This window comes from Alteraurantiacibacter aquimixticola, from assembly GCF_004965515.1.
In the GTDB taxonomy this organism is placed as follows: domain Bacteria; phylum Pseudomonadota; class Alphaproteobacteria; order Sphingomonadales; family Sphingomonadaceae; genus Alteraurantiacibacter; species Alteraurantiacibacter aquimixticola.
Genome location: NZ_SSHH01000004.1, coordinates 334,770 through 535,547, shown reverse-complemented (window position 1 = coordinate 535,547; position 200,778 = coordinate 334,770). Strand labels below are relative to the sequence as shown.

The 200,778-nt window shown below is 64.5% G+C and carries 214 protein-coding genes and 2 tRNA genes (1 of these 216 cut by a window edge); 88 read left to right on the top strand and 128 right to left on the bottom strand.

From position 1 onward, the window contains the following. The 11 genes from E5222_RS16330 to E5222_RS16280 all read right to left on the bottom strand — a co-directional run. A partial coding sequence (locus E5222_RS16330) for an OmpA family protein (RefSeq protein ID WP_136694845.1) occupies positions 1–977 on the bottom strand: 977 nt, incomplete at its 3' end. Between the two features lie 313 nt (positions 978–1,290). After that, positions 1,291–1,629, bottom strand: coding sequence for a P-II family nitrogen regulator (locus E5222_RS16325; RefSeq protein ID WP_136694844.1), 339 nt, complete (start codon positions 1,627–1,629; stop codon positions 1,291–1,293). A 207-nt stretch (positions 1,630–1,836) separates the two neighbouring features. Further along, entirely contained in the window at positions 1,837–3,162 is a 1,326-nt protein-coding gene (locus tag E5222_RS16320) for an ammonium transporter family protein (RefSeq protein ID WP_211196179.1), read from the bottom strand. Positions 3,163–3,180: 18 nt separating this feature from the next. Then, a complete protein-coding gene (locus tag E5222_RS16315) occupies positions 3,181–3,519 on the bottom strand; it encodes a P-II family nitrogen regulator (RefSeq protein WP_136694843.1) in 339 nt (112 codons plus the stop codon). 321 nt (positions 3,520–3,840) lie between these two features. Then, positions 3,841–5,178 (bottom strand): ammonium transporter, encoded by a 1,338-nt coding sequence (locus E5222_RS16310; protein ID WP_136694842.1) that lies wholly within the window; start codon positions 5,176–5,178, stop codon positions 3,841–3,843. A 29-nt stretch (positions 5,179–5,207) separates the two neighbouring features. Then, positions 5,208–5,546: a P-II family nitrogen regulator gene (locus E5222_RS16305; RefSeq protein ID WP_136694841.1), complete on the bottom strand. Its 339-nt coding sequence runs from the start codon at positions 5,544–5,546 to the stop codon at positions 5,208–5,210. A 190-nt stretch (positions 5,547–5,736) separates the two neighbouring features. Next, positions 5,737–6,429: an endonuclease/exonuclease/phosphatase family protein gene (locus E5222_RS16300; RefSeq protein WP_136694840.1), complete on the bottom strand. Its 693-nt coding sequence runs from the start codon at positions 6,427–6,429 to the stop codon at positions 5,737–5,739. Positions 6,430–6,442: 13 nt separating this feature from the next. Then, entirely contained in the window at positions 6,443–7,018 is a 576-nt protein-coding gene (locus E5222_RS16295; protein WP_136694839.1) for a pyridoxamine 5'-phosphate oxidase family protein, read from the bottom strand. A 47-nt stretch (positions 7,019–7,065) separates the two neighbouring features. Continuing rightward, positions 7,066–7,413, bottom strand: coding sequence for a GFA family protein (locus E5222_RS16290; protein WP_136694838.1), 348 nt, complete (start codon positions 7,411–7,413; stop codon positions 7,066–7,068). 22 nt (positions 7,414–7,435) lie between these two features. Then, positions 7,436–8,995: a peptide chain release factor 3 gene (locus E5222_RS16285; RefSeq protein ID WP_136694837.1), complete on the bottom strand. Its 1,560-nt coding sequence runs from the start codon at positions 8,993–8,995 to the stop codon at positions 7,436–7,438. Between the two features lie 52 nt (positions 8,996–9,047). Then, a complete protein-coding gene (locus tag E5222_RS16280; protein WP_136694836.1) occupies positions 9,048–9,905 on the bottom strand; it encodes a LysR family transcriptional regulator in 858 nt (285 codons plus the stop codon). A gap of 99 nt (positions 9,906–10,004) precedes the next feature. On the opposite strand from E5222_RS16280, the gene E5222_RS16275 reads away from it, so the two are divergent. Next, on the top strand, positions 10,005–10,394 hold the full coding sequence (locus tag E5222_RS16275; protein ID WP_136694835.1) for a hypothetical protein: 390 nt from the start codon (positions 10,005–10,007) through the stop codon (positions 10,392–10,394). A 57-nt stretch (positions 10,395–10,451) separates the two neighbouring features. Here the strand turns inward: E5222_RS16275 and pheT are convergent, their stop codons facing one another. The 7 genes from pheT to E5222_RS16240 all read right to left on the bottom strand — a co-directional run bounded on the left by pheT (position 10,452) and on the right by E5222_RS16240 (position 17,932). After that, on the bottom strand, positions 10,452–12,863 hold the full coding sequence (pheT, locus tag E5222_RS16270) for a phenylalanine--tRNA ligase subunit beta (RefSeq protein ID WP_136694834.1): 2,412 nt from the start codon (positions 12,861–12,863) through the stop codon (positions 10,452–10,454). After that, positions 12,860–13,963: a phenylalanine--tRNA ligase subunit alpha gene (gene pheS, locus E5222_RS16265; protein WP_136694833.1), complete on the bottom strand. Its 1,104-nt coding sequence runs from the start codon at positions 13,961–13,963 to the stop codon at positions 12,860–12,862. The genes pheT and pheS overlap by 4 nt, the downstream gene beginning before the upstream one ends. A 98-nt stretch (positions 13,964–14,061) precedes the next feature. Next, positions 14,062–14,985, bottom strand: a complete 924-nt coding sequence (locus tag E5222_RS16260) for an AraC family transcriptional regulator (RefSeq protein WP_136694832.1) — start codon at positions 14,983–14,985, stop codon at positions 14,062–14,064. A gap of 404 nt (positions 14,986–15,389) precedes the next feature. Then, the gene (gene rplT, locus E5222_RS16255) at positions 15,390–15,749 is read right to left on the bottom strand and encodes a 50S ribosomal protein L20 (protein WP_136694831.1); all 360 of its coding nucleotides are present in this window, start codon (positions 15,747–15,749) and stop codon (positions 15,390–15,392) included. 38 nt (positions 15,750–15,787) lie between these two features. Further along, positions 15,788–15,991, bottom strand: a complete 204-nt coding sequence (rpmI, locus tag E5222_RS16250) for a 50S ribosomal protein L35 (RefSeq protein ID WP_136694830.1) — start codon at positions 15,989–15,991, stop codon at positions 15,788–15,790. Between the two features lie 359 nt (positions 15,992–16,350). After that, the gene (locus E5222_RS16245; RefSeq protein WP_136694829.1) at positions 16,351–16,935 is read right to left on the bottom strand and encodes an outer membrane beta-barrel protein; all 585 of its coding nucleotides are present in this window, start codon (positions 16,933–16,935) and stop codon (positions 16,351–16,353) included. A 202-nt stretch (positions 16,936–17,137) separates the two neighbouring features. Beyond that, on the bottom strand, positions 17,138–17,932 hold the full coding sequence (locus tag E5222_RS16240) for an inositol monophosphatase family protein (RefSeq protein ID WP_136694828.1): 795 nt from the start codon (positions 17,930–17,932) through the stop codon (positions 17,138–17,140). A 168-nt stretch (positions 17,933–18,100) separates the two neighbouring features. On the opposite strand from E5222_RS16240, the gene E5222_RS16235 reads away from it, so the two are divergent. Further along, positions 18,101–19,018 (top strand): helix-turn-helix transcriptional regulator, encoded by a 918-nt coding sequence (locus E5222_RS16235; protein ID WP_246021837.1) that lies wholly within the window; start codon positions 18,101–18,103, stop codon positions 19,016–19,018. Positions 19,019–19,021: 3 nt separating this feature from the next. Here E5222_RS16235 and E5222_RS16230 read toward each other — a convergent pair whose 3' ends face one another. After that, positions 19,022–19,957 carry a ribose-phosphate pyrophosphokinase gene (locus tag E5222_RS16230; protein WP_136694826.1) on the bottom strand — a complete coding sequence of 312 codons (936 nt, stop codon included), beginning with the start codon at positions 19,955–19,957 and terminating at the stop codon, positions 19,022–19,024. Between the two features lie 127 nt (positions 19,958–20,084). After that, positions 20,085–21,116, bottom strand: a complete 1,032-nt coding sequence (glpX, locus tag E5222_RS16225) for a class II fructose-bisphosphatase (protein WP_136694825.1) — start codon at positions 21,114–21,116, stop codon at positions 20,085–20,087. 85 nt (positions 21,117–21,201) lie between these two features. On the opposite strand from glpX, the gene E5222_RS16220 reads away from it, so the two are divergent. Beyond that, positions 21,202–21,759 (top strand): hypothetical protein, encoded by a 558-nt coding sequence (locus E5222_RS16220; protein WP_136694824.1) that lies wholly within the window; start codon positions 21,202–21,204, stop codon positions 21,757–21,759. A gap of 9 nt (positions 21,760–21,768) precedes the next feature. On the opposite strand, the gene E5222_RS16215 is transcribed toward E5222_RS16220, so the two are convergent. Beyond that, positions 21,769–23,073 (bottom strand): homoserine dehydrogenase, encoded by a 1,305-nt coding sequence (locus E5222_RS16215; protein ID WP_136694823.1) that lies wholly within the window; start codon positions 23,071–23,073, stop codon positions 21,769–21,771. A gap of 91 nt (positions 23,074–23,164) precedes the next feature. After that, a complete protein-coding gene (locus tag E5222_RS16210) occupies positions 23,165–23,956 on the bottom strand; it encodes a hypothetical protein (protein ID WP_136694892.1) in 792 nt (263 codons plus the stop codon). A 396-nt stretch (positions 23,957–24,352) separates the two neighbouring features. Between E5222_RS16210 and E5222_RS16205 the strand changes: the two genes are divergently transcribed. The 5 genes from E5222_RS16205 (at position 24,353) to E5222_RS16185 (ending at position 27,596) form a co-directional block, all read left to right on the top strand. Beyond that, on the top strand, positions 24,353–25,015 hold the full coding sequence (locus tag E5222_RS16205) for an energy transducer TonB (protein WP_136694822.1): 663 nt from the start codon (positions 24,353–24,355) through the stop codon (positions 25,013–25,015). Between the two features lie 39 nt (positions 25,016–25,054). After that, positions 25,055–25,822 (top strand): MotA/TolQ/ExbB proton channel family protein, encoded by a 768-nt coding sequence (locus E5222_RS16200; protein ID WP_136694821.1) that lies wholly within the window; start codon positions 25,055–25,057, stop codon positions 25,820–25,822. A 77-nt stretch (positions 25,823–25,899) separates the two neighbouring features. After that, a complete protein-coding gene (locus tag E5222_RS16195; RefSeq protein WP_136694820.1) occupies positions 25,900–26,439 on the top strand; it encodes an ExbD/TolR family protein in 540 nt (179 codons plus the stop codon). A 43-nt stretch (positions 26,440–26,482) separates the two neighbouring features. Further along, positions 26,483–26,920 carry an ExbD/TolR family protein gene (locus tag E5222_RS16190; protein ID WP_136694819.1) on the top strand — a complete coding sequence of 146 codons (438 nt, stop codon included), beginning with the start codon at positions 26,483–26,485 and terminating at the stop codon, positions 26,918–26,920. A gap of 214 nt (positions 26,921–27,134) precedes the next feature. Beyond that, positions 27,135–27,596 carry an ExbD/TolR family protein gene (locus tag E5222_RS16185; RefSeq protein ID WP_169053637.1) on the top strand — a complete coding sequence of 154 codons (462 nt, stop codon included), beginning with the start codon at positions 27,135–27,137 and terminating at the stop codon, positions 27,594–27,596. A 559-nt stretch (positions 27,597–28,155) separates the two neighbouring features. On the opposite strand, the gene E5222_RS16180 is transcribed toward E5222_RS16185, so the two are convergent. The 6 genes from E5222_RS16180 to E5222_RS16155 form a co-directional block, all read right to left on the bottom strand. Further along, positions 28,156–30,618 (bottom strand): ligase-associated DNA damage response DEXH box helicase, encoded by a 2,463-nt coding sequence (locus tag E5222_RS16180; protein ID WP_136694817.1) that lies wholly within the window; start codon positions 30,616–30,618, stop codon positions 28,156–28,158. Between the two features lie 70 nt (positions 30,619–30,688). After that, positions 30,689–31,522 (bottom strand): arylamine N-acetyltransferase family protein, encoded by an 834-nt coding sequence (locus tag E5222_RS16175; protein WP_136694816.1) that lies wholly within the window; start codon positions 31,520–31,522, stop codon positions 30,689–30,691. 28 nt (positions 31,523–31,550) lie between these two features. Then, positions 31,551–32,357 carry a DUF2059 domain-containing protein gene (locus E5222_RS16170; protein ID WP_136694815.1) on the bottom strand — a complete coding sequence of 269 codons (807 nt, stop codon included), beginning with the start codon at positions 32,355–32,357 and terminating at the stop codon, positions 31,551–31,553. Positions 32,358–32,378: 21 nt separating this feature from the next. After that, on the bottom strand, positions 32,379–33,782 hold the full coding sequence (pgmG, locus tag E5222_RS16165) for a phosphoglucomutase/phosphomannomutase PgmG (protein WP_136694814.1): 1,404 nt from the start codon (positions 33,780–33,782) through the stop codon (positions 32,379–32,381). Between the two features lie 12 nt (positions 33,783–33,794). Then, positions 33,795–34,085: a J domain-containing protein gene (locus E5222_RS16160; RefSeq protein WP_342773191.1), complete on the bottom strand. Its 291-nt coding sequence runs from the start codon at positions 34,083–34,085 to the stop codon at positions 33,795–33,797. Position 34,086: 1 nt separating this feature from the next. Then, the gene (locus tag E5222_RS16155; protein WP_136694813.1) at positions 34,087–34,893 is read right to left on the bottom strand and encodes a division plane positioning ATPase MipZ; all 807 of its coding nucleotides are present in this window, start codon (positions 34,891–34,893) and stop codon (positions 34,087–34,089) included. A 75-nt stretch (positions 34,894–34,968) separates the two neighbouring features. On the opposite strand from E5222_RS16155, the gene panC reads away from it, so the two are divergent. After that, positions 34,969–35,832 carry a pantoate--beta-alanine ligase gene (gene panC, locus E5222_RS16150; RefSeq protein ID WP_136694812.1) on the top strand — a complete coding sequence of 288 codons (864 nt, stop codon included), beginning with the start codon at positions 34,969–34,971 and terminating at the stop codon, positions 35,830–35,832. Beyond that, the gene (locus E5222_RS16145) at positions 35,829–36,212 is read left to right on the top strand and encodes a nuclear transport factor 2 family protein (RefSeq protein WP_136694811.1); all 384 of its coding nucleotides are present in this window, start codon (positions 35,829–35,831) and stop codon (positions 36,210–36,212) included. The genes panC and E5222_RS16145 overlap by 4 nt, the downstream gene beginning before the upstream one ends. An 8-nt stretch (positions 36,213–36,220) precedes the next feature. Here E5222_RS16145 and E5222_RS16140 read toward each other — a convergent pair whose 3' ends face one another. From E5222_RS16140 to E5222_RS16130, 3 genes are read right to left on the bottom strand one after another with little or no spacing between them, the layout of a single operon-like run. Next, complete coding sequence (locus E5222_RS16140; RefSeq protein ID WP_136694810.1) at positions 36,221–37,444, bottom strand: TolC family protein; 1,224 nt, start codon at positions 37,442–37,444, stop codon at positions 36,221–36,223. After that, complete coding sequence (locus E5222_RS16135; RefSeq protein WP_136694809.1) at positions 37,441–40,545, bottom strand: efflux RND transporter permease subunit; 3,105 nt, start codon at positions 40,543–40,545, stop codon at positions 37,441–37,443. Before E5222_RS16135 ends, E5222_RS16140 begins: the two co-directional genes overlap by 4 nt. 6 nt (positions 40,546–40,551) lie before the next feature. Further along, positions 40,552–41,640: an efflux RND transporter periplasmic adaptor subunit gene (locus E5222_RS16130; protein ID WP_136694808.1), complete on the bottom strand. Its 1,089-nt coding sequence runs from the start codon at positions 41,638–41,640 to the stop codon at positions 40,552–40,554. Between the two features lie 111 nt (positions 41,641–41,751). Here E5222_RS16130 and E5222_RS16125 point away from each other — a divergent pair, with 111 nt between their 5' ends. Then, a complete protein-coding gene (locus tag E5222_RS16125; protein WP_136694807.1) occupies positions 41,752–42,408 on the top strand; it encodes a response regulator in 657 nt (218 codons plus the stop codon). Then, positions 42,405–43,766, top strand: coding sequence for a sensor histidine kinase (locus tag E5222_RS16120; RefSeq protein ID WP_136694806.1), 1,362 nt, complete (start codon positions 42,405–42,407; stop codon positions 43,764–43,766). The genes E5222_RS16125 and E5222_RS16120 overlap by 4 nt, the downstream gene beginning before the upstream one ends. A 5-nt stretch (positions 43,767–43,771) precedes the next feature. Here the strand turns inward: E5222_RS16120 and E5222_RS16115 are convergent. The 9 genes from E5222_RS16115 to pepN form a co-directional block, all read right to left on the bottom strand. Further along, a tRNA-Gly gene (locus E5222_RS16115) sits at positions 43,772–43,845 on the bottom strand. Between the two features lie 40 nt (positions 43,846–43,885). Next, positions 43,886–44,506, bottom strand: a complete 621-nt coding sequence (locus tag E5222_RS16110) for an OmpA family protein (RefSeq protein ID WP_169053636.1) — start codon at positions 44,504–44,506, stop codon at positions 43,886–43,888. A gap of 41 nt (positions 44,507–44,547) precedes the next feature. Next, a complete protein-coding gene (locus E5222_RS16105) occupies positions 44,548–46,416 on the bottom strand; it encodes a cation:proton antiporter (RefSeq protein WP_136694804.1) in 1,869 nt (622 codons plus the stop codon). 104 nt (positions 46,417–46,520) lie between these two features. Then, positions 46,521–47,054, bottom strand: a complete 534-nt coding sequence (locus E5222_RS16100) for an adenine phosphoribosyltransferase (RefSeq protein WP_136694803.1) — start codon at positions 47,052–47,054, stop codon at positions 46,521–46,523. A gap of 20 nt (positions 47,055–47,074) precedes the next feature. After that, entirely contained in the window at positions 47,075–47,923 is an 849-nt protein-coding gene (locus E5222_RS16095; protein WP_136694802.1) for a cytochrome c1, read from the bottom strand. 26 nt (positions 47,924–47,949) lie between these two features. Beyond that, positions 47,950–49,242, bottom strand: coding sequence for a cytochrome b (locus E5222_RS16090; protein ID WP_136694801.1), 1,293 nt, complete (start codon positions 49,240–49,242; stop codon positions 47,950–47,952). 17 nt (positions 49,243–49,259) lie between these two features. Beyond that, the gene (gene petA, locus E5222_RS16085) at positions 49,260–49,823 is read right to left on the bottom strand and encodes a ubiquinol-cytochrome c reductase iron-sulfur subunit (protein WP_211196178.1); all 564 of its coding nucleotides are present in this window, start codon (positions 49,821–49,823) and stop codon (positions 49,260–49,262) included. A 196-nt stretch (positions 49,824–50,019) separates the two neighbouring features. Continuing rightward, complete coding sequence (pgeF, locus tag E5222_RS16080) at positions 50,020–50,787, bottom strand: peptidoglycan editing factor PgeF (RefSeq protein ID WP_136694800.1); 768 nt, start codon at positions 50,785–50,787, stop codon at positions 50,020–50,022. Then, entirely contained in the window at positions 50,780–53,434 is a 2,655-nt protein-coding gene (pepN, locus tag E5222_RS16075) for an aminopeptidase N (protein WP_136694799.1), read from the bottom strand. The genes pgeF and pepN overlap by 8 nt, the downstream gene beginning before the upstream one ends. Positions 53,435–53,487: 53 nt before the next feature. Between pepN and E5222_RS16070 the strand changes: the two genes are divergently transcribed. Next, on the top strand, positions 53,488–54,267 hold the full coding sequence (locus E5222_RS16070; RefSeq protein WP_136694798.1) for a Rossmann-fold NAD(P)-binding domain-containing protein: 780 nt from the start codon (positions 53,488–53,490) through the stop codon (positions 54,265–54,267). Here the strand turns inward: E5222_RS16070 and E5222_RS16065 are convergent. From E5222_RS16065 to E5222_RS16055, 3 genes are all read right to left on the bottom strand, one after another. Further along, positions 54,264–55,424, bottom strand: coding sequence for an energy transducer TonB (locus tag E5222_RS16065; RefSeq protein WP_136694797.1), 1,161 nt, complete (start codon positions 55,422–55,424; stop codon positions 54,264–54,266). The genes E5222_RS16070 and E5222_RS16065 overlap by 4 nt on opposite strands. A 91-nt stretch (positions 55,425–55,515) precedes the next feature. Continuing rightward, positions 55,516–56,472, bottom strand: coding sequence for a DMT family transporter (locus tag E5222_RS16060; RefSeq protein ID WP_136694796.1), 957 nt, complete (start codon positions 56,470–56,472; stop codon positions 55,516–55,518). Beyond that, positions 56,469–57,464, bottom strand: a complete 996-nt coding sequence (locus tag E5222_RS16055; RefSeq protein ID WP_136694795.1) for a threonine aldolase family protein — start codon at positions 57,462–57,464, stop codon at positions 56,469–56,471. Before E5222_RS16055 ends, E5222_RS16060 begins: the two co-directional genes overlap by 4 nt. Positions 57,465–57,516: 52 nt before the next feature. Between E5222_RS16055 and E5222_RS16050 the strand changes: the two genes are divergently transcribed. After that, positions 57,517–57,831: a GNAT family N-acetyltransferase gene (locus E5222_RS16050; RefSeq protein ID WP_211196177.1), complete on the top strand. Its 315-nt coding sequence runs from the start codon at positions 57,517–57,519 to the stop codon at positions 57,829–57,831. Position 57,832: 1 nt separating this feature from the next. On the opposite strand, the gene E5222_RS16045 is transcribed toward E5222_RS16050, so the two are convergent. The 3 genes from E5222_RS16045 to E5222_RS16035 form a co-directional block, all read right to left on the bottom strand. Next, a complete protein-coding gene (locus E5222_RS16045; protein ID WP_246021835.1) occupies positions 57,833–59,356 on the bottom strand; it encodes a PH domain-containing protein in 1,524 nt (507 codons plus the stop codon). Then, positions 59,353–59,814: a PH domain-containing protein gene (locus tag E5222_RS16040; protein ID WP_136694794.1), complete on the bottom strand. Its 462-nt coding sequence runs from the start codon at positions 59,812–59,814 to the stop codon at positions 59,353–59,355. Before E5222_RS16040 ends, E5222_RS16045 begins: the two co-directional genes overlap by 4 nt. Before the next feature lie 182 nt (positions 59,815–59,996). Beyond that, positions 59,997–60,071, bottom strand: a tRNA-Thr gene (locus tag E5222_RS16035). A gap of 112 nt (positions 60,072–60,183) precedes the next feature. Between E5222_RS16035 and E5222_RS16650 the strand changes: the two genes are divergently transcribed. The 10 genes from E5222_RS16650 to E5222_RS15990 all read left to right on the top strand — a co-directional run bounded on the left by E5222_RS16650 (position 60,184) and on the right by E5222_RS15990 (position 69,146). Continuing rightward, positions 60,184–60,330 carry a hypothetical protein gene (locus tag E5222_RS16650; RefSeq protein ID WP_169053635.1) on the top strand — a complete coding sequence of 49 codons (147 nt, stop codon included), beginning with the start codon at positions 60,184–60,186 and terminating at the stop codon, positions 60,328–60,330. Between the two features lie 47 nt (positions 60,331–60,377). Continuing rightward, positions 60,378–61,064, top strand: coding sequence for a 2,3-diphosphoglycerate-dependent phosphoglycerate mutase (gene gpmA / locus E5222_RS16030; RefSeq protein ID WP_136694793.1), 687 nt, complete (start codon positions 60,378–60,380; stop codon positions 61,062–61,064). Between the two features lie 5 nt (positions 61,065–61,069). After that, the gene (gene purE, locus E5222_RS16025; RefSeq protein ID WP_136694792.1) at positions 61,070–61,570 is read left to right on the top strand and encodes a 5-(carboxyamino)imidazole ribonucleotide mutase; all 501 of its coding nucleotides are present in this window, start codon (positions 61,070–61,072) and stop codon (positions 61,568–61,570) included. A gap of 71 nt (positions 61,571–61,641) precedes the next feature. After that, on the top strand, positions 61,642–62,694 hold the full coding sequence (locus E5222_RS16020) for a 5-(carboxyamino)imidazole ribonucleotide synthase (RefSeq protein WP_136694791.1): 1,053 nt from the start codon (positions 61,642–61,644) through the stop codon (positions 62,692–62,694). Beyond that, on the top strand, positions 62,694–63,194 hold the full coding sequence (locus E5222_RS16015) for a dihydrofolate reductase (protein ID WP_136694887.1): 501 nt from the start codon (positions 62,694–62,696) through the stop codon (positions 63,192–63,194). Before E5222_RS16020 ends, E5222_RS16015 begins: the two co-directional genes overlap by 1 nt. Then, positions 63,191–64,372 (top strand): dipeptidase, encoded by a 1,182-nt coding sequence (locus E5222_RS16010; protein ID WP_425456274.1) that lies wholly within the window; start codon positions 63,191–63,193, stop codon positions 64,370–64,372. The genes E5222_RS16015 and E5222_RS16010 overlap by 4 nt, the downstream gene beginning before the upstream one ends. 1 nt (position 64,373) lies before the next feature. Further along, positions 64,374–65,306, top strand: a complete 933-nt coding sequence (locus tag E5222_RS16005) for a bifunctional riboflavin kinase/FAD synthetase (RefSeq protein WP_136694790.1) — start codon at positions 64,374–64,376, stop codon at positions 65,304–65,306. After that, positions 65,306–68,197, top strand: coding sequence for an isoleucine--tRNA ligase (ileS, locus tag E5222_RS16000; protein ID WP_136694789.1), 2,892 nt, complete (start codon positions 65,306–65,308; stop codon positions 68,195–68,197). Before E5222_RS16005 ends, ileS begins: the two co-directional genes overlap by 1 nt. After that, positions 68,194–68,739 (top strand): signal peptidase II, encoded by a 546-nt coding sequence (gene lspA / locus E5222_RS15995; RefSeq protein ID WP_136694788.1) that lies wholly within the window; start codon positions 68,194–68,196, stop codon positions 68,737–68,739. Before ileS ends, lspA begins: the two co-directional genes overlap by 4 nt. Beyond that, positions 68,739–69,146: a DUF3035 domain-containing protein gene (locus E5222_RS15990; RefSeq protein ID WP_136694787.1), complete on the top strand. Its 408-nt coding sequence runs from the start codon at positions 68,739–68,741 to the stop codon at positions 69,144–69,146. Before lspA ends, E5222_RS15990 begins: the two co-directional genes overlap by 1 nt. Here E5222_RS15990 and E5222_RS15985 read toward each other — a convergent pair. Both E5222_RS15985 and E5222_RS15980 read right to left on the bottom strand, forming a co-directional pair. Continuing rightward, positions 69,133–69,570, bottom strand: a complete 438-nt coding sequence (locus E5222_RS15985; RefSeq protein ID WP_136694786.1) for an SET domain-containing protein — start codon at positions 69,568–69,570, stop codon at positions 69,133–69,135. The genes E5222_RS15990 and E5222_RS15985 overlap by 14 nt on opposite strands. 104 nt (positions 69,571–69,674) lie before the next feature. Continuing rightward, on the bottom strand, positions 69,675–70,979 hold the full coding sequence (locus E5222_RS15980) for a hemolysin family protein (RefSeq protein WP_136694785.1): 1,305 nt from the start codon (positions 70,977–70,979) through the stop codon (positions 69,675–69,677). A 151-nt stretch (positions 70,980–71,130) separates the two neighbouring features. Here E5222_RS15980 and E5222_RS15975 point away from each other — a divergent pair, with 151 nt between their 5' ends. Further along, complete coding sequence (locus tag E5222_RS15975; protein ID WP_136694784.1) at positions 71,131–71,811, top strand: YiaD family glycine zipper/OmpA-like lipoprotein; 681 nt, start codon at positions 71,131–71,133, stop codon at positions 71,809–71,811. Between the two features lie 232 nt (positions 71,812–72,043). On the opposite strand, the gene E5222_RS15970 is transcribed toward E5222_RS15975, so the two are convergent. Continuing rightward, positions 72,044–72,820, bottom strand: a complete 777-nt coding sequence (locus E5222_RS15970) for a 3'(2'),5'-bisphosphate nucleotidase CysQ (protein WP_136694783.1) — start codon at positions 72,818–72,820, stop codon at positions 72,044–72,046. Between the two features lie 102 nt (positions 72,821–72,922). Here E5222_RS15970 and sucC point away from each other — a divergent pair, with 102 nt between their 5' ends. Beyond that, a complete protein-coding gene (gene sucC, locus E5222_RS15965) occupies positions 72,923–74,122 on the top strand; it encodes an ADP-forming succinate--CoA ligase subunit beta (protein ID WP_136694782.1) in 1,200 nt (399 codons plus the stop codon). A 120-nt stretch (positions 74,123–74,242) separates the two neighbouring features. Next, a complete protein-coding gene (locus tag E5222_RS15960; protein ID WP_136694781.1) occupies positions 74,243–75,181 on the top strand; it encodes a hypothetical protein in 939 nt (312 codons plus the stop codon). On the opposite strand, the gene E5222_RS15955 is transcribed toward E5222_RS15960, so the two are convergent. The 6 genes from E5222_RS15955 to E5222_RS15930 form a co-directional block, all read right to left on the bottom strand. Next, complete coding sequence (locus E5222_RS15955; protein ID WP_136694885.1) at positions 75,178–76,386, bottom strand: DUF445 domain-containing protein; 1,209 nt, start codon at positions 76,384–76,386, stop codon at positions 75,178–75,180. The two genes, E5222_RS15960 and E5222_RS15955, sit on opposite strands and share 4 nt — an antisense overlap. Before the next feature lie 82 nt (positions 76,387–76,468). Then, the gene (locus tag E5222_RS15950) at positions 76,469–79,969 is read right to left on the bottom strand and encodes an efflux RND transporter permease subunit (RefSeq protein ID WP_136694780.1); all 3,501 of its coding nucleotides are present in this window, start codon (positions 79,967–79,969) and stop codon (positions 76,469–76,471) included. Positions 79,970–79,980: 11 nt separating this feature from the next. Next, positions 79,981–81,174, bottom strand: coding sequence for an efflux RND transporter periplasmic adaptor subunit (locus tag E5222_RS15945; RefSeq protein ID WP_136694779.1), 1,194 nt, complete (start codon positions 81,172–81,174; stop codon positions 79,981–79,983). 265 nt (positions 81,175–81,439) lie between these two features. Then, positions 81,440–81,706, bottom strand: a complete 267-nt coding sequence (locus tag E5222_RS15940; RefSeq protein ID WP_136694778.1) for a GlsB/YeaQ/YmgE family stress response membrane protein — start codon at positions 81,704–81,706, stop codon at positions 81,440–81,442. A gap of 169 nt (positions 81,707–81,875) precedes the next feature. Next, positions 81,876–82,175, bottom strand: coding sequence for a CtrA inhibitor SciP (gene sciP / locus E5222_RS15935; RefSeq protein ID WP_136694777.1), 300 nt, complete (start codon positions 82,173–82,175; stop codon positions 81,876–81,878). Then, a complete protein-coding gene (locus E5222_RS15930) occupies positions 82,176–82,421 on the bottom strand; it encodes a hypothetical protein (protein ID WP_136694776.1) in 246 nt (81 codons plus the stop codon). Positions 82,422–82,620: 199 nt separating this feature from the next. Here E5222_RS15930 and mnmA point away from each other — a divergent pair, with 199 nt between their 5' ends. Beyond that, entirely contained in the window at positions 82,621–83,775 is a 1,155-nt protein-coding gene (gene mnmA / locus E5222_RS15925) for a tRNA 2-thiouridine(34) synthase MnmA (protein WP_136694775.1), read from the top strand. Positions 83,776–83,778: 3 nt separating this feature from the next. Here the strand turns inward: mnmA and E5222_RS15920 are convergent, their stop codons facing one another. Then, positions 83,779–84,120 (bottom strand): hypothetical protein, encoded by a 342-nt coding sequence (locus E5222_RS15920; protein ID WP_246021834.1) that lies wholly within the window; start codon positions 84,118–84,120, stop codon positions 83,779–83,781. Between the two features lie 88 nt (positions 84,121–84,208). On the opposite strand from E5222_RS15920, the gene E5222_RS15915 reads away from it, so the two are divergent. Continuing rightward, the gene (locus E5222_RS15915) at positions 84,209–85,300 is read left to right on the top strand and encodes a serine hydrolase domain-containing protein (RefSeq protein WP_246021833.1); all 1,092 of its coding nucleotides are present in this window, start codon (positions 84,209–84,211) and stop codon (positions 85,298–85,300) included. Here E5222_RS15915 and E5222_RS15910 read toward each other — a convergent pair. Genes E5222_RS15910 through pdxH form a run of 3 tightly spaced genes read right to left on the bottom strand, consistent with a single transcriptional unit; the run spans position 85,285 to position 87,673 of the window. Beyond that, on the bottom strand, positions 85,285–86,085 hold the full coding sequence (locus E5222_RS15910; RefSeq protein WP_169053639.1) for a PhzF family phenazine biosynthesis protein: 801 nt from the start codon (positions 86,083–86,085) through the stop codon (positions 85,285–85,287). The genes E5222_RS15915 and E5222_RS15910 overlap by 16 nt on opposite strands. Before the next feature lie 2 nt (positions 86,086–86,087). Then, complete coding sequence (locus E5222_RS15905; RefSeq protein WP_136694772.1) at positions 86,088–87,032, bottom strand: cation diffusion facilitator family transporter; 945 nt, start codon at positions 87,030–87,032, stop codon at positions 86,088–86,090. After that, a complete protein-coding gene (gene pdxH / locus E5222_RS15900) occupies positions 87,029–87,673 on the bottom strand; it encodes a pyridoxamine 5'-phosphate oxidase (RefSeq protein ID WP_136694771.1) in 645 nt (214 codons plus the stop codon). Before pdxH ends, E5222_RS15905 begins: the two co-directional genes overlap by 4 nt. Before the next feature lie 188 nt (positions 87,674–87,861). Between pdxH and E5222_RS15895 the strand changes: the two genes are divergently transcribed. The 4 genes from E5222_RS15895 (at position 87,862) to E5222_RS15880 (ending at position 91,109) form a co-directional block, all read left to right on the top strand. Then, a complete protein-coding gene (locus E5222_RS15895) occupies positions 87,862–88,800 on the top strand; it encodes a DnaJ C-terminal domain-containing protein (protein WP_136694770.1) in 939 nt (312 codons plus the stop codon). Positions 88,801–88,852: 52 nt separating this feature from the next. After that, complete coding sequence (locus E5222_RS15890) at positions 88,853–89,845, top strand: YihY/virulence factor BrkB family protein (RefSeq protein ID WP_136694769.1); 993 nt, start codon at positions 88,853–88,855, stop codon at positions 89,843–89,845. After that, positions 89,842–90,645, top strand: coding sequence for an enoyl-ACP reductase FabI (gene fabI / locus E5222_RS15885; protein WP_136694768.1), 804 nt, complete (start codon positions 89,842–89,844; stop codon positions 90,643–90,645). The genes E5222_RS15890 and fabI overlap by 4 nt, the downstream gene beginning before the upstream one ends. A 65-nt stretch (positions 90,646–90,710) precedes the next feature. Then, positions 90,711–91,109 (top strand): GFA family protein, encoded by a 399-nt coding sequence (locus tag E5222_RS15880; RefSeq protein WP_136694767.1) that lies wholly within the window; start codon positions 90,711–90,713, stop codon positions 91,107–91,109. A 3-nt stretch (positions 91,110–91,112) separates the two neighbouring features. Here the strand turns inward: E5222_RS15880 and E5222_RS15875 are convergent, their stop codons facing one another. From E5222_RS15875 to E5222_RS15810, 14 genes are all read right to left on the bottom strand, one after another. Then, complete coding sequence (locus tag E5222_RS15875) at positions 91,113–91,484, bottom strand: hypothetical protein (protein WP_136694766.1); 372 nt, start codon at positions 91,482–91,484, stop codon at positions 91,113–91,115. 11 nt (positions 91,485–91,495) lie between these two features. Next, positions 91,496–92,806, bottom strand: a complete 1,311-nt coding sequence (gene wecC, locus E5222_RS15870; RefSeq protein ID WP_136694765.1) for a UDP-N-acetyl-D-mannosamine dehydrogenase — start codon at positions 92,804–92,806, stop codon at positions 91,496–91,498. A 147-nt stretch (positions 92,807–92,953) separates the two neighbouring features. After that, a complete protein-coding gene (locus E5222_RS15865) occupies positions 92,954–93,835 on the bottom strand; it encodes an alpha/beta hydrolase (protein ID WP_136694764.1) in 882 nt (293 codons plus the stop codon). A gap of 127 nt (positions 93,836–93,962) precedes the next feature. Continuing rightward, positions 93,963–95,090 carry a non-hydrolyzing UDP-N-acetylglucosamine 2-epimerase gene (wecB, locus tag E5222_RS15860; protein WP_136694763.1) on the bottom strand — a complete coding sequence of 376 codons (1,128 nt, stop codon included), beginning with the start codon at positions 95,088–95,090 and terminating at the stop codon, positions 93,963–93,965. A 55-nt stretch (positions 95,091–95,145) separates the two neighbouring features. Continuing rightward, complete coding sequence (locus tag E5222_RS15855; protein ID WP_136694762.1) at positions 95,146–95,742, bottom strand: hypothetical protein; 597 nt, start codon at positions 95,740–95,742, stop codon at positions 95,146–95,148. A gap of 89 nt (positions 95,743–95,831) precedes the next feature. After that, a complete protein-coding gene (locus tag E5222_RS15850; RefSeq protein WP_136694761.1) occupies positions 95,832–96,365 on the bottom strand; it encodes a demethoxyubiquinone hydroxylase family protein in 534 nt (177 codons plus the stop codon). Next, entirely contained in the window at positions 96,362–96,829 is a 468-nt protein-coding gene (locus tag E5222_RS15845) for a disulfide bond formation protein B (RefSeq protein ID WP_136694760.1), read from the bottom strand. Before E5222_RS15845 ends, E5222_RS15850 begins: the two co-directional genes overlap by 4 nt. 16 nt (positions 96,830–96,845) lie before the next feature. Further along, complete coding sequence (locus tag E5222_RS15840) at positions 96,846–98,201, bottom strand: S41 family peptidase (RefSeq protein ID WP_136694759.1); 1,356 nt, start codon at positions 98,199–98,201, stop codon at positions 96,846–96,848. Between the two features lie 113 nt (positions 98,202–98,314). Further along, entirely contained in the window at positions 98,315–99,523 is a 1,209-nt protein-coding gene (locus E5222_RS15835) for a murein hydrolase activator EnvC family protein (protein WP_136694758.1), read from the bottom strand. 5 nt (positions 99,524–99,528) lie between these two features. Further along, the gene (locus tag E5222_RS15830; protein WP_136694757.1) at positions 99,529–99,951 is read right to left on the bottom strand and encodes a 23S rRNA (pseudouridine(1915)-N(3))-methyltransferase RlmH; all 423 of its coding nucleotides are present in this window, start codon (positions 99,949–99,951) and stop codon (positions 99,529–99,531) included. A gap of 250 nt (positions 99,952–100,201) precedes the next feature. Beyond that, positions 100,202–100,639: a ribosome silencing factor gene (gene rsfS / locus E5222_RS15825; protein ID WP_211196176.1), complete on the bottom strand. Its 438-nt coding sequence runs from the start codon at positions 100,637–100,639 to the stop codon at positions 100,202–100,204. 62 nt (positions 100,640–100,701) lie between these two features. After that, on the bottom strand, positions 100,702–101,361 hold the full coding sequence (locus tag E5222_RS15820; RefSeq protein WP_136694755.1) for a nicotinate-nucleotide adenylyltransferase: 660 nt from the start codon (positions 101,359–101,361) through the stop codon (positions 100,702–100,704). Continuing rightward, complete coding sequence (locus E5222_RS15815; RefSeq protein WP_136694754.1) at positions 101,358–102,410, bottom strand: aldo/keto reductase; 1,053 nt, start codon at positions 102,408–102,410, stop codon at positions 101,358–101,360. The genes E5222_RS15820 and E5222_RS15815 overlap by 4 nt, the downstream gene beginning before the upstream one ends. Positions 102,411–102,434: 24 nt before the next feature. Then, positions 102,435–103,709, bottom strand: a complete 1,275-nt coding sequence (locus tag E5222_RS15810; RefSeq protein WP_136694753.1) for a glutamate-5-semialdehyde dehydrogenase — start codon at positions 103,707–103,709, stop codon at positions 102,435–102,437. A gap of 312 nt (positions 103,710–104,021) precedes the next feature. Between E5222_RS15810 and E5222_RS15805 the strand changes: the two genes are divergently transcribed. Then, on the top strand, positions 104,022–105,131 hold the full coding sequence (locus E5222_RS15805; protein WP_136694752.1) for a M23 family metallopeptidase: 1,110 nt from the start codon (positions 104,022–104,024) through the stop codon (positions 105,129–105,131). Beyond that, positions 105,121–105,549 (top strand): bactofilin family protein, encoded by a 429-nt coding sequence (locus E5222_RS15800; protein WP_136694751.1) that lies wholly within the window; start codon positions 105,121–105,123, stop codon positions 105,547–105,549. Before E5222_RS15805 ends, E5222_RS15800 begins: the two co-directional genes overlap by 11 nt. An 87-nt stretch (positions 105,550–105,636) precedes the next feature. Here E5222_RS15800 and E5222_RS15795 read toward each other — a convergent pair whose 3' ends face one another. From E5222_RS15795 to E5222_RS15780, 4 genes are all read right to left on the bottom strand, one after another. After that, positions 105,637–106,368 carry a DUF1013 domain-containing protein gene (locus E5222_RS15795; protein ID WP_211196175.1) on the bottom strand — a complete coding sequence of 244 codons (732 nt, stop codon included), beginning with the start codon at positions 106,366–106,368 and terminating at the stop codon, positions 105,637–105,639. 124 nt (positions 106,369–106,492) lie between these two features. Then, positions 106,493–107,536, bottom strand: a complete 1,044-nt coding sequence (locus E5222_RS15790; protein ID WP_136694750.1) for a glycosyltransferase family 4 protein — start codon at positions 107,534–107,536, stop codon at positions 106,493–106,495. Positions 107,537–107,549: 13 nt separating this feature from the next. Next, positions 107,550–108,476, bottom strand: a complete 927-nt coding sequence (locus E5222_RS15785; protein ID WP_136694749.1) for a UDP-2,3-diacylglucosamine diphosphatase — start codon at positions 108,474–108,476, stop codon at positions 107,550–107,552. Positions 108,477–108,601: 125 nt separating this feature from the next. Next, positions 108,602–109,405, bottom strand: coding sequence for a DUF8021 domain-containing protein (locus tag E5222_RS15780; RefSeq protein ID WP_136694748.1), 804 nt, complete (start codon positions 109,403–109,405; stop codon positions 108,602–108,604). 299 nt (positions 109,406–109,704) lie between these two features. On the opposite strand from E5222_RS15780, the gene E5222_RS16785 reads away from it, so the two are divergent. Beyond that, positions 109,705–110,682, top strand: a complete 978-nt coding sequence (locus E5222_RS16785) for a roadblock/LC7 domain-containing protein (RefSeq protein ID WP_246021832.1) — start codon at positions 109,705–109,707, stop codon at positions 110,680–110,682. Positions 110,683–110,765: 83 nt separating this feature from the next. Here E5222_RS16785 and E5222_RS15770 read toward each other — a convergent pair whose 3' ends face one another. Continuing rightward, positions 110,766–111,749 carry an NAD(P)H-quinone oxidoreductase gene (locus E5222_RS15770; RefSeq protein WP_246021831.1) on the bottom strand — a complete coding sequence of 328 codons (984 nt, stop codon included), beginning with the start codon at positions 111,747–111,749 and terminating at the stop codon, positions 110,766–110,768. A 112-nt stretch (positions 111,750–111,861) separates the two neighbouring features. Here E5222_RS15770 and E5222_RS15765 point away from each other — a divergent pair, with 112 nt between their 5' ends. The 5 genes from E5222_RS15765 to E5222_RS15745 all read left to right on the top strand — a co-directional run bounded on the left by E5222_RS15765 (position 111,862) and on the right by E5222_RS15745 (position 118,008). Continuing rightward, positions 111,862–112,065: a DUF1192 domain-containing protein gene (locus tag E5222_RS15765; RefSeq protein ID WP_136694746.1), complete on the top strand. Its 204-nt coding sequence runs from the start codon at positions 111,862–111,864 to the stop codon at positions 112,063–112,065. A gap of 188 nt (positions 112,066–112,253) precedes the next feature. Further along, positions 112,254–114,629, top strand: coding sequence for an ATP-dependent Clp protease ATP-binding subunit ClpA (gene clpA, locus E5222_RS15760; protein WP_136694745.1), 2,376 nt, complete (start codon positions 112,254–112,256; stop codon positions 114,627–114,629). A gap of 74 nt (positions 114,630–114,703) precedes the next feature. Then, complete coding sequence (locus tag E5222_RS15755; protein WP_136694744.1) at positions 114,704–115,708, top strand: ligase-associated DNA damage response exonuclease; 1,005 nt, start codon at positions 114,704–114,706, stop codon at positions 115,706–115,708. Beyond that, entirely contained in the window at positions 115,708–117,306 is a 1,599-nt protein-coding gene (locus E5222_RS15750; protein ID WP_136694743.1) for a cisplatin damage response ATP-dependent DNA ligase, read from the top strand. Before E5222_RS15755 ends, E5222_RS15750 begins: the two co-directional genes overlap by 1 nt. A 45-nt stretch (positions 117,307–117,351) precedes the next feature. After that, a complete protein-coding gene (locus E5222_RS15745; RefSeq protein ID WP_136694742.1) occupies positions 117,352–118,008 on the top strand; it encodes a YoaK family protein in 657 nt (218 codons plus the stop codon). On the opposite strand, the gene E5222_RS15740 is transcribed toward E5222_RS15745, so the two are convergent. Genes E5222_RS15740 through E5222_RS15715 form a run of 6 tightly spaced genes read right to left on the bottom strand, consistent with a single transcriptional unit; the run spans position 117,996 to position 124,277 of the window. Then, entirely contained in the window at positions 117,996–118,274 is a 279-nt protein-coding gene (locus E5222_RS15740) for a DUF167 domain-containing protein (protein WP_136694741.1), read from the bottom strand. The genes E5222_RS15745 and E5222_RS15740 overlap by 13 nt on opposite strands. Next, the gene (locus E5222_RS15735; protein WP_246021830.1) at positions 118,255–118,827 is read right to left on the bottom strand and encodes a gamma carbonic anhydrase family protein; all 573 of its coding nucleotides are present in this window, start codon (positions 118,825–118,827) and stop codon (positions 118,255–118,257) included. Before E5222_RS15735 ends, E5222_RS15740 begins: the two co-directional genes overlap by 20 nt. Next, entirely contained in the window at positions 118,824–121,055 is a 2,232-nt protein-coding gene (locus tag E5222_RS15730) for a fused MFS/spermidine synthase (protein WP_246021829.1), read from the bottom strand. Before E5222_RS15730 ends, E5222_RS15735 begins: the two co-directional genes overlap by 4 nt. Next, positions 121,048–121,620, bottom strand: coding sequence for a GNAT family N-acetyltransferase (locus tag E5222_RS15725; RefSeq protein ID WP_136694739.1), 573 nt, complete (start codon positions 121,618–121,620; stop codon positions 121,048–121,050). The genes E5222_RS15730 and E5222_RS15725 overlap by 8 nt, the downstream gene beginning before the upstream one ends. After that, entirely contained in the window at positions 121,613–122,608 is a 996-nt protein-coding gene (gene hemB / locus E5222_RS15720; RefSeq protein ID WP_136694738.1) for a porphobilinogen synthase, read from the bottom strand. The genes E5222_RS15725 and hemB overlap by 8 nt, the downstream gene beginning before the upstream one ends. 49 nt (positions 122,609–122,657) lie before the next feature. Continuing rightward, positions 122,658–124,277, bottom strand: coding sequence for a M23 family metallopeptidase (locus E5222_RS15715; protein ID WP_246021828.1), 1,620 nt, complete (start codon positions 124,275–124,277; stop codon positions 122,658–122,660). Between the two features lie 229 nt (positions 124,278–124,506). Here E5222_RS15715 and E5222_RS15710 point away from each other — a divergent pair, with 229 nt between their 5' ends. The 7 genes from E5222_RS15710 to E5222_RS15680 all read left to right on the top strand — a co-directional run bounded on the left by E5222_RS15710 (position 124,507) and on the right by E5222_RS15680 (position 130,953). Then, complete coding sequence (locus E5222_RS15710; protein ID WP_136694737.1) at positions 124,507–127,092, top strand: helicase-related protein; 2,586 nt, start codon at positions 124,507–124,509, stop codon at positions 127,090–127,092. Positions 127,093–127,108: 16 nt separating this feature from the next. Continuing rightward, a complete protein-coding gene (locus E5222_RS15705) occupies positions 127,109–127,432 on the top strand; it encodes a S4 domain-containing protein (RefSeq protein WP_136694736.1) in 324 nt (107 codons plus the stop codon). Next, entirely contained in the window at positions 127,429–127,767 is a 339-nt protein-coding gene (gene fdxA / locus E5222_RS15700) for a ferredoxin FdxA (protein ID WP_136694735.1), read from the top strand. Before E5222_RS15705 ends, fdxA begins: the two co-directional genes overlap by 4 nt. A gap of 290 nt (positions 127,768–128,057) precedes the next feature. Next, positions 128,058–128,591: a CarD family transcriptional regulator gene (locus E5222_RS15695; RefSeq protein ID WP_136694734.1), complete on the top strand. Its 534-nt coding sequence runs from the start codon at positions 128,058–128,060 to the stop codon at positions 128,589–128,591. A 218-nt stretch (positions 128,592–128,809) separates the two neighbouring features. Beyond that, positions 128,810–129,661, top strand: coding sequence for a head GIN domain-containing protein (locus tag E5222_RS15690; protein ID WP_136694733.1), 852 nt, complete (start codon positions 128,810–128,812; stop codon positions 129,659–129,661). A gap of 96 nt (positions 129,662–129,757) precedes the next feature. Next, entirely contained in the window at positions 129,758–130,081 is a 324-nt protein-coding gene (locus E5222_RS15685; RefSeq protein ID WP_136694732.1) for a hypothetical protein, read from the top strand. Between the two features lie 11 nt (positions 130,082–130,092). Continuing rightward, positions 130,093–130,953, top strand: a complete 861-nt coding sequence (locus E5222_RS15680; protein ID WP_136694731.1) for a head GIN domain-containing protein — start codon at positions 130,093–130,095, stop codon at positions 130,951–130,953. Between the two features lie 2 nt (positions 130,954–130,955). On the opposite strand, the gene E5222_RS15675 is transcribed toward E5222_RS15680, so the two are convergent. Both E5222_RS15675 and E5222_RS15670 read right to left on the bottom strand, forming a co-directional pair. Next, positions 130,956–131,885: an L-threonylcarbamoyladenylate synthase gene (locus tag E5222_RS15675; protein ID WP_136694730.1), complete on the bottom strand. Its 930-nt coding sequence runs from the start codon at positions 131,883–131,885 to the stop codon at positions 130,956–130,958. Positions 131,886–131,922: 37 nt separating this feature from the next. Further along, positions 131,923–133,296 (bottom strand): aryl-sulfate sulfotransferase, encoded by a 1,374-nt coding sequence (locus E5222_RS15670; protein WP_169053634.1) that lies wholly within the window; start codon positions 133,294–133,296, stop codon positions 131,923–131,925. A gap of 136 nt (positions 133,297–133,432) precedes the next feature. Between E5222_RS15670 and E5222_RS15665 the strand changes: the two genes are divergently transcribed. Then, positions 133,433–134,257: an ATP-binding protein gene (locus E5222_RS15665; protein ID WP_136694728.1), complete on the top strand. Its 825-nt coding sequence runs from the start codon at positions 133,433–133,435 to the stop codon at positions 134,255–134,257. A gap of 6 nt (positions 134,258–134,263) precedes the next feature. On the opposite strand, the gene E5222_RS15660 is transcribed toward E5222_RS15665, so the two are convergent. Continuing rightward, entirely contained in the window at positions 134,264–135,730 is a 1,467-nt protein-coding gene (locus E5222_RS15660; RefSeq protein WP_136694727.1) for a PQQ-dependent sugar dehydrogenase, read from the bottom strand. A 61-nt stretch (positions 135,731–135,791) separates the two neighbouring features. Here E5222_RS15660 and E5222_RS15655 point away from each other — a divergent pair, with 61 nt between their 5' ends. Continuing rightward, entirely contained in the window at positions 135,792–136,286 is a 495-nt protein-coding gene (locus E5222_RS15655) for a GAF domain-containing protein (RefSeq protein WP_136694726.1), read from the top strand. A 138-nt stretch (positions 136,287–136,424) separates the two neighbouring features. After that, positions 136,425–136,949, top strand: coding sequence for a hypothetical protein (locus E5222_RS15650; protein ID WP_136694725.1), 525 nt, complete (start codon positions 136,425–136,427; stop codon positions 136,947–136,949). Between the two features lie 68 nt (positions 136,950–137,017). On the opposite strand, the gene E5222_RS15645 is transcribed toward E5222_RS15650, so the two are convergent. From E5222_RS15645 to hemE, 9 genes are all read right to left on the bottom strand, one after another. Beyond that, positions 137,018–137,995 (bottom strand): ParB/RepB/Spo0J family partition protein, encoded by a 978-nt coding sequence (locus E5222_RS15645; protein ID WP_136694724.1) that lies wholly within the window; start codon positions 137,993–137,995, stop codon positions 137,018–137,020. Further along, entirely contained in the window at positions 137,992–138,768 is a 777-nt protein-coding gene (locus E5222_RS15640) for a ParA family protein (protein WP_136694723.1), read from the bottom strand. The genes E5222_RS15645 and E5222_RS15640 overlap by 4 nt, the downstream gene beginning before the upstream one ends. Next, positions 138,765–139,391, bottom strand: a complete 627-nt coding sequence (rsmG, locus tag E5222_RS15635; protein ID WP_136694722.1) for a 16S rRNA (guanine(527)-N(7))-methyltransferase RsmG — start codon at positions 139,389–139,391, stop codon at positions 138,765–138,767. Before rsmG ends, E5222_RS15640 begins: the two co-directional genes overlap by 4 nt. After that, positions 139,388–141,250, bottom strand: a complete 1,863-nt coding sequence (gene mnmG / locus E5222_RS15630) for a tRNA uridine-5-carboxymethylaminomethyl(34) synthesis enzyme MnmG (protein ID WP_136694879.1) — start codon at positions 141,248–141,250, stop codon at positions 139,388–139,390. Before mnmG ends, rsmG begins: the two co-directional genes overlap by 4 nt. Positions 141,251–141,327: 77 nt before the next feature. Next, positions 141,328–142,602, bottom strand: coding sequence for a tRNA uridine-5-carboxymethylaminomethyl(34) synthesis GTPase MnmE (mnmE, locus tag E5222_RS15625; RefSeq protein WP_136694721.1), 1,275 nt, complete (start codon positions 142,600–142,602; stop codon positions 141,328–141,330). A 9-nt stretch (positions 142,603–142,611) separates the two neighbouring features. After that, the gene (locus tag E5222_RS15620) at positions 142,612–142,884 is read right to left on the bottom strand and encodes a DUF6489 family protein (protein ID WP_136694720.1); all 273 of its coding nucleotides are present in this window, start codon (positions 142,882–142,884) and stop codon (positions 142,612–142,614) included. 145 nt (positions 142,885–143,029) lie between these two features. Then, positions 143,030–144,286, bottom strand: coding sequence for a transcription termination factor Rho (gene rho, locus E5222_RS15615; RefSeq protein WP_136694719.1), 1,257 nt, complete (start codon positions 144,284–144,286; stop codon positions 143,030–143,032). A 174-nt stretch (positions 144,287–144,460) separates the two neighbouring features. Beyond that, on the bottom strand, positions 144,461–144,904 hold the full coding sequence (gene hemJ, locus E5222_RS15610; RefSeq protein WP_136694718.1) for a protoporphyrinogen oxidase HemJ: 444 nt from the start codon (positions 144,902–144,904) through the stop codon (positions 144,461–144,463). Positions 144,905–144,935: 31 nt separating this feature from the next. Next, positions 144,936–145,970 (bottom strand): uroporphyrinogen decarboxylase, encoded by a 1,035-nt coding sequence (gene hemE / locus E5222_RS15605; RefSeq protein WP_136694717.1) that lies wholly within the window; start codon positions 145,968–145,970, stop codon positions 144,936–144,938. 301 nt (positions 145,971–146,271) lie between these two features. Here hemE and E5222_RS15600 point away from each other — a divergent pair, with 301 nt between their 5' ends. From E5222_RS15600 to E5222_RS15555, 10 genes are all read left to right on the top strand, one after another. Next, entirely contained in the window at positions 146,272–147,117 is an 846-nt protein-coding gene (locus E5222_RS15600; protein WP_136694716.1) for a pyruvate, water dikinase regulatory protein, read from the top strand. Then, a complete protein-coding gene (locus E5222_RS15595; RefSeq protein ID WP_136694715.1) occupies positions 147,114–147,695 on the top strand; it encodes a Maf family protein in 582 nt (193 codons plus the stop codon). The genes E5222_RS15600 and E5222_RS15595 overlap by 4 nt, the downstream gene beginning before the upstream one ends. Next, a complete protein-coding gene (gene aroE / locus E5222_RS15590) occupies positions 147,692–148,549 on the top strand; it encodes a shikimate dehydrogenase (protein ID WP_136694714.1) in 858 nt (285 codons plus the stop codon). Before E5222_RS15595 ends, aroE begins: the two co-directional genes overlap by 4 nt. Continuing rightward, positions 148,546–149,145, top strand: coding sequence for a dephospho-CoA kinase (gene coaE / locus E5222_RS15585; RefSeq protein ID WP_136694713.1), 600 nt, complete (start codon positions 148,546–148,548; stop codon positions 149,143–149,145). Before aroE ends, coaE begins: the two co-directional genes overlap by 4 nt. Positions 149,146–149,171: 26 nt before the next feature. Next, entirely contained in the window at positions 149,172–149,855 is a 684-nt protein-coding gene (gene dnaQ, locus E5222_RS15580; RefSeq protein WP_136694712.1) for a DNA polymerase III subunit epsilon, read from the top strand. A 55-nt stretch (positions 149,856–149,910) separates the two neighbouring features. Continuing rightward, the gene (gene hpf, locus E5222_RS15575) at positions 149,911–150,477 is read left to right on the top strand and encodes a ribosome hibernation-promoting factor, HPF/YfiA family (RefSeq protein WP_136694711.1); all 567 of its coding nucleotides are present in this window, start codon (positions 149,911–149,913) and stop codon (positions 150,475–150,477) included. A gap of 125 nt (positions 150,478–150,602) precedes the next feature. Then, positions 150,603–151,064 carry a PTS sugar transporter subunit IIA gene (locus tag E5222_RS15570; protein WP_136694710.1) on the top strand — a complete coding sequence of 154 codons (462 nt, stop codon included), beginning with the start codon at positions 150,603–150,605 and terminating at the stop codon, positions 151,062–151,064. Then, positions 151,039–151,521, top strand: a complete 483-nt coding sequence (locus E5222_RS15565) for a PaaI family thioesterase (RefSeq protein WP_136694709.1) — start codon at positions 151,039–151,041, stop codon at positions 151,519–151,521. The genes E5222_RS15570 and E5222_RS15565 overlap by 26 nt, the downstream gene beginning before the upstream one ends. A gap of 2 nt (positions 151,522–151,523) precedes the next feature. Continuing rightward, the gene (locus tag E5222_RS15560; RefSeq protein ID WP_136694708.1) at positions 151,524–151,868 is read left to right on the top strand and encodes a DUF1491 family protein; all 345 of its coding nucleotides are present in this window, start codon (positions 151,524–151,526) and stop codon (positions 151,866–151,868) included. 203 nt (positions 151,869–152,071) lie between these two features. Further along, positions 152,072–152,755, top strand: coding sequence for a cell wall hydrolase (locus E5222_RS15555; protein ID WP_246021826.1), 684 nt, complete (start codon positions 152,072–152,074; stop codon positions 152,753–152,755). A 152-nt stretch (positions 152,756–152,907) separates the two neighbouring features. Here the strand turns inward: E5222_RS15555 and xth are convergent, their stop codons facing one another. From xth to E5222_RS15540, 3 genes are read right to left on the bottom strand one after another with little or no spacing between them, the layout of a single operon-like run. Next, a complete protein-coding gene (xth, locus tag E5222_RS15550; protein WP_136694707.1) occupies positions 152,908–153,681 on the bottom strand; it encodes an exodeoxyribonuclease III in 774 nt (257 codons plus the stop codon). A 24-nt stretch (positions 153,682–153,705) separates the two neighbouring features. After that, positions 153,706–154,035 carry an iron-sulfur cluster insertion protein ErpA gene (gene erpA / locus E5222_RS15545; protein ID WP_136694706.1) on the bottom strand — a complete coding sequence of 110 codons (330 nt, stop codon included), beginning with the start codon at positions 154,033–154,035 and terminating at the stop codon, positions 153,706–153,708. Between the two features lie 44 nt (positions 154,036–154,079). Beyond that, the gene (locus E5222_RS15540; RefSeq protein WP_136694705.1) at positions 154,080–154,508 is read right to left on the bottom strand and encodes a CBS domain-containing protein; all 429 of its coding nucleotides are present in this window, start codon (positions 154,506–154,508) and stop codon (positions 154,080–154,082) included. A gap of 114 nt (positions 154,509–154,622) precedes the next feature. Here E5222_RS15540 and E5222_RS15535 point away from each other — a divergent pair, with 114 nt between their 5' ends. Continuing rightward, positions 154,623–154,913 carry a hypothetical protein gene (locus E5222_RS15535; RefSeq protein ID WP_136694704.1) on the top strand — a complete coding sequence of 97 codons (291 nt, stop codon included), beginning with the start codon at positions 154,623–154,625 and terminating at the stop codon, positions 154,911–154,913. Positions 154,914–155,098: 185 nt separating this feature from the next. Here the strand turns inward: E5222_RS15535 and E5222_RS15530 are convergent, their stop codons facing one another. Genes E5222_RS15530 through E5222_RS15515 form a run of 4 tightly spaced genes read right to left on the bottom strand, consistent with a single transcriptional unit; the run spans position 155,099 to position 158,098 of the window. Continuing rightward, positions 155,099–155,479: a (2Fe-2S) ferredoxin domain-containing protein gene (locus tag E5222_RS15530; RefSeq protein ID WP_136694703.1), complete on the bottom strand. Its 381-nt coding sequence runs from the start codon at positions 155,477–155,479 to the stop codon at positions 155,099–155,101. Between the two features lie 40 nt (positions 155,480–155,519). Continuing rightward, complete coding sequence (locus E5222_RS15525; RefSeq protein ID WP_136694877.1) at positions 155,520–155,996, bottom strand: DUF2497 domain-containing protein; 477 nt, start codon at positions 155,994–155,996, stop codon at positions 155,520–155,522. Positions 155,997–156,026: 30 nt separating this feature from the next. Continuing rightward, the gene (locus E5222_RS15520; protein ID WP_136694702.1) at positions 156,027–157,475 is read right to left on the bottom strand and encodes a TolC family outer membrane protein; all 1,449 of its coding nucleotides are present in this window, start codon (positions 157,473–157,475) and stop codon (positions 156,027–156,029) included. Between the two features lie 14 nt (positions 157,476–157,489). Next, on the bottom strand, positions 157,490–158,098 hold the full coding sequence (locus tag E5222_RS15515; protein WP_246021823.1) for a protein-L-isoaspartate O-methyltransferase family protein: 609 nt from the start codon (positions 158,096–158,098) through the stop codon (positions 157,490–157,492). Between the two features lie 145 nt (positions 158,099–158,243). Here E5222_RS15515 and E5222_RS15510 point away from each other — a divergent pair, with 145 nt between their 5' ends. The 3 genes from E5222_RS15510 to E5222_RS15500 all read left to right on the top strand — a co-directional run bounded on the left by E5222_RS15510 (position 158,244) and on the right by E5222_RS15500 (position 161,781). Continuing rightward, the gene (locus tag E5222_RS15510; protein ID WP_136694701.1) at positions 158,244–159,761 is read left to right on the top strand and encodes a fumarate hydratase; all 1,518 of its coding nucleotides are present in this window, start codon (positions 158,244–158,246) and stop codon (positions 159,759–159,761) included. A gap of 92 nt (positions 159,762–159,853) precedes the next feature. Beyond that, positions 159,854–161,044 carry a sensor histidine kinase gene (locus E5222_RS15505; RefSeq protein ID WP_246021821.1) on the top strand — a complete coding sequence of 397 codons (1,191 nt, stop codon included), beginning with the start codon at positions 159,854–159,856 and terminating at the stop codon, positions 161,042–161,044. After that, entirely contained in the window at positions 161,041–161,781 is a 741-nt protein-coding gene (locus tag E5222_RS15500; RefSeq protein ID WP_136694699.1) for a LytR/AlgR family response regulator transcription factor, read from the top strand. The genes E5222_RS15505 and E5222_RS15500 overlap by 4 nt, the downstream gene beginning before the upstream one ends. 95 nt (positions 161,782–161,876) lie before the next feature. On the opposite strand, the gene E5222_RS15495 is transcribed toward E5222_RS15500, so the two are convergent. Next, positions 161,877–162,185: a UrcA family protein gene (locus E5222_RS15495; protein WP_246021819.1), complete on the bottom strand. Its 309-nt coding sequence runs from the start codon at positions 162,183–162,185 to the stop codon at positions 161,877–161,879. Positions 162,186–162,425: 240 nt separating this feature from the next. On the opposite strand from E5222_RS15495, the gene E5222_RS15490 reads away from it, so the two are divergent. The 3 genes from E5222_RS15490 to E5222_RS15480 all read left to right on the top strand — a co-directional run bounded on the left by E5222_RS15490 (position 162,426) and on the right by E5222_RS15480 (position 164,041). Then, positions 162,426–162,692, top strand: a complete 267-nt coding sequence (locus E5222_RS15490; protein WP_136694698.1) for a hypothetical protein — start codon at positions 162,426–162,428, stop codon at positions 162,690–162,692. Positions 162,693–162,740: 48 nt separating this feature from the next. Beyond that, entirely contained in the window at positions 162,741–163,598 is an 858-nt protein-coding gene (locus E5222_RS15485; protein ID WP_136694697.1) for a metallophosphoesterase family protein, read from the top strand. A gap of 68 nt (positions 163,599–163,666) precedes the next feature. Beyond that, positions 163,667–164,041, top strand: coding sequence for a response regulator (locus E5222_RS15480; protein WP_136694696.1), 375 nt, complete (start codon positions 163,667–163,669; stop codon positions 164,039–164,041). A gap of 79 nt (positions 164,042–164,120) precedes the next feature. Here E5222_RS15480 and rpsI read toward each other — a convergent pair whose 3' ends face one another. The 5 genes from rpsI to E5222_RS15455 all read right to left on the bottom strand — a co-directional run bounded on the left by rpsI (position 164,121) and on the right by E5222_RS15455 (position 167,380). Continuing rightward, entirely contained in the window at positions 164,121–164,630 is a 510-nt protein-coding gene (rpsI, locus tag E5222_RS15475) for a 30S ribosomal protein S9 (protein ID WP_136694695.1), read from the bottom strand. After that, positions 164,630–165,109, bottom strand: a complete 480-nt coding sequence (gene rplM / locus E5222_RS15470) for a 50S ribosomal protein L13 (protein ID WP_136694694.1) — start codon at positions 165,107–165,109, stop codon at positions 164,630–164,632. The genes rpsI and rplM overlap by 1 nt, the downstream gene beginning before the upstream one ends. A 150-nt stretch (positions 165,110–165,259) precedes the next feature. Continuing rightward, positions 165,260–165,859 (bottom strand): hypothetical protein, encoded by a 600-nt coding sequence (locus tag E5222_RS15465; protein WP_136694693.1) that lies wholly within the window; start codon positions 165,857–165,859, stop codon positions 165,260–165,262. 148 nt (positions 165,860–166,007) lie between these two features. Beyond that, the gene (gene cutA / locus E5222_RS15460; RefSeq protein WP_136694692.1) at positions 166,008–166,319 is read right to left on the bottom strand and encodes a divalent-cation tolerance protein CutA; all 312 of its coding nucleotides are present in this window, start codon (positions 166,317–166,319) and stop codon (positions 166,008–166,010) included. Next, a complete protein-coding gene (locus E5222_RS15455; protein WP_136694691.1) occupies positions 166,316–167,380 on the bottom strand; it encodes a COX15/CtaA family protein in 1,065 nt (354 codons plus the stop codon). Before E5222_RS15455 ends, cutA begins: the two co-directional genes overlap by 4 nt. Before the next feature lie 106 nt (positions 167,381–167,486). Between E5222_RS15455 and E5222_RS15450 the strand changes: the two genes are divergently transcribed. The 4 genes from E5222_RS15450 to E5222_RS15440 all read left to right on the top strand — a co-directional run bounded on the left by E5222_RS15450 (position 167,487) and on the right by E5222_RS15440 (position 169,692). Then, positions 167,487–167,858 (top strand): MerC domain-containing protein, encoded by a 372-nt coding sequence (locus tag E5222_RS15450; RefSeq protein ID WP_136694690.1) that lies wholly within the window; start codon positions 167,487–167,489, stop codon positions 167,856–167,858. 19 nt (positions 167,859–167,877) lie between these two features. Further along, the gene (gene thiS / locus E5222_RS16930; RefSeq protein WP_246021817.1) at positions 167,878–168,087 is read left to right on the top strand and encodes a sulfur carrier protein ThiS; all 210 of its coding nucleotides are present in this window, start codon (positions 167,878–167,880) and stop codon (positions 168,085–168,087) included. 57 nt (positions 168,088–168,144) lie between these two features. After that, positions 168,145–168,951, top strand: coding sequence for a bifunctional sulfur carrier protein/thiazole synthase protein (locus E5222_RS15445; RefSeq protein ID WP_425456271.1), 807 nt, complete (start codon positions 168,145–168,147; stop codon positions 168,949–168,951). A gap of 198 nt (positions 168,952–169,149) precedes the next feature. Beyond that, on the top strand, positions 169,150–169,692 hold the full coding sequence (locus E5222_RS15440; RefSeq protein WP_136694689.1) for a hypothetical protein: 543 nt from the start codon (positions 169,150–169,152) through the stop codon (positions 169,690–169,692). A gap of 7 nt (positions 169,693–169,699) precedes the next feature. Here E5222_RS15440 and E5222_RS15435 read toward each other — a convergent pair whose 3' ends face one another. The 3 genes from E5222_RS15435 to E5222_RS15425 form a co-directional block, all read right to left on the bottom strand. Next, positions 169,700–171,499, bottom strand: coding sequence for an AMP-dependent synthetase/ligase (locus E5222_RS15435; protein WP_136694688.1), 1,800 nt, complete (start codon positions 171,497–171,499; stop codon positions 169,700–169,702). 94 nt (positions 171,500–171,593) lie between these two features. Beyond that, positions 171,594–173,297 carry a gamma-glutamyltransferase gene (ggt, locus tag E5222_RS15430; RefSeq protein ID WP_136694687.1) on the bottom strand — a complete coding sequence of 568 codons (1,704 nt, stop codon included), beginning with the start codon at positions 173,295–173,297 and terminating at the stop codon, positions 171,594–171,596. Between the two features lie 10 nt (positions 173,298–173,307). Next, on the bottom strand, positions 173,308–174,360 hold the full coding sequence (locus E5222_RS15425) for a quinone-dependent dihydroorotate dehydrogenase (protein ID WP_136694686.1): 1,053 nt from the start codon (positions 174,358–174,360) through the stop codon (positions 173,308–173,310). Between the two features lie 376 nt (positions 174,361–174,736). On the opposite strand from E5222_RS15425, the gene E5222_RS15420 reads away from it, so the two are divergent. From E5222_RS15420 to E5222_RS15375, 10 genes are all read left to right on the top strand, one after another. Continuing rightward, complete coding sequence (locus tag E5222_RS15420; RefSeq protein ID WP_136694685.1) at positions 174,737–175,171, top strand: SUF system Fe-S cluster assembly regulator; 435 nt, start codon at positions 174,737–174,739, stop codon at positions 175,169–175,171. Beyond that, positions 175,168–176,658 carry a Fe-S cluster assembly protein SufB gene (gene sufB / locus E5222_RS15415; protein WP_136694684.1) on the top strand — a complete coding sequence of 497 codons (1,491 nt, stop codon included), beginning with the start codon at positions 175,168–175,170 and terminating at the stop codon, positions 176,656–176,658. The genes E5222_RS15420 and sufB overlap by 4 nt, the downstream gene beginning before the upstream one ends. A 379-nt stretch (positions 176,659–177,037) precedes the next feature. Then, on the top strand, positions 177,038–177,547 hold the full coding sequence (locus E5222_RS15410; RefSeq protein WP_136694683.1) for an endonuclease domain-containing protein: 510 nt from the start codon (positions 177,038–177,040) through the stop codon (positions 177,545–177,547). Positions 177,548–177,550: 3 nt separating this feature from the next. Beyond that, complete coding sequence (sufC, locus tag E5222_RS15405) at positions 177,551–178,306, top strand: Fe-S cluster assembly ATPase SufC (RefSeq protein ID WP_136694682.1); 756 nt, start codon at positions 177,551–177,553, stop codon at positions 178,304–178,306. Continuing rightward, positions 178,303–179,055, top strand: coding sequence for a SufD family Fe-S cluster assembly protein (locus E5222_RS15400; RefSeq protein WP_136694681.1), 753 nt, complete (start codon positions 178,303–178,305; stop codon positions 179,053–179,055). The genes sufC and E5222_RS15400 overlap by 4 nt, the downstream gene beginning before the upstream one ends. Continuing rightward, a complete protein-coding gene (locus tag E5222_RS15395) occupies positions 179,052–179,450 on the top strand; it encodes a hypothetical protein (RefSeq protein ID WP_136694680.1) in 399 nt (132 codons plus the stop codon). The genes E5222_RS15400 and E5222_RS15395 overlap by 4 nt, the downstream gene beginning before the upstream one ends. Beyond that, entirely contained in the window at positions 179,441–180,655 is a 1,215-nt protein-coding gene (locus tag E5222_RS15390; RefSeq protein WP_136694679.1) for a cysteine desulfurase, read from the top strand. The genes E5222_RS15395 and E5222_RS15390 overlap by 10 nt, the downstream gene beginning before the upstream one ends. Further along, a complete protein-coding gene (locus E5222_RS15385; protein ID WP_136694678.1) occupies positions 180,655–181,158 on the top strand; it encodes an SUF system Fe-S cluster assembly protein in 504 nt (167 codons plus the stop codon). The genes E5222_RS15390 and E5222_RS15385 overlap by 1 nt, the downstream gene beginning before the upstream one ends. Before the next feature lie 2 nt (positions 181,159–181,160). After that, entirely contained in the window at positions 181,161–181,523 is a 363-nt protein-coding gene (locus E5222_RS15380; protein ID WP_136694677.1) for a HesB/IscA family protein, read from the top strand. A gap of 5 nt (positions 181,524–181,528) precedes the next feature. After that, on the top strand, positions 181,529–181,990 hold the full coding sequence (locus E5222_RS15375) for an SRPBCC family protein (protein WP_136694676.1): 462 nt from the start codon (positions 181,529–181,531) through the stop codon (positions 181,988–181,990). Positions 181,991–182,003: 13 nt separating this feature from the next. Here the strand turns inward: E5222_RS15375 and E5222_RS15370 are convergent, their stop codons facing one another. The 3 genes from E5222_RS15370 to E5222_RS15360 all read right to left on the bottom strand — a co-directional run bounded on the left by E5222_RS15370 (position 182,004) and on the right by E5222_RS15360 (position 184,153). After that, entirely contained in the window at positions 182,004–182,945 is a 942-nt protein-coding gene (locus E5222_RS15370) for a hypothetical protein (RefSeq protein ID WP_136694675.1), read from the bottom strand. A 76-nt stretch (positions 182,946–183,021) separates the two neighbouring features. Further along, positions 183,022–183,453: a hypothetical protein gene (locus E5222_RS15365; RefSeq protein ID WP_136694674.1), complete on the bottom strand. Its 432-nt coding sequence runs from the start codon at positions 183,451–183,453 to the stop codon at positions 183,022–183,024. Position 183,454: 1 nt separating this feature from the next. Continuing rightward, entirely contained in the window at positions 183,455–184,153 is a 699-nt protein-coding gene (locus E5222_RS15360; protein WP_136694673.1) for an EI24 domain-containing protein, read from the bottom strand. A 73-nt stretch (positions 184,154–184,226) separates the two neighbouring features. On the opposite strand from E5222_RS15360, the gene E5222_RS15355 reads away from it, so the two are divergent. After that, a complete protein-coding gene (locus E5222_RS15355) occupies positions 184,227–185,222 on the top strand; it encodes an adenosine kinase (protein WP_136694672.1) in 996 nt (331 codons plus the stop codon). Positions 185,223–185,423: 201 nt separating this feature from the next. Here E5222_RS15355 and E5222_RS15350 read toward each other — a convergent pair whose 3' ends face one another. After that, entirely contained in the window at positions 185,424–185,735 is a 312-nt protein-coding gene (locus E5222_RS15350; protein WP_136694671.1) for a GIY-YIG nuclease family protein, read from the bottom strand. A 54-nt stretch (positions 185,736–185,789) separates the two neighbouring features. Continuing rightward, positions 185,790–187,073: a phosphoribosylamine--glycine ligase gene (gene purD / locus E5222_RS15345; RefSeq protein ID WP_136694670.1), complete on the bottom strand. Its 1,284-nt coding sequence runs from the start codon at positions 187,071–187,073 to the stop codon at positions 185,790–185,792. On the opposite strand from purD, the gene xseA reads away from it, so the two are divergent. Genes xseA through E5222_RS15325 form a run of 4 tightly spaced genes read left to right on the top strand, consistent with a single transcriptional unit; the run spans position 187,072 to position 190,694 of the window. Continuing rightward, complete coding sequence (gene xseA, locus E5222_RS15340; protein WP_136694669.1) at positions 187,072–188,511, top strand: exodeoxyribonuclease VII large subunit; 1,440 nt, start codon at positions 187,072–187,074, stop codon at positions 188,509–188,511. The genes purD and xseA overlap by 2 nt on opposite strands. A 27-nt stretch (positions 188,512–188,538) precedes the next feature. Further along, positions 188,539–188,742, top strand: a complete 204-nt coding sequence (locus tag E5222_RS15335) for a DUF2093 domain-containing protein (protein WP_136694668.1) — start codon at positions 188,539–188,541, stop codon at positions 188,740–188,742. Further along, positions 188,739–189,680: a M23 family metallopeptidase gene (locus tag E5222_RS15330; RefSeq protein WP_246021816.1), complete on the top strand. Its 942-nt coding sequence runs from the start codon at positions 188,739–188,741 to the stop codon at positions 189,678–189,680. Before E5222_RS15335 ends, E5222_RS15330 begins: the two co-directional genes overlap by 4 nt. Before the next feature lie 12 nt (positions 189,681–189,692). After that, positions 189,693–190,694, top strand: a complete 1,002-nt coding sequence (locus E5222_RS15325) for an esterase-like activity of phytase family protein (RefSeq protein ID WP_136694667.1) — start codon at positions 189,693–189,695, stop codon at positions 190,692–190,694. 56 nt (positions 190,695–190,750) lie between these two features. Here E5222_RS15325 and rpmB read toward each other — a convergent pair whose 3' ends face one another. After that, a complete protein-coding gene (gene rpmB, locus E5222_RS15320) occupies positions 190,751–191,038 on the bottom strand; it encodes a 50S ribosomal protein L28 (protein WP_136694666.1) in 288 nt (95 codons plus the stop codon). Between the two features lie 161 nt (positions 191,039–191,199). Here rpmB and E5222_RS15315 point away from each other — a divergent pair, with 161 nt between their 5' ends. After that, positions 191,200–191,655, top strand: coding sequence for a nucleoside deaminase (locus tag E5222_RS15315; RefSeq protein WP_136694665.1), 456 nt, complete (start codon positions 191,200–191,202; stop codon positions 191,653–191,655). A 21-nt stretch (positions 191,656–191,676) separates the two neighbouring features. Here E5222_RS15315 and E5222_RS15310 read toward each other — a convergent pair whose 3' ends face one another. The 10 genes from E5222_RS15310 to E5222_RS15265 form a co-directional block, all read right to left on the bottom strand. After that, the gene (locus E5222_RS15310) at positions 191,677–192,705 is read right to left on the bottom strand and encodes a PilZ domain-containing protein (RefSeq protein WP_136694664.1); all 1,029 of its coding nucleotides are present in this window, start codon (positions 192,703–192,705) and stop codon (positions 191,677–191,679) included. Positions 192,706–192,851: 146 nt separating this feature from the next. Next, positions 192,852–193,580: a ribonuclease T2 family protein gene (locus E5222_RS15305; RefSeq protein ID WP_136694663.1), complete on the bottom strand. Its 729-nt coding sequence runs from the start codon at positions 193,578–193,580 to the stop codon at positions 192,852–192,854. Continuing rightward, positions 193,556–193,966, bottom strand: coding sequence for a hypothetical protein (locus tag E5222_RS15300; RefSeq protein WP_136694662.1), 411 nt, complete (start codon positions 193,964–193,966; stop codon positions 193,556–193,558). Before E5222_RS15300 ends, E5222_RS15305 begins: the two co-directional genes overlap by 25 nt. Positions 193,967–194,009: 43 nt before the next feature. Continuing rightward, complete coding sequence (nadC, locus tag E5222_RS15295; protein WP_136694873.1) at positions 194,010–194,873, bottom strand: carboxylating nicotinate-nucleotide diphosphorylase; 864 nt, start codon at positions 194,871–194,873, stop codon at positions 194,010–194,012. 112 nt (positions 194,874–194,985) lie between these two features. Next, positions 194,986–195,783, bottom strand: coding sequence for a LytR/AlgR family response regulator transcription factor (locus tag E5222_RS15290; protein WP_136694661.1), 798 nt, complete (start codon positions 195,781–195,783; stop codon positions 194,986–194,988). Then, the gene (locus E5222_RS15285; protein WP_136694872.1) at positions 195,780–196,973 is read right to left on the bottom strand and encodes a sensor histidine kinase; all 1,194 of its coding nucleotides are present in this window, start codon (positions 196,971–196,973) and stop codon (positions 195,780–195,782) included. The genes E5222_RS15290 and E5222_RS15285 overlap by 4 nt, the downstream gene beginning before the upstream one ends. Before the next feature lie 78 nt (positions 196,974–197,051). Next, complete coding sequence (locus E5222_RS15280) at positions 197,052–197,744, bottom strand: DsbA family protein (protein ID WP_136694660.1); 693 nt, start codon at positions 197,742–197,744, stop codon at positions 197,052–197,054. Between the two features lie 11 nt (positions 197,745–197,755). After that, entirely contained in the window at positions 197,756–199,111 is a 1,356-nt protein-coding gene (locus E5222_RS15275) for a M48 family metalloprotease (RefSeq protein ID WP_136694659.1), read from the bottom strand. A gap of 53 nt (positions 199,112–199,164) precedes the next feature. Next, on the bottom strand, positions 199,165–200,283 hold the full coding sequence (locus tag E5222_RS15270; RefSeq protein WP_136694658.1) for a phosphatase domain-containing protein: 1,119 nt from the start codon (positions 200,281–200,283) through the stop codon (positions 199,165–199,167). Between the two features lie 69 nt (positions 200,284–200,352). Next, positions 200,353–200,778, bottom strand: the end of a protein-coding gene (locus tag E5222_RS15265; RefSeq protein ID WP_136694657.1) for a PAS domain-containing protein. It continues 1,107 nt past the right edge of the window; the window shows 426 of its 1,533 coding nt (coding positions 1,108–1,533); its start codon lies beyond the right edge, outside the window; it ends in the stop codon at positions 200,353–200,355.

Genomic DNA, 200,778 nt, shown 5'->3' with positions numbered 1-200,778 from the left:
TTACGCCGTTCGGACAGGCCGACATTGTAGGTCGTCGAACCCGAGCGGTCGGCGTGGCCTGCCAGCATGATAGCTGCCGTACCGCAATCGCCATAGGCGGTGATCGCCGAGTCCAGCACCGTGGCCGCTTCCGGCGTGATCGCCGACTGATCCCAGTCGAAGAACACGATGTAGGGCCCCTGGTTGCACACTGCCTGCGGAGGCGGCGGCGGAGGGGGCGGAGGCGGCGGGGGAGGCGGCGGCGGGGGAGGCGGGGGCGGAGGCGGCGGCGGGGCCACCGGCTCGGAACCGCCGAAATTATACAGCAGGCTCACCAGCGCCGAATGCGTGGTCAGGTCGAATTCGTTGGTGCGGCCAAGCGTGTCAGTCACTTCCAGATCGCTCGTCTGGAAGTACTTGTACTTGATGCCGATATCGAAATTCTCACTCGCCGGGATACGCAGAGCGGCAATGCCCTGCCAAGCCCAGTTATGGTCATTGCTGTCGATATAGCCGGGTCCGCTGGACGAAACCGTGGTTTCGCCGCTCCACCAGGCATGGCCCGCGCCGGCACCGATCGAGAAGCCGATGCCGTCATCGCCGCCGAAATCGAGCAGCGCATTGGCCATCACCGACACGATGCGGTTTTCGCCGGTGGCGTCGAGAACGCCGGTCGTCAGAGCCCCCGCGCCAGTGTCGGTTCGCTGACCGGGAACACCCGTGACGAGAGTCGTCACCGTCTCGGGGTCGAAATCCTTGTAGGCGCCCTCCAGCTCCGTGCGGATGAAGCCGAAGTCGTAGCCGAGCACGGCGCCGAGCTCGAAGCCGGTTTCGCTCTCGACCTCGATGGGCTCCTGACTTCCGGCAATGTCGATATCGTAAGTTTGGGGAAACACCACGCCAGCATCGGCACCGATATAAACTTCCCCATCCCGTGCCATCGCAGGGACCGCGAGAGCGGTGGCTGCGACGCCGAGGCTGAGCGCTAATTTACGCATTTTCAAAACCCTCCTGGACCTGCGCCGGACGGGACCCGCATCCGCCCCTCGTTAGGCAGAAGCAAGCGCCGCGCCTGGCGCATGGATTGTAAGACACCGGACATCGGTGTCACCTGTGACGCAAAGCCCTCACGCGACCAAGCGTTCCCGCCTTAACCCGAAATTATGCAAATTCGATTGATATTTTCACAGGATATCAAAATGCTGTTGCCGATTGGCTACAGGTACGAGGATTGCGGCAAGCTATTGCAAATGCGGCAAATCGTGCTGCAGCCGCGCCGGAAGCACGCGCTCCGGCCCCGGAAGACCCCCTTCAGAGCGCCAATTCGCCGGTTTCTCCCGTGCGAATCCGCACCGCTTCGGGCAGGTCGAGCACGAAGATCTTGCCGTCGCCGATCGTGTCGGTGCCGGCAGCGGCACGAATGGTTTCGACGATGCGCGGGGCCATTTCATCGCTGGTGGCGACTTCGAGCCGCACCTTGGGCAACATGTTCACCGCATATTCGGCGCCGCGATAGATCTCCGTCTGGCCCTTCTGGCGGCCAAACCCCTTGGCCTCCGTCGCGGTCATTCCAGCCACCCCGATCCCGGACAGTGCTTCGCGCACCTCTTCCAGCTTGAACGGTTTGATCACCGCAATCACCAGCTTCATCGCTTGTCCCCTTCAAACGTCCAGGCGGGCTACCCATGCCCGCCGTTAATACGCCCTTATAATGGCTGCATGTGCGTGGCTGGCAACAAAAAAGGGCCGGAGCGGTTAGCTCCGGCCCATAGTTTGTACGTTCGCAGGAGGAACGAGTTGAGGCGGGGGTGGGGGGAGAAGGAGGAGAAGGCCCACCCCCGCCAAACTTGGTAGGGCTCAGTTCTGGTTGGCGAGCCCCGGATAGGCTTCGACACCGATTTCGTGGATGTCGAGGCCGGCGGTCTCCACCTCGGCAGACGGGCGCAGGCCGATCGTCGCCTTGAGGATGAACCACACGATGCCCGATGCAACGCTCACCCAGACCATGGTCAGCAGGACGCCGACGAGCTGGCCCATGAAGGTCGCATCACCGGTCCACGGCACGATCAGCGTGCCCCAGATACCGGCCACCAGGTGAACCGGGATGGCGCCGACCACGTCGTCGATCTTCAGCTTGTCGAGAAGCGGGACGAAGATGACCGGCAGGATGCCGCCAATGCCGCCGATGATGATCGCGTGACCCACCGTCGGAGCCAGCGGCTCTGCGGTGATGGCGACCAGGCCGGCCAGCGCGCCGTTCAGCGCCATGGTGACGTCCGCCTTGCCGTAGCGCAGCTGGGTGGCGATGATCGCGACAACCACGCCAGCGCATGCCGCCATGTTGGTGTTGACGAAGATCTTCGACACGTCCGACACGTCGCCCACGGTGCCCATCGCCAGCTGCGATGCGCCGTTGAAGCCGAACCAGCCGAGCCACAGGATGAAGGTACCCAGCGTGGCGAGCGGGATGTTCGTGCCCGGGAAGACGTTGACCGAACCGTCAGCGCCATAGCGGCCGAGGCGCGGGCCAAGGATCAGGGCGCCGATCAGCGCAGCCCAGCCGCCCGTCGAGTGGACGAGGGTGGAACCGGCGAAGTCGGAGAAGCCCCATGCAGCGTCAAGATAGCCGCCGCCCCATTCCCAGCTCACCACGACCGGATAGATGATGCCGGTCAGCACGGTGACGAAAATGAAGAAGGGAACGATCTTGATACGCTCTGCCAGCGTGCCCGAAACGATCGAGGCGGTGGTGGCGCAGAAGACCATCTGGAAGAACCAGTCGGAAGCCACCGAATAGCCGGTTTCTACGTCAGCTTCGCCAACGCCCTGCATCCAGTAGATCGGACCACCGTCAGCCATGCCAATGAGGCCCGGGCCTTCGAAGCCGGGATAGGCGATGTTGTAGCCGATCACCCAGAACATCAGGCCGGCAATCGAATAGAGGCCGATATTCTTGAGACACTGGGTCGAGGTGTTCTTGGCGCGGACAAGACCAGCTTCGAGCATGGCGAAGCCGGCGGCCATCCACATGACCAGGAAGCCGCCGATCAGGAACAGCAGCGTGTTGAGGATATAGGCCGTACCGCCGCCGACCGCGTCAGGCGCGGCCTCCTGGGCGAAGGCCGGCTCGGCCACGGCGAGGGCCGCAAGGGCGGGCGCCGCATATTTCAGAATGTTCTTCATCTCAGTCATGTCCCCTGCTTACAGCGCGGTTTCGTCGGTCTCGCCGGTGCGGATCCGCGTGGTCGACATCAGGTCGAGAACGAAGATCTTGCCGTCGCCGATGCTCTCGGTGCTGGCGGTTTGCTGGATGGATTCGACGACCTTGGGCATGAGCTCGTCGCTGACGGCGATTTCGAGCTTCACCTTCGGGAGCATGTTCACCGAGTATTCGGCACCGCGATAAATCTCGGTCTGTCCCTTCTGGCGGCCGAAGCCCTTGACTTCGGACACTGTCATGCCCGCCACGCCAAGCGCGCCGAGTGCTTCGCGCACCTCGTCGAGCTTGAACGGTTTGATAATGGCGATGATGAATTTCATCACTGACCCCTATTGCTTACCGGAGACGATCCCGGCCACGGGTCACAAATGCAAAGGCTGTGCCAGTTCGCCAAAAGCTAGGCGTTTACTTAAAGTTAGGTATTTCCGCGCTGTCGCAGCGCACCATTCACCGCTCGAATCTTGGGCAGCTGCCTAAATTTTGGGCACGCACTTAAGACCTTCGCGCTGCCGGAAAAGCAAAGAAAATGGGCCGGAGCGGTTGGCTCCGGCCCAGAGTTTGTGCGTTCGCAGGAGGAACGTAGTGAGGCGGGGGTGGGAGGGAGAGGAGAGGAGTTCCCACCCCCGCCAAACAGATATCGGTCAGTTGTAGGCGCGTTCTCCATGTTCGGAGATATCGAGGCCGCTGACCTCGGTCTCGTCGGAGACCCTGAGGCCGGTAACCGCCTTGACGATGAGGCCGACGATCAGCGTACCGATGGCGGCCCAGAGAATGGCGATGACCACCGCGAAGACCTGGATGCCGACCTGCGCCATCATGCTCTCCGCGTCGCCATTGCCGGGACCGTTGAACATCGTGTTGACGAAGCCGGTACCGATCGCGCCGACGATGCCGCCAATGCCGTGAATGCCGAAAGCGTCCAGCGAGTCATCGTAGCCGAGGGCCGGCTTGAGCTTGGCGACGGCGAAGTAGCAGACCGTCGAAGCGACGATGCCCAGCACCACCGCACCGAACGGGCCGGAATTGCCGGCCGCCGGAGTGACGGCGACGAGACCGGCAATGATGCCCGAGCAGAAGCCCAGCGCCGAACCCTTGTGGCCGGCAAGCTTCTCGATCACCATCCACGCCAGGCCGCCGGCAGCGGTGGCCACGAAAGTGTTGATCATCGCGAGGCCGGCAAAGCCGTCCGCCTCCAGTTCGGAACCGGCGTTGAAGCCGAACCAGCCCACCCACAGCAGGCCGGTGCCGACCATGGTCAGCGTCAGCGAGTGCGGCGGCATCGGCTCGGTCGGGTAGCCCTTGCGCTTGCCCAGCAGGTAGGCGAGCACCAGGCCCGAGACGCCGGCATTGATGTGCACGACGGTACCACCGGCAAAATCCAGAGCGCCCATCTCGAACAGCAGGCCGCCGCCCGCCCAGACCATGTGTGCGATCGGGAAATAAACGACCGTCAGCCACAGGATGGTGAAGAGCATCGTTGCAGAGAACTTCATGCGCTCCGCCGTGGCGCCCAGAACCAGCGCGGCGGTAATCGCGGCGAAGGTCATCTGGAAGCTGACGAAGACATATTCGGAGATGACCTCGTCCGAGAAGGTCGCGGCGGTGGTGTCCGGCGTGACCGAGGAGAGGAAATAGGAGCCGGTGCTGAAGAACTGGCCCAGGAAGCCTTCGATGGGCGTCGGCCCGAAGGCGAGCGAATAGCCCCACATGATCCACACCAGCATGGCCAGCGCCGCGGTGGCGCCGATCTGGGTCATGGTGGACAGCATGTTCTTGGAGCGGGTCAGGCCACCATAGAACAGCGCCAGTCCCGGCAGGATCATCATCATAACCAGCACGGTGGCGGTCATCATCCAGGCATTATTGCCCGGATTGGCAACGGCAGGCGCGGCCTCGGCGGCCTCCTGCGCGAGAACCGCTGTTGCGGTCAGCATGGTGGCGCCAATCGAAGCAGCGCCATAAGCGAGTTTGCGGATCATTCTTCTACCCCTCATTCCCTCACCGCCGCTCAAAGCGCGGTCTCGTTGGTTTCACCGGTGCGGATCCGCGTCGTCGACAGCAGGTCGAGCACGAAGATCTTGCCGTCGCCGATGCTTTCGGTGCTGGCGGTTTGCTGGATGGTTTCGACGACCTTCGGCATCAGCTCGTCGCTGACGGCAATCTCGATCTTCACCTTGGGCAGCATGTTCACCGAATATTCGGCACCGCGATAGATTTCGGTCTGGCCCTTCTGGCGGCCGAAACCCTTCACCTCGGACACGGTCATGCCCGCGACGCCAATCGCGCCGAGCGCTTCTCGCACCTCGTCGAGCTTGAACGGTTTGATAACGGCAATGACGAATTTCATCTTGCACCTCTCCTTTTTCAGGGGCCCGTGGCGGACGCCCCAAATGCAGGAAGAGAGATGCAACTAGCGTGCCAGAATTCGGTGATGGCCGTTTACGGATTAGGCCCCGGAAAGTGGCACCTCCGCAGGCCTTCAGGACGCCTGAAAAATGGGCAGGACCAGCATCTGGGCGCCGCCAAGCGCCTAAAAATCAGGCATTGAGCTCCAGCTCCGCGCGCACGGGCAGATGGTCCGATGCACTCACCGCCAGCGCGCTGTGGTGGACCTCGCAATTGGCGCAGTCCCAATGCGGCGAATGGACGATGCGGTCGAGCGGGGCAAGCGGGCGGCTGCCGGGGAAGGAGCGGCCGGGGGCGAGCACCTTCCAGTCCTTGCCGAAAGAGCGCAGCGCCCCTCCGCGCGGGGACCATTCGTTGAGGTCGCCCATGATGACGGTGGGCTTGTTCCCATGGCGCATCACGCCGCACACCGTCTCTATCTGCTTGCGCCTGAGCAGGCCCGACAGGTCGAGATGCATGCCCACCACGTCGAATTCCCGGCCTTCCTTGCTGAAGCGCGCATGGATCGCACCGCGCGGTTCCAGCGAGGGCAAGTGGATCGGGGCGGCATCGACGATCTCGATATGCTTGCGCACCAGGATGGAATTGCCGTGCCAGCCCATCGATCGCGGGCGCATCTTCAGCGGGACGATCACCCATTGCGCCTCGTCCAGCAGGTAGCGCGGCAGCACGGCGGCGCGCTGGCCGAAGCGCAGATCGGCTTCCTGCAGGGCGATCACATCGGCATCGACTTCGGTCAGCACGCGGATGATGCGGTCTGCATCGCGCTTGCCATCCAGCCCCACGGCCTTGTGGATGTTGTAGCTGGCAAAGGTCAGCTGCATGGCGGGCCCGCGATCAGGAGGAGGCGTCCGGCGTCTCGCCGGCGATATAGCGATCGGTCGTGCGCGCGGGCAGCCCATCGATGCTTTCCCGGCGGCGCTTGTACTTGCCCGCCCATTCCTGCGGATCGGACTGCGTGTGATGCTTGATCAGCGTCTGCCGCTCCTTCTCCAGCGACATCAGCGGCACGCCATAGCCGCAGGAGGTCTGCACGCTCTCCACCGCGATATCGAAGATCTGCCGCGTGCCGGGCAGCAGGGTGAAATGCTGCGCCAGCTCGTCCCAGCCGCTTTCCCACGGCAGCACCGGCTCTCCCTTGCCATAGATGCGCAATATCTGCGCCGGCTGCTGGAAGTTGCAGAACATGATGGTGATGCGCCCATCCGCCAGCAGATGGGCATTGGTCTCATTCCCCGAACCGCCGAGGTCGAGCCAGGCGACGCGGCTGGGCGAAAGGACGCGGAAGGCGTCATAGCCCTTGGGGCTGAGATTGATGCGCGATCCTTCGGCAGCTGTGGCAACGAAGAACACCGGCTGCGCGGCAATCATCGCCACGTGCTTTTCCGATAGCGCGTCGAAGAATTCGGCCATGGGTCGAGAACTTAGCGTGCTGTTGCGCCCGCACAAGCGCCAGCGCGCTATTCCATGTCCTTGCCAATGGTGGCGCGGATCGGAATCCCGGCAGGATCGAAATCGTCGAGGCAAAAGACGTTCACGCCGAAGAAGTCGGGCGTCACGCGCTTGCGGTGGAAGGGATAGATCCCGCAGACCCTGCAGAAGAAGTGCCGCGCCGTATGCGTATGGAACTGGTATTCGGTCAGCGCCTCGTCACCATCGAGCAGCTCGAACCGGTCTTCAGGGACCTTCACCATGAGGGCATTCTTGCGGCGACAGATCGAACAGTCGCAGGTGGTCAGCTCCGGGAAGTCGGTCGTGATCGCAAAGCGGATCGCGCCGCAGTGGCAGCTTCCCGTATGACGCTCCATCGCTCGTGCGCCCATTGCAGTCCTAGCGCTCTTTCGTGGCGGAGAAGGTGAGGTCGGGGTTCTTTTCGGCCTGGTAGTTCACATCCCACGGGCTCTTGGCCATGAAGACGAGGTCGCCGTCGCGATCCTTGGCGAGGTTGGCGCGGTTGAAATCCTCGAACTCGCGCACCGCCTTGTCCCCGCCCTTGACCCAGCGGGCAGTGGCGAAAGGCGAGGCTTCGAGCCCGGCTTCCACCTTGTACTCCGCCTCCAGCCGCGAGATCAGCACTTCCAGCTGCAGCTGGCCGACCACGCCGATGATCCACTGCGCGCCGATCTCCGGGTAGAAGACCTGGATCACACCCTCTTCGGAAAGATCGTCCAGCGCCTTCCTCAGCTGCTTGGTCTTGGTCGGGTCCTTCAGCTGGATGCGGCGGAGGATTTCCGGAGCGAAGTTCGGCAGGCCAGTAAAGCGCACATCGTTCTTTTCCGACAGCGTATCGCCCACGCGCAGCGTGCCGTGGTTGGGAATGCCGATAATGTCGCCCGCCTCCGCCGTATCGGCGATCTCGCGATCCTGCGCGAAGAAGAGGATCGGCGAGTGGATGGCGATCGGCTTGCCGAGGCCCGAGGGCGTCAGCTTCATGCCGCGTTTGAACGTCCCCGAAACCTGCCGCATGAAGGCGATGCGGTCGCGGTGGTTCGGGTCCATATTGGCCTGCACCTTGAAGATGAAGCCGGTCACCTCGTCCCGGTCGGGGCTGATCTCGCCCTGCTCGCTCGGCTGCGGACGTGGGGTCGGCGCATATTTGGCGATGGCGTCGACGATTTCCTCGACCCCGAAATTTTTCAGCGCCGACCCGAAATAGACGGGCGTCAGGTCACCATTGCGATAGGCTTCGAGATCGAAGGGCGCATAGCCCTCCCGGCCCAGCTGCCCCTCTTCCGCCACGCGCGCGACGCCGTCGGCGGAAAGGTGCTCCGCCAGCACCGGATCTTCCGGGCCGGTGGTCTGCACCGTCTTGCCGAGGAATTCCTTGGCATCGCCTTGGGGCAGGTGCAGCGCGCCGGTCTCGAAATCATAGACGCCTTCGAACAGCCCGCCCATGCCGACCGGCCAGCTCATCGGTGAAACGTCCAGCGCCAGCTTGTCGGCAATCTCGTCCAGCAGTTCGAACGGATCGCGGCCCTCGCGGTCGATCTTGTTGATCAGCGTGATGATCGGGACCGAGCGCAGGCGGCAGACTTCGAACAGCTTCAGCGTCTGCGGCTCGATACCGGAGGCGGCATCGAGCACCATGATCGCGGAGTCCACCGCGGTCAGCGTGCGATAGGTGTCTTCGGAGAAGTCCTCGTGCCCCGGCGTGTCGAGCAGGTTGAAGGTGATCCCGTCCTTCTCGAACGTCATCACCGAGCTGGTGACCGAGATACCGCGCTGCTGCTCGATCTTCATCCAGTCCGAACGGGCGCGGCGAGCCTGTCCACGCGCCTTCACCTCGCCGGCAAGGTGGATCGCGCCGCCCTGCAGCAGCAGCTTTTCGGTCAGCGTGGTCTTACCGGCGTCGGGGTGCGAGATGATCGCGAAGGTGCGGCGATTGGACATGGCGGGCCAAGTAGGGACGAAATGCCCCCGCGTCCATGGGCAAGCAGACGGATCAAGCCGGTGCGAGCAGCGCCCCGGTCGCCGCCACGAAATCGACCAGCGACTGGACCACCGGCTCCGCATCGAAATCCGACCGGCTGCGCCATAGAGCATGCGCCGGATAGTCGAAGCTCGGCTTGCCCGGAACGGGAAGGATGCTGCCGGAAGCAAGCGCCGGCCGGGCGAGGCGTTCCGGCAGGTAGCCCGCGCCGTTCCGCTCGACCAGCCAGCGCAGGGATATGCTGCCAAGGTCGAGCCTCACGCCGCTCTGCTCCATGTCGCCCACGGCTTCGGCAATGGGCGCGCGCATCTGCTCGCCCCAATCGATATCGACCCAGCCTTCGCACCAGTCCGCGCATGTCGCGGCGCGCACCAGCACCAGGCGGTCATTGAGCACCGGCCGCGACATGATGCCGGGGCCGATCGTGGGGCTGTAGACGATGGCGAGGTCGAGCACTTCACCGGCGAGGTCTCGGTTGAGCCGCGCCGATGCCCCGGCGGTGAGCGAAAGGGCAAGCTGCGGCTGCTGCTCCTGCAGCGCGGCGATCCACGGCAGGAGGAAGTCCGGCCACAGCGCATATTGCCCACCGATCCGCGCCTGCGCAGTAAAGCGGGCCGGCACGCGGGCTTCGGCCTTGCTCATGTCCCAGATGGAGGCGATTGATCGCGCCCTCGGCAGGAAGCGCTTCCCAGCATCGGTCAGCTCGCAACCCTTGCGCGAACGCTCGAACAGGCGCGCGCCGATCCGGTGTTCGAGCGCGGCGATGCGCTCCGTCACCGACGAGGCGCTGGCATGCACCATTTCACCCGCTGCGGCAAAGCTCCCGCTCTCGGCGGCGGCGAGAAATGTGCGCAGTTGGGCAATGTCCATATGTCCGGATATTCCGGATTAACTGTTCTGACAATCCCGCTTCTCCGTCTTTGTCCAGCGGTCTATCTGAGGACGCGAATGAAAAGGAAGACAGAAGAAATGCTGAAGTTGATTGCCGCTCCCGCGCTTGTGCTTGCCACCTTGGCCTCTCCGGCCATGGCGCAGAGCCAGGAGTTCACGACCATTATCGCCGCTCCCGCAAACATGGATGAGGACCAGCTGCGCCAGTGGGACCGGCTGGACCGCCAGTCGCGCCGCCTGACGGAGCGTGTTGCCAATGGCGAAGTCAAGGTGATGGACGAGCAGAGCGACGTGGCCCGTGCGCAGGCCCGCATTGCCGAGGCGCAGGCGAAACTTCGCGAAGAGCAGCGCGAGCTTGAGCGCGCCGTGAGCCGCCTTGCCGAACACCGCGAGGAACTCGCCGCGACGCAGGGCCGCATGCTGGATATGGGCGGTTCGCGCAGCACCGTCGCGCTGAACGGCCAATAAGCCCCCCGCAGGGCGGCCGCCCCCCAAAACACGGCCGCCCTGCAACCCTGGGTCAGCTTACCCGCGCAGTTCCCCGCCCAGCTTGGCGGCGGCTGCGACCACCTTGTCGGAGATCGCCTTGATCTCCTCATCCTTGTAGCTCTTCTCTCCCGGCTGCAGCGTCACCTCGATCGCGAGCGACTTCTTGCCTTCGGGTACGCCCTGCCCTTCGAACAGGTCGAAGATGCGGGCATCGACGATATTCGCCTTGTCCGCCCCCTTCACCGCGCGCAGCAGGTCGCCCGCGGGCAGGTCCGTGGGCACGAGGAAAGCGAAGTCGCGCATCACCGATTGCAGCGCGGGCGGCGCGTAATGCGGGCGGGCGAAGCCGGCCTTGCCCTTCTTGCCCGGAATGGCGTCGAGGAAAATCTCCACCGCGACCACCGGCCCATCGACATCGAAGGCATCGAGCGTCGCCGGGTGCAGCGCGCCGAAACGGGCGAGCACATTCTTGGGGCCGAGCCGCAAGGTGGCGGACTGGCCGGGATGGAACTGCGATCCCGCCTCTCCCATCACCATCAAATTATCGACCGGCGCACCCGCTTCGGCGAGCAGCGCCATGGCTTCGGCCTTCGCATCGAAAGCGTCGAAAGGCACGGCCTTGCCAGAGGCCCAGCCGCGCTGGATCTTCTCGCCCGCCAGCACCACGCCAAGCGTCGGATGCTCATCGCTCCCGCCATCCTTGGCGCGCAAATAACGGCGGCCGATCTCGAACAGGCGCAGGCTGGAAGCCCCGCGATCGAGATTACGCTTGGCGGCCGACAACAGGCCGGGAATGAGCGAGGGGCGCATGGCCTTCATGTCCTCGCTGATCGGGTTGTCGAGCACCCAGAGCGCCTCCCGCTCGTCCTGAGCCTGTCGAAGGGCGGCGAAATGCTCGGCTTCGGGCAAGGGGAGGAAGGACCAGGTCACCGCCTCGTTCAGCCCGCGACCGGCGGCGGCGCGGCGAACTTTCCGCTCCAGCGCCTGCTGCGGCGTGGCGGTAGGAGCAGCAACGCCGAGATTGCCTTCCAGCGCCACGCTCTGGACATGGTCGAGGCCGTGGATGCGGACCACTTCCTCCACGATATCGGCCGGGCCTTCCACGTCATGGCGGCGCAGCGGCACGGTGACTTTCCAGTCATCGGACACGGCGAAATCGAGCGCGGCGAGGATGCGGCGCTGTTCGGCCTCATCCACTGAGACGCCGCCCAGCTTCGTGGTCAGCGCGGGATCGTATTGCACGACCTTGGGCTCGCTCGGCGGCGAACCGGCGCGGACCATTGCACTCGCCTCACCGCCGCAAATGCGCTGGATCAGGCTGGTCAGCCCATCGAGGCCTTCCTCCAGCCATGCCGGATCGACACCGCGTTCGAAACGCGTGCGCGCATCGCTGGCAAGGCCAAGCTTGCGGCCGGTCACGCCGATGCTGTCGGGATTGAAATAGGCGATCTCGAGCAGGACATCGGTAGTGTCGTCCTGCACGCTGGAATGCTCGCCGCCCATGATGCCGGCAATGTCATGCACGCCTGCATCGTCGGCGATCACCGTCATGCTGGCATCGAGTTTGTAGGTCTTCTCGTTCAGCGCCAGCACTTCCTCGCCATCCTTCGCGCGGCGGGCGATGACCGGGCCGGAAAGCTTGGCGAGGTCATAGGCGTGTGCCGGGCGGCCAAAGGCGAGCATCATGTAATTGGTGATGTCGACGAGCGCGCTGATCGGGCGCTGGCCAGCCGCGGTCAGCCGCTTCTGCATCCATTCGGGCGAGGGGCCGTTCTTCACCCCGCGAATGACGCGGCCATAGAAGGCCGGGCAGCCTTCCGGGTCATCGGTGCGGATTTCAACCGGGCAGGGAAATACCTCTTCGATGTCATGCTCGCGCAGCGGCTTGAGCGTGCCCATGCCGGCAGCGGCCAGGTCGCGCGCAATGCCATAGACGCCCATACAATCGGGACGGTTGGGGGTGATCGCCACGTCGAAGACGGGTGAGGCGCCGTGATATTCGGCAAAGGTGGTGCCGACGGGCGCATCTGCGGGCAGTTCGATAATGCCCTCGTGATCCTCGCCCAGCTCCAGCTCGCGCACGGAGCACATCATGCCATTGCTCTCGACGCCGCGGATTTCCGACTTGCGCAGCTTCATGCCGTTGGCGGGCACGATGGCGCCGGCAACGCCAAGCACGCCTTTCATCCCCGCATGCGCATTGGGCGCACCGCAGACGACCTGCAGCGGAGCGCCCTCACCCGTATTGACGGTGAGGACCTGCAGCTTGTCGGCATCGGGATGCGGCTTTGCGGTCAGCACTTCGGCGACGCGGAAGCCTTCCAGCTTTTCGGCCGGATCCTCGATATCTTCCACTTCGATGCCGATGGCATTCAGCTTGGCGGAGATTTCCTCGACCGTCGCACCGGTTTCGAGGAAGTACTGGAGCCATTCGAGAGAGAACTTCATGCGCCCGCTCCCACGCCTGCGGAAAGCGTCGGCTGGTCATAGGCCGAGAATCCGTAATGCTGCAGCCAGCGCACGTCGCCGTCGAAAAAGGCGCGCAGATCGTCCATCCCGTATTTGAGCATGGCGAGGCGATCGACGCCGACGCCGAAGGCAAAGCCCTGATACTGGTCGGGATCGAGGCCCGACATCTCGATCACGCGGCGGTTGACCATGCCGCTACCCAGAAGCTCCATCCAGCCATGACCGGGCTCGTCACCGCTGCCGCCGAGCACGCGCTTGCCCTTGTCGTCGATCGCAAAGCCGACATCGACCTCTACCGAAGGTTCGGTAAAGGGGAAGTAGGACGGGCGCAGGCGCAGCACGATATCGTCGGTCTGGAAAAAGGCCTTGAGGAAGGTCTCCAGCGTCCACTTCAGGTGGCCGAGATGGATGTCCTTGTCGATCACGAGACCTTCCACCTGGTGGAACATCGGCGTGTGCGTCGCGTCGCTATCGCTGCGATAGACGCGGCCGGGTGCGATGATGCGGACAGGGGCGCCATCGGTCATCATGGTGCGAACCTGGACCGGGCTTGTGTGCGTCCTCAACAGCATTCGACCCCCCTTAGGGGCCGTGTCGGGGAAGTAGAACGTGTCGTGCATCGCGCGCGCCGGATGGCTTTCGGGCATGTTGAGCGCGGTGAAATTGTACCAGTCGTCCTCGACCTCCGGCCCGGTGGCGACGGCGAAACCGAGATCGGCGAAGATCTCCGCCAGCTCGTCCATTACCTGGCTCACCGGATGCACCGTGCCGCGCGGCGTTTCCGGCGCAGGCAGCGTGAGGTCGAGCGTTTCGGTGGCGAGGCGCGCCTCAAGCTCGGCCGCATCGAGCGCCGCCTTCTTCGCAGCGAGCGCATCGGCCACACCCTGGCGCAGCGCCTGGATCGCCGGAGCCTTCTCCTGCCGTTCCTCCGGACTCATCTTGCCCAGTGTCTTCAGCAGGGCGGAAATGCTGCCTTGCTTGCCGAGGAATTCGACACGCAGCGCTTCGAGGGCGTTCGGGTCTGCGGCGGCCGCGATACGCGCCAGCGCATCGCTCTTCATGGTTTCGGGATTGGACATAGCGTTTCGAGTGGGCTTTTCGGTGACTGAGCTATCGGCAAGTGGTCGGAATTTGGCTTGGCGGGCCTGTTAGCCGCCATGGCGCGCCTACCCAAGCCCTAATCGCGCCCCTGATCGCGTGACGACCCTCTTCCGCGATAACGCAGGACGGTCGGCAAGTCGGTCGGCGGAGCCGCCCCCTGGTCCGCCATGCGCTGCGCCATGATGCGTTCGAGCACGGGATGCGGCGCCTCGGCATATTCGGTCGGCGTTATGCCCATGAAGGAACGGAAATCGCGCACGAAATGGGCGTGGTCGAAATATTGCTCGTCCAATGCGCGCGACCAGTTCTGCATCGGCTCCAGCATGAAGCGCGCCAGGCTGCGCAGGAAGCGCGCCCGGCGGATCAGCATTTTGGGCGGGAAACCGAAATAGCGCGAGCAAAGGCGTTCCAGCGTGCGACGCTCCATCCCCATCCGTTCGGCAAGGATCGCGACATCGGCCACCTCCGCATCGCGCAGCGCTTCCTGGCAGGCGAGAATCTTCGCTTCACCCGGAACGGGCCGATGGTCCTGTTCCATCAGGTAACCGTTGATCTGGCGCGCGGTCTCGTCCGTATCGTCCGATCCGTTGCGGGCGATGTCGAGGATAGGCCAGAAGACCGAGAAGCAGTCCATCTCGCCCGCATTCACGATGCGGTCGGCGACCTGGCTGGCCGGCGCCGTGACATATTTCGCCCAGCCGGCCGGCTGTAGGCCCAGGCCCCACACGCGCGAGTGCTTGAGCCCGAACTTGATCGCCCGGCTGGTCGGCCCGCTGGCGACGAATGGCCATGTCACGGCTATGTCGTCCGGCGCGATGGCGGCAATCGGATAAGAGCCGCTTTCAGTGAAGCGCATGGCCGCCCATTCGGGATGAAGCCTGTCTTCCACCATGACGTCATCGTCACAAATGATGGTGAAGGAATAGAGCGCAGTGAAATAGGGCTGGAGCTCTACCGACAAGCGATAGAAGCGCACATCAATGGCGAATTCTTCCGACATGTCGCGACCCGGCCCCCAAACCGAACTCACCGCGATGAGACTCAACGCGATGTAATTATGGGACCCTTTTACGAGACATTAGCGATTTTTAAAGTGTGAAAAGGTCCATTTTAGAATGACAAGGGTGACGGATGAATGACGCGCGCCGTCGGATTCGGCGTATCGTCTTGTTATCCAGCCGTGCTGCTTTGCTCACTTCCCTGGCAACGCTTATCGAACTGCGGAGCAAATGGAGTATTGGCGCGCAAGTATTTGCAGCGCTTACAGAAAATTCCCGCCATCCCGCCCTATGCCCTGTGCGATCCTTGGACAAATGGCGAGCGGACAAGCAAAGGGCGCGGACGGCAATGCCGTCCGCGCCCTTTTCATGCCGTCACCGGCAATGGCCGAAGCCGCTTTTCCGCTTATGCGGGCAGCGCGTCCTTGGCCTGCTTGATGATCAGCGCGAAGCTTTCCGCTTCGTTCATCGCCAGGTCGGCCATCACCTTGCGGTCCAGCTCGATACCGGCGAGCTTGGCGCCGTGCATGAACTGCGAATAGGTGATGCCTTCGGCGCGAACCGCGGCGTTGATGCGCTGGATCCACAGGGCGCGGAAGTTGCGCTTCTTAACCTTGCGGTCGCGATAGGCGTACTGGCCGGCCTTTTCGACAGCCTGGCGAGCAACGCGAATGGTGTTCTTGCGGCGACCGCGATAGCCCTTGGCCTGGTCGAGTAACCGCTTGTGCTTCTGGCGCGTGGTAACGCCGCGCTTGATACGGGGCATGGTGTAAGCTCCTTAAATCCGAATGAGGTTCCGACGGCTCAACCGAGGCCGTAGGGAGCCCACTTCTTCACGGCCTTCACGTCTGCGTCTGCAAGAACGGAGGTGCCGCGGTTCTGGCGGATATACTTGGCGTTGTGGCTAATCAGCCGGTGGCGCTTGCCGGCAACGCCGTGCTTTACCTTGCCCGTAGCGGTGATCTTGAAGCGCTTCTTCACACCGCTCTTGGTCTTCAGCTTGGGCATTTTCGTCTCCTTTAGTCAGAAACACGTCCAACCAGCCCTGGCAGCCCTTTCAGCCAGACCGGAAGATGAATCACGTGTCAGTGAAGGGCGCGCATTTAGCGGGGGCAGGGAAAAATGCAAGCCTTTCGCGCCCGTCGCCTTCACACCGACGTTACACACCTTGCACCGTTCAGGAGAACAAGCGCCTCCGGTTTGCGAAAACGGCGCGCAGAGGATGACAAAGCGCTGGCCGGCGACTTAGCACAGGGGCCGACTGTGAGAACGCCTGGCTTGAACACTAGCGGGGCGGCGAAGCCCGAAAGCCACGCCGCCCCTGCATTTCATTCAATTATTTCATTCAATCGAACCGCGAACGCGGATCAGAAGCGTGCGCCAACCGCAACGCCAAAATGGCGGCGCTGGAAGTTGATGCCGTAAACTTCGCCTACATCGGCATAGCCGCCTTCGATGCGGCCATAGATGTTTTCGCCGAAGCCATGCTCGTAACCCAGCGCGAAAGCTACGCCCGAGCCATTTTCGGTAGTGTCGAGACCCAGACCTTCGGTCTCGAAGCCGAGGCGGCCATAACCGAGCTTGCCGTAAACCTGGCCCGCATCGCTAGTGGCATAGCCAATGTGCAGGCCGGCTTCGAAATAGCCCGTAGTGCTGACGCAAAAGCCGCCGTCGCAGCTTTCGACAGTGGAGACTTCATACTGGCCATAGGGTCCCATCACGACCGAATCGCCCAGCGCGAGATCAAAGCCCAGCTCACCGCCAAAGGCGAAGGAGCTGCCCAGCTTGTAGACATCGTCATCCTCGACCAGGCTGCTAACCGTCGGCGTCTCATAGGTAGCACGCAACTCGATACGCACGCCGTCGCGCGCGTTGGAAGTATCGGCCTCCTGCGCCAAGGCAGGAGTAGAAACGGCCATGCACAGCATGGTCGCCGCAACAGTCTTCTTCATTAAGTTTCCCCCAAATGTATCGCTAGATCAGCGACCGCGCCTTAGTGAACCGGCGGAGTAAAGAAAAGCCGAACAAATACCTAGAAAACGCAGCGGAATTCGCGCGCGAGGCAATAGAATGTTCAATCAGGATGCTGTGGCTGCAATCGAAGAGACCGCGACCCAGCCAATTGGCCCGGCGGTCCACAGGACAGCGTTCGCATCAATGGTCGTGAGAATGAACGGCCGCCATCGCTTCCAGCACGTCCTCCAGCCGCGCCGGGTCGCCCAGCGCCAGCACGCGCCCGTCGGAGCCGGCATGCAGCGGTTCGCCGTTCCAGTCGCTCATCGTACCGCCCGCGCCTTCCACGACGGGGACTAGCGCGGCGAAATCGTGCAGTTTGAGGCCCGCCTCGCACACGATATCGATATGACCCGAAGCAAGGCAGCCGTAATTGTAGCAATCGCCGCCCATCACCATGCGCTTGTGATCGGTCTGGCTGGCGAGCGCCATGAAGATGTCGCCTTCCTGCTGGCTGAAATATTGCGGGCCGGTGGTGGCGATGGTGGCTTGCGCGAGCTCGCGGCAGCGGCGGGTGGTCACGGGCTGGCCGTTGAAAGTGGTGCCCTGCCCCATCACGCCCAGCCAGCGCTCACCGGTCACCGGCTGGTCGATCATGCCGAGCACCGGGAAGCCATCGACCACCAGCGCGATCAGCGTGGCGAAGATCGGGCGGCCGGCGAGGAAGGCGGTGGTGCCGTCGATCGGATCGAGCACCCAGAGGCGCGAATTGCGGCCCTGCTCCAGCCCCATCTCCTCCCCATGCACGCCATCGGCGGAGACTTCGGCCTTGAGGATGCGGCGCATCGCCTCTTCCGCCGCGCGGTCGGCCACGCTGACGGGGGTCGCATCCTCCTTGGCTTCCGTTTCGGGCTGCTGGCGGAAATGCGGCAGGATTTCCGCCCGCGCGGCATCGGCGAGGCGGTGGGCAAGGGCGATATCGGCATCGAGATTCATGGCTTTGCGCATCAACGACAGCGCGCCCGAGGTCAACCATGAAGCGCGTGGCAGTTTTGCGCGCGGGCAGAAAGCAGGCTATCGAGCCCGCGGGCGGCGTTTGGGGGCCGCTGTTATTGGAATTCACGTGGTATGGCGCGACGCCGCAAACCTGCAATAGATCCGGCGTTGGCGCCGCGCCTGGGCGTATCGCGAGACGGGCAGCCCCTGTCGCTCAATCGCCTGCCAGCGCCCGACCTCGCACCCTGGATCGGCTGGCTCTATGCGACCTCGGTCGAAGCGCCACCCGATTACGAGCTCAATTGCAGCCTCCTCAGCGACACGGCGATGATCCGCATCCAGCTGGAAGGCAACTGGTCGGCGCAGACGCGCGACGGGCATATCTCGGGCACCACCGGCGCGCTCTATTTCGGACCGCAGAGCAAGGCCATGCCGATCACCGTGCGCGGCAGCTTCACCAGTGTGGGAATAGCGCTGAAGCCCGGCACAGGCCATTCGGTTACCGGATTGCCTGCGGCGGACTTCGTCGACCGGATCGTGCCGTGCGAAGAAGTCGGCCTGCCGGTGGGGGCAGCGCTGGGCGCACTCGATCCGACGGGCGCTCCCGAAGACTGGCTGAAGGCGCTGGAGACGATCGCCCGCGCTTTCCTGTGCGGGGCGAAGGCGAAGGAGCCGAACGCCATTTCCGCCAGGCTGGAATGGCTCGCGCTGACCGATCCCTCCGCCAGCGTGGCCGACTTTGCAGAGGAAAACGGCATCAGCCTGCGCCAGCTGGAGCGCAATTGCCGGCGCGATTTCGGCGTCACGCCCAAGCAGGTGCTGCGCCGCGCCCGCGCGCTCGATATGGCGAGCTCCTTGCGCGGTGTTTCCGACATGGCGGAAGAGGACGAGATGATCCTGCGCTATTATGACCAGAGCCATATGACGCATGAGTTCTCCAGGCTTTTCGGCATGACCCCGCGGCAATTCGTGGAAACGCCGCAGCCGCTTATGACGCTGGCGCTGGAGAGCCGGCAATCGCGCCGCCTGGCGCTGCTGGAAAGGCTCACCCCGGGCAAGCCCCGTCCCTGGCAGAAGGCAGATTAGCGCCTAGTCGAACAGGCTCGAAACCGAGCTTTCATCGGCAATGCGGCGCACGGCCTCGCCTACCAGCGGGGCGATGGTCAGGACGCGGATCTTGCCCGATTCCTTGGCCGCATCGGTGGGCAGGATGGTGTCGGTGATCACCAGCTCGGTCATGCAGCTCTTGTCGATCCGCGCCACCGCGCCGCCCGACAGCACGCCATGGGTGATGTAGGCGGCGACGCTCTTCGCGCCCTGCGCCAGCAGTGCTTCGGCGGCGTTGCACAGTGTCCCACCCGAATCGATGATATCGTCGATCAGGATGCAGTTGCGGCCCTTCACGTCACCGATGATGTTCATCACCTCGCTCTCGCCCGGACGCTCGCGGCGCTTGTCGACGATGGCCAGCGGGGCGTTGTCGAGGCGCTTGGCAAGAGCGCGGGCGCGGACCACGCCGCCCACGTCGGGAGAAACGACCATCAGGTCGTCATCGCCATAGCGCGCCTGGATGTCGGCAGCCATCACGGGCGCGGCATAAAGGTTGTCGGTCGGGATATCGAAGAAGCCCTGGATCTGCCCTGCGTGCAAATCCACCGCCAGCACGCGGTCGGCACCCGCTTCGGTGATGAGATTGGCGACCAGCTTGGCGGAAATCGGCGTGCGCGGCCCTGGCTTACGGTCCTGCCGGCCATAGCCGAAATAGGGAACCACGGCGGTAATGCGGTTGGCGGATGCACGCTTCAGCGCATCGATGCAGATCAGCAGCTCCATGAGATTGTCATTCGCCGGGAAGCTGGTGGACTGCACCAGGAACACGTCCTCGCCGCGCACATTCTCGTGGATCTCGACGAAGATCTCCTCATCGGCGAAGCGGCGGACGCTCGCATCGGTGAGGGGGACTTCGAGATAGGCGGCAATGGCCCGGGCAAGCGGCAGGTTGGCATTGCCGGACATGATCTTCATGGCGTTGGCCCCTATGTGGCGCGACTGGAGGGATTCGTTGCCTTGAGCGTCTAGCCCAGCGTCATCTGATTGCAACCTGCGGCTTGGGGCGCCTTGTTGAAAGCCCGCCCTTCGCCGCACCCTTCGATCAATCGACCCGATGCTCGCCGCTGATCCAGCGCACCGTGCCGGTCGCCGCACGCATCACCACGCTGTCGGTCGTCACCACCGGGCCCATGCCGGGGCGGCGCAACCGCTTGACGCCATGGAGCAGCGGGCCATCGGTCACACCGGTGGCGGCGAAGATGCAGTCCCCTCCGGCAAGGTCTTCCAGCCCATAGATACGGTCGAAATCGCTGATGCCGCATTCATGCGCGCGGCGCCGCTCATCCTCGTTACGGAAGATCAGCCGGCCTTCGAACTGCCCGCCGACGCAGCGCAGCGCCGCCGCCGCCAGCACGCCTTCAGGCGCACCGCCGGAGCCCATATAGAGGTCGATGGAGGTGTCGGGGTCGGTCGTGGCAATCACCCCGGCGATATCGCCGTCGGGGATGAGCTGGATGCCGCAGCCGATCCGGCGCAGCTTGCCGATCAGCTCTGCATGGCGCGGGCGGTCGAGCACGCAGACCATGAGCTCATACGGCTCCACCCCCTTGGCCTCCGCCACGGCGGCGATGTTTTCTTCTTCCGTGCGATCGAGGCTGACGACGCCATCCGGATAACCCGGCCCGACAGCGATCTTCTCCATATAGATATCGGGCGCGTTGAGCAGCTGCCCCTGCGGCGCGACCGCCAGCACCGCCAGTGCGCCGCTGGCCGCCTTGGCGGTGATGGTGGTGCCTTCCAGCGGGTCGACCGCGATATCGATGGCGGGCCCGCCATCCTGCGCCGCACCCAGCTTCTCGCCGATATAAAGCATCGGTGCATGGTCACGCTCGCCCTCGCCGATCACGACGGTGCCGTCGATCGGCAGCTGGTCGAAGGCTTCGCGCATGTCCTTGACCGCCGCCTCGTCCGCTGCGGTCTCGTCCCCGCGACCGATCAGCGCGGCGGCGGCGACAGCACCCGCCTCTGTCACACGCACCAGCTCCATCACCAGCGCGCGGTCGAGCACTTCGGTGTTCGCCGAGGGCGCAGCTGTGGATTGTTTGGCACGGGACTGGCTGGCACTGCTATTCATGGGCAATTCACTCACGCGACAGAAAGTGGCTAGCGCTTAGGGCGGGGGTATTGCGATGTCGAGACAGTTGGCGGTGGTCGGAGGCATGCTTGCCATCGCCGCCACGCCCGCCATGGCCCAACAGGCAGGCGCACAGGGCGAGCGTCCGCTGACCGCCGAAGAAGCACTCAGCAATGCGCAGGACGTCTGGATCACCAATGCCAAGGACGAACCCGATCCTTGCGCGGTGGAGAACCCCGATCCGGACGTGATCGTGGTGTGCCGCGAGTCCGAGGATCCGGAGCGCTACATGTTCGAGCGCCAGACGCGCGCGGACAGCGAAGTGACGGGCAGCGGCGCTCCGCGTGCACAGGATCCGGGTGGCCTGCTTCAGCCATGCGAAGCTTATACCTTCTGCTCAGGCGGCATTGGCAGCGTGCCAGACCCGGCGATCATGGTCGATTTCGAACTCTTCCCCGAAACACCCGAGGGATCGGAAGCCGCGCGGCTCTATGGCGGACCGACCGATGCGGAGGCCGCGGCAGCGCGCGAAAACCGCGTCGGTGTAGAGACCCAGCCCGAAGCACCGCCTCCGCCGCCCGATCGCAGCGATCTCGGCCTCGAAACCCAGCGCGGGATCGATGACGATGTTTACGGGCCCTGATCGGGCGATCTAGCCGATGACGCGCATCACCAGCGGCGGTTCGGACAGGCTGTCCGAACCTTCCAGCGTGGCAAGCGCGGCTGTGACCGCGCTCTCCGGCCCGCGATGGCTCACAATCGCGACCAGCACATCGCCATCCTCTTCCGGATGGCCGTGCTGGATCATGCTTTCGATGGAGACGCCCGCATCGCGCATGGCGGCGGTAATCTCCGCCAGCACGCCGGGGCGGTCGGCAACGGTGAAGCGCATATAGGCGCGGCTGATTCGGCTGCCCGGATCGGCTGGCGCCACCTTCTGCAGCGCGGAGACCGGCAGCGAGAAGGGCGCCGAGACGGTGCCGCGCGCAATATCGATCAGGTCGGCGACCACCGCACTGGCAGTCGGCCCGTCGCCTGCGCCCGCGCCCTGGAACAGCAGGCGGCCAACGAAATTGCCTTCGGCCACCACGGCATTGGTCGGACCGTCCACTGCTGCGAGCGGATGGTCCTTGGCCACCAGCACCGGCGCGACGCGCTGGAACAGGCGGCGCTCGCCTTCCTGCTCCTGCGGTTCGGCAATGCCGACCAGGCGGATGACATGACCCAGCGCATCGGCCTGCGCGATGTCGGCGGCGCGGATCATGGTGATGCCCGAAATATCAACCGCGCCGAAATCGACCGCCGTGCCGAAGGACAGGGCGGCCAGGATCGCCAGCTTGTGCGCCGCGTCGACGCCCTCGACATCGAAAGTCGGGTCGGCCTCGGCATAGCCCAGCTCCTGCGCGTCCTTCAGCACATCGGCGAAGTCGGCGCCGGAACCTTCCATTTCGCTGAGGATATAGTTGCAGGTGCCGTTGAGGATGCCGAAGATCCGCTCGATCCGGTTGGCCGCCGCGCCTTCACCGATGCCCTTGATCACCGGGATGCCGCCGGCGACCGCGGCTTCATATTTCAGCGCCACGCCTTTCGCTTCGGCGATCCCGGCCAGCTCCATGCCGTGATGCGCGATCATCGCCTTGTTGGCGGTGACCAGTTGCTTGCCGCCATTCAGTGCATTGCGGGCGAGCGCGAGGGCCGGTCCGTCCGATCCGCCGACCAGCTCCACCACCGCATCGACATCGTCCCGCGCGGCGAGCGCGGTCATGTCGTCTTCCCAGGCATAGGGGGACAGGTCGATGCCGCGATCCTTGCTGCGGTCACGCGCGCAGACGGCCACCACCTGCAGCGGCCGCCCGGCGCGCGCGGCAATCAGCTCGCCATTGGCTTCCAGCAGGCGGATAACCCCGGCGCCAACAGTGCCAAGGCCAGCCAGTGCGATGCGAAGCGGTGCGGTCATTCAATCCCCCGGGAACGTGTGGAAGCCATCAGGCGCGCGGCGTTAATCGCCCCGCGCCCGCTTGGCTAGAGCCTTCGCTCGCGAAAGGGGGTCACATGCTGCGCGCGCAGGGCCCGATCTCTGCCAGGACGATCGAATAGTCGTCACGCGCGCGGGCGCGCGATGCCGGATCGTTCTGGAGGAAAGACTCTTCGGGCAGTTCCTGCGGCAAGTGACAGGCCAATGCATACCATTGCGGCGTCTGCGGCTGGGGCGGACGCGCCGACTGGTCGACGATATCGCTCCACGACACGCCCCATTGCGGCGCCATGCCCGGTCGCCTGAGCACGGTGAGCGAGACCGGCGCGCCATCGCGCGTATCGAGGAAGATCTGCGTTTCCGATTCGCCCACGAGGTTGCCGGGGACCGACATTACCTCTCGCACGCCGGTGATAATCGGCGGCGGCGGGGCTTCGACCAGCTGGCGGAGGACCGCGCGTGCGCGCTGCTCCAGCTCCGGGCTGTAGGGCTGCATCGCATTGGGTGCGATCAGCTGGATTTCTCCGGGCCGACCTTCGACCCGCCGGCCGTAGAGAAGATAGACCCGCTTCTTCAGCTTCGGCACGTCGCCATCGGCCTCGCGCGGCTGGTCGCTCAGGAAAGCAAGCGATTCGCCGATCGGGCCAGATCCCGCCAGCAGCGCCTGCGTCTCCGCCTCGAGGTAGAGGCGCACATGGCCCGGCCGGACACCGGGTGCACGCTCGGGCGGGACGGTGATCTGATCATCGATCTCGGCGCGCAGCACCACGCCTGACGACAGGCTGAGTTCCACCAGGTCGACATAGGTCGGAGCGGCGGGCACCACGGCGGCCTGCTGCGCCGCAACGGGTACCGCGAGGGCCATCGCCAACGCCGCCGGGATAAGGCTGGCGAGATTCGCGCAAGGCGGGATTCGGCTGTATATTCTCATCACGCGTTCCTGTCTTTGAGCCGTGAAACTGTCATAAAACGGATCTCTTCACGAGCTTTAACGTTGGTTTGACAGGTGAATCACGGCTGAACCGAGAAAGCGGATTGCCCATGCCGTTAGGTGTCGTTAAGACCCGCCGAGAACGGACCGATGGACGAGAATATAAACAGTCGGTCTGACAACTGGGGTTACGTTTGCAGGAAACAACCCTTTCCATCTGCATTTCGCAGATGGGCAAATCTTCGCTGTAGCACGCAGGTCACCTTGGCTTGCATCATGCTGCGATGGCCGGACCTGGTCCGGTGAATGGAAATGGAGTGATGGGACTGGATGGCTTACGCTGACCAACAAATGAGCGGTAGTCGACTGGCGTCGATTATCATCGTTGCCCTCATCCACGTTGCGATCGGTTATGCACTGATCAGCGGACTCGCCATCTCGGCGGTGAAGCAGGTCGTGCAGCGTGTGACCACCGTGGATATCGAGGAGCCGGAACCCGAACCGACGGAAGAACCGCCGCCGCCGCCGGAACAGGATGTGGCCCCGCCGCCTCCCGTTGCGCCGCCGCCGCCGATCAGCATTGCACCGGCGCCGCCGCAGATCCGCGTTACGCCGCAGATCACGCCGCAGCGAGAAGTTCCGCTCGTTGTACCTCGGGCAACACCAACACCGACACCGACACAGACGCCTTCCCAGGCCCGCGGTGCGCAACGCGATAACTACAATCGCTGGGCAGCCCGCATCGTGAACGAAGGCTATCCCCAGCGTGCGATTCGTCGTGGCACAGAAGGCACGGTGGGCGTCTCGGTCGTCGTTGATACTGACGGTAGGGTGCAGTCCTGCACGGTGACATCATCGAGCGGCGAGTCCGTTCTCGACGAGGGCGCATGTTCGGCCATGGAGCGTTACGCACGGTATGAGCCCGCGCTCGATGCCGCCGGCAACCCGACCACTGGCCGGGACTCGCTGTCCATCGTTTACCGCCTCAACTAGTTTCAGCCTTTTCAAGATCTCTTAGAGAGGATTTTCCGCATGCTTATTGATATTCTGGCCGCAGCCGGCACCGAAGCTCCCCAGAGTCAGTTCGGTTTCATGGAAGCCATGGAACAGGGCGGCCCTGTCGCCTGGTCGATCCTGGCCGTTCTCGTGATCCAGTCCGTAGGTTCCTTCTACATCCTGTTCACCAAGTTCTTCGAGCAGAGCAAGGTGATCAAGCAGCTGCAGAACAACCGTGCCGCCTTCTGGCGTTCGAGCTCGCTGGCCGAAGGCGCCACCAAGTTCGACAAGAACAGCGCATGGCGTCAGCTGGTGGACGATGCCCTGTCCGCCGATGCCGAGCACAAGAACATGTCCGATAGCCTGGAAGCCCATGACTGGCTGCACGGTTCGCTGGCGCGTTCGGAAGCTGCGATCAACTCCAAGCTGGCAAGCGGCCTGCCCTTCCTGGCAACGACCGGTGCAACCGCTCCGTTCGTCGGCCTGCTGGGTACGGTTATCGGTATCTACCGCGCGCTGATCAACATCGGCATCGCCGGTTCGGCATCGATCGACAAGGTCGCCGGCCCCGTGGGTGAGGCGCTGATCATGACCGCCATCGGCCTGCTGGTCGCCGTGCCGGCCGTGTTCGCCTACAACTACCTGCAGAGCCGCAACAAGAAGATTGCCGCGATGCTCTCGGGCTTCTCGACCGAACTGCTGGCCAACATCGCTTCCAACGGCGCTGTGAAGCCGACGATCCAGGCTGCCCGCACTCCGGCCAAGGCTCCGGCTGCGGCCAAGCCCGCTCCGAAGAAGGCCTGAGGACGACTGCAATAACCCGGCGGGCGCCAACCGGCGCCCGCCACGATTGCAGATCAATTTGAGATAGGACGAGAACTATGGCCATAGCGACTGGTGGAGACGGCGGCGAAACGCCGATGTCCGAGATCAACACCACTCCGCTGGTGGACGTGATGCTGGTGCTGCTGATCATCTTCCTGATCGCGGTTCCGGTTGCCATCCAGACCGTTGAGGAGCTGCAAGTCCCGATCCTCGTTTCGCGCGAATCGGATGACAAGGTCGAAAACCTGCTGATCACGGTCACCACGACCGACGCGGCAGGCCGCACGCCCAGCACGATCAACACCGCCTATGAAGGCGCGACCCGCAACGGCGAATGCCGCGTGTTCATCAACAACACCACGCTGGTGGATTCAAGCGAGCTGTACGACCAGGCGTTCGAGCGCCTCGACAACATCGTACAGCGCGCCGGCGGTCCGGACGCCATCATGGCGCAACCCGAGCTGATCCCGCAGGTGCACATCCGTGCTGACGTGGAAACTCCGTGGCGCTGCGTTGCTGGCACGATCTTTGTCGTCCAGCAGGCTGCTTATCCCACGGTCGGCTTCATTTCGAACCCGGTGGACCCGAACGGCTGATCGCCGTTCCCATCAGGCTAGAGAGACTTAGGAGTATTAACCCATGGCAATGTCAGGCGGCAAAGACGATGGCGAGCCGATGATGGAAATGAACACGACGCCGTTGATCGACGTCATGCTCGTGCTCCTCATCATGTTCATCATCACCATCCCCGTTGCGACCCATGCGATCAACATCGACCTTCCGCAGCCGAGCAATGAACCGCCGCCGCCGGACATGATCGATCCGATCGTCAACAAGATCGTGCTTACGCCGGGCGGCCAGATCCTCTGGAACGCCACGCCGATCAACCAAGGCGAGTTGACGCGCAACCTGCAGGAAACGCTGGCTTTCGAAATCGAGCCCGAACTGCAGTTCGAACCCGAAGCGCAGGCCAGCTACGAGCTGTCCGCACGCGTGCTGAATATCATCAAGAATTCGGGCGTGACCAAGTTCGGCTTCGTCGGCAACGAGAAGTATCGCAGCTTCGGCAAGGAATAAGCCGCAGCACAACGCGAGCAAGCGTTGGCAAAAGGATCAAGGGGCGGGCTTTCCCGCCCCTTTTTCTTTGCCCGCGATCGGGAACCCCTCCGCCACATCCCTGCCTGCTGCCATGCAGAACTTGACCTCGCGCCTTCTATGTGATGTTATGCTGTTACATCTTGATACAGGCCCGGAGTTGAGAACACACGTCGCACCGCAAGGAGAGGTTTCCATGACCAGAGCATTCCGTCGCCCCTACCCGGCCTATCGCGTGAACGCCTACCAGGCCTCTGCCGACAAGCCGATGAGCGAGATGAACACCACCCCTCTGATCGACGTGCTGCTGGTCCTCCTGATCATGATCATCATGACCATCCCCATCGCCGCCCATAACCTCGAAGTCGACCTGCCCGGCCCCGGCTCCAAAGGCGGCGCTGATTCCCCGCAAATCGCGCTAACCATGAATGCGAGCGGACAAGCCTTCTGGAATGGCGAAGCCGTCACGCGCGAGGAACTGGGCGCAAAGCTGAGCGCGGCTGCGAAACAGGAAAATGAACCGGTCATCCGTTTCCAGCCCCACGCGCTGACAAGCTACAATGACGCAGTCCAGGTCATCAACCTCGCCGACGATGCCGGGACGGGCAAATTCGCCTTCGTCGGCAATGAGCAATACCGCCACTTCAGCCGCGACTGACGGCCAAGCCCACCGCCCGTGCCTTTCCCCAGACGCCGCCACCGAGCCGAACCCCCTGACAACGGCGACCTTATCCATTGTGCCCATTTCGGCTTCGTGGCGGCGGCTATTGCGGTGATATTGGCAAGCATGGCGCTCAGTTTCTCTCGCGCGCCCACGCATGCGCTGCTGGTGGACCTGTCCCCATTCGACGGAATGGATGAAGGCAGTGCCGACCGCCCCTCTCACGTGCTCAGAGTCACGCCCGAAGGTGCGATCGAGCAGACCAAGGCGGAGCCGGTCCAGCCAACCCTTGTCTTTGAGTCAGACGCCAATGCCGGCTACGAGCTCTCCCTGCGGGTGCTCAATATCGTGGTCCAGATGGGACTGGCTGACCACCGCTTCTGCCTTGCGAGCCTGTCCCGACATCGCGAATTCGACAAGCATCCGAGGCCCTTGCGATTGACGAGGATCCCATCTGCGTCGCTCCCCAAAGGCGCCAGCCCACTGACCGGCCTGCCAATCGACCCGGAAGCGGAGTGTGACCCGCGCCTGACCCCTGATCTATCGGCCTTGGATGCTAGTCCTCCACCACACCCGGCAAGTCCACCTCCATCGCCGCACCCGCCAGGCTCTCCGCCTCTAGCAGCAGTTCCTCATCCGCCGCGCCCTGCGGCACCGCCTCCCGACCGATCATAACCATCACCGGAACGGCAAGCGGGCTGACCCGCTCCAACTGCACATGTTCGATCCGCTCCGCCGCCGTGTCGAGCAAGTCGGCGAGGCGCGCGATATCGGTCAGCTTCGCGCGCGCATCGGCCCAGGCCGCTTCCATCAGCACGTGGTCGGGCTCGTATTTCTTCAGCACGTCATAGATAAGGTCGGTCGAGAAGGTGACCTGCTTGCCGCTCTTCCGCTTGCCGGGATGCTGCCGTTCGACGAGCCCGCCGATCACCGCCACTTCGCGAAAGGCACGGCGCAGGAGGTAGCTGTCCTGCACCCAGTCGATAAATTCATCCTGCAGGATGGTGGGCGAGAGCAGCGCCGCCGGGTCCTCCACCGGCTTCAGCCCCCAGACCGCGAGCGAATAGTCGTTGGCGACAAAGCCGCCGGGCATGAGGCCCAGATCCTCCATCCGCTTGGTGATCAGCATGCCCAGCGACTGGTTCGCGTTCCACCCGGTGAAGGTGTAATAGACCGTGTATTCGCGCGCCCCATGCGGGAAGCTTTCGACCAGCAAATTGTCCGGCCCCGGCAGCTGGCTGCGCCAGTCCTGCACCTCCAGCCACTCGCGCACATCGTCAGGAAAGCTTGCCCAGCCCGGCCGATCGACCAGCAACGCGCGCACACGATCGGCCAGGTGCGTGGTCAGCGGCAGGCGCAACCCGCCATAGGAGGGGATCATCGCCGCCTTGGTGCTGGCGCGCACCACCAGCTCCATGTCCTTCAGCTGTTCGACCTCGAGATTGAGGCCTGAGAACTGGAAAGTGTCGCCGGGCGAGAGCGAGGCGGCGAAACGCTCCTCCACCTTGCCCAGCGATCTTCCGTTGCGGAAGCGGACATTGAGCATCTCGCTATCGACGATGATCCCCGCATTCATCCGGTGGCGTTGCGCCTGTTCGGGATGCGTCAGCCGCCACACGCCTTCCCTGTCGCGCGTGATCCGCTTGAACTTGTCATAGGCCTTGAGCGCATAGCCGCCAGTGGCGACGAAATTGAGCACGCGCTCCCACACCGCCTCGTCCACCCAGCTATAGGCGAGGCTTGAGCGCACTTCGGCCAGCAGCGCCTTCTCCTCGAACGGCGCGGCACAGGCGCAAGCCATCACATGCTGGGCCAGCACGTCGAGCGTGCCGGGGCGGAAATCCTCGCCATCGCGCTTGCCCTCATCCACCGCCTGCTTCGCTGCCATGGCTTCGAGGAATTCGAAACGGTTGCCGGGCACGAGCAGCGCGCGGCTGGGCTGGTCGAGACGGTGATTGGCGCGCCCGATGCGCTGCAACAGGCGGCTGGAACCCTTGGGCGCGCCCATCTGCACCACAAGGTCGATATCGCCCCAGTCCACGCCGAGATCGAGGCTGGCGGTACAAACCAGCGCCCGCAATTCGCCGCGCGCCATCGCGCCTTCCACCTTGCGCCGCCCCTCCTTGGACAGCGAGCCATGGTGGATGCCGATCGGCAAATTGTCCTCATTCGCATCCCATAGCTGCTGGAAGATATATTCGGCCAGGAAGCGCGTATTGGTGAAGACCAGCGTGGTGCGGTTCTCGCGGATACGCTCATAGAGCTGCGGGATCGCCCAGGTCGCCGCATGGCCGCCCCAGGGCACGCGCTCTTCTTCCGGCAGCAGGATCTCGACTTCGGGCTCCGCACCCTTCTCGCCCTCGACCAGCGCCACGCTGTCGATGTCGCCCCATGGCGCGAGCCACTCGCGGAAGGCCTCCGGGGAGGCGACAGTGGCGGAAAGGCCAACGCGCTGGAGTTCGGGCGCAATGGCCTGCAGCCGCGAAAGGGCAAGCGCGAGGATATCGCCGCGCTTCTGCGTCGCGAAGGCATGGATCTCGTCCACCACCACGCGTTTCAGCCCCTTGAACAGCTCGAAACTGTCGGGGAAGCTGAGCAGCAGCGAGAGGCTTTCGGGCGTGGTCAGCAGCACATGCGGCGGGCGGCTGCGCTGGCGCTTCTTGCGGTCGGACGGCGTATCGCCGCTGCGCGTTTCGATGCGGAGGTCGAGGCCCATCTCCTCCACCGGCGTGAGGAGGTTGCGCTGCACGTCATGCGCCAGCGCCTTCAGGGGCGAGACGTAGAGCGTGTGCAGGCCCTCTGGCGGCGCGTCACCTGCAAGCGTGGACGGGCAGAAGGCCGCCAATGTGGGCAGGAAGCCCGCCAGCGTTTTGCCTGCACCCGTATCGGCCACCAGCATCGCGTGCTGGCCGGCCTGCGAAGCGGCAAGCATTTCGGACTGATGGCGGCGGATGCGCCAGTCACGCGCGGCGAACCATGCGCTGATTTCGGGCGGGATCGAGGGTTTGGGCAGCTCCATGGGCTCCAGTCGATTACCAGACCCCCGCCCCGCTCACCAACGCCGGAATGCGCGCGCGTATCCCCAAACGCTACGGCGCGATGCGCGCGACGTCGTCCTCCGTGAGCGCGATGCCGAAATGCGACTGCATCACTTCGCGCCACTCGGCATCCGAGGCGATCTCCCGCTTCTCCGCCTCGCCACCGCGGGCGATGGAGAGCGACCGGCCGGAGAGCGCCATGAAGCCATCGGGCAGGACCAGGCTGACGATGGGTTGCAGGCGGAAGCGCGATTGCGGCCAGTTTGCGGTCCAGTGATTGGCTTGTTCGAGGTCGGCTGCCTCCACATGCGCCAGGTCGAATGTGTATTGCGCCTGCCAATCGGCATGGTCGAGAGCGCGTCCATCTGTGCTCGCCCGCGATCCGGCACGCTCCAGCACCCATTCGCCATCGGGCCGGAAAATCCGCCGCAGTCGATGGCGCGCACCGTCTCCGGTGGTGGTCACCGCTCCATCCTGCAACGGCAGGGGCGGGACATAGGAGCCGCCGAAACCGGCATCGGCGATCCACGGCTCACCGGAGAACTCCGCCAATAGCAGCACATGGGTGCGCGGCGGGATCATGCCTTCGGGAATGGCAAGGCGCGGTCGGGCGAGCAGCGGGCGCGTGGCGATGCCGATCGCCGCCAGCATGTCCGCATAGAGGCGGTTCTGTTCGAAGCAGTATCCGCCGCGCCCACGCTCCACCAGCTTGGCGAAGGCCGCGTCGCCATCGATCGCGATGGGCTTGCCGAGCAGCACGTCGATATTCTCGAAGGTGATCGCCTGCCTGTGCGCTGCCTGCACCTTGTCCAAGCCCTCGGGCGTCGGCGGGGGCGGGGCGTCGAGCCCGATACGCTGGCAATAGGAGTGAAGGCGCGCGTTCATCGCCTGTCGCGTCGCAGTGCCGGAACGCTCACTTCGCCGAAGCCTGCTCCATGCCCTTGCGAAGCTCGGCAACGCTGATGCTCAGTGCGTTGGCGATCCGCTCCCGCTCCTGCTGGGACAGATCGCCAAATCCGCGCGCCTGCCCTGCGGCAGACATCATCTGCTCCATTTCGCCCATGATGCGCGGCATGTCTTCCAGCATCATCGGCATGGCCTGCATGGAAGCCGACATGACTTGTGGATCGGTGAAGACCATCATGCTTTCGGTGGCATAGAGCGAGCCGGTTTCGGTGGCGAAGAAGGCGGCGATATCCTCCAGCTGCGGCTGGGTGAAACGCGCGGCATAGGCGCGCGAAAGTCCGTCGCGCATATAGGGCTCGAACGCCACGAGCTGCTTCACCAGTTCGCCCATCATGTAATCCATGCCCGCATCGAGCCGCGCGCCATATTGCGGATCGATCATGGCGGCGATGGCCTGCCGCTCGCCTTCATCCATCGCCTCGACCACGTCGACAGGCTGGCCGAGATACGCCGCGATCTCGCCCGCAGGCATGGTTTCTGGCATCATCGACATGAGCGGATCGAGAATGCCGCCCAGCATGTCTTCCATCATGCGGCCATAGAAGCCTTCCGGCATGACTTGCACAACCAGCTCGGTCGCAAGCGGCAGGCGAGCCTCCTGCTCAGCCGTCAGCGGTTCCGCAGTGAACATTTGCGAGAACATGGCGGACAATTGCTGCATCTCGGCATCGCCGGCACTGTCCTGCGCCAAGGCGGGTGCCGGCGCGGTGGCCAGCGCGACAGGCGCAGCGATTGCAAAAAGGATGCGCTTCATTTCCCTGTTCCTCTCAACCGCTCAATGCCCAGCCTGCGGGCCACGCTCCAGCCCCGAAAGACCGAGCTGCTCGTCGATCTGCGCCAGCAGGCGGTCGAGCCCTTCCTGGCTGTCGCTTTCAGCGCGGGCAACCAGCACGTCCTGCGTGTTGGAAGCGCGCAGCAGCCACCAGCCATCGTCATTGGTGACGCGCACGCCATCGGTGGAATTCACCTCGTCCGTGCTGTTCGCCAGCCGCTTCTTCACCTCGTCGATCGCGGCGAACTTGCGGCTCTCATCCACCTGGAAGCGCATCTCGGGCGTGTTGAGCATGGCGGGCATCGCACCGCGCAGCTCGGTCACCGATTTGCCCAGCCGCGCGGCGGCAGCGATCAGGCGAATCCCGGCATAGAGCGCATCGTCGAAACCGTAATAGGTGTCGGCAAAAAACACGTGTCCGCTCATTTCCCCGGCCAAAGGCGAGGAAACTTCCTTCATTTTGGATTTAATCAGCGAGTGCCCCGTCTTCCACATCAGCGGGGTGCCGCCACAGACCGATACATGGTCGAACAGCGCGCGGCTGGCCTTCACATCGGCGATGATCGTCACCCCCGGGGAAACCCGTAAGAGGTCTTCCGCATAGATCATCAGCAGCTGGTCGCCCCATATGACCCTGCCCTCCCCGTCGATCGCGCCGATCCGGTCGCCGTCACCATCGAAAGCCACTCCAAAATCGAGGGATTTTACGGAGACAAGCTTTCGCAAGTCCGCAAGGTTTTCCTCGACAGTAGGATCAGGATGATGATTGGGAAATTCGCCATCGACTTCGGTAAACAGCAGGTGATGCTCGCCGGGCAGGCGCGCAGCCAGCTTTTCCAGCGCGGGACCGGCAGCACCATTGCCTGCATCCCACCCCACCTTCAGACCGGACAGGACCTGGGGATCGATACCGTCGAGCCCCTCGAGCAGGCGGTCGATATAAGCATCGAGGATGTCTACGTCCTCGACCCCGCCGACCCCGTCATCCCAGTCGCCCGCCGCCGCCATCTCGCCCAGCTTGAGGATGTCGGCGCCGAAGAAGGGACGCCCGCGAAATACCATCTTGAAGCCATTATAGTTGGCGGGATTGTGGCTGCCGGTTATCTGAATGCCGCCGTCCACCTCTTCGGCTGAAGCCTCGGCATAATAGAGCATGGGCGTGGGCCCCATGCCGACCCGGCGCACATCGACGCCGCTGGCATTCAGCCCTTCGACCAATGCGTGCTCCAGCATCGGCGAACTGACGCGCCCGTCATAACCGACCGCCACCTTCTTGCCCCCGGCCCGCGCGATCAGCGTGCCGAAACCGCGGCCGATGGCGCGCGCATCCTCCGCGCCCAGCGTTTCGCCGATGATCCCGCGAATATCGTATTCTCGCAATACGGTAGGGTGGAACTGGTGGGTCATGCAAACTCCTGCCTAATCTGGTCGCCCGTCGGGCAATTCGTCGAACAACAGGTCACGCGCGGCATTCGCCTCGTGCACCTGCTCATTGGTCCCGCCCTTGTCGGGATGGACCATCGCGACCAGCCGCTTATGCGCGGCTATGATGTCAGTTCTGTTGGCGCGCGCTTCCACACCCAGCAATCGGCGCGCGCGGAAGATCGCCTGCTGCCGCGTCGATACCGCCTTTTCCCACGGCCATCGCCCGCGGATCATCTTGTAGAAGAAGCACACGATGCCGGCGAGGATCAGGAGGCGGATCAGCATGTCAGGCGGCTTTATCGGCCTTTCGTCCCGCCATGGGCAGGTTGAGATGGGCGACAAGGCTGCGCAATTCCTGCCGCGCGACGAGGTGGCTGGTGCCGAGTTCGCCCAGGTGCCCCTTGTCGAGCAGGGTGAGGCCGGAAGGGAACAGCTCGCGATAGATCACGCGTTCGGACAGGCCATGCGAGACGCGGAAGCCCACGCGCTTCGATAGCTCGGTCAGCGCCTGGTCGATGCGGCGCTGGTTGCGCGCATCGGTATGGCCGGTGCGGTTCCTGACCACCACCCAGTCCATCTCGCGCCGGTGCTGCTCGATCGTCGCGCGGCTGCGCTTCAGCCGTGCTTCCCAGATCAGCTCGGCATAGAAGGACAGGCGGCGCACCTTGAAGGTTTCGGCTTCGACCTGTCCGATCAGGTCGAAATCGACGAAGCTGTCATTCATCGGCGTCACCAGCGTATCCGCCTCGGTCGCCACATGGCGCGCAAAGGGATCGTCGCGCCCGGGCGTATCAAAGATGATGAAATCGGCATCTTCGGAAAGACGCGCGGCCTGCGCTTCCAGTTCCTCAACGGTCTCGCCGCGAAAGATCTCGCATTCCGGGCCGGGCAGGTCGATTGCGCGCCGCGCGCGCGTTTCCTCCCGGTTCTCGATATAGCGGCTCATCGTCGCCTGCCGCGTATCGAGATCGATCGCCGCCACTTTCGCGCCCTGATAGGTGAGCGCCACCGCGACATGCACGGCGGTGGTGGATTTGCCCGTCCCGCCCTTTTCATTGGCGAAGACGATGCGGTGGGCGGCGGATGCGGTCACGTGCGTGGAGGCTTTCTCTGGCTAATGGACGCGGCTAGGCTGCTGTCTTGCGGATAGTATCGGAGGGGAAGCCGCGTGGAAACCGTTAGCGACCTGCAAACCTTGCGGGAAACTGTGGATGAGCTGCGCCAAAGCGGCACGATTGCCATGGTTCCGACCATGGGCGCGCTGCACGAAGGGCATTTGACGCTGGTGCGCGAGGCGAAACGGCATGCCGACCATGTCGTTGCCTCGATCTTCGTAAATCCCACGCAATTCGGCCCGAACGAGGATCTGGACGCCTATCCGCGCCAGCTGGCGGAGGACCAGGCGAAGCTTGAAAGCGAAGGCACCGCGCTGCTGTGGGCGCCCGATGTGGCGGCTATGTATCCCGCAGGCTTCGCCACCAGTATCTCCGTCTCCGGCGTCAGCGAAGGCCTGTGCGGTGCTTCGCGCCCCGGCCATTTCGACGGAGTGGCGACGGTGGTGTGCAAGCTGTTCAACCAGGTGCGCCCCGATGTCGCGCTGTTCGGGGAGAAGGACTGGCAGCAACTGGCGGTGATCCGCCGCATGGCGCGCGACCTCGACCTCGCCTTCCCGCTTGCCGGCAATATCATCGGCGTGCCCACCGTGCGCGAGGCGGACGGCCTCGCGATGAGCAGCCGCAACGCCTATCTCTCGCCCGAGGAGCGCGCCTCCGCTGCACGGCTCAGCCAGACCATGCGCGAGGCGATCGAACGGATCGAGGCAGGCAAGGACGTGCCCGCCACGCTCGGCTGGCTGCAATCTGAATTGGTGAGTGCAGGCTTTGCCTCCATCGATTATGCAACGCTGGCCGATGCCGACAGCCTCACACCTCTGTTGAGTGCACCGACTGCTCCGGCGCGCCTGCTGGTGGCCGCGCGTATCGGCACGACGCGACTGATCGATAATATGCATGTGGAAGGGGAAGCTGCATGACCGAGGAAAATTTCCACGCTTATATCGCTGCATTCAACGGCAATGATTTCGAGGGATTTACCCGCTTCTACGCCGATGACGTGGTGTTCGAACTGGGATCGGCGAAGCGGATCGAGGGGCGCGAAAGCATCTTCGCTTTCTATCGCGAGGTGAAGGCGCATATCACCGAGGTGGTCGAGCCGCTGGACGTGATCGTCACCCCCACGCGCATCGCCATGCATTGCCGGACCACTTTCGAGACATTCAAGGACTGGCTCGACTTCGAAATCTGGCCGACGAAAGCAGGCGACAAGCGGGTGGTCGAGACCATCGCCATGTATGAGGTCGATCCTGTGCACGACCGCTTCACCCATATTCGCGGGGCGCGGTTCAAGCCCTGAGGCGAGCGCTAGTCGGCCAGCCAGAGTTCGTGGCTGTCGATACGCAGTTGCGTGACCGCGCGCTGGGCCGCCGCGCGGGCAACGGCTTCGGTGCGGAAGGACTCATGCGTCATCCGTTCCGCCAGAAGCAGGTCGGCGAGGTCGATCTCGCCGAGTTCGTGACCGCGCCGTTGCCGCAGCAGGGCAGACATTTGCGCATCCAGCGCCTCGCGCGCGCGCTGCCAGGATGACAGGCGCAGGCGCGCTTCGGCGAGGTCGGTTTCGGCGGTTTCGAGGACGGTGAAGCGGGCCAGGGCGGCATCGGCCGAAGCCGCGCCAGCCTCCGCCGCAGCCTGGTCCGCCAGCGCGCCGCGATGCCTGCCGCCGAGCGGGATGGAGAAGACGAGACCCGCGCCGCGCTCAGCCCCGCTGCGTTCGGAGAACAGCCGCACTCCGAAGGAGGGGTCGGCAATGCGATCCATCCGCGTGCGCTCGGCATAGGAACCCATGGCGCGCGCCTGTGCTTCGGCAGCGGCAATCTCGTGGCTATTGGCGATCACGAGGTCACGATAGCGGTCGAGCGAATCCGGTTCGGCATCGGGCGCAGGGACTTCGGGCGCTTCCACCGGAATGGCGAGCGAGGGGAAATGCGTCTGCAGCCTTGAGCGGGCGACCTGCGCCTCGCCTGCCGATTGCTCGGCCAGCACGCGCGCGGAACCCAGCGCCGCTTCCGCCTGGTCGACTTCCAGCAGCGAGGCATCGCCCAGCTCCTCCCGCCGGCGAACGGCATTGAGTGCCGACCGGTAATTGGCGACCGCACGCTCATCCACCCGCGCGGCGGCGGAAGCCTCCAGCCAGTCCCACCAATGCCGGGCGAGGATCAGGGCAGCCTGGTGCCGCGCATCCTCGGCCATGTTCTCCGCCGCATCGACCTGGTGCGTACCGATCGCGCGATCGAGCCGTGCCTTGCCGGGAAGGCGGAAAGCACGGGTCAGCTGCGCGTCGAATTCGTCGAAATCGCCCTCGAGGTCGATATTGCGGCGCGTGTAGCTGCCGGTGAAGGTCAGCTCATGCGGCCCCACAGCGCGCGCATCGGCCCCGGCCCGCGCAGCACCGACCCGCTCGCGCGCCGCCAAGACGGAAGGGTGTGCATCCAGCGCGCCGGCCACCGATGCTTCGTCCGGCAGGCCGGGTTCGGCGGCCACGGGTGCGGCAAGGGCAAGCAGGAGGGGCGAGAGGGCGAGCTTCCTCATACGAAGCCCTCCCCTTCCACGCGGTGCTTCTCGCGATCCGCCTTCCCCTCGCCGAAACGTTCGTAGAGGATGGGCAGCAGGATGAGCGTGAGAAGCGTCGCCGAAACCAGCCCGCCGACAACCACGATGGCGAGCGGCTTCTGGATCTCCGACCCAGGCCCGGTTGCGAAGAGCAGCGGGACAAGGCCGAAGGCGGCAATGCTGGCGGTCATCAGCACCGGCCTCAGTCGACGCTCTGCCCCCTGTCGAACCGCTTCGGCCAGCGTTAGGCCCTTCTCGCGCAGCTGGCGGATATAGGTCACCATCACCAGCCCGTTGAGCACCGCAATGCCGAACAGGGCGATGAAGCCGACCGAGGCGGGAACCGAAAGATACTCCCCCGACAATGCCAGCGCGATCATCCCGCCGACCATGGCGAAGGGGATGTTGAGCAGGATCAGCACCGAGGCGCGCAGGCTCTGCAGGGTGAAATAGAGGATGGCGAAGATCAGCAGCACGCTGACCGGCAGGACGATCCCCAGCCTCGCACTGGCGCGTTGCTGATTCTCGAACTGACCGCCCCATTCGAGGCGATAGCCCGCCGGAAGCGGAACGTTTTCGGCAATATCGGCGCGCGCTTCCTCGACATAGCCGACAAGGTCGCGGCCCGTCACGAAGGCCTGCACGAGGGCGAAGCGCGAGCCGTTTTCGTGCTCCAGCTTCACCGGCCCCGCGGTCAGAGACACGCCGGCGACATCGCTGGCGCGCACCAGTTGGCCCGACGGCGATTGGTAGAGCTGGTCGGCAAAGGCTTGCGGCGTATCGGCCATGCGCCCCTCGCCTCTCACCACGATGGGAATGCGGCGATTGCCCTCGGCAACCACGCCCGCGCGCATGCCTTCGACCTGCGCACGCATCATGTCCTGCAATTCGGTCACCGGCATGCCGAGCCGGCCCGCCGCCACCCGGTCGATATCGAGCTGCATGTAATCGACCGTGTCATTGGCGACGGTCATCGCCTCGCTCGTACCCTCGATCGTCTCCAGCCGCGCCTGAATCTCGCCCGCCAACCGCGAGAGTTCGTCGAGATCGCTGCCGAAGAGCTTGAGCGCGAGGTCTCCGCGCGCGCCAGTGAGCATTTCGGACGTGCGCATGTCGATCGGCTGGGTGAAGCTCGGCTCGATACCGGGGAAGCGCTCGAGAACGCCGCGCAACTGGTCGACCAGCCATTCCTTGTCCGCCACGCGCCATTCGTCGCGCGGTTTCAATTGCAGGAAGGCATCGCTTTCATTGAGGCCCATCGGATCGAGGCCGATCTCGTCCGAACCGACGCGGGCGATGATCGCCTCAACTTCCGGCACGTCCTCCATGATCGCGCGCTCGATGGCGAGGTCGCCTTCGACCGAGTGCTCCAGCGAGACCGAGGGCAGCTTGGCGAGCTGCATCACCACCGAGCCTTCATCCATCACCGGCAGGAAAGTCTTGCCCGTCATCGTATAGGCGAACCCCGTCGCCACCAGCGAGACGGCGGCAATGGCAAAGACCAGCCTCTTCCTCGCAAAAGCGCCCGCCAGCAGCCGCGAATAGCGCGGGGAAAGCTGGCGCATCAGCCATGGCTCGTGCTCGCCCTCCTTCACCTTGAGCAGATAGAGCGCGACCACCGGGATCAGCGTCAGCGAGAGCAGCAGGGCGGAAAGCAGCGACAGCACGATGGTCAGCGCGACGGGGGAGAAAAGCTTGCCTTCCAGCCCCTCCAGCGTGAGCAGCGGCAGGAAGACGATGGCGATGATGGCAAGACCCGACGCCACCGGCTTCGCCACTTCGATCGTGGCGGCGGCGACATTGCGCAACTTGCTGCCCGCCTTGTGCGCCGGGTCGGACAGGCGCTCGACTACATTCTCGACCACCACCACCGCACCATCGACCAGCATGCCGACGGCAATGGCGAGGCCGCCGAGGCTCATCAGGTTCGCGGTAAGACCGATCGCGCGCATGAAAATGAAGGTCAGCAGCGCCGCCATGGGCAGCGCCAGCGCGACGATCACCGAGGCGCGGAAGTCGCCGAGGAAGAGCAGCAGCAGGATGACGACGAGCACGGTCGCCTCCAGCAGCGCCCTTTCCACCGTTCCCACGGCGCGGGAAATCAGGTCGGACCGGTCATAGAAGACCTCGACTTCCATACCTTCGGGCAAGCTCGGCGCGATCTCGTCCAGCCGTTCAACCACACCGGCGACGACTTGCGAGGCATCCGCGCCGCGCAATCCTATGACGAGACCTTCCACCGCCTCGCCCGTGCCGTTGCGCGTCACCGCGCCATAGCGGGTGAGGCTGCCGCTGCGCACATCGGCCACGTCGCCCAGCCGGATCACTGCGCCGCCATCGGTGCGCACCACGGTGTTGGAGAGGTCATCCAGCGTGGCAATCGCTCCGGTCGAACGGACGATCAGCGCTTCCTCGCCCGTGGTCAGGCGGCCCGCACCGTCATTGCGGTTGTCCGCCTCTATCGCTGCGGCGAGATCCGCGGTCGAGAGGCCGGCCGCCGCCAGCGCGCCATTATCGGGCGCGACCTCGAAGGTTTCGACGAAACCGCCCAGCGCGTTGACGTCCGCAACACCCGGAACAGTGCGCAATGCAGGCCGGATGATCCAGTCGAGCACGCGACGCTTTTCGGCAAGGTCCTGCGGCCCTTCGAGCGTGAACATGTACATGTCGGATAGCGGGGTGGAGATCGGCGCCATGCCGCCTTCCACCGTTTCGGGCAGGTCGCCCATCACCGAATTCAGCCGCTCCGCCACCTGGGTGCGCGCCCAGTAGATGTCGGTCCCGTCGGCGAAGTCGATGGTGACATCGGCAATCGCGTATTTGGCGACCGAGCGCAGCACCGTCTGGTCGGGAATGCCGAGCATTTCCATCTCGATCGGCGTGATGACGCGGCTTTCCACTTCCTCGGGCGTCATGCCCGGCGCGCGCAGGATGATCTTTACCTGGGTCGAGCTGATGTCCGGAAAGGCATCAATGGGCAGCCGCGCGAAGGACCATGCGCCAAGGCCTGCGAGGAGCACCGCCAGGGCGATGACGCCAAGGCGCAGCGACAGCGCCTTTTCGATAAGGATGCGCAGCATGCCGCCCTACTCCGCCGAAGCGGCCTTGAGCTCGGTGATGGCGCTGGTGGCAACCACCTCGCCCGCGACAAGCCCTTCGGCGATCACCGCCTCGCCGCCCGCATTGGCTACGACCTGCACGGCGCGGGGCATGAAGCTCTCGCCATGGCGGACGAAGACATGATCCTCCCCGCCAATGCGCGTCACAGCCGTGGAGGGAACTGAAACGCCGGTACCGTCACCGCTGCCGCTGATCGTGACCATCACGTTCTGGCCCGAGACGAGCCCCGGTGCCGCGCCAATACTGGCCTTGGCCATGACTGAGCGGGTCTGCGGGTCGATGGAGGGAGCGACCGAGAGGATTTGCCCGCCCACCGGCATGGTCTGCCCGTCGACGCCAGTCGGCAGCTGCACTTCCACTGCCATGCCGGGGCGGACCTGCCGCGCCAGCCTCTCGGGCAATTGCAGGTCGATCCGGAAGGGGCCGCCCGCTTCGATCACGAAGGGTGCCTCCATGCCATCGACCGGACCGCCGGTCTCGACGCCGACATGGGCCACTCGGCCTGAAATGGGGGAGCGCAAGGTCATCGAGCCATCGGGACCGGTGCCGGAGATGGCGGCCATGCGCTGCGCCTCAGCCAGAGTGGCGCGGGCCTGCTGCAACTCGGCGGCGGCCTCGTCCGCGCGGGCCTGCGCGATAATTCCTTCGCTGGCGAGCTGTTCCATCCGGGTGGAGCGCGCCTCTGCCAGCCCCACTTGCGAGCGGGCACGGGCGAGGTCGGCGGAGATGCTGACCGGCTCAGCCGCGCGAACCAGCGCCAGCGGAGCGCCGCGGGACACGGCCTGCCCCTCGATCACATAGACGCGGATCGCCGCGCCGGGGAAAGGCGGGGTCACCGCCACGCGCGCTTCGGGGGGAAGCGAGACTTGCCCGGGCACCGTTCCGAGCGGCACGCCCTGAGTCGCCCGCGCTTCGGCAGTCTCGATGGCAAGGCCCGACAAGTCCGGTCCAGCCTCTTCACCGGCGGGAACGGTCGTTTCCTCGCCACCCGAACAGGCGGCAAGGCCGAGCAGCAGGAGGCCGGGGGCCAGCAAGGCATGGGGTCGCATCGTCATGGGCTGGAAAGATGCGCCCTCAAGCTGACAACAACTTGTCAGTTTGCCAGCTTCTTGTCAGTTTCACCCTGCATCAGGACGCTCCTGACCCTCCATTTGCTAAGGCGAACCATGCGCTTGCTGCTGGTAGAAGACGATCCCGAACTCGGCCGCCGGCTGAGCGATCGCCTGCGCAGCGCCGATTACGCCGTCGATCTTGCCACCACGCGCGAGGAGGCGGAGGACTGGCCCGATCTGGACAAGATGGCCGCCGTGGTGCTCGATCTCGGCCTGCCCGATGGGAACGGCATCGACCTGCTACGGCAGTGGCGCGCCAAAGGAGTCGATTGCCCGATCCTAATCCTGACAGCACGCGGGAGCTGGCAGGACAAGGTGGAGGGCCTCAATGCCGGCGCCGACGACTTCGTGGTCAAACCCGTGCGGTTCGAGGAATTGCAGGCCCGCCTCAACGCCCAGTTCCGCCGCCATATGGGCAAGCGCGAAAGCGTGCTGCGCGTCGGCTCGCTCTCGCTCGATCCCGTTACCCATATCGCCGAAGACGATGGCGAGCCGCTGGCACTCAGCCGCAAGGAATTCGCCCTGCTGCACCTCTTCATGCGCCGCGCGGGGCAGGTGCTGTCGCAAGCGGATATCCTTGAAGACCTCTACGACCTCGAGGCGGAGCGCGAACTCAACACGGTCGAGGTGCTGGTCGGCCGGTTGCGCCGCAAGATCGGGCGCGAGCGTATCACCACGCAGCGCGGCCTCGGTTACAGGCTGGAGCCATGAGCCGCCCGCTCCCCCCGTTCGGCAGCTTGCGGCTGCGCTTCATGCTGGCGATCGGCCTGTGGGTGAGCCTGGGCATCCTCGGCATCTGGTTCACCGCCACGCAGGTCTTCTCCCGCCACATCGAGGAGAGCTATCATGAGGAGCTGGAAGTTCATGTGCGCGAGCTGGCGCGGCTGACCGAAATCGGTCCCGACGGCGTTCCGATGCTCAGCCGCCCACTGTCCGACCCGCGCTATGAAGTGCCGCTGTCGGGCTTTTACTGGCAGGTCAGCATTCCCGATCGCACAACGCTCAAGTCGGAAAGCATGACCCGCGGCGAGCTGGACCAGCGCGTCGCCCATTCGCCCGATATCGCCCATGTAGTCGAGGATGGTCCGACGGGCCCCGCCATCACCTATGGCATGATCGAGGAAGGGCCGGCGGGCGAGGAGGTCCACATCGTCATCGCCACCGATCAGAGCGAGCTCGACAACGCGATCGCCTCCTTCACGCGTGAGCTGACGGTGTGGTTGGTCGCACTGGCGGGGCTGTTGCTGGCAACGGGCCTTGCGATCATCTCCTTCGGCCTGCGTCCGCTCAACCGGCTGGGCATTGCGATCAACCGGCTGCGCGGTGGTTCGGCAAGCCGGCTGGAGGGCAGCTATCCGGCGGAGATCACGCCGCTGGTAAGCGACCTCAACGCCTATATCGCGCAGACGAGCGCGCTGGTGGAGCGCGGCAAGGTGCAGGCGGGCAACCTCGCCCATTCACTGCGCACCCCGCTCGCCGTGGTCACCGACGAGGCGGAGCGTCTTTCAGAGAATTCCCAATGCGCCGATTCCGCGCGCGTCCTGCTGGAACAGTCGGAACGGATGCAGCAGCAGATCGACTACCAACTGGCCCGCGCCCGCTCAGCCGCAATGGCGAAATTGCCGGGCAGCATGTCCGTCCTTCCGACCCTCGCGCGGCCGATCCTGCAAGCGATGACACGCCTGCATCCCGACATCCGCTTCACCGCGCCGACGAATGCAGGGGAGATATCCCTGCCTGTCGATCCGGTCGTCCTGTCCGAGCTCCTGTCCATCCTGCTCGACAATGCGGGCAAATGGGCGAGGGAAGAGGTGCAGCTGTCCTACACGCGCGACCCGGCTGGAGCGGTGACGATCACCATTGCCGATGACGGGCCCGGCATGACCGAAGAACAGATCGCGCGCGCCTGCGACATCGGCACCCGCTTCGATCCCGCGACCCCCGGCTCTGGCCTGGGTCTCGCCATCGCGCGCGAAATCTGCGCCGACCTCGGCTGCGAGTTCGAGCTAACGTCGAAAGAGGGCGGCCTCGTCGCACGCCTGACTTTCGCGAATAATGGGGGCAAGTGAGCGGCTGGAGCGGGTAGCGGGAATCGAACCCGCATAACTAGCTTGGAAGGCTAGGGCTTTACCACTAAGCTATACCCGCCCGCTCCGGATGGCCGCTTGCCACCGAGCGGGGGCCTTCGTCAAGCGTCGTCGTTCGATCCGCTCGCGGCACCAGCGGGCGGCAAGGTGACCGGTGCGATCTCTATATCCACGCGGCGATTGCGCGCACGACCTGCTTCATTGGGTGACCCGTCGGGCCTTGCATTGGGCGCGATCGGGTTCTGCTCGCCGAATGCGATCACGGTGATGCGGTCGTCATCCACGCCGCGTTCCACCAGCCATGCCGCGACGGCCTCGGCCCGTGAGCGCGAGGCGCGCAGGTTCGCGCTGTCATTGCCCGAGCTGTCGGTATGGCCGCGCAGAATGACCGGCCAGCCTTCGCGCAGCGCATCGCTCTCCAGAACTTCGCGTAGGGCGGCCAGCGCCGCCGCATCCATGTCATTGCCGCCATCGGCAAAGGGTACGGTCACCGTCAGTGGCTCGACCGGCTCCGGCTCATCGGCGGGCGGCGCTTCATCGCGAATGATCGAAACGGCGGGCGTTTCTTCCGGTTCGGGTTCGGCAGTGGGCGTCACCGCCGGATCGCCAGGTGCCTCGTTCGCCTCCGGATCGACCGGCGCATCGCCATCACGGCGCAGTTCGCAGGCGGAGAGCGCCAGGAAAGAGGTGGCGCTGAGGATGATGGCTGGAATTCTGGTCATCGCGTCTCTCCAGGGCAATTGGCTCGGCCCTTTTGTCCTTCTCATGTCGGTTGTGGAACGGGGGCGCCCTTGCCCGGCTTGCGCGTTTCGCCCGCGTCCTCCGCCTGTTTCTTGCCCGGCGGGGAGAAGCTCACCACCGTATCGCCAGCTTGCGGTTCGGGCGTGGCGGCATGGGTAAAGAAGCGCATCTGACCGTTGGGACGCAGCAGCAGGAGCATGTTCGCCGCTTCGGGCAGGACTTCCCTCGCATCCTCGATATCGAACTGGTCTGACAGCTTGGTGCGGCGGAACACCCAGCCGTCCATCTGCCGCTGGTGGACGTCGGCCACGCCGAAGCCCGATGCGAACAGCGCGCGGCCGCGCAGCGATGCGGGGATCTTGCGATGATCCTCCTCCTCGCCGCCACCGCCACCGGCGCCTTCGCCCAGCTGGTAGACCGAATCGGTGCCGATCTCGGGTGCGAATTCGGAGCAGACGAGCGTGTTGTAGGCCTCGTTATCGGTCGCCGCGATCAGCACCTGGAAGGGCGCCAGGTCGAGATGATGCTCGGTCGCCTCATTGAGGATCTCGCCGTGATAGGTGGGAATGCCCGCCGCGCGGGCGGGCTTCAGCCGGGCCCAGTTGGCGTCGACGACCATGATGGGCGTCTTCAGCGATTGCATCAGCTTCGCCAACGCAATGGTCCATGGCGTGGCGCCCACGATCAGCAGGCCGGGACGGCTCTCCCCCTTCACCTTCAGCCAGCGCGCGACGAGGTTCACGGTGAAGCCATGCGCGACGATGGTTGCCACCACCACGGCAAAACTGAGGCCGATCAGGATCGACCCGTCGCCATAGCCAAGGTCCGACAGGCGCAGCGCGAACAGGCCGCTGATGGCGACGAGCACGATACCGCGCGGTGCGATCCAGGCGAGGAACAGCCGCTCATTCCACGGCACCTCGCTGAAAAGGAGGCTGAGCAGGACCGTGGCCGGACGCACCACGAAGAGCAGCGCGAGCAGGAAGGCACCGAACTGCCACTCGAACTGGCGCAATTGATCGAAGTCCAGGCTGGCGGACAGCAGGATGAAAATGCCCGAGACAAGCAGCACGGCGATGTTCTGCTTGAAGGGATGGATCGAGCGCAGGCTGGCGACATGCATATTCGCAAGGGCAATGCCCATCACTGTGACGGCGACGAGGCCGGCCTCATGCTCGATCAGATTGCACAGCACGAAGGTGCCGATCACCACGACCAGCAGCACGGGCACTTTCAGGAATTCGGGCACAAAGCCGCGCGGGAAGGCCCAAGCGACCATCGCGGCGGCGGCATAGCCGATCAGGCCCGAAACGCCCGCCGCGATGAGCAGCGGCGGCACAATTTCGAACATGGTCGCGCCTTCACCGACATAGCGAAAATATTCATAGGCGATCACCGCGCACAGTGCGCCGAAGGGATCGTTGACGATCGACTCCCACTTCAGCAGCGCGGCAGGGCGCTGTTGCACGTTGGACTGGCGCAGCAGGGGGATGACGACGGTCGGGCCGGTCACCACCAGGATACCGGCGAAGAGGATCGCCACCGGCCAGACGAGGCCGGCAACGTAATATCCGGCCAGCGACCCGAACAGCCAGCCCAGCGGCACGCCGAACACGACCAGCCGCCACACGCCGCCGCCGAACTTGCGCAATTCGCGGAAATCAAGGCTGAGGCCACCTTCGAAGAGGATCAGCGCAACGCCGATGGAGATCATCGGCTCCAGCATATCCCCGAAGGCTTCATGCGGATCGATGATGCCGAGGAAGGGGCCTGCAGTGAAACCGGCCGCCAGCATCAGCACGATGGCAGGCCAGCCGGTGCGCCAGGCCACCCATTGCGCACCAATGCCCAGAATGCCCACCAGGGCGATGACAATGGCCTGTTGTTCCATGAAGCTCCCGATCCAATACGCCACGCGGGAACAATCACCCCGCTTGGCGCAGCACCCGATACGGCATCAACGCGTAAGTGCGCGTTTCTTTCCTACCGCCGCGATCAGTGTCCGGCAAATTCGATCAGGGAATGGCTTTCAACACCCTCTGCCCGCAGACGGTCGGCCCCGCCCAGTTCGGGCAGGTCGATCACGAAGAGGGCGGTATCGCAGTGGGCGCCGGCCTGGCGCAGCAATTGCGCAGCGGCGGTTGCTGTGCCGCCCGTGGCGATGAGGTCGTCGACCAGCACGATACGCTCGCCTTCGCTCACCAGCGACGGGTCGATCTCGATCCGCGCATCGGCATATTCGAGCGTGTAATCCAAGCCGATGGTCTCGACGGGCAGCTTGCCTGCCTTGCGCACGGGCACGAAGCCGAGGCCGAGCTTGGTTGCGAGGGCCGTGCCGAAAATGAAGCCGCGCGCCTCGATCCCGGCGATGGCTGACGTGCCTTGCGGGACGCGTTCCGCCAGATGGTCGATGGCAGAGGCGAGACCGCGTCCATCGGCGATGAGCGTGGTGATATCGCGAAACTGGATACCCGGAGCCGGGAAATCCGGAACGGTGCGGATCAGCGCCTTGATCTGGTCAAGCGTCAATCCGCTGCTCCCGCTTCCCGTCAATCCTTGCGCTTGGGCTTCATGTCCGCCCAGACCTGCTTCTTGGCCAGCCATGCAAGGATGGTCGCGAAGAGCAGGAAGCCCATCACCATCCAGCCCAGCTTGATACGGTCGATCAGTGCAGGCTCGGCCGTCCACGTCAGGAACGCCGCTACGTCCTTCGCCATCTGGTCGATGGTGGCATCAGTGCCATCGGCATAGGTCACCTGCCCATCGGCCGTCAGCGGCGGAGCCATCGCCAGGTTGAGATTGGCGAAATACGGGTTGTGATGCAGGCCGGTGCCCGGCAGCGAATCGGGGAAGCGCTCGGCCAGCTCGGCCGAAGGTTCCTGGTACCCGGTCAGCAGCGAATAGACATAGGCGGGGCCGTGATGGCGGGCCTTGGTCAGCAGCGAGAGATCCGGCGGAATCGCATTGTTGTTCGCCGCCGCAGCCGCCACGTTATTGGCATAGGGCGACGGGAAGTCGTCGGTCGGCAGGCCGGGGCGCGAGGAAGCCTCGCCCGTGTCGGGGTTGATGCCCGGAACCGTCCAGCTGGCGGCTTCGGCCTTCACCTGCTCTTCGGAATAGCCCAGCTCTTCGAGGTTGCGGAAAGCGACCTGGTTCAGCGAGTGGCAGGCGCTGCACACTTCCTTGTAGACCTGGTAGCCGCGCTGCAGCTGAGCCACGTCCCAGGCCGGGAACAGGCCGTCATGTTCGAACTCGACATGCTTGGGGTCGAGGTGGAAGGCATGCTCGGCAGTCTCTTCGGCAGGCTCGGTCGCTGCATTATATGCGCCCATGACGAAGGATAGCAGCACCACGAAGGTGAAGCCCAGGCCAACCAGAATTCCAACAAGGCGGATCATCGTATCTTTCCCCTAAACCCGCGCGCTCAGGCTGCCGGCTCGGCTTTGTTGTTCAGCACTGCCTTATCGTCCGAACCCAGGACCTCTTCCGTAATCGAGAACGGCAGCGGCTCGGGCTTCTCGATCGAAGAGACGATCGGAAGGATCACGAGGAAGTGCAGGAAGTAATAAGCGGTGAAGATCTGGCTGAACATCACATAGGGTTCTTCAGCCGGCGCGCCGCCGAGATAGAACAGCGCGGCCATCGTCGGGATCAGGCCGAACCAGAAGAACTTGCGGAACATCGGGCGGTAATTGCCCGAACGCACCGGCGACTTGTCCAGCCAGGGCAGGAAGAACCACACCAGGATGGCGGCGAACATCGCCAGCACGCCCCACAGCTTGGCCGGCAGGATGAAGTCGAAGGTGAAGGCGCGCAGGATCGCGTAGAACGGGTAGAAATACCATTCGGGCACGATATGCGCCGGCGTCGAAAGCGGGTTGGCCGGGATGTAGTTGTCCGGGTGGCCCAGCGCGTTCGGCATGAAGAAGACGAAGGCGCAGTAAACCAGCAGCGCCACGCCAAGGCCGAAGCCGTCCTTTGCCGTGTAATACGGGTGGAAGGGCACGGTGTCGCTTTCGCTCTTCACTTCCACGCCGGTCGGGTTGCTCGAACCCGGAATGTGCAGCGCCCAGATATGCAGGATCACGACGCCCGCGATCACGAAGGGCAGCAGGAAGTGCAGGGAGAAGAAGCGGTTCAGCGCGGCATTGTCGGGCGCATAGCCGCCCAGCAGCCACACCTGCAGCGGCTCACCCACGAAGGGAATCGCGCCGAACAGGCCGGTGATCACCTTGGCACCCCAGAAGCTCATCTGGCCCCAGGGAAGGACGTAGCCCATGAAGGCGGTCGCCATGGTCAAAAGGAAGATGACCACGCCGATCAGCCACACCATTTCGCGCGGCGCCTTGTACGAGCTGTAATAGAAGCCGCGGAAGATATGCAGGTAGAGCACGACGAAGAAGAAGCTGGCGCCGTTGGCGTGCGCATAACGCATCAGCCAGCCCCAGTTCACGTCGCGCATGATGTGTTCGACCGAGTTGAAGGCCACCGCGTCATTGGCGGCATAATGCATCGCCAAAACCACGCCGGTAACGATCTGCAACACCAGGCAGAAGCCGGCGAGAACGCCGAAATTCCACATGTAGTTCAGGTTGCGCGGCACCGGATAGCCCGCACCCACGGCATTATAGACGAGGCGCGGCAGAGGAAGCTTCTCATCGAGATACTTCATCAGCGGATTGGTGGGTTCGTATTGCTTGGCCCAGGGAAAACTCATCGTCTCTGTCTCTCGCCTCAGCCGATAACCAGCGTGGAATCGGAGATGGTGTAAGCCGGCACTTCGAGGTTGGTCGGAGCCGGACCCTTACGGATGCGCGCAGCGGTATCGTAGTGCGAGCCGTGGCAGGGGCAGAAATAGCCGCCATACTCACCCTTCACCTCGCCTTCGGCAGCGCCCAGCGGCACACAGCCGAGGTGGGTGCAGACGCCCATCACCACGAGGATGTTCTCGCTGCCTGCCAGCGTACGCTCTGCCAGCGTCTGCGGATCGCGCAGATCACCGACATCGACGGCATTGGCATCGTCCATTTCGGCCTGGGTCAGGTTGCGCACGAAGACCGGCTGCTTGCGGAACACCGCCTTGATCGACTGGCCCGGCTCGAGCGCGGAAATATCCAGCTCGGTGGTGCTTTCGGCCAGCACGTCCTTGGACGGCGCCATCTGGCTGACCAGCGGCAGGATGGTGAAGAGACCACCCACGCCAGCGGTTGCCACTGCAGCAATTTCGATGAAGTCACGACGGCGGACGCCGTCTTCGGCCACTACTTGTGTGTTGGCGGTATCGGTGGTGGTTGCCATTACCTTGCCTTGCCTGCCGGATATATTGCGGGGCAACCCCGCCTTCATCCGATAAAATCACGAGCTGCCGCACGCCGAAACGATGCCCCGGGACGGCGGCTTGGCGGGGCTGATAGACGAGCAAATCGCCCATGCCAACCCGCCTTTTGGCCCAGAGGCGAAGGCTCGTCTTTTCAGAAGGCTTATCGCGAACGATTCACAATGCGATCAGCGAGAACTCACGGCCATATGTCGGCTCCCCGCGATGGACCGACCGCCGGTGCGAATAGAAGCGCGAGGGATCCGCATAGGTATCGAGGCCGAGCGGCTCGACCGCGGCCAGCCCCAGCGCCTTGAGGCGCGAGGCGACATAGGCTTCGAGGTCGAATTGCCACTTGCCCGGCGCGCCATCGGCAAAGAATCGCGCATCGGCTTCGGTGAACTGCGCGCGCAGATCCTCGCCCACTTCGTAGCTATCCTGCGCGATGCATGGGCCGATCGCGGCGACGATATGCGTGGGATCTGCCCCCAGCTCCACCATCCGCGCGACCGTCTGTTCAAGCACGCCGCCATGCGCGCCGCGCCAGCCGGCATGCGCCGCGCCGACAACACCTGCCTCGCGATCCGCGAACAGCACCGGCGCGCAATCGGCCGTCACGATGGCGAGCGCGAGGCCCGGCGTGGCGGTAACGATCGCATCCGCCTCGGGCCGCGCATCCTCCGGCCATGGCGCGTCGGCGATGATCGCGACCGGCGAATGGACCTGCTTCACCGTGACGAGCTGCGCACCCGGCACAACGGCAGCGAGTGCACGGCGGCGATTCTCCGCCACCGCATCGTCATCATCCCCCGCATTGAGGCCGACCTGCAGGCCCGCCGCAAAGCCCGTGCTGACCCCGCCGCGACAACCGAGAAAGCCATGCGGCACGAAATCGAGCGCGCTCGCGCGAATCACCTCGACCGGATTGGCAACGAGGTCAGCCAAGGCTGCGGATCACTTGTTCATGCGTATCGCGCGACAGGTTCCCCGCCGCCGCGATCCGCTCCAGCTGCTCGCGCATCAGGGCCGAGCGGCCGGACTCGATTCGCCGCCAGCGTCCGAACGGCGAGACGAAGCGCGCCGCGGTCTGCGGATTGATCGGGTCGAGTTCGAGGATGAGGTCCGCGATCATGCGATAGCCCTCGCCATCCGCCGCATGGAAAGCATGCGGATTGGCGGCAAAGGCCATGTAGAGCGAACGCACGCGGTTGGGATTCTTCAGCGTGAATTGCGGATGGTCGGCCAGCGCCTTCACATGCTCGATCGCATGCGGATGCAGCGATTGCGCCTGGATGGCGAACCACTTGTCCACCACCAGCGCATTGTCCTTGTAGCGGTTATAGTAGTCGAGCAACTTGTGCGTTCGCTCGGGCGTCTGCAGCCCTGCCAGCACCATCAGCGCGCCCTGCCGGTCGGTCATGTTGTCGGCGGCATCATATTGGCCCGCACCCATCTTGCTGGCGAGCGCGGGATTGGCCTCGGCAAGATAGATCAGCGCCTGCGTCTTCACCTTGCGCGCACCGCGAGCCTCTGCATCAAGACTGTAAGGCATGTCGCTGGCGCGGCCGTGCAGCGCGATGAAATCGGCCTCCAGCTGCTTGCCCAGCCAGCCGCGCAGGCCCTGCCGCTCGGCATGGATCACGCCGGGGTCGGCGGCCTCCATCTGCTCCATCAGGTAGGTCTGCGTCGGCAGGATCAGCAGCTCGCCGCGCATCAGATCGTCGAGTGTGTCGTCCGCCAGCACGGCGGCAAGCGCATCGCCGATGGCCTTACGCCCGGCATCGCGGGCATCGTCGTCGAGTTCGCCCGCGCAGGCCTGCTTGAGGTGGGTGACGACCAGCTCCTGCATTGCCTCATAGCGGGCGAAGGGATCGTCATCATGCGCGGCAAGGAAGACAAGGTCCTCGCCCGAAACCTCCTGCCGGATCGAGACGGGCGCGGTGAAGCCGCGATTGAGCGAGAGAACGGGCTTGTCGGCAAAGTCGGTGAAGGTGACGCTAGCCTCCTCCTTGTCGAGCACGACCAGTTCCTCGCCCCTGTGGCTGCCATTGGCCTTGTCGAACAGCGCCAGCTTGAGCGGGATCGGCATGGGCTGCTTGTCGGGCTGGCCGGGCGTGGACGGCACCTCCTGCTTGAGGTGCAGCGTCACCGCATCGCCATCATGCTCCATCCGCACGGAGACCTGCGGTGTGCCGGCCTGCGAGTACCAGCGGCGGAACTGCGTGAGGTCGAGCCCTGCGCCATCCTCGATCGCCTTGACGAAATCCTCGCAGGTCGCCGCCTCGCCATCGTGGCGTTCGAAATAGAGGTCGCAGCCTTTGCGGAAGGCCTCTTCGCCCGCCATGGTCCGCATCATGCGGATGACTTCGGCGCCCTTGTTGTAGACGGTGGCGGTGTAGAAGTTGGAGATCTCGCGATAGCTGTCCGGGCGGATCGGATGGGCGAGCGGACCCGAATCTTCGGGGAACTGTATCCCGCGCAGTACGCGCACATCCTCGATCCGCTTGACCGGTTCGCTGCCCATGTCCTGGCTGAACAGCTGGTCGCGCAGGACGGTGAAGCCTTCCTTCAGGCTGAGCTGGAACCAGTCGCGGCAGGTGACGCGATTGCCCGACCAGTTGTGGAAGTATTCATGCGCAATCACGCCTTCCACGCCGTCGAAATCGCCATCGGTGGCGGTATCGGGGTCGGCGAGCACATATTTGGTGTTGAAGACGTTGAGGCCCTTATTCTCCATCGCCCCCATGTTGAAGTCGCTGACGGCGACGATGTTGAAGATGTCGAGGTCGTATTCGCGGCCGAACACCTCCTCGTCCCATTGCATCGACTTCTTGAGCGATTCCATCGCATGGCCGGTGCGCTCGAGATCGCCCTCGCGGACATAGATGTTGAGCGTGACCTCGCGCCCGCTCATCGTCGTGAAGGTATCGGTATTGGCAACAAGGTCCCCCGCCACCAGCGCGAAGAGATAGGAGGGCTTGGGCCAGGGATCGTGCCATTCGGCCCAATGCGTGCCGTCATCGTTCTCGCCGCTCGCGCCGGGATTGCCGTTGGAGAGGAGGACGGGGAACTGGTCCTTCGGGCCGGTCATGCGCACGCGATAGGTGGAGAGCACGTCGGGCCGGTCGGGGAAGAAGGTGATGCGGCGGAATCCCTCCGCCTCGCATTGCGTGCACAGCATGCCGTTAGAGGCATAAAGGCCCATCAGCTGCGTGTTGGAGGAGGGATCGATCTCCGTCACGATCTCGACCAGATGGCTGTCGCTTACCAGCGGAACCATGAGGTCCTCGCCATCCATCGACCAGCTGTTCACCACCTCGCCATCGACCACGACTTCGAGCGGGGTCAGCCCATCGCCATTGAGGCGGAGCATGTCGGTGCGGTCCGCCTTGGCATTGCGCTGCACGGTCAGCTTCGCGGAAACACGCGTCTTTTCCAGCCCCAGCTGGAAGTCGAGCGCGATCTCGGGGATCAGCCAGCCGAAGGGGCGGTAATCCTCGCGCTTGATGACGGTAGGTTCGGCGGGGGTCCGGGCGGCATCGGCCATTTCGGGGGTGCCGTCCGGGTTCGAGACTGTGCGGGCAATATCCATGGCTGCTGATTTAGGTCCTTTCGCTGCCCCGTCCAATGGGTAGAACGCATGACATGGCGCATCTGTTCATTTTCGGCCTCGGATATTCGGCAAAACGCATCGCCGCGCGGATAGAAGCGGCCGGGTGGAGCGTGGAGGCGACGGGGAGCGAGGGTAGCGTCGATTTCACCGATCGGGCCGCTGTGGAAGCTGCGCTCTGCAGGGCGAGTCACGTGCTTTCCTCGGTCCCGCCGGCCAAGGATGGCGGCGAGCCGGTGCTCGATAACTATGGCGAGCTGCTCGAAGGGCGATGGCTGGCCTATCTCTCTTCAACCGGGGTCTATGGCGACACAAAGGGGGCCTGGGTCGACGAAAGCGCCCCCACGGGCACCGGACGCCGCACCGCGCGTGCCGAAGCCGATGCGCGCTGGCTGGAATTGCGCGCGCGCGTGTTCCGCCTGCCCGGAATCTACGGCCCGGGCCGCAGCGCTTTCGAACGGATCGCGGAAGGCAAGGCGCACCGCATCGACATTCCGGGGCAAGTCTTCAGCCGCGTGCATGTGGAGGATATCGCCAGCGGGGTGGCGCTCGTCATGGCGCGCGATGCGCCGCCGGGGGCCTATAACCTCTCAGACGATTTGCCCTGCAGCCAGAATGCGGTGATCGAGGAAGCCTGCCGGCTAAAGGGCGTCGAACCGCCGCCGCTGCTCTCTCTGGAGGAAGCCAATCTCAGCCCGATGGCGCGCGGCTTCTATATGGAGAACCGCCGCGTCGCGAATGGCAAGGCGAAGCGGGTGCTGGGCTGGCAGCCTGCTTTCCCGACCTATCGCGAGGGCCTTCGCCGCTCTTTCTAGCGGCGGACCAAACGGGAGATCGTCAGCTCTCTCCAATCGACACGAACTTCCAGAGTAGCGTCGACAGGATTGCCAAATGCATCTCGAGGAATTGTAAAGCGCGCGTCCTCACCAAACAGCGCGCATGTCGCCCGATCGAGGGCGTCTACATAGCTGGGTCGGGATAGACGGCAGTTCAGCAATTCACCCTGTGAAGAGATGTCCAATTCGGCAGCTACAATCGCATTGGGCGGTAACTTGACGCCAGCAATCAAAGTGGGGCCGATTGTCACGCCACCAGCCAAGTCGGGGGTTTTCGTCGCTGCTGGCAGTTGAGCCCGCAAACGGCGTCCGCGCCATTCCAGAATTACCGGGAGATGCGACAATCCAGGCACTTGTGGCCGACTCCGTAGCGCCTCGCAGCTGGCACGGTCATATTCCTCGCTTCCACTTGACTGCATGACCTGGCAATTGCCGACGGCCCCATCGGCATGGGTGGAGAAGACCAGGCCGACTTGCGCCTCTTCCAGGCGATCCGGATTGCTCTCAAGCAGATCCCGTCCTCGCGGCAAGTCGAGCTCATTGAGCCGGGAGATGTCACTCGACCTCACTACCGGCGGCCAAGTCCCTTCATAGGCCGCATCGGCATTTCCCCAGCCTGCCGGTGCAGGCGGAGGTACGACCAGGCGCATCTGGGACGAAAGTTCAACGGCGATATCGAGCTGGCTGGGCACGCCTGCCCCCTCCTGATCCAGCGCCGCAGCGAAAGCGAGTTTGGTACTCGCAAGTCGGCAAACGAGCTCTGCAACCTCGGGCACGAGCTCGGCCTCTCGCCATCGAAACCCCTCCTGCACGCTTTGCGTGAGGGGCTCACACCCGGAAACCCTGCCGTCCGCCGCCAGCGAAACGCGCAGGGTCAGCCCCATGCCCGAAGAGCCCGCATTGCTTCGAATGGCCTCGGGAAAATCCTCGGGAACAATCTTGGATTGCGCGCGCAGGAGGGCGGCACGGCGCAATAAGGGCCGGCCACTTACGTCTTCGCTGGTTTGGCTTCGCCGAAGCCAAAAGACTTCGACCCCAAGTTGGCGCGCTTCTTCCTGGGCGTTGGCAACTTGCGCAAACAATGGGGTAGCCGGAACCAAGGCCGGAACTCCAGCGAGAAAAATCAATCTTTTCATTTGCCCCCCTGCTCGACCGCATCGAATTTCTATCAGGATAGCGCGCTGCTGCAAGAATACCTTGCCCGAGAGGCGGAGATGACTGCCCGCCTTATTCCGGTTCAGGCCGCATTGTCGTCGCCTGCCCGACCTTCACGCTCCGCGTCCGGCGCGAGCGCAGCGCCAGCACCATGCCGCCCAGCGCCAGCGCCATTCCGGCCATGGCGAGCGGGGTCCAGCGGTAATCCTCGAACAGCGTCGAGAGCAGCATCGCCACCACCACGGTGACGATGGCGTTATAGGCCGTGCGCCCTGCCCCGATCTCTCGCACGAGGTTGTAGTGCAGCGGGAAGGTGACGATCGATCCGATCAATGCGAGATAGGCGGTGCCCATCCAGTACATTGCGCCCGTCGGCAGCGGCGGCGGGCCAACGGTTACCAGCGCAAAGATGAGATCCGCCACCAGGCCATAAAGCATCGCCCAGGCGAGCAGGCTGACCATCGCAATCCGCCGCCCGACCTCGTTCGCCTGCACGACATTGGCGACCGAGGCGGAGAGCAGCCCGCCAAGGCACAGCGCCACGCCCAGCAGCACGTCGCCGCCCAGGGTCGATGTCCGCGCCTCATGCACCAGCAGCATGGCCACGCCCGCAATGGCGACCGCGCTGCCGAGCATGAAACCCGCCTGCATCCGCTCCCCGATGAAGATGCGCGCAAAGATCGCGTTGGGCACCATCAGCAGCGCGAAGAACACCGCGACGATGCCGGAAGTGAGGTGCAGCTCCGAATGGTAGACGAACATGAAATTGCCGCAGAACTGCAGCACGCCCACCACCACTGCCAGCATATGCCCCGGCCCGTCCAGCTTCAGCGAACGCTTCATCACCAAGGCCAGCAGGAACATGCCCGGCGTCGCCAGCGCGAAACGATAGAAGACCGACCATGCCGCCGGCACACCGTCGATCTGCCCGGTGATCACGAACCAGGTCGAGCCCCAGATCGTGCCGGTAAGCATGAAGGGGACGATCACCCGCCAGCTGAGCATGCCGGGCGTCTCGGATGTGTTCATAGGGCCGCCAGCGCCCTGCCCAGGGCCTGCGCGTCTTCAGGCTTGGTGTCCCAAGCGGTCACGAAGCGCACGCAGCTCTCGTCCCAGTCGTAGAAGGCAAAGCCCTGTGCGCGCAGGGCGGCGCGTTCCTCCGCGCACATCCGCACGAACAGCTCGTTCGATTGCGCGGGATGAAGCAACCGCTCGCCAGCGCCCGCCGCCACTTCGGCAGCCGCCGCATTGGCCTGGCCGGCAAGCTCCAGCCACAGCCCGTCCTCGACCAGCGCGAGAACCTGCGCCGCCATGAAGCGGCCCTTGGAATTGAGGTGCCCGGCGCGCTTCCTGCGCCAGCGGGCTACATCGGCCTTGGCGCTATCGAAGAAGACCACCGCCTCCACATTCATCGCGCCGTTCTTGGTGCAACCGAAGGAGAGCGCATCGACCGGCCCCGCCGCCTCTGCCGCTGAGCAGCCGAGATAGGCCACCGCATTGGCGAAACGCGCGCCGTCCATATGGAAGCCGAGGCCTTGGGCTTTCGCCAGCGCCCCTATGGCCGCCACTTCCTCGGGCGCATAGGCCTGCCCATATTCGCTCACCTGCGTGATCGAGATCGCATGAGCCGGCACCTGGTGAATGCCGCGCGTGATGCCCGCCAGCACCTCCTCGATTCCCCCGACACTCAGCTTGGCACCTGCGCCATCGGCCAGCAGCAGCTTCGCGCCGTGGAGGTAGAAGCCGGGTGCGCCGCATTCGTCCATCTCGATATGCGCCTCACGATGGCAGATCACGCTGCCATGCGGCTCGACCATGGTGGCAAGCGCAAGGCAATTGGCAGCGGTTCCCGTCCCCGCCCACAGCACAGCGCAATCGCGGCCGAACAATTCGGTGAAGACCGCATCCAGCCGTCCACTCAGCGCATCGCCGTCATAGGGCGTGTCGGGCACATCAGCAGCCTGCATCGCTTCCCACAGCTTTGGGTGGACGCGCGCCGCATTGTCGGACAGGAACTGCATGGGAACGCCATGGCGCTGCCGCCCGTTCAAGGCAAGAAGGAGAAAGCCTCACATGACCGATCCGGCCGAAATTACCCGCGAAGATGTCGATGGTGGTGGTGTTTACTCGATGGAAGTCGAAGGCGCACACCGCCCCGCCGTGCTGACATGGAAGGCACGCGGTGAGGATGGCGAGATCCGGCTGGTCGATCATACCTTCACCCCGCCCGAAGCGCGCGGGAAAGGCATCGCCGCAAAGCTGGTCGAAGCCATCGTCGCAGATGCGCGCGAGCAGGGTTTCAAGATCGCCCCGCAATGCCCCTATGTCGTCTATGCATTCGGCAAGCATCCCGAATGGGAAGAACTGCGCGTCCCCATTCCGCGCTAACTCAGCGGGGCAGCCTGGCGAAATCGACCGCCGCAATACTGTCGAGCACGGCGGCGCGCATCGCCTCTGCCTCTTCCAGCGGCAATCCGTCGAAGGACAATGATCCGCCCGCAAGGCCGAAATTGAGGTTCGCATAGCCGCGATGCTTGCCCAGCGGGCCCTGCGCGATCTCCACCGAATGCAGCTTGATCCGGCTCGCCACGGTCAGGCGCGGGGCGAGCCAGCCCCGTCGCGAGAGGATCTGCTTGGGATCGATGGCATGGCGCTCGAACCGCCAGAGCAGATATTGCCGCAGCGCTTCCGCACCGGCGAGGAACAGCCCGGCAGGCGCGAGCCACCACAGCTTCTCCTCGAACAGGCCGGCGGCAGCCACCAGCAGCATGGGGATGCCCGCCAGCAGCGCGCTGTCGATCCGGTATTTGCGGCTGGGCCGGTGCCAGTCCGTCCCGCTTTCCGGTAGCGCAAAGCCCGCCGCATCGATGATCGGCGCGAACTCGTGCTCCTGCGCAAAGGGGGCAACGACGTGGTTCGCCGATTTGCTGTCCTGCGCCAGGCTGATGAAGGACAGGCCATGCCAGCCCCAAAGGCGACGCAGCAGGCCGGTGCCGACGGTGATCGCCTGCACGCGGTGCACTGGCATCACCACATCGGTGCGCGTCAGCAGGCCGCGGCGGCGGCGGAAACCCTTGGGGGTCTTCTCCAGCCGGAAATCCCAATCGCGTAGCACCGTCCGGATCGCGCCAGTGGCAAGGCCCACGAAGCCCAGAAGGACCACTGCGATTGCCGCGCCGACAATGCGCGATGCCCAGCCGAGCCCCGCCAGCCACGCGCCCGGCCCGGCGAGCCGCTGCTCCCACTCCTCGAAATTCCAGATATCGAAAGGCAGCAGGAATTCGAACTGCTGCGCCGCACCGCCCAGCACGGCAAAGACCACCAGCGAGAATTCGAACAGGCCGAACAGCAGCAGGCGCTTGGGACCCATGGTGAACAGCACCTCGCCTTCCGGCTGCGGTTCGGGCAGCGCGTGCCCATCCGCCGTGCTGGCGACCGAGACCTCGCCCGCGCGCTGGTCGCGCACCACTTCGCGCAGTCGCGCGCCTTCCTCGGCAGTGACATAGGCGAGCTTCAGCTCGTCCTTGCCGCCCGCGCCGGTTTCGAACCGCACCTCGACAAGGTTGAACAGGCGCGGGATGAGGCTCTGCTCCAGGCTGACGTCCTGGATGCGCTCATAAGGGACCGAGCGCGCCTGTCGGCTGATGAAACCCCTTTCCACCCGGATATCCGATTCGCCCACGCGATAACGCAGGCGGCGCCAGGCGAGCCAGGCGGCCAGTGCGCTGATGCCGATCGCCGCGCTGATAACGACAATGGCGACGACCACCGGATGGCCGATCTCGCGCGCACCAAAGAAGGCGGCGGCGATCGGCAGCAAGGCCTGTTGCAGCCCGCGCACGGCCTTGACCGCAATGGCGCGCGGATCGACCCGCTGCCAGCCTTGCGCGATTTCCTCCTCGGTCGTGCTCACAGTGTCTCGCGCTTCACATGCGCGCGGATCGCCTCGCGCATGTCCATCGCCACTTCATGCTTGAGGCCCGGCAGGCTGACCGAGGCATTATGCGTTCCCGCCGTATACAGCACCAGCCGCCCGATGCCGAAAGCACGTTCGAGCGGACCCTGCTCGACATCGATGTGCTGCACGCGGCTGAAGGGGACGGCCGTATCCTTGCGGAAGAGCAGGCCACGCACCACGCGCAGCCGGTCCTCGCCAAGGTCATAGCCGCGCGCATTGTAGCGCCGCAGCGGCACCATCAGGATCAGCAGCATGGCGAGCAGCGCCACGGGCACCAGAAACGCGCCGGCGAATATCACCTGCGCCACTTCGGCCACCAGCGCGCCGATGATGAAGGGCAGCGACAAGAGAATGGCCTCGATCCGCAAGACGGTAACATAGGCGCGATCGACCGGAGTGAGTGGTTCGGACATGGTGCCTTATATGCCCAACACACCAACCGGAGGCAAGAAAATGCAACGCTAACAGCGGAAACGGACCCAAAGGGTCCGCAAGGCCAACCGGCCGCCCGCAGCGATGCCGGGCTTGCCCGGCAGGAAGCGAGGAAAGCCAAGCGGGCGGATGCCCGCGCCGGCGCTTGAGGCAAAATAGGGAATGGTGCTGCTGGAGAGAATTGAACTCTCGACCTCACCCTTACCAAGGGTGCGCTCTACCACTGAGCTACAGCAGCGTGAATCACCATCGCCCGCCCCAATCGGCAGGCAGGCGCGCGCTATTGTCGCGGGCGGACCGAAAGTCAAGGCGTGCTTGAGCCACAGCGCGATTATCGCCATGGGAGAGGCATGGAGAACGAGGAAAAGAAGCTTTCGCGCGAGGAGCGGCTGGCCGCCAAGCTGCGCGAGAACCTGCGCCGCCGCAAGGCGCAGGCCAAGGCGATCGACGCCAAGGCCGAACCCGCGCCCCTTCCCAAGGGCGAATCGACCAGCTAACGGGTGGCGCTCTCATAAAGAAGCGCCACCAACAGGAGCCTTGCACCTTGCCCACGCTGATCCTCGTCCGCCATGGCCAGAGCCAGTGGAACCTCGAGAACCGCTTCACCGGCTGGTGGGACGTGGACCTTACCGAAAAGGGCGTGACCGAAGCGATCGCCGCCGGCGAATTGCTCGCCGCAAAGGACCTGCTGCCGACGATCGCCTTCACCTCCGTCCAGCTGCGCGCGATCAAGACGCTGCACCTGACGCTGGAAGCCTGCGGGCGGCTGTGGATTCCCGAAACCAAGGACTGGCGCCTCAATGAGCGGCACTATGGCGGTCTGACCGGCCTCAACAAGGCAGAGACGGCGGAAAAGCACGGCGCGGAGCAGGTGCATATCTGGCGCCGCAGCTTCGACACGCCGCCCCCGCCGCTGGAAAAGGGCGGCCAGTACGACCTCTCCGCCGATCCGCGCTATGCCGGCATTCCCATTCCCGACACCGAAAGCCTGAAGCTGACGATCGAGCGCGTGCTGCCTTATTGGGAAAGCACGATCCTGCCCGAACTGACCAAGGGCGAGACGGTGATCATCTCCGCCCACGGCAATTCCCTGCGCGCGCTGGTGAAGCACCTCTCGGGTATTTCGGATGACGAGATCACCGGCCTCGAAATCCCCACTGGCGAGCCGATCGTCTATGATTTCGACGATGCGATGCAGCCGGGCGAACGCCATTACCTGAAGGATCGCTGAGAGAGATGTCCGCACCAGTCGCAATCGTGCCAGTTGCAATCGTAATGGGCAGCCAGTCCGACTGGCCGACCATGAAGCGCGCCGCCGCCATGCTGGACGAGCTGGGCGTGACCTATGAAGCGCGCATCGTCTCCGCCCACCGCACGCCCGACCGGCTGCATGCTTTCGGCAAGGGCGCGGCGGACGAAGGCTTCAAGGTCGTGATCGCAGGCGCAGGCGGCGCTGCCCACCTGCCCGGCATGATCGCCGCGCTGACCCACCTGCCCGTGCTGGGCGTTCCGGTGCAGAGCAAGGCACTGTCGGGGCAGGACAGCCTGCTTTCCATCGTGCAGATGCCCGCCGGCGTACCCGTCGGCACGCTGGCCATCGGCGATGCGGGCGCAGCCAATGCCGGGATCATGGCAGCCTCCATCCTCGCGCTGGAAGATGCCGATCTGGCAGAGCGGCTGAAGGCCTTCCGCGCCGCGCAAACCGCACGGGTGGCGGAAAAACCCGCGGATCAGTAAGCACCTCAACCAGATGATAAGGACAGCGGGTTAGCGGACCCGCATGTCACAGGGGAAAAGGACCACCACACGTGCTCGCACCGGGTAGTACGATCGGCATCATGGGGGGCGGCCAGCTTGGCCGGATGATCGCAATCGCGGCGGCACAGCTGGGCTATCGCTGCCATGTCTACGCGCCGGAAAAGGACAGCGTGGCGGCCGAGGTCTCCCATTCCTTCACCAGCGCCGCCTGGACTGATCTGGAGGCGCTGCGCACTTTCGCGCAAGCCTGCGACGTCATCACCTATGAGTTCGAGAATGTGCCGGTGGAGCCGCTGCTGACGCTGCCCGCCGCCATGCTCGCCCCCGGCGTCAACGCGCTGGAAGTGGCGCAGGACCGCTATAGCGAGAAGCGCTATATCGAAAGGCTGGGCGGCCGTCCCGCGCCCTTTGCCGCGATCAACCACGATACCGACGTGGAAGAGGAGGTGCGCCAGGTCGGCGTGCCCGGGATCATGAAGACGCGGCGCGACGGCTATGACGGCAAGGGCCAGTGGAAGATACAGACCGTGGCCGATGCCACCGGACTGCGCATTCCCGAAAGCCGCCTCGTCTATGAAGGGCTGGTGGAATTCAAATGCGAATTCTCCGTCATCATGGTGCGCGCCCGCGATGGCGAGGTGCGCTTCTGGGATTCCACGCGCAACCGGCATGATGGCGGCATCCTTGCCCATTGCGAGCTGCCCGCCCCCGCCATTGTGGGTGAGCAGGTGGAGGAAGCGCGCGCATTGGCGATCGAAGTCGCGCGGGAGCTCAATTATGTCGGCGTGCTGACGCTGGAATTCTTCGCCACGGACAATGGCCCGGTGTTCAACGAAATGGCGCCGCGCGTGCACAATTCGGGCCACTGGACGATCGAGGGCGCAGTCACCAGCCAGTTCGAAAACCATGTCCGCGCGATTTGCGGCCTGCCGCTGGGCGATACCTCCAGCATCTCCGACACCATGGTGATGGACAACCTCATCGGGGCCGAGGCGCTGGATATCGAAAAGCACCTGTCCGATCCCAAGGCGCATCTCCATCTCTACGGCAAGGCCGAGGCGCGCGAAGGGCGCAAGATGGGCCATATCACGCGGGTGGGATGATGACGGAGCAGGCCAAGCGCGAAGTGCTGTTCATCGTCGCGCGCGCGACCAATGGCTGCATCGCCAAGGATGGCGACGTGCCGTGGCAGATCAGCGCCGACCTCAAGCGTTTCAAGAAGCTGACCATGGGCCATCCAATGGTGATGGGGCGCAAGACGTTCGACGCGCTGCCCGGCCTGCTTCCCGGTCGCCGCCATATCGTGCTGACGCGCGATCCGGATTGGTCCGCCGATGGTGCGGAAGTGGCACATGGGGTGGACGAGGCGCTCGCCCTGCTGGACGGTGAGAGCTATTCGGTAATCGGCGGGGCGGAAATCTTCGCGCTGATGGCTGACGAGGCGACGCACTGGGAAATCACCGAAGTGCATGAGGATACGCAGGGCGAGGTCTTCATGCCCGCGCCCGATCCCGCCGAATGGCGCGAGGTCTCTCGTGAACCGCACGGGGCCGCCGATGGCTGGCCGCCCTATGACTTCGTCACCTATGAGCGGCTGGGATGATCAGGCGGCTGGGCCTCGGCCTTCTGGGGCTGCTGCTCGCCCTTGCCATCGCCTTCTTCACGCTCGCGCCCGGTTACTTCGACCGGACGATGAACCTGGTGGATGAAAGCGGCGCGATTGCCGTCTCGGACGAAGCGCGCGCGCTGCATGACACGCTCACCATCGTCGACCTGCATGCCGATACGCTGCTGTGGAAGCGCGATATGCTCGACCGCGTGGATCACAGCCATGTCGACCTGCCGCGCCTGATTGACGGCAATGTGGCGCTGCAGGTCTTCTCCAGCGTCACCAAGACGCCAGAGAACCAGAATTACGAGAGCAATACGGACGAGACCGACCGCATCACCCTGCTCGCTATCGGCCAGTTGCAGCCGGTGCGGACATGGGGTTCCTTGCTTGAGCGGACCTTGTGGCACGGCACCAAGCTCGATCGCGCGGTGGAAGGGTCGGGCGGCGCGCTGGTGGCGATCCGCGATGGCGCGGACGTCGCGGCCCTGCTTGCCGCGCGGGGTGATGCCGCACGGCCCGTCGGCGCGATGCTCTCGGTCGAGGGGCTGCACAATCTCGAAGGCGATATCGCCAATCTCGATGCGCTTTACGACGCGGGCGTGCGCATGGCCGGGCTGGCGCATTTCTTCGACAATGAGGTGGCGGGATCGATGCATGGCGTCACCAAGGGCGGACTGACGTCAATGGGCCGCGAGACGGTGCGGCGGATGGAGGCGATGGGCATGGTGGTCGATATCGCCCATTGCAGCCATCAATGCGTCGCCGAGGTGCTGGCCATGGCGCGCCGCCCGGTCGTCTCGAGCCATGGCGGGGTGCAGGCGACCTGTGCCGTCAATCGCAACCTCACCGATGAGGAGATTCGCGGCGTCGCAGCGACCGGCGGGCTGATCGGCGTCGGCTACTGGCCCGCCGCCGTCTGCGGCCTCTCCCCCCACGCCATCGCCCGCGCCATGCGCCATGTACGCGACCTTGTCGGCATCGAGCATGTCGCGCTGGGCAGCGATTTCGACGGGACGGTGGAGACTGCCTTCGACACAGCGGGCGTCGTGCAGGTGACGCAGGCCCTGCTGGACGAAGGCTTCAGCGAGGAGGAAATCCGCGCCGCGATGGGCGGCAATGCGCTGCGCGTCCTTGCAGCGGGGATCGAACCGATGCAGGGGAGCGACTGATATGCGCCTCGACCATCGCGATCCCGTACCCGAGCCCTTGCGCGGCGCCATCGTGGCGCTGGGCAATTTCGATGGCTTCCATCTCGGCCACCAGAAGGTGGTTGCCGAGGCGGTGGAATGGGCGAAGGCCGAGGGGCGCCCCGCCATCGTCGCCACGTTCGATCCGCATCCGGTGCGCCATTTCGCCCCGCATGTGCCGCCCTTCCGGCTGACCGGCCTCGACCAGCGCGAGACTTTGTTCATCGAGGCAGGCGCGGATGCCATGCTCGTCTTCCATTTCGACGATGCGCTGGCCGCCACCACGGCGGAGGACTTCGTCGCCCACCTGCTCGCCCGCCAGGTCGGCGCGGCGGGCGTGGTAACGGGGGAGGACTTCACTTTCGGCAAGGGCCGCGGCGGGAATGTCGATGTGCTGCACGATGTCGGCGCGACGTGCGGCGTGAAGGCGCGCCAGGTCGGCCCGGTCAAGCATGGCGGGCAGGTCGTCTCCTCCAGCCGCATCCGTGACGCGCTGAAAGCGGGCGAATGCGAAGTGGCAGAGGAATTGCTCACCCGCCCCTTCGCCATTCGCGGCACGGTGGTCGATGGCGACAAGCGCGGCCGCGAGATCGGCTATCCCACCGCGAATATGGAGCTGGGCAGCTATCTGCGCCCCCGCTTCGGCATCTATGCGGTGACCGGCCGCGTGCTCTCCACCGGAGAGGAGCTGAAAGGCGCGGCCAATGTCGGCGTGCGCCCGACCTTCGATCCGCCCAAGGAATTGCTCGAACCCTATTTTTTCGAATTTTCCGGTGACCTCTACGGACAGGAGATCGAGGTCGAGCTGCGCCACTTCCTGCGGCCCGAGGCGAAGTTCGACAATCTCGACGACCTCGTCGCGCAGATGGAGAAGGATTGCGAGGAGGCCCGCAAGCTACTAAGCGCCGCTGCCTAATGACCGAGAGCACCGACAAGCGAGATTACCGGGACACCGTCTTCCTGCCGAAGACCGATTTTCCCATGAAGGCCGGCCTGCCGCAGAAGGAGCCGGGCATCCTGCAGCGCTGGCAGGACGAGAAGCTCTACGAAAAGCTGCGCGCGGCGCGCAAGGGGCGCGAGACCTTCATCCTGCATGACGGACCGCCCTATGCGAATGGCGACATGCATATCGGCCATGCGCTCAACCATATCCTGAAGGACATGGTCTGCCGCACGCAAAGCCTGGCCGGCAAGGATGCGCCCTATGTTCCCGGCTGGGACTGCCACGGCCTCCCCATCGAATGGAAGGTGGAGGAGCAGTACCGCAAGAAGAAGCTCAACAAGGACGAGGTCCCGGCCAAGGAATTCCGCGCCGAATGCCGCGCCTATGCCCAGCACTGGGTCGATACGCAGAGCAGCCAGCTCCAGCGCCTCGGCGTCAATGGCGACTGGGACCACCCCTACCTCACCATGCAGTTCGAGAGCGAGGCAGCCATCGTCGCCGAGCTGCTGAAATTCGCCGAAAGCGGCCAGCTCTATCGCGGCGCCAAGCCGGTGATGTGGTCGCCCGTGGAGAAGACCGCGCTGGCCGAGGCCGAGGTCGAGTATGAGGATATCGTCTCGACCCAGATCGACGTGGCGTTCGAGATAACGGAATCGCCGATCGAGGAACTGGTCGGTGCTTACGCGGTAATCTGGACGACGACGCCTTGGACGATCCCGGTGAATCAGGCGTTAGCCTATGGGCCGGAAGTAAACTACGCCGCGATCCGCGCCGTCGATGGGAAGATTTTCCTGATCGCAGGCGAATTAGCCAACGCGTTCTTCGGCCGGACCGGAATTGAAACTACGGCCATCGAGAATGGCTACGGCTGGGACATGGTATGGAGCGGCAAAGGCTCCGACCTCGCCGGAACCGTCGCCCGCCACCCAATGCACCATCTCGGCGGCTTCTTCGCCGAGCCGCGCCCGTTCCTGCCCGGCGACTTCGTCACAACGGACAGCGGCACGGGCCTCGTCCATATGGCGCCCGATCATGGCGAGGACGATTTCGAGCTGTGCAAGGAGCACGGGATCTCGCCCAAATTCGTGGTCGATGCGGGCGGCGTCTATCGCGACGACTGGCTGTGGCTGGGCGGCGATGACGAGCGCCGCCGCGCCGTCATCAACCCCAATTTCAACGCACCGGACGGCCCGATTTGCGAAGACCTCAAGGAAGCTGGAGCTTTGCTGTCGGCAAGCGCGGATTACCAGCATTCCTACCCGCATAGCTGGCGCTCGAAAAAGAAGGTGATCTTCCGCTGCACGCCGCAATGGTTCGTGCCGATGGACAAGCCGATCGCGCCCTTCGACTATCCGGTCGCGGTGCCCGATGCGATCGGCGGCGCACTCGCCATCACGACCGACGCCAAGCAGACGGCCACTTTGCGTGAAACCGCGATGAAGGCGATTTCCGAAACGCGCTTCGTGCCGGAAAAGGGCCGCAACCGCATCGGCTCCATGGTCGAGGGCCGTCCCGATTGGGTGCTTTCCCGCCAGCGCGCCTGGGGCGTGCCGATCACGCTGTTCGTCCATCGCGAGACGGGCGAATATCTCGTCGACAAGGCGGTGAATGACCGCATCATCGCCGCCGTGCGTGCCGAGGGTGTGGACGCCTGGTCCGATGAAAGCGCGCAGGCGCTGCTCGGAAACGACTACAACCTCGATGATTACGAGCGGATCACCGATATTCTCGACGTGTGGTTCGATTCCGGCTCCACCCATGCCTTCGTGCTGGAAAGCGATGTCTGGCCCGAGCTGTCCAGCCCGGCGGACCTGTACCTGGAAGGCAGCGACCAACATCGGGGCTGGTTCCAGTCGAGCTTGCTCGAAAGCTGCGCCACGCGCGGCCGCGCGCCTTACAAGGCGGTGCTGACCCACGGCTTCACCATGGCGGCGGACGGCAAGAAAATGTCGAAGTCGATCGGCAACACCGTCGACCCGCTGAAGGTGATGGAGGAATATGGCGCCGACATCATCCGCCTGTGGGCGCTGAGCGTCGATTTCACCGAGGATCACCGGATCGGCCCGGAAATACTGAAAGGCGTGGCGGACCAGTATCGCAAGCTGCGCAATACCTTCCGCTATTTGCTCGGCGCGCTGTCGGATTACGATCCGGCGGAAGCGGTCGAGGTCAAGGACATGCCGGAGCTGGAGCGCTACATGCTGGCGCTGCTGGTCGATCTCGACACGAAGATGAAGCGCAGCGTCGAGGATTTCGACTTCAACGCCTATACCCGCGCGCTGGTCGATTTCTGCAATGAGGACTTGTCGGCCTTCTTCTTCGATATCCGCAAGGACCGGCTCTATTGCGACCATCCGGAAGGGCTGGAGCGCCGCGCCTATCGCACCGTGCTCGACACGATGTTCCAGGCGCTGATCCGCTACGCCGCGCCGGTGCTGGTGTTCACAGCTGAGGAAGTGTGGCGCACGCGCTATCCCGATGGGGAGAGCGTGCACCTGCTCGAATGGCCGGAAGTGCCGCATTCGACCACCGACCACCACCGCTGGCGCGCCCTGCGCGAATTGCGCGAAAGCGTGACCGAAGCGATCGAGCCGCTGCGCCGCGAAAAGACCATCCGCTCCGGCCTCGAAGCCGAAGTGGTGGTGCCGGCAAGCGCCGTACCCGCAGGTTTCAGCGATGCGGATCTGGCCGAGCTCTTCATCACCGGCGCCGTGACGCGCGGCGATGCGGACGGTGTGAGCGTCACCAAGTCCTCCGACGCCAAATGCGGCCGCTGCTGGCGCCTGCTGCCCGAAGTCAGTGAGGACGGGGACCTCTGTGATCGCTGCGAGGATGTCGTCGGCAAGATGGACGCAGGCGCATGATGGCGATCTTCACCCGCGCTCGCTTGATCGGCCTCGGCATCGCGCTGGCGATCTTCGCCGCAGACCAGTGGATGAAGAACTTCGTGGTCGGCACGCTCGGCCTCACCCATGTGGGCGACCATTACCCGCTGCTGCCCTTCTTCGATTTCACCCGCACCAATAATTACGGCGTCTCGCTCGGCATGTTTTCGGCGACGAGCATGGAGATGCGCTGGGCGCTGGTGGTGGTGACCGCACTGATCGCGCTGGCCGTGTTCGTGTGGATCATGCGCGAAGTGAAGATGTGGGATATTGCCGCGCTCTCGCTGATCCTGGGCGGGGCCTTGGGCAATATCCGCGACCGCTTCATGTATGGCTATGTCATCGACTATGCCGACTTCCATATCGGCACCATTCGGCCCTTCATGATTTTCAACGTGGCCGATGCGGCGATCACCATCGGTGTGGTGATTCTCCTTGCCCGCGCCTTGTTCATCGGCGAGAAACCGGCCACAGAGCAGGACGAGATTACAGCGGAACCCAATCCCGCGGAGACAGATTAATGCGCAATGTTACCCGGATCACTCTCGCCATCGGCGCGACCGCCATGCTGTCGGCCTGTGGCGGCGGCCTGATTTCCAGCCGTGAGCGGCCCGATGAATTCGCCGTGCAGCGGCAGGCCCCGCTGGTGATCCCGCCCGATTTCGAACTCGTGCCCCCTGCCCCTGGCGCCCCGCGCCCGGCCGAAGGCACCGCCTCGCAGCAGGCGCTGGAAGCCCTGTTCCCGCCGCAAACGCGCAGCGCTGTTGAAACAAGCGCGCTCGATCGCGCGGGCACGGCAGAGACTTCGATCCGCTCCACCGTGGGCGACCCGAACACCTACACGGTGGACAAGGGCACCACTACCCGCGCCATCATCGCCGCCCCTGAGGGCGACGGCCAGGCCGCGCGGAGCGTTATTCCGGGCTGAGGCCCGCCGGCACCTCTCCATTCCCGCGTGTGGCGGCGATGAAGGACCGACCCGGCTGCATCGTATAAATGGGATCGAGCTGCGCGTAGTCGCAGGTCAGTTCCTCATGCGCGGCAATGTCGCGCAGCGCCACGCCGATGGCGGGGCTTGAGAAATCCCCGTTCGGCTTGTCCGAATGGTTCATGAAACGCCCATTGTCGAATTCGACCACGACCAGCCCCGGCTTGGTCGTGTGCGGATAGCCGTAGCGGTCCACGAAATCGCGCTGCAGCGCGTCCATGCGGGCGACCTGCTCCTCGCTCAGCAGCAGGTCGTAATCGTCACTTAAAGTCCAGATAGCGGTGCCGCGGGCGATCGGGGCAGCGGCGAATATGCCGACCCCTTCGATTTCGCTGGGGCCCACATAAGTCGGTACGATCATCATCGCGTCATGATCCGGGCGCGCGAGTCTTGCGGGCGCCCTCGCATCGCCGGAACGTCCGGCGACGGGGGAAGGTTGCCTCCGTCCAGATGGACTTGCAACAGGATTCAGCTGGCGTCGGGGCGCCTTGCAACAAGCAGCTTGTCGACCCGGCGGCCATCCATGTCGATCACCTCGATCCGCCAGCCCTGCTCCTCGAAATATTCGCCTTCGACGGGCAAGCGCTTGAGCATGAAGAGGACATAGCCCGCGGCAGTGGCGAATTCGCGCTGGTCGGGCAGGCCGATCTCCAGCCGTTCGGCCAGCGCATCGGCGGGCATGGCGCCCGATACCAGCAGGGAGCCGTCGGCGCGCTCGACCACCATCGGCTCATCGCCCTCGTCCTGGTGGCTGGCGAAGCTGCCGGCAATGGCGGTGAGCAGGTCGGCCGTGGTGACGATCCCGTCCAGGTGGCCGTATTCGTCATGCACCATGGCCATGCCGGTGCCCGATTGCTGCAGCACGCGCAGGGCGTCCATCGCATCGAGCTGGTCGGGCAGCACCTCCGCCTTGCGGATCAGCTCGGCAAGCACGATCGGCTCCCCCGCCACCCGCAGCGCCAGGATCTCGCGCACTTTCACCACGCCCAGCACCTTGTCCGGGGAGCCTTCGGCCACCGGCAGGGTGGAATGCGGGGTTTCGGCCACGATCTCCAGCATCGCAGCCTCGCCCGCATCGGCATCGATCCAGTCAAGCTCGGTGCGCGGGGTCATCAGCTCGCGCACGGGCTTTTCGGCGAGCTTCATGATGCCGGAAAGGATCGCGCGCTCCTGCTCCTCGATCACGCCCGAATGCGTCGCATCGGCGAAGATCATCTGCAGTTCCTGCGCGGTAAGGCCGTGTTCGCCGGCATGGCTCACGCCGGTCAGCCGCAAGATCATGCTGGAGGAAGAATCGAGCAGCCAGACGAAGGGCGCGGCCACCTGCGCCAGCAGCGCCATGGGCCGTGCCATGATCAGGGCAACGGGATTCGCGGCCCGCAGCGCCAGCTGCTTGGGCACAAGCTCACCCACCACGAGGCTGAAATAGGTCGTCAGCACGATGACCAGGACGAAGCCGATATCGCCCGCCAGCTCCGGCTCAACGCCAAGCAACGCGATACGCTCACCCACCGGCCCGCCAAGGGCAGAGCCCGAGACGGCGCCGTTGACGATACCGATCAGGGTGATGCCGATCTGCACGGTGGAGAGGAACTTACCCGGCTGCGCCGCCAGCTCAAGCGCGACCTTGGCCGATTTGCTCCCGTTTTCGGCCGCCACGCGCAATTGCGACGTGCGTGCCGAGACGATGGCGAGCTCCGACATGGCGAAGACGCCATTGAGCAATATGAGCCCCGCCAAAACGGCAAGATCGGACCAGGGAAAAGGTGACATGGGAAAATTCTCGCTAGCAGAATCGGCGCGCGAGTCTAAGCTTTATGCAGCAGGCACGTGTGGAACGCCTTGGGCCCTGAGCCGTTTAGAGCGACATGGACCACGCGGCCCGTCCCGGGTCGCGGCAATTTGTGCAGAGAGGAATATCTCCATGATGAAGTCGCGCATTGTCGTATCTAGCATCGCCGCCGCATCGCTGCTGTCGCTCAGCGCCTGCGTCACCGATCCCAACACAGGCGAGCGGAAGATCTCGCGCACCGCCATCGGCGGCATCGGCGGCGCTGGCCTCGGCTATTTGCTCGGCGGCCTGGTGGGCGGCAAGACCGCGCGTATCGTGGGTGCGGGCATCGGCGCGGCTGCTGGCGGCTATGTCGGCTATCGCATGGACGAACAGATCCGCGAGCTGGAAGAAGCGACTGCCGGTTCCGGCGTCGACGTGACCGAAACGCCCAATGGCGACGGCATCCTCGTGAACCTGCCGGACGTCACCTTCGCCGTCGATTCGACCGCGATCAGCCCGCAGATGCGCAACACGCTGGATGGCGTGGCGCAATCGATGGTCAACTATCCCAACTCGCTGATCGACGTGATGGGCCACACCGATTCGACCGGCAGCGAGCAGTACAATCTCGACCTGTCGCGCCGCCGCGCGGAATCGGTCGCCAATTTCCTCACCTCGCGCGGTGTCGCCCGCGCCCGTATCGAGACGATCGGCTATGGCGAGCAGTATCCGATCGCCGACAACACCACCGAAGCCGGCCGCGCGCAGAACCGCCGCGTGGAAATCCGCATCACGCCGATCACCGAACAGGACGTAGAAGCGGCTTATTGATTTGAGTGGCACCGGCCCATCCGGGCCGGTGCCCTCCTCGCTTCCTGCCAGCAGAGCTGGCATCGCTGCGGACCCGCGTTCGCGCTTGCGGGCCTTCGGCCCGTTCCATCGCCAGAAAGAAAAGTCGCGGAGCACGGTCGCACATCGACCGCAAGGCCGAACGGCCGCCCGCAGGTGCCCCGCAGCGTAGCGGAGGGAACAGCACCGAGGATGCACCCGCGGATGCGGGTGCCTAACTCAACAACCTCGCCCGATCCGCCAGCCGCTCCACCGCATCGTCATGGATCGCGGGCGCGCTGACCAGCAGGCCGAAGGCGCGCGGGTCGGGCTTGTTGTAGGCGAGCGGCTTGCCGAAGGCGTCGGTGACGCGCGCCCCGGCCTCGCGCGCGATCAGCGTGGCGGCGGCGACGTCCCATTCGAAACCCCACCGCAAAGTGGCCAGCAGATCCGCCCGGTCATCGGCGACCATGGCGATCCTCAGCGCGATCGAGTTGGGTTTCTCGACCATGGACAGGTCCTCGTCCTCCTTCGCCAGCGTATCCGCCGGAACGCGGGCGCCGGGAAAAGCGAGGCGTTTGCTCGCCGCAATATCCACGCCATTGAGCCGCGCGCCCGTGCCCGCCGTCGCAGTCCAGACTTCGCCACGCGCCGGAGCAACCAGCAGGCCGATCAGAGGGCGGCCCGCGCTCACCAACGCCACGGAGACCGCCCAGCCGGGGCGACCGCGCAGGAAATCGCGCGTGCCGTCAATGGGGTCGACCACCCAGATCAGGTCGCGATCGAGGCGCGAAGGGTCGTCGGCCGTCTCCTCGGACAGCCAGCCGGCCGCAGGCAGCAGCCGGCCCAGTTCCTGCTTGAGGAAGCCGTCCACTTCGATATCGGCGGCGCAGACCGGGCTGTTACCGCCCTTGTCCCAGCTTTCCACCTTGTGCCCGTCTCCAGGCCACTGGCGCTTGGCGATCTGGCCGGCTTCCACACATATGTCTCTCAGGCGAAAACGATCAATCATTGGCCAATCAGGTGGTATGGGCGAGTCTGCATTGCAAGCGAGGCGCTATGATGCTTTAGCGCCCCTCATCCTCTCCTTATTCACGCAAAGGTTTCACCAGCGATGAACATCCATGAATATCAGGCCAAGGAACTGCTCGCGAAATTCGGCATCGGCGTGCCCACGGGCCATGCCGCGCTGACCGTCGAAGAGGCTGTCGCAAGCGCGAAACAGCTGCCCGGACCGCTCTATGTCGTGAAGGCGCAGATCCATGCCGGTGGACGCGGCAAGGGCAAGTTCAAGGAACTGGGCGCGGATGCCAAGGGCGGCGTTCGTCTGGCCAAGAGCATCGCGGATGTGGAAGCCGATGCGAAGGAAATGCTCGGCAACACGCTGGTCACGATCCAGACGGGCGAAGCCGGCAAGCAGGTGAACCGCCTCTACGTGACCGATGGCGTTGATATCGCTGAAGAATATTACCTCTCCATGCTGGTCGACCGTGCATCGGGCCGCATCGCCATGATCGTTTCGACCGAAGGCGGCATGGATATCGAGGAAGTGGCCCATTCCACGCCCGAAAAGATCACCACCATCACCATCGACCCGGCGACCGGCTTCATGCCGCATCACGGCCGCGCGGTGGCTTTCGCGCTGAAGCTGACCGGCAACCTCAACAAGCAGGCACAGAAGCTGGCAAAGCAGCTCTACACCGCCTTCACCAGCCTCGATTGCGACATGCTGGAGATCAACCCGCTGGTGGAGACCAAGGACGGCAACCTCCTCGTCCTCGACACCAAGATGAGCTTCGATTCGAATTCGCTCTATCGCCACCCCGACGTGGAAGCGATGCGCGACGAGACCGAGGAAGACCCGATGGAGGTCGAAGCCTCCAAGCATGACCTCGCCTATATCAAGCTCGATGGCGATATCGGCTGCATGGTCAACGGCGCGGGCCTGGCCATGGCGACGATGGATATCATCAAGCTCAATGGCTCCTTCCCGGCCAACTTCCTCGACGTGGGCGGCGGCGCGACGACCGAGAAGGTGACCGCGGCCTTCAAGATCATCCTGTCCGACCCGGCAGTGAAGGGCATCCTGGTCAATATCTTCGGCGGCATCATGCGCTGCGACACGATTGCCGAGGGCATCGTGGCGGCGGCCAAGGAAGTGGACCTGTCGGTGCCGCTGGTGGTCCGCCTCGAGGGCACCAATGTGCAGCAGGGCAAGGACATCCTCGCCAATTCGGGCCTGCCGATCGTCCCGGCCGAAGACCTGGGCGACGCAGCGAAGAAGATCGTTGCCGAGGTGAAGCAGGCGGCCTGATCGCCCTCCCGCCTTATCGGCCATTCGAAAAAGGGCCGCGCATATACGCCATGCGCGGCCCCTTTTTGCTGGTTGACGCGAGGAGCGGCGCGAATATTTTCGCGGTCAGGGAGAGGAGCGATGAAAACCACAGCACTTCTGGCCGCCGGTGCGGCGCTACTCACCATGACCGCCGCGCCGGTACAGGCACAGGACGGCCCGCGCGTGTTCGAGCGGGATGGCAGCTGGACGCTGGATGCCGGCGAGGATTCGTGCCGGCTCGCACGCAGCTTCTCCGACGGTGAAAGCAGCGTGGCGCTGGCGCTCGAACGCAACCGGCTGGGCAATGGCGCGCGACTGATCCTCGTCGGCGAGGCGCTGCGTACTTTCCGCACGGCGGAACAGATCGGCTATCGCTACCTTCCCGCGAGCGAAGCGCATGACCAGCGCACGGCCATGTTCATTCGCTCGGAAACGCCGGACGGACAGACCTATCTCAATCTCGGCACCATCCTGCTTGGCCCCAATCCCTTCACCGCGCCGCCCGCCATGGTGCCCGGCCGCGAGGAAGGGGCCATGGTGCTCGCCCCCTATGACCGCACGGCGGAGGGGGAATTCGCTGCCGGGGTGACGGGAATCGCCCTCAATGAAGGGATGCTGCAGCCGCTCCGTATCGAGACCGGGTCGCTGGGCGGCGCGGTGGAGGCCTTGCAGGCCTGCACTGACGACCTGCTGCTGAGTTGGGGGCTCGACTGGGAAGCGCATCGCGGCATGAGCGCCCCGGTGGAGCCGATCGGCCCGGCCTATGAATGGATCCCCGGCAATGCCGTCGGCTTCGGCGATTTCGCGGCCTTCGGAGGGTCCCGCAATCCGTTCCGCGTGATGGTGGATGCAGAGGGCAAGCCGACCTCGTGCCACGTCCACTGGCCCTCGCTCAGCGACAGCAAGAATGAGGCGATTTGCAAGGGGATCATGGAAAACGGCCGCTTCCATCCGGCGCTCGATGCCAATGGGCAACCGATGGCGAGCTACTGGATGGTCGACTATTTCCTCGGCCTGGCGCGGCCCTTCGGCCGCTAGATCAGCTGCGTCACGGCGTGGATCGTCACGCCAACCAGCCCGCCCACCAGCGTGCCGTTGATGCGGATGAACTGCAGGTCGCGGCCGACGGCGTTTTCCACGCGGTCGGTGATGGTCTGCGCATCCCAACGCTTGACCGTTTCGGAAACGAGCCGGACGATCTGCTCGCCATAACGTTGCACCACGCCCACCAGCGTGCGCCGCGCGAGGCGGTTGACCTGCGTCTGCAAGGCGGGATCGCTCTTCAGCGTTTCGCCCAGTTCCTTCAGGCTTGAGCCGAGCTGGCCCTGCATCGCCGCATCGGGATTGCGCGCCATGGCGATCAGCGACAGGCGCATCCGTTCCCACACGCCCATCCACCAGTCGCCCAGCGCCGGGTTGGCGAGGAGGTCCGACTTGGCCTTCTCCACCTTCGCCCGTAGCGCCTCGTCATGCTGCAAATCATGCGCGAACTTGGCGAGGCCTTCCTCCACCTTGCCGCGCAAGGGATGTTCAGGATCGACGAGGATTTCGGCGAGCAGGCGGTAAAGCCCGTCGAGCACCGAATTGGACAGCCGCTCGTCCAGCCCCGTCCAGCGCAGCACGGCATTGGCGCGCTGGTGGATCATGTTGCGGACCATGTCCTCATTGTCCTCAAGCGTCAGGCCCGCCCAGCGAATCATCCCGTCGATCAGCGGGCGATGGCGATTGTCGGCCATCGCGCCTTCCAGCATCTTGCCGAGCAGCGGCGAGACCTCGATCTTCTCCGCCTGCCGCGCGAGGCCCGCCTTCACCTGCATGCCCAGCCTGGTTGGATCGAGCGATTCGAGCAGTTCGACCAGCAGCTCCACCATGCCGGTGCGCACGCGGCCCATCTCGCCCTCGCGCTTCTGAACGAGGAATTCGCCGGCGGCATAGGCCACATTCATGTCGCGCATGCGCCGCGCCACCACATGCGGCGTCAGGAAATTGCGGCGCAGGAAGCCCGCCATGGTGTCCGCGATGCGGTCCTTGTTCTGCGGGATGATCGCCGTATGCGGAATCGGAATGCCCAGCGGGTGGCGGAACAGCGCCGTCACCGCGAACCAGTCCGCCAGCCCGCCAACCATGGCGGCTTCGGCGAAGGCATGGACATAGCCCCAGACCGGATGCGTATCGAGCTGCCAATGCGCCAGCGCGAAGACCGCCCCCATCGCGACCAGCATCAGCGTGGCGGTGATGCGCATGCGGCGCGCGCGGTCCGGCTCCGGCGCCAGGTCGGCGTTTGTGGTGGTTGGAGGCTGCTTCCCCGTCACGCCCGGCACCCCGTCATTCGGCGGGAGTGGCCTCCGGCGATGTAGCCGAGGGCCCGTGCCCGTCGCCCGGCTTGTAGGTGAGGAACGTATCGCGCATCCACGGCCCCAGGCGCTTTTCCAGCCCGTCCGCCAAGCTGAAGCCCGCAGGCACGATCAGCAGCGTCAGCAGGGTGGAGAGCAGCAGCCCGCCGATCACCACCGTACCCATGGGTGCACGCCACGCCGAATCGCCCGACAGCGACAGCGCCGTCGGCACCATGCCGGCGGTCATCGCGACCGTGGTCATCACGATCGGCTGCGCCCGCTTGTGGCCCGCTTCCATGATGGCTTCGAACTTGGACTTGCCTGTCTCCATTTCCTCCAGCGCGAAATCGATCAGCAGGATAGAGTTCTTGGCGACAATGCCCAGCAACATCAGCACGCCGATGAAAACCGGCAGCGAGAGCGGCTGGCCCAGCGCCCAGATCAGGGCAAGGCCGCCCAGCGGGGCGAGGAAGAGCGAGCCCATGTTCACCAGCGGCGAAACCAGCCGGCGATAGAGCAGCACGAGGACGGCGAAGACCAGGAACAGCCCGGTGATCACGGCGGTGATGAAATTGCCGATCAGGTCCTGCTGCCATTCATCGGCGCCCACCGGCTGGTCGGTCACCCCGGTCGGCAGGTTGCGCATGATCGGCAGGTTCTGGATCGCATTATAGACATCGCCGCGCGCGATGCCTTCGCCCACATCCACACCCACGAAGACGCGGCGGTTCTGGTTGTAGCGCTCGATCGATGCCGGTCCCATGCCGAAGGAGATATCGGCTACCCGGCTGAGCGGTACCGAGCCGCCGACCCCCGTGGGCACGGGTAGGTTCTCGATCGTGGCGACATTGCGCCGGTCGCCTTCGGCCAGCCGCACGCGGATCGGGATCTGCCGGTCGGAGAGCGAGAACTTGGCGGCGTTCTGGTCGATATCGCCCAGCGTGGCGATGCGGATCGCCTGGCTCAGGGCCTGCGTGGTCACGCCAAGGCTGGCGGCAAGATCCTCGCGCGGCTTGATAATCAGTTCGGGGCGCTGAAGGTCGTAATCGATACGCGGGGCGACCGCGCCTTCGACCGTCTCCATCTGCGTCACCAGTTCCTGCGCCGCCTCGTTCAACTTCTCCGGGTCGGAGCCGGACAGGAGGATCGAGATCTCGCGGCCAGTACCGCCGCCACCGCCCTGCTGGTTGTTGAAGTTGATCCGGGCATCGGGAATGTCCTGCAACACCGGCGTCAGCTCGCGCTCGAACACCTGGCTCGTACGCTGGCGATCGGCGGCCAGCACCAGGCTGATGCGGCCCGATCCTTCATTGGCGATACCCAGCGCGAGGTCGACTTCCTGCTCCTCGCTGAGCCGTGCGGCGACGCGGTCGACCACTTCCTCGGTCTGCTCCAGCGTTGTGCCGGGCACCATAGAGACCGAGACGCGGGAGAAGTCGCTGTCATTGTTCGGGAAGAACTGCTGCGGCACGTTCTGGCCGATCATCACGGTCAGGCACAGCGAAGCGATGCCGAGACCCATCATCCACATGCGATGGTCGAGGAAGCGGACACGGAGGCGCGCCGTGCGGTTGAGGAACCAGGTCGAAAACCGCTCCCCGCCGAGGCGCGAGAGGATCGTCAGCGGTACCTTGAGCACGAAAGCCGCCAGCCAGGCGCCTACGCCCGCTGCAACGATCGTCACCAGCATCATGGTGAGCGTGAACAGGAAGGCGAGAAGCTGCGCCAGCACCTCCGGCAGGAAACCGAACAGCTCCTTCCAGAAACGCATGTCGATCGCTTGTACCGCGGGCGTCGTGAAGACGAGGTAGAACACCCCGACCGCACCCGCCACCGCGGCAACGGCGATCAGGATGAAGAGCGGCGTGCCGATAAAGCCATATTGCCAGGAGAAGGGCGCACGGCCGATCTCGGCAAGGCGGCGGCGATAGGCGCTTTCATCCAGCGACCAGCGCAGCACCTTCATATAGAGGTCCATCGCCCGGCCCTCGCCATGCGCGGCCTCGCCCTTGGACTTGAGGAAATAGGCCGCGATCATCGGCGTGATCATGCGCGCCACGGCCAGCGACATGGCGACCGAGACCACCACGGTCAGGCCGAAATTCTTGAAGAACTGGCCCGATACGCCCGGCATCATGCCCACCGGCAGGAACACGGCGATGATACAGGCGGTGGTGGCAACGACCGCCAGGCCGATCTCGTCCGCCGCGTCGATCGATGCCTGGTATGCGCTCTTGCCCATGCGCATATGGCGCACGATGTTCTCGATCTCCACGATCGCATCGTCCACCAGCACGCCGGCGACCAGCCCCAGCGCCAGCAGGGACAGCGTGTTGAGCGAGAAGCCCATCAGGTCCATGAAATAGAAGGTCGGGATGGCCGACAGCGGGATGGCCAGCGCGGCGATGATGGTCGCGCGCCAATCGCGCAGGAACAGGAACACCACGATCACGGCCAGCAGCGCACCTTCGACCAGCAAGGCCATCGAGCTGTCATACTGCGCGCGGGTGTAATCGACCTCGGTGAACAGGCGGGTGAAGTGAACGCCCTCGTTCGATTCCTCCAGCTGCTTCATCACTTCGATCGCATCGTCATAGACGCGCACATCGGATTCGCCGCGCGCGCGGGTGATGGAGAAGGTGACCACGGGCTTGCCGTCCACCTTTGCGACCGTGCTGATCTCGCCATAGGAATCGGTCACGCGGGCAATGTCGGACAGCTTCACGCTGCGCCCTGCGCCGAGCGAGATCTGCGTCTGCGACAATTCGAAAGCGCTCTGGGCATTGCCCAGCACGCGCACCGACTGGCGCGATCCGGCGATTTCCGCCTGCCCGCCAGCGGCATTCAAGTTGAGCTGGCGCAGCGCGCTGTTCACCTGGCTGGCAGTGACGCCAAGCGCCTGCATCTTGCCGGGATCGAGGATCACCAGGATCTCGCGATCGACGCCGCCGCTGCGGCTGACTTCGGCAAGGCCGTCAACGGTCAGCAGCGCCTTGGTGATGGTGTCGTCGATGAACCAGCTCAGTTCCTCGATCGTCATGTCGTCGGCCGCAACGCCGAAGGAGACGATGGGCTGCGAGCTGGTCTGCTGCTTGAACACGCGCGGTTCGAGGATGCCGTCGGGCAGCTCGCCGCGAATATTGTCGATCTCGCTCTTCACCTCGTTCACCGCCTCGGCAATGTCGGTGCCGAGCGCGAATTCGATCTGGGTGAAGGAGCTGCCTTCGGACGCGGTCGAGCGGATATTCTCGATCCCGTCGAGCGTCTGCACCGCCGCTTCCACGCGCTGGGTGATCTGGTTTTCCACCTCGGGCGGCGCAGCGCCGGGCTGCGAGATGCTGACCAGCACCACCGGGAATTCGATGTCCGGCTGGTCCTGGATGTCCATCTGCTGGAACGCCATCAGGCCCGCCACCATCAATCCGATGAAGGCGAGGATGGGGACGATCGGGTTGCGGATCGACCAGGCGGAGAGGTTGCGGAAATTCATGACGCCGGGGCTCAGCTGGCGTCGGCCGTGGCCGGACGCACCGTTTCGCCCACGGTCAGGAAGCCGCCGGCGCGCGCGACGATCCGCTCGCTGCCGTCGAGGCCGGAATCGATCACGATGCCGTTATCGGTGATGATGCCCAGCTGCACGTCGCGCCGTTCGACCTGGTCCTGATCATTGACGACCAGCACATAGCTGCCCTGCTCGTCCGACAGGATCGCGCTCTCGGGCAAGCGCGGAGCGACAACGGCGCCGCTATTGATCTCGATCGAGGCGAAGCCGCCGGGGCGCAACGCCGGGTCATAGCTCATCGCGCAGCGGGCCACGCCCTGCCGCGTCTGCTCGCTGATCACCGGGCTCTTCTGCCAGACCTGGCAGGTAAAGCTCTGCTCCGTGCCGACGGGAACGACCGAACCGGTCGCGCCAACGGGGATCCGGCCCAGCTCGGTCTCGCCGATCTGCGCCAGCAACTCCATCTCGCCGCCACGGGCGATCGAGAACAATACGCCGGAGCCTGCGCCGACCACCTGACCGGGTTCGACATCGCGGGTAAGCAGCAGTCCGGCTGCCGGAGCGACGATATTGAGCTGCGCATTGCGCGCCTGCCGCTCGGCATATTGTGCCTCGGCCACTTTCACCCGGGCGACGGCGGCATCGCGCGTGGCGGTCAGCCGGTCGATATCGGCCTGGCTGACGAAGCCGCGCTCCACCAGCTGCATGGCGCGGTCGAGATTGGCCTGCGCCAGGTCGGCATCGGCGACGGCGACATCGATCTGCGCGGCGGAACTCGCGGTCTGCTGCGACTGCACCGAGCGGTCGATCACGGCCAGCACCTGCCCGGCGCGGACCCAGTCGCCCGGCTCTACCGGCACGGAGACGACGCGGCCGCCTTCGCCGACGACGCCCACGGGCATTTCCCGGCGCGCGGCCAATGTGCCGGTGGCATTGATAATGCCGGCATAGGTGCCCTGTCCCGGGCTGATCACGGTAACGCGCTGGGTCGTCCCGTCAGCCTGTGGGCCGAAGGGCTGTTCTTCTTCACCGCCGCTGAGCAGGATCGCCGCGATCACGATACCCGCGATCGCCACGCCAAGCGCGATCAACAGCTTGCGCTTGCGGCGCGCAGCTGCCTCGGCGGTGAGGTCGTCCTGCAAGAGCTCGCCCTCCTGCGGCTGTGCGACATCCAGTCGGGATTCGTAATTCATACGCGAAAACTGCCTCAAACGATGGCTGGCGGCGGCCGCCCATGCTGCTTTGCACACAGGGCGAAACACACCGTTTCTATCGCAACCGCCCATATACGCTTGTTGTGTGCGCTGCAACGCGACCTTCGGTCAGGGGCCCATGCGATCCGACGGACGTTGCTCAATTGACGCGAAAAAGGGCCGGAAACGCGCAGTTTCCGGCCCTTTTTGTTAATTTGTATCTTTTTGTCATTTGCGGGCGCGATAACCCGCCGTCATCCTTGGCTTAGCGAACGCGGCCGCGCTGGACCAGGTTCACGATACCCAGCAGCACCACGGCGCCAATGATCGCGATGATGAGGCCGGTGAGCGAGAATTCCTGGACGCTGCCCTGCACGCCGAACAGCGGGCCCGAGAGCCAGTTGCCGATCAGCGAACCGATGCAGCCGACCACCACGTTCCAGAAAATGCCCATCGAGGCATCGCGGTTCATGACCTTGCTGGCCAGCCAGCCGGCAACGCCGCCAACGATAATTGCGATAATCCAACCCATGAAACTTTCCTCCTGCTTGCCTGGCATCCTGCCACGCACTTCTTCCCAAACGGCGCGCTACGCAGGATGTTCCGACACGCGCATAGGCGCGCGCCCCGCCTTCATGCCGAAGGAAGGGTCGGGAGTCTAAATTTTATGCTGGAAAGACGCGCAATTGCGCGCGTTCGCATCAGTATTTCAGCTGGCGCTCGTAAAGATCGCGATAGTGCTGGATGCGCGTGACGCGCAGCCCCTGCATGCCCGAACGGTCCACCGCACGCTGCCAGCTGGCGAATTCCTCCAGCGTCAGGTTATAGCGCTCGAGCACCTCGTCGATGGTCAGCAGGCCGCCATTCACCGCAGCGACCACTTCGGCCTTGCGGCGCACGACCCAGCGCTTCGTCTTGGGCGAAGGCAGGTCGGCAAGCGTCAGCGGCTCGCCAAGCGGGCCGATAACCTGTGCGGGGCGGATATTCTGGTTCTCGATCATTTAATTCCTCGGAGCACTACCGGCAGCGACATCGGGTGTGAAACCCTCATTGCGGCTGCTCCCTTTGCCATTGGCTAAATCAGTAAGGTTACCGGATTCTTTACCATCCGGTTGCGAGGCAATCCGCCGCGCCGATAGTGAATCGAAGCTGGCTTTCCCGCCCGAATCGTCACGCACCAGCGAGTTGCGCAGATCGCGCGCCGCCTCCAGTCGCATACGAAGGTCCTTCCATGTCAATTCGCGCAAGGACTGGCCTTGCGCAGGACCCTTATCGGGGTCCTGTCCATTGGACACAGGAGGAGGATTCCCTTCGAACATGAGGCAGTCATAGAACGCCAACCGTCAAGAACCGGTAAAACTGTCCTTAATCAGAAGTAACCAGCCGCCTGCGGGCAAGGGAGCAGAGTCTTGGCCTTCGGGCGCGCTTGCGTGTAAGGGCGCGCGCATGACCGATAGTGCGATCACCGAGGAAAAGCTGGACGCCGCTGCGCTGTTCGCCCTGCCGAAGCCGGCGGGCGAATGCCGCATCGTGGTGGCGATGTCGGGCGGGGTGGACAGTTCGGTCGTCGCCGCGCTGGCGGCTGAGAGCGGGGCCGAGGTGATCGGCATCACGCTGCAGCTCTATGATTATGGCGCGGCCACGGGACGCAAGGGCGCCTGCTGCGCGGGCGACGATATTCGCGATGCGCGGCAGGTGGCGGACCGGCTGGGCATCGCCCATTACGTCTACGATCACGAAACCGCCTTTCGCGAAGAAGTGGTCGAGACCTTCGCCGACGAATATCTCGCCGGGCGCACGCCGATCCCCTGCATCCGCTGCAATATGGGACCCAAGTTCACCGACCTCTTGCGCATGGCGCGCGAGCTGGGCGCCGATTGCCTCGCCACCGGCCATTACGTCCGCCGGATCGAAGGCGAAGCGGGCGTTGAGCTGCACCGCGCACTCGATCCCGCGCGCGACCAGTCCTACTTCCTCTATGCCACGACCGAGGAACAGCTTGATTTCCTGCGCTTCCCGCTGGGTGGCCTGCCCAAGCAGGAGGTACGGCGCTTGGCCGAACGCTTCGGCCTGACCGTGGCCGCCAAGCCGGACAGCCAAGACATCTGCTTCGTGCCCGATGGCGACTATGCCAAGATCGTGAAGGCCATGCGGCCCGAGGGCGGCAGGCCGGGCAATATCGTCCATGCCGAAACAGGCGAGGTGCTGGGCCAGCATCCCGGCATCATCCACTATACCGTCGGCCAGCGCCGGGGTCTCGAGATCGGCGGTCTGGCGGAGCCGGTCTATGTGGTCGAGCTCGACGCCGAAAGTGCCGAAGTGCGCGTGGGCCCCAAGCGCATGCTGGCCGTCAACGCGGCGCGGATCGTCGAGACCAATCGCATCGGCCCGCTGCCGGCAGGCGAACTGACCGCCAAGGTCCGTTCGCTGTCGAAGCCGGTGCCCATTATACTCGAAGGCGAGCTTGGCGGAGGCGCGGAATGCGCGATCCGTTTCGCCAGCCCCGAATTCGGCGTCGCGCCGGGACAGGCGGCGGTGATCTATGCAGGCGAGCGTGTGGTCGGCGGCGGCTGGATCGAGGAAACCTTCGCCTCCGCCTGAGGCTCAGTCTTCCCAGCTATCGAGCACGCAGCCGAAGCCTTCGTGATAGCGGGCGGTCTCGCTGGCGATCAGCGGCACGGTGGCGGTGACGGACTTATCATCCTCGTCCTCGGTCAGGAAGACGGCCGCCATCCCGTCCACCTTGTCGTCCCGGCAGCTGGCAAGGTCGCGCCCGCCGATATGGCGGCACGAACAGCCATTTTTCGCACCATAGGCAGTGCCGGCGCGGGCATAGCCGGCCATCGCGTCGCCATAGAACCAGGCCACGCCTCCAATGATCACGGCGATCGCCAGCAGCGCCTTCATCCAGCCCCCGCTTGCGCCACGATTTGCCGGTTTTGCCATTGCCAATTTGCCCTGTCTGAAGGATGAGGCGCGACCTATGCCACGCCGCGCCCTCCCTAGCCTTCGCACCCGTCTTTGGCCAATCCTCTTGCTGCTGGCACTTGCTGGCTGCGGGCAGGACGGTCCACCACCCCTGCCGCCCTTGCCCGATGGCGCGCTGGAAGCCGTAGTGGTTGAGCCGGGCGTCCCGCGCGAGCCGCTCGCCCGCGCGGTGGATGCCCTGTTCACGCGCGACGGTATCGGCGAAACCCGCGCAGTGGTGGTTATGCATGGCGGCAAGGTCGTCGCCGAGCGTTATGCCGATGGCTACGACGCCAATACGCGCTTTGTCGGCTGGTCGATGTCGAAGACCGTTACCGCCGTGCTGGTCGGCATCATGGAAGGTGACGGCCGCCTCGCGCTCGACGATCCCCCGCCCATCGATCACTGGCAGCGCGCCGGCGATCCGCGCGGCGAGATCACCTTGCGGCACTTGCTGCAAATGCGATCCGGCCTGCGCCATGCCGAAATGGTCGAGCCGCGCTATGAGAGCTCCGAAGTGCGGATGATGTTCCTTGACGGGCGTGACGACATGGCCGCCTGGGCCGAGGCGCAGCCGCTCGACCATGAGCCCGGACAGCATTTCCAGTATTCGACCGCCAGCACGGTGATCCTCGGCGATGTCCTCGCCCGGCTGCTCGTCCCCGATGGCGGGCCGAGCGACAGGGTCGAAGCCGTCTCCGATTTCGTGGCCGCGCGGCTGGCGGGTCCGGTGGGCATGTCATCGCTGGTGGGCGAATATGACGCGGCGGGTACGCTGGTGGCGGGCAGTTCCTTCTGGGCCAATGCACGCGACTGGGCGAAGTTCGGCGAGCTGCTGCGCACCGGCGGCGTGGTCGGCGGCGTGCAGGTGGTCCCGCGCGGCTGGGTCGATTTCATGCGCAGCCCCAGCCCTCGCGCGCCCGATTACGGCGCGCAGATGTGGCTCAACCACCAGTCGGAGGTCGATGATCGCGAAGTGCTGTTCCCCGACCAGGGCCGGGAGACGCTGTTCGGCGCGGCGGGGCATATGGGCCAGTATTTGCTCGTCTCTCCCAGCCAGCGGCTGACTGTCGTAAGGCTCGGCCATACGCCCAATGAGGAGGCCGATGCGCTGGTCGATGCGCTGGCGGAGATCTTCGCCCTCTATCCCGAAAGGTAGAAGCGTCCCTCCACCACGGTGACGCAGTGCCCGCCGAGCACGGCCTTCTCGCCTTCGAGCGTGCAGGTCATGTCGCCGCCCCTTTTCGAAGCCTGGTGCGCGGTGAAGCTCTCCCGCCCCAGCCGCTTCGCCCAGAACACCGTCAACGCCGAATGGGCCGATCCGGTCACGGGGTCTTCCGGAATCCCCGCGCCGGGCACGAAGACGCGGCTGACCACATCGGTCGTATCCCCCGGGGCGGTCGCGATGAACATCGTGTCGCCATGCGAGGCGAGCTGCGCCATGTCGGGTGCGAGCGCGCGCAACGCTGCCTCATCGGCATAGCGCGCGATCACATAGCCGCGCGGGTCGGCGAGCGCCTCCTCCGGCCGGGCGCGCAGCCCGGCAATCAGCGCATCGTCGGCCTCCCCATCCACATGGATCGCGGGCAGCGCCATGCGATAGCCATCGCCATCGCGCGCCACTTCGAGCACGCCGGCCTTGCGCGTGCGAAAGGTCACGGCATCGCCCGCCCCTTCCTGCCCCAGCAGCACATGGCCCGATGCAAGCGTGGCATGACCGCACAAAGCGATCTCCACTTCGGGTGTGAACCAGCGCAATTCCCAATCCGCCTCGCCGCTCGCATCGCGCAGCAGGAAGGCGGTTTCGGCAAACATGTTCTCCGCCGCGATGGCCGCCATCACCTCATCCGGGGGCCATTCATCGAGGATCATCACCGCCGCCTGGTTGCCGCCAAAGGGCTGCGCGGCGAAGGCGTCGACATGCCAATAGGGGATCGTCTGCATGGTCATTCCTTGTCCTCCAGCTTGCCGAATTCGTCTGCTTCGACCAGCGGGTTACCCGGCTCGTCCATATGGCCTTCGGGATCGATATGGATGAGGATCTCGGTGCCGGGGAAGGCCTCCATCAGGTCCGCCTCCACCCTCTCGATCACGTCATGCGCCTGGGCGATGGTCATGGTGGCGGGCAGGTCGACATGGAACTGGACGAAGTCGCGATTGCCCGCCATGCGGGTGCGCAGGTCGTGCATGCGGGAGAGTTCGGGATGGCGCGCGGCGCGCTCCACGAAAGCCCGGCGCTTCTCCTCCGGCCATTCGTGGTCCATCAGCTGCTCGATCCCCTCGCGCGAGGCGCGCCAGGCGCCATAGACCAGCCACAGCGCGATCAGCAGGCCGAAGACCGGGTCCGCCCAGCCGATCCCGGCATAGGAGTCCAGCGCCAGCGCCGCGATCACCGCCAGGTTGAGGAAGAGGTCCGACTGGTAGTGGACATGGTCGGCATGGATCGCGACCGAAGAGGTGCGCGCAATGACGTAGCGCTGCCAGCCGAGCAGCGCGAAAGTGGCGATGATGGCGACCAGCGACACGCCGATTCCCTCCGGCGCCGCCTCCACGCGCGTCCCCTCCAGCAGCTGGCTGAACGAGCGATAGGCGATGCCGCTGGCCGAGACGGTAATCAGCAGCACCTGGAACATCGCCGCCAGCGCTTCCGCCTTGCCATGGCCGAAGCGGTGGTTCTCATCCGCCGGACGCGCGGCGATCCACACGCCGATCAGCGTGGCAAGGCTGGCAATGAGGTCGAGCGCGCTGTCCGCCAGGCTGCCCAGCATGGCGACCGAGCCGGTCCTCCACGTCGCCCAGGTCTTGAGCGAGACGAGCAGCACCGCCACCGCAATGGAGGCGAAGGCCGCGCTCTTGGCCAGCCGCGCGCGCTGCTCTCCGGTTGCGATCATGGGTAGAGCAGGCTGCTGGTCCAGCCGCCATCGGCCGCGCGGTCGAACTGCCGGCGTTCGTGGAGGCGATTGGGCCGGTCCTGCCAAAACTCCATGCGCGCAGGGTCGAGGCGGAAGCCCGTCCAGTGCGGCGGGCGCGGGATGACATGGCCCTCATACTGCCCGGCCATGGTACCGACGCGGGCGAGATAGGTCTCGCGATCGGGCAGCGGACGCGACTGGTCGCTGGCGGCGGAGCCGATCTGGCTCTTGCGCGGGCGCGAGTGGAAGTAGGCATCCGCCTCTTCCGCCGTCACTTCGGCCAGCGGGCCTTCGATGCGGATCTGGCGGCGCAGGCTCTTCCAGTGGAACAGCAGCGCGGCCTGCGGATTGGCGAGCACTTCGCGGCCCTTGCGGCTCCCGGCATTGGTGTAGAACACGAAGCCGCGCTCATCATGGCCTTTCAGCAGCACCATGCGCACCGACGGCGCACCTTCAGGCGTTGCCGTGGCAAGCGCCATGGCATTGGGATCGTTCGGCTCGCTCGACTGCGCTTCGGCGAACCAGGCTTCGAACAGGGTGAAGGGGTCGATTTCGGGAATCGCGTTTTCGGCGTCGTTCACGGTGCTACTGCCCTGTTTGCCCCGGGGGATGGAACACATGGAACACTGTCCTGGTGCGAATTGTTCCACCGCCTGGAAAAGACGGTAAAACGACTGCGGAAAGGGCGCTCCATGCTCATGGGATGGGCCCTACCGCGCATGGCGCGCGTAGGAAAGGCGCATACGCAATTGCCGCCCAATGTCGCGAATCCTTGCCACATGCCATTGCATTACCTAGCTAACACACCATGAGTGACCCTTACAGCACACTGGGTGTATCCCGCAGCGCGACCGAGAAGGACATCAAGTCCGCCTATCGCAAGCTGGCGAAGGAACTGCATCCGGACCGCAACAAGGACAATCCGAAGGCGGCGGAGAAGTTCTCCGACGTCACCAAGGCCTATGACCTGCTGTCCGACAAGGACAAGCGGGGGCAGTTCGACCGCGGCGAGATCGATGCCGAGGGCAATCCGCGCATGCCCTTCGGCATGGGCGGTGGCGGCAATGGCGGCGGGCGCCAGTATTCATCGCGCGATTTCGAAGGTTTCGGCGGCGAGGAAGTGGACCTGTCCGACCTGTTCGAGGGCCTGTTCGGCCGCGGCGGCGCGCGTCCCTCTGCCGGGGCGGGCGGAGCGGGCTTCGGCCGTCGCTCCCCTCCCCCGCCACAGCGCGGCGCGAACATCAATTATCGCCTGAAAGTCCCCTTCGTCGATGCCGCCACGCTGAAGGCGCAGCGGATCACTTTGGGTGATGGCAAGACGATCGACCTGAAACTGCCCTCCGGCGTGGACGAGGGCACGCAGATGCGCCTCAAGGGCAAGGGCGAGCCCGGCCCCGGCGGCGCGGGCGATGCCACGGTGACCATCAACATCGATCCGCATCCCTTCTTCCAGCGCGATGGCGACGATGTGCGGCTGGAACTGCCGATCACGCTGGACGAGGCGGTGAACGGGGCAAAGGTCAAGGTCCCCACCGTCGATGGACCGGTGATGCTGACCGTCGCCGCCGGATCGGGTTCGGGCAAGGTCCTGCGCCTCAAGGGCAAGGGCTTTTCGAAAAAGGCCGGCGGGCGCGGGGACCAGCTGGTGGCGCTGGAAATCCAGTTGCCCGACGATCTGGAAGACCTCGCCTCCCGCCTCAAAGGCTGGAAGGACGAAAGCGATATTCGCGGGGCATTCGGCCTCTAACCGGCTAGCACGCGCTCGACATGACGCGACAGGCTGTTAGAGTCCCTCACCAATGGCTCCACCCGGCATGAACGAGGCTCCGCCGCCCGGAACACTGCGGACCGACCTTTCGCCGGAGGCGCGTCGGCGCCAGGGAATTGCCTATTACCGCAAGTATCTCGACCGCGACCGCGCGTGGGAAGTGGTCAAGCGCGTGGTCATCGGTTGCTATAATGACGGGCTGATCCATGCCGGCAACCTAGCCTATATGTCGATGCTGGCGATCTTCCCCTTCTTCATCACCGCTGCCGCGATCCTTGGCGCGGTAACCGACGACCAGGATCAGGCGGCGATCGTGGCAACCGTGCTGGCTGCCATGCCCCCCATCGTCGCCAATGTGATAGAGCCGGTGGCGATGAACGTCATCGATGCGCGCAGCGGATGGCTGTTATGGGTCGGCGCGCTGTTCGGCCTGTGGACGGTGGGCAGCCTGATCGAAACCATCCGCGACATATTGCGCCGCGCCTATGGGACGGAGGCGACGCGCGCCTTCTGGCAATATCGCCTGTTTTCAACCGGCATCATCATTGCTGCCGTGATGCTGCTGATCCTTTCGCTTTTCGCGCAGGTCGCCATCGGCACGGCCCAGCAGGTGATCGAGGCCTATTTCCCGCAATTCAACAGCTGGCTGAACGAGCTGTCGCTGTCGCGCATCATCCCCGGCATTGGCCTGTTCGGATCGCTCTACCTGCTCTTCTACACGCTCACTCCCGCGCGCTATCGCCGCAGCCGATATCCCAAATGGCCGGGCGCATTGCTGGTCACGGGCTGGTGGATCGGCGTCACCGTGGTGATGCCGCGCGTGCTGCGATTGATGTTTGCCTATGACCTTACCTACGGATCGCTCGCCGGGATCATGATCGCGCTTTTCTTTTTCTGGCTGGTAGGCTTAGGGATGGTGGCTGGTGCGGAACTCAACGCCGCGCTGGCCGAACCGGTCGATGCGGAAGCGGACGGTTCGGATCACAAAACTGATAAAGCGACGCAGCTGGAGGAAACATCATGACTTCGCTCATGAAGGGAAAGCGCGGCCTGATCATGGGGCTGGCCAATGACAAGTCACTGGCCTGGGGCATCGCCAAGAAGCTGCATGAGCATGGGGCGGAAATGGCCTTCTCCTATCCGGGTGAAGCCTTGGCCAAGCGCGTGGGGCCGCTGGCGGCGCAGGTGGGCAGCGATTTCCTGATCGAATGCGACGTGTCCGACATGGATGCGATGGACGCCGCCTTCGCGCAGATCGAAGAGCGCTGGGGCAAGCTCGATTTCCTCGTCCACGCCATCGGCTTTTCGGACAAGAACGAGCTGCGCGGGAAATATGTCGACACCAGCCTCGACAACTTCCTGAAGACGATGAACATCTCCGCCTATTCGCTGGTCGCCGCATCGAAGCGCGCGGCAAAGCTGATGACGGATGGCGGCAGCATCATCACGCTCACCTACTACGGCGCCGAGAAGGTCGTGCCGCATTACAACGTGATGGGCGTGGCCAAGGCGGCGCTGGAAACCAGCGTGCAATATCTCGCCAATGACCTTGGCCCGGACAATATCCGCGTCAACGCGATCAGCGCCGGGCCGATCAAGACGCTGGCCGCCAGCGGCATCGGCGATTTCCGCTACATCCTGAAGTGGAATGAGCTGAATTCACCCATGCGCCGGAACGTCACGATCGAGGATGTCGGCGGATCGGGCCTCTATTTCCTCTCCGACCTGTCGAGCGGCGTGACGGGCGAGGTGCACCATGTCGATGCCGGTTATCACGTGGTCGGCATGAAGCAGGAAGACGCGCCCGATATCGCGCTGGGATAGACGCGCTTCCAAGCCCCTCGTGTTCGTGATATGTTCCTCCCGTCGAGTCGGATAGGAGGCGTATCATGGTGACCGGTGGATGCCGCTGCGGGGCAATTCGTTACGAGGCTGGGGGCGATATCTCGCACCACGCGCTGTGCCATTGCAGCGATTGCCAGATGGGATCGGGCGCACCGATGGTGGCCTGGATCGCCTTCAAGAGCGACAAGTTCCGCGTCACCAAGGGCGAGACCGTCACCTATAACGGCACCGGCAAGTCGCTCCGGCAGTTTTGCGGCACCTGCGGGACGCCGCTGTTCTTCTTCAACGAGGATTTCCTGCCCGGCATCGTCGATATCCAGACGGTGACTCTCGACGATCCCGATGCCTTCGCACCGCAAGCCCATGTGCAAGTGGCCGAACGGCGCAAGTGGATGGAGACGGTGGGCGATCTGCCCGAATTCGAGCGGTTTCCGGGCGAGTGACCCTCACCACCAGTTGAGCCAGAGGTCCGAAAAGAACGCCAGCCACGCGGCAAAGGCGAGATAGAGCAGGCTGCGCGCAAAGGGATGCGGCGGCCGGGCAAGGTCGGGCCGCTTGGCCGGAAAGCTCAGCACCATGCTCTCGCCCAGCGCCGGCGTGGGCTGCGCGAAGGCGGTGGGGCCGGGCACCTGGAAGGAGCGTTCCGCATATTGGAAGGCGAAGATCGGCACGAAACCGTCCGAGCCGGAGTGATGATCGACCACTTTCGCCCGCGCATAGGCGGTGCCCTGCAACAGCCGCAGCGCATCGTTCCAGCCTACAGCGTAGAGGGCATAGAGCCCGGCCAGCAGCGCCGGGATGGCGATGAATTCGATCATGGCGTCGGGCCCTAGCCCGCCTTGCGCATGTCCTCAATCGCAGGTTCGGCAATGGCGCGAGGCTGGTCGGGCCAGATGCCGCGCGTATCATAGACCTGCTTGGCGGCGCGTTCGGCCAGCGGGACCGACTTGAAGATATCGTGATCGACCAGGACAACCATGACGTCACAATCTTCCAGCGCCGTATCGATGTCGATCAGCTGCGCGCCGGTATCGGTGAACTCGATCGGCAGCTTTGCGGCATAGGGCTCCACGATATGGATGCGGTCGCCGAACTTGCGGGCGAGCGTTGCCGCCACCAGCCGCGCGGGACTTTCGCGGAAGTCGTCGATATTGGCCTTGAAGGCGAGGCCAAGGCAGGCGACCTTTGCCTGCGGATGGGCCTCCACCAACGCATTGGCCTGCGCGATCACGTGGTGGATCTTGGCATCATTCACACCGCGCGCGGTGCGGATCAGCGGGGTCTGCTCGGGCGCGCCATTGACGATGAACCACGGGTCCACCGCAATGCAGTGCCCGCCCACACCCGGCCCCGGCGTCAATATGTTCACGCGCGGATGGCGATTGGCGAGGCGGATCACCTCCCACACATCCAGCCCCATGGCGTCGGATACGATCGACAGCTCATTGGCGAAGGCGATGTTGACGTCGCGATAGGCGTTCTCGACCAGCTTGGTCATTTCCGCGCTCGCCGCATCGGTGGTGACGCAGGTGCCGCGCACGAAGCGCTTGTAAAAGGCCAGCGCCTTTCGCGCGCAACGCGGGGTGATGCCGCCGATCGAGCGATCGTTATGCGTCAGCTCCTCAAGGATACGGCCGGGAAGCACGCGCTCTGGACAATAGGCGATGGCAACATCGGGCGTGCCGTGCGTCAGGCCCGGCATGGCAAGGTCGGGCCGCTCGGCCGCGATCATGTCGCGCATCTGCACCGTGGTGCCGACAGGCGAAGTGGATTCGAGGATGATCACGTCACCCTGCTTCAGCACGCGCGCGACATTCCTCGCCGCTTCGAGCACGTAGGAGATATCGGGCGTATGCTTGCCGTCCTTGGCGAAGGGCGTGGGCACGGCGATCACGAAAACATCGGCAGGCGCGACTTCGGTGGAGGCTTTCAGCAGCCCGCGCTGCACCACGCCCTGCACCAGCCCGTCCAGATCGACTTCCTCGATATGGATCTCGCCGCGATTGATCGTGTCGACCACGTCCTGCGAAACGTCCACGCCATGCACCTGCATGCCGCTACGCGCGATAATCGCGGCAGTAGGCAGGCCGATATAGCCGAGGCCGATGACCGATACGATGGGAAGCGTCTCGCCGCGCATGCAAAGCCTTTCGCGTGTGTTCACGCGGGAACTAGCGGCTGAGGGTAAATGAACGGGTAACGATGGCCTCGGTTGGGCTTGGATTGCGTCCGATGTCAGACTGTACGCTAACGATCCGATAGCAGGCCGATAAGGCCGGCATTTTCCTCAATCTGTCAAATCGGTGCTTTCTGTCTCGGCTTGGAGGAAGAGCATACGGAGCGCCGCACGATAGGCCGTTCCAAGATCGGCAGCATGTGTTCCGCCCTCGATATCGATAAATCTCGTATCCCATGGAAGATCGTCCCTCGCGGCGATTTGGTCGCGCCACTCAAGGGCCGTTCCTCGTAGATAGTCTCGATCTCGCGATCCTGACGCCACGATCACATACCCGCTTCGCACTTTTTCGGGAGGATCGCGATCCATGCCGAACAGCAACCGGGTATCTGGTTCCCTTCCAGGATTACTCGCGACGTGGCCCCAAAAGAGGTCTGGCTTGAGCCAAGCCGCCTGTAGCACTGCGCTACCCCCACGACTTTGACCAACGATGATACGACGCAAGGGATCGGTCCTGAACTCCCTGTCGATCGTCGGAAGCAGCTCATTCTCCAGCATTGAGAGGAACTGGGGTGCACCGCCCGGACTTCCGTCATCCATCACCATTCGAAAGTCGACGTGTCGCATGTTCACGCCGGGTTCGAACCCGCCATAGGCAATGCCAACGATGATAGCTTCGGGAATCTCGTCATCATAGTGCATGAACAAATGCAGCGGGGCGAGCAGAGGAAACGTAGAGTCGCCATCAAGCAGGTAGACCACCGGATATCGATAGTCGGAGTTCTCGTCATAGCCCTCCGGCAACCGCACATAGATGTGATAGTCCCGCCCAACTTCTTCCGAGGACAGCGCGAAGTAGTCACCACTCAGAGCGGGAAGATGAGCGATTGATCCTTCGCTCCTTCCGGCGTTTCGCGCATCCACCGGCGACGCGCCAAAAAGCGCCGTCGCGGCCGCAAAAAACGCGATTTTTGAGGCGAGGCGACTAATCATACTGCCGATTTAAACGACTCAACCAGTCGAAACCAGACATTCCCCTCCCCTTACCAATCACTGCCGTTGGAAGTTCCTCTGATTGAACCGGCTGCGGACGAACAAGATCGTGCGCGCCAGCTATCGCTCAGGAGTGCTCGCACAGTAGATCACAAATCCTCGCGGCGCTCTTGCCATCACCAAATGGATTATGCGCACGCGACATCTCGAGCCAGGCCTGCTGGTCGTCGAGTAGCCGGTTCGCTTCGGCAACGATCGTATCGGCATCGGTGCCGACCAGTTTCGCCGTCCCCGCTTCCACACCTTCGGGCCGCTCGGTCGTCTCGCGCATCACCAGCACGGGCTTGCCCAGCGCGGGTGCTTCTTCCTGCACGCCGCCGCTATCGGTGAGGATCAGGTGCGCGATCGAGAGCAGGCGGGCAAAGTGCGGGTAGTCGAGCGGTTCGATCATCGCCACGTCCTCGACGCCTGCCAGTTCCTGTTCCATCACCGCGCGGACATTGGGGTTGAGGTGGACGGGGAAGATCACCGCGACCTCGGGCCGCGCGGCCAGGCGGCGGATGGCAGCGGCAATCGCCTGCATGCCTTCACCGAAATTCTCGCGCCGATGCGTCGTGACGCCAATGATGCGCTTGCCGGCAAAGCGCTTCTCCAGCTCGGCCAATCCGCCGGCCAGCTCGGGCTGCGCCTCGATCCGGGCACTGATCCATTGCAATGCATCGATCACCGTATTGCCGGTGACATGCACGGTGCCGGGATCGGTATTCTCCGCCAGCAGCGCCTCGCGCGCGGTAACGGTCGGCGCGCAATGGAGCGCGGCGATGGAGCCGATGACCTTGCGGTTCACCTCTTCGGGCCAGGGATGGTAGATATTGCCGCTTCGCAACCCCGCCTCGACATGGGTGACAGGGATCTTGCGGTAATAGGCCGCCATCGCGCCCGCCATGGCGGTGGCGGTATCGCCCTGCACCACCACCCAATCGGGCTGTTCGCGATCCATAATCTCGCCCAGCCCCGTCAGCAGGCGCGCAGTCAGCGCATCCAGCGTCTGGTCGGGCTGCATCAGGTCGAGATCGTGATGCGGCACGATCTCGGCGATCTGCAGCACCTGGTCGAGCATGCCGCGATGCTGGCCGGAGACGCAGATGCGGCTATCGAAGCGGCCATCCGCCTCCAGCGCATGCAGCAGCGGGAACAGCTTGATCGCTTCGGGGCGCGTGCCGAAAATCGTCAGGATGCGCTTGGTGCCGGGCATGCCGCAGCCCATAGCCGTCCCTTCGTTAACTGTCGCCTACCCCGGAATCTCGGGATCAGAACGAATTCGGGTCCTGCGAAACGGCGTCGGCATCAACCCCTTCCACCTCGGGCAGCGGTTCTTCCTCGCCCGGCAGCGGGGCATCGCGCTCAGCCTCCAGCCGTTCGAGATAGGCGCGCTCCAGCTCCTCGACGCGGGCCTGCGTGCGCGCGGCTTCGCCTTCGATGGTTTCCAGACGCTCGCGGCGTGCTTCCTCGATCAATATGCTGTAGCGGCGTTCGGGCGCATTCTCGCGCTCTGCCACCGCTTCCTCGATCTCCTGGATCGAGCAGCCGAGCTCCGACCCGCCGCCGATATTGGTGCAGGAGCCGGGGCCGAAGCGGCCGACGGTTTCGAGGTCGCGTGCGCGATCGCTCCACGAACGGTTCGCGGGATCGTTGCTCTGGCGCAGCTCGCTGGGGATGCGATAGGGATCCTCGATCTCCTCGCACACGACGATGGTATCGTCATCCGGGCTGGTCGGGCACTCGCCTCCCTGGGGGATCTGCACCATCATGACCCGCTCATTATTCTCCTCCTGCGCGGCGGCAGGGGAGGCGGCCATGGCGGCGCCAATCATGGTGGAAGCGCAAAGCGCGTACAGGCGGTTCATCGTGTCGGATCCTCAATAATGTCGCTGCTTATAGGGCATTGCAGCGTGTGAACCATAACTGAAGCGGACGAGCCCGTAAGTGATCGGGATCAAATCTTTTCCGACAGGCGGATCGCCGCGCGGCAGCCCATCCGGATGGCAGCGTAGAGCAGCGGATAGGCAGGCGCCTTCTCTGCGCCCGCTGCGAATGCGGCATCGCGATGCTCGCGCTCATCCTCGCGGAAACGGTGGATCATGTCGGCGAGTTCCGGGTCGTCACCCGACTTCTCCAGCTCGTCCAGCTGGCGCGAGTAATGCTCGTCGATCTCGGTCTCGACCGCAGCGGTGCAGGCCATGGCGGCTTCCGGGCCGATCAGCGCTGTTCCCGCGCCCAGCGCAAAACCGGCAACGTGCCAGAACGGCTGCAGGGCGGTGGGGCGGACACCGCGTTCCGCCATCAGGGCATCGAATTCGGCCCGATGACCCTCTTCCTGTTCGGCCATGGCGCGGATTTCCGCAGAGTGCGGGCCGCGATCCCCCATGACCGCCAATTGCCCGGCATAGATGCGCGTGGCGCCGAATTCGCCCGCCTGGTCCACGCGGATCATCTCGGAACGGTCGATGGCAGTGTCCGCCTTGCTCATGCCTTATCCTTCCTTGCCAGCAGCACCCATATGGTGACGGCGGCGGCAATGGAAATGATTGCGTTGAACCCGGCAAGCGAAATGCCCGCCATGGACCACGGCGCCTGGTCGCAGCGGACCACGGGCTGATCGAAAATCGCCTCCAGCGGGTCCACGCCCGCAGCAGCCGGCAGGGCGCAGCCGGTTACGCCTTCCCAGAAACCGTATTCGACGCCGGCATGGAAGAAGCCGATCAGGCCAGAGGTCAGGATGCCGCCCGCCGCAATCGCAACCCAGATGCGCTTCGGCGGGGTGAAGAGCGAAAGCGCCGCAAAGCCGATTGCAGCAAAATGCGGCCATCGCTGCCACCAGCACATCTCGCAAGGGAACAGGCCGAAGACATATTGCGAGATATAGGCCCCGGCGAGCAGGGCCGCGGGAACGATCAGCGCAAGGCTTTGCGCCAGCTTGTCGGATGCGGACATGCCCCTCCCCGCAATATCAGTTGCGGCGGCCGGACGTAGCGCGCGCGGCCATGGTCACGCCGGTGGTACGGCGCAGCGTGTCGAGCGCATATTGCAACTGGAAATCCTCGATCCCCTGCTCCTCCAGCTCGGCAGCGGTGAGCAGGAAGCGCGGATCATCGACCTGGTCACGCTCCAGCGACTCGTCTTTGGCATCAATCTCATTGACCAGATGCCCGCGCAAATCGCTTTCACGCAGGGCATAACGCTGGCGCCGCTCGGCATCGGGATCGCTGAGCTGCGGCACGCGGATATCGGGCTCGATCCCGCCTTCCTGCACGCTGCGGCCCGAAGGCGTGTAATAGCGCGCGGTGGTGAGCTTCAGCGCCGTGTCGCGCGTCAGCGGCAGCAGCGTCTGCACGCTGCCCTTGCCGAAGCTGCGCTCACCCATCACGATCGCGCGGTGGTGATCCTGCAGCGCGCCGGCGACGATTTCGCTGGCCGAGGCAGAACCCTCGTCGATCAGCACGATGATCGGCAGGCCGTCGGCCACGTCGCCGCGATAGACCGTTTCCGCCTCGTAATAGATCGTGTCGCGGCGCGTACGGCCGCGCTGGGAGACGATCTGGCCTTCATCAAGGAACAGGTCGGACAAAGCGACCGCTTCATCGAGCGAACCGCCCGGATTACGGCGCAGGTCGAGCACCAGGCCATTGAGCGGCCCCGTTGCCTGCAGGCGCAGATCGGCCACGGCCTCATTGACATCGGAGCCCACGTCGCGGCTGAATTCATTGACGCTGATATGGCCGATATTGCCGTCCATCAGCGACCAGGTCACCGGCTCCAGCTCGATCACGCCGCGTTCGACGGTCAGCTCCAGCCGCTCGTCCCGGCCGGGACGCAGGATGGTGATGTTGATCGAGGTGCCGGCGGGGCCGCGCATCTGCGCCACCGCATCGTTGATTTCCATGCCGTAGATCAGCTCGCCATTGATGTGCGAGATATAGTCGCCAGCCTTGATACCCGCCTTGTCCGCCGGACTACCGCGGAAGGGGGAGACGACCTTGACCAGCCCGTCTTCCATCTGGATCGAGATGCCGAGGCCCTGATAATTGCCGTCGATCATCGTCTCCAGCCGCTCGAACGCCTGCCCATCGATATAGGAGCTATGCGGGTCGAGCGAGGCGAGCATCCCGTCGATGGCGCCGCGGATCAGCGTCTCGTCATCCACCGGCTCGACATAGCTGGCCTTGATCCGCTGGTAGGTGGCGAAAAGCTTGGCGAATTCCGGCGAAGCGCGCCCTTCCACCTGCGCGAAACCGGCAGTGGTGGCCGGCAGCAGCGCAACGGCGGTGCACAGGGCAGCAGCGCGAAGGGCGGGAGCGATTTTCATGAGTCGAGTTATCCTGTCAGGTCCCAGTGGCCTTGTATCGCAGCACCGGCCTTAACGCCAGATGAGGATCATGCGCGCTTTCGCAAGGGTGCGCGGGCTGCGGCAAGTGCCTGTCAGCGCATGAGTTCAAGGGGGTTCACCGGTTCGCCTTGCCGCCGCAGTTCCACGCTGATCGTGGGACGTCCCGGCCCGGCAACGCCGATGGGCGCGCCGCCCACCAGCTGCTCGCCCACCCGCACGTCGCTGCGGGCAAGTCCGGTGACCAGGCTGGTCCAGCCGCCAACATGTTCGATAATCACGATCTGGCCGAAGCCGCGATAGGGGCCGGCAAAGCCTACGCGCCCTTCGGCCGGCGCGACAACCTGCGCATTGGCGAGCGGGGCGAGCGTAATGCCCTGGCTCAGCCCGCTGCCCGCAGGCGCGCCGAAGCCGGTCACGGTGCGCCCGGCTACGGGAAGGATATAGGGTCTGGGGGAGCTCTGCTCGCTGCTCGCCGAAGGCAGCGGCACCGGCTCGCGCGCGGCACTGACTGCCCGCCCGCTTCCGGGGCGCATGGTCGGCCCGGGCAAGGCGGCCAGCTTGCCGCGCAACTCCGCCGCACGGTCGAGTTCGCCCACCAGCGCATCAAGGTCGCGCGCTTCTTCGGCAAGCGCCAGCGCCCGCTCCGCCTCGCGGCTGGCGATGCTCCCCGCCTGCCGTGCAGCGAGCCGCTGGCGGGTCTCGATATTGGCAAGCTCGGTGCGCCGTTCGTCCAGCGCGGCTTCCTCGTTGCGCAGGGCTTGGGCGGCCTCCTCCGCCTCGGCCCGCAACTGCCGCGAGCGGGAAATGCGCGAGCGCAGGCTGGTAGTGCGCGCCGCGACCTGTGGCACTGTATTGGACATGACGGCTCGCAGATATACGAGTTCGCGCACATCGCCGGGCCGTAGCAACGAAAGCGCCACCGGACGGCGGGAGAATTGCTGGAGTGCGGCGGTGAGGCGCACGATCGGGCGCTGTTCGCGGCCCAGTTCCTCGCGCAGCTGTGCGTATTCCCGTTCGATCAGGGCGGTGCGCGCCTCGGCGGCGGCAATGCCCGCTTCGGCCTGCTGGATGCGCGCTGCGAGCGCCGCGACCTGCCGCGCAGTACGCTTGACAGCATCCTGCGTTTCCTGCGCCTCTTGCTCCAGCCGCTCGCTGCGTGCCTCTGCCGCCGTCCGTTCGGCCAGCGCCTGCTCCAGTGCCATGCGTGTCTCGCCCGCATCGTCATAAACCGGCGCGCGCTGCGCCAGCGCCGCTGCGCCGAGCAGGCCGATGGCCGAGAGGATGAGGAGGAGGCGCGTCATTTCCGCTATCCTGACCGGTGATAGGGGTGGCCGGCAAGGATCGATGTCGCGCGGAAGAGCTGCTCCATCAACATGGCGCGCACGAGGAGGTGCGGCCAGGTCGCCTTGCCAAAGGCGATGAGCAGGTCGGCCTCGTCGCGCTCCTCCTGCGAATGGCCATCGGCAGCACCAATCACGAAACGGCATTCACGCATGCCGCCATCGCGCCATTTCTCAAGGATGTCAGCGAGTTGTTCGGAGGAAAGGTCCTTGCCCTTTTCATCCAGCAGCACGGTGCGATAGGGCGTTTGCGGATCGGGAATGCGCCCACCGGTCTCCGGCAGCTCGGTCAGCTTGAGCGGCCAGGTAATGCGCTTTTCATAGCGCGCGACCAGCTCCGCCTCCGGGGAGCGGGCGATCTTGCCGCGCGAGATAACGTGGAGGAGCATTCTCTTGTTTTGCCTCAAGCGCCGGCGGGACCATCCGGCCCCTTGGGCTTTCCTCGCGCCTGCGGCGCTGCGGGCGGCCCGTTCGGTCCTATGACTGCCGTGACCAAGAGGAAAAAACAATGCTCTCGAAAGAGAATTGCCAATGTTCGGCGCGAGCCGAACCAGCGGGCGAATGCCCGCCCGCAGACGCCCCGAAGCGGAGCGTAGGGAATAGCGCCGAGGACGAAGGCGCGGATGCGCCTTCGCTATATCAGGCTGTTCCCGCAGCCGCTTTCGCGCCATCCTCGCCGAAGCCCCACATCCGTTCGAGGTTGTAGAAGCTGCGCACTTCGGGGCGGAAGAGGTGGACGACGACGTCGCCTGCATCGATCAGCACCCAGTCAGCGGCCGGCAGGCCTTCGACGCGGGGCGAGCCGAAGCCTGCCTTCTTGACCACTTCGGCCAGCTTGGTGGCGATCGAGGCCACCTGGCGGGTCGAACGGCCCGAGGCGACGATCATGTGATCGGCGATCGAGCTCTTGCCTTCGAGGGGGATCGAAATCACGTCCTGCGCCTGGTCGTCGTCAAGCTGCTGGAGGACCAGCGCGTGCAGCGATCCGGGTTCTGCGTGAATGGTTTCAGGATTGTCAGTCATGGAAATGATGGTTGCGGTGCCGGTGGTTGCCGGAATGGCTTGCGCCTGTGTCATCGCGACGTGTCATGCTCCTGATAAAGCGAAAGGATCGGATAATCGCATGGGCTCGGGCCGCCTCATGCGGTCCGTCCCCTTGCCATATCGTGAATGAGGGAATGCGTCACTTCGTCCCTGGCAGCGGTGCCGCCGTAACGGGCCGCCCATTGGGGATCCGCTGTCCTGATGGCCGTAGCCGATCGCGGATCGGGATCGAAACGCAGTTCAATCAGCGCCGGTGCGCTCCATTCGCGCCGGTTTCGAAATCCGGCTGCGGACAACCGGTAACGCCGCAACCAGGCCATCGCGGGGCTCGCGAGGGCAGCACTCTCATAGCCGGGCCGGGCAATGACCGCAATCGGCATTTCACGCGCAATCTGCCGCCAGTTCCGCCACTTGTGGAATTGCGCGAGGTTGTCCGACCCCATCAGCCAGACGAATTTCCGCTTGGGGTAGCGGCGCTTCAGGGCGCGCAGAGTGTCGATGGTGTAGCGCGTGCCCAGCTCGCGCTCCATGGCGGTGGCGCGGATCGGGGCATTGCGGCTCATCGCCCGTGCCGAGCGGTACCGGGCGGCGAGCGGTGCCATGCCTTTTGTGGGCTTCAAAGGGTTGCCGGGGGAGACCAGCCACCATGCCTCATCCAGCCCCAGCGCACGGATGGCGAACAGGGTGATGCGGCGATGGCCGCCATGGGCGGGATTGAAACTTCCGCCCAGCAATCCGGTGACCGTGCCCCTCACTTGGCCGGGCGGCGCGGGCTGACGCGGAAGCCATGGCGATGGTTCTGCGCCTTGATCGCCCAGGCGGGATATTCGTCGTCGAGCTTGCCGACCTCGTCCAGCACGGCGAGTTCCTCGCTCGTCAGCTCGATATCGCTGGCGGCAAGGTTCTGTTCCAGCTGGTCCGCCCGCTTCGCCCCCACGATCACGCTGGAAACGACCGGCTGGTGCAGCAGCCAGGCGAGCGCGATGGCGGCAACCGAAACGCCGCGCGCCTCTGCCATCGGGCGCATCGCTTCCACCGCTGCGGCGGCCATGGGCTTGTCTGCGCGCGGGAAGTCGAGCTTGGCGCGGCGACCGTCGCCCGAGACTTCGCCATCCTCTCCGAAATCATATTTGCCGGAGAGGAGCCCACCGATCAGCGGGCTCCAGACCATCAGGCCCAGCCCTTCGCTTTCCATCATCGACACGATCTCGCGCTCCAGCTCGCGACCGGAGACGGCGTAGAAGGCCTGGTTGGAGACGAACTTGTCCCAGCCGCGCCGCTCGCCAATGCCCAGCGCTTTGGCGATTTGCCATGCTGCCCAGTTGGAAACGCCAATATAACGCGCGCGGCCCGAGCGGACGATGTCCTCCATCGCGCGCAGCCCTTCTTCCATCGGGGCGACAGGGTCCCAACCGTGGATCTGGTAGAGATCGACATGGTCGAGACCGAGCCTCTCAAGGCTGGTGTCGATCTGCTGGAGCAGGTGGTAGCGGCCATAACCGCTGTCGTTTGGCCCCTCGCCCATCGGACCCATGCCCTTGGTCGCGATCACGATCTTGTCACGCGCAATGCCGAGATCCTTCAGCGCCTGGCCGACGAATTCCTCGCTCTGCCCGGCGGAATAGACATTGGCGGTGTCGATGAAATTGACGCCCGCATCCACCGCCTGCCTGATCAGCGCGGTAGAGCCGGCCTGGTCGAGATCATGCTGGAAGAAGGCGCTGGGCGTATTGCCGAAGGTCATCGCCCCCAAACACAATTCCGAGACCACCAGCCCCGACTTTCCGAGCGTATTGTAGCGCATCCTTCTCCCCCTTTGCCTGTCAGCTCAGGGGCGAGCCTGCCCCGTGCCGAGCACCTGCCACTTGTAAGTGGTGAGGCCTTCCAGCGCCACAGGTCCGCGCGCATGCAGGCGGCCCGTGGCAATGCCGATTTCCGCGCCCAGCCCGAATTCGCCGCCATCGGCGAACTGGGTGGAGGCATTGTGCATCACGATCGCGCTGTCGACTTCGGCAAGGAAGCGCTCCGCAGCCGTATCGTCCGACGTCACGATGGCATCGGTATGGCCGGAGGAATGGCGTGCGATGTGATCGAGCGCCGCGTCCATCCCGTCGACCACCGCGACAGAGGCGATGGCATCGAGATATTCGGTGTCCCAGTCATTCGCACTGGCAGGCCTCACGCGCGCATCGATCGCCTGCGCCCGCGCATCGCCGCGCAATTCGCAGCCTGCATCGAGCAGCGCGCCCACCACCTTGCCCGAAGCGGGGAAATTGGCGTCGAGCAGCAGCGTTTCCAGCGATCCGCAAATGCCGGTTCGGCGCATCTTGGCGTTGACCGCGATCTCTTCCGCCATCGCGGGATCCGCAGCGGCGTGGATGTAAGTGTGGCAGATGCCGTCGAGATGGGCGAGCACGGGGACGCGCGCATCCTTCTGCACGCGCTCCACCAGTCCCTTGCCCCCGCGGGGCACGATCATGTCGATCAGGCCGGCGGCGCGCAGCATGGCGCCCACCGCCTCGCGATCCTGCGTGGGCATCAGCTGGATGGCGGCTTCGGGCACGCCTTCCTTGGCAAGACCTGCCACCAGCGCGGTCATGATCGCACGGTTGGAATGCACCGCCTCACTCCCGCCACGCAACAGCGCCGCATTGCCCGAACGCAGGCACAGCGCAGCGGCATCGGCGGTGACGTTGGGACGGCTTTCATAGATGATGCCGATCAGCCCGATGGGAATCCGGCGGCGGACCAGTTCCAGCCCGCTGGGCGCGGTGCTGCGGTCGATCACCTGTCCGACCGGATCGGGCAGGCCCGCGACATTCTCAATCGCGGCGGCAATGCCTTCGAGCCGCTCCTCGTCCAGCCGCAGCCGGTCGAGCATGGCGCCGGACAAGCCATTGGCCTGGCCCGCAGCGATATCCTTGGCATTGGCTTCCAGGATCGGCGCGGCACTCGCGCGCAGAGATGCAGCAGCAGAGCGCAGGGCGCGCGCCTTGTCCGCATCGCTCATCCGCGCAAGCGTGCGTTGTGCCTTGCGGCCCGCGCGGGCCAGATCACCGACCAGCGTGTCGGCATCGTCATGCATGGGAAGTACCTGTGCCATGGCCGCGCCCCTACCATTGGCGAGCCCGCTTGTCAGCGCAATTTGCCAATGGCCGCGCAGGGCCGAATCGTTTCACCTGAAATCGCACGGATTCGCAGCGCCGGAAGCCATTTATACGGTCGTTCCAACGACTCATCCCGTTGTGCCTTCGATTCGCCCCAAAGGTTAAGAACTTCGTTGGACCTTATAGGGTAGAGCGCTACCCACATCGGCGGACGGAGAGAACAAATTCACGGGGTCGTCTTGAACACGAACAAAGCTGGCGGATTTTGGGATCGCCTGCGGTCATGGTTCCCGGAGCGCGAATTTTTCATGCGCTCCCACGGTCAGGTCCGCTTCATCACCATTACGACACGCATGCAGATGGCAGCCGCCAGTCTGGCGCTGGTCGCCCTGCTCGGCTGGGGCGGTTCGATGGGCGCGATGGCGATCAGCCAGTACCGCGCCAGCTCGGAACGCGCCGACCTGCTCGATCGCGAGGCGCAGGTTGCCAACGCCGAAACTCGCCTCGATGCCTATCGCGACGACCTGGAGGCGACCACCGCCGACCTGGAGAAGCGCCAGGATTTCCTCGATGGCATCCTCGCCATGCTGCCTGAAGACCTGCTGAACGACAGCGAGGACGAGGCGAATACCGTTTCCGATTCCGCCGAGGAAGCCGAAGAACTGATCGGCCTTATCGAAAGCGCCATTCCCGAAGCAGCCGGCCTTGCCCGGCTGGAAGCGCGCCAGCTCGCCTTTGTCGAGTCACTGACCCGCTATGCCGACCGCCGCGCCAAGCGCACTGAGGAAGCGATCCGTTCGCTGGGCCTCGATCCGCGCATGGTGATGGTGGCCGATAACGAGGCATTGGGTGGTCCGCTCGAAATGCTCGCCTCGGATGCCGACGGTTCGCTCGATCCGCGCTTCGAGCGGCTGGCGCTGAGCCTGTCGCGGATGAGCTCGCTCGAACGCGGCCTCAGCGAAATCCCGCAGGTCATGCCGGCGGACATGCGCACCATTTCCTCCGGCTTCGGCTATCGCCGCGATCCATTCAACGGCCGCGCCGCCATGCATCGCGGGCTGGATTTCCGCGGTCCGCACGGCGCACCGATCCTGGCTGCTGCCGACGGGCGCGTCAGCTTCGTCGGCAACAAGTCGGGCTATGGCCGCGTGGTGGAGATCACCCACGGCAACGGCATGATGACGCGCTATGCCCATATGTCGGCCTGGGATGCGCAGGTCGGCCAGCATGTGGATGCCGGCGACCAGATCGGCCGCATCGGCAGCACTGGCCGCTCGACCGGCCCCCACCTCCATTTCGAAGTTCATATCAACGGCCGCGCAGTCAATCCGCGGCCCTTCCTGGAGACGGCTCCCGATGTTCTCGAAGAAGCCCGAGCAGAATTCACCCCAACCGACGGTGCGACCCATGGCGAATAATTCGGCTACCTTTTCCGTGATCGGCCCCGATGTGACCATCAAGGGCAATATTGAGGCTTCGGCCGACCTGCATGTGGATGGCCGCGTGGAAGGCGACCTTACGTGTCAATCGCTTGTGCAGGGTGAGGCGAGTCATATCGATGGCAATATCAAGGCCGACCGCGCGCGGCTGTCCGGCAATGTGAAGGGCACCATTGCCGCCAAGGAGCTGGTGATCCTGAAGAGCGCGCGGGTCGAGGGCGATGTCACTTACGACACGCTCACCATTGAGCAGGGCGCAACGGTCGACGGCCGCTTTGCCCCCAAGGGCATGAAGCCCGAAGCGCGCAGCACCAATCCGGCAGCCCGCCCCGCAACTGCCACACCCGATGCGCAGGCAAAGGGGGACGAGCCCAAGCTCTCGCTCGCCGGCCAGTAAGCACTACGCGCTACGGCAAACCCGGATACGAAAAGGGCGGCCCTGCAAGGCCGCCCTTTTGCTATGCGATGATGGGAACGAGGCTGGTCAGCTCTCGCCGCTATCCGCTTCGGCGGCGCGCTTGGCTTCGAGCCATGCTTCGGCCTCGGCTTCCTGCGCGGCTTCGGCGGCGGCCTTGCTGGCGGCTTCGCGTTCTGCCTTCAGCTCCTCGATCAGGGCGGCGCGATCGTCCTTCTTCTCGGGCGCCGGTGCCAGCTCCTCGCCTTCCTCGGCGGCGGGTGCCTGCGCGGCGGCCTTCTTCGCAGCCTTGGCAACGGCAGCGTCGAGCTCACGCTGCGAGCAAAGGCCCAGGGTTACCGGATCCTTGGGCTGGATGTTCTGGATGTTCCAGTGGCTGCGATCGCGGATGGCATTGATCGTGTTGCGCGTGGTGCCGATCAGCTTGCCGATCTGCGCATCGGAGATTTCCGGATGGCTGCGCAGGATCCAGGCGATGCCATCGGGCTTGTCCTGCCGCTTGGACACCGGCGTATAGCGCGGGCCCTTGGTGCGGCTGACGTCCACCGGCGCCTTCTGCATTTTCAGCGAATAGTTCGGATCGGCCTGGCCACGCTCGATCTCCTCATGCGTCAGCTCGCCCGAATGCACCGGATCGCGGCCGGTATATTTCTGGCCCGCAAGGTCGTCCGCCATCGCCTGCACTTCGAGGATGTGCAGACCGCAGAATGCGGCGATCTGTTCGAAGCTGAGCGCGGTGTTGTCGACCAGCCAGGAAGCGGTCGCATGCGGCATGAGGGGAGTGGGCTGTGCCACGGTCATTCTCCAGTACGAAATAAAGAGGCCGCCCCTCGCGGGACGGCCGTAATAGCCCACGATCTACTCGTTCGCCGGGAAAACAGCAAGCTTTTGCGTCGGCCAGCGCGGAATCCCCGCCACGCCGCACTCAGGCGGTGAGCGGTTCGAGCGCGCGGCGCGCGGCCTCCGGCGGGGCAGGGCATAGTGCTTCACGGAATTGCCGCGCACTGGCTTCCCAGCTGAAAGAGCGGCCATGGCGCAGGCAATCGGCGCGCTCCCGCGTCAGCGCCGCAGCAATCGCGGCATCGAGATCCTCGTCCATGGCGCCCGATTCGGCGGAGAGCACGTCGAGCGGTCCCGCCACCGGATAGGCGGCCACCGGCGTCCCGCAGGCCAGCGCCTCGATCATCACCAGGCCGAACGTGTCGGTGCGGCTGGGAAAGACGAACACATCGGCCCCAGCATAGCAGGCGGCCAGCGCCTCGCCCGAGCGGCGGCCCAGGAAATGGGCATCGGGAAAGCGCGCCTTCAAGCTTTCCAGCGCCGGACCATCGCCCACGACGACCTTCGATCCGGGATGGCGGGAGGCGAGGAAGGCCTCGATATTCTTCTCCACCGCCACACGACCGACATAGAGCTGGATCGGCCGCTCGAGCGCGAAATAGAGGTCGGGCGGCGGCAGGTCGGGCTGGAACGTGGCGATATCGACACCTCTGCTCCAATGGCGGAGATGGGTCAGCCCCTGTTCCTCCAGCTCGCGCGCGATTGTGTCGGTGGCGACCATGATCGCGGCGGACGGGCGATGGAAATGGCGAATGATCGGCCAGATCCATTCCACCGGGAGCCCGGTGCGGCGGGCGACATATTGCGGGAATTGCGTGTGATAGGCGGTGGTGAAAGGCAGCTTGCGCCTCAGGCACCAGCGCCGCGCCGCCCATCCCAGCGGACCCTCCGTGGCGATATGGATGGCATCGGGACTAAATCGCGCGATCCGCTTGCCGACGCTGCGCGGCCCGGCCAGCGCCAGCCGAATTTCGGGATAGGTGGGGCAGGGAATGGAGCGGAACTGGTCGGGTGCGATGAGCTCGACCTGGTGGCCTTCCCCACGCAGTTGTGCCGTTACGCTGCCGAGCGTACGGACCACGCCATTGACCTGCGGCTCCCAGGCATCGGTGACGAGAGCGATACGCATGGGGCCGGGCCGGTCAGGCGGCGGCGGGCACGGCCCGCTCGCTTTCGAAAGTCGCATCTTCTGCAGCATCACGCTCGCGCCGGGCGATCTCGTCGGGCCAATGGAGGATCTCCATCCGGCCGTCCTCATGCTCGACCAGCGCATTACAGCCTTCGACCCAATCGCCATCGTTCCAGTATTCGATAGACTTGCCGTCATGGGTGAACATGCGGTGCTCGGCCGTGTGGATATGGCCGCAGACCACGCCATCGACGCCGCGCTGGGCAGCGGCGCGGGCAACGATCTCCTCATATTGCGAGATGAACTCGACCGCGTTCTTGACCTTGTGCTTGGCCATTTTCGACAGCGACCAATAGGACAGGCCGAGCCGCTGGCGCACCGCGTTGACCCACTGGTTGAGCCCCATCAGCGCGGTGTAGGCGGCATCGCCCACGAAGGCGAGCCAGCGGTGGGCGAGCATGACCGTATCGAACTCGTCCCCATGCAGTACCAACAGCTTGCGGCCATCGGCGGTTTCATGGAAGGCCGCGCGCTGCACCTCGACCCCGCCGAAGTTGAGGCCAGTGAACTGGCGGAACATCTCGTCATGGTTGCCGGGAATATAGACGATTCGCGTGCCGCGCTTGGCGCGCTTGAGGATGCGCCAGACGATATCGTTATGCGCTGCGGGCCAATAGAGCTTCTTCTTCAGCCGCCAGCCATCGATGATATCGCCGACAAGGTACATCACCTCGCTGTCCGTATTGTCGAGGAAGTCGATCAGCAGATCGGCATTGCAGCCCTTGGTGCCCAGGTGCACGTCGCTGATCCAGATGGTGCGGAACTTGCGCCTCTCGGCCCGGCGTGGCTCGGGGATCACCGGCTCATGCTGGTCGAAGCCGGAAATATCGGGCAGGTCGCTGCTATTGCCGAAATTGCCTTCGAGATAGTCGCCAAACATGAGCCGCAAGTCCCTTTTCGCCGTGACTTGGCTTTGGCTCTATGAATCCTGTTTGTTACAGGCGTTGCGCATTTCGACGACAGATCGGAGTCAATGTGACCCCTGCGTGACACGGGGAGCTGGCCCTACCCCTGGATCACATAGGCTTGGCGCCCCAGCCACGGGGAGACCATGTTATAGGGGACGGTGACGAAGACCGCTTCAACCCCGGCGATCTTGCCGCCGACGATCTTGAACAGCTCCAGCAGAACGAAGCTGTGCGGGAAGTGGAAGATCGACTTGTGCTTGCTGCCATCGGTCCAGGTCACGTCGATCACCTTGCCCGCATGGTCGATGAAACCCGCGGCGCAGACGATGCCCTTTTCCTCGTCGACAAGGGGGAAGCGCCGGTCGCGCAGGCGATCGTCATAGATATATTGCCCGAGGCGGAACTGGTCCGCCGTGCCCATGCGGGCGATCGGATAGCCCTCGATCTCGGTATTGGTGGTCTGCAAGCCGTTCTCGATGCGATCGCAATCATCGGTAAACTCCGTGTGGAGTGTCCCGTCATTAAGCTCGATCGTATCGAAATAGCCATTGGCGATGCGGATCATCTCCTCCCGCGACACCCTTTCGCCCTCGGGCACATCGGCCAGCATCAGCGGGCGCGGCGCGTCATATCCTTCGATCGAGGGAAAGGGCCCGAACTCCATCTCGCGGCAGATAATGGTCTCGATCTCGCTGATCGCATCGCCTGTGAATGCGAGCCTCAGGCCCATGATCGCGGGATGGCCGTATTCCTCGACCACGCCGAACCAGCTGACCTGGCCCGTTTCGGAATCGGCACATTTGAGGTCGTAATGCGGCCGCCGCGCGGAAATCGTGTTCCACAAACCGTCGCCAATACGCAGTTCGACATTATTTTCAGTGAATATATAGCCTTCCGCCAACTTTAGCCGGTCAGGTTGTTTGGCCGCCAGCGCATCAAGGTATTCCTCCGCGCGGGAGTAGAGTACCTCCCGGCTAAATGTTTTTATTTTCAAAGGCTTCACCCCCCAACCGCCAGCAACCTTGTCGGCTCCTCGCTGCCGGTAGGTAAAGCAATATCGCCCGCCGGCAATCCCGAAAGGTTAATTTGCCGGTAAGGTGTCCACGTAGTCCTACTTACGGTGAGTTAACCTTTTGCCGCCAGAGGTCTCGCTCAAGAACAAACCAGCCTATCGGGCTCGCAAGAATTGGAGCAGAAATCTTGAACACTGCGCCTGCAACGACGCGGGAAGATTCTGCTTCGCGAGAGCGTCGCGCACATATGCTCGCCTATGATCTGTGGGGCGCGGCATGCGCCAATTCGCGCTTTCCCACGGCAGAAGCTGTTCTCGACAACAAGCGGTGCTTTTTCGGCGACCAGGCACTCGTCATTCGCTTCCAGGAGACGGATGGCAGGGATGCGCAGGTGGTTTCCATCGGCCAGGCGATTGGCGAGGGGATCGACTGTCCCACGCCCGTGGCCAAGGTGCCCAGCCGGTCGCTCGCATCGCGCATCACAGCCCATTTCCTCGAAGCCGTGGCCAACCAGTCGCCGGTCGGCTTCGAAGCGCAATTCGAAGATTCCCAAGATCGTTCAATTACTTACCGGGCAATCGCGCTGCCCTGCGCGAGCGATGGCAAGACAATCGACACGGTACTTGGAGTCATCAGCTTTCGGGTGGGAGCGCCCGACGGTCCGGAAGACGCAGGCATGGATTGGCCTGGCGACAATCCGGAGGGGGCCAGTCCCACACTCGAAAAGGCACCGGAGACCTCCGGGTCGAAGTCCACATCGCAAGAAGCAAGAAAAGTTCAATTTAGGAGAATAATCATGAGCTATCAGGATAAACTCGACGAAATCATGGAAATCGACGGTGCGATCGCCACCGCTCTGGTCGACATGGACAGCGGCATGGCACTGGCCACCTCGGGCAACCCGAAGGGCCTCGACCTTGAAGTTGCTGCAGCCGGCAACACCAATGTGATGAAGGCCAAGATGAACACCATGGCCGACCTGGGCCTGAAGGAAAACATCGAGGACATCCTGATCACGCTGGATTCGCAGATCCACATGATCCGTCCGGCCACCTCGGAAAGCGGCAAGGGTCTCTTCATCTATGTCGCTCTCGACAAGAAGAAGGCCAACCTGGCCATGGCTCGCCACAAGCTGCGCATCGTCGAAAAGGGCATCGAAATCTAATTCGATCCCTTCTTGAGATATGCGGGCCGTCATTCCGGGAAATGTCCCCGGTGTGGCGGCCCGTTTTCTATTGCGCCAAGGCCTTATTCGTCCACGGCGAGGACGATCTTGCCGAAATGCTCGCCTGCTTCCATCCGGCGATGCGCCTCGGCCGCCTCGGAAAGCGGGTAGATGCGGTCCATTTGCGGGCGCAGCTCATCCATCGCCACCAGCGGCCAGGCATTGGCGGCAATATCGTCCGCCAGCAGCGCCTTGAAGGCATCGGACCGCGCGCGCAGCGTCGAACCGGTCAGCGTCTGGCGCTTCACCATCAGTTTGCCGACATGAATTTCGGCAGTCGGTCCACCCAGCGTGGCAATGGTCACCAAGCGCCCTTCCACCGCGAGGCAATCGAGATTGCGCTGCGTATACTCGCCCGCGACAACGTCGAGGATCACGTCGGCACCCTTGCCGGAGGTGAAATCGCGCACCGCCTCGCCGAAGTCCCGCGTGCGGTAATTGATCGCCAGATCCGCACCGACACTGCGCGCCTGTTCGCATTTCTCGTCGCTGCCGCAGGTCGCAGCCACGCGCATGTCGAACAACTTTGCGAGTTTGATCGCCATGGTGCCGATGCCGCTGGTCCCGCCATGGACCAGCAAGGTCTCGCCATCGCGCGCCAGTCCGCGCTGGAAGACATTGTGCCACACGGTGAAGAGCGTTTCGGGCAGCGCCGCTGCCTCCGCCATCGACAAGCCCGCAGGCACGGGCAAGCACTGGCCGACAGGAACCGTGCAATATTGCGCGTAACCGCCGCCATTGGTGAGCGCGCAGACCTTCTGGTCGAGCATCACCGGGTCCACGGTTTCTCCCAGCGCGACGATCGTGCCCGAGATTTCCAGCCCCGGCAGGTCGCTCGCCCCCTTGGGCGGGGGGTAGGCGCCTGCGCGTTGCAGGCAATCGGGCCGGTTCACGCCCGCATGGCTGACCGCGACCAGCACCTCGCCCGCAGCCGGGCGCGGCACCGCGCGCTCCTCTTCCACCAGTACTTCCGGCCCTCCCGGCGCGGAAATAGCCGTGACTCTCATTGTTGCAGGTAAACTGTCCACCAATCCCATTACTGTGCCCCCAAGCTCCTCCACAGTCCTTAGAGTCGGCACCCATTGACAGCAAGCGGGTGACTGGCGATGCTCCACGGCAATGGAAGATGACCTTCCTCGCAAGCGTGGTGACGCTGCCGGCCAGCTGGCCCGGGAACAGCTCGACAGCTATTCGCAGGACGAGCTGCTGGCCCGCATTGACATGCTCGAAGCGGAAATCGCCCGGGTAAAGGCGCATCACGCCAAGGCGGCGGACCATCGCAAGCTGGCCGACACGCTGTTCAAACCGCGAGAATCGGACTGATGGCCCGGGCGAGGCCGCCTCTGACCCTCGCAATCGCGCTTTGGCGCACCATATGTCACACATCACGACGAGAGCCGGGCGCAAACCGGCCAGCATCTGTCACAACGGCCGTGCCGCGCAGGGTGAGAGCGGCGTTCGCACAATCGCAACAATTTGGGTCGTACACTCACCGCAACGGATAGGATTTTATGCCAAGTTTCGCGCAAAATCTTGAAAAGACGCTCCACAACGCGCTCCAGCATGCGACCGATCGCAGCCATGAATATGCCACGCTCGAACATCTGCTGCTGGCGCTCGTGGATGACGAGGACGCCGCCGAGGTGATGACCGCCTGCGGCGTGGACCTTGCCGAGCTTGGCAATGTGGTACGCCAGTATCTCGACCAGGAATACCAGTCCTTGAAGACCGAGGACGATGCCGATCCGCAGCCGACCGCCGGTTTCCAGCGGGTGATCCAGCGCGCGATCCTGCATGTGCAGAGCTCGGGCAAGGATACCGTCACCGGCGCCAATGTGCTGGTCGCGCTCTTCTCCGAGCGGGACAGCTACGCCGTCTACTTCCTGCAGCAGCAGGATATGAGCCGGCTGGACGCGGTCAGCTTCATTTCGCACGGCATCGGCAAGGGCGGCCGCCAGATCGAAAGCCGCCCGCCGACCGGGAGCGAGGAGAGCGAGGCGAAGGCCGAGGACAAGCCCGACAAGAACAAGAAGGATTCCGCGCTCGACCAGTTCTGCGTCAACCTCAACCAGAAGGCGCTGGACGGGAAGGTCGATCCGCTGATCGGCCGCGGGGCGGAAGTGGACCGTACGGTGCAGATCCTCTGCCGCCGGTCGAAGAACAACCCGCTCTATGTCGGCGATCCCGGCGTGGGCAAGACGGCGATTGCCGAGGGCCTGGCGCGCAAGATCGTGGAAGGCGACGTGCCCGAAGTGCTCGAGGATGCAGTGATCTACTCGCTCGACATGGGCGCGCTGCTGGCCGGCACGCGCTATCGCGGCGATTTCGAGGAACGGCTGAAGCAGGTCGTCAACGAACTTGAAAAGATGCCGGAAGCCATTCTTTTCATTGATGAAATTCACACGGTGATCGGCGCAGGCGCGACCAGCGGCGGGGCGATGGATGCCTCCAACCTGCTGAAGCCCGCCCTGTCTTCGGGGGCGATCCGATGCATCGGTTCGACCACCTACAAGGAATTCCGCAACCATTTCGAGAAGGACCGCGCCCTGCTGCGCCGGTTCCAGAAGATCGACGTGAACGAGCCGACGGTTGAGGATACAATCAAGATCCTCAAGGGCTTGCGCAGCGCTTTCGAGGAGCACCACAAGGTCCGCTACACGCCAGATTCCATCAAGACGGCGGTGGAAATGAGCGCGCGCTACATCAATGACCGCAAGCTGCCCGACAAGGCGATCGACGTGATCGACGAGGTCGGCGCGATGCAGATGCTGGTTCCGCCCAGCCGCCGCAAGAAGACCATCACGGCCAAGGATATCGAGAAGGTGATCGCCACCATGGCGCGCATCCCTCCGAAATCGGTGTCGAAGGATGACAAGGCGGCGCTCGCCAATTTACAGAAGGACCTGAAGCGCGTCGTCTATGGGCAGGACAATGCGATCGAGAAGCTCTCGACCGCGATGAAGCTGAGCCGTGCAGGCCTGCGCGATGCGGACAAGCCGATCGGCAGCTTCCTGTTCTCCGGCCCCACCGGCGTCGGCAAGACCGAGGTTGCGCGCCAGCTCGCCAGCATCATGGGGATCGAGCTCAAGCGCTTCGACATGTCCGAATACATGGAGCGTCACAGCGTCTCCCGCCTGATCGGCGCGCCTCCGGGCTATGTCGGCTACGACCAGGGCGGATTGCTCACCGATGCCATCGACCAGCACCCCCATTGCGTGCTGCTGCTCGACGAGATCGAGAAGGCGCATCCCGACCTGTTCAACATCCTGCTGCAGGTGATGGATAATGGCCGCCTGACCGACCATCACGGCAAGACGGTCGATTTCCGCAATGTGGTGCTCATCATGACCACCAATGCCGGTGCGTCGGATGCCTCCAAGCAGGGTATCGGCTTTGGTGCCGGCACCAAGACGGAAGCGCAGGCCGAAGCGGTGAAGAAGATGTTCACCCCGGAATTCCGCAACCGTCTCGATGCCATCGTGCCCTTCGATTACCTGGGCCAGGAAACCGTCAGCCGCGTGGTCGACAAGTTCATCCTGCAGCTGGAACTGCAGCTGGCCGAGCAGAACGTGCATATCCAGTTCGATGGCGATGCGCGCGAATGGCTGGCCACGCGCGGCTACGACAAGCTGATGGGCGCCCGCCCGATGGCGCGCCTGATCCAGGAAAAGGTCAAGCAGCCGCTCGCCGAGGAGCTGCTGTTCGGCAAGCTGGCGCAGGGCGGCGAGGTGCATGTGAGCGTGAAGGAGGACAAGCTCGCCTTCGAACTCACCCCGGCACCGCCCAAGGCGGCCAAGCCGAAGCGCAAGAAGGCGGCGAAGAAGCCCGATCCCAAGCCCGAGACTCCGGCCTCCGAGGAGGCTGGCGAGGATAAGGGCGAGGACTGAGCTTCCCCGCTTCAATCGATACGGACCAAGGGCGGCGCTGGAACTTCCACGCCGCCCTTTCCATTTAAGCTGGCATGAGCGGCGACTTCTCCTGGATCCGGCCGGAACCGCACGGCATTCACGTCGTGCCCGCCGATGTGTGGATTGACCCTTCCAAACCGGTCGACCGGGCGCTGGTGACGCATGGCCATGCCGACCATGCGCGCGGCGGGCATGGCGCGACGGTGGCGACACCCGAGACGCTGGCGATCATGAAGCTGCGCTATGCGACAGCGGAGGGCGCGCAGCCGGTAGAATATGGCGAGACGATCAGGCTGGCAGGCGGCGTCGATGCGACCTTCATCCCCGCGGGCCACGTGCTGGGCAGCGCGCAGATCCTGCTCGAGCATGCGGGCGAGCGCGTGGTGATCACCGGCGACTACAAGCGCCGCCCCGATCCGACCTGCCCGCCTTTCGAAGTCACACCCTGCGATATCTTCATTACCGAGGCGACATTCGGCCTCCCCCTCTTCACCCATCCGCCGATCGGGGAGGAGATGGCAAAGCTCCTGAAGCGCCTCTCTGACAATCCGGAGCGCTGCGTGCTCGTCGGCGCCTATGCGCTGGGCAAGGCGCAGCGCGTGATCGCCGAATTGCGTGCAGCGGGGCACACGGATCCAATCTACCTTCACGGCGCAATGGAGAAGATGTGCCGCCTCTATGAGGAGTTCGGCGTCGACCTGGGCGAGTTGCGGCTGGTGGCGGATCACACCAAGGAGGAGATGCGCGGGAGCATCGTCGTCTGCCCGCCTTCCGCGCTCAACGACCGCTGGAGCCGCCGCCTGCCCGAACCGATCACCGCGATGGCGAGCGGATGGATGCGCGTGCGCCAGCGCGCGCGGCAGCGCAATGTCGAGCTTCCCCTCGTCATCTCCGATCATGCCGACTGGGACGAGCTCACCCGCACGGTGGAGGAAGTCGACCCGCACGAAACATGGATCACCCATGGCCGCGAGGAAGCGCTGCTGCGCTGGCACCAGCTGACCCAGCGCCGCGCCCGCGCGCTCGCCATGGTCGGGCGCGAGGATGAGGACGATTGATGCAGAGCTTCGCTGCCCTGATCGACGCGCTCGTCTACACCTCCAGCCGCAATGCCAAGCTGCAGCTGATCGCCGACTATCTGCGCGAAACGCCCGATCCCGATCGCGGCTGGGCCATGGCCGCGCTGACCGACGGGCTCGACTTCCCGGCGGTGAAGAGCTCGACCATTCGCAATTTGATGAAGGAGCGGGTCGATCCGGTGCTGTGGTCGCTCAGTCGCGATTTCGTGGGCGATACGGCAGAGACGGCCAGCCTGCTCTGGCCGGACAACCCGCAGGCCGGCGACGCGCCCTCGCCGAGCCTGGACGAGGCGGTGCAGCGCCTCTCAGCAATCACCCGCAATTCGGCGATGAGCGAGCTTCCCAGGCTGCTCGACCCGCTCGATGCCTCGGGCCGCTATGCGCTGATCAAACTGGCGACGGGCGGAATGCGCGTGGGCGTCTCCGCGCGCCTCGCCAAGACCGCCTTCGCGCAGGCTTTCGACGTGCCGGTGGATGAGGTCGAGGAATATTGGCACGCGCTCACCCCACCCTATGCCGAGCTGTTCGCCTGGGCCGCCGATGGCGCGGACCCGCCCGATACGGCGAACATGCCGCTGTTCCGCCCCTTCATGCTCGCCCACCCGCTGGAGGAGACGGTGGTCGACCTTGCAGACTATGTCGCAGAGTGGAAATGGGACGGCATCCGCGTGCAGCTCGCCCATGTCGGCGGCGAGACGCGCGCCTATAGCCGCTCGGGCGACGATATCTCCGCGACCTTCCCCGAGATGATCGACGCGCTCGACATTCCCGTGGTGCTCGACGGCGAATTGCTGGTGCGCGGCGATGTGCAAGGCGGCGAGGCTGGCGGGGCGGCCAGCTTCAATGCACTTCAGCAACGGTTGGGGCGCAAGACGGTGTCGAAAAAGATGCTCGCCGAAGCCCCCGCCTTCGTCCGCCTCTACGACGTGCTGATGCTCGATGGCGAGGACTTGCGCGCATTGCGCTGGACCGAGCGGCGCGCGCAGCTCGAAGCGCTGATGGCGCGCTTGCCCGACACGCATTTCGACCTGAGCCAGGTAGTAGAGGCCGACCATTTCGACCATCTCGCCCAGATCCGCGAAGGCGCGCGCGACGATGCGATCGAGGGGCTGATGCTCAAGCGCCGCGACAGTCCCTATGTCGCCGGGCGCAAGACAGGGCTCTGGTACAAGTGGAAGCGCGATCCGCTGCTCGTCGATTGCGTGCTGATGTATGCCCAGCGCGGCAGCGGGAAACGCTCGAGTTTCTACTCGGACTACACTTTCGGCTGCTGGGACGGCGATCCGGACAAGGGCGCCGAACTCCTTCCAGTAGGCAAGGCCTATTCGGGCTTTACCGACGAAGAGCTGAAGAAGCTCGACCGCCATGTGCGGCAAAACACCGTCAACCGCTTCGGCCCGGTACGCGAAACGGACAAGAGCCTCGTCTTCGAAGTCGCCTTCGACAGCGTGCATGAGAGCAAACGGCACAAATCCGGCCTCGCCATGCGCTTCCCCCGCATCAGCCGCATCCGCTGGGACAAGCCCGTGCATGAGGCGGACCGGATCGATGCCTTGCGGGCGCTGATCCGCGACTGACCGCCAAGGATTGAATTTTCCCACGCCAGCGCGCAGAGTTCCTGCATGCACACCATGGCACGTGCCGACCGCCTGCTAGCCTATGCCATCGCCGGCGCGGCGGGCTTTGTCGATGCGGCTGGTTTCCTTTCGGCCGACCGCTATTTCGTCTCCTTCATGTCCGGCAATACCACGCGCCTTGGTGTGGAACTGGCGAGCGGTTCGAAAGCTGCACTGGTGGCGCTGCTGCTGCTAGCGGGTTTCGTGGTCGGCGTGATGCTGGGCGCGATTTTCGCCGAAAGGTTCGAACGGCGGAGGAAGTCTGCTGTCCTTACACTCTCCGTCAGCTTCCTTGCCCTCGCGGCGGTGGGGCAGACATTCGGCAGCACAGCCATCTTCCTCGGCGGCGCGGTGCTGGCGATGGGCATCATCAACAATGTGTTCCGCCGCAATGGCGAGGTCGCGCTGGGCGTCACCTATATGACCGGCGCGCTTGTCCGCATGGGTGAAGGCCTGGCTGGATGGATCGACGGCAGCGGGAGAGGCAGGCGCGGAGCGGTGCCGAGCATGATCCTGTGGGGCAGCCTTTCGTTCGGCGGTTTGCTGGGCGCACTCGCCTTTCTCGAAAGCGACACCGGGGCGCCGTGGCTGGCGGTTGCCTGGGTGGCGATACTGGTGCTGGGTGCGCGCCGGGTCGAAAGCGCGGATCTTCAGTCGAGCTGAACGAGCTTTTCCCGCGAAGTTGCGCCGCGCAACAAGTGGAGGCGCGAGGGCGCAGTGCCAAGGGCCTTGGCCAGCAAGGCGAGCACCGCATCGTTGGCCGCACCATCCTGCGGCTTGGCGCGCACTTTCACCAGCACGCGGCCCTTCTCGATGGAGATACCCTCGCTCTTCGCGCCGGGCGTGACGCGCAAGGCCAGCCGCCCCTCGCCATCGGCGCAGGCGCGGATCGCCTCGGCGGCGGGCAGGTCAGCTTTCGGACGCGCCACGGATTGCAGCGAGATGTTTCTGCGCCAGCTGGCAATAGCGTTCGGTCTGGAAGCGGATCTTTGCGATCTGCGCCTCATCCTGCCTGCGCAGGAACTTGGCCGGGCGGCCGATCCAGATCTCGCCGGGACCGATCTGCTTGCCGGGGCTGAGCAGAGCGCCCGCCCCCAGCATCCCGCCTGTCGCGATGCGCGTGCCATCCATGGCTATAGCGCCCATGCCGACAAAGGCCCTGTCCTCCAGCACGGCGCCATGGACCACGGCCATGTGCCCGATCACGCAATCCTCACCGATGATCGTCGGCTCGCCATCGGTGTCGGGGCGCGGACCTTCGACATGGAAGACGCTGCCATCCTGCACATTGGAGCGTGCGCCTACCTCGATCCGGTGAATGTCGCCGCGCAGCACGCAATTGTACCAGACGCTTGCCTCGGGCCCGATGGTGACATCGCCGATGATGCGCGCGCCGGGCGCGATGAAGGCGCTCTCATGGATCTGCGGCACCTTGCCTTCGAAAGGCAGGATGGTCGCGCCAGGGAAACGGAAATCGATCACAGGAAGCTCCCCCACATCAGGTGCGGCAGGATGGAGGCATAGTCGTCGGTCCAGACGCGGCCCTTGGGATCGCCGAGTTCTTCCCACCCGCCTTGCTCGGTCAGCTTGGCCAGCTGTTCCGGATCGCGCGCCATCGCCACCCAGATGGAGGCGGTGGTGGCATCGACTGTGCCCTCCACCGGCTCATGATGGCGGACGGCAGCGACATAGCCGCCCTCCTCCGCCAGTCGCGCCAGCACCGGGCGCAATTGCACGAAGCGGTTGGAGATGTGGAACAGGACCAACCCGTCCTCGGACAGGGCGCGGAAGTAGATGCCGAGCGCCTCGCGCGTCAGCAGGTGCTGCGGGATCGCGTCGGAGGAGAAGGCGTCGATCGCCAGCAGGTCAAAGCTGGCGGGCGCCATCTGCTCGATCTCCAGCCGCGCATCGCCGATCACGACCGGGGAATCGGGCGCGCATCGATCCATGAAGGTAAAGACGCCGCGGCGCGAATAGTCATGCACCACCGGATCGATCTCGAAGAAGGTCCAGGCCTGCCCAGGCTGGCGGTAGCAGGCGAGCGTGCCCACCCCGAGGCCGACAATGCCGACACGCGCATCCTCTCCGAACAGCTCTGGCAATGCCTGCATGGCAAGCCCGATGCCCGCCTCGCGCCCGTAATAGGTGGTCGGCTCCAGCTCCCACCCCTCTGTCGTGCGTTGTACGCCATGGAGCGTGGTGCCGTGGGTGAGGAGCATATTGCCCTCCTCGTTCTGCCGGGCCGAATAGATGCCGAAATAGCTCCGCTCGCGATCGCCGCTGATCGTGGTGTTGAGCTGGCCCAGTCCGCCCAGCGCCAGCAGGATCGCCAAAGTCGCGGCGACGAATGACCAGCGCCGCGCGGCCAGCACCATGGCAAGCACCACGATGGCGGCAAAGCCCCCGAGTTGCAGCGCGCCCTGCCAGCCAGCGTCCAGCTCCTGCCGGTAGAGCAGGCTCGCCCCCATGAAGACGAGGAACAGCGCGGCATAAAGCGCCATGCGCATGCGGCGCGGATCGCCGATAAAGCGACCCAGCAGCGGCGCCCAACGGTCGAGCGGCACCAGCGCAGCGGCGGCGAGGATCAGCAGCGGATGTTCCCAGGTCCAGTCGAACAGCACCGGCGCGAGCAAGGCTGCGAAGAGGCCGCCCAAGGCTCCGCCCGCCGACATGACGAGATAGAAGCGTGTCAGGTTCTGCGCCGAAGGCCGCGTCGCATAGAGCCGCGCATGCAGCGCCACGGCGACCACGAAAAGCAGCACGATGGAAGCGAGCGCGGCGACGAAGCCCGCACGTCCCGCCGCGAACATCGCCACGGCGCCATCCACCAGCAGGATGATCGGCGCGATCATGACGATGAAGCCAGCAATGACCTGCTTGTCCGAAAAGGCGATCGAGAAGCTGAGCAGGTATAGCCCCAGCGGGATCACCCATAGCAGCGGCATCGCCATGATATCGGTGGTGAGGAAAGTGGTGGTCGAGAGCATCAGCCCCGAAGGCGCGGCGGAGAGCGCAAGCCACAGGGCGATGCGCCGCCAGCCGGTCTTCTCGCCGGACGGCTCCTCCGTAGCCTCGGCCTGCACAGCCGTTCCCCCCAATGTCGCGCGCGACAAGGCTACGGCGACAACGAGGAAGATCAGCAGGCCATAGCCCGCCGCCCACAGCCCGCTTTGCGTCGGTGTGGCCATCAGCGGCTCCAGCACCAGCGGATAGGCAAGCAGCCCGGCAAAACTGCCGAGATTCGATGCTGCATAGAGCGGATAGGGATTGCCCGCCTCAGGATGCGCCGCATACCAGCGCTGGATCAGCGGCGCCTGCGCAGAGACGGCGAAGAAGGGCAGTCCCACCGTCAGCAGGAACAGCCAGGGCACCCAGAACACCTCCATCCCCGGCTGCGGAGGCGCGATATCGGCCAGCGCAATCGGCAGGGTGAAGGCGGCAAGCAGAAGCACGGCAAGATGGATCGCCACCTGCCGTGCGATGGGGAAGCGCCCGATCGCATGGGCATAGGCATATCCGGCCAGCAGCAGCGCCTGGTAGACCAGCATCGCGCTGTTCCAGACATTGGGAGCACCACCCAGACGCGGCAGCGCCATGCGCGCCACCATGGGCTGGACCAGGAACAACAGGAAACTTCCCGTCAGGATCGTGACGGTGAACAGCCAGCGCCGGTCGGGCGCTTCGACTTTGCCGACAGCCCCTTCAGCCACGCGTCCCGGCCCACTGCTCTGCCGTGATGCTGTAGGCGATGGTCGGGTTGAGGTCGGGCCCGAAGCGCGGATCGTTGAAATCGAGATCCTCGCGCCGCTGCATGCCCAGCCTTTTCATCAGGCCCCAGCTCGCTTCATTACCTTGAACGGTCAGCGCGATCACGCGCGGGGCACCGAAATGATCCACGGCCAGGTCCATGCAGGCACGAGCCGCCTCATGCGCATAGCCCTTGCCCCAGGCATCCTGCCGCAGGCGCCAGCCGATCTCGAACTCGCCCAGCGGCCCGTTCTCACTGTTCGACTTCTTCAGCCCGCAAGTGCCGAGCATCTCTCCGGAGAGAAAACCGCCATCCTGTTTGCGCTCGAGCGCCCAGAAGGTGTGGCCGTGCTCTGCATGATAGCTCTCGAACCGCTCACGCTGGAGCGTGCGCGCCGCCTCATCGGCGACGCCGCCCAGCCAGCGCATGCCCGCCGGCGTGTTGGTGACCTCGAAGAAGCGGTCCCAATCCTCCTCGCGCCAGTCGCGCAGCACGAGGCGCTCGGTTTCGAGCCGGAATTCAGCCATTGAGCAGCCGTGCGGCCAGCGGTGCATGATAGGTGAGCACGCCGGTGCAGCCCGCGCGCTTGAAGCCGGTGAGCGTCTCCATCACCAGCGCCTCGCGGTCGCCCGCGCCAACGGCAGCTGCCGCCTCGATCATCGCGTATTCGCCGCTCACCTGGTAGGCGAAGACGGGCACGTCGAAGCGCGCCTTCACGCGGGCGACGATATCGAGATAGGGCATGCCGGGCTTGACCATCACGCTGTCCGCACCCTCGGCAATGTCGAGTGCCACTTCGCGCAGCGCTTCGTCGCCATTGGCCGGGTCCATCTGATAGGTCTTCTTGTCGCCCTTCAGCAATCCGCCCGAGCCAACCGCATCGCGGAACGGCCCGTAGAAGGCGGAGGCATATTTCGCCGCATAGGACATGATCTGGACATTGTGGTGCTCGCCCATTTCCAGCGCCATGCGGATCGCCTTGATGCGGCCGTCCATCATGTCCGACGGGGCGATGATATCGGCGCCCGCCTCGGCCTGGTTCACCGCCTGGTCCACCAGAACGGCGACGGTTTCGTCATTGAGGACGTAGCCCGCATCGTCGATGAGCCCGTCCTGCCCGTGGCTGGTATAGGGATCGAGCGCGACATCGGTCAGCACGCCGATATCGCTTCCGCAGGCGTCCTTGATCGCCTTGATCGCGCGGCACATCAAATTGTCGGGATTGAGCGCTTCGCCCCCGTCGTCGCTCCGCTTATCCGCAGGCGTATTCGGGAACAGCGCAAGGCAGGGAATGCCCAGCTCCACCGCCTCTTTCGCACGAGCGGCAATGCCATCGACCGACCAGCGCGATACGCCGGGGAGCGACGCGACCGGCTCTTCCACTCCCGAACCTTCGGTGACGAAGAGCGGCCAGATCAGGTCGGCGGGCGTCAGCACCGTCTCGCGATGGAGCGCGCGGCTCCACGCGCTGGATCGGCTGCGGCGAAGGCGGGTTGCGGGATAGGAACCGGTCATAGGGGCTGGGTCCTGCCGGAAAACGCGCGGGGAGGCAATCGGGCGGCGCTCAGCGCACCTGCTGGCGGTTCTCCAGCCGGTCGATCTCGCGCACCGGCTCTTCCACGGCGTCCGGGTCGGGGGCAAGCGAGGCGAGCGCCGCGCCCGGTTCCACCAGTTGCAGCAGGTCCAGCTGGGCGCGGAAATCGGCGAGCTCCTTGCCGGTCAGCTGCGCACGGGTGACGAAGCGCACCGAGGCGGGATCGATCTTCTGCCCGCCGCGATACATCTCGTAATGAAGATGCGGCCCGGTGGAGAGGCCGGTGGAGCCAACATAGCCGATCACCTGCCCGCGCCTGACATTCTCGCCCCGGCGCACGGCGATACGGCTCATATGCGCATAGCCGGTGCCGAGATTGCCTGCGTGGTTGATCCGCACATAGTTGCCGTAGGAGCCATTGCGGCCCGCATAATCGACGCGGCCATCGGTGGCGGCATAGATTGGTGTGCCGTGGCCAGCGCGGAAATCCAGGCCGCCATGCATGCGGCGGTAGCCCAGGATCGGGTGGCGGCGCATGCCATAGCGCGAGGAGATCGCGCCGGGCACCGGCCGCATCAGCCCTTCGCGCTGTTCGCCAACGCCCGATGCCTCGAAATAGCGGCCCTCCGGCCCCCAGCGCATCAGCCGCTTGCGCGGTTCGCCATTGCGGACGATCGCGGCGTAGAGCAGGTCGCCCACCTCGATCTCGCCCGTGGCGGCGCGCTTGTAGTCGACGATCAGGTCGAATTCGTCCTTGGAGGAGATTTCGCGATCGAGGCTCAGTTCGGTCCCGATCACGCGCAGGAATTGCTGCACCGAAGATGCAGGCGCACCCGCCGCGCGGGCCGAGCGATAAAGGCTGCCTCCCACCGTGCCGCGAATGCGCAGCGGGGTGGCATCGACCATGATCGGGCGCGGGTCCAGCAGCAGCTGCCCGTCGCGCCGCTCCACCGCGAGCTGCAGGTCGAAGCGCGCGCGGAAGGACAGCGCATCGAGCGGACGCGGCTCTCCGGCCACAAGGCGGCGGCCGAGCGTGATATCGACCTGCGTGCCGGACTTGATGTCGCTGATGTCGATCGCATTGCCGATCATGCCCGCGATCTGGCTCGCCTCGATCTCGCTCACCCCCGCACGGCGCAACATGCGGTCGAAGCTGTCGCCCTGCGTCAGCGTGGCGACGAGGTCGAGACGCGGACGCTCGGGAGCGCTCGCCAGCGGGATCACCGCGGTGGTGGCGGCCATGCGGCGGCCATTATCGCCGCCCAGCGCCAGCGGCATGATCATCTGGCTGCGGAATTCGTCGCGCACATCGGCGTCGATTGCCATGGCTGGCGCGGCTTCGACGCGGTTGAAACCCGGCCATGCGGCCAGCGCCAGCGCGGACAGGCCAACCAGCGTCGCCACGCCGCGCATCCAGCGCTTCGAACCGATGTCGCGGGCGAGGTCAGGCGCCAGATCAATGTCGGACAGCTTGAGCGAAGCCTGTTCGCGCCACTCATGATAGCGATCGGAGAGGCTGGCGAAACGCGCCTGCCGGCGCGGTTTCGGGCCAGCGCCATCGTCGATCACTTGCGACAGCGACAGCTGCGCCGGCGCGAAGTGATCGCGCGGCGTATCGAACTGGTCCTTGTTGTCGCTTTCGTTGAGCAAGCGCGCACTCCTTGCTGGCCGCGCGTTCCGTGCACTAGCCTCCCGACGGAACGTTGCGACCCGATCCGGCGTGGATATTTGCCACCGGCTCTGCGCGCATAAAGTAAATTCAGCCTTAACATCGACGAGACGAGTCCCCTTAGCGCCGAATTGATGATCTCGCCGCCCGAAGGCTCCTGTGGGTAAGCGGTTGCACGCGGCCCTGCGGCTCTCCAGATTGGCCGGTGCAATGAGTTCGCGTGTCACAGACAGCCGGATTCGCGCGGTCCTGGGGCCGACCAATACCGGCAAGACCCATTTGGCGATCGAGCGGATGTGCGGTCATTCCAGCGGCGCCATCGGCTTCCCGCTGCGGCTGCTGGCGCGCGAGGTCTATGACAAGGTCTGCAAGATCAAGGGTGAGAGCCAGGTTGCCCTCATCACCGGCGAGGAGCGGATCGAGCCGCCCACCGCGCGCTACCTCCTCTGCACCGCCGAAGCCATGCCGCGCGATGGGGGCAATCGCGCTTTCGTGGCGCTGGACGAAGCGCAGCTCGCCGCCGATCGCGAGCGCGGGCATATCTTCACCGACCGGCTACTCAATGCGCGGGGCCGCGAGGAGACCATGCTTCTCGGCTCGGCCACGCTGGAACCGATGGTGCAGGCGCTGGTGCCGGGCGCGATGATCGAGGAGCGGCCGCGCTTCTCCACGCTCAGCCATGCGGGATCCTGCAAGCTTTCGCGCCTGCCGCCGCGCAGCGCGATTGTCGCCTTCAGCGTCGAGGAAGTCTATCGCGTCGCCGAATTGCTGCGTCGCTTTCGCGGCGGCGCGGCGGTGGTGATGGGGGCGTTGAGCCCGGAGACGCGCAACCGGCAGGTCGAGCTGTTCCAGTCGGGCGAGGTCGATTACATCGTCGCCACCGATGCGATCGGAATGGGCCTCAACCTCGATGTCACCCATGTCGCCTTTGCCTCGCTCTCCAAGTTCGACGGCGTGCGCCAGCGCCGCCTCAACCCCGCCGAAATGGCGCAGATCGCCGGGCGCGCCGGGCGACATCACCAGGACGGGACTTTCGGCACGCTCTCGGGCGGGCGGCGCGAGGCGCTCGAATTCACGGAGGAGGAGGTCTATGCGATCGAGCAGCATCGCTTCGCCCCCCTCACCCGCCTCTATTGGCGCGAGGCGCAGCCGCGTTTCGATACGGTCGATGTGCTGGTCGCCGATCTCGAGAGCAAGCCCGACATCCCGCAACTCGCCGCGGCGCCCGAGGCGATCGATCTCGCCGTGCTCAAGCGGCTGGCGGAGGATCACGCCCTGATGCGCGAGGTGAAGACGCCCGGGCAGGTCCGGCGGCTATGGGAGGCTTGCCAGCTGCCCGATTTCCGCCAGCAGGGCGCGGACATGCATGCGCGCTTCGTGCGGCGGCTGTGGCAGGACTTGCGGCAGGGTCATCTCGGCGCCGATTTCGTCGCCGCGCGCATTGCGGAGCTCGGCCAGGTGCGCGGCGATATCGATACTCTGCAAGGACGGCTGGCGGCGATCCGCAGCTGGGCCTATATCTGCCAGCGCCCGGACTGGGTACTGGCGCGCGACGAAATGGCCGCGCGGGCGCGCAGTGTGGAAGCGAAGCTGTCCGACGCACTGCACCAGCGCCTGACCGAACGTTTCGTTAACCGCCGGACTGCTGTATTGATGAAAAGCATGGGAAAGGATGCCGGATTGCTGCGTGTAGCTTTGGATGAAGAGGGCCGGGTCACGGTCGAAGACCAGGTAATCGGCCATCTCGACGGCTTCCGCTTCGTGGTCGATGCCCATGCCGATAGCGAGGAGCGCAAGCTGATGCTCGCCGCGGCGGAAAAGCACCTGCCGCAACTGCTGGAGCAGAAGGCGAAGGCGCTGGTCGAGAGCGAGCTGGGCGAACTACGCATCGAACGCGGCGCGATCGTGCGCGGCGAACGGCCGGTAGCGCAGCTGGAGCAGACCAAGTCGCCCACCCACTTCCGTATCGTGCTGGAAAAAGAACTCGACGCACTTGAGCCTACGCAGAAGGCGCGGCTGTCAGAGGCGCTGGAGCATTGGCTCGAAGGCCAGCTCGCCCCGCTGGACGCCTTGCGCAAGCTGGAAGAGGCGGCGCAGGACCCCGAAGCGGGCAGCGAAGTGCGCGCATTGCTGCTGACACTGGTGGACCGCAACGGCACGGTGCAGCGCGAAGCGGCGGGCCTAGCGCATATCCCCAAGGAAAAGCGCCCCTTCATGCGCAAGCTGGGCGTGATGATCGGCTCGCTCGACGTCTATGTGCCCGCTTTGCTCAAGCCGGGTCCGCGCATGTTGCTGCGCGCGCTGGGCGTGGACCGGCGCAGCGTGAACGAGAAGATGGAAGCGGTGATCGAGGGTACGAAGCACCTGCCCGCCGGATACCGCCGCGCCGGCCAGCAGGCGATCCGCGTGGACATGGCCGAAAAGCTCTTCCGCGCCGCGCATGAAACGCGCGCCAAGGCCACCGGGCGCGATTTCCCGGTCGATACCGCGCTCGCCACATCGATGGGCCTGCTAGCGGAGAATTTCCAGCGGCTGATGCGCGATGCGGGCTTCCGTCCGCGCGAACAGGTCACGCTGGCAGAAGGCGTGTTCGGCCCGCCGCCGCCGCGTCCGTGGAGCTGGCGCCCGCCGCGCAAGGACCACGCGCCCCAGCAGGGCCAGAGCAGAGGCCGAAGCGGGGGCAAGCCGCGCGGCAAGGGTCCGCACAAGGGCGGCAAGCAAGGCAAGGGCAGGCCGGAGCATCAGCCCGCCACCAGCAATGCCGCTTTCGCCGGGCTGGCGGACCTGCTTGGCTGACGCGCCTGCGCCGACAATGCGCATCGACCAGCTGCTGGTCCGCTTGCGCTATGCCAAGAGCCGCTCTCTGGCACAGGCGCGCATCGGCAAGGGTCATATGCGTTGCAATGGGCAGCGGATCACCCGGCTCGATCATGCGATCGGCATGGGCGACGTGATCACCATGCCTCTAGGTCCATCTGTGCGGGTGATAGAAATCCTGTCTTTACCGCACCGGCGCGGACCGCCATCGGAGGCGCAGGCCTGCTACCGCGTGCTTGACGCTGGCGCTCCAATCGCCATAGCAGACCGTGTAGACCGCAGCTTTGCGGAAGGAATAGAAGGGAATACGCCACAATGACCTATGTCGTCACCGACGCCTGCATCAAGTGCAAGTACACCGACTGCGTCGAGGTCTGCCCGGTCGATTGCTTCTATGAGGGCGAGAACATGCTCGTCATCAACCCGTCCGAATGCATCGATTGCGGCGTGTGCGAGCCTGAATGCCCGGCCGAAGCGATCCTGCCCGATACCGAGGGCGGGACCGAGAAGTGGCTAGAGCTGAACACCAAGTATTCCGCCGAATGGCCGAACATCACCGAAAAGAAGGATCCGCCCGCCGATGCGGATGATTTCAAGGGTGAGGAAGGCAAGTTCGAGAAGTACTTCTCCGAAGAGCCGGGCGAAGGCGACTAAGCTTTTCAAATTGTAGGGGAAACACCATCCCTCACAGATCATTGCGCCGCAAGCTGTCCCGGCATTGCGTTGATTCAGTGTGCCTCTGGCAATTTTGTTACGAATCTGTTATATAATCCATCAGCCGCCACTCTTGGCATGGTTCTGCCATGGCAAGGTGGGTGAAAAGGAAGGCAGGTTCCCCCCTCTCAGCGACTAACAATCGGGACTCCGGGCGCCGGTGGGTCGTGCGTTCCGTTCAAGTCCCTGTCGCTGTCGAAGAAGCCTGACCTGCAGAGAAAGGAATACACATGGCATCCAGTGCCCCCGCCTTCGATGTAGGCGATTATGTTGTTTACCCCAAGCACGGCGTCGGCCGTGTGATCGAGCTCCAGAGCGAGGAAATCGCCGGCATGCAGCTCGAACTCTACGTCCTCCGCTTCGAGAAGGAACGCATGACGCTGCGCGTTCCGGTCAACAAGGTTGAATCCATCGGCATGCGCAAGCTTTCCAGCGACAAGACGCTGAAGGAAGCGATGGAAACGCTGAAGGGCAAGCCCAAGGTGAAGCGCACCATGTGGAGCCGCCGCGCGCAGGAATATGAAGCGAAGATCAATTCGGGCGACCTGGTGTCGATCGCCGAAGTGACGCGCGACCTGTTCCGCCCGGAAGACCAGCCCGAGCAGTCCTATTCCGAACGCCAGATCTTCGAGGCCGCTTCCAGCCGCCTCGCCCGCGAACTGGCGGCGATGGAAAAGACCGACGAGCCGACCGCGCTGACCAAGATCCTCGACGTGCTGAAGGAGCATGCTCCTCAGTATTACGAGAATACCGAGGACGCCTGAGGCCCAACCTGGCCTAAACAGGGTCCAGACGGGTCAACCCATCCCTAGCGGGATCAAAGGGGCCGCTCCGCAAGCCGGGGCGGCCCTTTTTGCATGTCTGGCGGCTGATCCTTGGGCCCATCCTTCGGCCAAGCGCCCATCGCTCTCGACGAACGGGTTTGCGCTGGCCCGCACGCTCCTGTATTATTGTTCTAACACACAGACACAGGACGACGATCATGACGCGCTCACATGGCGGGATGAATTTCGAAAAGATGCTGCGCACTTTCGGCCCGATGGCTGCCGCAGCCGTTGGCGGCATCATCGCCGCATCGCGAAAGGGCGATTTCAAGTTTCGCTGGGACGATGAGGACTGGGATTGCGGCACTGCCTTCCGCAATGGCGGCTTCGGCGGCACCGGTGTGCCGCTGGAAGAGCTCGACATGAGCGGCGATACCCCGCGTGAGCTGATACTGGCAGGCGCGGACAATGTCGTGGTCACGCCGGGCGACGACTTCACCATTTCCGTCCAGGGCGATGACGAGGTCAAGGAAACCCTCCGCTTCCGCCTGGAGGACGGCGCGCTGCATGTCGCCAGCCGCAATTCCGGCAATGGCGGCGAAGGCATTGCGACCATCAACATCATCATGCCGCCCCCTGAGAAGGTCACCATTGCCGGCGCGGGCCAGATCGCCGTGGCCGAACTGGCCGACGATGCGGAGGTGGTGATCGCAGGCGCAGGCCAGATCTCCGTGCTCGATCTCGACATCGCATCGCTCGGCGTCACCATTGCCGGCGCCGGACGCTTCACCGCAGGCGGCAAGGTCGAGGAGCTCAAGCTCAAGATCGCCGGGGCCGGCAAGGCGAAGATGGCGGGCCTTCTGGCCGAGGAAGCCGATGTCCATATTGCGGGCGCGGGCAATGCCACTTTCGGCTGCGATGGCGAGGTCGATGCCAGGATATTCGGCGCGGGCCATGTCACCATCCGCGGCAGCGCCAGCTGCCATGTCCGCTCCATGGGATCGGGCTGGGTCCGCGTCGAACCCCGTGAGGACAACGACGAGGACCGGGGCAAGGACAAGGCGGGCTGAGCATCGCGCGGGCACGAAACGTTCAAGCCGTTCATTGCAGCTTCGCATCGAACAGGTCATGTTCGCGCGGCTTTTCGCCGGAACAAGGACCTGTCGATGCGCATACAGCTGCTGATTATCGCTGCCGCCCCGCTGCTGCTGGGCGGCTGCCTGGCGCGCACGGCGGTCGAGGCCGTGAGCTTGCCGGTGAAAGCCGCCAGCTCTGCGGTGGACCTTGCCACGACAAGCCAGTCCGAAGCAGACCAGACGCGCGGACGCGAAATCCGCCGCCGCGAGGAGAGGCTCGGCCAGCTGCAAGAGGAGTATGACGAACTCGCCGCCGATTGCGAGGATGGCGATGACAAAGCCTGCCGCGAAGCGATCGCCGTGCGGCGCGAGATCGACGCATTGATACCGACCATACCGGTCGAACCAGTTTAACGAGGAGGAACATGGCTTTGCCGGGGGGACAAGCAAAACTGCGGAAACGGGAAATCGCCCTGGCGTTGGGCATCGGCGTGGCCGGGGCAGGCGGCGCGGCGCTGATGTTACAGGAGATGCAAGTTCACGAGGTCCGCGTGGAGCGCGATGGCGGGCGCGACCTCGAACACGAATGGGAACGCGAATGGGAAGATGAGTGGGAGGGCCAGCGCGAAGCCTCCCTCACATCGGGCGAAACCTACGACATGGGCGAATTCGCCGAGATTTCCTCGGTCGGGGCGCAAAACATCGTCATCACCTATGGCGAGGAGTTCGCGGTCCGCCCGGAAGGATCGGACCAGGCACTCCGCCAGCTCGAATTGCGCAGCGACGGCGACCAGCTGGTAATCGTCCCGCGCAATGGCCGGTTCGAGGGCGACTGGGGCAGGATGGAAGGCGCGACCTTCCACATCACCACGCCAAGCCTGTCGAAGCTCACCATCGCTGGCGCAGGCGATGCGCGGATCGACCGTATCGTCAGCGAAAAGTTCGAAGCCACGGTAGGCGGCGCCGGTACGATCACCATCGAAGCACTGGAAGTGCAGGTTGCGGTCTTCGAATTGTTCGGCGCGGGTGACCTGACCGTGGCCGGGACGGCGCAGGACGTGGAGATCACCATTGGCGGCGCTGGTGAAGTCGATGGTTCGGCACTGACCGCCCAAACCGCCGAAATCAGCATAGGCGGGGCAGGCGATGTCGAGCTCACCGTGATGGAGGATGCCGAAATCTCCATGGCCGGTGTGGGCGATGTCGATATTTCCGGAACGGCAGAATGCTCGGTCTCGACATTCGGCCCGGGCAATGTCCGCTGCGAAGGCGGGATCGACGAATAGGGCTAGGCCGCGGCGCGGCGCAGGCGGTCGTTGATCGCCGCGCCGATGCCTTCAGGCAGTATCGGGGCAACGGCGATGCGCGGTTTGGGTGAAGCTGCGGCAAGGTGCAGGCAGGCGTAGAGACGCGCGGCAGCCTGCGCGAGGTCTCCGCCTTCCGACAGCGAGCAATCGCCCGCAATAGCGCCGAAGCCGATCAGGAATTCATCCTCCGCACCCTCGCTGGCATCCAGCCGCACGGGCTTTCCCGGCGAATAATGCCGCACCATCTGGCCCGGCGCCTCGATCCGGTCGACATCCTCGTCCGCAGGCGTGCCGATGAGGTCGCACAGCTCCTCCCGCGTGACAGGGCCTTCGCGCAACAGGTTCCACCCGCCGGTTTCGCGCAGGGCGACAATGGTCGATTCCAGTCCCCGCTCGCATTCCCCGCCATCGAGGATCGCATCGACGCCCTCGCCCAGCGACCCTGCGACATGTTCGGGCCGTGTCGGGCTCACCCCCATGCTGCGATTGGCTGACGGGGCAGCCAGCGGCAGGTCGAGCTGGGCGATCACCGCGCGCGCCAGCGGATGGGCGGGCATGCGCAAGGCGATGGTCGGCAGGCCCGCCGTCACGGCAGGGGCGACAGGCGCTTCGTCCTTCAACGGCAGCACCAGCGTGAGTGGACCGGGCCAGAGGATATCGGCCAACCGCTCCGCCCGCTCGTCGATCACCGCCAGCTTTTGTGCCATCTCCAAGCCGGAGACATGCACGATCAGCGGGTTGAAGCTGGGCCGCCCCTTGGCGCGATAGATCGCGGCCACCGCCTCCTCGCTGTCGGCGCGTGCGGCAAGGCCATAGACCGTCTCCGTCGGCAGGGCGACGAGCCTCCCTTCGCGCAGCAGCGCGACGGCCTGGGCGATGCCGCCCTTATTGCCAGGAAGGATCGTGGTCATGCGCGAGCGCTATAGCGCAGCCCGCGCCTTGCCAAGCCTATTGCACGGTGCCGGGAACATGGAAGCTCCCCGGTTCGGGCCGTGCGATCGCCACTTCCTCCGGCCGGTCCAGCTGCGGGATCCAGTCATAGGGCAGGCGATAGGCGCGATAGACGGCGTTGAGTCCGCCATATCCCTCGCTCGGCCCGTTCATATATTCCCACACGATATCGCCCTCGCTGGTCACTTCGAACACGCGGCCCGGCGCGCCCTCGGTGATCAGCGTATTGCCGTTCTGCAGCCTTTGCGCACCGCTGATATTGAAGCTGTAGAAATTGGCACCGGCATAGGTCCACACCACTTCCAGCGTGACCGGATCGATTTCCAGCACGCGGCTGGTGGGGCGCTGCATCACCGCATTGCCGGTGGGGGAGACTGCGGTCGGATCGCCATATCCCGCCGACCCGCCATTGTCGAAGACGAGCAAATTGCCCGCGCCCGGCAGGCCCTTCGGGATGAAATGCGCATGGTGCTGGCCGATGATCTGCCCGATCGCCTGTTCGGCCAGGCTTGCGCTGAAGTCCGGCCCGATGCGCCACACGATAGAGCCGTCGCGCCCGATGATCGCGATCACATTCGCCTGCCGGCTGGAAATGATCACATTGTCGGGGTGGAAACGCTCATCGCCTGCATCATACCAGCGATTGGGGCCGAGCCAGGTCGCCGAATTGACGTGGAACCAGTCGAAGGCATCGCGCGTGCCCAGCCGCCGGATCGCGTTGCGCATGGCGACGGTGAAGCCCAGCTCGTCCACATGGTCCGACGCGCGCCAGTCCCAGACGATATTATCCTCGGCATCGAGTTCGATGATGCGGTCATCCTCGAGCACGATATCGGCAATCGCCTCGTTCGATAGGCTCGTATGCGTCAGCAGCAGCTTGCGCGTGCCGGTGAGCGTGGGCGTGGTGCCGGGCGAGTAGTAACCGGCGGGGAAATTGGCGAGCTGCCAGTCATGGTGCTGGCGGCCGCTCCACACCTCCTCATCCTCCAGCATGATCCGTTCGGAGCGGTCCCAGCGCCAGACCTCCTGCCCGTCGAAATCATGCGCGATCAGCGCAAGCGATTCCTGGTGGCGGGGGAAGACGCCGGTGGGTGCCACCGCGATCCCGCCCGGCAATATGCGCGCGGGGCCGCCAGAGGAGACGTTGAACCCGTCCCAGCGCTTCACCACGCGGCCGTTCATGTCGATCACGATCACCGCGGGCGTGCCGAGAATCGACAGCACGGTGTAGCCGTTCTGCGCCTTGTCGGGATCGTAGATGGTGGTGCCGGTCGGATAGACCGTGGGTGCCGCCGCCATCGGGGCGGCGAGCGCCAGTCCGGTAGCGGCGATGGCGAGCGCGGCTATATGCCGCAGGAAACCCTGCTTCATGTCATTCCCTCCCATGTGTTGCCCCCGGCGCCTTGCGGCCACCTCCTCAACGGGGGGAAGGCGCGCATAGTGTCGGTTTTCGCCGGTGAGTGCAATCGACTTGACGCAGGGGTAGCGCTCGGGCGAGGCAGGCAGGATGAGCGAGACCCGAGACCTGCTGCAACGTATCGCCACCGCGCTGGACCGTCTGGCCCCGGCGCATGCGGAGCCGACCGACTGGCTGTCCGCCCCTGCCTATGTCTGGGACGGCAGCGCACGCGCGATCGGCGCGATCGAGGCGCCGCCGCTTGACCTGCTCAAGGGGATCGACCGGCAGAAGCAGGCGATCACCGCCAATGTCGCGCGGCTGGCAGAGGGGCACGCGGCGCATGACATGCTGCTGTGGGGCGCAAGAGGCATGGGCAAGTCCGCCCTGCTGCGTGCGGCGGTTCGCTCGGCGCAGGAACAGGGCGGCAAGATCGCCATGGTGCAGGTGACCACCGATGCCCTGCCCTCGCTCTCCGCATTGTTCGCCCGGCTGGCGGAGGTCGAGCGCAACTTCCTCGTCTTCATCGACGATCTGGGCTTTGCCGAGGGGGATTCGGTCGGCCCGCGCCATTTGCGCAGCTGGCTCGACGGCGGCGTCGAAGCGCGCCCCGCCAATGTGCGCCTCGCCGTCACCTCCAACCGCCGCGCCATTGTCGCGCGTCACGGGGCGGAGCAGGACGACCCCCTCAATCCGCGCGATGCGGTGGATGACAACCTCGCGCTGGCCGACCGGTTCGGCCTCTCGCTCGGCTTCCATGTCTGTTCGCAGGACGAATATCTAGCGATTGCAAGAGGTTATGCCGAGGCATTCGGCCTATCGTTCGACGAAGCCGAGGCGCTCGAATGGGCCAAGAGGCGCGGCGCGCGATCGGGGCGCACCGCATGGCATTTCATCACCGAACTGTCCGGACGCGCGGGAAAGCGGCTGGACTAGCGGCGCTTACATCCCGCCGGGCATCAGCAGGTCGGCCGGCGGGTCTTCGAAAGCGCGCGCAGGATCGCCACGCAGTTCAAGCTGCGGCGGCAGGCGTTCGCCCCTATTGCGAACCTGTGCCCCGCTCGCCTCGGCATCGGGATTGACCACGCGCCAGATCGTGTTGCCGGTATCGTCGCTCACCAGCAGCGCGCCGGTGCGATCCCAGGCCACCCAGGTCGGCCGGCCATGCGTCTTGCCATCCTCGGTCAGGAAGCTCTGCAGAACCGGCACCGGCTTGCCCTGCGGATTGCCGCGCTCATCGAAAGCAATGAACACCACGTCGTAACCGGCGGGCGGCGAGCGGTTCCACGAACCATGCCGCGCGACAAACGCGCCTCGTGCGAAATTCGGGCCCATGCGCGCGCCTTCCTGCGTGAACACCAGCCCCAGCGCCGCGACATGCGCGCCCATCGCATATTCGGGCGTACGGGTATATTCGGTGAGGAATTGCGGCAGCGGATGCTTGACGCGGTCGTCGAAAACATCGCCGTAATAGACCCAGGGCCAGCCGTAATGCACGCCCAGCGGCACATTGGTCAGGTAATCGGGCACGAGATCGCTGCCGAGCATGTCGCGCTCATTCACCGTGGTCCAGAGCTCGCCGCTCCACGGGTTCCAGGCGAGACCATTCGGATTGCGCAACCCCTGCCCCCACAGCCGAGCAAAGCCGTTCTCGACATTCAGCTCATGGATCGCCGCGCGGCCCTGCTCGATCTCCAGCCCGGCCTCGCCGATATTGGAGGCGGAACCGACCGCGACATAGAGCAGCGTGCCGTCGGGATTGAGCGCGATATTGCGCATCCAGTGATTGCCCGCAGGCGGCAGGTCGGCCAGCTTCTCGCCTTCGCCGGAAACCGTGGTCGCGCCTTCCTCGTAGGAGAAGCGCAGCACCGCGTCGTGATTGGCAATGTAGAGCTGGCCGTCGTTCCAAGCTATCCCCGAGGGCGAATCCAGGTCGTCGCGCAGAACATGCCGCTCCTCGGCAACGCCATCGCCATCACCATCGCGCAGCAGGACCAGCTGGTTGGGGGATTCCATCCCCGCCCCTGCCGAGCTGAACAGGTAATCGGCGACGAGGTTGGTCAGCCAGCCGCCTGCGACCGGGCGATCGGGCGCGTTGGTCAGCGTTACGAGCACATCGCCATTGGGCATGGTGTAGATAACGCGCGGATGGTCAAGATCGGTGGCGAAGGCGTTCACCTCCAGCCCCTCGGCAGCGGCGGGGAGCTCACCCTCACCCCAGCCGATCGGTTCGGCAATGCCCACGGTGGGGATCAGCTGCGGATCGGGATCGGCCAGCACGGGATCGGTCCCGGTCGTCTCTTCCAGCGAATATTCCGCCGGGACGGGGCGCGCGAGCCACCACAACACGACGCCCACGATCACCAGGAACACCAGCAGGGCGATGACGATCTTCTTGATAATATGCATGGGCTTGAGACTAGGCGCTGGCGCGACTTGCGGCAATCGCTTTGCGCGCTAGATGGGTGCCATGTTCGATTTCCGCACCGCCCAGGACCTGCCCAAGCCCGAGCTCTATCGCGAGCTGCTCTCCGCCGCCGATGCCTTGACCGCCGGCGAGACGGACAGCGTAGCCAATATGGCCAATGTCGCGGCGTTGCTGTGGGAATTCCTTCCCGATGTGAACTGGACCGGCTTCTACCGCGCCACCGGCACGGGAGAGGAGGCGGAACTCGTACTCGGCCCCTTTGCCGGGCGACCCGCCTGTATCCGTATCGCCATGGGCAAGGGCGTGTGCGGCACAGCTGCCACCACAGGCGAAACGCAGCTGGTCCCCGATGTGCACGCCTTTCCCGGCCATATCGCCTGCGACGGTGCGACACAGTCGGAGCTGGTGGTGCCGGTCAAGCGCGACGGAAATGTGATCGCCGTGATCGATTGCGACAGCCCTTCGCCTGCCCGCTTCGATACGCAAGATGCCGAGGGGATCGAGGCACTAGCAACGCTGCTTGCAGAGCGGATCTGACCGGCCGCATACCCGTCCAGCGCCCCGTTTCGGGACAGGGATTGTACGGCGCTTGGGAAAACCACGCAGGCCCATAGTAAATATGGCGTAAAGGTGCGCAGTGACTCGCCGCCCGCCTAGCCAGATTGGGGACCTGCCTTGCCGAAATATCCTGCCATTCTAGCCGCTACCGCCGCACTCGGCGCGCTCGCCCTGCCCGCCGTGGGCCAGTCCGCACCGATCGACGATCGCTATGCCGGCGTCGCCGAGCAGCAGGACGATGGCTGGGAAGGCGAAGCCCAGGCCGGTGCGAGCTACACGGTGGGAGAGGAAACGGTCTTCGAACCTGTCGATGTCGATGCCGCAATCGGGCCGGTTGGCGACGAAGCCAGCGATGCCCCCGCTTCACTCGAATATGCGAGCGTGGGTCCCGATGCGGCTACTCCCGCCCGGACGCCGGTCCTTGGCTATTCCCCGGCGCAACGTGCCGAATGGCTGAGCCAATGCCGCACGTTGCGCCCCGGCCCGCGTCGCCGCTATTCCGCTGAGGACAGGGTATCCAGTCCCGACGAGAGCCATGGCATCGACTATTGTGAGGCCTATTTGCTCAATTACGAGCGTGGTTACGGTGTACCAACGCAAGTCATGGCGCCGATGGCGGGGACGCCAGCGCCTGGTTTGTAACTACCTGAATTTAGACATTTAAGGCGAAGCCGAAGTCGCGCGGCGCAACTTTGCGCCCTTCTGCGCGATCAGATCCCGCCGCCAGTCAGCCGTCCGCAGATCAGGTCCAGCTGGTCCAGCGTCCGATACTTGATCGTCACCGAGCCTGAGCGCGGATCGGTATCGGTGGCAATCTTCACCGGCAGGCCGAGGAATTCCTCGAGATGGTTCTCGACTGCGGCGATATCGGCGTCCTGCGCCGGATCGCGCGGTTCGCGCGCCGTGCGCCGGCGGGCAGCACTGCCCTCGCCCGCACGCGCCAGCTTTTCGACCTCGCGCACTGACAGCTTCTTCGCGATGGCCTGCTCGGCCAGCTCCGCGGCGTTCTCCCGGCCGACCAACGCGCGCACATGGCCCATATCGAGCCGCCCAGCCTCGACATGGTCGAGCACGGCCTCAGGCAGTGTCAGCAGCCGCTGGAGGTTCGCCACATGGCTACGCGATTTTTCCACCAGGCGGGCGATTTCCGCCTGCGTCATCTCTTCCAGCTCGGCCAGGCGCTGATAGGCGCGCGCTTCCTCGACCGGATTAAGGTCTTCGCGCTGGATATTCTCGATCAGCGCCAGCGCCATCACGTCGCGCTCTTCCAGGTCGCGAATTATCGCGGGAATTTCATGGAGTTGCGCCTTTTGCGCAGCCCGCCAGCGGCGCTCACCGGCCACCAGCTGATAGCGGCCATTGCCGATGGGGCGAACGATCACGGGCTGGATCACGCCACGCGCGGCGATGGAGGCTGCCAGTTCTTCCAGCGCATCCTCGTCGAAGTGACGACGGGGCTGGTCCGGATGCGGCTTGATCAGGGCTACGGCGAGCATTGCCAGGCCTTCGCCACGCACAGCCTGCGGCGATCCGCCATTCGCCGGCGCACCGCCGTGTACGGGGGCCGCCAGCGGTTCCTCCCGGCGGGTTTCGCCGAGCAGGGCACCCAGCCCCTTGCCGAGCTTGCGGCGGGGAACTGTGGCGGGCTTTGCCTGATCGTTGGTTTCGGTAGTATCTTCGGCGCTCATGCGGCGACCCTTTCTTGTGGCAGGCGCCCAATCAGCTCACGAGCGAGCGCCATATAGGCGCGGCTGCCCGGACAGGCATGGTCATAGACCAGCGCGGGCAAGCCATGGCTCGGAGCCTCAGAAAGGCGCACATTGCGCGGGATAACCGCATCGAAAACGAGATTGCCAAGGCATTCGCGCACATCCTCCGACACCTGGTCGGTCAGCCGATTGCGGCGATCGAACATGGTGAGGACGATGCCAACAATGCCGAGGTCGGGATTGAAGCGCTGCTGCACTTGCTCAACGGTCTGCAGAAGCTGGCTGAGGCCCTCTAGCGCGAAGAACTCGCACTGCAACGGCACCATCAGCGTGTCGGCGGCGCAAAGCGCATTGAGCGTCAGCAGGCCGAGCGACGGCGGGCAATCGATAAAGCATACGTCATGATCGTGATGATCGGCGAGGATCTTGCGCAAGCGATTTGTGCGATCCTCGACATTGACGAGCTCGACTTCCGCCCCGCTCAGGTCAACCGTCGCCGGGACCACATCGAGCCCGCGAATGCGCGAGGGGACCACGCAGTCCCCCAGCGGAACCTGGTCGACCAGCAGGTCATAGCTCGACATTTCGCGATGTGCGGCGGGAAGCCCCAGACCCGTCGAGGCATTGCCCTGCGGATCGAGGTCGACCAGCAGGGTCTTCCAACCCGTGGCCGCCATGGCCGTTGCGATGTTGATAGCGGTGGTCGTCTTGCCCACCCCACCCTTCTGATTGGCTATGGCGATACAGATCATCGGATTGGTGGCCTCCCTTGCCCGACCACGATTCCAGCCTGCGGATCCGTGGCAGATTGTTCCACGTGGAACATTGAACGTACCGATTCGGGTTGTTCAGACAATTCTTGACCTGCCGAACGCCCTTTGGGCAACAACCAGACGGTCTCCTGTGTGGAAAACCGGGCGGATAAACTGAGGAGTTTACCAAGGGGAGCGAAGGCTCTCGCCGTGATAACTCGCATTGGAGAGGTTTCCACACTTTCGAGCCGGGAGCCATGAACGGTGCAATTCTTGAGCCCGAAATGATCGATTACCGACTGCAGCCAGACCACCCGCTTCTTCCTCGATTCGACCAGATGCATCTCGAGATCGGGTCGTGCAATGGCGAGGACAAGGCCGGGCATCCCCGCCCCGCTGCCCAAATCGAGCCAAGGCGATGTTTCACGTGGAACATGGGTCAAGAGCTGCAGGCTATCGGCGATGTGGCGCTGCCATACGAATTCGAGGCTCTTCCCCGAAATCAGGTTCTGGCGCTCGTTTTCCTCGGCAAGCATGACGATGAAACGCTCCAGCCGTGCAATGGCATCTGCATCGCACAGCCCCGCGCAAAAGGCGCGTGCTTCCTCTTCAGTCGCGATCATGCAGCATGGTCTTTCTCTGTACGGCGCCGGGCATGCACGAGCACGGCCGCAAGTGCTGCCGGCGTAACCCCGCGCACCCGGGCCGCTGTGGCGAGATTGGCAGGCCTCGCGGAGGAGAACCGCTCAACCATTTCGTTCGACAAGCCAGGAACCTCGGCATAAGGGAACTCCGCGCCCAGCCAGACGCTCTCGCTCGCCCGCAGATCGCGCAACTCGCTATCCTGCCGCTCGAGATAGGGCGCATAGGCCGCATCCTCTGCCAGCTCCTGCGCCAATGGCGTAGCGGGATCGCACCCGCCAGGCAGGAACTCCGACAGGGCCTCAAGGTGGATGTCAGGAAATCGGAGCCACTCACCCAGCGTCTTGCGGCCAGCGTCGGTCTTCGCCGAAACACCTGCCCTCTGCAGCTCGCGCGCGGTGACAGGCTGATCGAGCGCTTCCATCCATACATCGCGAGCCATTTCGCGCTCACGGAACCAGTGCTGCCGCGCCACTCCGACGCACCCAGCCTCAATGGCGAATGGCGTCAGGCGCGTAGCGGCATTGTTGGCCCGCAGGCGCAGACGGTATTCGGCCCGCGCGGTGAGCATGCGATAGGGCTCGCTCACCCCATGCAGGGTCAGATCGTCGACCATCACGGCCATATAGCTATTCGCGCGATCAAGCGGCGCGGGCTGCGTGCCGCGGACCGCCGCCGCCGCATGCATCCCCGCGATCAGGCCTTGGGCTGCAGCCTCCTCATACCCCGTCGTACCGTTGATCTGGCCAGCGCAATAGAGGCCAGGCATGGCTCTCAGCTGCAGGTCCTGTCCCAGCGCACGCGGGTCGATGTGGTCATACTCGACCGCATAGCCAGGGACTTCCATCGCCACCTGCTCCAACCCCTCCATCGTCCGCAGCATGGCGAGCTGGACGTCCGTAGGCAGCGAGGTGCTGATACCGTTGGGGTAGACAAGATGCGTGTCCAGCCCCTCCGGCTCGAGGAAAACCTGGTGCCCATCCCGATCGGCAAAGCGGTGGATCTTGTCCTCGATCGAGGGGCAATAGCGCGGCCCCGCCGCATCGATCGCGCCGGTGAAGAGCGGCGAGCGATGGAGATTGTCAGCGATGATCGCATGGCTCGCAGCATTGGTACGGGTGATCGCGCAGAAGACCTGCGGATTGGCACGCTCGCGTGTGAGCGGTGACATGGTCCAGAAATCGGCATCGGAAGGCTGCTCCGCCAAACGCGCCCAATCGATCGTCCGGCCATCGAGACGCGGTGGCGTGCCGGTCTTCAACCGTGCCATCGGCAAGTCTGCCTCGCGCAACTGCTGCGCGAGGACCTGCGCCGAGCTTTCACCGATCCGCCCGCCGACCATCCGCTCCTCGCCGCGGAAGAGCGTGCCGCCAAGGAAAGTGCCGGTACAGAGGATCACGGCCCGTGCTTCGATCTGCGTCCCGTCACCAAGCTTCAGACCGCTGACACGTCCACCGCCCAAGAGTAACTCGGCCGCTTCCCCCTCGATGACCGAAAGATTGTCCTGCCGCGCGATCATCGCCTGCACCGCCGCCTTGAACAGCTTGCGGTCCGCTTGCACACGGGGGCCCTGTACGGCGCTACCCTTGGAGCGATTGAGCATGCGGTAGTGAATAGCGCCCGCATCCGCCGCGCGCCCGATCAGGCCATCAAAAGCGTCGACCTCTCGAACGAGGTGACCCTTGCCCAAGCCGCCGATCGCCGGATTGCAGCTCATCGCCCCGACCGCGTCAGCATCGAAGGTCACCAGGCCGGTGCGCACACCCATGCGCGCCGCGACGGACGCAGCCTCGCAGCCCGCATGGCCTCCGCCGACGACAAGGATATCGAAGTGATCCATCGCGATGCCGATATAGGCGCTCGCCATCGAGGTCAAAGCCCGCGTGACACGCTCGCGTGTTTCACGTGAAACATCGCCTATTTTCCGATGCAGAACCTTCCAAACAACGCATCGAGCACGTCTTCGGTCGCGGTCCGACCAAGCAAGGCGTCGAAGGACAGCCGCGCCTGGCGCAAATGCTCGGCAACGATCAGCGGATCGGTCTGGTCGCGCGCCTGCTCCAGCATATCTGCCGCGGCGGAAACCAGATCTCTCTGCCTTCGATTGAGTGCAAGGTCGCCCGGCTTGGGAATATGCGACATCGCATGCTCAACCATCGCCGCTTTCAATCCAGCCACACCTTCTCCGGTCACGGCCGAAATGGTGAAGTCGGGACCGCGCTTGGCCATCCGGTCCTGTCGATCGCATTGCGCATCGACCTCCCAGGCCTCTTCCGGGCCCTCCCCTTCCGAACCAAGCCACAGGACGAGATCGGCCCGCGCGATTTCCTCACGCGCCCGTTCGATTCCGATAGCTTCGATCACGTCGCCGCTTTCATCGCGCAGGCCAGCCATGTCGACAAAGGTGAACGGCACGCCGGAGATCGCCACCGGTCGCACGAGGATATCGCGCGTCGTGCCTGCAACTTCGGCGGTGATTGCCGCCTCACTTTCGAGAAGGGCATTGAACAAGGTCGACTTGCCCGCATTGGGCGGTCCGGCCAGCGCCACACGAAAACCTTCACGCAGGGGTTCTGCCGAGGGGATCGCCAATGCACTTCGCAACTCGCCCGCAAGTGTGGCGAGGCTGGCAGCGAAATCGCCCGGCAAGCCATCAACGTCGTCCTCGTCATCGAAATCGAGCACGGCTTCGATCTGGGCGGACAGGCGGAGCAGTTCCTCGCGCCATCCTTCGACCTTCGCGGAAATCGCACCACTGGCATTGGCGATGGCCGCGCGGCGTTGCAGCTCGGTCTCGGCGGAGAGGAGGTCGGCAAGGCCCTCCGCCTCGGCAAGGTCGATGCGGCCATTGGCAAAGGCGCGCCGCGTAAACTCGCCTGCCTGCGCCTTGCGCAATCCGGGAATCGCTGCGAGCGCCCCTTCCACCGCAGCGACCACCGCCCGGCCGCCATGAAGGTGAAGTTCCGCCAGGTCTTCACCCGTAACCGAGGCCGGGCCGGGAAACCACAGCACCAATCCATCGTCTAGATGATTGCCCGCCTCATCGCTGAGCCACGCGCGTGTTGCCTTGCGCGGTTCCGGCAACTTCCCAGCGAGCTTTCGTAAGGCTTCCCCGGCATCAGGGCCAGTTATGCGAATCACAGCTATCCCCGCCGGCGGCGCACCGCTGGAAAGGGCAAATATCGTATTCATCTCGTGATTTTAGCTGTCGCTCTTGCGCTTTGTTGTAGTGCCAGAACCCCCGGAAGAACCGCGCGTGGCGCCTTCCACGAAGGACTGGAAGATTTTCAACCCCATCTGCCCCATGGGCGCAAGCTGCTGGGCATATTCCTGCAACTGGTCGGCATTGGAGACGCCCTTCATCGCACTGGCGATCGCATCGACATAGACGGCATTGGCCTTCTCGACATCGGGCAGGCCCATGAAGCGGCGCGCCTCTTCGGGCGAGCAGTCGATCTCGATGTTCACTTTCATGCCACGTGCCTTTCGCTGAGCGCCGCTGGAACGGCACATCATGCCGTGAGTGTCCTATATGGGCAAGACGGCGGTCATTTTCCAGAGTTGCCCATGAAAAAGGGGGCCCCAGCCCCCTTCCCCATTTTCGCGGTGCGCCCGGAACCTACTGGTTCATCGTAGCGAAGAAGTCCTCGTTGGTCTTGGAATCCTTCATCTTGTCGAGCAGGAATTCCATCGAATCCACCGTGCCCATCTGCATCAGGATACGGCGCAGGACCCACATCTTGGAGAGCGCTTCCTTGTCGACCAGCAGCTCTTCCTTGCGGGTGCCGGACTTGCCCACATCCAGAGCCGGGAAGATGCGCTTGTCGGCAACCTTGCGGTCGAGCACAATTTCGGAGTTGCCCGTGCCCTTGAACTCTTCGAAGATCACCTCGTCCATGCGGCTGCCGGTATCGATCAGCGCGGTGGCGATGATGGAAAGCGAGCCGCCTTCCTCGATATTACGCGCAGCACCGAAGAAGCGCTTGGGGCGCTGCAGGGCGTTGGCGTCGACACCGCCGGTCAGCACCTTGCCCGAGCTGGGCACCACGGTGTTGTAGGCACGGCCGAGGCGGGTGATCGAGTCCAGCAGGATCACCACGTCATGCTTGTGCTCGACCAGGCGCTTGGCCTTTTCGATAACCATTTCAGCGACTTGCACGTGGCGCTGGGCGGGTTCGTCGAAGGTCGAGGAAATCACCTCACCCTTCACCGAACGCTGCATGTCGGTGACTTCTTCCGGACGCTCATCCACCAGCAGGACCAGCAGGAAGACTTCCGGATGGTTGTCCGTGATCGCCTTGGCGATGTTCTGCAGCAGCACCGTCTTACCGGTACGCGGCGGGGCGACGATCAGCGCGCGCTGGCCCTTGCCCTGCGGCGCGATCAGGTCGATCACGCGGGCAGACTTGTCCTTCACCGTGGGATCGATCGTGTCGAGGTTCAGCCGCTCATCGGGATAGAGCGGCGTGAGGTTGTCGAAATTGGTGCGGTGGCGCACCGCATCGGGATCATCGAAATTGACCTTCAGCAGCTTGGTCAGCGCGAAGTAGCGTTCGCCATCCTTGGGCGCGCGGATTTCACCTTCTACCGTATCGCCGGTGCGCAGGCCCCATTTGCGGACCTGGTTGGGCGAGACGTAAATATCGTCGGGACCGGCGAGATAGTTCGCTTCGGGGCTGCGCAGGAAGCCGAAGCCGTCGGACAGTACTTCGATCGTGCCGATACCGAGGATTTCCTCGCCGTCTTCGGCAACTTCCTTGAGAATGGCGAACATCAGGTCCTGCCGGCGCATGGTGGACGCGCCTTCAACCTCATATTCCTCGGCCATGGCGACGAGTTCCGCCGGCGTCCGCTGTTTCAGTTCTTTGAGATGCATGATCGGATATTCCGTAGTGCGTTATGTGGAAGCCGGCAGGCCAATATGGGCTTGGAGAAAGCAGACCCGGTCGCTCGGAATGGCGACCTCAGCCGGAGAGGTTTGCGCGAATATGCGTTTCGCGCCGAAGCGTCAATTCGCTTTCGGTGAATCGAGCCGCATGGTGCGACAGGCTCAGAACGGGCGAACGATCACCAGAATGACAATGACCGCCGCGGCAATGCCGGGCACTTCGTTGAACAGGCGCAACTGCTTGCCCGACAGGCGCCGTTCCCCACGCGCCAGCTTCTTGTGATAGCTCGCCAGGTAACCGTGATAGGCGGAAAGCAGCAGCACCAGCATCATCTTGGCATGCAGCCAGCCCGCGCTCCACAGGCTCAGCGTATAGGCCAGCGCGAGACCGAGAACCCAGACCACGATGATCGAGGGCAGCAGGATGATCTTCAGCAGCTTGCGCTCGCGATCGATCCATTGCGCTTCCTCGGGCGAACCCTCGGCCGCTTCCTGGTGATAGACGAAATAGCGCGGCAGCATGAACAGCCCCGCCATCCAGAAAATCACGAAAATGATGTGGCCGGCCTTGAGCCAGAGATAGGTCATGGAAAGCACGTCCTGCATGGGCCCGATTTAGGATCTCGCGCCGCGTGTGTCACCCCACATCGCCGCGAACGATTTCGAGCAGGCGTTCGACATGGGCGATCGGCGTGGTCTTGTCGATCCCGTGGCCGAGATTGAAGACATGCGGCCGATCGGCAAAGGCGGAAAGCACTTCGCGCGCACCCTCCTCCAGCTGCGCCCCGCCAGCGATAAGCAGCAGCGGATCGAGATTGCCCTGCACCGGCATGTCGGGCGGCAATTGTGCGTGGATCCAGCGCGGGTCGACCGTCTCGTCCACGCCGACCGCATCGACGCCGGTCTCACGCGCATAGGCAGGCAGCTTGCCGCCCGCTCCTTTCGGAAAGCCGATGATCGGGACGTCGGGGTGTTTCGCCCGGATGGCATCGACGATGCGCACGGTGGGTTCGACCACCCAGCGCTCGAACTGCTTGGGCGCAAGGCTGCCCGACCAGCTGTCAAACAGCTGCACCGCTTCCGCACCCGCCTCGATCTGGCCGGACAGGTAATGGATCGAGCTTTCGACGATCGCATCCACAATGGCTGCAAAGCCTTCCGGATCGCGATAGGCCATGGTCCGCGCCAAATGGTGATCCTTGCTCCCCTCTCCCGCCACCATATAGGTCGCCACGGTCCAGGGAGAGCCGATGAAGCCCAGCATGGTGGTTTCCGGGGCCAGGGTAGCCAGAGCGGCGCGCGTGAGCCTCACGGTCTCCCACACGGGCTCGTAGCGATGCGGGGCTGGCGTCAGGCTTTCCAGTGCCGCATCGACCAGCCGCGGCGAGAGATGCGGTCCTTCACCAGCAAGGAACTTCAGGTCCTGCCCCAGCGCATGCGGCACGATCAGGATATCGGAGAACAGGATCGCCCCGTCAAAACCGAAGCGTCGGATCGGCTGCAAGGTGATCTCGCTAGCCGCCTCGCTGTCATAGACGAGCTCGAGAAAGCCGCCTTTTTCCGCCCTGAGCGCGCGATATTCGGGAAGGTAACGGCCTGCCTGGCGCATGAGCCAGACCGGCCGCCTGTCAGCCTGTTTACCGCGCAAAGTGTCGAGAAGGAGTCCGGGCATCGAGAGGTCCAAACAATAAAATATATATATTATATATAGGATTCAGGACTCTGTTGGCCCTGTGGATTTCGGGGATTGCGCGCCCTTGCCCGATTTCTCCCGGATTGAACAGGGGGCAGTGGCAATGCGACTCTGCAGCCTTGCGTCGTCAATCGGAATCTCTGCGCACAATCCACAGCCTGTTCAAATCCGCTCCAGCCTGTCCAGAAAGCTGCGTTGGAATCACCTGTTAGTGGGGGTGGAATTGCATCCCGTGCTTGTCCGCCGATCCGTCCCGTGGTTTATGCCGGGACTTGTCCACATGGCCCGGCTGCACCTCCATCTACTCTCGGACTCGACCGGCGAAACGCTCGAGATGATCGCGAAGGCGGCGCTTGCGCAATTCGACGATCCCGATGTCACGCGCCATTTCTGGCCAATGGTGCGCTCCAAGCAGCATCTCGACCGCATCATGGAGGAGTTCAAGGCCAATCCCGGCCTCGTTCTCTTCACCCTCGCCAATCCCGAAGTGCGTGCGCGTCTGGAAGAAAGGTGCCGCGCGCTGGGCCTGCCGCATGTCGCCGCGCTCGACGTCGTTACCCATGCACTGGAGGACCGGCTGGGACAGGAAGCCCATGCCCGTACCGGCGCGCGCCACGTGATGGACGAGGCCTATTTCAACCGCGTCGATGCGATCCAGTTCACCATCGCCCATGATGACGGCGTGGGCTGGGACAATTGGGAGGCGGCGGACATCGTCCTTGCTGGCGTTTCGCGCACATCGAAGACGCCGACCAGCATCTACCTCGCCAATCGCGGTTTCAAGGTCGCCAATATCCCGCTGGTGGTGGAAAGCCCGCCTCCGCCTTCGCTGTTCGAATTGCGCCACCCCCTGGTCGTGGGCCTGACCACCGCGCCCAAGCGGCTGATCCAGATCCGCCGCAATCGCCTGCTCGCGCTCAACGAGAAGACGGAGACCTCCTATGTCGATGAGGAGAAGGTGGAAAAGGAAGTCGCCTTCGCCCGCCGCATGTTCGCCGATAATGGCTGGCCGGTGATCGACGTCACCCGCCGCTCGATCGAGGAGACGGCGGCCGCGGTGATCAAGCTGCACCAGGAACGCGAGGCGCGCGAACGCCCGCCGCGCGTGGGCCCCAAGCCGATATGACCATTGTCCTCGCTTCCAAGTCCGCTTCGCGCAAGGCGATGCTGACCGATGCGGGTGTGGCCTTCGAAGCCATGCCTGCCGATGTGGACGAGCGCGCGATCGAGGAAGGGCTAGGTGATGCGCCGCCGGACGAGGTCGCCCTCGCCCTCGCCTGGGCCAAGGCGCTTGCCGTGCCGGAGAAGGAACGGCTGGTGCTGGGCAGCGATTCCCTCGTCGTCGTCGACGGCAAGCGTTTCGACAAACCTGCCAGCCGCGAGAATGCGGCCGAACATCTGCGGTTCTTCTCCGGCAAGGCGATGCAGCTGCATTCCGCCGCCGCCCTCGCCCGGGGTGGCGAAATCGTGTGGAGCCATGCGGCGCTCGCCCGCCTCCACCTGCGCGAATTGTCCGAGGAGTTCATCGCCTCCTATCTCGATGCCGAATGGCCCGAGGTTGGCTATTGCGTCGGGGTGTTCCGGATAGAGGCGCTGGGCGTGCAATTGTTCGACCGGATAGAAGGCGATCATTTCACCGTTCTCGGCATGCCGCTGCTCCATGTACTGGGCGCGCTACGCGATCAGGGGGAGCTGCCCTCGTGAGCCAGCCATACGCGGAAGTGATCGGCGATCCGATCAAGCAGTCGAAAAGCCCGGCGATCCACAATTACTGGATCGGCAAGCTCGGCCTCGATGCCAACTATCGCGCCTGCCACGTCACTCCCGAAGGCCTTGCCGATTACCTTGCCGAGCGTCGCAAGGATGCGAACTGGCGCGGCTGCAATGTCACCATGCCGCACAAGCAGGCGGTGATGTCGCTGCTCGACCGGCTCGATCCCGTGGCCGAACGGATCGGCGCGGTGAACACGATCTTGCGCGGCGAGGACGGGACGCTCACCGGCACCAATACCGATGCCGACGGATTCCTGGAACCGCTGCGTCAGGAGCTGGCAAGGGATCACTATTTCCGCATGGCACGCGTCCTCGGCACAGGCGGTGCGGCGCGGGCGATCGTGGCAGCGCTCGCCGGCGAGGGCCTCACGCTCGTGCTCGCCGGGCGCAATCCTGTGAAGGCGCAGGCCTTGCTCGACGAGCTGGCGCCAGAGGGCGAGCACCATGCGGTCGATCTCACCCATTTTGCCGATCCGACCGACTTCGCTTTCGATGATCGCGCAGGGTGTTTCGACCTTGTCGTCAATGCCAGCCCGCTCGGCATGGCAGGCCAGCCGCCACTCGCTTTCGACCTCAGTCACGTGCCGCCGGGCAGCGTAGTCTATGATATCGTGACCCAGCCACTGGAGACGCCGCTGCTGAAGGCCGCGCGTGAAGCGGGCTTCGCGACGGTGGACGGCCTCTCCATGCTGATCGGCCAGGCGGCCATCGCTTTCGCAAAGTTCTTTGGGGCCGCACCGCCCCGCGACGACGACGCGGAACTGCGCAAGATCCTTACGACATGAGCAAGCCGCTCATCCTCGGCCTCACCGGCTCGATCGGCATGGGCAAGAGCACGGTCGCCGCGATGTTCGCCGATCTGGGCGTGCCGGTCTTCGATGCCGATGCCGAGGTGCGCCGGATGCAGGGACCAGGCGGGGAACTTCTGCCTGCGATAGAAGAGGCCTTTCCCGGATCGACCGGGCCCGAAGGCGTGGAGCGGCAGAAGCTCGGCGCGCAAGTCTTCGGCGACCCCGCCGCTCTCGCCCGGCTGGAAAGCATCGTCCATCCCGCCGTGCGCGAATTGCGCGAAGATTTCCTGCGCAACAACGCCCATGCACCAATGGTCCTGTTCGACATCCCGCTATTGTTCGAAAAGACCGACATCGAGGGGATCGACAAGGTCGTGGTCGTCTCCGCCCCGGCCGAAGTCCAGCGTGCCCGCGTCCTCGCCCGGCCCGACATGACCGAGGCGAAGTTCGCCGATATCCTCGCCCTGCAAATGCCCGATGGCGAAAAGCGCGCCCGCGCGCATTTCGTGATCGATACCGGCCTGCCGCTCGATGAAACCCGGCGGCAGGTGGAAGAGCTGGTGGACAAGCTCAAAGCCCAGTTGCGCTGAGGCGTCGGGCATCCGATAGTCCGGCCATGCGCGAGATCATCTTCGATACCGAAACCACCGGCCTCGATCCCCATTCGGGGGACAGGCTGGTCGAAATGGGCTGCGTCGAGATGGTCAATCGCGTCGCCACCGGGCGCAGCTACCATGCCTATTACAATCCGGAGCGCGACATGCCGATGGAGGCGGAGCGCGTGCACGGCCTTTCCGCCGCCTTCCTTGCCGACAAGCCGCTGTTCAAGGACACGGTGGGCGATCTGCTCGAATTCATCGGCGATGCGCCGCTGGTGGCGCATAATGCGCAATTCGACTTCGGCTTCCTCAATTTCGAGCTGTCCGCCTGCGGCCTGGCGGAAATCGGCATGGACCGCATGATCGATACGCTGGCGATCGCTCGCCGCCGCCATCCCGGCGCCAAGCATTCGCTCGATGCGTTGTGCACCCGCTATGGCGTCGATCGAAGCCACCGCGTGAAGCACGGCGCCTTGCTCGACGCCGAATTGCTGGCGCAGGTCTATGTCGAGCTGACGGGCGGACGGCAGATCGGGCTGGAGTTGGCGGCAGAGGTGGAAGTGGCAGTCACCGAGATCCGCCAGTTCGTCCCGAAAACGGGGCAGTTCCGCCAACCGCGCGCCCATGCGCCCAGCGCCGAGGAACTTGCGCGGCACAAGGCCTTTCTGGAATCGCTGGATTCACCGCTCTGGCTTAATTAAGTCCCAATCGGGACCTATATCCAAAGGTGCCAAGTACAGAAGGAGTACCCCCCACATGGACATCCGCGTTTCCGGTCACCAATTGGACACCGGCGCAGCCTTGCAGGAACATGCCGCAGAGCGCCTTGAAGGTATCGTCGACAAGTATTTCAGCCGGGCGCTTTCCTCCACCGTCACTTTCGGCAAGGCGCCCACCAATGCCTTCGGTTGCGACATCGTCCTCCATGTGAATCACGGGCTGATCCTGAAGGCCCATGCCGAGGCGCATGACGTTCACCTCGCCTTCGAACAGGCTGCCGACAAGATCGAGAAGCAGCTGCGCCGCTACAAGCGCCGGTTGAAGGACCGTCACGAACAGGCGGCCCATGCGATGAAGGAGGAAGAGGCAGCCTATACCATCTTCGCTCCCGAGGAGCCCGAGGTCGAGGAACTGCCGGCAGAGGCGCCTCCCGTCATTGCCGAAACGCGGATCGACATTCCCGAGGCCAGTGTTTCGGACGCGGTGATGCTGCTCGATCTCAGGCATACCAATGCGCTGTTCTTCAAAAATGCTGGAACCGGGCGGCATAATATGGTTTATCGCCGCTCCGATGGGTCGATCGGTTGGGTCGAACCGTCCTGAGCAGGCGTGCGGGAACAGCTCGCAGACGTCCCGCGTTCTCTGAAAGAACCAGCGGATTTTTGGGAAATATCAATGTCATTCCTGCAGGGGTGGCAATGCTATGAATAATGTGAAGTCTTTCGGACATGGATTCTCTTTTTGCGCTCCAGCCTGATTCGGTCGCGATCGTCGACGTCAGGAGCAAACAGGACATTCTGGCCCAACTGAGCTCTCTCTTCGCTCAAGCCTGTGATATCGAGGCGGAAACCGTCCTCGAATATCTTGATGAGCGCGAGAAGCTTGGCAGCACCGGTTTCGGCCGCGGCGTGGCCATTCCGCATGCGCGCATTCCGGGAATCCAGCGTCCGGTCGCAGCGCTGCTGAAGCTTGAACATGCGGCGGATTTCGATGCTGCGGACGGGCTTCCGGTGGATCTGGTATTCGGCCTGCTCTCGCCCGAGAACAGCGGCGCTGCCCATCTGCATGCACTGGCCTCCATTTCGCGGCTGATGCGCGATGAGAACATGCGCGATGCGCTGGCCGATGCACCCGATGTGGAGGCGATCTACGCCCTCTTGACCAATGTCTCGGACCGGTCCGTCGCCTGATCCTGCCGCCAGCGGCGCGGCAGCGCATTTCCGCGCGCTCGAAGCGCTCTATGCCTCCGCGCCGATCAATGCGCTGTTCCGCTCGCGCCTGGAAATTCCCGGTGAGGGGCAATCGGTCATCCGTTTCGAGGTGGACAAGGCGCTGCACCATGCCGCCGGCGCGGCGCATGGCACGATCTACTTCAAGATGCTCGACGATGCGGCCTTTTATGCCGCGAATTCGCTGGTCACCGACCGTTTCCTGCTGACGACAGGCTTCAATCTCCATTTCACCAAGCCGGTGCGCTCCGGCCCGGTCGAGGCGCGCGGCCGCTGGATCAGCGGCAAGCGCCGCGTTTTCGTGGCCGAAGCAAGCCTGGTCGATGCAGAAGGCGATGAAATCGGCCGTGGGACAGGCACATTCATGCGCTCGCATATCGCGCTTTCCGGGCTTCCCGGATACCGGCCGCAGGACTGATCGTGGAAGAGGCGAGGCTCCCCGCGCATATCGAAGTGAGTGGTCTGCTCCGCGCGGTGCAGGCTGAAGGCGGCTTCGCCACCGTGCTGGCAAAGGGTGAACGCGATGCCGGGACAATCCTGGTGATCTGTTGCGAAAACGGCACAAATTCGCGTCTCTATGAGCGAATGCCGCAGCTTGACGGCACCAGGAAATGGACGCTTTCCAAGACTCAAGACCCTGAAAATCCGATGGAATTCAGCGAATACTGCGACCGGCGCAAACGCCAGGATAGCGATGTCTGGCTGGTCGAGCTGGATATCGCCAATGCAGAACGTTTCATCGGAAACCAGGGAACCACAGGTTGACTTCGTGACTCGGGTCGCTATTTGGCCCGCGACTTCCAGAGCGTTGGCCTCTTCCGGCCGGTAATCACACCGGTGGCTGGGGCGCGCAGACGGGGGGCAACCGGCAGGTCCTTTGATGGGATCGCGGCATTTACGAGTTGTTGCTGACAACTCGCGATCGCTGACCTGCGACGGGTTTCCCACCGCCTTGAGTTACAGGTTACATGAACCGCAAGTTCTACCGGGCCGGGGCCCTTGCCTCGGTCGCTGTCATGTTTGCAGCACTTCTTGGCACCGGCATGACCGGCGCCGTTGCCCAGGACCAGGCAGAGCCCGTAGCGCTCGAAACGGTCACCCCATTGGCCCAAGGTGCATCCGAAGATGCACAAGCTGCTGATGTCGAAGCCGCCCCGGTGCGCTTCGTTTCCAGCGCCGTGGTGCAGGAAATTCCCGAAGCGCCCGAAGAGCCGGTCGTCGAACCCCAGGCTTCCACCTCCCTGCGCGAGCTGGTGAGCACCGTTTCTTCCGCAGAGGAAATGTCGACCGAGCTTCGCTGCCTTGCCCAGGCCGTTTATTTCGAATCGCGCGGCGAGCCGCTGGCCGGCCAGCTGGCCGTAGCCCGCGTGGTCATCAACCGTTCGGAATCACGTCTGTTCCCGAATGACTATTGTTCGGTCGTCACCCAGCGCGCGCAGTTCTCCTTCGTGCGCGCCGGACGCATCCCCACTCCCAACGCCTCCTCGCAGGCATGGCGCCGCGCCAAGGCAATCGCGCGCATCGCGCATCAGGAGCTGTGGGACAGCGAAGCGGCGGATTCGCTCTATTTCCACGCTACGCATGTGAGCCCGCGCTGGGCCCGCGCCAAGGCGAGCGTGGCGCGCATCGATAGTCATATTTTTTATAGGTGATTGGTGTTTGACTTCCGCACGCCCATCCGGGCGCGCGGTCCTCGGCGCTATTCCCTTCCCCTTCGACAAGCTCAGGGTGCGGGGCACCTGCGGGCGGCCGTTCGGCCTTGCGGCTGGCTGGCGTCAGCCGTCTTGCGCGTAGAGCGCGGTTGCTAGTCGCGTAGTTCTACCCACACGGGCGCGTGGTCGCTGGCCTTCTCTCGGCCGCGATGGTCCTTGTCGACGCCGGCTGCCGCCAGCCGGTCCGCGCAATCGGGTGAGAGTAGCAGGTGGTCGATGCGGAAGCCGTGGTCGCGCTGCCAAGCGCCTGCCTGGTAATCCCAGTACGTCCATACTCCGCCGCGCGGGTTGAGCGTGCCAAGCGCATCGGTCCACCCGTCATTGAGCAGCCGTGCATAGGCATCGCGCGATTCAGGCTGCATCAGCGCATCGTCCTGCATCGTCTTTACCGCCCAGACGTCCTTGTCCTCTGGAATGACGTTGAAGTCGCCGAGGACGACCGTGGGGATCTCTGCAGCGAGGTGTCCGGCGATCCTATTGCGCAGCCGCTCCATCCACGCCAGCTTGTAATCGAATTTGGGCCCCGGCTGCGGATTGCCGTTGGGAAGATAAAGGTTGCAGATGCGCACGCCGTTCACCTCGGCCTCGAGGTAGCGCGATTGCTCGTCGCTATCGTCGCCGGGCAGGCCGCGCTGCTTCTCTTCAGGCTTCACCCCGTCGGCAAGGATCGCCACGCCGTTGAAGCTCTTCTGCCCGTGCCAGATGGCGTGATAGCCGATCTTCTCGAACTCCTCGGCCGGGAAGCCTTCGTCCATGGTCTTGATTTCCTGCAGGCAGGCGACCGTGGGCCGGGTTTCCTCCAGCCATTCGAGCAGGCGCGGCAGGCGCGCCTTGATACCGTTGATGTTGAATGAGGCTATACGCACAATGTCCGTCCCTTTGGGCGGACTTTAGATGCCAAAGCTGGAACCGCAACCGCAACCGGCGGCGGCCTGAGGGTTTTCGACCCGAAATGCCGCACCGCCCAGGGATTCGACGAAATCGACCGTGCTTCCGGCCACAAGGTCCAGGCTGACCGGATCGACCACCAGCTTCACACCATCGGTCTCGCTGACCATGTCGTCAGCCTCCGGCGCATCGTCGAGGTCGAACTTGTACTGGAAGCCGGAGCAGCCCCCGCCCTCGACTGACAGGCGCAGCACGGCGGGCTTGCCCTGTTTCCGGGCAATCAGTCCCACGCGCTCTGCAGCGGCGGCGGTCAGGGTGAGCGTTTCGGCCATGGACGCGATGTAGTGTGCGGAGGGGCGCCGCTCAAGAGAGGCGTTCAGGACTGCGCGATATATTCGCGCATCTGTTCCGCCTCTTCCTCGATCTGGTCCATGCGGTACTTCACCAGGTCACCGATCGAGACGAAGCCGAGCAGCTTGCCATTCTCGACCACCGGCAGGTGGCGGATGCGCCGCCGGGTCATCAGCGAGAGGGCGCGCAACACGCTCTGCCCCGGATCGATGGATATCGCGGGCGCCGTCATCACCTCGCCGACCGAGCGCGACAGCACCGCCTCGCCCTCGCGCGCGACGCAATAGAGCAAGTCGCGTTCGGAGAAGATGCCCGCCACGTTCTCCCCATCCATCACAGGCAGTGCGCCGATGCGCCGTTCGGCCAGCAATGCGGCGACATCGCGCACGCTGTCATCCGCGGTGCAGCTGACGATATCCTGCTGGCGGCCTTCGATTATCCGGGCAATTGACATGCGCTCTCTCCAATTCGCGTGAAGGGACGCATCATGCCATGACCTGCCGAGTCCGGGCAAATGGGGACTTCCAGCCCCGTTGCATCACCGGGATGAGAGGTGCATGAAACGCGCATGGTACGGAAATCCCCGCTCGACGATCCCGCGACGGCGGCCCATGCCTGGGCCCGCTATCGGCGGCTGATGCGCTTCATGTTCGCGCTGACGGTGGGCGTGGTCATTATCGCCCTGACACTGCTGTACAGGGAAATGGGCATGGTTTCGGTCCATTTCTTCATCGCTACCGCACTGGGCATCGGGATTGCCATGCTGCTGATGAGCGCGCTGATGGGGCTGGTGTTCCTATCCAGCGGCACCGGGCATGACGAGGCGGTGGAGAATTCGCTCGACGAACTCGAAGAGTGAAGCGGCAGCGAAGTTGACAAAATTGACAGTCTGTGACCTCGCTCAAACCGATCTATATATCTGAAAACAGGTGCAATAACGGCAAAGCGCGAAGTTGACACTTCCCGAAAGGGAAAACGCGTTGCGATCGGACATGTGAAAGAGCCGCAGCTACTCTCGCCCGCCCCTCCTCATGTAGGAAAGCCTCAGCCGCCCTCTGAAGGATAGAGCCGGTACGCCTCCACCGGCTTCCCGCCGATCAGATGCTGCTGGATGATCTTTTCCAGCACATCCTCAGTGCAGGAATGGTACCAGACGCCATCGGGCCAGACGACTGCGACAGGCCCCGCTTCGCAGATCTGCAGGCAATCGGCCTTGGTCCGCTGGACGCCGCCCGCTCCTGCCAGCCCCAGCTCCTTCAGCCGCTTCTTGAGGAATTTCCAGCTGCGCTCCCCTTCCTCACGACGGCAGCACTGCTGCTTCTCGGAGATGCCGCACAGGAGGATATGACGTTCGATCGCCTCGCCGCCGATCTTGGCCAGCGCGCGTTCTGCTTTCGCAATGTCTGCAGGATCAGCCTTGCTCATTGCCGGTGGAGGTAATGTGCCCCGCCCGGCCCGCAAGTGCTCAGCGCTTCTTGCCCGCGATCCGGGTGATCTCTTCCTTCACCAGCCGCTCAACGATTTCTGGCAAATGGGCATCGAGCCATTGCGCCATCAGCGGGCGCAGCAGGTCGCGCACCATGTCTTCGAGCGAGGTTTCGCCCGAACGCACGATCTGCGGCTTTGCGGAAGGTTCGGAGAGCATTGCCAGCGCGGCCAGCGACTGGCGCATGGAATCGGCAGCGACAGTGTTGGTCAGCCCCTCGGCTAGTTCATCGCTTGCGGGTTTTCCCGGAGCCTGGGCGGCTTCCGAGGTTTCCGGGGCGACGGTATCGAGGTCCAGCACATCCTCATTCTCGTTAGGATCGGCCCCCGGTTGGGCGATCAGCCCTTCCCCAGCTGGCTCACGCGCGCCGGCAACGATCCTGTCGGCATCGCGTGCCATCACTTTCTTGATCGATTCGAGGATTTCCTCGACCGAAGGTTCACCTTCCTGACGCATCATCAGTCCCCCGAAAGGCCGCAGCCGAAATCAGTCAGGCGAAACCTCGCCATCCTGCGCCGGGATGTCAACGGTGCGGGTGGAGGTTGCCACAGGATCGGGATCGCTCTGCCAGTCGAGCAGGATATCGCGCGAGCGGTCGTAATTGGCCACCGGATCGTAAAGCGGGCCCTCGCTGTCGAGCCCGAGGTCGCGCGCTTCGGCGCGGCCCATGGCGGCAAGCAGCGTGAAGCCCGCGACATATTCGTTGCGGCGTGCGGTCACCAATTGCACGCGCGCGGCGAGCAATTCCTGCTCGGCATTCAGGACGTCGAGGATCTGGCGATTGCCGATCGAGTTCTCCGCCCGCACGCCTTCGAGGCTCAGCTCCGCGGCATCGACTGCCGCCTGCGTGGAGGCGATGATGGCATTGGCAGCGCGCCAGCTGGAATAGGCGGCGCGCACCTGCGCGATGACATTGCGCTCGGTCCCGATTACCTGTTCCAGCGCGGCGGAGCTTTGCGCCTGCGCCTGCCGCTGCTGCGCGGAGACGCGGCCGCCCTGGAAGATCGGCAGCGAGAGGCGCAGGCCTGCCTGTGCCGAAGTGCTGGTCTGCGAGGCTGAGGCTGTGCCGGGGATCGAGTCCAGCGTACCCAGGTAATTCTGGTATCCGCCGCTGGCAAAAGCCTCCAGTCGCGGCTGGCGTCCTGCCCCGGCAACTTCGATCTCATAGCCAGACGCTTCCGCACGCTCGCGCGCGGCGATCAGGTCCGGATTGTACTCCAGCGCCACATTGACCGCATCATCCGGGCTGGTGGGGAGGCCGGGGAGCGGCGGCGGGGGCTGCAGATCGTCCGGTGCGGAGCCGACCAGCGCGATGTAGTTCTCCCGCGCGGATACGAGGTTGGCCTGCGCGCTGCGGAAGTCGCTGCGGGCAAGGGCAAGGCGGCTGGCCGATTGCGCCACGTCGGTGCGGGTAAGGTCGCCGATCTCGAAACGGTCGGTCGTCGCTTCGAGGTTGATGACCAGCACGTCCACATTGTTGGAGGACAGGCCGACCACCGCCTCGTTGCGGATCACATCCATATAGGCGGCGACAACCTGGCTGAAGAGCGCGCTTTCGCTGCCACGCAAATCCGCCCGTCCCGCTTCCACGCGGTTTTCCGCCGCGCGAATACCGTTGCGCACGCTGCCGCCAGAATAGATCGGCACGCCCAGGTCCACATTGGCCGAAAGCTGGCGCTCCGGCGAGGTGAAGCTGGTGGAGGAGCTCTTGAGGAATTCGGTCAGCGTCGATGACGTTGTCAGCGAGGGCAGGCCGCTGGAGCGCTGGATCGGCACATTCTCGTCCGTGGCGCGCAATTGCGCCCGCGCGGCTTCGAGCTGTGGATTGGAGGTATAGGCCTGCCACAGCGCGTCCTTCAGCGTTTCCGCCGAAGCCGGGGCCGCGATCATGCAGGCGCAGGTCAGCAGCGCCGTTTTCAGGCTGAGGGAACGCATGACAGGCCGCATGCTCAGAAGCTCCAGCCCTTCGGCTTGTCGAAAGCGGAAAGGCGCGGAATGCCTACTTCACCCAGCGGCATGAACACCACCTGCTTGCTCGACTTGCGGCCGCGCGCGATGCTGGTCACGCCGTCATGCACCATGCCGGTGACGATACGGCCATCGTCGGCCAGACGCTTGGCGAGCGAATCGGGCAGCTGCTCGATCGCGCCGTCGACGATGATCAGGTCCACCTTCTTGCCGCCGCGTGCCGGGGCCAGCGCTTCCTCCACGCTCATCACCTTGAGCGAGGCGACCAGCGGGCGCAGCAATTCGGCGAGGTAGCCGCTGCCGCCATCGACCACGATCGCGCTCTCGTCGAGACCGGGCTTGGCTTCCTGCAGCAGCATGCCCTGCACGATCGGTGCGGCGAGGTACTTGCCATCGCCCAGCGGCACGGCGCGGTCCATATAGGCGACGCCCTTGGCACTTTCGGGCACGAATTCCTCGCGCTTCACTTCGCGCATGCGGCCAACGACGACCGGATCGGTCACCCCGCTGGTGCGCAGCTGGCTGTCGATCATTGCCTTGCGCGCTGTGGCGAAGGCCTCATCCTTGGTGGGGGAATCGAGAAGGGTCACTATCTTTCGTCTCTCGTCACTCTTGCCGGGGCGAGCCTTAGGCGTATGAGGGCACAAGTCCAAGGGCTTTGGCCTGCTTTTGCGTCCTTAGCAGGTGCAGCACGCCCGGCGTGTCAGAAATTGTATCAGCAGGAGATCCGCTTCGATGAACGACGTTACCCTCATTCGTGAAGAAGACCTCATCGAAAGCGTGGCCGATGCGCTGCAATATATCTCCTATTACCACCCGATGGATTACATCAAGGCGCTGGGCGAGGCCTATGAGGCGGAGCAGGGCCCGGCGGCGAAGGATGCCATCGCGCAGATCCTGACCAACAGCCGCATGTGCGCAGAGGGGCACCGGCCGATCTGCCAGGACACCGGCATCGTCAACGTCTTCGTCAAATGGGGTCAGGATTGCCGGCTCGATTCGAAGATGAGCCTGCAGGACGTGGTCGATGAGGGTGTGCGCCGCGCCTACAACCATCCGGACAACAAGCTACGCGCCTCGATCCTTGCCGATCCCGCTTTCACCCGCCGCAATACGCGCGACAATACGCCAAGCGTGCTCTCGGTCGAGATGGTGCCGGGCAACACGGTCGCGATCGATGTAGCGGCCAAGGGCGGCGGCAGCGAAAACAAGAGCAAGTTCAAGATGATGAACCCCAGCGACAATATCGTCGACTGGGTGCTGGAACAGATCCCATCCATGGGCGCGGGCTGGTGCCCGCCGGGCATGCTCGGCATCGGCATCGGCGGCACGGCGGAACATTGCATGAAGCTCGCCAAGCTCAGCCTGATGGAGCCGATCGACATGGCGCAGCTGAAGCAGCGCGGCGCGCAAAGCGACATCGAGCAGCTGCGGATCGATATCTTCGATGCGGTCAATGCCATGGGCGTCGGCGCGCAGGGGCTGGGCGGCCTTTCCACCGTGCTCGACGTGAAAATCCTCGACGCGCCCTGCCATGCGGCGGGCAAGCCGGTGGCGATGATCCCCAATTGCGCCGCCACGCGCCATGCGCATTTCACGCTCGACGGTTCCGGCCCCAGCTATATCCCCGCGCCCGACCTCGACCAGTGGCCCGACGTCCAGTGGCAGCCCGATGTTGAGGCCAAGCGCGTCGATCTCGACAATCTCACGCCCGAAGTCGTGGCGAGCTGGAAGATGGGCGACCGGCTGCTGCTCAACGGCAAGATGCTGACCGGCCGCGATGCGGCGCATAAGCGTATCCAGGACATGCTCGACAAGGGCGAAGAGCTGCCCGTCAGCTTCAAGGGCCGCGCGATCTATTATGTCGGCCCCGTCGATCCGGTGATGGGTGAGGTTGTCGGCCCCGCCGGCCCCACCACCGCCACCCGGATGGACAAGTTTACCGAGATGATGCTCGACCAAGGCCTGCTCGCGATGATCGGCAAGGCCGAGCGCGGCGCGGATGCGGTGGATGTGATCAGCCGCTTCAAGGTCGCATATCTGATGGCGACGGGCGGCGCGGCCTATCTCGTCGCGCGGGCGATCAAGGAATCGAAAGTTGTCGCTTTCGAGGATCTTGGCATGGAAGCGATCTACGAATTCACCGTGAAGGACATGCCGGTAACGGTGGCCGTCGATGCCGAGGGCAACAATGTCCACACGCTCGCCCCGCTGCACTGGAAGCGCAAGATCGCCGAGGAGCACCTGCTCTAGGGCTGCCCCGGATCGACCAAGCGCACACGCCGTTCGACCGGAATATGACAGGGGGCTGGCCTTTCGGGGTCCGCAAGGCGTAAATGGCGCCCATGAACAGGGATAAACCTGAAGAACTGGTCGCGCGCGTTCCGTTCAGCACGGTGCTGGCATCGGTGGTCGGCCTGTGGGCCGCCTATCTGATCCTGATGACGTTGCGGGCAGAGCTGCTGAACCTGCACATGGCGGGCGATTTGCTGGGCCTGCGCGCCCTGTCCAGCCTGATGGGCGCGGTTGTCACGCTCGCGCTGTGGCTGGTGCTGCGTGCTTTCGACGCGCGCCCGCTCTGGGCCAAGATCACCGCCGCGCTGGTCTTCGCCCTGCCCGCGGCATTGCTGATCGCGCAGGTCAACTGGCTGATCTTCGCCGACGTCCAGGCGGCGCTGGATGAAAAGCTGCTGCAGGACTTCGTCCAGAGCCAGGGGATCGAATCCGAAGAGACCGGAGTGGACATTCGTTCCAGCCTCGCCGCGATGTTCTCCTCCTCCAGCCGGGAGCAGGTGACCGAGCTCACTTTCAGCCGCTATTTCATGCTGCTGGCCTGGTGCGCGCTCTATCTCGCGCTGCTGACCGGGGAAAAGGCCCGCGGGGCGGAACGGCGCGAACAGCAGTTCCGCAATGCGGCCAAGGCGGCGGAGCTCAGGAGCCTGCGCTACCAGGTCAATCCGCATTTCCTGTTCAATACGCTCAATTCGCTCTCGGCGCTGGTTCTGACCGGCAAGACGCAGGCGGCCGAGCGCATGATCCAGATGATCAGCACCTTCTATCGCCGCAGCCTGGCCGACGATCCCACGGCGGACCTGCCGCTGGCGGAGGAAATCGCGCTGCAGAAACTCTATCTCGATATCGAGGCGGTGCGCTTCCCCCTCCGGTTGCGCGCCGAATACAATATCCCGCGCGAGCTGGAGGATTGCCTGGTACCCGGCATGATCCTGCAGCCGCTGGTGGAAAATTCTGTGAAGCACGCAGTGGCGCCGACAACCGGGCAGGTGGTCATCACGCTGTCCGCACGCGAGGAATATGGCCGGCTGGTGGTGACGGTGGCCGATAATGGCGACGGGTCGACCGAAAATGGCGATCCGCGCCCCGGCTACGGCATCGGCCTTGCCAATGTGCGCGAGCGGCTGGAAGCGCGCTTCGGTGACGAGGCCAGCCTGGTCTCGGGCCGCGTACCCGAAGGCTATGCCACCCATTTGCGCCTGCCGATCCAGCGCGGCCATCGCAGGCAGGAGGCAGCTGAATGAGCGAAGCGGGGGGTGCGGCGACTTTGCGCACATTGATCGTCGATGACGAGCCGCTGGCGATCGAGCGCATGCAGGTATTGTGCGCCGAGCTGGACGGCCTGTCCGTGGTCGGTACCGCGACCGATGGCCAATCGGCGCTGCGCCTGTCCGAAAAGCTGAAGCCCGACGTGCTTCTGCTCGACATGACCATGCCGGGCATGGATGGCCTTTCCGTTGCCCGCGAATTGGGCAAGGCGGAAGCGCCGCCCGCGGTGATATTCGTCACCGCGCATGAGAATTTCGCGGTGGAAGCCTTCGATATCGACGCAGTCGACTATGTGCTGAAGCCGGTCGCATCCGAACGGCTGGAACGCGCGATAGGCCGCGCGCTCGCCCGGCGCGACACGTCCGGTGGCGCGGAAACGCAATGGCTGAGCGAATTCTGGGTCCCCAACCGGTCCGAACTGCTGCGGGTCGATGCCGCCGAAGTAAGCCGCATCGATGCCGAGCGCGATTATGTTCGCCTGCATGTCGGGGAAACGAGTTACCTGCTGCTGCAGACCATCGCCGGGCTCGAAGCCAGGCTCGACCCTGACAGGTTTATCCGCATCCACCGCTCGACCATCCTCAGGAAGGATGTGATCAAGGGGCTGCGGCATGAAGGGCTGGGCGTGTGGAGCGTCGAGCTTGAAAGCGGGGAAGACCTGCGCATCGGCCGTACCTATCTGCGCAAGGTGAAGGCCATGGCAGGGCGCTAGGCCAGCCGCGGGGTTTCCCCTCCAATCCCCATGCAAAAAGGGCGCCCGGATAATCCGGACGCCCAGTTTCGGGGGGTTTATCGTTAAACTGTCAGTCAGCCGCCGCGGGCCTCCTGCTGTACAAGCTGCGCAACATGGCGGTCCAGCTGGCGCTTGGCGTCGCGATAGCAATCGCGCGCTTCGCGCGACGGCAGACGCGTACCGACGCGTATTTCATCGACGCCGCACACTTCCCGCGCGGCTTCGTCGATCCGGCGGTCGAGTTCCTTGCGGCCGGCTTCGCTCGTCAGGTCGAGATCCGAATATTCGACGCCGGTGGTGCGCTGTTCGCCTTCTGCGGCGGACACAGCGGGGGCGGCAAGCAGCGCGGCACTGGCCAGCGCCATGGAAATCGTCTTCATCATAACCCTTCTCCTTCCTCGTGGTTACCTCCCTTGCTGAAGGGGGTCGCGCCGCAGCCGGTGGGACTGGAAACGGCCGCGGCGCATGACCATTGGTAGGCCGATGCGTGATTCGCGGCGCGCGCGCATCGATTTGGGGCTGGCAATTATCGACGGGGGATTCCTGCTGCCGACGAAGCGCCGAGAGCGCTCCACGAACGGCAATTTGCACCCGCTGGCCGTTGCAGGCAGAAGGATCGGACCATGGCTATCGCAATCGTCTTCCTGCTCGGCATCGCCAATTTCGCCTGTCACCGGGCGGTGCTGGCGAGCGGGCATCCGCTGGTGCGCCAGTTCCTGGGGCGCGGAGGGGTGATGCGGCCGGAAGTCACGCTGGCACTGGAATTCGTGATCCTGCTGGTGGCGCTGCTGGTCGTCGCCAATGGCCATACCGGCTGGGGCTGGGCCTATGCGCTCTATTCGATCGGCAATGGTGTGTCCGCCTGGGTGATCCTGACCAACAGGATCTGAAACAGGGGCGTGGGAATGCCCGCGCCGATCTGCTAGCGACATCGCCACATGGCCAACAAGCTGACCCTGTTCCACCTCAGCGACATCCATTTCGGGATCGAGGACAACCGCGCGCTCGATTGGGTGCGGCAGGAAATCCTGGCGCGGAAACCCGATGCGGTGGCGATCACCGGCGATCTCACCATGCGCGCGCGGCGGCACGAATTTGCGGCGGCGGAGAAGTGGATTCGTTCGCTGCCCGTGCCGGTCACGATCGAGCCGGGCAATCACGACCTTCCCGGCTATCACTTGCCCCAGCGCTATTTGAACCCGCTTGCCCGGTTCGAGGCGTTTCGCGACCTGGTGGAGCGGCGGCTGCAGGTCGACGGACTGGCGCTGGTGCCGCTGAACACCAATGTCCCCGCCCAGCCGCGCCTCAACTGGTCGAAAGGCTGGATCACGAAGGACGCGCTGGACGATTGCCTGGCGCAGATCGATTCGCTGCCCTCCACCGCCCGCGTTCTGGTGACGGCGCACCATCCGCTGCGCGAGGCGGGGACGCATGGTACCGCGCTGACGCGCAATGGCAGCCATGCGCTCGCGGAACTGGCGCAGCGCAATGTGCTCGGCGTGCTGAGCGGTCATGTGCACGATGCTTTCGACATCATGGAGGCGACGCCCAATGGCCCGGTGCGCATGATCGGCGCGGGAACCTTGTCCCACCGCATCCGTTCCACACCCGCCAGCTTCAACGAGCTGCATTGGAATGGCGAGGAGCTGTCTGTGCGGGTGCGCAACCTCGAAGGTGTGGCGAGCCGCGAGATGATGATCGACGAAGTTCCGGAGGACGCAATGCCGCCCCGCGAACCGGGAGAACCGGTCGCCCCGGTGGGCCATGTTCCCCGAACTGATCCGCCCGTCGACTGAAAAGCCCGCTTTATCGACTATTTACACGATTTATTGGCACCAAATCGCCGCAAGCGTATTTATTCGCAATGGCGACCCGAATTCTTGTTGTTGAAGACGACTTGCTCAACCGCATGTTCTATCATGAGGTTCTGGGCGCGCGCGGGTTCGAGGTGCAGATGGTGTCCGACGGTGCGGCCGTGCTGGACGAGGTCGACCGGTTCGCGCCGGATCTCATCACCATGGATATCCAGCTGCCGCACATTTCCGGCCTGCGGCTGATCCGCAGGCTGCAGCGCCAGGAAGAGACCAAGGGTATACCGATCGTCGCCATCACCGCCTTTGCCGGCAAGGGCGAGGAACAGCGCATCATAGAAGCGGGCGCACGCGCCTATCTCGCCAAGCCGGTCTCGGTGGACAAGCTCGTCGGCGCGGTGGAAGGCCTGATCGAACGGGCACACTGACCGGCACCGGGCAGATCGCGCAAAGAAAAAGGGCGGCCCGTGAAGGCCGCCCTTTTCGTGTTCGGTAGACCGTTGGGCCTTAGCGCTTCGAGAACTGGAAGCTGCGGCGGGCCTTGGCGCGGCCGTACTTCTTGCGCTCCACCACGCGGCTGTCGCGGGTGAGAAAGCCGGCTGCCTTGACGGTGCTGCGCAGGGCAGGCTCGTACTTGGTCAGCGCCTGGCTGATGCCGTGCTTCACCGCGCCGGCCTGGCCGGACAGGCCGCCGCCCTTGACGGTGGCGACGATGTCATACTGGCCTTCACGCTCGGTGATGTCGAAAGGCTGGTTGATCACCAGGCGCAGCGTCGGACGTGCGAAATACACTTCCTGGTCCTTGCCGTTGACGGTGATCTTGCCGGTGCCGGGCTTCAGCCATACGCGGGCCACGGCGTCCTTGCGGCGGCCGGTGGCATAAGCGCGGCCCTGCGCGTCCAGTTCCTGCTCACGCAGGGGAGCGGCGGGGGTTGCGGCTTCGGTGGCGGCCGGAGCGTCGCCAGCGATATCCTTCAGTTCCGACAGGTCGGAGACGGAGTTGTTTTCGTCAGCCATTACTGGGCAGCCTTGTTCTTGCGGTTCATGGAGGCAACGTCGAGCACTTCGGGCTTCTGGCCGTCATGCGGATGCTCGGTGCCGTTATAGAGGTGCAGAGCCCTCATCTGCTGGCGGCCCAGCGGACCGCGCGGGATCATGCGCTCCACGGCCTTTTCCAGCACGCGCTCGGGGAAGCGGCTTTCCAGCACCTTGCCGGCAGTGATGCCCTTGATGCCGCCCGGATGGCCGGTGTGCTTGTAATAGGTCTTCTGGCCCAGCTTGTTGCCGGTGAACTTCACCTTGTCGGCATTGATGATGACGACATGGTCGCCGCAATCGACATGCGGAGTGAAGCTCGGCTTGTGCTTGCCGCGCAGGATGTTGGCGACGATCGTGGCGAGGCGGCCGACAATCAGCCCCTCGGCATCGATGATGTGCCACTTCTTTTCGACCTCGGCCGGCTTGATCGACCGGGTCTGCTTCGAAAGCGCCTTCATGGCCTTATAATTCCTTGTCTCGCGAATGGTTCGCCGCGCCGCCCGTCCGGAATCGCCGGATGGGCCTTGCGAAGGCGCGCCATTTGTCTTGGAAGAGGCCTCAAGTCAAGCGTTCATGCGGCTTTGCGAGGAGGTAAAATAATACCGCACTCAATCCTGGGCGGGAAACAGCTCCCAAGCTTCGGCACTGCGGCGCTCTTCCCCTGCCAGCAAGGTGCGTACTTCGCGGTGGGCGGTGCGCATCAGCCGCGTCTCCGGATCGCGGCGTGCCTCGAACCGGGTCATGACCTCGCCCCGGTCGCCCCAGGGCAGGGTCACTTCATTGCGATTTTCACGCATGTCCTCGCTGGGCGCGAACAGGTCGCGCGGCAGTTCCGCGATCATGTGTTCGCCGGCCGAGTGCAGGGCATCGAGAAGCAGCCCGACCTCGTCACCGCGATCGGCGAAGCGGCGCTGCGCATCCGCCAGCGCGGCATCGATCATCGCGCTGGGATAGGGATCGTCGCCGTCGATGATATGGCCGCTGGCATCGAGATAAAGCGGGAAAATCCCGTGCTCGACCCGTTGGCGTTCGAGCTCGCCCAGATGCGCGATATTCTCCGGCACGGAGACGCTGGCGCCGACCTGCTTGCCCACAATCTCGAAACCCTGATCGCCCCTTGCCTGGAAAGTGACGGCGAAGTCGCGGGTAACGACAAAGCTGTCGCTGCCACCGGGCAAAGCGCGATCGAGTGTGCGGCGATAGATCATGCGGCACGACGGCGGCGCGATGGGACCCGCAGACGGAAGGGCCGCGGCGTACCCGCCACGTGTGCCGATGATCGGCATTATCGCTGCCCCCAAGGCCATTTGCAGCATTTGGCGTCGATCAGCCAGATGCATTCACTTGCGCTCCCGTTTACAACCCCCCTAGCCACTCTGCGGTAGTTTCCGGTGCGGCCTCAACGTCCCATAGCATAATCGCCGGGCTTGCATAGGAATGTAATTGCGTCAGGCGTTTGGCCAAGGAATCGCGCAGCTGCGCGCTGGTCTTGAACAGCACGCCGACCTCGTTCGACTCGCCCCGCTCGCCTTCCCATTCATAGAGCGAGACCATGCCGGGCAGGATGTTGGCACAGGCGATCAGCTTCTCGTCGAGCAGATGTGTGGCGACCGCGCGCGCCTCCGCTTCGTTCGGGAACGGGCACCAGGCGAGCGCCGCCTTGCTCATGTGCCGCGCTGCCCCAGCCGGTGCGCGCCCCATGCAGTGGCGGCGACCAGCAGCGCGCCGACGAGCTGGTGCGCGACGGCGATCCACAGTTCCACCATTGTCATCACGGTGGCGATGCCGAGCAGGATCTGGATGCCGAAAGCCGAGTGGATGTAGATCGAAGCAGGACGGTCACCCGCCTTTTTCAGCGCACGCGCCATCACGATCAGTGCGGCGACCGCGACCCACGCCCACCAGCGGTGCAGCCAGTGGAGGAGGAATGGGTCGTGCGTCAGCGTCCACAAGAAGCCGTTGTTCCAGCCGATCTCCGGGAACAGGCGCCCCTGCATCAATGGCCAGCTGTCCGACGCTAGGCCGGCATTGAGACCTGCCACCCATGCGCCCAGCAGCAACTGGATGAACAGGATGATCGCCGTCAGCAGTGACAGTCCGGTCAGTCTCGTGGGCTTCGCTCCGGAATCCTTGTCGAGCACGAGCAGGTCGCGTGCTGTCCAGATAAGGCCGGCGAGCGTGAAGAGCGCGGTCAGCAAATGGATGGAGAGCCAGAAATGCGAAACGTCGGTCATCTCTGTATTGAGGCCCGAGCGGACCATGAACCAGCCGAACGCGCCCTGCAGCCCGCCCAGCGCCAGGAGGGCGAGTAGCCGCGGCTTGTATCCGGGCGGAATCGCGCCCTTCAGCCAGAACCATGCCAGCGGCACGGCAAAGACGAGGCCGATAACGCGGCCGATCAGCCGGTGGAACCACTCCCAGAAATAGATGAACTTGTATTGCTCCAGCGTCATGCCCTGCGGCCCGGCGACCTGCTGGTACTCGCCGATCTGCTGGTAGGCTTCGAACTCGGTCTGCCAATGCGCCTCGGTCAGCGGCGGAAGCGCGCCGGTCACCGGCTTCCACTCGGTGATCGAGAGGCCGGATTCGGTGAGGCGCGTGATCCCGCCCACCGCCACGATCAGCGTGACGAGCGCGGCGACGGCGAACAGCCAGCGCGCCAGCGCCACCGGGCGAATCTGCGAAGAGGGGCTGCCCTCGGGCTCGATTGTATCTGCTGCGGCGCTCATGCGCGCCGATGTGCTCCTGCAACAGCTAAATCGCAAGACTGCTTTTCGCCCGCATTTCAACGCAATTCCGCTTGCGCAATGTTATACAGTTACATACATGGGCCGCATGGATTCGATCCTCACCCGGATTCGCGACCGGATTGACCGTGTCGGCGTGCTGTTGTCCTGCCTCTGCCTCGTCCACTGCGTGCTGGGCCTGGTGCTGGTGGCGGGCATGGGTGCGGGCGCCACATTCCTGCTCGATCCCGCGATCCACAAATTCGGCTTGCTGATGGCGACGATCGTTGCCGGCGTGGCGATCGGCCTTGGCGCTATCCGCCACCGCCGCGCCGCGCCGTTCGTGGTGGCGATGACGGGGCTGTCCTTCATGGGCGGCGCGCTGGCAGTGGGGCACGGCTATGAGGAGGCGGTGCTGACGATCATCGGCGTGATCCTCGTCGCCGCCGGACACATCCTGAACTTGCGCAAGCCGGCATAAGCCCTATCTCCCGCGCATCATGAGCGCTGCCAAATCCATCACCGTCAATGACCAGCTGCGCCGCAGCGAGGCTGCGACCATTGCCGACCTCGTGCGAGAGCTGGGCCTCAAGCCGGAAAAGGTCGCGGTCGAACATAATGGCGTGATCGCCCCCCGCTCGACGCTGGAGGATGTGCCGCTGGGTGATGGCGACGTGCTGGAGATCGTCCATTTCGTCGGCGGCGGCTGACCACCAGCCTTTTCGGTGCCCTTGCGCGCATCGGCGCACAGCTTTACCGCGCAGCCCATGACCGAAATGCCCACCATCACCACCGATTCCGCGCCCGATGACAGCTGGGAAGTTGCCGGACAGCGCTTCACCTCGCGCCTGATCGTCGGCACGGGCAAGTACAAGGACTTTGCCCAGAACGCCGCCGCCGTGGAAGCGAGCGGGGCACAGATCGTCACCGTGGCCGTGCGCCGGGTCAATATCTCCGACCCCAGCCAGCCGGTGCTGATGGACTATATCGATCCCAAGAAGATCACCTATTTGCCCAATACCGCTGGCTGCTTCACCGCGGACGAGGCGATCCGCACGCTGCGCCTGGCGCGCGAGGCGGGCGGCTGGGACCTGGTGAAGCTGGAAGTGCTGGGCGAGGCGCGCACGCTCTATCCCGATATGCGCGAAACGCTGAAGGCGACCGAGGTGCTGGCCAATGAAGGCTTCAAGCCGATGGTCTATTGCGTGGACGATCCCATCGCCGCCAAGCAGCTGGAAGAGGCTGGTGCGGTCGCCGTCATGCCGCTCGGCGCGCCGATCGGATCGGGCCTCGGCATCCAGAACAAGGTGACCATCCGCCTGATCGTCGAAGGGGCGGGCGTTCCGGTGCTGGTCGATGCGGGCGTGGGTACCGCGTCGGAAGCGGCCGAGGCGATGGAGCTGGGCTGCGACGGCGTGCTGATGAACACCGCCATTGCCGAAGCGCAGGATCCGATCCGCATGGCGCGCGCGATGAAGCATGCGGTGCTGGCCGGGCGTGACGCCTACCTCGCCGGCCGGATGAAGACGCGCAAATATGCCGATCCCAGCAGCCCGCTCGCCGGGTTGATCTGAGGGGCATTCTTGTTTGCCGCACGCCCATCCGGGCGCGCGGTCCTCGCTAGACGGGCAGGCAAGCTGCCCCCGCTGCGGGCGGGCGTTCGCCCTTGCGGCCGTCTGCGCCGGCCGTTTAGTGCCTTCAACCCGCTCGTCCAAACGGAATGTTAACCATGTTGGGCGAATCATGCCTGCAACACGCAGGAGCCCCGACTCATGGCCAATACGAAGACGTCATCGCTCAGCATTTCCGAAATGCGCGAATTCGCGGGCTTCTCTGCGGATGAGCAGGCGTTCATCACACGCAGCCTCGACGTGTTCATGGGCCGGGGTGACGCCTTCAAGTCGTGGGCATCGAGCGAGGGCGGCGACTATTCCTCGATCCGTGCGCAATACCTCGCCTATCGCGAATTGCGCGTGCTGCGCAGCAAGGTTCCCGATGTTGCGGCCATGGATGGTGTTGCCGACTTCATCGGCACCCTGACCCGCATTTCCGCGCAAGACCTCGCGCATGAAATGATCGAGAGCTTTTCGGCCTATCGTTTTCTTTACGAGCGGCTGCTGGGCGCCGAAGCGCGTCCCTACCTGCCTGCGGCATTCGTTGCCGCAGCCGCTCTGCCGCAAATTCGCCCCGACACGCGCAAGACCCTGCTCCAGAGCCTTAGCGAAGCCGCGGCCACCGCACCCGGCTGGTCCATGCGCGAAGCGGCCTTCTATCCCGAGCGGATCGAGGACGAAAACGAGGACGAAACGGCCTGAGTCGCGCTCAATAGAGCGCGTCCAGCCGCTCCTGGTACTTCTCGCGAATGAAGGGCCGGCGGATTTTCAGCGTCGGCGTCATCTGGTCGTTCTCAACCGTGAAGGGCTCGTCGGCCAGGGTGAACTTGCGCACCTTCTCGATCACTGAGAGATCCTTGTTCGTCCGGTCGATCGCGGCCTTGATGGCCTTCTGCAGCTCTGGAAGGGCGCGCAACTCCTCGGCCGACGTGCCGTTATGGCCGTTCTCGCGCGCCCATGACTTCATCCATTCGGCATCGGGCACGATCAGGCCGACCATGTAGGGGCGCTTGTCGCCGCTCACCATCGCCTGCATGATTTCCGGCTGCAGCGTCAGCATGCCTTCGAGCTTTTGCGGGGCGATATTGTCGCCCTTGTCGTTGACGATGATGTCCTTCTTGCGATCGGTGATGACAATGCGGCCAGACTCGTCGAAATGGCCGATATCGCCGGTGTGCAGCCAATCATCGGGCAAAGCCGCCTTGGTCGCCTCCGGGTTCTGCCAATAACCCTTCATCACGCATTCGCCGCGCACCAGGATCTCGCCATCATCGGCGATCTTCACTTCGACACCGCGCAGGGGCGGCCCGACCGTGTTCAGGCGAATGCCGGCGGAGGGATGGTTGCAGGCGACGACCGGTGCGGTCTCGGTCTGGCCATAGCCCTGCAGCATCACCAGCCCCATCGCCTGGAAAAAGCCGCCGACTTCGGGATTGAGCGGTGCGCCGCCCGAAACCAGCGCCTTGATCCGCCCGCCGAAACTCTTGCGGATCTTGGGCCGCAGCGTGAAGTTGAGCATCAGGCCGGTGGGAATGTCCTTAAGCGACCTCTTCCCGGCAATCTGCCGCTCACCCATGGCGATGGCCTTGTCGAGCAGGTAGCCCGCCGCGCCGCCCTGCTTCTCCACCGCCTTGATGATCTTGCCGCGCAGCAGTTCGAACAGGCGCGGGACCACGATCATGAAAGTGGGCTGCGCTTCCTCCAGATTGGAGGACAGCTTGTCGAGCCCTTCGGCGAACCAGATATCGGCGCCGAGGCCCATGGGCAGGTAGACGCCCGCCGTGTGCTCCAGCGCGTGGCTCATCGGCAGGAAGGAGAGGAAGCGCTCCTCCTCCCAGCCAAAATCATTTTCCAGCAGTTCGGCAGCGGCGATGCAATTATGCAGGATGGCGCCATGGTGCAGCATCACGCCGCGCGGGCTCCCGCTGGTGCCGCTGGTATAGATGATGCAGGCGATATCGTCGCGCGTGACGCCTGCGATGCGCTGCTCGACCGCGGCGCGTGCCGCCTCGGCATCGCCTGTCACCTGGTCCTTCCACTGGTGGATGGTGAACCGGCCCGATTGGGCGTTGGATATGCCCTCTATGGCGATCACGTGTTCGGCGCGGCCCGCACGCCACATGGCTGCGAACAGCGTTTGCGCCAACTTGCTGTTGGAGACGACGACGGCGCGCGTGCCGCTATCGTCGAGGATGTGGCAATGATCGCCTTCGGTATTGGTGGTATAGGCAGGGGTGGTGATGCAGCCTGCGGCCATGATGGCAAGGTCGGCGATCACCCATTCGGGGCGGTTCTCGGAAACGAGCATCACCCGGTCGCCGGGGTTCAGCCCCATCGCCACCAGCTTTTCGGACAGCAGGCACACCTGACGCGCCGCCTCGGCATAGCTCACCGGCGTCCATGTCCCGCCGATCTTGGCGGTCAGGAAGGGCTTGTCGCCCTGCTCGTCGGCGCGCTGGAGGAACAGACCTACCAGGCTCCGGGCATTCTCGATATCCTGCAGCTGCAAGGCTGGTGAACTCCCATGATATGACCTGTGCCCGGTTCGTGCCGGGCATGTATCTTGGGGCAATACCTAGGCGCGGGGGGCTTTGCGGGCAAGATCAGGGTGTAGCCGCCGCGCCTTCGCTGCGCGGATCGGCGGCCCCGACCCATATGCCGCCTACCAGCTGCGCGGCATTGGCCTTGAACGGCATGCGTCGCGCGGTCACCGTGTGACCCAACGCTTCCCAATCGGCGCGCATGGCCAGGAGCGGCGAATCCTCCTCCACCGCGATCGTGTCGCCGGGCGAATAGAGACCGGGCAGCGCAATCGCCTGTTCGACCGGCAGTCCGAAATCGATCACGCCCATCAGCGCTTTTGCCACCTGCACGGGAATCGTCCCGCCTCCGGCCGCGCCGATGGCCAGCACCAGTTCTCCGTCCGGCCCATAGACCAGCGTCGGCGCCATCGAGCTGCGCGGGCGCTTGCTGCCCTGCACCCGGTTCGCCACCCGCAGTCCGTCTCGTTCGGGCACGAAGCTGAAATCGGTCAGCTCATTGTTGAGATAGAAGCCGCCATACATATGGCCGGATCCAAAGGGCCCTTCGATCGTGGAAGTATAGGACACGGCAGTGCCCCATGCGTCCACCGCGACGAAATGGCTGGTGCCGCTTTCGACCGGCTCCGCCCCGTCGCCCATGATTGCGCGTGCGCCGGGCGGTGTTCCGGCCTCGACATTGGCCATGCGTGCATTGGCGGAGATCAGTGCACCGCGCTGGCGGAGGTAGTCATCGTCCATCAGTCCGGCGACGGGGACATGCAGGAAATCATTGTCGGCGAGGTAGATCTCGCGATCGGCATAGGCGAGGCGCTGGCTCTCGGCGAAGAGGTGCCATGCGACAGGCGAATCGGGGCCCAACACGCCGAGGTCGAAGCCCTCGAGCTGCTTCAGCACGGCAAAGACGGTGGTCGCGCCGGACGAAGGCGGGCCCATCCCGCAGATCCGGTATTCGCGATAGGTGCCGCAGGGGGACTGCCGCCACACGGCGCTGTAGTCTGCGATATCGACGGCGGTCATCCGTCCGTCGCGGGGTGTCGCTTCGGCGATGGTTGCGGCCATGCCTTCGGCCCACTCGCCATTGTAGAAGGCTTCAGGCCCCGCCGCTGCGATATGCTCCAATGTCGCGGCGAGCGTCGGGTTGCGCACCACCGTCCCGGCGGGCAGCGGGTTGCCTTGCGCATCGTAGAACAGCGCGCGTCCCGAATCGGTCAGCCCGGCGCGGTTCTGCGCGAATTGCAGGAATTCGACGAAGCGCGGCGTGATCTCCCACCCGTCACGCGCCAGGGCGATGGCGGGTTGGAACAGCTGCTCCCATCCCAGCTTGCCGTATCGGTCATGCGCTTCGGCGGCGAGGGCGATATTGCCCGGAACGCCGATGGAGAGGCCGGTCAGCACGGCGCGCGGGAAGGGCAGGGGTGCGCCGTCTTCGTCGAGGAACCACTCTGGAGTTGCCGCAGCGGGTGCTTTCTCGCGTCCATCCAGCGTCACCACCTCGCCTTCGGGCGTTCCGCGCAGGTAGAAACCGCCGCCGCCAATTCCCGAGCTTTGCGGTTCGACCACGGTCAGCGCCAGCATGGTGGCGATGGCCGCATCGGTAGCAGTGCCGCCCTGGCGCAACATCGCGGCCCCGGCCTCGGCCGCGCGCGGATCGGCGGCGCTGACGACACCTTGTGACAGCGCTGCCTGCGGCGCGGCAGCTTCGATCGTGGTACATGCGGAAAGGGCGAGCGGCGCGGATAGCGCGAGCAGGATATGGCGGAGCATGGGTGCGAGCCTATTCGCTTCCCACCGCCTCTGCAATCGAGCTGAAGCCATCGCGCTTCATCAGCGCTTCCAGCCCGCGCGTAATCTCCTTCGCGATGCCTGGCCCGCGATAGACCATGGCGGAATAGAGCTGCACCAGGGATGCGCCGGCGCGGATCCGCTCCCACGCATCTTCCGCCGTGGCGATCCCGCCCACGCCGACCAGCGGGAGGGCGCCGCCGGTTGCCTTGCGGAAATCGCGCAGACGTTCGAGCGCGGGGCCTTTGAGCGGCGCCCCGGAGAGGCCTCCTGCTTCGCCCGCATGTTCGGACTTCAAGGGAGGGCGGGCGATAGTGGTGTTGGAGACAATCAGCCCGCCCAACTGCTTGTCCATCGCGATGCGCGATATCGCGTCGACATCGGCGGGCTCGAGATCGGGGGCGACTTTCAGGAAGACCGGCGGGCGATGACCGCCATGCATCGCCGCACTCACCTCGCGCACCGACATGACTGCATCGAGCAAGCCGGTAAGCGCGCCTTCATCCTGTAGCGCGCGCAGGCCGGGCGTGTTGGGGCTGGAAATGTTGACGGTGAGATAGCTTGCCAGCGGAGCCATGAGGTTGGTCATCGCGGCATAATCCTGCACGCGATCGGCCGAATCCTTGTTGGCGCCGATATTGATGCCCACGATCCCGCCGCGCCACAGCCGCTCCGCCAAGCGCTCCGCGGCCGCCTCGCCGCCGCCATTGTTGAACCCCATGCGATTGATCACCGCGCGGTCCTCCACCAGGCGGAACAGGCGTGGCTTGGGATTGCCCTCCTGCGGGCGCGGAGTGATCGATCCGACCTCGGCAAAGCCGAAGCCCATGGCTAGCAGCGCATCGGGCACCTCGCCATCCTTGTCGAAGCCGGCGGCCATGCCGAGCGGGTTGGGAAAGTGGAGGCCCGCCACCTCTGTCGCCAGCGGACCGCCCGCCGAATGCTTGTGCGGCTTGGGTCGCAGTTTCAGCGCGGCGATGGTCAGGCGATGCGCCCGCTCCGGATCGATGGCGAAAATGGCGGGACGAAGCAGGCGGTAGAGCATGGCGCGCCTATGGCAAAGCGCGGCCTGCCTGTCGATTCGATGTTGTCCAGCCCACGACCATCGGCGAACACTAGGTCAAAAGCGGCACTATCGACCTTGAAAGCTGAATTTTCACGATTTCTGCAACGCGGTGTCGTTTCCTTACAAACCAATTCCCCACGACTCTGATAGCTACACTTCTGCGACCCGAAGGGCTCGACGCGTTGACGCGACGGGTTCTCGACTTAAAGGGCGGCCTCACTTGCTGGGGCCGCCCCTTTTTTGTCCGCATTCCTGCTAACGACTCGCAACAGGCGATGAGGCGTTGAAACCGCGGAATTCCGTCACTAGGTGAAATCGGAACGAATCACTCCGATTAGCAATCAGGTGGACCCTCATGCGCCTGTCCAGCATGGCAGATTACGCCGTCGTCACCATGTGCGCCGCCGCGCGCCACTGCGGATTCGCGCGAGTCTCCGCCGGTGAACTGGCGGAAGAGACCGGCCTGCCGCTGCCGACGGTGCAAAAGCTGGTCAGCACGCTGTCACGCGCGGGCCTGCTCAAGAGCATGCGCGGCGCAGGTGGCGGCATCCAGCTGGCGCGCCCGGCGGCCGCCATCAGCCTTGCCGATATCGTCGAGGCGGTGGAAGGCCCTATCGCGCTGACGGCTTGCGTCGAGGACGGCAAGCATGATTGCGGGCTGGAAGCCAAATGCACCGTCCGCCCGCATTGGAGCATCGTCAACACAACCCTGCGCAGTGCGCTCGACAACGTGAAGCTGCCGCAACTCGCCCGCCTTCCCGATTCCGTGAAAGACCAGATCCCCGCATGACCGACCAGAGCAATCTTGAGGAAATCCAGGACAAGGAGGCCCGCGAAGCTGCCGCGAAGGCCGCCGATTACGAATTCGGCTGGTCGAGCGATATCGAGCAGGAATTCGCGCCCAAGGGCCTCGACGAAAATACCGTCCGCTTCATTTCGGCCAAGAAGAATGAGCCGGAATGGATGCTCGATTGGCGCCTGAAGGCTTTCCGCCTGTGGCAGACCATGGAGGAGCCGGACTGGGCCAAGGTCGGCTACCCCAAGATCGATTACCAGGACGCCTATTATTACGCCGAGCCGAAGCAGAAGCCGAAGCTCGAATCGCTCGACGAACTCGATCCGGAGATCAAGGCCGTCTACGACAAGCTGGGCATCCCGATTGCCGAGCAGGAAGTGCTCGCTGGTGTCGAAGGCGCGCGCAAGGTGGCCGTGGATGCGGTGTTCGATAGCGTCAGCGTTGCCACCACTTTCCGCGAAGAACTGAAGAAGGCGGGCGTTATCTTCCTGTCCATCAGCGAGGCGATCAAGGAACACCCGGAGCTGGTGAAGAAGTGGCTCGGCAAGGTCGTGCCGCAGCGCGACAATTACTTCGCCACGCTCAACTGCGCGGTCTTCTCGGACGGCACCTTCGTCTACATCCCCGAAGGCGTGCGCTGCCCGATGGAGCTCAGCACCTATTTCCGCATCAATGCGGAGAATACCGGCCAGTTCGAACGCACGCTGATCATTGCCGAGAAGGGCAGCTACGTCTCCTATCTCGAAGGCTGCACCGCGCCGATGCGCGACGAGAACCAGCTGCATGCCGCCGTGGTCGAACTGGTCGCGATGGAAGATGCCGAGATCAAGTATTCGACCGTGCAGAACTGGTATCCGGGTGACGCGCAGGGCAAGGGCGGGATCTACAATTTCGTCACCAAGCGCGGCCTGTGCCAGGGCGCGCGCAGCAAGATCAGCTGGACGCAGGTGGAAACCGGCAGCGCAGTGACGTGGAAGTATCCCAGCTGCGTGCTCAATGGCGAGGACAGCGTGGGCGAGTTCTACTCGGTCGCCGTCACCAATAATTACCAGCAGGCCGACACCGGCACCAAGATGATCCATAACGGCAAGGGCAGCCGCAGCACGATCATCTCCAAGGGCATCTCGGCGGGCAAAAGCAACAACACCTATCGCGGCCTGGTGCGCGTGGGCGCCAATGCCGACAATGTCCGCAACTTCACCCAGTGCGACAGCCTGCTGCTCGGCAGCGAGTGCGGTGCGCATACCGTGCCCTATATCGAGGTGAAGAACCCCACCGCCCAGATCGAGCACGAGGCGACCACCAGCAAGATCAGCGACGACCAGCTGTTTTACGCGATGCAGCGCGGTCTGGACGAGGAAGAGGCCGTGGCGCTGATCGTCAACGGCTTCGCCAAGGACGTGCTGAAAGAGCTGCCGATGGAGTTTGCGGTCGAAGCGCAGAAACTGCTGGCGATCTCGCTTGAGGGGAGCGTGGGGTGATGGATTTCCTTGTGGCGGCAAATTTGGCCGCCGAGAGATTTGAAGGGCTCCAACCCGCTGGACCTCATCCCTACGTGTTGGCGGGATGGGTCGTGACTTATGTAGCTCTGCCACTCGCTGCAGGCGTGATCCATGGAAGATCATGGCGCTCTCTACTGGTTTGGATCGCCGCTCTCGGCGGAGCCTCAATAGTCATGATTGCGGGAATGGAAATTCGCGCTCTGGCTGTCGAAGGCGTGACTACGAGTGAGCTCGATGTCCTTTCAGGCCTCGTAAGATCGCACCTTATCCCAGCAATCGGTGCTGCCGGACTTGGTGTGGCGATGCGGAAATTGTTGGATCGCCGCATTGCGAATCATGCCGCTATCGAGGCCCAGCCATGACCGACCGTAAAACCCTCAAGCTCCCCGAAGCTTCCGGCGACGCCGAAGCCCCCGCGCTCAAGAAGAAGGGCCGCGGGTGGGAAATTTCGGAGAAGCGGCTCGACGTGCTGCATGAGCAGGCGCGCGAGATGCGGCGGCATCCGTCCGAGGCGCACAAGGCGCTGGCGGATCGTTTCGCCAAGGCGGCGCTCGGCCCCTATACGTTCAAGCGGCACGCGGTGGTCGGATCGGCAATCGTCGATTTCAACTGCCACGTCCTCGGCATGGCCATCGCCATCGACGAGGAGGGGGACGATCCCGCGATCACCCGCCGCCGCGACAAGAGCCTGGAATCGGTCGGCATCCGCGTGATGCGGATCAAGGCTGCCGATATCCTCGAGAATATGGACGAAGTGCTCGCGCGCATCACCGCCGGCATGCGCATGCGCATCGCCGACAAGGGTGAAGCACGCCGCAAGCACGGTGAAGATATGAGGCGAGGCCGTGTGGCCCGCGACAGGAAGTAAGACATGCTGAAAATCGAAAACCTCCACGCCGAAGTCTCCAGTGACTCTGGGGCAAAGAAGATCCTCAAAGGCGTCACGCTGGAAGTGGGCGCGGGCGAGATCCATGCGATCATGGGCCCCAATGGCGCGGGCAAGTCCACGCTCGCCTATGTGCTGGGCGGCCGTCCGGGTTACGAAGTGACCGAGGGTTCGGTGACCTTCATGGGTGAAGACCTGCTCGCCATGGACCCGCATGAGCGCGCCGCGGCGGGCTTCTTCCTCGGCTTCCAGTACCCGGTCGAAATTCCCGGCGTCTCCAACGTCCAGTTCCTGCGCGAGGCATTGAACTCGCAGCGCAAGGCGCGCGGGGAAGAACCGCTTTCGGGCGGCGATTTCCTCAAGCTGGCGAAGGAAAAGGCCGCGCTGCTCAAGCTCGACATGGAAATGCTCAAGCGCAATGTGAATGTCGGCTTCTCCGGCGGCGAGAAGAAGCGCAACGAGATGGTGCAGATGGGCATCCTCGATCCGAAGCTCGCCGTGCTGGATGAGACCGATAGCGGCCTCGACATCGATGCCTTGCGCACCGTGGGCGACGGGATCAACGCGATCATGCGCAAGCCTGAAAAGGGCGTGCTGCTGATCACCCACTACCAGCGCCTGCTCGACTACGTGCAACCCGACTTCGTCCACGTTCTCGTGGCCGGCCGCGTGGTCAAAACCGGCGGCGCGGACCTCGCGCTGCAGCTGGAAGAGGAAGGCTATGAGGCGGTAGCGGCATGAGCGCACTTCCCACCATTCGCGACGAGGAATGGCGCTATGCCGATTTCGACGCCTTGGCGCAGTTCGCGCCTGACGCGCTCGACAATTGGAAAGAGGTCCGCATCGGCGCGGGCGAGACGCAGCGCCATTGCATGGTCGTGGGCGGTGATGCGCCGGAATTGCACCGCATCCGCCTCGATGTTGCCAAGGGCGCACGGGCGGAGCTGTTCGTGGTGATCGCAGGCAGCGACTACACCCGCGTCGAAGTCGAGATCGCGCTGGCCGAGGGCGCGCATTTCGAATTTGGCGGCGTGACGATTGGCGGCGGCGATGCGGTGCGCGAATTCGTCACCCGCACGGCGCATGGCGCTGCGGAAGCGACGTCCAACCAGGTCGTGCGCTCCGTCCATTGGGGTCAGGCGACGGGCAACTTCCTCGGCCGCATAGATGTCGGCCGCGAGGGCCAGCGCACCGATGCCGCGCAGGACTTCAAGGGCCTGCTGCTGGAAAAGGGCGCATCGGCCAATGCCCGGCCCGAGCTGGAAATCTATGCCGATGACGTGAAATGCGCCCATGGTGCGGCGATCGGCCAGATGGACGAAAATGCGCGCTTCTACATGGCCAGCCGCGGCCTTTCGCCCGATGTGGCCAAGAAGCTGCTGATCCGCGCTTTTATTGCCGATGCGCTAGCGGCGCTGGAGGGCGATGCGGAACAGGAGCGGCTGTTCGATGCCGCGCTGCAAGTGCTGGAAGACGGGGCAGCGGCATGACCCGCGCCTCCGCCCTTGCCCTTGCGGCGTTGGTGCTCGCCTCCTGCACTGCGCGGGAGACGGTGCAGACGGGTTTCGTGCCCGCTGCGGCCTTCGCCCCGCTCGCCGCGCCGGGCGAGGCTTTCGCCGATGGTGACGCGGTGATCGCGCATTACCTCGCCGGTACCGGGCGCAATTCGCCTTCCGAGCGTGAGGTCAGCGACTATCCCGGCGCGCGCGGATCGCAAATGCTGCTGTTCTCCGCCGAGGGGCTGGAGGACGATTCGGTGCGTGCGATGCAGTGGCGCGTGGTGATCGAGGAAGCGGCGGGCGGCTATCGGGTCACCGAGGCGGGCCTGCGCCAGCGTTGCTATCGCAGCGGCAATGACCAGTGGACGACTGCCCTATGTCCGTAACCGCGACCATGTCCCGCAAGGCCGATTATCCCGGCCTGCTCACCTCGACGGGCGATGCCTGGCACTATCTCGATTCCGCCGCCACGGCGCAAAAGCCGCAGGCGGTGATCGATGCGATGACGCGCGCGCTGGGCGCCGATTACGCGACCGTGCATCGCGGCGTCTATGCCCGCAGCGCGGAAATGACGCTCGCCTATGAGGCGGCGCGTCGCCGCGTGGCTGCGTTCGTGGGCGGGAAAGAGGAAGAGCTCGTCTTCACGCGCGGCGCGACCGAGGCGATCAACCTCGTCGCCGCGACCTGGGGCGAAGTGAATGTAGGCGCGGGCGACCGCATCATGCTCTCGCAGCTGGAGCATCACTCCAACATCGTGCCGTGGCAGATGCTGGCGGAGCGCAAGGGCGCGCATATCGATGTCTGCCCGCTCACCGATGATGGTCGGATCGACCTCGACGCGCTGGCCTCCATGTTGACGAGCGAGCACAGGCTGGTCGCACTGGCGCATGTCTCCAACGTGCTCGGCTCGGTGCTCGATGTGGAGCGCGCCTCCGAACTGGCGCATGGCGTGGGCGCGAAGATCCTGATCGATGGCTGCCAGGCCGTGCCGCGCCTGCCGGTCGATGTCGCGGTGCTGGGTTGCGACTTCTACGTCTTCTCCGCCCACAAGCTCTATGGCCCGACCGGGATCGGCGCACTATGGGCGAGGGCCGAGATCCTCGACGCCATGCCCCCTTACCAGGGTGGCGGCGCGATGATCGACAAGGTGACGTTCGCCAAGACCACCTATGCCCCGCCGCCGCAGCGTTTCGAGGCCGGGACGCCTGCGATCACCGAGGCCGTCGCCTTTGGTGCCGCCTGCGATTACGTCTCCGCCATCGGGCTCGAGGCGATCCACGCGCATGAAAGCGCGCTGGTGGCGCAAACCCGCGCGGCGCTGGGCGCGATGAACGATGTGATGCTGTTCGGACCCGAAGACAGCGCCGGCATCGTCAGTTTTGCGATCGACGGTATTCATCCGCACGACCTCGGCACCATATTGGACGAGGAAAATGTCGCCATCCGCGCCGGGCACCATTGCGCCCAGCCCCTGATGGACCATCTCGGCGTGCCCGCCACGGCACGCGCCAGTTTCGGCCTCTATAGCGACGAGGCCGATGTCGCCGCGCTCATTCGCGGCATCGAACGTACCAAGAGGATCTTCGGCTGATGGACAAGCCAGACGACACAACCGATTTCGTCGCCGCTCCGCCGCCCAATGCGGAACTGGTGGAGAGCGTCGAGAAGCCCCCGCGCGCCAAGGTCTCCGATGTGGAGGAAAGCGCGGCGGAGAAGCTGGAGCGCAAGCGCGATTACCTCGAGGGCTTCCTGCAGAAGAAGCCCGAAGGCGTGGCAGCGGGCGCGCCCGGCGGCGAGCTTTACGAGGCGGTGATCGAGGCGCTGAAGGATATCTACGATCCTGAAATCCCGGTGAACATCTACGATCTCGGCCTGATCTACGGTGTAGAGGTGTCGGACGATGCGGACGTCGCCGTTACCATGACGCTGACCACGCCGCATTGCCCGGTGGCCGAGACCATGCCCGGCGAAATCGAAATGCGCGTCGGCGCGATCCCCGGTGTGCGCGATGCCGAAGTGAACGTGACCTGGGACCCGCCCTGGGACCCTTCGAAGATGAGCGACGAGGCGCGCCTCGAGCTCGGGATGCTCTGACCATGACCGATACCACCAGCAAACGCCCCGTGCCCAAGGCCGCCGTGATCCTCACGCCCGCCGCCGAACAGCGTATTGCCGACCTGATGGCGAAGGCGCCCGCAGATGCGATCGGCGTAAAGCTCTCCACCCCGCGCCGCGGCTGTTCGGGCCTCGCCTATTCGGTCGACTATGTGAGCGAGGAAGACGCGTTCGACGAGAAGATCGAAACGCCCGGCGGCACCTTCTATATTGACGGCGCCTCGGTACTCTACCTAATCGGCAGCACGATGGACTGGGTGGAGGACGATTTCACCGCCGGTTTCGTGTTCGAAAACCCCAATGCCAAGGGTGCCTGCGGCTGCGGCGAAAGCTTCATGGTCTGAGGCCAATGGCGCGGATCGAAGTTTCCAGCCATTTCGCGCTTCCGCCCGAAAAGGTGTGGGAGCAGGTCCAGCGCCCGCAATTGCTGCAATTCGTGGCCTCCCCGATCCTGGGCTTCGTGCCGAAGGGCGGTGATTTTCCCGCGAAGTGGGAACAGCGCGAATATGTTGCGGGTTTGCGTGCCTTCGGTTTCCTGCCTGTGGGCGAGCAGGTGATCGGTATCGAGTACCAAGGCGAACAGCCGGGCGGCTACAAGCTGCGCGACAATGGGCGCGGCGGTGCGATCAGCAAGTGGGACCACATGATGGTGGTCGAGCCCGAGGGCGAGGGCACGCGCTATACCGACCGTGTCGATATCGAGGCGGGCATTCTCACGCCCATCGCCACCGCATTCGCGCGCTTCTTCTACACCCACCGGCAAAAGCGCTGGCAGGAGCTGATCGCGAAGGATTTCGCCCAGCTAGGCTGAGCGTCGCGCATCGTTACGCTTCACCGGTTTCCTCGGCGATGAATTCCAGCAGCGCTTGGTCGTATTCGTCGATCTGGCCATTGGCGGCGATCTGCGCGTCGAGCCAGTCCTGCTCGTAAGGCGTGATTTCGGCCTCTTCGGCCACTTGCTCCTCGCGGCTCGGACCCTCGTCCTTCTTGCCGAAGACGATGGCGAAGGCATTCGGCGCGGCCTTGAACATCTGGCCCATGAAGCGGCCGATATCGGGCTTGGTGTCGGCGATGAAGGTTTCCAGCTCCAGCATGCGCTCACGGCTGACATGCGCGGAATGGCTGGCGAAACCCATCAGGTAATTGCCCACGCCCTGCACGAAGATGCGCTTGAATTCCGGGTGGTTGGCGGCCTCCAGCGTGGCGTCCTTCAGGCGGAAGAGCAGTTCGGCCTCGCGCATGCTGACGGCGGCCGGGCGATCGCTGGCCGCACCGAAGACCACGCGGCGCAAGATGGAAGCTTCGGCTTCGGTGACATGCGCATCGGACAACTCGCCGCCGCAACGCGTCGGGCCCGTCCCGGTTAGAACTTCGCGCTCGACCGTCTCCAGCACGTAGGTCTTGAGCTTTTCGGGCACGTTCTTGCCCTGTTCGATCACCTGCACCAGCAGCTCGAATTCGGTCAGCGAGCAAACCTTGCCGTCCGCCTGCACCATGGCGATCAGCCACTCGGCTTCTTCCTCGCTCGCATAGCCGCGCGGTTCGCTGCCGTTGAGCACATAGGTGCGCAGGGCATCGACGAAGAAGTCGCTCCAGGTCTCGGTCGGCTCGTCGAGCGCGTGCTGCAGGGCGAAGATCGCCTCGGCTTCCTCGCGCAGGATCTGGCCGTCCGCCCAGCCGGACTGGCGCAGCTTGGATACTTCCTCGTCCGAAATGGCACGGTCGGCCGCGGCCTGGCGGGTGAAATCGGCAAACTGGGCAGTCATTTTCGGCAAAATCCCCTGACTTTCTCGAGGGGTTGCTATGCCGTAATAGGCTTAAATTCGCGTTACCCTATGCCCTTCAACCTCGCCTCAGCGCCTGCATGCAGGCCAGCCGGTCGACCTCTGCCCCGTCGCTGGCGCGGCGCGTCTCGATCCAGGTGGCGACCGGCTCCGCGCCCGGCTGCAGCGGGTAGAGGTAGATGTCCATCACACAGGCCTCGCCGCTGAATTGCAGTTTGCGCATGTCACCTTCGGAGACATCGAGCCGGGGGTCACCGAACTGGCGGACGAGATTGCCCGCCTCGCGCCGGATCACCCCGTCGAGGCCCGGTCCCTGCATGATCTGCGGCTGGCGGAAGCCCGCCACGGGCGGCGGTGCGGGCTGGCTGGGAGGCACGGGCTGCGTCTGCGCGGGCGGGCGCGGCGGCGGTGCTTGCGGCACGCTGGTGGGCGGCGGGCTGACGCAGGCGGCGAGGGCGAGGGGGAGCAGGAGGGCGGATATCAGCCGCATGTCAGGAGGAACCTTTCCGATGGACCAGATGCGTCGCGCCTGCTGCCCCCAGCACTGGCGCGAGGAAGTTGATAAAGGGTAGCGCCAGCAGCGCGGCGACCACGCCGCCGAGTGCGAAACGCTCGAATTTGGAAACAGGGCACAGCCCATCCGGGCAATTATGCGCATGGCGCAGCCACACCATGTCCTGCATCTCGCGCCCGATCAGCAGCGCATTGACCAGCCAGAACAGCAGCGCCGTTCCGATGCCAGTGAAGAGCAGTGCCAGCGCGAAGGGCAGGGCGGCGAGATTGGCGATGAGCGCGCGGGCCCCGGCGCCCAGCGCCGCCTTCACCTGCTCGCCGCGCGTCAGCTCGCGCGCCGCGCTTGCCTGCATCGGGTAGTGGCGCGCCTCCACCGCATGGACCACGTCCTCGGCATAGAATTGGATCACCGCCATCGCGACCACGCGCCAGACCAGCCACAGGCCGGTCAGCGCCAGCAGGATGGAGGCGATCTGCCGGAGGTCGCCCGCCCCCGCGAACAGCGCATCGCCCAGCCCCAGCCAGGCAAGCGCCGCGTCGAACGCGTACCAGCCTGCCGCCGCCATCGCCACGAAGGCGATGATCGTCACGGCCACGCTCTTCAACAGGATGCGCAGCACTCTGCCATCGGCCAGTTGGCCCATCGCAAGCGCGAAACTGGTGATGATGGCGCTCATTCGTCCTTGCGATTGCTCCGGCATGCGGCCAAGTCAACGGATTGCTTATTTCTATGACCGCACAGGGATTAACATGTCCGAACCACGCTATGATGTTATCGCCATCGGCAATGCCATTGTCGATGTAGTGTCCTCCTGCTCCGACGAACTGATCGAGGAGCTGGGCATGCTCAAGGGCGGGATGACGCTGGTCGATACTGACCAGGCCCAGGAGCTTTACGACGCCATGGGCCCGGCGCGAGAGATCAGCGGCGGTTCGGCGGCCAATACGCTGGCAGGCCTGTCCGCACTCGGCATGCAATGCGCTTTCGTTGGCCAGGTGGCGGACGACCAGCTGGGCAATGTCTTCGCGCATGACATCCGCGCCGTCGGCATCGATTTCGATACCGCCCCGCGCGCAGGCAATCCGCCCACGGCGCGCTGCCTGATCTTCGTCACGCCCGATGGCCAGCGCACGATGAACACCTTTCTCGGCGCATCGCAGTTCCTGCCCGCCAATGCGCTGGACGAGGAGGCGATCGGCGGCGCGCAGATCCTCTATCTCGAAGGCTATCTGTGGGATCCGGAAGAGCCGCGCGCTGCCATGCGCCGCGCGATCGAGACGGCCAAGAATGCAGGCCGCAAGGTTGCCTTCACCCTGTCCGATGCCTTCGTGATCGATCGCCATGGCGACGATTTCCGCGCGCTGATCGATGACGGGCTGATCGATATCCTGTTCGCCAACAAGGTGGAACTCGCCGCGATCACGGGTGAGGAGGACTTTGATGCCGGTATCGCCCAGCTCACCCCCAAGGTGCCGACGCTCGTCGTCACCCGTAGCGAGGAAGGCGCCGTTGCCGTCAATCGCGGGGAGCGCGCCGAAGTGGCCGCCGAACCCATCGAGGAGGTGGTCGACACCACCGGCGCAGGCGACCTCTTCGCCGCCGGCTTCCTGGCCGGATACGTCCGCCAGAAGCCGCTCGACACCTGCCTGCGCATGGGCTCCATCGCCGCGGCCGAGATCATCAGCCATTACGGCGCGCGAGCCGAGGAAGACCTCGCCGCGCTGATGGCCGAGAAACTGGGCTGACCGGTCTTCGCAAAACCCCTTTGTTTTCAAGGGGTGGAGCACATGGAGCACTGTCCTGCGGCTAAAAACCCGCCCGTCCCATGCGCGCTTGCTGAAAGTGGCGCGGGGAGGGCAGGGTGCCGGGTCATGCGCGCCGGACTGGGGGGAGTTAGGGCTGTAGGAAAGTAGTACAAAGTCATTCCCGCGAAGGCGGGAATCCAGTCAGTGCAAGGCTTCGAACCCAAAGTCCGCGGCCAAATCGCGCCACGGCCTGTTCGCTTCCTCAATGAGCCGCATCTTCCAGGCACGGTTCCATTTCTTTAACTGCTTTTCGCGCCTGATCGCGCTCTCCATCGTGGCGTGGCTCTCGTACCAGACCAAGATCCTGCACCCATGCTGCTTGGCGAAACCGTCGAAAGTTCCTTCGCGGTGCTGGGCGATGCGCTGGAGCAGGTTGGAAGTCACGCCGATATAGAGCGTGCCATTGCGTCGCGAAGTGAGCAGGTAGACCGCTGGCTGGAAATCGCGCGGCATAACTAAATCGCTACTGGATTCCCGCCTTCGCGGGAATGACGTTGGGAGTGAACCTCACCCCCGCCCAATCTCGCGCCAGCCGATATCGCTGCGGTAAAAGCCGCTGGCGAAGTCCACCTTCTCCACCGCCGCATATGCCGCATCGCGCGCGGCCTTCACGTCCGCGCCCTTCGCGGTGACGTTCAGCACTCGTCCGCCATTCGCGCGCAGCACGTTATCGTCATCCAGCAACGTCCCCGCGTGGAAGACCTTCGCGCCATCAGTCTCGGCATCCTTCAGGTCGATCATGCCGCCTTTCTCAGGCGTGCCCGGATAGCCCTTGGCCGCCATCACCACGGTCATCGCTGTATCGGAGGAGAAGCGCGGGCGCTCCATCGTGCCGAGCGCATTGGTGGCGCAGGCGAGCATGTAGTCGGCGAGGTCTTCCTCCAGCCGCATCAACAGCACCTGGCATTCGGGATCGCCGAAGCGGCAGTTGTACTCGACCAGCTTCGGCCCCTCATCGGTCAGCATCAGCCCGGCATAGAGCACGCCTGAATAGGGCATGCCGTCATCGGCCATCTGCCGCACGGTGGGGGTGATGATCTTCTGCATCACCTCGGCGCGCAGTTCCGGCGTGATGATCGTGGCGGGGCTGTAGGCGCCCATGCCGCCGGTATTGGGGCCGGTATCGCCTTCGCCCACGCGCTTGTGATCCTGCGCGGTGCCGAAAGCGAGGATGGAGGCGCCATCGGTCAGCGCAAAGAAGCTCGCTTCCTCGCCGCGCATGAACTCCTCGATCACGACTTCGGCCCCGGCATCGCCGAACTGGCCGCCGAACATGTCTTCCAGCGCCGCCTCGGCATCTTCGCGGTTCTCGGCGATCACCACGCCCTTGCCCGCGGCTAGGCCATCGGCCTTGAGCACATAGGGCGCGTCAAACTTGTCGAGCGCGGCCTTTGCCTCGTCCAGCGTGGTGGTGCGCACGTAACCTGCGGTGGGAATGCCCGCCCGCTCGCACATATCCTTGGTGAAGCCCTTGCTGCCTTCGAGCTGCGCGGCGGCCTTGGAGGGGCCGAAGACGGATACGCCTTCGCCGCGCAAAGTGTCGGCAAGGCCATCGACCAGCGGCGCTTCCGGCCCGATCACGACGAGGCCGATCTGCTCTTGCTCGCAAAAGGCGGTGACGAGGTCGTGATCGGTCACATCCATGTCGAAGCATTCGGCATGGTCGGCGATGCCCGGATTTCCGGGGGATGCGAACAGCTTTCCGCCCTCTTTCGCGATGACGCGGGATTGCGCGAGCTTCCAGCTCAGCGCATGTTCGCGTCCACCCGATCCCAGCAAGAGGATGTTCATGCCCGGCTCCAATTCCGATTTCGATTCTGCAAGAGAGGGGCTGGTAGCCAAGGAGAGCGCCGGGGACAATTCCGCTGCGCTCACGATCACCGAGATTTCTCAGGCTTTGAAGCGAACGGTGGAGGATCGCTTCGGCTATGTGAAGCTGCGCGGAGAGCTTTCGGGCGTGAAGCGCGCGGCTTCCGGCCACCTCTATGCCAGCCTGAAGGACGAGAAGGCGGTGATCGATGCCGTCATGTGGCGCGGCACCACGCAGCGCCTGTCCTTCGTGCCGGAAGACGGGATCGAGGTGGTCGCGACCGGCAAGATCACCACCTATCCCGGCCGCTCCAAATACCAGATCGTGATGGAAAGCATGGAGATCGCCGGCGAAGGCGCGCTCCTCGCCCTCCTTGAAAAGACGCGCAAGCGGCTGGAGGCGGAGGGGCTCTTCGCGCCGGAGCGCAAGCGCGCCCTTCCTTTCATCCCGAAGGCCATCGGCGTCGTGACCTCTCCCACCGGCGCGGTGATCCGCGATATCCTCCACCGGCTGGCCGATCGCTTTCCCAGCCATGTGCTCGTCTGGCCCGTGCTGGTGCAGGGGCAGGGCGCGGCCGAGCAGGTCGCGGCGGCCGTGCGCGGATTCGGCGCGATGGGCGAGGGCGAGCGGCCCGACCTGCTGATCGTGGCGCGTGGCGGCGGCTCGATCGAGGATCTGTGGGCCTTCAACGAGGAAGTGGTGGTCCGCGCCGTGGCCGATTCGCCCATCCCCGTCATCAGTGCCGTGGGGCATGAGACCGACACGACCTTGTGCGACTTCGCCGCCGACCGCCGCGCGCCCACGCCCACCGCTGCGGCGGAGATGGCGGTGCCAGTTCGCACGGAACTGGCCAACTATCTCGACGATTTGGGCCTGCGTCAGCGCAAGACGGCGATGCGCCCTGTCACTCTCGGCCGCGAGCGGCTGGAAGCGCGGGCGCAGCGACTGCCGAAGCCGGAGCAATTGCTGCAACCGCAGGCGCAGAAGCTGGACGAGCTGTCCGAAAGACTGCGGCGCGGCCTGCTCGACAAGGCGGCGCGGGGGCGCGAAAGCCTTGCTCGCTTGCGCCTTGCGCCCGCCATGCTGCAGCGGAACCTGCGCGATGGGCGGTCCCGCCTTGCCAATGTGCGCCTCGTCCCCACATTGGTGCAAAGGCCGATTGCGGAACGGCAGCAGCGCGTCGATGCGCTCGCCCGGCTCGCCGAACAGCTCCATCCCGACAAGCCGCTCGCACGCGGCTATGCGATGGTGCTGGACCAGGCGGGCAAGGCGGTGACCAGCCGCGCTTCAGCGCAGGGAAAGGCGCAGCTTGCTATCCGTTTTGCCGATGGCGAGCTGGACGTGGTTCCGGCGGGGGCGAAAAGGCCCGCCGCCCGCAAGCCGAAACCGCCCGAACCCGGCCAGCCCAAATTGCTTTGAGAAAGCTTCATTGATAGGGACGCGCACATGTTGATGTCATCTTCGGACAACCCGGCCACCCTGATTTACGGGCCCAACGGCTTTCGCGTGGTCAAGCCCGGCCATTACGTGGCCTGCGCCGTCACGGGCGAGGCGATCATGCTGGAGGAGCTGCGCTATTGGAGCGTGGACCGGCAGGAAGCCTATGCCAGCGCGGAAATCTCCACCCGGCGCGCGCTCGAGGACCTGTGAAACCGGTGCTCTTCGCGGCCTCTGCCGCCGTTCTCTCGCTTGCCGCCTGCACAGTGGTTCCCGATGACGGGGCCGAGGCGGAGCGCGTGGAAACGGTGCAGCCGATCGCAGAGCCGGAGATCGCCGAGGCGCCAAGGCCGGAACCGACGCCCACTCCTACGCCGACGCCGGTCGGCCCGACCACTTTCGTCTATGATGGCGAGCTGATCCAGGGCGGCTGGCTGCGCGGCCAGGTCCCCGGCGGTACCGAAGCCGCAAGACTGGGCGATCAGGAACTGGCATTCGACGAGGACGGCTATTTCTTCGCCGCCTTCGACCGTGATGCGGGACCGGAGGCGCAGCTTGTCGCCTTGCTCGAAGATGGCCGCGAAATCGTCAGCCCGCTCGCCGTCGCTCCACGCGACTGGCAAATCGAACGCGTCAATGTCGCGCGCAGTCCCGGCGGGGCGAGCGCCGCTTTCATGGAACGCCGCCGCCCCGAACTCGCGCAGATCAATGCCGCGCGTACGCAAGAGGCGCCGGCTAGCGGCTGGAGCGAGGACTTCATCTGGCCGCTCAGCGGGCGCATCTCGGGCCGCTTCGGCTCGCAGCGCATCTATCGCGGGGAGCCGGGCAGTTATCATTCGGGGATCGACATCGCCACGGGCGGCAGCGGCAACCCCTTCGTCGCGCCCGCCGCAGGTGTGGTGACGCTGGCGACGGCGCAGCCCTTCAGCCTTGAAGGCTATCTCCTCATCATCGATCATGGGCAGGGCCTCAATTCGGCCTTCCTGCATCTGTCGGAAATCGCCGTTTCGGAAGGCGAGGCGGTGGAGCAGGGCCAGTATCTCGGCCGCATCGGCTCTTCCGGCAGGGCCACGGGGCCGCATCTTCACTGGAGCCTCAAATGGCGCGATGCGCGGCTTGACCCGCTGCTCTTCACCGGGCCCATGCCCTGAGCATCATCGCGCATGACTGCGTCAGCTGACCGACCGAAGCGCGCACGCAGCCGCTTGCTCGCCATCGGCCTGCTGGCGCTGGCACTTGCGCCGGGCACATTGCTGCGCAGCGATGTGCCTGAAACCGCCGAACTGGGCATGACCGTTCGTCCCTTGGCTGCCACTGATCTTCCCCTCACCAATGGCGGTTTCACGCGCACCGGCCTTTGGGAGCTCGACAGCGAGAACCTGAATTTCGGCGGTTATTCCGCTTTGCTGGCGCTGGGGCCGGACCTGTTGAGGGCCTTCTCCGATCGCGGTTCGATGCTGACCTTCCCGGCGCCCGGGACCAGCAGCGATTTCGGCACGCGCTTTGCCAATATCCGGGATCGCGGCGAGTTTGCCGGCAAATTCCCCGATATCGAATCGGTGACCCGCGATCCTGCCACCGGCACCTATTGGCTTGGCTTCGAAGTCTCGCACAGCTTGCTGCGCTATGATGCGGAAAGCCGGCTTGAAGGCGGCGTCCAGCCTCCCGAATGGCGGGGCTGGAGCGTGAACAGTGGGGCGGAAGCGATGGTGCGCCTTGCCGATGGCCGCTTCATCGTCCTGCCGGAGCAGGGGCGCGTCGCCCTGCTTTATCCTGGCGATCCGGTGGAAGGCGCCGAAGCCCTGGCGTTCGGCTTTACCGCGCCGGAAGGCTATTCGCCCACCGATATGGGCGCCTTGCCCGATGGCCGCGTGCTGGTGCTGCTGCGCAAGGTCGAGATGACCTATCCGCCTTTCTCGGTGCGGCTGGCGCTGGCGGATCCCGCAAAGATCGATCCGGAACAGGCGTGGCACCTCGAGGTGGTCGCCGATCTCGACGCGCTGCTCCCGCGCGAGAATTATGAGGGCATGGCAATCGTGCCGGGCGAAGGGGAAAGCGTGACGATCTGGCTGATCGCGGACGACAATCGCTCCGCTTTTCAGCGCAGCCTGCTGGCGCGGCTGGAATGGACACCGGAAAGCGACGAATCGCCTGACGCGCAATGAAAAGGGCGCCTCGCCATCCGGCGGGCGCCCCTTCAAGGCCAGCGATGGTGCGCGGGTCAGGCCGCGGCAATCGCCTTCTTCAGCTCACGCTTCACCTTCAGCGCATTGTCCGAAAGCTTGGCATCGCTGGTCTTCAGCAGCCAGTTGTCGAGGCCGCCATTGTGCTCGACCGAACGCAGGCCCTGCGTGGAAACGCGGAACTTGAAGCTGCGGTCCAGCTTCTCGCTGATCAGCGTGACCTTCTGCAGGTTGGGCAGGAAGACACGCTTGGTCTTGTTGTTGGCGTGGCTGACATTGTTGCCGACCTGGCGGCTCTTGCCGGTAAGTTCGCAAACGCGGGACATGGCGAAAACTCTCGTCTCGAGTGTGAATCGGTTACAGCTAATGCTGGAAGAAGGCGGGCGCATACAGGTGGCGCGCACCCCCGTCAAGCATCTGGCGCCCACGAAAGGCGCTGTGAAACCGCCCATTGCCGCCTTTGCCGTCAGAGTCTAGCGAGAATCGCATGACCCGCTGGCCCACTCCCGATCCCATGCTGCAGGCGCTGGCCCATGCCCGCACGGCAGGCGAATCGGGCGAAGTGCCGGTGGGCGCGGTGGTGGTGAAGGATGGCGTGGTCATCGGCGAGGGCCACAACCTCACCCGTACCGACCACGATCCCACCGCCCATGCCGAAATCGTGGCGCTGCGCATGGCGGCGCGTGCCTTGGGGTCGGAGCGGCTGACCGGCTGCGATCTCTATGTGACGCTGGAACCCTGTGCCATGTGCGCGGGGGCTATCAGTCATGCGCGCATTGCCCGGCTGACTTATGGCGCGTCCGATCCCAAGGGCGGCGCGGTCGAACATGGCGCGCGCGTGTTCGAGCAGGCGCAATGCCTGCACCGGCCCGAAGTGATTGCGGGCGTGGGTGAGGCCGAAGCGGGCGCGCTGCTGAAGGAATTCTTCACGGCCAGGCGGTGATGCCGCCCGCCGAAAGGTGTCTCAGGCTTCCAGGCTGCCGGGCTGTTCGCCCAGCGGCGATGCATCAGGGCGGCCATTCGGATACATGGTGTCGTAGAGTTCCCGCAGCGAAGGCGGGCCGATCCGTGCTTCGCCATCGTCCCCGGCTCCGTCCGGGGTGACGTCGCGGCGGCACGGCTGGCCACTTGATTGCCACGGCTTCTTCTGCAGGACCTGATCGATAGTGGGCGCGTAAGCGGATCGCGGATCGACTACCGCCTCCTCCTCTTCTCCGGTCAGCAGGCCGACATCGGCGGCAGCGTGGTTGACCAGCTGCGCGATGTCGAACTCCTCGTCGAACTTCACGCCGATCTCTTCCCCAGCCGACCATTTGACCGTGGCCGACAGCATGCCAGCCTCGCCCAGGTCGAGCGTGCAGGCATCGCCCTTGGCGAGTTCGATCGGATCGTCGAGATGCAGCATGGCGCCGGTCTGCGAGATATTGCGCAGCAGCACGGCGGCGGTCTCGCCCTTGGCGGTGAAGGCGCCCAGCCAGGCCAGGCCATGGCGCATGGCACGGCCGCGCCGTTCCACACCCACGCGGCGGTCGACCGGCTCGCCCGAACTGCTGAGGATCTCGGAGATATTCTCCAGCACATATTCGACCACGCCCGCCTCAGTCAGCAGGCGGGTTTCGGCGGTGAATTCCAGCCCGATGCGATCGTCCTTTATCCAGCGTACGGAGCTTTCGACCGGATCGCACTCGCCCAGTGCAACCTCGATTGCTTCGCCGATCTCCGCTTGGCGGCCGGTTTCGACCTGCAGCCCATTGGAGGAGAGATTGATGACGCGCAGCTCGCTGGTTTCCCTGCGCCAGCTGGCCGTGGCGGTCAGGTCCTCGGTAGGATAGCGTTCCTCGTTACGCTGGTGATATTGCCGGCGCACGGCCCGGTGGATCGTGGTCCCGCAAAGCGTCCCATTTCCCTGTCGGCGAGCGACGTCCTTCGTCGCGGTCGGATCCTCGAGGACCGGTACCGTACCCTCGGACAGGGCCTTGCGCAGCCTGTGCATATTCCAGACATCCCTTCGCTGACGAGCGCCCCATTAACGATAAGGGAATTTACTGAGGAGTTCTTGTAATAGAATTAACTCTCAAGCCACTGCAAAAAATGATCTTTTCCCTAGTTACTGAGCCCGATGCCATTGCCGCGACCGGATCAAAGCCCGCGCCAGATCTTGACTTCTTCGTCGCCAGCGGGTCCGAACCGGCCGGGGGTACACCGCATGGGCTTGAAATCGCGCGCATAACAAAGGCGCATTTCCTGCAGCCAGCCGCGCGAGTTCACCCGCAGGCCGATATGTTCGACCTCCCAATGCGGATTGGCCTCTGTAAAGGCCGTGCGAATATCGCCAGCGGTCAGGTCGTCGCGGCGCGAGAGGCGGTCGAAATCTGGCCAGCGCAGCGAATTCCACAGCACCCGCGTGACGCGCAGCCAGGTTTGCGGCTGCACTCCCATGCAGCTGCCATGCTTGGCCCATTGCCGGGCCAGCAGCCGCGTATCGGGGGTCATGCACATGTTCCGGCGGACCATGGCGGGGTTGAGGTCGATGCGCGTGGGGCACCATTGCGGCCAGCTCTCGCCGCGTCCGTTCGGCCACAAGCCGTGGACGATGAAGCCGAAGCGCCCCTCACGGCCCGAGCACTGGCGCGCATGGCGCGGGCTATCGCCGCGTGTGCGGCAAAATTCCGGGCTCCACGATAAAGCGAGCGTGTAGCCGCTGACGGGCATCAGCCGCGTGGGTCCGTCCTGCTCGATCGCTGGCACCGCTGAGGGAGCGGCTGGAAGCGAGCACTGATAGGCTTGCGCCAGCGCGGCTGCGGGCAGTGCCGCTCCCGCGAACGCCAGCAGCAGCGCTGCGCTCAGCCGCGCTTTTCGGCGAACCATGCCTTGGCATCGGGTCGGCCGAGGAACCAGATCGCGCCCGCCTGCATGGCAAGGCCGACCAGCCCCAGTGCTGTCGACAGGCCGAAGCCCATTTCCAGCGATTGCGGCACGCCGGCGAGGCTGTAGACGAGCAGGAGTATCAGGATCCACTTGATGAATTCGATCCGCATGCGTGAGACGAGGTACCACAGGCCCAGCGAAATCAGCGTTCCGATCCCGATGCCGATGATCAGCGCGGTACCGCCGATATCCTCTGCGCCTGACCCTGCCAGTTCCGCCTCTAACATCGCGGTCACCTGGCTATAGGTGAGCACGAAGCTGACCATGCTCAGCGCCACCGCGCCAAGATAGAGCCGGTCGAAATTCCTGATTGAATCCGGACGCATGAATGTCCCCCCTTCCCGTTGATCGCGGGAGAGTGGCAGAGGCTCAGGCGGGCGTAAAGTCCAGCCCGATATCGGCGGCAGGCGCGCTTTGCGTCAGACGGCCGACCGAGACATAGTTCACGCCTGTCGCGGCCTTGGCGGCGATGGTGTCGAGATTGATGCCGCCCGAAGCCTCGGTCGGGACGCGTCCGGCAACCAGCGCCACGGCCTCGCGCAAGGTGGCGGGGTCCATATTGTCGAGCAGGAGGTGGCTGGCCCCGGCGGCGAGCGCGGGTTCGATCTGCTCAATCCGGTCGACTTCGCAGATGATGTCCTTCACGCCTGCATCGACCGCGCGTCGTACCGCCTCGCCCACATTGCCGGCGACGAGGACGTGGTTGTCCTTGATCATCGCCGCATCCCACAGTCCCATGCGGTGGTTCTGCGCGCCGCCCATGCGTGTGGCATATTTTTCCAGCATGCGCAGGCCGGGAATGGTCTTGCGGGTATCCAGGAGCGTGCAGTCAGTCTCGCCCATCGCATCGACATATTCGCGTGTCATGGTTGCGATGCCGGAGAGGTGCTGCACGGTATTAAGCGCGCTGCGTTCCGCCGTCAGCATGGCGCGGGCATTGCCGGACAGGCGCATCAGGTCGGCGCCCGGCTGCACCGAGGCACCCTCCTCCACCAGCACCTCGATCTCCATCTCGGGGTCGAGCGCGCGGAAGAAAGCTACCGCCACCGGCAGGCCCGCGACCACGATCGCATCGCGGCTGTCCATCACGCCGGTAAAGCGCGCGTCGGCGGGAATCACGCTCTCCGCCGTCACGTCATGCCCCCCGCCGGGCAGGCCGACGCCCAAGTCCTCGTCCAGAGTGGCGCGGACGAATTGGTCGAGATCGAAGCCGGGGAGGGTGAATTGGGAGATGGTACTGCCCCTCAGTTCGTCATTGCGAGCGAAGCGACGCAATCCAGGGCGGCACTAGACTGCTCTGGATTGCCGCGTCGCCTACGGCTCCTCGCAATGACGGGATGTCAGGTCAATGCACAAAGCGTGCGACAACGTCGCGATAGGACCGCGAAACCTTCACTTCCGCCCCACTTTCCAGCACCAGGAAGCATTCGCCGTTCGTATGCGGGCGCACCTGGCGCACCTGGTCGAGATTGACGATGGTGGAACGGTGCACGCGCTGGAAGTTCTTCGGGTCCAGACGGCGCTCCAGGTCCTTCATCGTCTCGCGCAGGATCAGCGAATTGTCGCCGGTATAGATGCACATATAGTCGCCCGCCGCCTCGATATGTTCGATCGAATCGACATCGACGCGGAAGATTTGCCCGCGATCCTTCACATTGATCATCTTCTCGTAGCGCGAGGCCGTTTCTTCCTCGCCAATGGAGATATCGTCGAGGCTTTCGGGGCTCACCTCGGCCAGCACGTCCTTCAGCTTCTCCGCCTCCTCGGCGCTGCGCTTTTCAGCGAGGCGCTGGCGCACGCGTTCGATGGTGTCGGCCAGCTTCGCCTCGTCCACCGGCTTCATCAGGTAGTTGACCGCATTAGCCTCGAAGGCGCGGATCGCATGTTCCTGGTAGGCGGTGACGAAGACAAACAGCGGCGGTTCGATTTCCATCACGCCCTTGACCACCGAAAATCCGTCGAAGCCGGGCATCTGGATGTCGAGGAAAACGAGGTCGGGCTTGAGCGTCTTGATCGCGCGGATCGCCTCGCGCCCGTTGGCGCAGGTCTCGATCACTTCGATGTCGGGATGGGCTTCCAGCCGCAATTGCAGGCCCTGAATGGCTAGTTTCTCGTCATCGACGAGGATGGTCCGGATGGTCATGAGGCAGTTCCGATCGGCTGGGGTTGGGACGTGGGTCGAACGGTTGGCAGGGCGGTTGGTTTCGCCTCGCCGTCGCCGAGTTCGGCTGCGGCCCGTTCGTAGGGGATTTCGATGATGACGGTGAAGCCACCATCGGGGGGGGTCTCGATATCGAAGCGATGGTCTTCGCCATAGGCTTGCGCCAGGCGGTCGCGGATATTGGCAAGGCCCACGCCGGTGGACACGTTTCCGGCGGCGGGACTGTTATCGATAATCTCGCTGCGCCGCGATCCCTGCAGGCCGGGCCCGGTATCGGACACGACGATTCGGAGGTTGTTACCGAGGATCTGCGCCGACAGGCTGATGCGCGCGCCTTCCTCCTGCGCGGAGACGCCGTACTTGATCGCATTCTCGATCAGCGGCTGCAGCAGCATGGAGGGGATCACCGCACGCGCGGCGGCGGGATCGATGCGGAATTCGGTGCGCAGCCGCTCCTCGAAACGCATGCGCTCGATCTCCAGGTAAAGCTGCAGCGTCTCCACTTCCTGCGCCACGGTCACTTTCGCGCCCGGCTGGGTGACCAGTGTATGGCGCAGGAAGCTGCTGAGCCTTGTGAGCATGGCGTTGGCGGGTTCGGTCTGTTTCAGCAGCACCAGCGTGCTGATCGAATTGAGCGTGTTGAACAGGAAGTGCGGATTGAGCTGATAACGCAGCATGGCCAGCTGCGCGCTGGTGGCCTGCGCCTCCAGCCGCTCCAGCCGGTCGTTCTGTTCCTCCACCTGCAGGAAGTAGTTGATCGCGTAATAGAGGCCGGTCCACGCCGCCAGCAGCGTCATGTCGAGATAGAAGACGCCCAGCACCAGGCTGGTGAAGGTGAAGCCGCTCGCCTCGGGCCTCAGGCTCAGCGTCCATGCATTGATCACTGCGGATATGCCCACCGCAGCCCCCAGCACCAGCGCGGTCGCGCCCCACATGACCAGCGGCTTGCGGTTGATGAGGTAGCCGTAGATCACTGAAAGCACGAGGCTGAGCGAAAAGCCGGTCACCGTGACGATCAGCACTGAAATGTAGAATTCCAGCGGACGGTCATTGGCGATGGCCGTCGCCGATCGCAGTGCCATCGCCCCGCCCCAGCCGATGAATTGCAGCCGCCAGAAGGCGCGGTTCTTGTCGGCGAAGAAAGGCGTCGGGCTGAAAGGCAGCGCGCCGATGGAAGCCGCGGCACCGGGCGTTTGCGCCCGGTTGTTGGCAAACATGTTCAGGAGCGCCTTGGCCATGCGCTCACCCTATCAGGAATCGCGGGCATCTGCGATGGCGCGGCCGATGGCATCCGCCCCCACTGCTCCGTCCAGTGCGCGGTCGCCCACGATCCAGGCCGGCGTGCCCGTTATGCCCAGCGTGCGGGCCATATAGACGTTGTTCTGCAGCTGCCCTTCGAACTGACCTGCCTCGATCGCACTACGGGCGGCGGCGAGGTCGATCCCCGCCTCGCTCGCGGCGGCCTCGATTGTCTCGGGCGTCACCTGGCCCTGGCCGAACATCGCCATGTGGAATTGCTCGAACCGCCCCTGCTGGGCAGCGGCCAGTGCCATGCGCGCGGCATCGGCGCTGTCGGCGGTAAGGATCGGGTACTCGCGGATCACAACGCGCAGATCGGGATTGGCGGCGATCAGTTCGCTGACATCGGCCAGGCTCTGGCGGCAGAAGGAGCACGCATAGTCGGTAAACTCGACCAGCGTCACAGTCCCTTGCGGGTTGCCCAGCACAGCGCCGGGGAACGGCGCTTCCAGCTCGGTGCGAAGGGGTGCGATGCGGCTCTGCATCTGGCGCAGCTGCAGCTCCTCCATCGCTTCGGGAAGCACTTCGGGATTGGCGAGCAGGTAAGCGCGCGTCTGCGCATCGCCCAGGCCCGAGGCGGAGAACAGGGCGGCACCGGCGAAACCGCCGATGATCGCGATGAGGGAAGTGAGAAGCCAGCGCATTGGGGACAGGGTTAGTCGCGATCTTCCGTGCGTTCAATGAGGTCGCGTGCCTCGATTGCGACATCCTGTGCGCGAATCCAGTCGGGGGAGCCCTGTGGCAGGCCTGCTTCGGCCGACCGTGCATTCTGCAGCGCGGCGCGTGGGCTGCCGCTCATGATCAGCTGTTCGGCACTGGCGAGCTGCGCGCGCGGAATGTCCCCGCGCTGTCCGTAAACGACGCCCAGCTGGTACCAGGCGAAGGGGTTGCGCCGGTCGCGCCCCACGGCGGCGCGCAGCACCTGCTCGGCCTCTTCCAGATAGGCGGGGTTCTCGGTTGCCAGCAGCGCATGGCCCAGCATCGGCGCGATCAGCGGGTCCGATCCGGTCAGCGTGACTGCGCGGCGCAGCGGCGCCAGCGCCTCCTGCGGACGGCCCGATTCGAGCAGGATCTGGCCCTTGAGTTCGAGGAAATAGGGATTGTCCGGCTCCGCCGCGATCAGCGCCTCGGTCTCCGCCAGCGCGCGGTCCATGCGCGCTTCCTTGTGCCAGGCATAGGCGCGGGCATAGCGCGCCGGGACATCCTCCAGATATTCGGGATAGGCGTTGAGCGTGCGTTCCGGATCGGCCTGGTAGCCATAGAGCTTCGCCTTCACGCGCAGGAAGCGTTCCTGCAGCGCCGGATCGGTGGGCCTGTCCCATGCGGGGTCCGCCAGGTAATCGGCGCGCATGGCGGCGATACGATTGCCGGACAGCGGGTGCGTGCGCATATATTCCGCTTCGTCGTTCTGGCTGTAACCGCGGCGGAATTCCTGCGCCTGCAGCTTGCGGAAGAACTCCAGGCTGCCACGACCGGAAATGCCCGCGCCGGAAAGATACTGGACGCCGGCGGCATCGGCGCTCGCTTCCTGCGTGCGGGTGAAGGCGAGGAAGCTTCCCATCGCCGCCTGCTGGCCCAGCGCCATCACGCCCATCGCCGCCTCACCCCCCCCGGCCAGCGCCGCGGCGATCCCGGCGAGGGTGGAGAGCAGGGTGATGCGCGTCGCATTGCCCGCCCCTTCGGAAAAGCGGATGATGTGCCCGCCGGTGATATGGCCCAGCTCGTGCGCCAGTACGCCCTGCACTTCATTGGCGTCGTCCGCGGCGTTGATCAGGCCCGAATGCACATAGATTCGCTGCCCGCCGGCGACGAAGGCGTTGATCGAATTGTCGTTGATCAGCACCACGTCCACCGCGCCTTCGCCAAGCCCGGCGGCTTCGGCGAGCGGGTCGACCATGTCGCGCAGCAATTGCTCGGTTTCGGCATCGCGCAACACGCTCTGCGCGGCAGCAGGCTGGGCGCTGGCGAAAAGCAGCACGATGGCGGCGACAATATGGGTCAGTTTGCGCATGCGTTCGGACTGCCTAGCGCCTCTGCCTATGAACGGGAACTGAAGACTTCGCCTCAGCTGTCTGGCTTGGCGGTGGAGCTGCTGCCTTCCACCGCAGAGACGATGCGTTCCGCCTCTTCATCCCCGGACATGCCGAGCTGGTCCAGAAAGCCGTGCCCGGCGGACCAAGAGGCGCCGATCCACAGCGGCACGCCAGCGCTGCGGATGGCCGCGGCGGCGTCTTCCTCGGCTACCGACAGGGGCTCGCTGCTCACACGGCGGATGAAGACGGCGGCAACGCGTCCCTCATTCCGCGCCACCACGTCTGCGAAGGCCGCGAGGTCGCCCTGCGTGTCGTCGCCGATCAGTGCGAAGCCGAGGCCGGGATAGAGCGCGAGGATATGCGCGATCGCCTCCGCCTTGTGTCCCCCGTGGCTGGAGGAGCTGAAAGTTGCGCGGTTCAGGCCCCAGTCGCGCAGCAGCAGCGGCCCCAGCGGCAGGCCCTTGCTGCGTTTGAAGGCGACGAGATAGGAAAACAGGTTCCAGGGGGAGGACGAGACGTAGAAGAAGGGCCGATGCGTAGCGGTGAGGCGTTCGCCCACATGTTCCTGCACGGCGCTGACCGTGTCGCCGCCCCCCAGCGCGGAATAAAACACATCGGCGCCCGGCGCCGCGATCCGCTCTTCCGGCCATCGCGCCAGCACGCGCCGCCAGTTGCGCAGGACCGAGCTGAGCCCTCCGGTAATGCCCGTCTCGATGATCGTGTCGTCTATGTCGGAAATGACCGCCAGCGCGCTGTCGCGTCCCGGCGCGAGGACATGGGCGGCGGCAGTCTGCGGCCCTTGCACGTTGCTCCAGCCGAGTCGCGCCACTTCCCATGCCGGGCGCAACGGCAGGTCCCAGCCGTGGCCCAGGGCCACTTCGAAGCGGACGAAGCCTTCCTCATCGCTGGTGGCGTGGTGGAGCTCGCACTCGCCATCGGGCCCGCCCAGTTGCAGCGAGACTTCGACGCCAGCCGCCTCGCGCGAGGCATATTGCGCGATCATGGTGCGTATGGCCTGCCAGCGGCCTGCTGCCGGTGCAAAGCTGCGGCTGCCCGAACGCAGTGCGCGCGCCTGCAGCACCAGGCGATCGGCGCTGCGATAGCCGAAAAAAGGCTGGATCCTTACGGGGGCGTCGCGGAACAGGGGCATGCCCTGTGCCTGCTAGCCTGTACGGGAGGAGCGGGACAAGGCCCGGCGCTTGCGCTCCGGGGGCCTCTATCAGCCCAGCAGCATGCGCGCGGCTTTTTCTACCAGGGCGGCATCTTCCGGCACTTCGCCGAGAACGACCACTTCGCCCTCTTCGGTGCGGCGGACGATCACCAGGGCGAATTCCTCGCCATGTGTCGCGACCGCATTGAGCGACTGTGCATCGAGCGCGCGCAGCTTCTTGGCGATGGCTGGACGCGGTCCGTGCTTCTCGGACGCGGTGGGCTTGCCGCTTTCGAGGCGGCGCAAGCGGCGTTCTTCCGCGACAATGGCCTTGAGGCCACCATTCGTATCGCGGAGGAAGTCGCCGAACCTATCCCGCTCCAGCCCCTTGCGCCGGGCATGGGCGATGGCAGTGGCATATTCGGTGAGGCGCGTCTTGTCGTAGTGCTTGCCGAAGACCAGTTTGACCAGTGGAGTGAGCGGAGCGCGTTCCTG

Coding starts and splice junctions, on each gene's coding strand:
- E5222_RS16325 (WP_136694844.1), bottom strand. CDS start 1,629: ATGAAGCTGGTGATTGCGGTGATCAAACCGTTCAAGCTGGAAGAGGTG.
- E5222_RS16320 (WP_211196179.1), bottom strand. CDS start 3,162: ATGAAGAACATTCTGAAATATGCGGCGCCCGCCCTTGCGGCCCTCGCC.
- E5222_RS16315 (WP_136694843.1), bottom strand. CDS start 3,519: ATGAAATTCATCATCGCCATTATCAAACCGTTCAAGCTCGACGAGGTG.
- E5222_RS16310 (WP_136694842.1), bottom strand. CDS start 5,178: ATGATCCGCAAACTCGCTTATGGCGCTGCTTCGATTGGCGCCACCATG.
- E5222_RS16305 (WP_136694841.1), bottom strand. CDS start 5,546: ATGAAATTCGTCATTGCCGTTATCAAACCGTTCAAGCTCGACGAGGTG.
- E5222_RS16300 (WP_136694840.1), bottom strand. CDS start 6,429: ATGCAGCTGACCTTTGCCAGCTACAACATCCACAAGGCCGTGGGGCTG.
- E5222_RS16295 (WP_136694839.1), bottom strand. CDS start 7,018: ATGGCCGAATTCTTCGACGCGCTATCGGAAAAGCACGTGGCGATGATT.
- E5222_RS16290 (WP_136694838.1), bottom strand. CDS start 7,413: ATGGAGCGTCATACGGGAAGCTGCCACTGCGGCGCGATCCGCTTTGCG.
- E5222_RS16285 (WP_136694837.1), bottom strand. CDS start 8,995: ATGTCCAATCGCCGCACCTTCGCGATCATCTCGCACCCCGACGCCGGT.
- E5222_RS16280 (WP_136694836.1), bottom strand. CDS start 9,905: ATGGACATTGCCCAACTGCGCACATTTCTCGCCGCCGCCGAGAGCGGG.
- E5222_RS16275 (WP_136694835.1), top strand. CDS start 10,005: ATGCTGAAGTTGATTGCCGCTCCCGCGCTTGTGCTTGCCACCTTGGCC.
- pheT (WP_136694834.1), bottom strand. CDS start 12,863: ATGAAGTTCTCTCTCGAATGGCTCCAGTACTTCCTCGAAACCGGTGCG.
- pheS (WP_136694833.1), bottom strand. CDS start 13,963: ATGTCCAATCCCGAAACCATGAAGAGCGATGCGCTGGCGCGTATCGCG.
- E5222_RS16260 (WP_136694832.1), bottom strand. CDS start 14,985: ATGTCGGAAGAATTCGCCATTGATGTGCGCTTCTATCGCTTGTCGGTA.
- rplT (WP_136694831.1), bottom strand. CDS start 15,749: ATGCCCCGTATCAAGCGCGGCGTTACCACGCGCCAGAAGCACAAGCGG.
- rpmI (WP_136694830.1), bottom strand. CDS start 15,991: ATGCCCAAGCTGAAGACCAAGAGCGGTGTGAAGAAGCGCTTCAAGATC.
- E5222_RS16245 (WP_136694829.1), bottom strand. CDS start 16,935: ATGAAGAAGACTGTTGCGGCGACCATGCTGTGCATGGCCGTTTCTACT.
- E5222_RS16240 (WP_136694828.1), bottom strand. CDS start 17,932: ATGAATCTCGATGCCGATATCGCCCTTGCCCACCGCCTCGCCGATGCC.
- E5222_RS16230 (WP_136694826.1), bottom strand. CDS start 19,957: ATGAAGATCATGTCCGGCAATGCCAACCTGCCGCTTGCCCGGGCCATT.
- glpX (WP_136694825.1), bottom strand. CDS start 21,116: ATGAATAGCAGTGCCAGCCAGTCCCGTGCCAAACAATCCACAGCTGCG.
- E5222_RS16220 (WP_136694824.1), top strand. CDS start 21,202: ATGCTTGCCATCGCCGCCACGCCCGCCATGGCCCAACAGGCAGGCGCA.
- E5222_RS16215 (WP_136694823.1), bottom strand. CDS start 23,073: ATGACCGCACCGCTTCGCATCGCACTGGCTGGCCTTGGCACTGTTGGC.
- E5222_RS16210 (WP_136694892.1), bottom strand. CDS start 23,956: ATGGCCCTCGCGGTACCCGTTGCGGCGCAGCAGGCCGCCGTGGTGCCC.
- E5222_RS16205 (WP_136694822.1), top strand. CDS start 24,353: ATGGCTTACGCTGACCAACAAATGAGCGGTAGTCGACTGGCGTCGATT.
- E5222_RS16200 (WP_136694821.1), top strand. CDS start 25,055: ATGCTTATTGATATTCTGGCCGCAGCCGGCACCGAAGCTCCCCAGAGT.
- E5222_RS16195 (WP_136694820.1), top strand. CDS start 25,900: ATGGCCATAGCGACTGGTGGAGACGGCGGCGAAACGCCGATGTCCGAG.
- E5222_RS16190 (WP_136694819.1), top strand. CDS start 26,483: ATGGCAATGTCAGGCGGCAAAGACGATGGCGAGCCGATGATGGAAATG.
- E5222_RS16185 (WP_169053637.1), top strand. CDS start 27,135: ATGACCAGAGCATTCCGTCGCCCCTACCCGGCCTATCGCGTGAACGCC.
- E5222_RS16180 (WP_136694817.1), bottom strand. CDS start 30,618: ATGGAGCTGCCCAAACCCTCGATCCCGCCCGAAATCAGCGCATGGTTC.
- E5222_RS16175 (WP_136694816.1), bottom strand. CDS start 31,522: ATGAACGCGCGCCTTCACTCCTATTGCCAGCGTATCGGGCTCGACGCC.
- E5222_RS16170 (WP_136694815.1), bottom strand. CDS start 32,357: ATGAAGCGCATCCTTTTTGCAATCGCTGCGCCTGTCGCGCTGGCCACC.
- pgmG (WP_136694814.1), bottom strand. CDS start 33,782: ATGACCCACCAGTTCCACCCTACCGTATTGCGAGAATACGATATTCGC.
- E5222_RS16160 (WP_342773191.1), bottom strand. CDS start 34,085: ATGCTGATCCGCCTCCTGATCCTCGCCGGCATCGTGTGCTTCTTCTAC.
- E5222_RS16145 (WP_136694811.1), top strand. CDS start 35,829: ATGACCGAGGAAAATTTCCACGCTTATATCGCTGCATTCAACGGCAAT.
- E5222_RS16140 (WP_136694810.1), bottom strand. CDS start 37,444: ATGAGGAAGCTCGCCCTCTCGCCCCTCCTGCTTGCCCTTGCCGCACCC.
- E5222_RS16135 (WP_136694809.1), bottom strand. CDS start 40,545: ATGCTGCGCATCCTTATCGAAAAGGCGCTGTCGCTGCGCCTTGGCGTC.
- E5222_RS16130 (WP_136694808.1), bottom strand. CDS start 41,640: ATGACGATGCGACCCCATGCCTTGCTGGCCCCCGGCCTCCTGCTGCTC.
- E5222_RS16125 (WP_136694807.1), top strand. CDS start 41,752: ATGCGCTTGCTGCTGGTAGAAGACGATCCCGAACTCGGCCGCCGGCTG.
- E5222_RS16120 (WP_136694806.1), top strand. CDS start 42,405: ATGAGCCGCCCGCTCCCCCCGTTCGGCAGCTTGCGGCTGCGCTTCATG.
- E5222_RS16110 (WP_169053636.1), bottom strand. CDS start 44,506: ATGACCAGAATTCCAGCCATCATCCTCAGCGCCACCTCTTTCCTGGCG.
- E5222_RS16105 (WP_136694804.1), bottom strand. CDS start 46,416: ATGGAACAACAGGCCATTGTCATCGCCCTGGTGGGCATTCTGGGCATT.
- E5222_RS16095 (WP_136694802.1), bottom strand. CDS start 47,923: ATGATCCGCCTTGTTGGAATTCTGGTTGGCCTGGGCTTCACCTTCGTG.
- E5222_RS16090 (WP_136694801.1), bottom strand. CDS start 49,242: ATGAGTTTTCCCTGGGCCAAGCAATACGAACCCACCAATCCGCTGATG.
- petA (WP_211196178.1), bottom strand. CDS start 49,823: ATGGCAACCACCACCGATACCGCCAACACACAAGTAGTGGCCGAAGAC.
- pepN (WP_136694799.1), bottom strand. CDS start 53,434: ATGGATATTGCCCGCACAGTCTCGAACCCGGACGGCACCCCCGAAATG.
- E5222_RS16070 (WP_136694798.1), top strand. CDS start 53,488: ATGGCGCATCTGTTCATTTTCGGCCTCGGATATTCGGCAAAACGCATC.
- E5222_RS16065 (WP_136694797.1), bottom strand. CDS start 55,424: ATGAAAAGATTGATTTTTCTCGCTGGAGTTCCGGCCTTGGTTCCGGCT.
- E5222_RS16060 (WP_136694796.1), bottom strand. CDS start 56,472: ATGAACACATCCGAGACGCCCGGCATGCTCAGCTGGCGGGTGATCGTC.
- E5222_RS16055 (WP_136694795.1), bottom strand. CDS start 57,464: ATGCAGTTCCTGTCCGACAATGCGGCGCGCGTCCACCCAAAGCTGTGG.
- E5222_RS16050 (WP_211196177.1), top strand. CDS start 57,517: ATGACCGATCCGGCCGAAATTACCCGCGAAGATGTCGATGGTGGTGGT.
- E5222_RS16040 (WP_136694794.1), bottom strand. CDS start 59,814: ATGTCCGAACCACTCACTCCGGTCGATCGCGCCTATGTTACCGTCTTG.
- E5222_RS16650 (WP_169053635.1), top strand. CDS start 60,184: ATGGAGAACGAGGAAAAGAAGCTTTCGCGCGAGGAGCGGCTGGCCGCC.
- purE (WP_136694792.1), top strand. CDS start 61,070: ATGTCCGCACCAGTCGCAATCGTGCCAGTTGCAATCGTAATGGGCAGC.
- E5222_RS16015 (WP_136694887.1), top strand. CDS start 62,694: ATGACGGAGCAGGCCAAGCGCGAAGTGCTGTTCATCGTCGCGCGCGCG.
- E5222_RS16010 (WP_425456274.1), top strand. CDS start 63,191: ATGATCAGGCGGCTGGGCCTCGGCCTTCTGGGGCTGCTGCTCGCCCTT.
- E5222_RS16005 (WP_136694790.1), top strand. CDS start 64,374: ATGCGCCTCGACCATCGCGATCCCGTACCCGAGCCCTTGCGCGGCGCC.
- ileS (WP_136694789.1), top strand. CDS start 65,306: ATGACCGAGAGCACCGACAAGCGAGATTACCGGGACACCGTCTTCCTG.
- lspA (WP_136694788.1), top strand. CDS start 68,194: ATGATGGCGATCTTCACCCGCGCTCGCTTGATCGGCCTCGGCATCGCG.
- E5222_RS15990 (WP_136694787.1), top strand. CDS start 68,739: ATGCGCAATGTTACCCGGATCACTCTCGCCATCGGCGCGACCGCCATG.
- E5222_RS15985 (WP_136694786.1), bottom strand. CDS start 69,570: ATGATGATCGTACCGACTTATGTGGGCCCCAGCGAAATCGAAGGGGTC.
- E5222_RS15980 (WP_136694785.1), bottom strand. CDS start 70,979: ATGTCACCTTTTCCCTGGTCCGATCTTGCCGTTTTGGCGGGGCTCATA.
- E5222_RS15975 (WP_136694784.1), top strand. CDS start 71,131: ATGATGAAGTCGCGCATTGTCGTATCTAGCATCGCCGCCGCATCGCTG.
- E5222_RS15970 (WP_136694783.1), bottom strand. CDS start 72,820: ATGATTGATCGTTTTCGCCTGAGAGACATATGTGTGGAAGCCGGCCAG.
- sucC (WP_136694782.1), top strand. CDS start 72,923: ATGAACATCCATGAATATCAGGCCAAGGAACTGCTCGCGAAATTCGGC.
- E5222_RS15960 (WP_136694781.1), top strand. CDS start 74,243: ATGAAAACCACAGCACTTCTGGCCGCCGGTGCGGCGCTACTCACCATG.
- E5222_RS15955 (WP_136694885.1), bottom strand. CDS start 76,386: ATGCGCATCACCGCCACGCTGATGCTGGTCGCGATGGGGGCGGTCTTC.
- E5222_RS15950 (WP_136694780.1), bottom strand. CDS start 79,969: ATGAATTTCCGCAACCTCTCCGCCTGGTCGATCCGCAACCCGATCGTC.
- E5222_RS15945 (WP_136694779.1), bottom strand. CDS start 81,174: ATGAATTACGAATCCCGACTGGATGTCGCACAGCCGCAGGAGGGCGAG.
- E5222_RS15940 (WP_136694778.1), bottom strand. CDS start 81,706: ATGGGTTGGATTATCGCAATTATCGTTGGCGGCGTTGCCGGCTGGCTG.
- sciP (WP_136694777.1), bottom strand. CDS start 82,175: ATGATCGAGAACCAGAATATCCGCCCCGCACAGGTTATCGGCCCGCTT.
- mnmA (WP_136694775.1), top strand. CDS start 82,621: ATGACCGATAGTGCGATCACCGAGGAAAAGCTGGACGCCGCTGCGCTG.
- E5222_RS15920 (WP_246021834.1), bottom strand. CDS start 84,120: ATGGCAAAACCGGCAAATCGTGGCGCAAGCGGGGGCTGGATGAAGGCG.
- E5222_RS15910 (WP_169053639.1), bottom strand. CDS start 86,085: ATGCAGACGATCCCCTATTGGCATGTCGACGCCTTCGCCGCGCAGCCC.
- E5222_RS15905 (WP_136694772.1), bottom strand. CDS start 87,032: ATGATCGCAACCGGAGAGCAGCGCGCGCGGCTGGCCAAGAGCGCGGCC.
- pdxH (WP_136694771.1), bottom strand. CDS start 87,673: ATGTGTTCCATCCCCCGGGGCAAACAGGGCAGTAGCACCGTGAACGAC.
- E5222_RS15895 (WP_136694770.1), top strand. CDS start 87,862: ATGAGTGACCCTTACAGCACACTGGGTGTATCCCGCAGCGCGACCGAG.
- E5222_RS15890 (WP_136694769.1), top strand. CDS start 88,853: ATGGCTCCACCCGGCATGAACGAGGCTCCGCCGCCCGGAACACTGCGG.
- fabI (WP_136694768.1), top strand. CDS start 89,842: ATGACTTCGCTCATGAAGGGAAAGCGCGGCCTGATCATGGGGCTGGCC.
- E5222_RS15880 (WP_136694767.1), top strand. CDS start 90,711: ATGGTGACCGGTGGATGCCGCTGCGGGGCAATTCGTTACGAGGCTGGG.
- E5222_RS15875 (WP_136694766.1), bottom strand. CDS start 91,484: ATGATCGAATTCATCGCCATCCCGGCGCTGCTGGCCGGGCTCTATGCC.
- wecC (WP_136694765.1), bottom strand. CDS start 92,806: ATGCGCGGCGAGACGCTTCCCATCGTATCGGTCATCGGCCTCGGCTAT.
- E5222_RS15865 (WP_136694764.1), bottom strand. CDS start 93,835: ATGATTAGTCGCCTCGCCTCAAAAATCGCGTTTTTTGCGGCCGCGACG.
- wecB (WP_136694763.1), bottom strand. CDS start 95,090: ATGCCCGGCACCAAGCGCATCCTGACGATTTTCGGCACGCGCCCCGAA.
- E5222_RS15855 (WP_136694762.1), bottom strand. CDS start 95,742: ATGAACCGCCTGTACGCGCTTTGCGCTTCCACCATGATTGGCGCCGCC.
- E5222_RS15850 (WP_136694761.1), bottom strand. CDS start 96,365: ATGAGCAAGGCGGACACTGCCATCGACCGTTCCGAGATGATCCGCGTG.
- E5222_RS15845 (WP_136694760.1), bottom strand. CDS start 96,829: ATGTCCGCATCCGACAAGCTGGCGCAAAGCCTTGCGCTGATCGTTCCC.
- E5222_RS15840 (WP_136694759.1), bottom strand. CDS start 98,201: ATGAAAATCGCTCCCGCCCTTCGCGCTGCTGCCCTGTGCACCGCCGTT.
- E5222_RS15835 (WP_136694758.1), bottom strand. CDS start 99,523: ATGACGCGCCTCCTCCTCATCCTCTCGGCCATCGGCCTGCTCGGCGCA.
- E5222_RS15830 (WP_136694757.1), bottom strand. CDS start 99,951: ATGCTCCTCCACGTTATCTCGCGCGGCAAGATCGCCCGCTCCCCGGAG.
- rsfS (WP_211196176.1), bottom strand. CDS start 100,639: ATGACACAGGCGCAAGCCATTCCGGCAACCACCGGCACCGCAACCATC.
- E5222_RS15815 (WP_136694754.1), bottom strand. CDS start 102,410: ATGCGCTACAATACGCTCGGAAAGTCGGGGCTGGTGGTCTCGGAATTG.
- E5222_RS15810 (WP_136694753.1), bottom strand. CDS start 103,709: ATGGCACAGGTACTTCCCATGCATGACGATGCCGACACGCTGGTCGGT.
- E5222_RS15805 (WP_136694752.1), top strand. CDS start 104,022: ATGCGCTCCCACGGTCAGGTCCGCTTCATCACCATTACGACACGCATG.
- E5222_RS15800 (WP_136694751.1), top strand. CDS start 105,121: ATGGCGAATAATTCGGCTACCTTTTCCGTGATCGGCCCCGATGTGACC.
- E5222_RS15795 (WP_211196175.1), bottom strand. CDS start 106,368: ATGACCGTGGCACAGCCCACTCCCCTCATGCCGCATGCGACCGCTTCC.
- E5222_RS15790 (WP_136694750.1), bottom strand. CDS start 107,536: ATGCGTATCGCTCTCGTCACCGATGCCTGGGAGCCGCAGGTCAATGGC.
- E5222_RS15785 (WP_136694749.1), bottom strand. CDS start 108,476: ATGTTTGGCGACTATCTCGAAGGCAATTTCGGCAATAGCAGCGACCTG.
- E5222_RS15770 (WP_246021831.1), bottom strand. CDS start 111,749: ATGAGAGTCACGGCTATTTCCGCGCCGGGAGGGCCGGAAGTACTGGTG.
- E5222_RS15765 (WP_136694746.1), top strand. CDS start 111,862: ATGGAAGATGACCTTCCTCGCAAGCGTGGTGACGCTGCCGGCCAGCTG.
- clpA (WP_136694745.1), top strand. CDS start 112,254: ATGCCAAGTTTCGCGCAAAATCTTGAAAAGACGCTCCACAACGCGCTC.
- E5222_RS15755 (WP_136694744.1), top strand. CDS start 114,704: ATGAGCGGCGACTTCTCCTGGATCCGGCCGGAACCGCACGGCATTCAC.
- E5222_RS15750 (WP_136694743.1), top strand. CDS start 115,708: ATGCAGAGCTTCGCTGCCCTGATCGACGCGCTCGTCTACACCTCCAGC.
- E5222_RS15745 (WP_136694742.1), top strand. CDS start 117,352: ATGCACACCATGGCACGTGCCGACCGCCTGCTAGCCTATGCCATCGCC.
- E5222_RS15725 (WP_136694739.1), bottom strand. CDS start 121,620: ATGGCTGAATTCCGGCTCGAAACCGAGCGCCTCGTGCTGCGCGACTGG.
- hemB (WP_136694738.1), bottom strand. CDS start 122,608: ATGACCGGTTCCTATCCCGCAACCCGCCTTCGCCGCAGCCGATCCAGC.
- E5222_RS15710 (WP_136694737.1), top strand. CDS start 124,507: ATGAGTTCGCGTGTCACAGACAGCCGGATTCGCGCGGTCCTGGGGCCG.
- E5222_RS15705 (WP_136694736.1), top strand. CDS start 127,109: ATGCGCATCGACCAGCTGCTGGTCCGCTTGCGCTATGCCAAGAGCCGC.
- fdxA (WP_136694735.1), top strand. CDS start 127,429: ATGACCTATGTCGTCACCGACGCCTGCATCAAGTGCAAGTACACCGAC.
- E5222_RS15695 (WP_136694734.1), top strand. CDS start 128,058: ATGGCATCCAGTGCCCCCGCCTTCGATGTAGGCGATTATGTTGTTTAC.
- E5222_RS15690 (WP_136694733.1), top strand. CDS start 128,810: ATGACGCGCTCACATGGCGGGATGAATTTCGAAAAGATGCTGCGCACT.
- E5222_RS15685 (WP_136694732.1), top strand. CDS start 129,758: ATGCGCATACAGCTGCTGATTATCGCTGCCGCCCCGCTGCTGCTGGGC.
- E5222_RS15680 (WP_136694731.1), top strand. CDS start 130,093: ATGGCTTTGCCGGGGGGACAAGCAAAACTGCGGAAACGGGAAATCGCC.
- E5222_RS15675 (WP_136694730.1), bottom strand. CDS start 131,885: ATGACCACGATCCTTCCTGGCAATAAGGGCGGCATCGCCCAGGCCGTC.
- E5222_RS15670 (WP_169053634.1), bottom strand. CDS start 133,296: ATGAAGCAGGGTTTCCTGCGGCATATAGCCGCGCTCGCCATCGCCGCT.
- E5222_RS15665 (WP_136694728.1), top strand. CDS start 133,433: ATGAGCGAGACCCGAGACCTGCTGCAACGTATCGCCACCGCGCTGGAC.
- E5222_RS15660 (WP_136694727.1), bottom strand. CDS start 135,730: ATGCATATTATCAAGAAGATCGTCATCGCCCTGCTGGTGTTCCTGGTG.
- E5222_RS15655 (WP_136694726.1), top strand. CDS start 135,792: ATGTTCGATTTCCGCACCGCCCAGGACCTGCCCAAGCCCGAGCTCTAT.
- E5222_RS15645 (WP_136694724.1), bottom strand. CDS start 137,995: ATGAGCGCCGAAGATACTACCGAAACCAACGATCAGGCAAAGCCCGCC.
- E5222_RS15640 (WP_136694723.1), bottom strand. CDS start 138,768: ATGATCTGTATCGCCATAGCCAATCAGAAGGGTGGGGTGGGCAAGACG.
- rsmG (WP_136694722.1), bottom strand. CDS start 139,391: ATGATCGCGACTGAAGAGGAAGCACGCGCCTTTTGCGCGGGGCTGTGC.
- mnmG (WP_136694879.1), bottom strand. CDS start 141,250: ATGGATCACTTCGATATCCTTGTCGTCGGCGGAGGCCATGCGGGCTGC.
- mnmE (WP_136694721.1), bottom strand. CDS start 142,602: ATGAATACGATATTTGCCCTTTCCAGCGGTGCGCCGCCGGCGGGGATA.
- E5222_RS15620 (WP_136694720.1), bottom strand. CDS start 142,884: ATGAAAGTGAACATCGAGATCGACTGCTCGCCCGAAGAGGCGCGCCGC.
- rho (WP_136694719.1), bottom strand. CDS start 144,286: ATGCATCTCAAAGAACTGAAACAGCGGACGCCGGCGGAACTCGTCGCC.
- hemJ (WP_136694718.1), bottom strand. CDS start 144,904: ATGCAGGACGTGCTTTCCATGACCTATCTCTGGCTCAAGGCCGGCCAC.
- hemE (WP_136694717.1), bottom strand. CDS start 145,970: ATGCCCGGACTCCTTCTCGACACTTTGCGCGGTAAACAGGCTGACAGG.
- E5222_RS15600 (WP_136694716.1), top strand. CDS start 146,272: ATGGCCCGGCTGCACCTCCATCTACTCTCGGACTCGACCGGCGAAACG.
- E5222_RS15595 (WP_136694715.1), top strand. CDS start 147,114: ATGACCATTGTCCTCGCTTCCAAGTCCGCTTCGCGCAAGGCGATGCTG.
- coaE (WP_136694713.1), top strand. CDS start 148,546: ATGAGCAAGCCGCTCATCCTCGGCCTCACCGGCTCGATCGGCATGGGC.
- dnaQ (WP_136694712.1), top strand. CDS start 149,172: ATGCGCGAGATCATCTTCGATACCGAAACCACCGGCCTCGATCCCCAT.
- hpf (WP_136694711.1), top strand. CDS start 149,911: ATGGACATCCGCGTTTCCGGTCACCAATTGGACACCGGCGCAGCCTTG.
- E5222_RS15570 (WP_136694710.1), top strand. CDS start 150,603: ATGGATTCTCTTTTTGCGCTCCAGCCTGATTCGGTCGCGATCGTCGAC.
- E5222_RS15565 (WP_136694709.1), top strand. CDS start 151,039: ATGTCTCGGACCGGTCCGTCGCCTGATCCTGCCGCCAGCGGCGCGGCA.
- E5222_RS15555 (WP_246021826.1), top strand. CDS start 152,072: ATGAACCGCAAGTTCTACCGGGCCGGGGCCCTTGCCTCGGTCGCTGTC.
- erpA (WP_136694706.1), bottom strand. CDS start 154,035: ATGGCCGAAACGCTCACCCTGACCGCCGCCGCTGCAGAGCGCGTGGGA.
- E5222_RS15540 (WP_136694705.1), bottom strand. CDS start 154,508: ATGTCAATTGCCCGGATAATCGAAGGCCGCCAGCAGGATATCGTCAGC.
- E5222_RS15535 (WP_136694704.1), top strand. CDS start 154,623: ATGGTACGGAAATCCCCGCTCGACGATCCCGCGACGGCGGCCCATGCC.
- E5222_RS15530 (WP_136694703.1), bottom strand. CDS start 155,479: ATGAGCAAGGCTGATCCTGCAGACATTGCGAAAGCAGAACGCGCGCTG.
- E5222_RS15525 (WP_136694877.1), bottom strand. CDS start 155,996: ATGCGTCAGGAAGGTGAACCTTCGGTCGAGGAAATCCTCGAATCGATC.
- E5222_RS15520 (WP_136694702.1), bottom strand. CDS start 157,475: ATGCGTTCCCTCAGCCTGAAAACGGCGCTGCTGACCTGCGCCTGCATG.
- E5222_RS15510 (WP_136694701.1), top strand. CDS start 158,244: ATGAACGACGTTACCCTCATTCGTGAAGAAGACCTCATCGAAAGCGTG.
- E5222_RS15505 (WP_246021821.1), top strand. CDS start 159,854: ATGAACAGGGATAAACCTGAAGAACTGGTCGCGCGCGTTCCGTTCAGC.
- E5222_RS15500 (WP_136694699.1), top strand. CDS start 161,041: ATGAGCGAAGCGGGGGGTGCGGCGACTTTGCGCACATTGATCGTCGAT.
- E5222_RS15495 (WP_246021819.1), bottom strand. CDS start 162,185: ATGATGAAGACGATTTCCATGGCGCTGGCCAGTGCCGCGCTGCTTGCC.
- E5222_RS15490 (WP_136694698.1), top strand. CDS start 162,426: ATGGCTATCGCAATCGTCTTCCTGCTCGGCATCGCCAATTTCGCCTGT.
- E5222_RS15485 (WP_136694697.1), top strand. CDS start 162,741: ATGGCCAACAAGCTGACCCTGTTCCACCTCAGCGACATCCATTTCGGG.
- E5222_RS15480 (WP_136694696.1), top strand. CDS start 163,667: ATGGCGACCCGAATTCTTGTTGTTGAAGACGACTTGCTCAACCGCATG.
- rpsI (WP_136694695.1), bottom strand. CDS start 164,630: ATGGCTGACGAAAACAACTCCGTCTCCGACCTGTCGGAACTGAAGGAT.
- rplM (WP_136694694.1), bottom strand. CDS start 165,109: ATGAAGGCGCTTTCGAAGCAGACCCGGTCGATCAAGCCGGCCGAGGTC.
- E5222_RS15465 (WP_136694693.1), bottom strand. CDS start 165,859: ATGATCTATCGCCGCACACTCGATCGCGCTTTGCCCGGTGGCAGCGAC.
- cutA (WP_136694692.1), bottom strand. CDS start 166,319: ATGAGCAAGGCGGCGCTCGCCTGGTGCCCGTTCCCGAACGAAGCGGAG.
- E5222_RS15455 (WP_136694691.1), bottom strand. CDS start 167,380: ATGAGCGCCGCAGCAGATACAATCGAGCCCGAGGGCAGCCCCTCTTCG.
- E5222_RS15450 (WP_136694690.1), top strand. CDS start 167,487: ATGGATTCGATCCTCACCCGGATTCGCGACCGGATTGACCGTGTCGGC.
- thiS (WP_246021817.1), top strand. CDS start 167,878: ATGAGCGCTGCCAAATCCATCACCGTCAATGACCAGCTGCGCCGCAGC.
- E5222_RS15445 (WP_425456271.1), top strand. CDS start 168,145: ATGACCGAAATGCCCACCATCACCACCGATTCCGCGCCCGATGACAGC.
- E5222_RS15440 (WP_136694689.1), top strand. CDS start 169,150: ATGGCCAATACGAAGACGTCATCGCTCAGCATTTCCGAAATGCGCGAA.
- ggt (WP_136694687.1), bottom strand. CDS start 173,297: ATGCTCCGCCATATCCTGCTCGCGCTATCCGCGCCGCTCGCCCTTTCC.
- E5222_RS15425 (WP_136694686.1), bottom strand. CDS start 174,360: ATGCTCTACCGCCTGCTTCGTCCCGCCATTTTCGCCATCGATCCGGAG.
- E5222_RS15420 (WP_136694685.1), top strand. CDS start 174,737: ATGCGCCTGTCCAGCATGGCAGATTACGCCGTCGTCACCATGTGCGCC.
- sufB (WP_136694684.1), top strand. CDS start 175,168: ATGACCGACCAGAGCAATCTTGAGGAAATCCAGGACAAGGAGGCCCGC.
- E5222_RS15410 (WP_136694683.1), top strand. CDS start 177,038: ATGACCGACCGTAAAACCCTCAAGCTCCCCGAAGCTTCCGGCGACGCC.
- sufC (WP_136694682.1), top strand. CDS start 177,551: ATGCTGAAAATCGAAAACCTCCACGCCGAAGTCTCCAGTGACTCTGGG.
- E5222_RS15400 (WP_136694681.1), top strand. CDS start 178,303: ATGAGCGCACTTCCCACCATTCGCGACGAGGAATGGCGCTATGCCGAT.
- E5222_RS15395 (WP_136694680.1), top strand. CDS start 179,052: ATGACCCGCGCCTCCGCCCTTGCCCTTGCGGCGTTGGTGCTCGCCTCC.
- E5222_RS15390 (WP_136694679.1), top strand. CDS start 179,441: ATGTCCGTAACCGCGACCATGTCCCGCAAGGCCGATTATCCCGGCCTG.
- E5222_RS15385 (WP_136694678.1), top strand. CDS start 180,655: ATGGACAAGCCAGACGACACAACCGATTTCGTCGCCGCTCCGCCGCCC.
- E5222_RS15380 (WP_136694677.1), top strand. CDS start 181,161: ATGACCGATACCACCAGCAAACGCCCCGTGCCCAAGGCCGCCGTGATC.
- E5222_RS15375 (WP_136694676.1), top strand. CDS start 181,529: ATGGCGCGGATCGAAGTTTCCAGCCATTTCGCGCTTCCGCCCGAAAAG.
- E5222_RS15370 (WP_136694675.1), bottom strand. CDS start 182,945: ATGACTGCCCAGTTTGCCGATTTCACCCGCCAGGCCGCGGCCGACCGT.
- E5222_RS15365 (WP_136694674.1), bottom strand. CDS start 183,453: ATGCGGCTGATATCCGCCCTCCTGCTCCCCCTCGCCCTCGCCGCCTGC.
- E5222_RS15360 (WP_136694673.1), bottom strand. CDS start 184,153: ATGAGCGCCATCATCACCAGTTTCGCGCTTGCGATGGGCCAACTGGCC.
- E5222_RS15355 (WP_136694672.1), top strand. CDS start 184,227: ATGTCCGAACCACGCTATGATGTTATCGCCATCGGCAATGCCATTGTC.
- E5222_RS15350 (WP_136694671.1), bottom strand. CDS start 185,735: ATGCCGCGCGATTTCCAGCCAGCGGTCTACCTGCTCACTTCGCGACGC.
- xseA (WP_136694669.1), top strand. CDS start 187,072: ATGCCCGGCTCCAATTCCGATTTCGATTCTGCAAGAGAGGGGCTGGTA.
- purD (WP_136694670.1), bottom strand. CDS start 187,073: ATGAACATCCTCTTGCTGGGATCGGGTGGACGCGAACATGCGCTGAGC.
- E5222_RS15335 (WP_136694668.1), top strand. CDS start 188,539: ATGTTGATGTCATCTTCGGACAACCCGGCCACCCTGATTTACGGGCCC.
- E5222_RS15325 (WP_136694667.1), top strand. CDS start 189,693: ATGACTGCGTCAGCTGACCGACCGAAGCGCGCACGCAGCCGCTTGCTC.
- rpmB (WP_136694666.1), bottom strand. CDS start 191,038: ATGTCCCGCGTTTGCGAACTTACCGGCAAGAGCCGCCAGGTCGGCAAC.
- E5222_RS15315 (WP_136694665.1), top strand. CDS start 191,200: ATGACCCGCTGGCCCACTCCCGATCCCATGCTGCAGGCGCTGGCCCAT.
- E5222_RS15310 (WP_136694664.1), bottom strand. CDS start 192,705: ATGCACAGGCTGCGCAAGGCCCTGTCCGAGGGTACGGTACCGGTCCTC.
- E5222_RS15305 (WP_136694663.1), bottom strand. CDS start 193,580: ATGGTTCGCCGAAAAGCGCGGCTGAGCGCAGCGCTGCTGCTGGCGTTC.
- E5222_RS15300 (WP_136694662.1), bottom strand. CDS start 193,966: ATGCGTCCGGATTCAATCAGGAATTTCGACCGGCTCTATCTTGGCGCG.
- E5222_RS15290 (WP_136694661.1), bottom strand. CDS start 195,783: ATGACCATCCGGACCATCCTCGTCGATGACGAGAAACTAGCCATTCAG.
- E5222_RS15280 (WP_136694660.1), bottom strand. CDS start 197,744: ATGCGCTGGCTTCTCACTTCCCTCATCGCGATCATCGGCGGTTTCGCC.
- E5222_RS15275 (WP_136694659.1), bottom strand. CDS start 199,111: ATGCGCAAACTGACCCATATTGTCGCCGCCATCGTGCTGCTTTTCGCC.
- E5222_RS15270 (WP_136694658.1), bottom strand. CDS start 200,283: ATGCCCCTGTTCCGCGACGCCCCCGTAAGGATCCAGCCTTTTTTCGGC.